Origin of the sequence: Methylophilus sp. TWE2, assembly GCF_001183865.1 — a bacterium.
Lineage (GTDB): Bacteria > Pseudomonadota > Gammaproteobacteria > Burkholderiales > Methylophilaceae > Methylophilus.
The window spans coordinates 968,645-1,198,648 of the sequence record NZ_CP012020.1; the positions used below are offsets into that span (position 1 = coordinate 968,645).

General features: G+C 49.5%; 227 protein-coding genes and 6 tRNA genes (1 of these 233 running past the window's edge). 126 read left to right on the plus strand and 107 right to left on the minus strand.

The features are described from left to right. Positions 1-61 precede the first annotated feature (61 nt). The 7 genes from ACJ67_RS04645 to ACJ67_RS04675 all read right to left on the minus strand — a co-directional run bounded on the left by ACJ67_RS04645 (position 62) and on the right by ACJ67_RS04675 (position 6,548). On the minus strand, positions 62-406 hold the full coding sequence (locus ACJ67_RS04645) for a DMT family protein (protein ID WP_049639772.1): 345 nt from the start codon (positions 404-406) through the stop codon (positions 62-64). 70 nt (positions 407-476) lie between these two features. Further along, the gene (locus ACJ67_RS04650; RefSeq protein WP_049638078.1) at positions 477-815 is read right to left on the minus strand and encodes a P-II family nitrogen regulator; all 339 of its coding nucleotides are present in this window, start codon (positions 813-815) and stop codon (positions 477-479) included. 67 nt (positions 816-882) lie between these two features. Continuing rightward, positions 883-2,484 carry an NAD+ synthase gene (locus ACJ67_RS04655; protein ID WP_049638079.1) on the minus strand — a complete coding sequence of 534 codons (1,602 nt, stop codon included), beginning with the start codon at positions 2,482-2,484 and terminating at the stop codon, positions 883-885. 40 nt (positions 2,485-2,524) lie between these two features. Continuing rightward, complete coding sequence (locus tag ACJ67_RS04660; protein ID WP_156171645.1) at positions 2,525-3,580, minus strand: ankyrin repeat domain-containing protein; 1,056 nt, start codon at positions 3,578-3,580, stop codon at positions 2,525-2,527. Between the two features lie 17 nt (positions 3,581-3,597). Then, positions 3,598-4,479, minus strand: a complete 882-nt coding sequence (gene sucD, locus ACJ67_RS04665; RefSeq protein ID WP_049638080.1) for a succinate--CoA ligase subunit alpha — start codon at positions 4,477-4,479, stop codon at positions 3,598-3,600. A 2-nt stretch (positions 4,480-4,481) separates the two neighbouring features. Further along, the gene (gene sucC / locus ACJ67_RS04670; protein WP_049638081.1) at positions 4,482-5,651 is read right to left on the minus strand and encodes an ADP-forming succinate--CoA ligase subunit beta; all 1,170 of its coding nucleotides are present in this window, start codon (positions 5,649-5,651) and stop codon (positions 4,482-4,484) included. A 126-nt stretch (positions 5,652-5,777) separates the two neighbouring features. Next, positions 5,778-6,548 (minus strand): hypothetical protein, encoded by a 771-nt coding sequence (locus tag ACJ67_RS04675; protein ID WP_049638082.1) that lies wholly within the window; start codon positions 6,546-6,548, stop codon positions 5,778-5,780. Positions 6,549-6,695: 147 nt separating this feature from the next. Here ACJ67_RS04675 and serB point away from each other — a divergent pair, with 147 nt between their 5' ends. From serB to infA (ACJ67_RS04690), 3 genes are all read left to right on the plus strand, one after another. Further along, positions 6,696-7,535, plus strand: a complete 840-nt coding sequence (serB, locus tag ACJ67_RS04680; RefSeq protein WP_049638083.1) for a phosphoserine phosphatase SerB — start codon at positions 6,696-6,698, stop codon at positions 7,533-7,535. 248 nt (positions 7,536-7,783) lie between these two features. Beyond that, complete coding sequence (locus tag ACJ67_RS04685; RefSeq protein ID WP_049638084.1) at positions 7,784-7,990, plus strand: cold-shock protein; 207 nt, start codon at positions 7,784-7,786, stop codon at positions 7,988-7,990. A gap of 72 nt (positions 7,991-8,062) precedes the next feature. Beyond that, complete coding sequence (gene infA / locus ACJ67_RS04690) at positions 8,063-8,299, plus strand: translation initiation factor IF-1 (RefSeq protein WP_018985872.1); 237 nt, start codon at positions 8,063-8,065, stop codon at positions 8,297-8,299. Between the two features lie 109 nt (positions 8,300-8,408). Here infA (ACJ67_RS04690) and groL read toward each other — a convergent pair whose 3' ends face one another. The 3 genes from groL to ACJ67_RS04705 form a co-directional block, all read right to left on the minus strand. Next, complete coding sequence (gene groL, locus ACJ67_RS04695; protein ID WP_049638085.1) at positions 8,409-10,028, minus strand: chaperonin GroEL; 1,620 nt, start codon at positions 10,026-10,028, stop codon at positions 8,409-8,411. A gap of 36 nt (positions 10,029-10,064) precedes the next feature. Beyond that, positions 10,065-10,382 (minus strand): co-chaperone GroES, encoded by a 318-nt coding sequence (locus ACJ67_RS04700; protein ID WP_049638086.1) that lies wholly within the window; start codon positions 10,380-10,382, stop codon positions 10,065-10,067. Between the two features lie 144 nt (positions 10,383-10,526). Beyond that, a complete protein-coding gene (locus tag ACJ67_RS04705; RefSeq protein ID WP_049638087.1) occupies positions 10,527-11,426 on the minus strand; it encodes a LysR family transcriptional regulator in 900 nt (299 codons plus the stop codon). Positions 11,427-11,532: 106 nt separating this feature from the next. Here ACJ67_RS04705 and ACJ67_RS04710 point away from each other — a divergent pair, with 106 nt between their 5' ends. From ACJ67_RS04710 to ACJ67_RS04720, 3 genes are all read left to right on the plus strand, one after another. Next, entirely contained in the window at positions 11,533-11,733 is a 201-nt protein-coding gene (locus ACJ67_RS04710) for a hypothetical protein (protein ID WP_049638088.1), read from the plus strand. A gap of 77 nt (positions 11,734-11,810) precedes the next feature. After that, positions 11,811-13,346, plus strand: coding sequence for an NADH-quinone oxidoreductase subunit L (locus ACJ67_RS04715; protein ID WP_049638089.1), 1,536 nt, complete (start codon positions 11,811-11,813; stop codon positions 13,344-13,346). A 36-nt stretch (positions 13,347-13,382) separates the two neighbouring features. After that, on the plus strand, positions 13,383-15,932 hold the full coding sequence (locus ACJ67_RS04720) for a YbcC family protein (protein WP_053092883.1): 2,550 nt from the start codon (positions 13,383-13,385) through the stop codon (positions 15,930-15,932). Positions 15,933-16,026: 94 nt separating this feature from the next. Here ACJ67_RS04720 and ACJ67_RS04725 read toward each other — a convergent pair whose 3' ends face one another. The 4 genes from ACJ67_RS04725 to ACJ67_RS04740 form a co-directional block, all read right to left on the minus strand. Then, positions 16,027-16,722 (minus strand): EAL domain-containing protein, encoded by a 696-nt coding sequence (locus ACJ67_RS04725; RefSeq protein ID WP_197080665.1) that lies wholly within the window; start codon positions 16,720-16,722, stop codon positions 16,027-16,029. A 237-nt stretch (positions 16,723-16,959) separates the two neighbouring features. Further along, entirely contained in the window at positions 16,960-17,769 is an 810-nt protein-coding gene (locus ACJ67_RS04730) for a ferritin-like domain-containing protein (protein WP_049638091.1), read from the minus strand. Continuing rightward, the gene (locus tag ACJ67_RS04735) at positions 17,720-19,168 is read right to left on the minus strand and encodes a sensor histidine kinase (protein ID WP_197080666.1); all 1,449 of its coding nucleotides are present in this window, start codon (positions 19,166-19,168) and stop codon (positions 17,720-17,722) included. Before ACJ67_RS04735 ends, ACJ67_RS04730 begins: the two co-directional genes overlap by 50 nt. Beyond that, complete coding sequence (locus tag ACJ67_RS04740; RefSeq protein WP_049638092.1) at positions 19,169-19,846, minus strand: response regulator transcription factor; 678 nt, start codon at positions 19,844-19,846, stop codon at positions 19,169-19,171. It lies immediately after the preceding gene. 190 nt (positions 19,847-20,036) lie between these two features. Here ACJ67_RS04740 and ACJ67_RS04745 point away from each other — a divergent pair, with 190 nt between their 5' ends. Further along, the gene (locus tag ACJ67_RS04745) at positions 20,037-20,228 is read left to right on the plus strand and encodes a hypothetical protein (RefSeq protein ID WP_231587255.1); all 192 of its coding nucleotides are present in this window, start codon (positions 20,037-20,039) and stop codon (positions 20,226-20,228) included. Positions 20,229-20,352: 124 nt separating this feature from the next. Here the strand turns inward: ACJ67_RS04745 and ACJ67_RS04750 are convergent, their stop codons facing one another. The 14 genes from ACJ67_RS04750 to ACJ67_RS04815 all read right to left on the minus strand — a co-directional run bounded on the left by ACJ67_RS04750 (position 20,353) and on the right by ACJ67_RS04815 (position 34,308). Then, on the minus strand, positions 20,353-21,237 hold the full coding sequence (locus ACJ67_RS04750; protein ID WP_049638093.1) for an SMP-30/gluconolactonase/LRE family protein: 885 nt from the start codon (positions 21,235-21,237) through the stop codon (positions 20,353-20,355). 8 nt (positions 21,238-21,245) lie between these two features. Next, positions 21,246-21,830 (minus strand): hypothetical protein, encoded by a 585-nt coding sequence (locus ACJ67_RS04755; protein ID WP_049638094.1) that lies wholly within the window; start codon positions 21,828-21,830, stop codon positions 21,246-21,248. A gap of 37 nt (positions 21,831-21,867) precedes the next feature. Continuing rightward, positions 21,868-23,082, minus strand: a complete 1,215-nt coding sequence (locus tag ACJ67_RS04760; protein ID WP_049638095.1) for a sorbosone dehydrogenase family protein — start codon at positions 23,080-23,082, stop codon at positions 21,868-21,870. After that, the gene (locus tag ACJ67_RS04765; RefSeq protein ID WP_156171646.1) at positions 23,079-24,368 is read right to left on the minus strand and encodes an NAD(P)/FAD-dependent oxidoreductase; all 1,290 of its coding nucleotides are present in this window, start codon (positions 24,366-24,368) and stop codon (positions 23,079-23,081) included. The genes ACJ67_RS04760 and ACJ67_RS04765 overlap by 4 nt, the downstream gene beginning before the upstream one ends. Continuing rightward, positions 24,368-24,724: a c-type cytochrome gene (locus ACJ67_RS04770; RefSeq protein ID WP_049638096.1), complete on the minus strand. Its 357-nt coding sequence runs from the start codon at positions 24,722-24,724 to the stop codon at positions 24,368-24,370. Before ACJ67_RS04770 ends, ACJ67_RS04765 begins: the two co-directional genes overlap by 1 nt. A gap of 155 nt (positions 24,725-24,879) precedes the next feature. Beyond that, positions 24,880-25,365, minus strand: coding sequence for an ankyrin repeat domain-containing protein (locus ACJ67_RS04775; RefSeq protein ID WP_049638097.1), 486 nt, complete (start codon positions 25,363-25,365; stop codon positions 24,880-24,882). Positions 25,366-25,445: 80 nt separating this feature from the next. Next, on the minus strand, positions 25,446-29,357 hold the full coding sequence (gene purL, locus ACJ67_RS04780; protein WP_049638098.1) for a phosphoribosylformylglycinamidine synthase: 3,912 nt from the start codon (positions 29,355-29,357) through the stop codon (positions 25,446-25,448). 140 nt (positions 29,358-29,497) lie between these two features. Continuing rightward, positions 29,498-30,007 carry a PepSY domain-containing protein gene (locus tag ACJ67_RS04785; RefSeq protein ID WP_053092884.1) on the minus strand — a complete coding sequence of 170 codons (510 nt, stop codon included), beginning with the start codon at positions 30,005-30,007 and terminating at the stop codon, positions 29,498-29,500. Between the two features lie 81 nt (positions 30,008-30,088). Then, on the minus strand, positions 30,089-31,879 hold the full coding sequence (feoB, locus tag ACJ67_RS04790) for a ferrous iron transport protein B (RefSeq protein ID WP_049638099.1): 1,791 nt from the start codon (positions 31,877-31,879) through the stop codon (positions 30,089-30,091). Further along, positions 31,876-32,127 (minus strand): FeoA family protein, encoded by a 252-nt coding sequence (locus ACJ67_RS04795; RefSeq protein WP_049638100.1) that lies wholly within the window; start codon positions 32,125-32,127, stop codon positions 31,876-31,878. The genes feoB and ACJ67_RS04795 overlap by 4 nt, the downstream gene beginning before the upstream one ends. Before the next feature lie 191 nt (positions 32,128-32,318). Beyond that, complete coding sequence (locus ACJ67_RS04800; RefSeq protein ID WP_049638101.1) at positions 32,319-33,128, minus strand: peptidylprolyl isomerase; 810 nt, start codon at positions 33,126-33,128, stop codon at positions 32,319-32,321. Positions 33,129-33,183: 55 nt separating this feature from the next. Then, positions 33,184-33,447 carry a BolA family transcriptional regulator gene (locus tag ACJ67_RS04805; RefSeq protein ID WP_018985850.1) on the minus strand — a complete coding sequence of 88 codons (264 nt, stop codon included), beginning with the start codon at positions 33,445-33,447 and terminating at the stop codon, positions 33,184-33,186. After that, the gene (locus ACJ67_RS04810) at positions 33,448-33,747 is read right to left on the minus strand and encodes a YciI family protein (protein WP_049638102.1); all 300 of its coding nucleotides are present in this window, start codon (positions 33,745-33,747) and stop codon (positions 33,448-33,450) included. Positions 33,748-33,762: 15 nt separating this feature from the next. Further along, positions 33,763-34,308 carry a septation protein A gene (locus tag ACJ67_RS04815; RefSeq protein ID WP_049638103.1) on the minus strand — a complete coding sequence of 182 codons (546 nt, stop codon included), beginning with the start codon at positions 34,306-34,308 and terminating at the stop codon, positions 33,763-33,765. A 129-nt stretch (positions 34,309-34,437) separates the two neighbouring features. Between ACJ67_RS04815 and ACJ67_RS04820 the strand changes: the two genes are divergently transcribed. Genes ACJ67_RS04820 through ACJ67_RS04830 form a run of 3 tightly spaced genes read left to right on the plus strand, consistent with a single transcriptional unit; the run spans position 34,438 to position 36,566 of the window. Further along, positions 34,438-35,289 (plus strand): 3',5'-nucleoside bisphosphate phosphatase, encoded by an 852-nt coding sequence (locus tag ACJ67_RS04820; RefSeq protein WP_049639778.1) that lies wholly within the window; start codon positions 34,438-34,440, stop codon positions 35,287-35,289. Positions 35,290-35,294: 5 nt separating this feature from the next. Then, entirely contained in the window at positions 35,295-35,906 is a 612-nt protein-coding gene (locus ACJ67_RS04825) for an L-threonylcarbamoyladenylate synthase (RefSeq protein ID WP_049638104.1), read from the plus strand. 18 nt (positions 35,907-35,924) lie between these two features. Then, positions 35,925-36,566, plus strand: coding sequence for a site-2 protease family protein (locus ACJ67_RS04830; RefSeq protein ID WP_049638105.1), 642 nt, complete (start codon positions 35,925-35,927; stop codon positions 36,564-36,566). Between the two features lie 35 nt (positions 36,567-36,601). Here ACJ67_RS04830 and ACJ67_RS04835 read toward each other — a convergent pair whose 3' ends face one another. Further along, the gene (locus tag ACJ67_RS04835; protein WP_049638106.1) at positions 36,602-40,258 is read right to left on the minus strand and encodes a DUF748 domain-containing protein; all 3,657 of its coding nucleotides are present in this window, start codon (positions 40,256-40,258) and stop codon (positions 36,602-36,604) included. Between the two features lie 167 nt (positions 40,259-40,425). Here ACJ67_RS04835 and ACJ67_RS04840 point away from each other — a divergent pair, with 167 nt between their 5' ends. Together ACJ67_RS04840 and ACJ67_RS04845 are read left to right on the plus strand one after the other, a co-directional pair. Next, a complete protein-coding gene (locus ACJ67_RS04840) occupies positions 40,426-41,286 on the plus strand; it encodes an HlyC/CorC family transporter (protein WP_026295296.1) in 861 nt (286 codons plus the stop codon). 58 nt (positions 41,287-41,344) lie between these two features. After that, entirely contained in the window at positions 41,345-41,740 is a 396-nt protein-coding gene (locus ACJ67_RS04845) for a hypothetical protein (RefSeq protein WP_231587256.1), read from the plus strand. Between the two features lie 93 nt (positions 41,741-41,833). On the opposite strand, the gene mscL is transcribed toward ACJ67_RS04845, so the two are convergent. Beyond that, positions 41,834-42,247, minus strand: a complete 414-nt coding sequence (mscL, locus tag ACJ67_RS04850; RefSeq protein WP_049638108.1) for a large conductance mechanosensitive channel protein MscL — start codon at positions 42,245-42,247, stop codon at positions 41,834-41,836. Positions 42,248-42,415: 168 nt separating this feature from the next. Between mscL and panC the strand changes: the two genes are divergently transcribed. From panC to ACJ67_RS04880, 6 genes are all read left to right on the plus strand, one after another. Continuing rightward, positions 42,416-43,270: a pantoate--beta-alanine ligase gene (gene panC, locus ACJ67_RS04855; RefSeq protein WP_049638109.1), complete on the plus strand. Its 855-nt coding sequence runs from the start codon at positions 42,416-42,418 to the stop codon at positions 43,268-43,270. 105 nt (positions 43,271-43,375) lie between these two features. Next, on the plus strand, positions 43,376-43,756 hold the full coding sequence (gene panD, locus ACJ67_RS04860) for an aspartate 1-decarboxylase (protein ID WP_026295295.1): 381 nt from the start codon (positions 43,376-43,378) through the stop codon (positions 43,754-43,756). 14 nt (positions 43,757-43,770) lie between these two features. Beyond that, positions 43,771-44,142 (plus strand): ribosome silencing factor, encoded by a 372-nt coding sequence (rsfS, locus tag ACJ67_RS04865; protein ID WP_049638110.1) that lies wholly within the window; start codon positions 43,771-43,773, stop codon positions 44,140-44,142. A gap of 120 nt (positions 44,143-44,262) precedes the next feature. Continuing rightward, a complete protein-coding gene (gene rlmH, locus ACJ67_RS04870) occupies positions 44,263-44,730 on the plus strand; it encodes a 23S rRNA (pseudouridine(1915)-N(3))-methyltransferase RlmH (protein ID WP_049638111.1) in 468 nt (155 codons plus the stop codon). 2 nt (positions 44,731-44,732) lie between these two features. Beyond that, complete coding sequence (locus tag ACJ67_RS04875) at positions 44,733-46,166, plus strand: deoxyribodipyrimidine photo-lyase (protein WP_049638112.1); 1,434 nt, start codon at positions 44,733-44,735, stop codon at positions 46,164-46,166. A 222-nt stretch (positions 46,167-46,388) separates the two neighbouring features. Next, positions 46,389-47,465: a VacJ family lipoprotein gene (locus ACJ67_RS04880; protein WP_049638113.1), complete on the plus strand. Its 1,077-nt coding sequence runs from the start codon at positions 46,389-46,391 to the stop codon at positions 47,463-47,465. Positions 47,466-47,539: 74 nt separating this feature from the next. Here ACJ67_RS04880 and pmbA read toward each other — a convergent pair whose 3' ends face one another. Beyond that, positions 47,540-48,862, minus strand: a complete 1,323-nt coding sequence (gene pmbA, locus ACJ67_RS04885) for a metalloprotease PmbA (protein WP_049638114.1) — start codon at positions 48,860-48,862, stop codon at positions 47,540-47,542. Between the two features lie 73 nt (positions 48,863-48,935). Here pmbA and yjgA point away from each other — a divergent pair, with 73 nt between their 5' ends. Both yjgA and ACJ67_RS04895 read left to right on the plus strand, forming a co-directional pair. Beyond that, the gene (gene yjgA, locus ACJ67_RS04890; RefSeq protein ID WP_049639779.1) at positions 48,936-49,493 is read left to right on the plus strand and encodes a ribosome biogenesis factor YjgA; all 558 of its coding nucleotides are present in this window, start codon (positions 48,936-48,938) and stop codon (positions 49,491-49,493) included. A gap of 9 nt (positions 49,494-49,502) precedes the next feature. After that, the gene (locus tag ACJ67_RS04895) at positions 49,503-49,745 is read left to right on the plus strand and encodes a sulfurtransferase TusA family protein (protein ID WP_049638115.1); all 243 of its coding nucleotides are present in this window, start codon (positions 49,503-49,505) and stop codon (positions 49,743-49,745) included. Positions 49,746-49,941: 196 nt separating this feature from the next. Here the strand turns inward: ACJ67_RS04895 and ACJ67_RS04900 are convergent, their stop codons facing one another. After that, on the minus strand, positions 49,942-51,915 hold the full coding sequence (locus ACJ67_RS04900) for a site-specific recombinase (protein WP_049638116.1): 1,974 nt from the start codon (positions 51,913-51,915) through the stop codon (positions 49,942-49,944). Positions 51,916-51,968: 53 nt separating this feature from the next. After that, a complete protein-coding gene (locus ACJ67_RS04905; protein WP_197080667.1) occupies positions 51,969-52,787 on the minus strand; it encodes a PDZ domain-containing protein in 819 nt (272 codons plus the stop codon). A 40-nt stretch (positions 52,788-52,827) separates the two neighbouring features. Here ACJ67_RS04905 and mog point away from each other — a divergent pair, with 40 nt between their 5' ends. The 5 genes from mog (at position 52,828) to ACJ67_RS04930 (ending at position 55,785) form a co-directional block, all read left to right on the plus strand. Beyond that, complete coding sequence (mog, locus tag ACJ67_RS04910; RefSeq protein ID WP_197080688.1) at positions 52,828-53,478, plus strand: molybdopterin adenylyltransferase; 651 nt, start codon at positions 52,828-52,830, stop codon at positions 53,476-53,478. A gap of 14 nt (positions 53,479-53,492) precedes the next feature. Next, the gene (locus ACJ67_RS04915; RefSeq protein WP_049638117.1) at positions 53,493-53,849 is read left to right on the plus strand and encodes a VanZ family protein; all 357 of its coding nucleotides are present in this window, start codon (positions 53,493-53,495) and stop codon (positions 53,847-53,849) included. Next, positions 53,842-54,789 (plus strand): thiamine-phosphate kinase, encoded by a 948-nt coding sequence (gene thiL / locus ACJ67_RS04920; RefSeq protein ID WP_049638118.1) that lies wholly within the window; start codon positions 53,842-53,844, stop codon positions 54,787-54,789. Before ACJ67_RS04915 ends, thiL begins: the two co-directional genes overlap by 8 nt. Before the next feature lie 61 nt (positions 54,790-54,850). Next, on the plus strand, positions 54,851-55,279 hold the full coding sequence (locus tag ACJ67_RS04925) for a phosphatidylglycerophosphatase A (RefSeq protein ID WP_369799110.1): 429 nt from the start codon (positions 54,851-54,853) through the stop codon (positions 55,277-55,279). Next, positions 55,279-55,785, plus strand: a complete 507-nt coding sequence (locus ACJ67_RS04930) for a CinA family protein (RefSeq protein ID WP_049638120.1) — start codon at positions 55,279-55,281, stop codon at positions 55,783-55,785. The genes ACJ67_RS04925 and ACJ67_RS04930 overlap by 1 nt, the downstream gene beginning before the upstream one ends. Positions 55,786-55,804: 19 nt before the next feature. Here ACJ67_RS04930 and ACJ67_RS04935 read toward each other — a convergent pair whose 3' ends face one another. Then, entirely contained in the window at positions 55,805-56,149 is a 345-nt protein-coding gene (locus ACJ67_RS04935; RefSeq protein ID WP_049638121.1) for a hypothetical protein, read from the minus strand. A 233-nt stretch (positions 56,150-56,382) separates the two neighbouring features. On the opposite strand from ACJ67_RS04935, the gene recA reads away from it, so the two are divergent. The 7 genes from recA to ACJ67_RS04970 all read left to right on the plus strand — a co-directional run bounded on the left by recA (position 56,383) and on the right by ACJ67_RS04970 (position 63,358). Beyond that, on the plus strand, positions 56,383-57,411 hold the full coding sequence (gene recA, locus ACJ67_RS04940) for a recombinase RecA (protein ID WP_018985823.1): 1,029 nt from the start codon (positions 56,383-56,385) through the stop codon (positions 57,409-57,411). 5 nt (positions 57,412-57,416) lie between these two features. After that, positions 57,417-57,875, plus strand: coding sequence for a recombination regulator RecX (recX, locus tag ACJ67_RS04945; RefSeq protein WP_049638122.1), 459 nt, complete (start codon positions 57,417-57,419; stop codon positions 57,873-57,875). Beyond that, on the plus strand, positions 57,865-60,501 hold the full coding sequence (alaS, locus tag ACJ67_RS04950) for an alanine--tRNA ligase (RefSeq protein ID WP_049638123.1): 2,637 nt from the start codon (positions 57,865-57,867) through the stop codon (positions 60,499-60,501). The genes recX and alaS overlap by 11 nt, the downstream gene beginning before the upstream one ends. A gap of 25 nt (positions 60,502-60,526) precedes the next feature. Further along, the gene (locus tag ACJ67_RS04955; RefSeq protein WP_049638124.1) at positions 60,527-61,756 is read left to right on the plus strand and encodes an aspartate kinase; all 1,230 of its coding nucleotides are present in this window, start codon (positions 60,527-60,529) and stop codon (positions 61,754-61,756) included. Between the two features lie 157 nt (positions 61,757-61,913). After that, positions 61,914-62,007: transfer RNA gene (locus ACJ67_RS04960), tRNA-Ser, on the plus strand. 119 nt (positions 62,008-62,126) lie between these two features. Next, a tRNA-Arg gene (locus ACJ67_RS04965) sits at positions 62,127-62,203 on the plus strand. A 225-nt stretch (positions 62,204-62,428) separates the two neighbouring features. After that, positions 62,429-63,358, plus strand: a complete 930-nt coding sequence (locus tag ACJ67_RS04970; RefSeq protein ID WP_049638125.1) for a polyprenyl synthetase family protein — start codon at positions 62,429-62,431, stop codon at positions 63,356-63,358. Between the two features lie 42 nt (positions 63,359-63,400). Here ACJ67_RS04970 and ACJ67_RS04975 read toward each other — a convergent pair whose 3' ends face one another. Then, complete coding sequence (locus tag ACJ67_RS04975; RefSeq protein WP_049638126.1) at positions 63,401-63,796, minus strand: hypothetical protein; 396 nt, start codon at positions 63,794-63,796, stop codon at positions 63,401-63,403. 198 nt (positions 63,797-63,994) lie between these two features. Here ACJ67_RS04975 and ACJ67_RS04980 point away from each other — a divergent pair, with 198 nt between their 5' ends. From ACJ67_RS04980 to ACJ67_RS04995, 5 genes are all read left to right on the plus strand, one after another. After that, a complete protein-coding gene (locus ACJ67_RS04980; RefSeq protein WP_049639782.1) occupies positions 63,995-64,867 on the plus strand; it encodes an A24 family peptidase in 873 nt (290 codons plus the stop codon). Continuing rightward, complete coding sequence (gene coaE, locus ACJ67_RS04985) at positions 64,864-65,466, plus strand: dephospho-CoA kinase (RefSeq protein WP_049638127.1); 603 nt, start codon at positions 64,864-64,866, stop codon at positions 65,464-65,466. Before ACJ67_RS04980 ends, coaE begins: the two co-directional genes overlap by 4 nt. Positions 65,467-65,535: 69 nt before the next feature. Continuing rightward, a complete protein-coding gene (gene zapD, locus ACJ67_RS04990) occupies positions 65,536-66,309 on the plus strand; it encodes a cell division protein ZapD (protein WP_049638128.1) in 774 nt (257 codons plus the stop codon). Then, the gene (locus ACJ67_RS14600; protein WP_197080668.1) at positions 66,306-66,497 is read left to right on the plus strand and encodes a DNA gyrase inhibitor YacG; all 192 of its coding nucleotides are present in this window, start codon (positions 66,306-66,308) and stop codon (positions 66,495-66,497) included. Before zapD ends, ACJ67_RS14600 begins: the two co-directional genes overlap by 4 nt. 21 nt (positions 66,498-66,518) lie before the next feature. Further along, a complete protein-coding gene (locus ACJ67_RS04995) occupies positions 66,519-66,962 on the plus strand; it encodes a copper chaperone PCu(A)C (RefSeq protein ID WP_049638129.1) in 444 nt (147 codons plus the stop codon). Positions 66,963-67,000: 38 nt separating this feature from the next. On the opposite strand, the gene ACJ67_RS05000 is transcribed toward ACJ67_RS04995, so the two are convergent. Genes ACJ67_RS05000 through ACJ67_RS05010 form a run of 3 tightly spaced genes read right to left on the minus strand, consistent with a single transcriptional unit; the run spans position 67,001 to position 69,070 of the window. Further along, complete coding sequence (locus ACJ67_RS05000; protein ID WP_049638130.1) at positions 67,001-67,228, minus strand: VF530 family DNA-binding protein; 228 nt, start codon at positions 67,226-67,228, stop codon at positions 67,001-67,003. A 25-nt stretch (positions 67,229-67,253) separates the two neighbouring features. After that, positions 67,254-68,207, minus strand: a complete 954-nt coding sequence (locus ACJ67_RS05005; protein ID WP_049638131.1) for a Nudix family hydrolase — start codon at positions 68,205-68,207, stop codon at positions 67,254-67,256. Positions 68,208-68,212: 5 nt separating this feature from the next. Then, entirely contained in the window at positions 68,213-69,070 is an 858-nt protein-coding gene (locus tag ACJ67_RS05010) for an ATP-binding protein (protein ID WP_049638132.1), read from the minus strand. A 158-nt stretch (positions 69,071-69,228) separates the two neighbouring features. On the opposite strand from ACJ67_RS05010, the gene ACJ67_RS05015 reads away from it, so the two are divergent. Both ACJ67_RS05015 and rng read left to right on the plus strand, forming a co-directional pair. Beyond that, positions 69,229-69,801: a nucleoside triphosphate pyrophosphatase gene (locus ACJ67_RS05015; RefSeq protein ID WP_049638133.1), complete on the plus strand. Its 573-nt coding sequence runs from the start codon at positions 69,229-69,231 to the stop codon at positions 69,799-69,801. Positions 69,802-69,842: 41 nt separating this feature from the next. Next, on the plus strand, positions 69,843-71,309 hold the full coding sequence (rng, locus tag ACJ67_RS05020; RefSeq protein ID WP_197080691.1) for a ribonuclease G: 1,467 nt from the start codon (positions 69,843-69,845) through the stop codon (positions 71,307-71,309). 29 nt (positions 71,310-71,338) lie between these two features. Here rng and ACJ67_RS05025 read toward each other — a convergent pair whose 3' ends face one another. From ACJ67_RS05025 to ACJ67_RS05035, 3 genes are read right to left on the minus strand one after another with little or no spacing between them, the layout of a single operon-like run. Beyond that, positions 71,339-71,875, minus strand: a complete 537-nt coding sequence (locus ACJ67_RS05025) for a YggT family protein (protein ID WP_231587258.1) — start codon at positions 71,873-71,875, stop codon at positions 71,339-71,341. An 11-nt stretch (positions 71,876-71,886) separates the two neighbouring features. Continuing rightward, positions 71,887-72,720, minus strand: coding sequence for a pyrroline-5-carboxylate reductase (gene proC / locus ACJ67_RS05030; protein ID WP_049638136.1), 834 nt, complete (start codon positions 72,718-72,720; stop codon positions 71,887-71,889). 4 nt (positions 72,721-72,724) lie between these two features. After that, positions 72,725-73,441 (minus strand): YggS family pyridoxal phosphate-dependent enzyme, encoded by a 717-nt coding sequence (locus ACJ67_RS05035; protein WP_049638137.1) that lies wholly within the window; start codon positions 73,439-73,441, stop codon positions 72,725-72,727. An 88-nt stretch (positions 73,442-73,529) separates the two neighbouring features. On the opposite strand from ACJ67_RS05035, the gene ACJ67_RS05040 reads away from it, so the two are divergent. Both ACJ67_RS05040 and ACJ67_RS05045 read left to right on the plus strand, forming a co-directional pair. Continuing rightward, entirely contained in the window at positions 73,530-74,573 is a 1,044-nt protein-coding gene (locus ACJ67_RS05040) for a type IV pilus twitching motility protein PilT (protein WP_018985802.1), read from the plus strand. 4 nt (positions 74,574-74,577) lie between these two features. After that, the gene (locus ACJ67_RS05045) at positions 74,578-75,738 is read left to right on the plus strand and encodes a PilT/PilU family type 4a pilus ATPase (RefSeq protein WP_049638138.1); all 1,161 of its coding nucleotides are present in this window, start codon (positions 74,578-74,580) and stop codon (positions 75,736-75,738) included. A 66-nt stretch (positions 75,739-75,804) separates the two neighbouring features. Here ACJ67_RS05045 and ACJ67_RS05050 read toward each other — a convergent pair whose 3' ends face one another. From ACJ67_RS05050 to ACJ67_RS05080, 7 genes are read right to left on the minus strand one after another with little or no spacing between them, the layout of a single operon-like run. Then, on the minus strand, positions 75,805-77,097 hold the full coding sequence (locus ACJ67_RS05050) for a dihydroorotase (protein WP_049638139.1): 1,293 nt from the start codon (positions 77,095-77,097) through the stop codon (positions 75,805-75,807). Continuing rightward, entirely contained in the window at positions 77,094-78,050 is a 957-nt protein-coding gene (locus tag ACJ67_RS05055; RefSeq protein ID WP_018985799.1) for an aspartate carbamoyltransferase catalytic subunit, read from the minus strand. The genes ACJ67_RS05050 and ACJ67_RS05055 overlap by 4 nt, the downstream gene beginning before the upstream one ends. Further along, positions 78,043-78,600: a bifunctional pyr operon transcriptional regulator/uracil phosphoribosyltransferase PyrR gene (pyrR, locus tag ACJ67_RS05060; RefSeq protein ID WP_049638140.1), complete on the minus strand. Its 558-nt coding sequence runs from the start codon at positions 78,598-78,600 to the stop codon at positions 78,043-78,045. Before pyrR ends, ACJ67_RS05055 begins: the two co-directional genes overlap by 8 nt. Before the next feature lie 12 nt (positions 78,601-78,612). Further along, on the minus strand, positions 78,613-79,116 hold the full coding sequence (ruvX, locus tag ACJ67_RS05065) for a Holliday junction resolvase RuvX (protein ID WP_049638141.1): 504 nt from the start codon (positions 79,114-79,116) through the stop codon (positions 78,613-78,615). Beyond that, on the minus strand, positions 79,109-79,714 hold the full coding sequence (locus ACJ67_RS05070; RefSeq protein ID WP_049638142.1) for a YqgE/AlgH family protein: 606 nt from the start codon (positions 79,712-79,714) through the stop codon (positions 79,109-79,111). Before ACJ67_RS05070 ends, ruvX begins: the two co-directional genes overlap by 8 nt. Then, positions 79,714-80,820 carry a bifunctional 3,4-dihydroxy-2-butanone-4-phosphate synthase/GTP cyclohydrolase II gene (gene ribBA, locus ACJ67_RS05075; RefSeq protein ID WP_049638143.1) on the minus strand — a complete coding sequence of 369 codons (1,107 nt, stop codon included), beginning with the start codon at positions 80,818-80,820 and terminating at the stop codon, positions 79,714-79,716. The genes ACJ67_RS05070 and ribBA overlap by 1 nt, the downstream gene beginning before the upstream one ends. Continuing rightward, positions 80,820-81,413, minus strand: a complete 594-nt coding sequence (locus ACJ67_RS05080; RefSeq protein ID WP_049638144.1) for a riboflavin synthase — start codon at positions 81,411-81,413, stop codon at positions 80,820-80,822. The genes ribBA and ACJ67_RS05080 overlap by 1 nt, the downstream gene beginning before the upstream one ends. Positions 81,414-81,493: 80 nt before the next feature. Here ACJ67_RS05080 and ACJ67_RS05085 point away from each other — a divergent pair, with 80 nt between their 5' ends. The 4 genes from ACJ67_RS05085 (at position 81,494) to ACJ67_RS05100 (ending at position 85,165) form a co-directional block, all read left to right on the plus strand. Then, on the plus strand, positions 81,494-82,342 hold the full coding sequence (locus ACJ67_RS05085) for a neutral zinc metallopeptidase (protein WP_049638145.1): 849 nt from the start codon (positions 81,494-81,496) through the stop codon (positions 82,340-82,342). Positions 82,343-82,500: 158 nt separating this feature from the next. After that, the gene (locus ACJ67_RS05090; RefSeq protein WP_049638146.1) at positions 82,501-83,100 is read left to right on the plus strand and encodes an NUDIX domain-containing protein; all 600 of its coding nucleotides are present in this window, start codon (positions 82,501-82,503) and stop codon (positions 83,098-83,100) included. A gap of 2 nt (positions 83,101-83,102) precedes the next feature. Further along, positions 83,103-83,933 carry an NAD-dependent epimerase/dehydratase family protein gene (locus ACJ67_RS05095; protein WP_049638147.1) on the plus strand — a complete coding sequence of 277 codons (831 nt, stop codon included), beginning with the start codon at positions 83,103-83,105 and terminating at the stop codon, positions 83,931-83,933. An 11-nt stretch (positions 83,934-83,944) separates the two neighbouring features. Continuing rightward, on the plus strand, positions 83,945-85,165 hold the full coding sequence (locus tag ACJ67_RS05100) for a lytic murein transglycosylase (RefSeq protein WP_231587259.1): 1,221 nt from the start codon (positions 83,945-83,947) through the stop codon (positions 85,163-85,165). Positions 85,166-85,168: 3 nt separating this feature from the next. Here the strand turns inward: ACJ67_RS05100 and ACJ67_RS05105 are convergent, their stop codons facing one another. Beyond that, a complete protein-coding gene (locus tag ACJ67_RS05105) occupies positions 85,169-85,831 on the minus strand; it encodes a 2OG-Fe(II) oxygenase (protein WP_231587260.1) in 663 nt (220 codons plus the stop codon). A gap of 95 nt (positions 85,832-85,926) precedes the next feature. Between ACJ67_RS05105 and ACJ67_RS05110 the strand changes: the two genes are divergently transcribed. The 10 genes from ACJ67_RS05110 (at position 85,927) to ACJ67_RS05155 (ending at position 93,773) form a co-directional block, all read left to right on the plus strand. Then, a tRNA-Val gene (locus ACJ67_RS05110) sits at positions 85,927-86,003 on the plus strand. 89 nt (positions 86,004-86,092) lie between these two features. Then, entirely contained in the window at positions 86,093-88,015 is a 1,923-nt protein-coding gene (gene thrS / locus ACJ67_RS05115) for a threonine--tRNA ligase (RefSeq protein WP_049639784.1), read from the plus strand. Positions 88,016-88,058: 43 nt separating this feature from the next. Beyond that, positions 88,059-88,625 carry a translation initiation factor IF-3 gene (infC, locus tag ACJ67_RS05120; protein ID WP_197080692.1) on the plus strand — a complete coding sequence of 189 codons (567 nt, stop codon included), beginning with the start codon at positions 88,059-88,061 and terminating at the stop codon, positions 88,623-88,625. Positions 88,626-88,710: 85 nt separating this feature from the next. Next, positions 88,711-88,908 (plus strand): 50S ribosomal protein L35, encoded by a 198-nt coding sequence (gene rpmI, locus ACJ67_RS05125; RefSeq protein ID WP_018985786.1) that lies wholly within the window; start codon positions 88,711-88,713, stop codon positions 88,906-88,908. Positions 88,909-88,918: 10 nt separating this feature from the next. Next, a complete protein-coding gene (gene rplT / locus ACJ67_RS05130; RefSeq protein WP_018985785.1) occupies positions 88,919-89,278 on the plus strand; it encodes a 50S ribosomal protein L20 in 360 nt (119 codons plus the stop codon). Positions 89,279-89,352: 74 nt separating this feature from the next. Further along, entirely contained in the window at positions 89,353-90,354 is a 1,002-nt protein-coding gene (gene pheS, locus ACJ67_RS05135; RefSeq protein WP_049638150.1) for a phenylalanine--tRNA ligase subunit alpha, read from the plus strand. Positions 90,355-90,405: 51 nt separating this feature from the next. Next, positions 90,406-92,754, plus strand: a complete 2,349-nt coding sequence (gene pheT, locus ACJ67_RS05140; protein ID WP_049638151.1) for a phenylalanine--tRNA ligase subunit beta — start codon at positions 90,406-90,408, stop codon at positions 92,752-92,754. An 80-nt stretch (positions 92,755-92,834) separates the two neighbouring features. Then, positions 92,835-93,149, plus strand: a complete 315-nt coding sequence (locus ACJ67_RS05145; protein WP_018985782.1) for an integration host factor subunit alpha — start codon at positions 92,835-92,837, stop codon at positions 93,147-93,149. A gap of 14 nt (positions 93,150-93,163) precedes the next feature. After that, complete coding sequence (locus ACJ67_RS05150; RefSeq protein ID WP_049638152.1) at positions 93,164-93,592, plus strand: MerR family transcriptional regulator; 429 nt, start codon at positions 93,164-93,166, stop codon at positions 93,590-93,592. Positions 93,593-93,696: 104 nt separating this feature from the next. After that, positions 93,697-93,773: transfer RNA gene (locus ACJ67_RS05155), tRNA-Pro, on the plus strand. Between the two features lie 277 nt (positions 93,774-94,050). Here the strand turns inward: ACJ67_RS05155 and ACJ67_RS05160 are convergent. The 3 genes from ACJ67_RS05160 to ACJ67_RS05170 form a co-directional block, all read right to left on the minus strand. Then, the gene (locus tag ACJ67_RS05160; RefSeq protein ID WP_049638153.1) at positions 94,051-94,452 is read right to left on the minus strand and encodes a hypothetical protein; all 402 of its coding nucleotides are present in this window, start codon (positions 94,450-94,452) and stop codon (positions 94,051-94,053) included. A 154-nt stretch (positions 94,453-94,606) separates the two neighbouring features. Further along, positions 94,607-94,786 (minus strand): hypothetical protein, encoded by a 180-nt coding sequence (locus ACJ67_RS05165; RefSeq protein ID WP_049638154.1) that lies wholly within the window; start codon positions 94,784-94,786, stop codon positions 94,607-94,609. Positions 94,787-95,166: 380 nt separating this feature from the next. Further along, positions 95,167-97,263 (minus strand): bifunctional diguanylate cyclase/phosphodiesterase, encoded by a 2,097-nt coding sequence (locus ACJ67_RS05170; protein ID WP_049638155.1) that lies wholly within the window; start codon positions 97,261-97,263, stop codon positions 95,167-95,169. Between the two features lie 201 nt (positions 97,264-97,464). Between ACJ67_RS05170 and ACJ67_RS05175 the strand changes: the two genes are divergently transcribed. From ACJ67_RS05175 to rluB, 3 genes are all read left to right on the plus strand, one after another. Then, entirely contained in the window at positions 97,465-98,427 is a 963-nt protein-coding gene (locus ACJ67_RS05175; RefSeq protein ID WP_049638156.1) for a hypothetical protein, read from the plus strand. A gap of 32 nt (positions 98,428-98,459) precedes the next feature. Further along, entirely contained in the window at positions 98,460-100,145 is a 1,686-nt protein-coding gene (gene recJ / locus ACJ67_RS05180) for a single-stranded-DNA-specific exonuclease RecJ (protein WP_049638157.1), read from the plus strand. 104 nt (positions 100,146-100,249) lie between these two features. Beyond that, positions 100,250-101,356, plus strand: a complete 1,107-nt coding sequence (gene rluB, locus ACJ67_RS05185; RefSeq protein WP_049638158.1) for a 23S rRNA pseudouridine(2605) synthase RluB — start codon at positions 100,250-100,252, stop codon at positions 101,354-101,356. Between the two features lie 82 nt (positions 101,357-101,438). Here rluB and prmB read toward each other — a convergent pair whose 3' ends face one another. The 8 genes from prmB to xseA all read right to left on the minus strand — a co-directional run bounded on the left by prmB (position 101,439) and on the right by xseA (position 111,242). Next, positions 101,439-102,341 (minus strand): 50S ribosomal protein L3 N(5)-glutamine methyltransferase, encoded by a 903-nt coding sequence (prmB, locus tag ACJ67_RS05190; protein WP_049638159.1) that lies wholly within the window; start codon positions 102,339-102,341, stop codon positions 101,439-101,441. A gap of 1 nt (position 102,342) precedes the next feature. Next, complete coding sequence (dapE, locus tag ACJ67_RS05195) at positions 102,343-103,485, minus strand: succinyl-diaminopimelate desuccinylase (protein WP_049639785.1); 1,143 nt, start codon at positions 103,483-103,485, stop codon at positions 102,343-102,345. Between the two features lie 4 nt (positions 103,486-103,489). Beyond that, entirely contained in the window at positions 103,490-103,843 is a 354-nt protein-coding gene (locus ACJ67_RS05200) for an ArsC family reductase (RefSeq protein WP_049638160.1), read from the minus strand. A gap of 78 nt (positions 103,844-103,921) precedes the next feature. Next, a complete protein-coding gene (locus tag ACJ67_RS05205; RefSeq protein WP_049639786.1) occupies positions 103,922-105,979 on the minus strand; it encodes a bifunctional diguanylate cyclase/phosphodiesterase in 2,058 nt (685 codons plus the stop codon). A gap of 200 nt (positions 105,980-106,179) precedes the next feature. After that, on the minus strand, positions 106,180-107,007 hold the full coding sequence (gene dapD / locus ACJ67_RS05210; RefSeq protein WP_049638161.1) for a 2,3,4,5-tetrahydropyridine-2,6-dicarboxylate N-succinyltransferase: 828 nt from the start codon (positions 107,005-107,007) through the stop codon (positions 106,180-106,182). 105 nt (positions 107,008-107,112) lie between these two features. Further along, the gene (locus tag ACJ67_RS05215; protein ID WP_049638162.1) at positions 107,113-107,925 is read right to left on the minus strand and encodes a M48 family metallopeptidase; all 813 of its coding nucleotides are present in this window, start codon (positions 107,923-107,925) and stop codon (positions 107,113-107,115) included. 53 nt (positions 107,926-107,978) lie between these two features. Continuing rightward, entirely contained in the window at positions 107,979-109,859 is a 1,881-nt protein-coding gene (locus ACJ67_RS05220) for a potassium transporter Kup (RefSeq protein ID WP_049638163.1), read from the minus strand. A 162-nt stretch (positions 109,860-110,021) separates the two neighbouring features. Then, the gene (gene xseA, locus ACJ67_RS05225; protein WP_049639787.1) at positions 110,022-111,242 is read right to left on the minus strand and encodes an exodeoxyribonuclease VII large subunit; all 1,221 of its coding nucleotides are present in this window, start codon (positions 111,240-111,242) and stop codon (positions 110,022-110,024) included. Between the two features lie 285 nt (positions 111,243-111,527). Between xseA and ACJ67_RS05230 the strand changes: the two genes are divergently transcribed. Both ACJ67_RS05230 and ACJ67_RS05235 read left to right on the plus strand, forming a co-directional pair. After that, complete coding sequence (locus tag ACJ67_RS05230; RefSeq protein ID WP_231587261.1) at positions 111,528-112,454, plus strand: lytic transglycosylase domain-containing protein; 927 nt, start codon at positions 111,528-111,530, stop codon at positions 112,452-112,454. 96 nt (positions 112,455-112,550) lie between these two features. Next, positions 112,551-113,054, plus strand: a complete 504-nt coding sequence (locus tag ACJ67_RS05235) for a disulfide bond formation protein B (protein WP_049638164.1) — start codon at positions 112,551-112,553, stop codon at positions 113,052-113,054. A 28-nt stretch (positions 113,055-113,082) separates the two neighbouring features. Here ACJ67_RS05235 and ACJ67_RS05240 read toward each other — a convergent pair whose 3' ends face one another. After that, positions 113,083-114,069 carry a hypothetical protein gene (locus ACJ67_RS05240; protein WP_197080669.1) on the minus strand — a complete coding sequence of 329 codons (987 nt, stop codon included), beginning with the start codon at positions 114,067-114,069 and terminating at the stop codon, positions 113,083-113,085. A gap of 53 nt (positions 114,070-114,122) precedes the next feature. Beyond that, complete coding sequence (locus ACJ67_RS05245) at positions 114,123-115,286, minus strand: GGDEF domain-containing protein (RefSeq protein ID WP_049638165.1); 1,164 nt, start codon at positions 115,284-115,286, stop codon at positions 114,123-114,125. Between the two features lie 207 nt (positions 115,287-115,493). Here ACJ67_RS05245 and cysM point away from each other — a divergent pair, with 207 nt between their 5' ends. From cysM to ACJ67_RS05270, 5 genes are all read left to right on the plus strand, one after another. Beyond that, complete coding sequence (cysM, locus tag ACJ67_RS05250) at positions 115,494-116,387, plus strand: cysteine synthase CysM (RefSeq protein WP_049638166.1); 894 nt, start codon at positions 115,494-115,496, stop codon at positions 116,385-116,387. Then, a complete protein-coding gene (locus ACJ67_RS05255; protein WP_049638167.1) occupies positions 116,387-118,399 on the plus strand; it encodes a hypothetical protein in 2,013 nt (670 codons plus the stop codon). The genes cysM and ACJ67_RS05255 overlap by 1 nt, the downstream gene beginning before the upstream one ends. Before the next feature lie 338 nt (positions 118,400-118,737). Beyond that, a complete protein-coding gene (locus ACJ67_RS05260; protein WP_049639790.1) occupies positions 118,738-119,004 on the plus strand; it encodes a hypothetical protein in 267 nt (88 codons plus the stop codon). Next, positions 119,001-119,486, plus strand: a complete 486-nt coding sequence (locus ACJ67_RS05265) for a YdbL family protein (protein ID WP_197080670.1) — start codon at positions 119,001-119,003, stop codon at positions 119,484-119,486. The genes ACJ67_RS05260 and ACJ67_RS05265 overlap by 4 nt, the downstream gene beginning before the upstream one ends. A gap of 180 nt (positions 119,487-119,666) precedes the next feature. After that, positions 119,667-120,146: a hypothetical protein gene (locus tag ACJ67_RS05270; protein ID WP_018985758.1), complete on the plus strand. Its 480-nt coding sequence runs from the start codon at positions 119,667-119,669 to the stop codon at positions 120,144-120,146. 62 nt (positions 120,147-120,208) lie between these two features. Here the strand turns inward: ACJ67_RS05270 and ACJ67_RS05275 are convergent, their stop codons facing one another. Then, the gene (locus ACJ67_RS05275; protein WP_049638168.1) at positions 120,209-120,877 is read right to left on the minus strand and encodes a hypothetical protein; all 669 of its coding nucleotides are present in this window, start codon (positions 120,875-120,877) and stop codon (positions 120,209-120,211) included. Positions 120,878-121,179: 302 nt separating this feature from the next. On the opposite strand from ACJ67_RS05275, the gene ACJ67_RS05280 reads away from it, so the two are divergent. Then, positions 121,180-121,950, plus strand: coding sequence for a 3'-5' exonuclease (locus tag ACJ67_RS05280; protein ID WP_049638169.1), 771 nt, complete (start codon positions 121,180-121,182; stop codon positions 121,948-121,950). A gap of 111 nt (positions 121,951-122,061) precedes the next feature. On the opposite strand, the gene ACJ67_RS05285 is transcribed toward ACJ67_RS05280, so the two are convergent. After that, positions 122,062-122,550, minus strand: a complete 489-nt coding sequence (locus ACJ67_RS05285) for a hypothetical protein (RefSeq protein WP_049638170.1) — start codon at positions 122,548-122,550, stop codon at positions 122,062-122,064. A 69-nt stretch (positions 122,551-122,619) separates the two neighbouring features. Here ACJ67_RS05285 and rlmD point away from each other — a divergent pair, with 69 nt between their 5' ends. Further along, entirely contained in the window at positions 122,620-123,993 is a 1,374-nt protein-coding gene (gene rlmD / locus ACJ67_RS05290) for a 23S rRNA (uracil(1939)-C(5))-methyltransferase RlmD (protein ID WP_049638171.1), read from the plus strand. Positions 123,994-124,036: 43 nt separating this feature from the next. Then, the gene (locus tag ACJ67_RS05295; protein ID WP_049639792.1) at positions 124,037-125,449 is read left to right on the plus strand and encodes an ABC transporter substrate-binding protein; all 1,413 of its coding nucleotides are present in this window, start codon (positions 124,037-124,039) and stop codon (positions 125,447-125,449) included. 27 nt (positions 125,450-125,476) lie between these two features. Here the strand turns inward: ACJ67_RS05295 and ACJ67_RS05300 are convergent, their stop codons facing one another. Further along, complete coding sequence (locus tag ACJ67_RS05300) at positions 125,477-126,166, minus strand: VIT family protein (RefSeq protein ID WP_049638172.1); 690 nt, start codon at positions 126,164-126,166, stop codon at positions 125,477-125,479. 118 nt (positions 126,167-126,284) lie between these two features. On the opposite strand from ACJ67_RS05300, the gene ACJ67_RS05305 reads away from it, so the two are divergent. The 13 genes from ACJ67_RS05305 to ACJ67_RS05365 all read left to right on the plus strand — a co-directional run bounded on the left by ACJ67_RS05305 (position 126,285) and on the right by ACJ67_RS05365 (position 138,657). Then, positions 126,285-126,773, plus strand: coding sequence for a L,D-transpeptidase (locus ACJ67_RS05305; RefSeq protein ID WP_049638173.1), 489 nt, complete (start codon positions 126,285-126,287; stop codon positions 126,771-126,773). Further along, positions 126,766-127,674, plus strand: coding sequence for a nickel ABC transporter permease (gene nikB / locus ACJ67_RS05310; RefSeq protein WP_049638174.1), 909 nt, complete (start codon positions 126,766-126,768; stop codon positions 127,672-127,674). Before ACJ67_RS05305 ends, nikB begins: the two co-directional genes overlap by 8 nt. Then, positions 127,674-128,471, plus strand: coding sequence for an ABC transporter permease (locus ACJ67_RS05315; protein WP_049638175.1), 798 nt, complete (start codon positions 127,674-127,676; stop codon positions 128,469-128,471). The genes nikB and ACJ67_RS05315 overlap by 1 nt, the downstream gene beginning before the upstream one ends. Next, positions 128,468-129,160, plus strand: coding sequence for a queuosine precursor transporter (locus ACJ67_RS05320; RefSeq protein WP_049638176.1), 693 nt, complete (start codon positions 128,468-128,470; stop codon positions 129,158-129,160). Before ACJ67_RS05315 ends, ACJ67_RS05320 begins: the two co-directional genes overlap by 4 nt. A gap of 49 nt (positions 129,161-129,209) precedes the next feature. Next, a complete protein-coding gene (locus ACJ67_RS05325; RefSeq protein ID WP_049638177.1) occupies positions 129,210-130,331 on the plus strand; it encodes a class I SAM-dependent methyltransferase in 1,122 nt (373 codons plus the stop codon). 27 nt (positions 130,332-130,358) lie between these two features. Then, positions 130,359-131,405 (plus strand): beta-N-acetylhexosaminidase, encoded by a 1,047-nt coding sequence (gene nagZ / locus ACJ67_RS05330; RefSeq protein WP_049638178.1) that lies wholly within the window; start codon positions 130,359-130,361, stop codon positions 131,403-131,405. A gap of 61 nt (positions 131,406-131,466) precedes the next feature. Beyond that, the gene (locus ACJ67_RS05335; protein ID WP_049638179.1) at positions 131,467-132,366 is read left to right on the plus strand and encodes an aspartyl/asparaginyl beta-hydroxylase domain-containing protein; all 900 of its coding nucleotides are present in this window, start codon (positions 131,467-131,469) and stop codon (positions 132,364-132,366) included. A 112-nt stretch (positions 132,367-132,478) separates the two neighbouring features. Beyond that, positions 132,479-133,165 carry a Bax inhibitor-1 family protein gene (locus tag ACJ67_RS05340; RefSeq protein ID WP_049638180.1) on the plus strand — a complete coding sequence of 229 codons (687 nt, stop codon included), beginning with the start codon at positions 132,479-132,481 and terminating at the stop codon, positions 133,163-133,165. 443 nt (positions 133,166-133,608) lie between these two features. Next, entirely contained in the window at positions 133,609-134,373 is a 765-nt protein-coding gene (locus ACJ67_RS05345) for a hypothetical protein (RefSeq protein WP_049638181.1), read from the plus strand. Positions 134,374-134,390: 17 nt separating this feature from the next. Then, the gene (locus ACJ67_RS05350) at positions 134,391-134,891 is read left to right on the plus strand and encodes a FlgO family outer membrane protein (RefSeq protein ID WP_255350799.1); all 501 of its coding nucleotides are present in this window, start codon (positions 134,391-134,393) and stop codon (positions 134,889-134,891) included. Between the two features lie 433 nt (positions 134,892-135,324). Next, a complete protein-coding gene (locus ACJ67_RS05355) occupies positions 135,325-136,734 on the plus strand; it encodes a hypothetical protein (protein ID WP_156171648.1) in 1,410 nt (469 codons plus the stop codon). Positions 136,735-136,750: 16 nt separating this feature from the next. Further along, positions 136,751-137,503, plus strand: a complete 753-nt coding sequence (locus tag ACJ67_RS05360) for an ATP-binding cassette domain-containing protein (protein WP_049638183.1) — start codon at positions 136,751-136,753, stop codon at positions 137,501-137,503. Beyond that, a complete protein-coding gene (locus ACJ67_RS05365; protein ID WP_049638184.1) occupies positions 137,500-138,657 on the plus strand; it encodes an ABC transporter permease in 1,158 nt (385 codons plus the stop codon). Before ACJ67_RS05360 ends, ACJ67_RS05365 begins: the two co-directional genes overlap by 4 nt. Before the next feature lie 384 nt (positions 138,658-139,041). On the opposite strand, the gene ACJ67_RS05370 is transcribed toward ACJ67_RS05365, so the two are convergent. The 15 genes from ACJ67_RS05370 to ACJ67_RS05440 all read right to left on the minus strand — a co-directional run bounded on the left by ACJ67_RS05370 (position 139,042) and on the right by ACJ67_RS05440 (position 158,315). Next, positions 139,042-140,193, minus strand: coding sequence for an ABC transporter permease (locus ACJ67_RS05370; protein ID WP_049638185.1), 1,152 nt, complete (start codon positions 140,191-140,193; stop codon positions 139,042-139,044). Between the two features lie 126 nt (positions 140,194-140,319). Further along, positions 140,320-141,081 carry an ABC transporter ATP-binding protein gene (locus ACJ67_RS05375; protein WP_049638186.1) on the minus strand — a complete coding sequence of 254 codons (762 nt, stop codon included), beginning with the start codon at positions 141,079-141,081 and terminating at the stop codon, positions 140,320-140,322. Between the two features lie 18 nt (positions 141,082-141,099). Beyond that, entirely contained in the window at positions 141,100-142,200 is a 1,101-nt protein-coding gene (locus ACJ67_RS05380; protein WP_049638187.1) for a DegT/DnrJ/EryC1/StrS aminotransferase family protein, read from the minus strand. Beyond that, the gene (locus ACJ67_RS05385; protein WP_049638188.1) at positions 142,197-144,134 is read right to left on the minus strand and encodes an acyltransferase family protein; all 1,938 of its coding nucleotides are present in this window, start codon (positions 144,132-144,134) and stop codon (positions 142,197-142,199) included. Before ACJ67_RS05385 ends, ACJ67_RS05380 begins: the two co-directional genes overlap by 4 nt. Before the next feature lie 9 nt (positions 144,135-144,143). Next, a complete protein-coding gene (locus tag ACJ67_RS05390; protein WP_049638189.1) occupies positions 144,144-144,554 on the minus strand; it encodes an FdtA/QdtA family cupin domain-containing protein in 411 nt (136 codons plus the stop codon). A gap of 8 nt (positions 144,555-144,562) precedes the next feature. Further along, complete coding sequence (locus ACJ67_RS05395) at positions 144,563-145,177, minus strand: NTP transferase domain-containing protein (RefSeq protein WP_049638190.1); 615 nt, start codon at positions 145,175-145,177, stop codon at positions 144,563-144,565. Between the two features lie 29 nt (positions 145,178-145,206). Further along, on the minus strand, positions 145,207-145,812 hold the full coding sequence (locus ACJ67_RS05400) for an HAD-IB family phosphatase (RefSeq protein ID WP_049638191.1): 606 nt from the start codon (positions 145,810-145,812) through the stop codon (positions 145,207-145,209). A 1-nt stretch (position 145,813) separates the two neighbouring features. Beyond that, positions 145,814-146,560, minus strand: coding sequence for a class I SAM-dependent methyltransferase (locus tag ACJ67_RS05405; protein WP_049638192.1), 747 nt, complete (start codon positions 146,558-146,560; stop codon positions 145,814-145,816). A gap of 16 nt (positions 146,561-146,576) precedes the next feature. Next, positions 146,577-149,615 carry a glycosyltransferase 61 family protein gene (locus ACJ67_RS05410; protein WP_049638193.1) on the minus strand — a complete coding sequence of 1,013 codons (3,039 nt, stop codon included), beginning with the start codon at positions 149,613-149,615 and terminating at the stop codon, positions 146,577-146,579. 11 nt (positions 149,616-149,626) lie between these two features. After that, on the minus strand, positions 149,627-150,079 hold the full coding sequence (locus tag ACJ67_RS15175; protein ID WP_049638194.1) for an acyltransferase: 453 nt from the start codon (positions 150,077-150,079) through the stop codon (positions 149,627-149,629). Positions 150,080-150,083: 4 nt separating this feature from the next. Continuing rightward, on the minus strand, positions 150,084-151,067 hold the full coding sequence (locus ACJ67_RS05420; RefSeq protein WP_049638195.1) for a glycosyltransferase family A protein: 984 nt from the start codon (positions 151,065-151,067) through the stop codon (positions 150,084-150,086). Beyond that, complete coding sequence (locus ACJ67_RS05425) at positions 151,064-156,019, minus strand: tetratricopeptide repeat protein (RefSeq protein WP_049638196.1); 4,956 nt, start codon at positions 156,017-156,019, stop codon at positions 151,064-151,066. The genes ACJ67_RS05420 and ACJ67_RS05425 overlap by 4 nt, the downstream gene beginning before the upstream one ends. Before the next feature lie 22 nt (positions 156,020-156,041). Then, a complete protein-coding gene (locus ACJ67_RS05430; protein WP_049638197.1) occupies positions 156,042-156,623 on the minus strand; it encodes a prepilin peptidase in 582 nt (193 codons plus the stop codon). 78 nt (positions 156,624-156,701) lie between these two features. Continuing rightward, positions 156,702-157,037 (minus strand): Flp family type IVb pilin, encoded by a 336-nt coding sequence (locus ACJ67_RS05435; RefSeq protein WP_049638198.1) that lies wholly within the window; start codon positions 157,035-157,037, stop codon positions 156,702-156,704. Positions 157,038-158,048: 1,011 nt separating this feature from the next. Next, positions 158,049-158,315: a GIY-YIG nuclease family protein gene (locus ACJ67_RS05440; protein ID WP_231587262.1), complete on the minus strand. Its 267-nt coding sequence runs from the start codon at positions 158,313-158,315 to the stop codon at positions 158,049-158,051. Positions 158,316-159,218: 903 nt separating this feature from the next. Here ACJ67_RS05440 and ACJ67_RS05445 point away from each other — a divergent pair. From ACJ67_RS05445 to ACJ67_RS05480, 8 genes are read left to right on the plus strand one after another with little or no spacing between them, the layout of a single operon-like run. Further along, positions 159,219-161,552, plus strand: a complete 2,334-nt coding sequence (locus tag ACJ67_RS05445) for a type II and III secretion system protein family protein (RefSeq protein WP_049638200.1) — start codon at positions 159,219-159,221, stop codon at positions 161,550-161,552. A 31-nt stretch (positions 161,553-161,583) separates the two neighbouring features. Continuing rightward, positions 161,584-162,318, plus strand: a complete 735-nt coding sequence (locus tag ACJ67_RS05450; RefSeq protein WP_049638201.1) for a hypothetical protein — start codon at positions 161,584-161,586, stop codon at positions 162,316-162,318. Between the two features lie 18 nt (positions 162,319-162,336). Beyond that, positions 162,337-162,966, plus strand: coding sequence for a M48 family metallopeptidase (locus tag ACJ67_RS05455; RefSeq protein ID WP_049638202.1), 630 nt, complete (start codon positions 162,337-162,339; stop codon positions 162,964-162,966). Next, entirely contained in the window at positions 162,967-164,166 is a 1,200-nt protein-coding gene (locus ACJ67_RS05460; protein ID WP_082163920.1) for a P-loop NTPase, read from the plus strand. It begins immediately after the preceding gene. Continuing rightward, positions 164,167-165,552 (plus strand): CpaF family protein, encoded by a 1,386-nt coding sequence (locus ACJ67_RS05465; RefSeq protein ID WP_053092886.1) that lies wholly within the window; start codon positions 164,167-164,169, stop codon positions 165,550-165,552. Between the two features lie 41 nt (positions 165,553-165,593). Next, positions 165,594-166,541 carry a type II secretion system F family protein gene (locus tag ACJ67_RS05470; RefSeq protein WP_049638204.1) on the plus strand — a complete coding sequence of 316 codons (948 nt, stop codon included), beginning with the start codon at positions 165,594-165,596 and terminating at the stop codon, positions 166,539-166,541. 4 nt (positions 166,542-166,545) lie between these two features. Further along, the gene (locus ACJ67_RS05475) at positions 166,546-167,406 is read left to right on the plus strand and encodes a type II secretion system F family protein (RefSeq protein WP_049638205.1); all 861 of its coding nucleotides are present in this window, start codon (positions 166,546-166,548) and stop codon (positions 167,404-167,406) included. A gap of 6 nt (positions 167,407-167,412) precedes the next feature. Further along, positions 167,413-167,781, plus strand: coding sequence for a DUF192 domain-containing protein (locus ACJ67_RS05480; RefSeq protein ID WP_053092887.1), 369 nt, complete (start codon positions 167,413-167,415; stop codon positions 167,779-167,781). Here the strand turns inward: ACJ67_RS05480 and ACJ67_RS05485 are convergent, their stop codons facing one another. The 6 genes from ACJ67_RS05485 to ACJ67_RS05510 form a co-directional block, all read right to left on the minus strand. Then, positions 167,782-168,804, minus strand: coding sequence for an SAF domain-containing protein (locus ACJ67_RS05485; protein WP_049638206.1), 1,023 nt, complete (start codon positions 168,802-168,804; stop codon positions 167,782-167,784). 27 nt (positions 168,805-168,831) lie between these two features. Next, positions 168,832-170,376, minus strand: coding sequence for a TadE/TadG family type IV pilus assembly protein (locus tag ACJ67_RS05490; protein WP_156171649.1), 1,545 nt, complete (start codon positions 170,374-170,376; stop codon positions 168,832-168,834). A gap of 81 nt (positions 170,377-170,457) precedes the next feature. Then, entirely contained in the window at positions 170,458-171,153 is a 696-nt protein-coding gene (locus tag ACJ67_RS05495) for a glycosyl transferase (protein WP_049638208.1), read from the minus strand. Positions 171,154-171,586: 433 nt separating this feature from the next. Continuing rightward, positions 171,587-172,039 carry a tRNA adenosine(34) deaminase TadA gene (gene tadA, locus ACJ67_RS05500; protein WP_049638209.1) on the minus strand — a complete coding sequence of 151 codons (453 nt, stop codon included), beginning with the start codon at positions 172,037-172,039 and terminating at the stop codon, positions 171,587-171,589. Between the two features lie 8 nt (positions 172,040-172,047). Continuing rightward, positions 172,048-172,503: a phosphate-starvation-inducible PsiE family protein gene (locus ACJ67_RS05505; RefSeq protein WP_026295276.1), complete on the minus strand. Its 456-nt coding sequence runs from the start codon at positions 172,501-172,503 to the stop codon at positions 172,048-172,050. Positions 172,504-172,538: 35 nt separating this feature from the next. Then, complete coding sequence (locus ACJ67_RS05510) at positions 172,539-173,456, minus strand: LysR family transcriptional regulator (protein ID WP_049638210.1); 918 nt, start codon at positions 173,454-173,456, stop codon at positions 172,539-172,541. Positions 173,457-173,560: 104 nt separating this feature from the next. Here ACJ67_RS05510 and ACJ67_RS05515 point away from each other — a divergent pair, with 104 nt between their 5' ends. From ACJ67_RS05515 to ACJ67_RS05625, 23 genes are all read left to right on the plus strand, one after another. Further along, positions 173,561-174,271 carry a pirin family protein gene (locus ACJ67_RS05515; RefSeq protein ID WP_049638211.1) on the plus strand — a complete coding sequence of 237 codons (711 nt, stop codon included), beginning with the start codon at positions 173,561-173,563 and terminating at the stop codon, positions 174,269-174,271. 31 nt (positions 174,272-174,302) lie between these two features. Beyond that, complete coding sequence (locus tag ACJ67_RS05520; protein WP_018985720.1) at positions 174,303-174,875, plus strand: flavodoxin family protein; 573 nt, start codon at positions 174,303-174,305, stop codon at positions 174,873-174,875. A 29-nt stretch (positions 174,876-174,904) separates the two neighbouring features. After that, positions 174,905-175,477, plus strand: a complete 573-nt coding sequence (locus ACJ67_RS05525) for a YceI family protein (RefSeq protein WP_049638212.1) — start codon at positions 174,905-174,907, stop codon at positions 175,475-175,477. Between the two features lie 120 nt (positions 175,478-175,597). Next, positions 175,598-176,677 carry an alkene reductase gene (locus ACJ67_RS05530; RefSeq protein WP_049638213.1) on the plus strand — a complete coding sequence of 360 codons (1,080 nt, stop codon included), beginning with the start codon at positions 175,598-175,600 and terminating at the stop codon, positions 176,675-176,677. A gap of 129 nt (positions 176,678-176,806) precedes the next feature. Next, complete coding sequence (tpiA, locus tag ACJ67_RS05535; RefSeq protein WP_049638214.1) at positions 176,807-177,601, plus strand: triose-phosphate isomerase; 795 nt, start codon at positions 176,807-176,809, stop codon at positions 177,599-177,601. A 54-nt stretch (positions 177,602-177,655) separates the two neighbouring features. Then, positions 177,656-178,000 carry a preprotein translocase subunit SecG gene (gene secG, locus ACJ67_RS05540; RefSeq protein WP_049638215.1) on the plus strand — a complete coding sequence of 115 codons (345 nt, stop codon included), beginning with the start codon at positions 177,656-177,658 and terminating at the stop codon, positions 177,998-178,000. 6 nt (positions 178,001-178,006) lie between these two features. Next, positions 178,007-178,091, plus strand: a tRNA-Leu gene (locus ACJ67_RS05545). A 140-nt stretch (positions 178,092-178,231) separates the two neighbouring features. Beyond that, the gene (ndhC, locus tag ACJ67_RS05550; RefSeq protein ID WP_036307833.1) at positions 178,232-178,561 is read left to right on the plus strand and encodes an NADH-quinone oxidoreductase subunit A; all 330 of its coding nucleotides are present in this window, start codon (positions 178,232-178,234) and stop codon (positions 178,559-178,561) included. A 6-nt stretch (positions 178,562-178,567) separates the two neighbouring features. Next, a complete protein-coding gene (locus ACJ67_RS05555; protein ID WP_018985714.1) occupies positions 178,568-179,047 on the plus strand; it encodes an NADH-quinone oxidoreductase subunit B family protein in 480 nt (159 codons plus the stop codon). Positions 179,048-179,107: 60 nt separating this feature from the next. Further along, positions 179,108-179,704 carry an NADH-quinone oxidoreductase subunit C gene (locus ACJ67_RS05560; protein ID WP_049638216.1) on the plus strand — a complete coding sequence of 199 codons (597 nt, stop codon included), beginning with the start codon at positions 179,108-179,110 and terminating at the stop codon, positions 179,702-179,704. Next, the gene (locus ACJ67_RS05565) at positions 179,697-180,950 is read left to right on the plus strand and encodes an NADH-quinone oxidoreductase subunit D (protein ID WP_026295273.1); all 1,254 of its coding nucleotides are present in this window, start codon (positions 179,697-179,699) and stop codon (positions 180,948-180,950) included. The genes ACJ67_RS05560 and ACJ67_RS05565 overlap by 8 nt, the downstream gene beginning before the upstream one ends. A gap of 29 nt (positions 180,951-180,979) precedes the next feature. Next, a complete protein-coding gene (gene nuoE / locus ACJ67_RS05570; RefSeq protein ID WP_049638217.1) occupies positions 180,980-181,459 on the plus strand; it encodes an NADH-quinone oxidoreductase subunit NuoE in 480 nt (159 codons plus the stop codon). A gap of 10 nt (positions 181,460-181,469) precedes the next feature. After that, positions 181,470-182,804 (plus strand): NADH-quinone oxidoreductase subunit NuoF, encoded by a 1,335-nt coding sequence (nuoF, locus tag ACJ67_RS05575; protein ID WP_049638218.1) that lies wholly within the window; start codon positions 181,470-181,472, stop codon positions 182,802-182,804. Between the two features lie 26 nt (positions 182,805-182,830). Beyond that, positions 182,831-185,263, plus strand: coding sequence for an NADH-quinone oxidoreductase subunit NuoG (gene nuoG, locus ACJ67_RS05580; protein WP_049638219.1), 2,433 nt, complete (start codon positions 182,831-182,833; stop codon positions 185,261-185,263). Position 185,264: 1 nt separating this feature from the next. Then, the gene (gene nuoH / locus ACJ67_RS05585) at positions 185,265-186,293 is read left to right on the plus strand and encodes an NADH-quinone oxidoreductase subunit NuoH (protein WP_049638220.1); all 1,029 of its coding nucleotides are present in this window, start codon (positions 185,265-185,267) and stop codon (positions 186,291-186,293) included. A 43-nt stretch (positions 186,294-186,336) separates the two neighbouring features. After that, on the plus strand, positions 186,337-186,828 hold the full coding sequence (gene nuoI, locus ACJ67_RS05590) for an NADH-quinone oxidoreductase subunit NuoI (RefSeq protein WP_049638221.1): 492 nt from the start codon (positions 186,337-186,339) through the stop codon (positions 186,826-186,828). Between the two features lie 45 nt (positions 186,829-186,873). Next, positions 186,874-187,497, plus strand: a complete 624-nt coding sequence (locus tag ACJ67_RS05595; protein ID WP_049638222.1) for an NADH-quinone oxidoreductase subunit J — start codon at positions 186,874-186,876, stop codon at positions 187,495-187,497. A gap of 2 nt (positions 187,498-187,499) precedes the next feature. Then, the gene (gene nuoK / locus ACJ67_RS05600; protein ID WP_018985705.1) at positions 187,500-187,805 is read left to right on the plus strand and encodes an NADH-quinone oxidoreductase subunit NuoK; all 306 of its coding nucleotides are present in this window, start codon (positions 187,500-187,502) and stop codon (positions 187,803-187,805) included. A 5-nt stretch (positions 187,806-187,810) separates the two neighbouring features. After that, positions 187,811-189,883 carry an NADH-quinone oxidoreductase subunit L gene (gene nuoL, locus ACJ67_RS05605; protein ID WP_049638223.1) on the plus strand — a complete coding sequence of 691 codons (2,073 nt, stop codon included), beginning with the start codon at positions 187,811-187,813 and terminating at the stop codon, positions 189,881-189,883. Next, entirely contained in the window at positions 189,883-191,391 is a 1,509-nt protein-coding gene (locus ACJ67_RS05610; RefSeq protein WP_049638224.1) for an NADH-quinone oxidoreductase subunit M, read from the plus strand. The genes nuoL and ACJ67_RS05610 overlap by 1 nt, the downstream gene beginning before the upstream one ends. Before the next feature lie 16 nt (positions 191,392-191,407). Next, positions 191,408-192,853, plus strand: coding sequence for an NADH-quinone oxidoreductase subunit NuoN (gene nuoN / locus ACJ67_RS05615; RefSeq protein WP_049638225.1), 1,446 nt, complete (start codon positions 191,408-191,410; stop codon positions 192,851-192,853). 6 nt (positions 192,854-192,859) lie between these two features. Further along, a complete protein-coding gene (locus ACJ67_RS05620; protein WP_049638226.1) occupies positions 192,860-193,141 on the plus strand; it encodes a DUF2818 family protein in 282 nt (93 codons plus the stop codon). Between the two features lie 110 nt (positions 193,142-193,251). Next, positions 193,252-193,785, plus strand: coding sequence for a phosphatase PAP2 family protein (locus tag ACJ67_RS05625; protein WP_049638227.1), 534 nt, complete (start codon positions 193,252-193,254; stop codon positions 193,783-193,785). Between the two features lie 56 nt (positions 193,786-193,841). Here ACJ67_RS05625 and ACJ67_RS05630 read toward each other — a convergent pair whose 3' ends face one another. Next, positions 193,842-194,096, minus strand: coding sequence for a DUF2798 domain-containing protein (locus ACJ67_RS05630; RefSeq protein ID WP_049638228.1), 255 nt, complete (start codon positions 194,094-194,096; stop codon positions 193,842-193,844). 116 nt (positions 194,097-194,212) lie between these two features. On the opposite strand from ACJ67_RS05630, the gene ACJ67_RS05635 reads away from it, so the two are divergent. The 3 genes from ACJ67_RS05635 to infA (ACJ67_RS05645) all read left to right on the plus strand — a co-directional run bounded on the left by ACJ67_RS05635 (position 194,213) and on the right by infA (ACJ67_RS05645) (position 195,891). Beyond that, entirely contained in the window at positions 194,213-195,145 is a 933-nt protein-coding gene (locus tag ACJ67_RS05635) for a LysR family transcriptional regulator (RefSeq protein WP_049638229.1), read from the plus strand. Positions 195,146-195,357: 212 nt separating this feature from the next. Beyond that, positions 195,358-195,564, plus strand: coding sequence for a cold-shock protein (locus ACJ67_RS05640; protein WP_018985697.1), 207 nt, complete (start codon positions 195,358-195,360; stop codon positions 195,562-195,564). A 90-nt stretch (positions 195,565-195,654) separates the two neighbouring features. Continuing rightward, a complete protein-coding gene (infA, locus tag ACJ67_RS05645; RefSeq protein WP_018985695.1) occupies positions 195,655-195,891 on the plus strand; it encodes a translation initiation factor IF-1 in 237 nt (78 codons plus the stop codon). 486 nt (positions 195,892-196,377) lie between these two features. Here infA (ACJ67_RS05645) and ACJ67_RS05650 read toward each other — a convergent pair whose 3' ends face one another. The 4 genes from ACJ67_RS05650 to ACJ67_RS05665 form a co-directional block, all read right to left on the minus strand. After that, positions 196,378-196,626, minus strand: a complete 249-nt coding sequence (locus tag ACJ67_RS05650) for a DUF2798 domain-containing protein (protein WP_049638230.1) — start codon at positions 196,624-196,626, stop codon at positions 196,378-196,380. Further along, entirely contained in the window at positions 196,620-197,363 is a 744-nt protein-coding gene (locus tag ACJ67_RS05655; protein WP_049638231.1) for an SDR family oxidoreductase, read from the minus strand. The genes ACJ67_RS05650 and ACJ67_RS05655 overlap by 7 nt, the downstream gene beginning before the upstream one ends. Positions 197,364-197,860: 497 nt before the next feature. Beyond that, on the minus strand, positions 197,861-198,415 hold the full coding sequence (locus ACJ67_RS05660; protein WP_049638232.1) for a TetR/AcrR family transcriptional regulator: 555 nt from the start codon (positions 198,413-198,415) through the stop codon (positions 197,861-197,863). A 71-nt stretch (positions 198,416-198,486) separates the two neighbouring features. Continuing rightward, positions 198,487-199,248, minus strand: coding sequence for a hypothetical protein (locus ACJ67_RS05665; protein ID WP_197080671.1), 762 nt, complete (start codon positions 199,246-199,248; stop codon positions 198,487-198,489). A 184-nt stretch (positions 199,249-199,432) separates the two neighbouring features. On the opposite strand from ACJ67_RS05665, the gene ACJ67_RS05670 reads away from it, so the two are divergent. The 6 genes from ACJ67_RS05670 to ACJ67_RS05695 are packed head-to-tail and all read left to right on the plus strand — an operon-like array spanning position 199,433 to position 204,731. Next, a complete protein-coding gene (locus ACJ67_RS05670) occupies positions 199,433-200,479 on the plus strand; it encodes a MoxR family ATPase (RefSeq protein WP_049638234.1) in 1,047 nt (348 codons plus the stop codon). Next, positions 200,476-201,336, plus strand: a complete 861-nt coding sequence (locus ACJ67_RS05675) for a DUF58 domain-containing protein (RefSeq protein WP_049638235.1) — start codon at positions 200,476-200,478, stop codon at positions 201,334-201,336. The genes ACJ67_RS05670 and ACJ67_RS05675 overlap by 4 nt, the downstream gene beginning before the upstream one ends. Positions 201,337-201,365: 29 nt before the next feature. Continuing rightward, the gene (locus ACJ67_RS05680; protein ID WP_049638236.1) at positions 201,366-202,274 is read left to right on the plus strand and encodes a hypothetical protein; all 909 of its coding nucleotides are present in this window, start codon (positions 201,366-201,368) and stop codon (positions 202,272-202,274) included. Continuing rightward, positions 202,274-203,239: a VWA domain-containing protein gene (locus ACJ67_RS05685; protein WP_049638237.1), complete on the plus strand. Its 966-nt coding sequence runs from the start codon at positions 202,274-202,276 to the stop codon at positions 203,237-203,239. The genes ACJ67_RS05680 and ACJ67_RS05685 overlap by 1 nt, the downstream gene beginning before the upstream one ends. Beyond that, entirely contained in the window at positions 203,239-203,775 is a 537-nt protein-coding gene (locus ACJ67_RS05690) for a hypothetical protein (RefSeq protein WP_049638238.1), read from the plus strand. The genes ACJ67_RS05685 and ACJ67_RS05690 overlap by 1 nt, the downstream gene beginning before the upstream one ends. Further along, on the plus strand, positions 203,775-204,731 hold the full coding sequence (locus tag ACJ67_RS05695; protein ID WP_049638239.1) for a VWA domain-containing protein: 957 nt from the start codon (positions 203,775-203,777) through the stop codon (positions 204,729-204,731). The genes ACJ67_RS05690 and ACJ67_RS05695 overlap by 1 nt, the downstream gene beginning before the upstream one ends. 33 nt (positions 204,732-204,764) lie before the next feature. Here the strand turns inward: ACJ67_RS05695 and ACJ67_RS05700 are convergent, their stop codons facing one another. Together ACJ67_RS05700 and ACJ67_RS05705 are read right to left on the minus strand one after the other, a co-directional pair. Beyond that, positions 204,765-205,919: a metallophosphoesterase gene (locus ACJ67_RS05700; RefSeq protein ID WP_049638240.1), complete on the minus strand. Its 1,155-nt coding sequence runs from the start codon at positions 205,917-205,919 to the stop codon at positions 204,765-204,767. A 159-nt stretch (positions 205,920-206,078) separates the two neighbouring features. After that, a complete protein-coding gene (locus ACJ67_RS05705) occupies positions 206,079-206,936 on the minus strand; it encodes a zinc dependent phospholipase C family protein (protein ID WP_049638241.1) in 858 nt (285 codons plus the stop codon). 146 nt (positions 206,937-207,082) lie between these two features. Here ACJ67_RS05705 and ACJ67_RS05710 point away from each other — a divergent pair, with 146 nt between their 5' ends. Together ACJ67_RS05710 and ACJ67_RS05715 are read left to right on the plus strand one after the other, a co-directional pair. Beyond that, positions 207,083-208,282 (plus strand): glycosyltransferase, encoded by a 1,200-nt coding sequence (locus ACJ67_RS05710; RefSeq protein ID WP_197080672.1) that lies wholly within the window; start codon positions 207,083-207,085, stop codon positions 208,280-208,282. A 282-nt stretch (positions 208,283-208,564) separates the two neighbouring features. Next, complete coding sequence (locus tag ACJ67_RS05715; protein WP_049638242.1) at positions 208,565-208,888, plus strand: DUF1330 domain-containing protein; 324 nt, start codon at positions 208,565-208,567, stop codon at positions 208,886-208,888. A gap of 201 nt (positions 208,889-209,089) precedes the next feature. On the opposite strand, the gene pstB is transcribed toward ACJ67_RS05715, so the two are convergent. The 6 genes from pstB to ACJ67_RS05745 all read right to left on the minus strand — a co-directional run bounded on the left by pstB (position 209,090) and on the right by ACJ67_RS05745 (position 214,750). After that, the gene (gene pstB, locus ACJ67_RS05720; protein WP_049638243.1) at positions 209,090-209,869 is read right to left on the minus strand and encodes a phosphate ABC transporter ATP-binding protein PstB; all 780 of its coding nucleotides are present in this window, start codon (positions 209,867-209,869) and stop codon (positions 209,090-209,092) included. A gap of 25 nt (positions 209,870-209,894) precedes the next feature. Then, on the minus strand, positions 209,895-210,833 hold the full coding sequence (gene pstA / locus ACJ67_RS05725) for a phosphate ABC transporter permease PstA (RefSeq protein ID WP_049638244.1): 939 nt from the start codon (positions 210,831-210,833) through the stop codon (positions 209,895-209,897). A gap of 93 nt (positions 210,834-210,926) precedes the next feature. Continuing rightward, on the minus strand, positions 210,927-211,853 hold the full coding sequence (gene pstC, locus ACJ67_RS05730) for a phosphate ABC transporter permease subunit PstC (protein WP_049638245.1): 927 nt from the start codon (positions 211,851-211,853) through the stop codon (positions 210,927-210,929). A 109-nt stretch (positions 211,854-211,962) separates the two neighbouring features. After that, positions 211,963-212,958 (minus strand): PstS family phosphate ABC transporter substrate-binding protein, encoded by a 996-nt coding sequence (locus ACJ67_RS05735; protein WP_049638246.1) that lies wholly within the window; start codon positions 212,956-212,958, stop codon positions 211,963-211,965. Between the two features lie 124 nt (positions 212,959-213,082). Then, the gene (locus ACJ67_RS05740) at positions 213,083-214,084 is read right to left on the minus strand and encodes an inorganic phosphate transporter (protein WP_049638247.1); all 1,002 of its coding nucleotides are present in this window, start codon (positions 214,082-214,084) and stop codon (positions 213,083-213,085) included. A gap of 9 nt (positions 214,085-214,093) precedes the next feature. Then, positions 214,094-214,750 carry a DUF47 domain-containing protein gene (locus ACJ67_RS05745; RefSeq protein WP_049638248.1) on the minus strand — a complete coding sequence of 219 codons (657 nt, stop codon included), beginning with the start codon at positions 214,748-214,750 and terminating at the stop codon, positions 214,094-214,096. A 169-nt stretch (positions 214,751-214,919) separates the two neighbouring features. Here ACJ67_RS05745 and prfB point away from each other — a divergent pair. Beyond that, positions 214,920-216,024, plus strand: a protein-coding gene (prfB, locus tag ACJ67_RS05750; protein ID WP_156171650.1) for a peptide chain release factor 2 whose coding sequence is annotated in 2 segments (ribosomal slippage) — positions 214,920-215,000 and positions 215,002-216,024 — 1,104 coding nt in all. Because the reading frame shifts where the segments join, the coding sequence is not laid out codon by codon here. Between the two features lie 441 nt (positions 216,025-216,465). Here prfB and ACJ67_RS05755 read toward each other — a convergent pair. From ACJ67_RS05755 to acs, 4 genes are all read right to left on the minus strand, one after another. Continuing rightward, a complete protein-coding gene (locus tag ACJ67_RS05755; RefSeq protein ID WP_049638250.1) occupies positions 216,466-216,858 on the minus strand; it encodes a YchJ family protein in 393 nt (130 codons plus the stop codon). A 63-nt stretch (positions 216,859-216,921) separates the two neighbouring features. Then, positions 216,922-217,443, minus strand: coding sequence for a hypothetical protein (locus ACJ67_RS05760; protein ID WP_231587263.1), 522 nt, complete (start codon positions 217,441-217,443; stop codon positions 216,922-216,924). Positions 217,444-217,449: 6 nt separating this feature from the next. Further along, on the minus strand, positions 217,450-219,024 hold the full coding sequence (locus tag ACJ67_RS05765) for a peptide chain release factor 3 (protein WP_049638251.1): 1,575 nt from the start codon (positions 219,022-219,024) through the stop codon (positions 217,450-217,452). Positions 219,025-219,159: 135 nt separating this feature from the next. After that, positions 219,160-221,136 carry an acetate--CoA ligase gene (gene acs / locus ACJ67_RS05770; protein WP_049638252.1) on the minus strand — a complete coding sequence of 659 codons (1,977 nt, stop codon included), beginning with the start codon at positions 221,134-221,136 and terminating at the stop codon, positions 219,160-219,162. A 119-nt stretch (positions 221,137-221,255) separates the two neighbouring features. Here acs and glnE point away from each other — a divergent pair, with 119 nt between their 5' ends. Beyond that, on the plus strand, positions 221,256-223,973 hold the full coding sequence (glnE, locus tag ACJ67_RS05775) for a bifunctional [glutamate--ammonia ligase]-adenylyl-L-tyrosine phosphorylase/[glutamate--ammonia-ligase] adenylyltransferase (RefSeq protein ID WP_049638253.1): 2,718 nt from the start codon (positions 221,256-221,258) through the stop codon (positions 223,971-223,973). A gap of 11 nt (positions 223,974-223,984) precedes the next feature. Here the strand turns inward: glnE and ACJ67_RS05780 are convergent, their stop codons facing one another. The 4 genes from ACJ67_RS05780 to ACJ67_RS05795 all read right to left on the minus strand — a co-directional run bounded on the left by ACJ67_RS05780 (position 223,985) and on the right by ACJ67_RS05795 (position 228,112). Then, complete coding sequence (locus tag ACJ67_RS05780) at positions 223,985-225,940, minus strand: GGDEF domain-containing protein (protein ID WP_231587264.1); 1,956 nt, start codon at positions 225,938-225,940, stop codon at positions 223,985-223,987. A gap of 309 nt (positions 225,941-226,249) precedes the next feature. Beyond that, entirely contained in the window at positions 226,250-227,248 is a 999-nt protein-coding gene (gene dhaK, locus ACJ67_RS05785) for a dihydroxyacetone kinase subunit DhaK (RefSeq protein ID WP_049638255.1), read from the minus strand. Between the two features lie 36 nt (positions 227,249-227,284). After that, entirely contained in the window at positions 227,285-227,914 is a 630-nt protein-coding gene (gene dhaL / locus ACJ67_RS05790) for a dihydroxyacetone kinase subunit DhaL (protein ID WP_049638256.1), read from the minus strand. Positions 227,915-228,035: 121 nt separating this feature from the next. Next, a tRNA-Arg gene (locus tag ACJ67_RS05795) sits at positions 228,036-228,112 on the minus strand. Between the two features lie 416 nt (positions 228,113-228,528). Between ACJ67_RS05795 and ACJ67_RS05800 the strand changes: the two genes are divergently transcribed. Continuing rightward, positions 228,529-230,004: the 5' portion of an autotransporter outer membrane beta-barrel domain-containing protein gene (locus ACJ67_RS05800; protein WP_049638257.1), read on the plus strand. It continues 147 nt past the right edge of the window; 1,476 of the gene's 1,623 nt are visible here — the first part of the coding sequence; it begins with the start codon at positions 228,529-228,531; the stop codon falls past the right edge of the window.

Genomic DNA, 230,004 nt, shown 5'->3' on the forward strand with positions numbered 1-230,004 from the left:
GGGCGATTATGACAATCGGGGGGAATCGGGGAAATAGCCCCTTAGGGCCATTAAGGACAGATCAGTTCCTGAAGATAAAATAAACCGCACCCATCATGCACAATCCTGCCCATACATAATCCCATTTCAAGGGTTGGTGCATATACATGACAGCAAAAGGGACAAACATCACCAGAGTAATCACTTCTTGCAGGATTTTAAGTTGGGCCAGGTTGAGCTGCGTAAAGCCAATGCGGTTGGCGGGCACTTGCAGGCAATATTCAATGAGGGCAATACCCCAGCTGGCAATAATGGCAATCCATAATGGTTTGTGATGCAGATCGCGCAGATGGCCATACCAGGCAAACAGCATAAATAGGTTGGCTGCCGCTAATAACAAGACAGTTTTAATCAGTGTAAGGGACATGCTGAGGCCATAAAAAAAGAAAACGGGTGGCGCGTCATCAGCAGCCACCCGGATATATCTATCATTATATTTAAATGGCTGCTTCGCCGGTTTCGCCGGTTCTGATACGAATGACTTGTTCGACAGAGGTCACAAAAATCTTGCCATCACCAATTTTGCCAGTGTGTGCTGCTTTAATAATCGCTTCGATTGCACTATCTACCATGTCAGAAGCCAAAATGACTTCAATTTTGATTTTTGGCAGGAAGTCCACCACATATTCTGCTCCACGATATAGCTCGGTGTGGCCTTTTTGGCGACCAAACCCTTTAACCTCGGTGACAGTCAGTCCATTCACGCCGATGGAGGACAATGCTTCACGCACTTCATCCAGTTTAAAGGGTTTAATGACGGCTTCTACTTTTTTCATATACGCTCCGTGGATAAAACTTTGTCTACATTTTACGCAAGCAAGGCTTTTTATTCAAATGTCGCTTTTAAAATGCCAGGTTGCAGGTAATCGGGTAGCGGCGGTCTTTGCCAAACCCGCGCTCAGTAATGCGCACGCCGACTGCTGCCTGCCTGCGCTTGTATTCGTTGCGGTCTATCAAGCGCGTAACGCGCTGAACGTCAGCACGGGAATAGCCAAGTTGGATAATCGCGTCAATGCTGAGATCTTTTTCAACATACGCTTCCATGATTGCGTCCAGGATTTCATAGGCTGGCAGGCTGTCCTGGTCAGTCTGGTTGGCACGTAATTCGGCGCTGGGCGCGCGGGTGATAATTCTTTCCGGGATCACAGGGCTGATCTGGTTGCGATAGGCAGCCAGGCGGTAAACCAGTGTTTTAGGGACATCTTTAATCAGCGCAAAACCACCGGCCATATCACCATACAGGGTGCTATAGCCGACAGCAGTTTCGGATTTGTTGCCGGTAGTGATCACCAGGCTGCCAAACTTGTTACTGATCGCCATCAACAGCATGCCGCGGATGCGTGCCTGCAAGTTTTCTTCAGTGGTATCAAACGATTTGCCAGCAAACTCGCCAGCCAGCGTGTCACAAAAGCCATCAAATAATGGCTTGATCGGCAGGACGCTGTATTCGACATCGATAACGCGTGCCATTTCCGCTGCATCATCGATACTGATGCCGGCTGTAAATTCCGAAGGCATCATGACGGCCTTGACACGCTCTTTGCCCAATGCATCCACTGCGATTGCCAGTGTCAGTGCTGAATCTATGCCCCCAGAAAGGCCTAACACCACGCCGGGAAACTTGTTCTTGTTGACATAGTCCTGCAAGCCCAGGCACAGGGCTTTGTATACGGCAGCCTCGATGGGTAAAGGCGCCGCAATGTCAGCTGGCAGGGGTTGCGTGCCTGCGATGTCAAAATACCCCAGCTGCTCTTCAAACATCGGCAGTTCGTGCATCAACTCACCCTGGCTATTCATACTGAATGAAGCACCATCAAATACCAGTTCGTCCTGTCCACCCACCATATTGGCATACACTATCGCTAACCCAGTTTCCTTGATGCGATCACGCAGTACCTGGTAACGCGTCTGCTGTTTATGCATATGGTAGGGCGAGGCATTGATGGTCAGCAATACTTGAGCGTTCGCTTGCAGCGCTTGCAAGGCTGGCCCCGGCTCCCAACTATCGGCACAAATCAGTATGCCATAACGCACCCCCTGCCAATCAAACACCACAGGCAGGTCACCAGCCTCAAAATAACGCTCTTCATCAAACACACTGTAGTTAGGCAGGTGATGTTTGTGGTAGGTCGCCTGGATTCTGCCAGAGTGAATCACAGAAGCTGCGTTGTACAGTTTGTTTCCGACTTTGTGTGGGTGACCTATGATCACCGCCATCGCGGGGGGTAAGTATTGCTCCAGCCATTGCAATGCACGCTGGTTCGCGTCATGAAAGTCCTCCCTGAACAACAGATCTTCAGGCGGGTAGCCGCACAAGGAGAGCTCAGGAGTGAGCAGCAACTTTGCACCAGACTGACAGGCTTGATTGGCCAGTGATAGGATACGTTCTGCATTTTTCTGCATGGCACCGACCATGCAGTTCATTTGCGCAATTGCAAGTTTCATGGTGTTCTAATCTGGTGCCCTAATTAAGTGCTGATGAGGCTTAGTATTTGCCGCCAGCGGCCTTGATCAACTCTACCATGGCGGGATTTTGGCCTTTGAGCGCGTAAACATACGCGGTTAAGCCATATTGATCACGGGTTTTGACATTGGCCCCATGTTCCAACAGCAGGCCCGCCATTTCCGGAGCGTTGTTGCTGACAGCCATGTGTAGTAACGGCGTGCCCTCACTGTCTTTATGATTGACATCGGCTTTGTGTTCCAACAGGGCTTTGGCGACTTCGGCCTGGTTTTTCTCAACCGCCCAGGTGAGCGCCGTCCATTCATGTTCGTCTTCTTCATCTACTTTGGCGCCGTGTTCAACCAGGTATATCACCGCAGGTGTATGACCTTCTCTGGCGGCAATCATCAATGCTGTGGTGCCCAGTTTATCTTTCAGGTTGGCGTCTGCACCATGTGTGAGTATCGTGGTGATGGTAGGCACATCCCCACTTTTCGCGGCATACATCAGCACCGTTTTACCATCGGAAGCGCGTATATTGGCATCAAATCCACTTGCAATGACCAAGCCGACCACTTCACTATATCCTGAAGTGGCGGCAAGTCCCAGTGCGCTCCAGCCCGCAGGGTCTCGCACTTTTACGTCTGCGCCTTTTTCGAGCAAGACTTTCACGGCATCAAGATTGTTTTTCTTGGCTGCAAACATCAGTGCAGTCCAGCCGCCCTGATCCCTGGCGTTGATATCAGCTCCGTGTGTCAGTAACTCACGGATGACTTCTGCCTGATTTTTGCGGGCCGCATACATAATCGGGGTGATTTTTTCGGTATCGGTCACGTTAGGGTTGGCGCCACTTTTAAGCAAGGCGCGGACAGTGGCAATGTCGCCTTTGGAAGCGGCAATCAGCAGATAAGAAACGTCGGCACTGGTATCAAGCGGGGGCACCTCCATCGCTGATTTGTCTATGATCGGACTATCAGGCGCTGGTTTGCTTTTGTTTTTGCTGGCAGCATGAGCGCTCAGGCAAAGCCCCAGTAACAGCATGCTACCGCACAGCAGCAGGCTGAGCCGGTATGTCATCGTCTGGGGAATATGCTTCATGCTATCTCCTGTAAAGGTTATTTTCTGGCACGTTGAATCGCTGCCAGGACTGCCTGGCCCAGGCCCGCTGGGGAGTCAGCGACAACACAGCCTGCAGATTCCAAGGCGGCAATTTTGTCTTCCGCTTTCCCTGACCCACCTGAAATAATCGCGCCCGCATGACCCATGCGTTTGCCTTTTGGTGCGGTCAGGCCTGCGATATACGCTGCTACAGGTTTGGTCACATGATGCTTGATAAAGTCTGCTGCGGCCTCTTCATCGCTGCCGCCGATTTCACCCACCATGATAATCGCTTCTGTTTCAGGGTCTTTCTGAAAGAGTTCCAGGCACTCGATAAAGTTCAGGCCTTTGATCGGGTCGCCGCCAATGCCGACACAAGTTGTTTGACCCAAACCTAGCGCAGTGGTTTGATGCACGGCTTCATATGTCAATGTGCCGGAGCGGGACACGACGCCCACCTTGCCACGTTGATGGATAAAGCCAGGCATGATGCCAATCTTGCATTCATCCGGCGTAATCACGCCTGGGCAATTAGGGCCAATGAGTTTGGTGCCATTAGCGCGCAAAGCCGCTTTCACATTCAGCATATCCAGGGCGGGGATACCCTCGGTAATGCACACGATGAGTTCAATGCCTGCGTCAGCAGCTTCCAAAATGGAATCGGCCGCAAACGGTGGTGGTACATAAATTACGCTGGCATTGGCTTGTGTTTCTTTCACCGCTTCACGCATGGTATTAAACACAGGCAGGTTCAAATGTTGCTGACCACCTTTACCCGGTGTCACGCCGCCAACCATTTTAGTGCCGTATGCCAGTGCCTGTTCAGAGTGAAATGTGCCTTGTTTGCCGGTAAAACCCTGGCACAATACTTTGGTATTTTTATCAACTAAAATCGCCATGACTACACACCCTTACTGACTGCTTGAACCGCTTGCTGGGCAGCGTCAGTCAACCCTTCGGCAGAAATAATATTCAAACCGCTGTCGCGCAACATTTGCTTGCCCAGCTCCACGTTAGTGCCTTCAAGGCGGACGACGACAGGAATCGTCATGCCGACTTCTTTCACTGCCGTAATGATGCCGGTAGCAATAATGTCGCAGCGCATGATGCCGCCAAAAATATTGACCAAAATCGCTTTCACATTGTTGTCAGACAAAATAATCTTGAACGCCTTGGTCACGGTCTCGGCCGTGGCACCACCGCCTACATCGAGAAAGTTTGCAGGCATGCCGCCGTGCAGCTTGATCAGATCCATGGTCGCCATCGCCAAACCGGCACCGTTGACCATACAGCCAATGTTGCCGTTTAAGGCAATGTAATTGAGGCCACTATGATGGGCTTCGGCTTCTTTGGCATCGTCCTGTGACCAGTCACGGATTTCAGCAAATGGTTTCTGGCGATACAAGGCGTTATCATCGACGATCATTTTGCAATCCAGCGCCACCAGTTTGCCGTCGGTTGTGACAATCAGCGGATTGATCTCAAGTAAAGATAAGTCGTTGTCTTTAAACAGCTTATAGAGACCCTTGGCCAATTTGGTAAACGCGCCAATCTGGTCGCCACTCAGCCCCAAGCCAAACGCCAGGTTGCGTGCCTGATAATCGACCAAACCATTCAATGGGTCACAGACTTCTTGCAGAATCTTTTCCGGTTGGGTGGCTGCGATCTCTTCAATGTCCATGCCGCCCGCGCTGGAGGCAACCATCACCACGCGTTCCAGCGTGCGGTCTACCAGCATCGAGAGATAGAGTTCACGCGCAATCGGCAGCGTTTGTTCTACCAGCACCTGGTGGACAGGCTGGCCATCAGGCGCATTCTGGTAAGTGACCAAATGCTTGCCTAGTAAACCACCGGCAACGGTTTGCGCTTCGAGGGCAGACTTGGCGACTTTCACGCCGCCTGCCTTGCCACGGCCGCCAGCATGCACTTGCGCCTTCACTACCCAGGCTTCGCCACCCAGCTCTTTGGTGGCGGCAGCTGCAGCTTCTTCAGATTGAACGACCAGACCGGTCGGGGTTGCCAAACCATACTTTTGCAGTAAGTGTTTGGCCTGGTATTCGTGCAGATTCATGAAAGTTTTGTGGTTTTAATAGTTAAGCCTCTATTTTCGCGCAAATACCCTGCCAAGGCTAGACGGCAAACAAAAAAACCGCATGTGGATGCGGTTCTTTAAATCATTTAACGCAAGCCCTGATATTTAAATATCCTGTTCCCAGGCATTACCATATATCTTGCCATTGCGTGACAACACCAGCATCTGGTACATGCTGACCACCCACATGTAGCTGGAGGCCAGACTGTAACCAATACCGCCGATAATGGTGAGCCAGGCAAAATGTGGTGAAAGTTTGGTCAGCCACCATGACATCACATCGACAATCAGGAATGCAAATGGAAACCCAATTGCGATAATTTTTGCGGTTTTGGGCACATTGACCGCAAAGCTGAAAATCAGGCCAATAAAGAAAAAGATAAAACTGATGCCAAACAAGTGGATATGAGAAACACGTGTCAGGCCGCTAATCGTCGCACCCTCATTCACCTCGGCTCGCGCTTTCACTTCATCGTAGTTGTTAAAGTTTGGGATGCCAGGAATATTGCTGTGGCACATCACGCAATGCTGCGCAAATACCTGCTTAAAATGAGATTCCCACTGGTCTTGTGGTGCGCCTAATTGTGCCCATTTGATAATGTCCTGGCGTACTTCCAGTGGTGCTTTGTCGGACATGGAACCATTGAGCTTGCTGGCGAGTTTGGTGCCGCTGCGGTCACCGTAGTAGCTATAAACAATGTCATTCACGGATAAGCCAAACTTACCGTCTGCCATGCCATGCGTGAGCATGATTTGCAAACCCGCCATGCATAGCCCCACACCGATCACCAGCAGGTAACCGATAAATAAGGCTTTGAGCGGTAAGGGCAAATTTGGCAAGTTAAGCCATGGCAGCGTTTGTGAATCTTGTTTCATACATTCCCCGGGGTTTTAAGTTTGCTTTAAGAATAACACTGCTCATGACAATTCAAAAATAGAAAAAATCCCTAAAAACAGCCTGTACTCAGCGTTTGAGTGGGCAGCTGGTATAATCGCACTTTTGTTTGATGAACGATTTTTATCATGCGTTTAGTGGTTCAAGGCCCTGCCATCAGCATGGCGCATTTGTCTCATATCCATGGATTGGTTGGCGGACACACCCAATTCATGCAAGTGGCTCAGCATGCCTACTACCTGCCTGTGGCGGAAGGGGACTACATTGATGTAAAAACCTTTTGTGCCAGCCAGCAGATCGATTGCGCGCTGGTGCAAGATGCCCACCGTTTGCAGAAAATGGGCTTATGCGTGATGGATATGGATTCGACCTTGATTGCCATTGAGTGCATAGACGAAATTGCTGACATGATGGGCCTTAAACCACAGGTGGCTGAAATTACCGAAGCCGCCATGCGTGGCGAGTTGGACTTTGCTGCTAGCTTGCGCAAACGGGTGGCGTTGCTCAAAGGTCTGCCGGAGTCGGCACTGCAACGCGTGATCGAAGAACGCCTGACGTTTAATCCTGGTGCACAGGAATGGATCAATGCCTGCAAGCAGCATGGCATTAAAACCATGTTGGTATCTGGCGGATTTACCTTTTTTGCCGATTATGTCAAAAATACCCTGGGCCTGGATTATGCTGTCTCCAATACACTGGAAATCGTGGATGGCAAACTCACCGGCCAGATAGTGGGTGATATTGTTGATGCCCAGCGTAAAGCTGATGAGCTGATGAAATTGCGCGATCAGTTAGGTCTGGCTGCTGCGCAGACGATTGCGATTGGGGATGGCGCCAATGACCTCAAAATGATGGCGGTGGCTGCGGTAGGGGTAGCTTATCACGCCAAACCGGTGGTGCAGGAGCAGGCGATGTATGCCCTGAATGTGGTGGGTCTGGATGGGGTGGCGAATCTGCTGACAGTGTAAAGAGACGTAATCATTGCCTGTGTAGCGATTGTTAACATCGATGGAGGCATTAATAAATATTTGATTTATTTTGGATTTTTTGAAAATAACATTTGCTATTGTGGTGCATAAGGCGCATAGTGCCCATACGCGACGTTCAAGCATTGTTGTTTTCACTGGTGGTATCTTCTGGGTCTCTCGTTAATCCTGCTTACTTGTACCTCGCCCTTCAAGGGTTTTCCCTTTCATTTTTTACAAAGGAATTAAATATGGCTACAGGTATTGTCAAATGGTTTAACGATGCAAAAGGTTTTGGTTTTATTACTCCGGATCAAGGTGGTGAAGACTTGTTTGCACATTTTTCTGCGATTCAATCAGTCGGGTTTAAAAGCCTGGCAGACAATCAGCGCGTTTCTTATGAAGAAACCACAGGACCTAAAGGCAAGCAAGCTTCTGCGATTCAAGTCATTGCTTAGTCAAGCCTGGGCTTCATGCTCAGCCTATAAAGCCCGATTGCGGGCTTTTTTCATTCATTGATAAGGAATTACATGGCTAAAGAAGAGTTGATTGAAATGCAGGGCGCAGTGACTGAAGTGTTGCCAGATGCACGTTACCGTGTGACGCTGGACAATGGGCATCAGTTGACTGCCTACACTGGTGGCAAAATGCGCAAGCATAAAATACGCATTTTGGCCGGCGATAAAATCACCATTGAGATGTCTCCTTACGACATGGGTAAGGGCCGGATTACGTTCAGGCATCTGCCGCCAAGAAGACCTGCCTGATGATGTAGGTGCTTTTCTTAGGGTCTCAATTACATTATCCCAGATTTTCCAGGTAGAAAAAAAGCCCCTTGCGGGGCTTTAAACGTTCATGGCGTTGAGTAACTAAGTATTAGTACTCCATTTCAGGCATGGCTGGCGCTTTTTTCTCGTCTTTGGGTAGTTCAGCCACGGTGGCGTCAGTGGTTAAAATCAAACCGGCAATCGAGGCTGCATTTTGCAGGGCCGTGCGGGTGACTTTAGTTGGATCTACCACACCGGTTTCCACCATATCCACATATTCACCGGTGGCTGCGTTGTAGCCAGTATTACCTGTTGCATCAAGCACTTTGGCGATGATGACAGAAGGCTCTTCACCCGCATTTTTCACAATCGCGCGTAAGGGCTCTTCTATTGCACGCAACACAATGCGGATACCGGCTTCCTGGTCATCATTATCGCCCTTGAGAGTGCTCATGCGGCTGCGGGCACGAAGCAGAGCCACACCGCCACCTGGCACGATACCTTCTTCCACCGCAGCACGGGTAGCGTGCAGGGCATCATCCACACGGTCTTTTTTCTCTTTCATTTCGACTTCGGTCGCGGCGCCGATTTTAATCACCGCCACGCCACCACCCAGCTTGGCCACGCGCTCCTGCAGTTTTTCCTTGTCATAATCAGAGGTGGCTTCCTCGATTTGAGTCCGGATGGACTGCACGCGGGCTTTGATCTTGGCTGCATCACCTGCACCATCAATGATGATGGTATTCTCTTTTTGCACTTCAACGCGTTTGGCGTGGCCCAGGTGTTCAAGGGTTACTTTTTCCAGTTGCATGCCGGTTTCTTCGGACACCACAGTGGCCCCGGTCAGGACGGCAATATCTTCCAGCATGGCTTTGCGGCGGTCACCAAAACCAGGTGCTTTCACCGCAGCCACCTTGAGGATGCCGCGCATGCTATTGACCACCAGGGTGGCCAGGGCTTCGCCCTCCACGTCTTCGGCAATGATTAGCAAGGGTTTGTTGGCCTTGGCGACGTTTTCCAGAGTTGGCAACAAGTCACGGATATTGCTGATTTTTTTGTCGTAAAGCAGAATCATGGGCTCATCAAGTGCCGCCACCTGCTTGTCAGGATTGTTGATGAAATAGGGGCTGATATAGCCGCGGTCAAACTGCATGCCCTCGACCACTTCGAGTTCATTTTGCAGTGACTTACCTTCTTCCACCGTAATCACGCCTTCTTTACCGACTTTTTCCATGGCATCGGCGATGATCTGGCCAATGGCATGGTCAGAGTTAGCAGAAATCGCACCGACTTGGGCAATTTCTTTATGGGTGGTGATGGCTTTGGACATGGATTTAAGCTCATCCACCAGGGCTGTCACGGCTTTATCAATCCCACGTTTTAGGTCGGTGGGATTCATGCCGGAGGCGACTGACTTCATCCCTTCTTGCACAATGGCCTGGGCCAGCACGGTGGCGGTAGTCGTCCCGTCTCCGGCCACGTCAGCTGTTTTAGAAGCGACTTGCTTCACCATTTGTGCGCCCATATTCTCCAGCTTGTCCTGCAACTCGATTTCTTTGGCGACGGAGACACCATCTTTAGTAATCACCGGGGCGCCAAAGCTGCGCTCCAGCACGACATTACGGCCTTTTGGCCCCAAGGTAACCTTGACCGCATCGGCCAGGATATTCACGCCTTTTACAATTTTAGTGCGGGCATGATCATGGAATTTCACATCTTTTGCTGCCATCGTTCAATTCTCCTTTCTGTATCAGCAGTGAAGTGATTAAGCGACTTTTTTGAGGTCGGCAGGACTGGATTCAATCACGCCGAGAATGTCTTCCTCACGCATGACCAACAGTTCCTCGCCATTAAGTTTGACCGTTTGACCAGCATACTTGCCAAACAGGATATGGTTACCCACCTTGACTTCCAGTGGTCGCAGGCTACCGTCCTGCAGCTGTTTGCCACTGCCCACAGCAATGACCTCTCCTTGTTCGGGCTTTTCTGCTGCAGTGTCAGGGATCACAATGCCGGAAGCGGTCGTCCGTTGTTGCTCGACTCGCTTGACAATGACGCGGTCATACAGGGGACGAATATTCATGTTCAATTCTCCTTAGCGAATAAGTTCAACAAAAAATACCGCTGGAGTAGGTTTGCAGACGCAACTGGCAATCATGCCTCCAGCGGCGAAGTAAGTATCAGCAGAAGTGCTGATATCGCGAAAGTATGGGCTGTAAAAATAATTTCAAGAGGGAGGCGAAATTTTTTTCATCAGGAACTGATTCACTAACTGATTGATTTCAAAGTTGCGGAAATGTTTTTTAACCGTCACCGCATAAAAGTTCTCAAAAATACCCTCCAATTGCGTGAACGATTTGAGTACGCCGTTCTTGAGTTCATCTTTCACCACGACGTCAGGCATCACAGTCAGTGCCATGCTATCTCTGGCTAGCAATCGCAGCATCGCCATGTCGTTCGCCTCAGCGACGATATTCGGCTCTAAATGATGCAGGGCGCACAATCCATCAAACGCGGCGCGGATAGGGCTGTCCTGGTTGGGCAGAATCCAGTGGTAATCCGCGTATTTGGCTGAAAAACCGGATTTAATGTCCAGACTGGAGGGCCCGATGACACTGATCGGTTGGCGATCTAGCAGAATGCATTCCCATAATTGGTCATGGTTGCCTCGCACTTCAATATTGGTGAGGGCCAGATCCAGCTGGTGGTTTGAAAGCGCTTTGAGCAGATTGGTTTGGCCACTGGCGGCAATTTCCAGCTTGATATTGGCATGATTCAACAGTGGCTCGACAAAACTCTCAATAAAGTTCCTCGACATGGTGGAAAGTACGCCAATGCGTAATGTCTGATGCTCAGCGGCGATGCCCTTTCTGAGCAAGTTCTCCAGTTCTATCCCTTTGGTAAAGATAGAGTCAGCATACGAAAACGCTAAATTTCCAAACTCGGTCAATACCAGTTTGCGTCCCTGCCGCAAAAATAGGCTGCACTCAAGACTATCCTCCAACTGGCGGATTTGCGAGGAGAGGGCGGACTGTGAAATGTGCAATTTCTCTGCCGCCTTGGTCAAGCTCCCTACTTTGACGATATGCCAAAAATATTTCAGATGGTGATAATTCAGTCTTTCCATATGTTAAACAGAACGTAAAGTTAATATTTATATATTTTACCTAATTAATTATCTGCGTCAAAATCTGCGCTACCTGACATTTAAAGTCATTATTCAGGAAAAAATCATGATCAAAACCCTTGAAATCGATGGCCGCATGGTGACGGTCTATCCCAAAAAAATTGAAATTAATGGTAATGAGGTGATTGCACCAGGTAAGGTGGTGGTTGAGTTGTTGCCAGCGGCGAACGAAGTGTACATGCCATCTCAGGCATTGACTCGGCAGGCAGCCTCTAACCTGAATGCAGAGACCGAATTCTCAGGGTAACTATCTTCATTATCTATTTAAATTAAAAATATGTTCTATTTTATAAAAGTATTATCTACTGAAGAAAGGCTGATTGCATGAATCTTCAGATAGTCATGGCTCTCACTCCTTGCCTGGTGATGCTGACAACCGCAATCCTCACCTTTGCCAGCCCTTGGCAAGACGCACGCGGCTGGCGCTGTTTTAACCGGGCAGCCATGTTCTCATTGATATTGGTTATATCGGCGATGATCAGTCTGATGACCCAGGCTGGGGATATTTCTGCACGAATTGATACGAACTGGGGGCTGGCGTTAACACCTTTGCAGTCAGTATTGGCCGTCTTGGTACAGTTACTTGGCTGGGTCATTGGTGTATTTTCCGCCAGATACCTTGAAGGCGAAGCTCATCAACGCAGATTTGTCACCGCACTGAGTCTGGTGTTGGTGAGCGTGCATCTGTTATTGATTGCTGATCATTGGTTGCTATTTGCGGCAGCATGGTCTTCCATCGGCTTATGTATGCGGCATTTACTGTGTTTTTATGAGCAAAGACCATTCGCACTGCTGGCCTCGCACAAGAAAACGGTGGCCGATATGCTGGCTGATAGTGCATTACTATTCATTGCTTTATTAGCCTATGTTGAAACTGGCAGCATGCACATCTCGGTGTTCTTGCAGCATGTGTCCAGCCACGGTGCCAGTCAACTTGTTGCCTGGTGCGCGGGCCTGCTGGTACTGGTGGTTGTATTAAAAACCGCGCTGTTGCCAGTGCACGGCTGGCTGATCCAGGTCATGGAGGCGCCGACCCCCGTTTCTGCTTTGCTGCATGCAGGCGTGGTGAACTTGTCAGGATTTGTGCTGATCCGGTTCGCCCCCTTGATGGAGCATTATGCGCCAGCCAGACATTGGCTCATGGGTATTGGGCTGATCACCTGTATGGTGGCCTCTCTGGTCATGTTAACGCGTGTCAGCATCAAAGTCCGCCTTGCCTGGTCAACGGTGGCGCAAATGGGATTCATGGTGGTTGAGTGCGCATTGGGCTTGTACACGTTTGCCGCCCTGCATCTGATCGGGCATTCGATTTATAAAGCTTATGCTTTCCTTTCTGCCGCAGATGTGGTGACCCAAACCCGGCTAAAACATTTGACCGGCAAGCCTAGGTATCACGCCTGGAGTCTCTGGCTGGCACCATGCATCACTCTGGGGATTGTCTTTGCAGCACAGGCCGGGTTGGCACATGCCATGTGGCCTGCCTGGTGGAGCGTGGTATTGGCCTTAGCCTGGGCACCTCTGCTATGGCTACATCAACATTCCGCTTCATCCCGCTGGACGCAGTGGCAGCCCATCGCATTTGGCAGCCTGTTAACCTTGATTTTGACTGTGGTCAGCCTGCTGTTCCATACCTTGCCCATGGGTGTACAAGACCATCCGCATGCAAATTACGCCTCATGGATGATGTTAGGGATGCTTGGTTTATATGTGGCAACAGCCATGATTCTGCTGATGCCCGCCCGGTTGGGACACCTGCACCGCTGGATCTATGCCGGACTTTACCTGGATGAGTTCTATACACGTAACGTGCTGAGATTGTGGCCCATCAGTTGGGGTAAAGAGTCTCATGCTAACCGTTAATCAGGCAGTGCAATTCCCCTCATGATGGAGAAGAAAATGTTTTTTATTGAGGATCAGTTATTCCCACCACGTCGCAAATCGCCTCACCAGCCGTTGTCGGAGGCAGTCATCAGTCGCGCCTGCCAGCAGGCTTGCGATAGCATTGCACCGGCCTGGCCACTGGATCAGTCAATTGCCGTGAACCCGCACTGGCATCGTATACAGATGCCCTTGAGAACAGTGGCTGCCCGTATGGCAGTATTAGGAAAAGTGCAAGTGTTCCCCGAGCGGACTTACTTCTTGCAAGCCTGGCAGGTGGGCAGGGTGACGGCTGCTGACTTGACACAGGCCATGACACAACTTAATCACAACCGATTAACGATTGAAGACTGTGTGGCACATTTGTCTGATCCATTCAATTTACCGGCATTGCCTTTGCTGATTGATGTGCTCGACGATGATGCGCAACGTTTTCAGCGCCTGACCTGGCGTGACGCGATTACGCACCAGGTGAGCCAGGCCTGTGCTGCCTATTTTGACCAGGATCAGTCGGACTGGCAACCGCAACGTGAAGGTGGTTTATATCACTTTTGGCGAGAAATGATTGTGCATGACCATGGCATTGCCGTATTAATGGGCTTGCCCAATATTCATCAGTTTCTGGATTATTTACCGCTAACGCGTCAACAGGCGGAGCGTTGGGTGGTAGAAGCCTTAGGCATTAGCGAGCAGGTGTTGGCAGACTATTTTGAGGCAGTCTTGCTCACAGTGAATGGTTGGGCTTCCTGGTGTGCCTATCTGGCATGGCAAGCCAGGCTGCAAGGAAAGTCAGATGAATCCTTGCGGGATTTGCTGGCGATTCGCCTGGCTTGGGGTGTCATATTGATGCAATGCAAAGGGCTGAATGCGACAAACAGTGCCATCAAGGTCATCCAGCAGAAATGGCAGCATGCCTCCAGTTATATTCAGGAGGCCGAACAATCGCTTGTGATGGATGAAATCTGGCAGCTCGCCCTGGAGCAGGGGTATCAGCGAGTGTTAGCACAACAACTGCAACTGCCTATCCCTGCACCAGAGCCAGTGCCAGCGCCGCAGATTCAGGCGGCATTTTGTATTGATGTGCGCAGTGAACCTTTGCGTCGCGCGATCGAATCGTTCTCACCGCATGTGCAGACTTTGGGCGTGGCTGGTTTCTTTGGCTTGCCTATCGCCTACCAGCCTTTGGGTTCGGAGCAACAGCGGCCACAATTGCCGGGATTATTGGCCCCTCAGCTGCAGGTCGCTGATCAGGTGAAGCCAGCGCCAGCCAAACGACACCGCGCAGTGCAAACACAGGTAGCGCAATCATTACTGGATGCAGAAGTAAAGCGAAAACGGATCAGAAACTTTACTTTTGGCAACCAGCTCGCCCGCTTAAGTCAGTATCCATGCGCTGCGTTTTCGTTAGTGGAGAGTGCAGGCCCGATGTTCCTCAAGCCGCTCTGGTCATTGGTTCGGCCCAAGCGGCTAGCCAGGGTTTCCATGGATCACTATGGCTTGCCGCAAAAATATCGCTCGCTGACGCGGCCATTGCTGCAAGCCGTCAGCGTGGCAGAAAAAGCGGAAATCGCAGCACGCGTTCTGGGGAGTTTGGGCCTGATCAATGGCCTCGCACCCATGGTGTTGCTGGTTGGTCACGCGAGCCAAAGCCAAAATAACGCGCATGCCTCCAGCCTGGATTGCGGTGCCTGTTGCGGACAATCCGGTGAGGTCAACACGCGTGCGCTGGCTGCACTCCTGAATGATAGGGAACTCAGGGCCCAGCTTGCCAGTATCGGTGTCGATATTCCAGAAGAGACAGTGTTTGTGGCTGCCTTACACAATACTACGACACAAGAGGTTCAGGGCTTTGATCTGGAGGAGCTCTCGCCAGCCAAACGTCAGCAATGGCAACTCGCTGCTACGCTATTCGAGGCAGCTGGAGAGCAACTCAGGGCTCAGCCTGCATTGCCCCTCCAGCCGTTAAGCTCAGCAATGGATGCAACGACTTTGTTCAGGGCTTTCCGTCAACGGGCCAATGATGGTGCACAGACACGTCCAGAGTGGGGCTTGACGAATAACGCCGCATTCATCATGGCACCGCGGGCGCGCACCAAACATCTCAATCTCATCGGCCGCGCCTTTTTACATGAATATGACGAGCAGCTAGACCAGGATGGGCAACTACTGGAGCAGCTGATGACGGCACCCATGCTGGTCACACACTGGATCAACTGGCAATACCATGCTTCTACCTGCGAACCGGGTAAGTTTGGAAGTGGCAACAAGCTATTGCATAACGTGGTCGGCGGCAGGATTGGCGTGTTTGAGGGGAATGGGGGGGATCTCAGAATCGGTTTGTCGAAACAATCACTCCACAATGGTGAGCGCTGGATGCATGAGCCGCTAAGGCTCACGGTGTTGATTGTTGCCAGCCGGGCAAAAATAGCGCACATCATTGAAAAGCATGCGGCGGTTAGCCACCTGGTCAAGCATGGCTGGTTACATCTTTGGTGCGAAGAACATGGGCAACGCTGGCGTTATGTGGATGGGCAGTGGCAGACACTGGATCAGACAGTGTCAGTGTAGCCACAAGACTCAATGGTCGCCCAATCAATGGCGGCATGACCGAAGACTCACTCTCTTGTGGCAGTCGTTGGAAGATTGCCACAAGAGAGAGCTTTTAGTTAAGTTGAAAGCAGCTCTCGGGTACTGCAGGTAAGCCTTCAAACAACGGTTTGGCAAAGTAATAGCCCTGAAACAGATTCACACTGAAATCTACCAACACTTCCAGCTCTTGCCGAGTTTCTACCCCTTCTGAAATCACCTGAATTCCAAGTCCCTTGCAGACATCCAGAATACTTTTCACGATCAGTTGCTTGGTTTTGTTCTGGTCTATATCGCGAATCAGGTTCATATCCAGCTTGATAATGTCCGGTTGCCATTCTGCCAACAGGTTTAGGCCTGAGTAGCCTGCACCAAAATCGTCAATTGCTGTCAGGAACTGGTGTTTTTTGTATTCCGTAAAAATATTTTTCAAATGTGCGTGGTCCGTGATTTTTTCGGCTTCTGTCACTTCAAACATAATCCGTTTTTTATCAAATCCCAACGCATCACAAGCTGCCAGGGTAGATTGGATACAGTTTTCAGGGTTATAGACTGCATTTGGCAAAAAGTTGATAGATAAAATTTGTTCAAAATTCAGGCTGTGCGCAAGTTTAATGGCTTTAGACCGGATGATCTGGTCGAAACTGTGGATTTTGGACTCGTCAATTTGATCCAAAATAAAAGAGGCTGGTTCATTATTGAGACCGCGCACCAATGTTTCGTAACCCCAGATTTGTTGCTGTGAGAACGCCACAATTGGTTGAAAAGCCATTGAGAAATCAATACCAAGCTGTTGAGGGTTGCATTTTCCGCAATTCATTTTCTCACCTTTTATCCTGAACCTAAACGTCATGTGCCGCATGCGCGATAAACGCACAAACACATGCCATTTTAGTATAAGAATTTTATTGCGATAAATTGAAGTAGAGCAGACTTCTTGTATCAGTTCATTTCTTAGAGCATCATGACACTCAAGCTAGCGGACATTAGTCACCTTCTTGCCGGGAAATTAGGCTGTTCTGCCATTAAGATATTCAAGTTCAAGATCACTGAACCCCGCTAGTTTACGTGCTGTGATGTTGAATGGTGGTTTTAGTTTGGGCGCGTTAAATTGCAAACAGAGTTGATCAAACGTTTGCATCGGATTTAGGCTGCGTTGGTCACAAAGAAAATTGAACCAGCGGTTGCCTATCGTCACATGGCCGATTTCGTCGTGCAAAATAATATCCAGAATAGCAGCAGCTGCATGGTCGCCAGCCTGCTGCAGCTTCTGCTTCAGGGGCGGGGTGGCATCCAACCCGCGTGCCTCCAGCGTGCGGGGGACAAGCGCCATGCGTGCCAAGACATCAGACTGTGTTTTTTCCACCATCTCCCACAGGCTGTTATGACCATCAAAATCGCCATAATCAAATCCCAGGCTTTGCAGGTGCGTCCTAAGCAATGAAAAGTGGTAAGCCTCTTCTTTGGCGACCTGCAGCCAGTCGCGGTAATAGTCTGCTGGCATGCCTGTAAAGCGCCACACGGCATCCAAAGCGAGATTGATGGCGTTGAACTCGATATGTGCCAGCGCATGTATTAATGCAGCACGCCCTTCTGGCGTGTGCATGGCCCTGCGTTGGACATCTTTTGGCGGTACCAGTTGAGGTTTTGCGGGGCGGCCAGGAATGGCTTCGGTTGGCGCTGCGATAGTGAGTTGCGTATCCAGCAGCAGGGTGCCTGCCAAATCAGCCTCACACAGCGCATGAACCTGGCTACATTTTTGTTGGGGATCACTCAGGATCAGTGCTTTTAGGGCGAGGGTTCTCAGGCAAAGTGTCATCACGCTCGAATTTTACCGTGAATTGGCTGCCAATGTGATATCGAGTTGGATGCTCCAGTCCTGGTGTCACAGTGATGCTGGCATTGTGTTGCTCTGCGATTTCCGCCACTATCGCCAGTCCCAGGCCGCAGCCATTGCCCTGATTCGGGTCCAGGCGATGAAAGCGTTCAAAAATTAATTCTGTTTGGTCGCTGGGAATGCCTACTCCGCTATCAGTGACTTGTAATAGCAGATGTTGTCCCTCCTGCCAGAGGCGGATTTGTAACAGCCCCTGTTCTGGCGTGTACTGGATGGCGTTTTCGAGCAGGTTGTTGAGCATTTCAGACAGCATTAAAGCATCTCCCAGCACTTGATCCTGCTGGGCCTCAATCAGGACTTCCAGCTCCAGCTGTTTGTCCGCAGCCGGACCTACCCAGCGGGCGCATTCATCATATATCAGGCTGGTTAAAGACACAGGCTTGAAAACGTGCTGGCTGCTGGCAGCGTCAGTTCTCGCCAGGCTTAACAGGCGTTGGATCAAATGTGATAACCGCGTGGTGCTGCGCAGGATGTAATTCAAAGGTTCTTTCACCGCTTCGGGCGAAGTGCTTCTCAGCGCGAGTTCGGCTTGGGTTTGCAAGCCAGCGATGGGTGTACGTAACTGGTGAGACGCATCAGCGATAAATTGCTGTTGTTGCTGTATCCCTGCTTTCACCCGTGATAGCAAGGCATTCATGGCATGTAGCAATGGTTGTAACTCCAGGGGCGAGACAGTGGTGTCCAGGGGGCTTAGGTCTCGGTGAGAGCGTTGCAGCAAAGACTCCCGCAGATCTTGCATAGGTTTGAGAGCGAAGTGTATTCCCAATTCAATCACGATGGCCGCCAGGATCATCATCAGTATTTGCGGCAATAGCATTTCTTCTATCATTTCTGCCACCAGGGCATCGCGCTTGCCAGTGGTTTCTGCCATGGTAATCAATATATTCTTTGCATTGATAGCATTGCTTTCAGGTAGACCGAAAGTGACAGCGCGAATGGCCTCGTTTTTGTAGAAGCTATTGTAATAAACCTGCTGGTTACCACCGGGTGGCCTGCTGGGTGGGGGCAAATTGGCTTCACCAAAGACCAGCTTGCCGTCGGGGGCGCTGATACGGATATAAATACGGTCACCCTCGTTATAGCTGAGCAAGTGGCTCGTGACTTCCGGAATCTCGATTTTGACCTCATTGTTGGCATCAATGATGACTTCATCGGCCAGGGCGAGTACGGTGCGTAACAAGGCCTGGTCGTAAGCCTGTGTGGCGTAGAGCAGCGCGCGCGAATAGGACAGGGCAGCAGAGACACCTAGGACCAGCAACATGGTGAGCAACAACCACAGCCTTAGCTGGTTTTTAAGCGAACGGGGTCCGATGTTGATCATTTACACGCCGCTATGTGCTGCTTCCAGCATGTAACCGAGCCCGCGGACGGTACGGATATGCGCGCCACTGGGTTCAATTTTTTTTCGTAAACGGTGTACATATACTTCAATCGCATTGTCGCCCAAGGTTTCATCCCAATTACATAGGGATTCCATGATCTGCTCTTTGGCGATGATTTTTCCCATACGCATCATCAAAGTCTCCAGCAGGTTAATTTCACGTGCCGAGAGAGTGATAGGCTGGTCGTTGATGCTGGCCAGTTTATTGGCCACATCCAGTTTCAGGTTGCCGCATTGCAAGGGAAGATTGTTGCCCAGCTTGCTGCGACGGATCAGTGCACGTACACGTGCTTCAAGCTCCTCAAGGTGAAAGGGCTTGGTCAAAAAATCATCGGCCCCCAGGTCGAGTGCCTGTACACGGGTCGCGACATCTTCGCGCGCCGTTAATATCAAGACGGCAATTGGGTTGGCCTGTTGCCGCAAGTGTGACAACAGTTGCATGCCATCCATGGTCGGTAGCCCCAGATCCAGGATCACCAGGTCATAGACGTCATCCTGGATGGCCCGCAAAGCCTGTTTGCCATCAGTCACATGATCCACTGCATACTGAGACTGCCCTAAAGCCCGGACCAGTCCATTTGCAATGACCAAATCATCTTCCACTATTAATAGGCGCATCGCTGTTACCTGCTCGTTTCAATGCTGCCAGTTTACCTCAATGTCACCCGGTTTTTCGTGTTGTAAGTTTGCTGCAAGAAAGGCGTAAGTTAGCTGTAAGGGTAGGGGTGTATTGTGCAATCGTGGGCAGTGAGCCACTGCCGCATGTCAGATGAGCAACAGAGATTGAATGCGCAATCTTTAAGGAGCGATGATGAACAAACAGATATTGTTATTCATATCGGTATTGATTACTTCAGCCTTGGCAGTTGCAGGGACCAACCCTTCTCCGCACGACCAGTCTGAAATGCAAAAACATATGAAGTTCGCCAGACACGCTGTCGCGCAGCCAGCGGTCAACACCCAAAAGGAGGTTGACAAAAAAACTGCGCAAACCAAGTAACTGTGAAGTTGCCTTAGCACGCTGAATTCCCTGCAGCGTGTTGAGGCAATCAGCAGTTTCGTGTGTATCCTCTCACTTAACCACGCGCAAGCGTGGTTTTTTTTACCTGTCGTTTGGGGTGCAATTAACGCAAGTCGATAATATCGAGCTTGCCCGCTTTCATATCTGGTACCAGCAAATGATGGTCATCTTGCGTCAGGGCAATATCGGCTGCAGATTGATAGCCCTCTTTTATCAACGTGACTTTGTGCTGCGTATCGACACGGAATACTTTGCCATTCTTCCAGTCACTGATATAGATATTGCCATTGGCCTGTTTGACAATGCCGTCTGAGCCACCAAACCCACTCGCTATTTCGTGCAGCTGTTTAGTCAACTGGTTGTAGTTGTAAAGCACGCCCGAGCTGAAGTCGACCAATAACAGCTGTTCACCTTTAGCATCCGCCAGCAGGCCATTGGGGGCCAGGATGCGCGCATCAATATTGCCATCCAGTAACAGGCTTAATGTGCGTTGAGGCGTCACTTTGTAAATCGCACCGCCTTTGCCTGAGCCTAAAATATCGCCACTGTCACTGATATAAAGATTGCCATTGGCATCTGCGCTCAAATCATTTAAAAATTGCGGGACTTTTGGGAAGTCAGTGGCTGCCAGAAACACTTCGGCACTGGCTGCTGGCTGATTCAAGGCCATGCGCAACACGCGTGATTTATCAGCAATATACAAATCGTTGCCGATGATCACTAAACCTTTTGGGTCATCTAGTCCCTTGACCAGCACAGAGATTTTTCCATGATCAATGACGCGAATCTGGCCATCGCCATCCTGGCCAAATCCATTGATTTCTGACACATAAATTTTACCATTTGCCGCTTGTACCACAGATTCCGGTGTCAATAAGCCGCTAAGTGGTTCCGGGCCTTGTGCCTGACTGTGGCCAGCGAACATCATGAACAAAGCCGCTAGTGCGGAAGAAAGCATTGTATGGCGCTGATGAGCGTTAAACAACATAAACACTCCTAGAAAAAGGCTTTCGGTTGAGACAGTGTATTGATACTGTTGCATAAGGCCTGGTAAGTTTGTACAGGTGCTTGTTCGACCGATTGCTGGAAGACCGGGCTTTTTTGCAACTGTTGGATCACCTGGTCAAACGCCTGCTGGTAAGATTGATGGGCCGAATGCTCGACATTGAATGTGAGCCAGCCACGGGATTGGCCTTCACCTTTTACCGTCATCAGTGGTTTGCCCAAGGCACTGTCCGCGCCGGGCGTGTTATATACTTTGGCGGTGATTTCGCTGTAAAAAACGCCTGTTTGCGGATTGTAGAACATGTTGGGTTCAATCACGACCAGCGCCTGACCTTTGGCTTCTGCCTCGCAACTAGAGGTTGCAAAGTTTTGTGCCTGAAAGCTGCTTAGCCCAGTATTTTCTGCTGCTTCAGCACGGTTATGCCAATAGTTGATATAAGGGTGTAGCAGTCGTACTGGATGCTGGTAAAAAGCTTCTGGCACCTGTATCACCAGGGAGGGTTGCGTACCAGCCTGGCTCATACTCATCCAGCCCAGGCAAAGCACGCTGCTGATCGATAATAAAATACGTTTCATTATTTGCTCCTGAAATATCTCATTGCCATCAAGGCTATTATTGGGTACTGCGTATCCGGTAAATCCAGCCTGTCAGATCGTCGGAAACATATAGCCAGCCATCGGCACCGACAATCACGTCTACTGGACGTCCCCAGGCTTGTTTTCCTTCTAGCCAGCCACTCACTAATGGGACGGCTGTAACTGGCTGTTGGTTCCTGAATTGTACACGTAGCAAGGCGTAGCCGCTGGGTTGTTTGCGGTTCCAGGAGCCATGCAGTGCGATGACGGCATCCTGTTGCATGTCTGCTGGCAAGCGGCTTTTAGCCAGAAAGGTGATGCCGATGGGCGTACTATGCGCGGGCAAGGTCAGCGCAGGTGCCTGCGCTTGCTGGCAAATATCCGGTTCTCCGGTAAAGTTGGGGTCCTGGAAGAGTTGTCCGGGCCGGTCTGGGAGCCCCCAGCAATAGGGCCAGCCATAGTGTTTTCCAGCCTCGATTTTATTCAGGTGTTCCGGCGGCAGGTCATCATGAATGCTGCCATTTTTAGCAGCGCTTCGATTATCTGCGCCATTATTGGTGGCGAACATATCGCCTGTGTCGGGATGCCAGATAAAGCCTTGACTGTTACGTAATCCGGTGGCCCAAATAGCGCTCTGTGCGTGGCGGCCAACGGTAAGCAATGCGCCAGCAGGGCGACCGTCTGCACTATAACGCAATAGGGTGCCGCGCACAGGATTATCCTCTACACAGACATTACAGCTAGAGCCAACATTGATGAAAATATAGCCATCCGGCGAGACTTTGACTGTTTTCAGGCTATGCCCACCACTGGGCAGGTTGCGGATAAACGGTTGTGGCGCTGCCCAGCCCTCTCCCTGCCTGGCCAGTTTAACCACACCGGTTTGTTCGGCCACCAGCAGGTCTTCTCCAAGTAATGCCAGTCCGTGGGGCGCGTTCAGGCCTTGTGCAATGATCTCTGCCTTGCCTTCCTCGTCAAGGCGCAAAACGCGGCCGGTATCTGACAGGCTCACGAGTAATCTTCCGTGAGCATCCAGTGCCAGCATGCGAGGAGAGCCCCAGTGGCTGACATCGCTGAAACGTTCAATTCTGAGTCCGGCAGGTACTTCCAGCTTTGCCAGGGCTGTATTGACTTCCTGCGTTTGCGCCATCGCATAATGCAAGCCAATCGCCATACACAAGCCTGCCAGCCCGATGAATAAAAACCGGGAAACTTTGCTGACGGCAGAGATCTGGATGCGCGCCGCGGTCATGTCAGTGTCTCCGCCCAGATATTTTGTGCCCAGGCCTGTGCATATTCACCTTCCTGCAGCGAGGCTTTGGCAGACACACCACCGCCTTCAGCCGAGACCATGAATTTTTTGGCCGGATCGTAGCGGTATACATTGGCCACATGCATGGCTTGTTGGTCATCGACAAAGCTGTAACAAGTATTGGCAAACACGGGCAACAGGTTAGGGCCGTGACCGGATTGGAGATCAATGATGGCTGCTGCGCATACTTTCGCATGCGAGGTTGCCATATGGGCAGACTTCGGTAACCCTGCCGAAATGCTGTCCCCGATAATATGCACATCTGGTTGCAGAGTGGATGCATAGGTCACAAAGTCAACTTCGCACCAGCGGTTATCGACATTATTAAGCCCGGCCACTTGCGCTACTTTGCCCGCCAACTGTGGTGGGATCACATTGAGAACATCGGCCTTGACTGTTTCAAAGTCGGTTTTGATGGTTTTGCTGCTGGTGTCGAGTTGTAAAATCTCGCTGTTGTTATGGTATTCAATCATGCCCTGATAAGCCCCATTAAAACTTTGCAGGAATAGTCCTTTTTTCGAGACAATATCGGCGTTCGCATCCAGGATAATCACTTTGCTGCGCGGTTTGCGTTGCTTGAAGTAATGTGCCACTTGGCAGGCACGTTCATAAGGACCAGGCGGGCAGCGGTAAGCGCCACTGGGGACGGTCATGACAAACACGCCACCATCCGGCATGCTTTCCAGTTGCTGCCGCAATTGCAAGGTTTGCTTCCCTGCTTTCCAGGCATGCGGGATATTCTCTACAGGGGCAGGCATCCCGGGAATCTTGCTGTAGTTGAAATCAACACCGGGCGCCAGTACTAGCCGGTCATAGCTGAGGCTACCCCGCGTGAGTGTGACCTGCTTGTTCGCCATGTCGACGGCCATCACGCTATCCCGTATCCAGTGCAGATCATGCTGCTTGCGCGCGATGTCATAGCTGAAGCTCAGCTGGTCCAAGGTGCGGCTACCACCCAGCACCAGATTGCTTTGCGGGCAGGAGATAAATTGCGGATTGGGTTCAATAAGGGTGACTTTGAGGTTGCCCATACTCCACTCGCGCAGGTATTTGGCTGCGGTCAGACCGGCAAATCCTGCGCCGACCACCACCACGTGGCCCAAAGGCGGTTTGCTGGCACGTGCAAAAGCTGGCAAACCATAAAAAGCGAGTCCGCCATAAATGACTGAACGTACGAATGTCCTGCGAGCAGGAACAGGCTGTCCGGTGATCTTCTGCATCGCCATTATTGTGCTCCCAGAAATGATTGGTGCGGCAAAGGTTGCGGTGTTTGCCTAGGTTGCTGCGCAAAAAAGGCCGCCAGTGCAGTGATTTCCTCTGTGGTCAAACCTTTGGCGTGATGATGCATCACAGTCGCGCTGACAGAGCCATCTTTAAAGCCCTGCATGCGCTGGATAAAATATTGCTGGTTGAGCGCAGCCAGCGTCGGGGTGCCACCCAGGCTATTGCCATTGGGGCCATGGCACGCAGCACAAGAGGCTGCCAGGGTGCGGATGCTGGTCATGGCAAGCTCTTCTGCCTGTGCCGGGAACATGGCCAAGGTAAAACAAACCCATACAAGTGTGACAGTGAAACGTTGCATGCTTCCCCCAGATGATTGTTTGAGATGTCACATTATTCTAAACAGATGGCAGTGGCGTGCGTGACTATGGTTACATTGATCACGGCAAATTAAAAGAAAAACGGCCATGAATCTCATGACCGTTTTGCATTGACATCGCTATTACTCACAAGCGATTAAAAGCATTTTTCTTCCTGGCAACCATCATTCTTGGTACCCAGTTGTGTCAGTAAATCTACCATTTTCTGATTGCCTTCCTCTTTGAAGTAACGCACCAGAGAAACATCGCCTTTAAGTTTGACGTTCACATCGGCGCCTACTGAAGCCAGGTATTTCATGGTTTCGGTGTCGCCGATAAAGGCGGACATGTGGAAAGCGGTATTGTGACTGGCTGGGTGTACGTAGTTCAGGTCAGCACCTTTGGAAACCAGATATTTCACCACGTCAATCTTTCCCTTAGAGGCTGCCATTTGTAGCGGTTCCCAGGCAAAGAATTTTTGTTTGACCAGGCTAGGATCGGCCTCGACAAATTTTTTAACCACTTTCACGTTGCCACCGGTAAGGGCCTCGGTAAACTCCATATATTCCTCATCGGACAATGCAAATGCCTGCAAGGCAAATGACAGTGAGAACAAGGCCACTAAAAACTTAACTGATTTCATAATCTCTCCAAACACCTGATTTCATTTTTAAAAATAACAACTTTGTTTTAATGGCGAAACCATCAAATCTATGGCTCCGCTTAACTCACAAACTTGCGTGCGTTACGGAACATGCGCATCCACGGGCCATCTTCTTGCCACCCGTCAGGATGCCAGGAGTGTTGCACCGTCCTGAATACACGTTCCGGATGCGGCATCATGATGCTGAAACGACCGTCTTGCGTCGTAAAACCAGTCAAGCCTTGAAGTGAGCCATTAGGGTTGAACGGATAAACTTCGGTCGCTTGCGCGGCATGATCCACATAACGCACAGTTGCCAGTTGCTGTTGTAGCACACTTGTGACCATGCTGGCATCAGTAAATTCCGTAAAACCTTCACCATGAGCCACTGCAATCGGCATACGGCTACCGGCCATGCCATCAAAGAAGATGGAAGGTGAAGATAAAATCTCAACCAACGCGACACGCGCTTCAAATTGCTCAGACTTGTTACGCACAAAATGTGGCCAGTGATCGGCACCTGGAATAATGCTGTGCAGGTTGCTCATCATCTGGCAACCGTTACAGACGCCCAGTGCGAATGTATCAGCGCGGTTAAAGAACGCGCTGAATTCATCACGTGCACGGCTGTTGAACAGAATGGACTTGGCCCAGCCTTCGCCAGCGCCAAGAACATCCCCGTAAGAGAACCCACCGCAGGCGACCAGGCCAGCAAAGTCCTTCAGTGACACGCGGCCACTGATCACGTCACTCATATGTACATCTACGCTGTTAAAACCGGCGCGGTCAAAGGCGGCCGCCATTTCGGTCTGGCCATTGACACCTTGCTCACGCAAAATCGCCATATTCGGACGTTTCCCCGTGTTGATATATGGCGCAGCAATATTGTCGTTAAGATCAAATGTTAGGTGGGCATGCAGGCCGGCATCGTTTGCATTGAGGATGCGGTCGTATTCCTGCTGTGCGCAAATCGGGTTGTCGCGCAGGCTTTGCATGCGGTAAGTCGTTTCAGACCACATACGGTGCAAATCAATGCGGGAAGCGTTGTACTGCATATTACCGTGTGTGATGGCAATATCATGGCCGGCATTGACGTGGCCAATGCGATGGACGCAGGCACCGAGCGCCTGTTCCAGTTGAGCGGTCACTGTGCTTGCATCTTCAGCACGTACTTGTATCACTGCACCCAGTTCTTCGTTAAACAGGATGCTAATCGTGTCGCCTTTCAGGCTCGATAAGTCAGCATTGAGGCCACAATGACCGGCAAAAGCCATCTCTGCCAAGGTCACGTAGAGGCCGCCATCAGAGCGATCGTGGTAAGCGAGTAGCTTGCCATCACTGTTAAGTTGCTGGATAGCAGCAAAAAATGCTTTTAGCTGTGCAGGCTGATCAACGTCAGGCACGGCATTGCCGAGTTGTTTGTAGACCTGTGCCAGTGCCGAGCCGCCCATGCGGTTGCGGCCATTACCAAGGTCGATCAGGATGAGCTCGCTGTCGCCCAAATCGGTGCGTAGTTGCGGTGTCAATGTCTTGCGCACATCTGGGGTATTGGCAAACGCGGAAATTACCAGCGAGATAGGCGCAGTGACGGCCTTGTTTTCACCGTTGTCTTGCCACACTGTTTTCATGCTCATGGAGTCTTTGCCGACCGGTATGCTGATCCCAAGTGCTGGACACAACTCCATGCCGACAGTTTTGACGGTGGCGTATAAGGCGGCATCCTCACCAGCATGACCGGCGGGGGCCATCCAGTTGGCAGACAGTTTGAGGTTGCCGATGTCGCTAATAGCTGCAGCGGCAATATTGGTGATGGCTTCACCAATCGCCATGCGGCCGGAAGCCGGTGCATCAATCAGCGCCAGCGGGGCTTTTTCGCCAATGGCAAATGCCTCGCCGATATTGGTTTCAAACCCGGCACAGGTCACGGCCACGTTGCTGACTGGCACTTGCCAGGGGCCGACCATCTGGTCGCGCGCAATCAGGCCTGTTACGCTACGGTCACCAATGGTGATCAGGAAGGTTTTGTCCGCCACGCCAGGCAGGCGCAGGACGCGTGCCACGGCATCGTTCAGGTCGATGTTGCTGGTATCAAAGGCTGGCAATGCTTTTTGTACTGATTTGACATCACGCAGCATTTTTGGCGGTTTGCCCAGCAGTACTGAGAGTTCCATATCCACTGGTTTATTGTCAAAGTGCGTGTCTTCCACAGTTAAATGGCGCTCTTTTGTCGTCACACCAACGACCGCGAACGGGCAGCGTTCCCGCTTACAAATCGCCTCAAACAATGGTAACTGGTCTTGCGTGACGGCAAGCACATAACGCTCCTGGGCTTCGTTACTCCACAACTCGCGCGGGCTCATGCCAGGCTCTTCGTTATGCACATCACGTAACTGGAACACGGCACCGACTTTGGCGTCGTTCACCAGTTCAGGGAAGGCGTTGGAAATACCACCGGCACCGACGTCATGAATGCTCAGGATGGGGTTCTTGTCGCCCATCTGCCAGCAACGGTCTATCACTTCTTGCGCACGGCGTTGCAGTTCAGGGTTGCCGCGTTGTACTGAATCAAAATCCAGGTTTTCGGTATTGGCACCAGTGTCCATACTCGAAGCCGCACCGCCGCCCAGGCCGATCAGCATGGCTGGGCCACCCAGCTGAATCAATGCGGAACCTGGAGGAATACTGTTTTTATGACTATGGCTATCGGAAATATTACCGACACCACCGGCCAGCATGATCGGCTTGTGGTAGCCACGCACTTCTGTTTTACCATCGGCACCGGTGGTTTCCAGTTCAAAGGTGCGGAAATAACCGGCAATATTAGGACGGCCAAATTCATTGTTGTAAGCCGCGCCACCCAGTGGGCCATCTATCATGATTTGCAATGGGCTGGCGATACGGCCAGGCTTGCCGTAATTGGATTCCCATGGTTGTTTGAAATCTGGCAGGTTGAGGTTGGAGACTGAAAAACCGGTTAAACCTGCTTTAGGCTTGGAGCCTATGCCAGTCGCACCTTCATCACGAATCTCGCCACCTGCACCGGTAGCTGCACCGGCAAATGGGGAGATCGCAGTCGGGTGGTTATGCGTTTCTACCTTCATCAGGTAGTGCATATTGTCTTCTACAAACTGGTAACTCTGGTCGGCAGCAGGGTAAAAGCGTTTGGTTTTCTGGCCTTGCACAATCGAAGAGTTATCCGAGTAGGCGACCACGGTGCTACCTGGATTCAGTTTGTGTGTGTTGCGGATCATGTTGAACAGTGAGAGCTCTTGCTGTACGCCATCAATCACCCAGTCGGCATTGAAAATCTTGTGGCGGCAATGCTCGGAGTTAGCCTGGGCAAACATCATGAGTTCCACGTCCGTTGGATTGCGGCCCATCTTGCGGTAGTTTTCCAACAGGTAATCCACTTCGTCTGGAGACAAAGCCAGCCCCATGTCGTTGTTGGCGGCTTCAAGCGCTGCTTTGCCACCAGCGAGAATGTCAATGCTGGAGAGTGGTTTGGGATCGGCGTGATGATACAGTTTTTCGGCATCGGCCAGGCTGTAGACGATGGTCTCTGTCATACGGTCCTGGATGGCCGCACGTAAAGCCTGTTTTTCGCCGTCTGTCAGTGGTGCGCCATTTGTGGTCGTCACGTAGTAAGCAATACCGCGCTCCAAGCGCAGCAAGTTGCCCAATCCACAGTTATGGGCAATATCGGTCGCACGTGAGGCCCAGGGGGAAATGGTGCCTATGCGAGGTATGACCAGCAGCAGTTCACCGCTCGGGGATTCAATGTCCGTTTTCGGGCCGTAAGTCAAGATTTGGCGCAGCGTGTCTTGCTCAGTCGTGCTCAGTGCAGTTTCGCTAAAAGCAAAATGCACAAATTCGGTATAAATATGGGCGATATTCGGTGCGCTGGTGTTGAGGACGCTATACAGTTTATCGAGACGGAATTGCGAGAGGGCGGCGCTGCCGCGCAGGCTTAAAAATTGCGCTTGACTGGACATGAGGCGGTTGGATTTTTCATTGAAAATTCAAACGGCTATTTTAACAGAAAGCGCGTCTGAGATCGAATGCGCTAAAGTGCTCACCCAAATAAAAACAGCAACCCAAAGGTTGCTGTTTTTTTGAGCACCAGATCAAAGAATTAATCTTTTCCGATTTCGTAGACTTCTTCTTCAGTTTCACCGATTTTACCGGTAATGGCGTCTACTTCTACTTCAACCTCTTTGCCATTGGCTTGCTTGATATCAAATTCATAGACCGGGTTTCCATTTTCCAGCTCATATTCAATGCTCTCGACTTCACCTGGGTACTTGTCCAGGGCTGTTTTCTTAGCCTGTTCCATCGTCACTTTGGCTTTGGACTTGAATTCGTCGCTATTGGGATCCACGTCCACTTCTTCTTCAAACACTTTGCCGGTTTTGGCTTCGCACTCGACTTCCCACTCTTTGCCATCAGTACCTACGATATCAAATTCATATATCGCGCCGCGACCTTTTTCGATTTCAGCTTCCAGAGAAATTACTTTGCCGGGGTGTTTGGCAAGAGCCGCTTTCATGCATTTTTCCATCGGACCATTGTGTGCATGATTGTTGGCAAATGCAGGCATACTGAATAGCGTGGCGAGCGTGACAAGCAGTATTTTTTTATTCATGGCAACCATCTCCTTGGGTGAGTAAGGTGAAATTTTCACTTATCAGTATAGTATATTATCACGGAGATGGGTTGATGCAGATCAGTAGCCGAGTGCGCGGGCGCTCTGGTAAAACAGGAAGCTGACGATCCACGCCAGCCCCAGTGACCAGCCAAGTGAGAGCCACATAAATCCACTACTTTTGCTTTCGGATTTAAGTGTGGCAATGGTGGACAGGCAGGGCGTATAAATTAGTGTGAACAGCATAAAGCTCATGCCTTGCACCCAATCAATATTGGCTGCAATCTGATGACTCAGCGCATCTCCCTGCAAGCCGTAAATTACCGCCAGTGAACCGACAACAATCTCTTTGGCCACAAAGCCAAAAATCAGGGCAATGGCCAGCTCGGTATCAATGCCTATCGGGTCCAGGACCGGGGCAAAGAAACGGCCTATGCTACCTGCCCAGGTGTCTGGGCTCGCAGGCACTGCAGTCGTAGGCAAGTGCGTAAGTAGCCAGACCATGATGACGCCAATCACAATAAATTTGGTAGCACGCGCCAGGAAATGTTTGACTTCTTGCCAGCCACGCATCCAGATTTGTTGCGGCGTCGGAAAGCGGTAGGGCGGGAGTTCCAGCACAAACGGTTCGCGGCTGGAAAATTTGTTTTTAAACAGGATAGCTGTGATAAAAATAGTCGCAAAGCTCACCATGTAGAGTGAGAACAGTACCAGGGCGGCTTGTGAGGGTGGGAATAGGATGGCAATGATAAACAGGAACACCTGCAACCTGGCTGAACACAGCGAGAGTGGGATGGTTAGCATGGTCAGTAGCCGCATGGGGCGGCTACGCATGACGCGGGTGCCCATCAGGGCAGGCACGTTGCAGCCGAAGCCCATCAGCATCATGACAAAACCGCGGCCATCCAAGCCCATTTTGGCCATCAGGGTATCCATCAGGAAGGCGGCGCGTGACAAGTAACCACTGTCTTCCACCATGCTCATGACCAGGAAAAACAGCACGATAATCGGTACAAATGCTGCGACCGTACTAAACCCGGTATACAGGCCATCCAGCAGCAGGCCGTTTAACCAGCTGGGCAGGCTAGCCAGCACAGGCTCCAGAAATGTGCTACGCAGGGTATCAAACAGCCAGCCCATGCCTTCTTGTAGCGGCGCGCCAACCGTAAAAATAAACTGGAATAACAGGAATACCGATAACAGGAACAGTGGCAAGCCTAGCCACGGGTGCAACAGTACTTTGTCCAGGCGGTCGGTCAGGCTGTGATTCAATTGCAGCGGGAAATGCACCGTGCGGTCAATAATCTGGTGCATTTCCTGTTCAATGGCATTGTCCATTTCCAGCTTGCTGGCGATGGATTCTGGCGTGACGATGTTGGGTTGTTGCAACATCGTTTGTGCTGCCAGTTGCAACGCTTCCGGGCAGCCCTGGCCATATTTGGCGCTGATGGTGCGCACGGGGAGGCCTAGCTGTTTGCTCATGGCTTCGGCATTGATGGTAATGCCAGCGCGTTTGGCCTCATCTTCCATATTGAGCAGCAACAAGGCAGGTAATCTAAGGGCGCGAATCTGTAAGGCGAGCGATAACTGGCGGTCAATCTGCGCGCTGTTGAGGATAATCAGCACCAGATCGACAGCATGATGGCTCAGGAAATGGCGAACCACGTGCTCGTCATCCGAAAAGCCATGCAGGTCATACAGGCCAGGCAAGTCAACCAGCTCTGCAATATGGCCGCCAAGCAATATTTTTGCACTCATCAAGTCGACGGTGATGCCGGGCCAGTTACCGACTCGCGCAGAAGCGCCACTTAAGCGATTGAACAGGGTGGATTTGCCCGTGTTGGGCATACCTAGCAGGGCAACACGTTTCATACAGTGGTTGATTCTTTTTGATGCGGGAGAGGGTGCAAGTGTATGGCTTTAGCATCTTGCAGACGGATGATCACATCTGTTGAGCCTATGCGCACATGCAGTGGACCATTAAAAGCCGCTTGGCGGATGACTTCCAGTTGCTTGCCGGACCTGAACCCCAGTGCACTCAAGCGTTGTGACAGCGCTTGTTCGGCATGGATGCGATCAATGATGGCCGTCTGGCCAGGTTTGAGTGCGTCTAGATGCATGTGGGCGTTACAAATGAGAATAATTCTTGATTTTATCTTAGATTGCCTGGCAAAGAAATGTTTCCGTACTTGAAATATTTCTGTCAGCGATAGATGTGCTTAAACTCGCTTATTGCTTTGGAAGTCAGTGGGTAGGCAATAAAAAAGCCAGTTGGAACTGGCTTTTTTATTGTGTTTGAGTAGTGCCTGGATTATTTCTTCTCGAGGCCAGAGACATCGATTTTGGCTTTGTCTTTCAGGCTCAACATGTATTTTTCAAGTTTGCGCTGTTGCAATGTCCGCTCAATGCCTTCTTGTACTTTTTCGTAAGGAGGTGCTTGCAGTGCGCGGGTATCAACCAGTTTGATCACGTGCCAGCCGAATTGAGATTGCACAGGTTCAGGCGTTGTTTCGCCTTTTTTCAGGCCTACCAACGCTTCAGCAAATGGTTTGACCATGCCAGCCGGAGAGAACCAGCCCAGATCACCGCCTTTGTCTTTAGAACCTGGGTCCTGAGATTTTTCTTTGGCAATTTTGGCAAAGTCTGTGCCTTTTTTCAGGTCAGCAATAATCGCTTTGGCTTCAGCCTCAGTTTTTACCAGGATGTGACGGGCGTTATACTCTTTGTCGCCCAGTTCTTTTTTATATTGCTCGTAACCTTCTTTTTTCTCAGCATCGGTCACCGGGTTTTTACGGATGAAGTCAGCCAGGAATGCGTTTACCAGCAACTTGCGGCGGGCCAGTTCTTCGCTAGCGATAAAATCTGGTTGTTTGTCGATACCGGCTTTTTGCGCTTCCTGGTAGGCCAGTTCAGAACCCACCAGTTCGTTTACAACGGCCGCTTTCATGCCATCATTGGCTTTCTGGCCTGTACGTGCTTCGGCATCTTTCAAAATGAACTCTACCCAGGATTTCTTGATCGGCTTGCCATTGACTGTGGCAACCGCATCGGCATCGGCCGCGTATACATGTGGCAATGCGCTAAAGCAAGCAATCGCCAACATTACTTTCAAAAATTTCATGCAATATCCTTATATAACGATTTGAATTGGTGCGATATTAAAAAACAGGATTGTTTCAAATAAATGACTCATCAGTCGATAGGGCCTGAATACTGAGCGCGTGTATGCGATGAGGCATTAAATCTTGCAAACATTGATATACCATGCGATGGCGCATTATCTGTGATTTTCCTGAAAATAGCGAGCTTTTTACCTTGATGGTGAAATGCCCGCCGCCTGTGTTTCCTGCGTGTCCGCGATGAAGTTCACTGTCATCCTGAATCTCTAGTTGTTCAGGCGCTAGCGCTTGCAAACGCTGTTCAATTTCGGTGTGAAGCATTTATGGCAAGGTTTTTCTGAACGGTTTGACCAGCACCTGGCCGTATACGCCTGCATGTACAAAAGGATCGTCGTTGACCCAGTCTGTGGCGGCTTGCAATGAATCAAATTCTGCCACAATCAGACTGCCGCTAAAACCGGCTTCGCCGGGATCTACGCTGTCTATCGCTGGCAAAGGACCTGCTAGCACCAAACGGCCTTCGCTTTGCAGTTGTTGCAAGCGCGCCAGGTGTGGTGGACGATGCTCCAAGCGTAATGACAAGCTGTTGGGCGTATCCTGTGCGTAAATCATATAAAGCATAGCGTTTTCTCTTAGTCAGGCAGAAGGGGTGTTTTGTTCAATCCAGTGATCTTTTAACATAAACACCTGCGCAATAATAAATATAAACATGAGGCTGGTGGCGCCAAACAGTTTGAAGTTGACCCAGTTTTCTTCACTGAAGTGGAATGCGACATATAGGTTTAAAATGCCCATGCCTACCAGGAAAGCAATCCAGCACAGGTTTAGTCTGTCCCAGATGGCTGATGGTGGCGCCATCAATTTGCCTAACATGCTTTCAATCAGGTTGCGTTTGAAAATATACCGACTGAATAGTAATGCCAGTGCGCCTATCCAGTAAATAGCGGTGGGTTTCCACATGATGTAGGTTTTGTCATGCAGCAATAGCGTGATGCCGCCTAGTACGGTGATGACTGCACCATTGATCATCAGCATTTTGTCTATTTTGCCGCGTTTGATCCAGAGTATCAGCATGAGCACCAATGTACTGATCATGGCGACGGCGGTAGCTGTAAAAATCCCGGCTTTTTTGTAGGCGATGAAAAAGAGGATGACGGGCAATAAATCGGTAATGACTTGCATGACTGGCTTCAGGCGACTGAATTCCTGCTATCTGTAAGGGCACTATTTTGCTATGATTTCTGTCGAAATGTAAAGGTTGCCTATTTTATGGCACCTACCCTCTAACCGGCGATGTCATCATTATCCATCATGTCAGTCCCCATCGATTTGCATTGTCATTCCACCATGTCGGATGGTTTGCTGAGCCCCGAAGACCTGGTCGCGCATGCCGCCAGCAAAGGCGTGCGTGTGCTAGCGCTGACTGACCATGATGAAGTGAGTGGGCTGGCGAGGGCCCGTGCCGCCGCCGAGCAGCATGGTATTGCTTTGATCAATGGGGTCGAAATTTCGGTGACATGGAAAAAGCGTACATTGCATGTGGTGGGCTTGCGAGTGGATGCGGAAAACTCGGCGTTACTAATGGCTTTTCAACAGGTGAGGGAAGCGCGTGAGGCGCGTGCCCGTGAAATTGCCGATGGATTGGCCAAAGCCGGCATCGCAGGGGCATACGAAGGCGCAAAAGACATTGCAGGTAACAGCGTCATGACGCGCAGTCATTTTGCCCAATTCATGGTGAAACATGGGCATGCCAAAAATATCAAGACCGTGTTCAAGAAATACATGGTGAAAGGCAAGCCTGGCTACGTCAATCACGAGTGGATGAGCCTGGAGCAGGCATTGCAACTGATACGTGACAGTGGCGGGGTGGCCGTGCTGGCCCATCCTGGCAGGTATGACCTGGGTTTTGTGAACATGCATTTGTTATTACATGAATTCAGGAACCTGGGCGGTGCGGCGATTGAAGTGGTGACTGGCAGTCACCAGCCGCCGCAATATGAGCAGTTTGCCAAGCTGGCACATCGGTTTGATTTAAAGGCTTCACAAGGGTCTGATTACCACGGGCCAGGACTATCATTTATGGAGATGGGACGTTTGCCAGCTTTGCCTTCAGGTTGCGTGCCTGTTTGGCAGGATTGGCCAGAAGCCAGTCAGTTACAATAGTCGTTATGGCACAGTACTTTATTATTCATGCGGAGAATCCGCAGTCCAGGCTTATCCAGCAAGCGGTACAATTGTTGAAGGAGGGAGGTGTGCTGGCCTGTCCCACGGATTCCAGCTATGCACTGGTCTGCCTGATGGAGTTCAAGGACGCGCAAACGCGTATCCGCCGCTTACGTGGGGTAGATGACGAACATCCTTTTACGCTGATTTGCCGTGACCTGGCAGAGATTGGCACTTACGCTAAGGTCAATAATAGTCAGTTCCGCCTACTGAAAGCGTTGACGCCCGGCGCTTATACCTTTTTGCTTGAAGCCAGTCGCGAAGTGCCGCGCCGCTTGCAGCATCCCAAACGCAGCACCATTGGCCTGCGTGTGCCCAAGCATATCGTGACGCAAGCTTTGCTGGAGGCGTTAGACTCGCCCATGCTCAGTATGACCTTGCAGTTGCCAGGGGATGAGACACCGATGTCTGTAGGCTGGGAAATTCGCGAAACCCTGGAGCATCAGATTGACGCCGTGATAGACAGTGATATTGTGCATGTCGGGGCGACGACTGTATTGGATTTGACGCAAGACCCTCCTGAGCTTGTGCGTGCAGGTGTCGCACCCTGGCCTTAATGTTTTTTGGAAGTATGCATGGAAGAACTGACTGTTGTACAAAAAATTGCCGCGTATGCCTTGCCTATCCTGTTTGCGATTACAGTGCATGAGGCTGCTCACGGCTATGCTGCCAAATATTTTGGTGACCTGACCGCAGAGCGCATGGGCAGGATTACCCTCAATCCTTTCAAACATATTGATCCGATTGGAACCATTTTGCTCCCCGCATTGAGCATTATGCTCGGGGGTGTTTTGTTTGGCTGGGCCAAGCCCGTGCCGGTCAATTTTGGCCAGTTAAGGCGTCCTAAACAGGATATGTTGTGGGTGGCGCTTGCAGGGCCTGCTTCCAATTTTGTCATGGCCATAGGCTGGGGGTTATTGCTGGCCAGAGTGGAGTTGTTTCCTGAGTCTGCACAAGCGTATCTGTCACAAATGAGCGTGGCTGGTATACAGATTAACCTGGTATTGCTAGTGCTGAATCTGTTTCCATTGCCACCGCTGGATGGTGGCCGGATTGCGGTAAGCTTGCTGCCGATGAAAGCCGCGATCAAATTTGCCCAGATCGAACGCTATGGCATGTTTATCCTGATCGCTTTGTTGTTTACCGGCATTCTTGGTATTTTGCTGTCGCCAGTGTTGCGTTTTTTCCAGCAGTTATTGGCGGTCATCATCATGTAATTAATCACTTGGGCAGCAGGATTGCTGTTCAAGATTTAATGCTTGATGGCATCTAAAGTCAGTTTGGTCGGCACATGGTCTCGATCTGCTTTTACGGTTGCTGGATTCGTGATAGCAACGCGCTCCTGGCTAACGCCTGATTCGATAAGCGCTTTTTGAATCGCTGTTGCACGGTCGTGAGCCAGCGTCTGCAAATCTGCTTCCGATACCTGTATGCTTGTGGTGAGCGTTTCTTGTACTTGCTCATAAAAACCGGCAGGCGTCTTTTCTAATTTCGAAGCCAGACGCTTCAGCAACCCTTTGTTGGTTAAACGGTCATGCAATGTCTTTATCGCAGACTGGACCTTGGAATTGTTGAGGTCAATCGGCCCAGGGGCCTGCCCTGCTTCCAGTTTGACGCCAACTTCTTCTGCCACCTGTTTACGCAAGGTGGTTTCCTGAATGGCGCGGGTATCTGCTGCCACGTCATAGCCGGGAACAATGCCCAGCTTGAGTTGCTGGCGTTTGCCAAGCGCGTTACTCACAGAGTGCAGTTTTTCCAGCTCGGGTGGCGAAACCGTTGAACTGCCAGGGTCAAAGGTAATCGCTTCGAGTTTTTCACCGCCGCCAAAGAGTTTGCCCAGCGCACTAAATGGCGCCGTCACAATTTTGGTCAACACATTGGTAAATGCTTTCCACATGATCCCACCCAGGCTGAACTTAGGATCATCCAGGCTGCCGCTGACGGGTAAATCCAGGTCAATCACACCATCACTGTCTTCGAGGATGGCGATCGCCAAATCGAGAGGCAGGTTGGCGGCATCTTTGCTGTCAACGCGCTCCCCCAAGATTAATTTGTTGATAACAAATTTGTTTTCACCAGCGAGTTTGCGTTGTTTGATTTTGTATTCCAGATCGACCGATAGTTTGCCGGACTCAATCTTGCGCCCGGCAAATTTGCCGGAGTAGGGCGTCAAGCGGTTCATCTCCAGGTTCGTGAATGCCAGCTTGATATCAGTAAATTCGGTGGTCTTGAATGGCTGCAATGAGCCACGGATACGGGCTGCACCGTAGTCATCCACCTTACCATCCATTTCCACCTGGGCGGTCGATGTCGGATTGCTGGAAATGCCGTTGATGACGCCACCCAGACTGTGGATGTTTGTGCCAAATGGTTGCGGTAGTGACAGGTCAGCAAATTCCAGTTCTGCATTGTGAATGCGCACACTATCGATCCCGACAGGGAAACTGCCTTCTTGAGCATCGTTAGCGGTGTTGGCGACCGCCGGATGTTTGCCTGCTGCTGACGGTGTGGCAGTCGTGTTTTTATTTGTAGTCGAGCTGGCGACTGGTGCTGGGCTGCGCATTAGCTTGGTAATATTTAAGCTGCGGTCTGGGTAAATAATAAATTTGGTTTGAGGTTTGCTCAATGACAGTGTGCTAATTTGCAGTTTATTCGGCGCCAACGAAAGCGCTAGCCCGTCGCCCTGCAGTTTCTCCCAGCGTAAGAAGGGTTGCTTGCTGTCTTCTTCAATAATGGATAATTGGTTGATGCTAAAGCCGCCGTCGAATCTGGTGGCACCATTATTGGTTTGCTGTAATTTGCCCTGGACACTGGCGGCGCCGTTTTCAAGCCGTAGCAAAGCGACTTGCTGGAGATAAGGCGCAAACGGTTTCAGTGATAAATCTGTCAGTGAACATTGCATATCGGTTTTAAACGGGGCCGCAGCCAGCTTGCCTTGCAGATTAAATTGACCGCCTTGCTTAAACTTGAAACCGGCCTTGATCGGCTGCCACCGAGTCAGGTTCTGGCTGAGGTCTGAGAGCTCAATCTTGCCATCCACCAGATCGAGTACGACAGGTGTGGGCGTAGACTGATCCTCAATATGCACATCTGCCTGTTGTAAAGCCAACCGTTTCAGAGCAAATCCCCAGGGTTTTGATGCTGGTGCAGTCGTTTGTGATGGCGAAGAGCGTGCCACCGATGTTGTCTCGCCATGGCTTGCATAGGTTAATATGCTTTGCCAGTTTAGTTGCTGGTTTGCTTGCCGGATGACAGCAGTTTTGAGTCCACTGAGCTGAATGCTGCCAACCTCTATTTTTTGCAGGTCCAGAGCAAGCTGTCCATGAACAGCTGTCAGTTTGCCAAGTTGTGCGACAGGCTTTTTGTCTGACTGCAGATTGAATTGTGAGGCATCAAGCTGCATATTTTTCAGTGCCAGCCCTGACTGGTTGTCGATGGCCAGGTTCAGGTTAAGGTCTCCCACGGTCGCCTGCAGGGGGCTGGCGAACTGCTGGTCGGTGTAAGAGAGCTGCCAGTGCGCAAGGCTGATATCGCCAATAGCAAAATGGAAAGGGATATTGTCCTTATCCTCTGCTTTGGCTACAGGGCTTTGGCTATTGGCAGGCGCTTTTGCCGCTGGCTCAGCAAATACCTGCTGCCAGTCCAAAGTCCCCACGGAGTTTTGTGTGGCAGATAACTGTCCATTGTTCAACGCGATATTGGCGATATTGGCCTGGCGTTCCGCCAAGTTGAGGCTGGCATGGCTAATGGCCAGTTCTGGTAACTGGAGCAAGGTTTTCTGCGCATGTTGAATCTGCAGCTGACGAAGATTCAAGTCCAGCTTGTCAAAATTAAGTTGCGTTTCTTTGTCTTGTTTAAAAGCAAGTTTAGGCAACTCAAGGTTGCCGCTAGCCATCGACACATCACCCTGCGGCTTTTGCAGTTTAAACTCATCCAGTTGAATACGGATGTTTTCAGTATCGATGGCTAATTGTTTTTTCTGATTCAAAGCCAGGCGTTTGGCGGTGACTTCCAACTGTTTGAGAGCAAGTTTATCGTCTGGCTTCAATGTCCCTTCCAGCGCTTTTAAATGCAAGCGGATGTCAGCCAGCAATAGTTTGGGTTGCTGGTTAGGCATGGAGAAATCGTAATTGAATTCACTGGAAAACGTCCCTGCCTGTGCCTGAAATGGCAAGGTGCCGGGATTCACCCATTGCATGATTTTGGCAATTTGCAATGCTTCAATCGCTAATGTGCCTTGTGAGGCGAGAGGGTTCACACCAAAGTTACCTTTCCATTTCAAGGTGCCGCCTTGGTAAGGCAGTTTTGCTGCAATCAGGTAATCGCCGCGGTCTTTGGGTAAGGTCGAAAAACCTTCCAGGGTGAAGTCCAGCGGTTTGAGCGAAGCTTGCAATGGCTCGCCATGGTGTGCATCCAGGTATTCAATATCGCCCCGGCTGATGGTGATGTTTTCAATGATGACGCGCGGCAGGTCCTGGTTTGGCGGTGACGGGTCTTCATTGAGTTTTGCGATCAGGTCGGCCCAGTTGAGTTTTCCTTGCTTGGAGATATGCACATTGACGCGCGGTGCTTTCAGCGCAATATGTTTGAGTTTCCAGGCCCAGCTAAACAGCCCGCTGGCTTCCAGGTCAACAACCAGTTTGTCAAACGCGGCTAGCGGGGCACCGTCTTTTTCTGTTAAAGACAGTTTTTCAATGGTTGCTGTCAGGGTAAAAGGATCAAATGTGACCTTTTCCACCCTGGCCTGACTGGCCAGTTGGCTTTCTGCCAACTTAGGCACTAGCCATTTTGCCAATGGGTTGACCGCCAGCCAGGCAAATAAAAAATAAAAGACAATGAGTCCGGCGGTAATCTTGAATGCAACAGATTGGCCTAGGTAAGATAGCGTGGGGCGTAGACGATTCAACATAGGCATTAATTTAGCAGAATTTAAATGCTTATACTGTGATTGGCACAACCGGTAATACAAATCTTGCTACAAATGAGGCATCTACTGGCTTGAAGGTGACATTGCCATCCATTTTCATGTATGCTTAGGTTAACACGTTATACAGGATGCTGGTTTCAGCAGTACATATGGCTTCAGAGCCGGATAAGTTGTCTCATAAACCCTCTCTTTTAGAACGATTAAGCCACTTTCTTCTGCGCGAGCCAGAAGATAGGGAGCAACTGGTTGAGTTGCTGCACGGGGCTTACGAAAATCACCTGATGGACGGCGATTCGCTGGCCATGATTGAAGGTGTCCTGCAGGTCAGTGAAATGCAGGTGCGGGACATCATGATTCCGCGCTCACAAATGGATGTCATTGACATTGCCCAGCCGCCGGAAAGTTTTTTGCCGTTTGTGATTGAAACTGCGCATTCGCGTTTTCCTGTCATTGAAGATAATAAAAACGATGTGATCGGCATCTTGCTGGCCAAGGATTTATTGCGTTATTACGCACATGAAACATTCGAACTGCGTGACATGTTGCGCCCGGCCGTCTTTATTCCCGAGTCCAAACGCCTGAATGTGTTGCTCAAGGAATTCCGCAGTAACCGTAACCATATCGCCATTGTGGTAGATGAATACGGCGGTGTGGCCGGGATGGTCACGATTGAAGATGTGCTTGAGCAAATTGTTGGCGACATCGAAGATGAATACGATGATGACGAAGACGAAAGTAATATTATCCAGCAGGAACCTGGTAAATACCGCGTCAAGGCATTAACCGAGATTCCAGAGTTTAATGAAGCAATCGGTACTGAATTTAGTGATGAAGAGTTTTCTACCGTAGGCGGTCTGGTCGTTAATCATTTCGGCCATTTACCCAAACGCGGTGAGCATATTCGTATTGATAACCTGAGTGTAACAGTCGTGCATGCAGACAGCCGACGCGTACATGTATTGCTGGTCGAACAGTTGCCGGAAGAGGCGTATCCCATCGAGTCTGTCTAGAGATTTCAGGAACCTATCGTCGTTTTAATTGCCACAGTATCAATATAAAAGGAGAGTGATGATGAAAGCACAAACTTGGTTGAACGGGTGGTTGGTAGTTGCGTTATTGTCTGTGAGTGGCTCGGTGTTGGCAGAAGGCAGCGCTGGCAAGTTTCCTGAGGATGAGCAGGGATTTGTTGATGCGGTCGGCAAGCTTAATCGCTCGCAACTGGTCGCTTTGTTAGGTGAGCCGGCACGTGCAGAGGATGTGAAGTTAAAAGACAGTGGACGTGTGGTGGCTTCGATCTGGCATTACCACAATATTAACAAGGACCCGCAGGGCGCTTATTACCAGACAACTGAGCTTGATCTGATTGATGACCAGGTGAGTGTGGTGGTATTCCTGAATAACGATGGGTCTGATAACAGTTCAGGTCAGAGCTATGAGGTGCAACCTAATCCTGCCGACCTTTAATTTCGGTCTAGTGAATTCCGCACTCCTGAATTCTGGACGCATGATATGACAAAGGGCGCAATGGCGCCCTTTATCTTTAGAACTGCTTGAAAATTATTTTTTCAGGCTGTCACGGATTTCACGTAACAACACAATGTCTTCCGGTGTTGCAGCAGGTGGCGGAGGTGGTTCTGCCTGCTTCAGGCTGTTCATGAACTTGACCATCTGGAAGATAATGAATGCCAGGATGACGAAGTTCAGCACGATGGTAATAAAGTTGCCGTAGGCCAGAACTGCGCCCAGTTTCTTGGCTTCAGCCAGGGCCAGGTCAGCCGATTGCCCGTTGAGCGGTACATATAAATTGCTGAAATCAAAGCCACCAAAAATTTTGCCGACTACCGGCATGATAATGTCGTCGACCAACGAGCCCACGATCTTGCCAAAGGCACCGCCGATAATGACACCGACTGCCAGATCCATGACATTGCCTTTTAGCGCAAACTGTTTAAATTCAGACATGACACTCATTACACGTTCCCTCAATTGTTATCGTTAGCAATATTGCAAAAGTGACTATAGGCGTGGATTCACTTGCTTGTCAATTATCGGGTCGACGATATGGCAAGTACCGGCTTAAAAAATGTCTCTGTGATATATTGCTAGCATCATGGTTTTGATGGATCAAACAGTTAATTCATGCAGTTGTTTCATACCTTGCGCGAATTGCGCACCTTCCTCGACAGCCGCGCAGATCAGCGGGTTGGATTTGTCCCTACCATGGGTAATTTGCATGCCGGGCATTGCCAGTTGGTCACGCTGGCCAAAAGTCATGCCGACTTGGTGGTAGTCAGTATTTTTGTGAACCCGCTGCAATTTGGAGCCAATGAGGATTTTGGCAGTTATCCACGTACATTGCAGTCTGATTGTGAAAAGCTGCAGTCCGTAGGCGCAGATGCCGTGTTTGCACCAGCCGTAGAGGAAATGTACCCGGATTTTGATGGCAGGGATTTACATCAGCAAATCGTCATCCAGCCGCCACCCTTGGCGGATGACCTATGCGGTGCTAGCCGCCCCGGGCATTTTGCCGGCGTGGCGACGGTGGTGGCTAAGTTGTTCAATATGGTCAAGCCCCAGGTGGCAGTGTTCGGTAAAAAAGATTACCAGCAACTCATGGTGATCCGAGCTTTGGTGCGCCAGCTCAACTTTGACATTGAAATTATCGCCGGGGAGACTGTGCGTGAGCCTTCCGGGTTGGCCATGAGTTCCAGGAACGGTTATCTGACGGCTGCAGAAAAAAAACAGGCGTCGCAGTTGCAGCAGCAATTGTTGAGTATGAAAAATGCTTTACTCGTCGGGGAGCGTGATTATGCTGAGTTGTGCGAGCAAGCCAGTTTGCAGTTGAAACAGCAGGGCTGGCAGGTGGATTATGTAGAAATTCGGCGTCAACATGCATTGACCCTGCCGGATGCACAGACACGGGACTGGGTCATCCTGGCGGCGGCCAGGCTGGGTAAGACACGCCTGATCGATAATTGTGAAGTCAGTGTGTGATAAAAAGAGTGCGTGTTTTTTATAAATTTATTTTGCGCTAAGCCATTGATAACTTTATAATTACGACCTTTTCCGCGCGAGCGGGGATTCGACTGAAGGGACGCAATGCAAAGAACCATGTTGAAATCAAAGCTGCATCGGGTGCGTGTGACGCATAGCGAGCTGCACTATGAAGGCAGCTGTGCGATTGATGAAGCCTTGCTGGAAGCTGCCAATATTCACGAATATGAGCAAATCCAGATTTACAACATCAACAATGGTGAGCGTTTTACGACTTACGCCATCCGTGCCGAGCGTCATTCTGGTGTGATTTCAGTCAATGGTGCGGCTGCACATAAAGCCGATCCGGATGATTTAATTATTATTGCCAGTTATTCGCAATATACCGAAGCCGAACTGTCCAATTACCATCCGCAACTGGTCTACGTGGATGCGCAAAACCGGATTGTTGAACAGAAAAACCATATTCCCGCGCAAGCCGCCTGATTTTGAGTACGCCTATGCAACCTAACATTGATGTGTTGTCTCTTGAGGACATGAAGCTGGCCGTTGTTGACGCGCTGGAAGATATTAAGGCTTTTGATATTACTGTCATGGATGTGCGTCATATGACGGCAGTGACCAGCTACATGGTTGTCGCTAGCGGTAACTCCACTCGCCAATGCAAGGCGATTGCCGATAACGTGCGCGAAAGGCTCAAGGAAAAAGGCGTAGATACACGCGGTGTCGAGGGCGAGAAAGAAGGGGAGTGGGTGCTGGTGGACTTGGGCGACATCGTCGTTCATGTCATGGTGCCAACAACACGCGCCTACTACAATATCGAACAACTGTGGAGCGAGTCTCAGTCTCGCCGTGCGGCCTCTGCTGCTTAAACGACTTTTATCTTTGAAGGTAGTGTGCGTGCGGAACGTGCGCACACGTCGCGTAGTCGCCAGTTCTACACTTGGCGGTGTCAATGCTTTCCTCCGCTTTTCTCATGCAATCATTACGCCATGAAGCTCAATATTATCTCTGTCGGTCACAAAATGCCCGATTGGGTAGAGTCTGCATGCGCTGAGTATCTCAAGCGCATGCCCCGTGAGCTCGAAACACGTATCATCGAAATTAAACCTGATAAACGTGCCTCCGGCAAAAACAGCGAAGTGGTGCAAGAAGCAGAAGCCAAACGCATCCTGGAAGTGGCCGGTAAAGATTACCTGGTTGCGCTGGACGAACGCGGTCAGGCCGTGACCACCTTGCAATTGGCAGAAAAGCTCAAAAGCTGGCAAGAGATGGGGCGCGACGTATCATTGGTCATAGGCGGGGCGGATGGCTTGCATGCCCAACTCAAAGCTCAGGCGCAATGGCTATTCAGTTTATCTAAATTGACCATGCCGCATGGCATGGTACGTGTCATGCTGGCCGAGCAACTTTACCGCGCGCACACTGTTCTAAGCGGTCATCCTTATCACCGGGAATAAATATGTCCACTGCCTTGGTCTGGTTGCGTCGCGATTTGCGCGATGATGATCATGCGGCGCTTTACCATGCATTGAAGCGCCATACGCAAGTCTATGTCGCTTTCGTGTTTGATACCGATATTCTGGATCATCTCGCAGACAAACAGGACCGCAGGGTAGAGTTTATCTGGGAGAGTGTTCGTGAACTCAAACAGTCCCTGCAAGCGCACGGCGCTGACTTGATTGTGCTGCACGGTCCGGCAAAAGTTGAGATACCGGCGCTGGCGCAAACACTGCAAGTCACCGCAGTGTTTGCCAACAGGGATTACGAGCCAGTCGCTATCGCGCGTGATGAAGAGGTTGCCAATACTTTATTGGCAACAAATCGGACGCTAGACTTGTTTAAAGACCAGGTCTTGTTTGAGCAGGACGAGGTCATGACGCAAGCGGGAAAACCCTATGGTGTATTTACCCCTTATAAAAATGCGCACCTCGCCAAATTAAATGCCTTTTATCTCAAGGCTTATCCAGTTAAAAAATATTGGAGTCATCTTGCGCAGACCAACCCAGAGCCTATGCCGACACTGGAGTCACTAGGTTTTCAGCGCACAAACCTTATAGACTTGCGCTTGCCCACTGGCATGTCTGGCGCACAGCAGTTGTTTAAAGATTTTTTGCATCGTATAGACCAATACCACGATGCGCGTAACTATCCTGCTGTCAAAGGGGTGTCTTATCTCTCAGTGCATTTGCGTTTTGGCACCATTTCCATCCGGCAATTAGGTGCAGCCGCCTGGCAGTTATCTTTGGCAGGTAACGAAGGCGCAGCCACCTGGTTAAGCGAGCTGATCTGGCGAGACTTTTATTTCCAGGTATTGTTTCACCGCCCAGATTTACAGCAAGGTAAATCTTATAAACCTGAATATGAATCGCTGCCTTTCCCTAACGATAAACAGTGGTTTGCAGCATGGTGCGAAGGGCGTACTGGCTTCCCCATTGTGGATGCTGCGATGCGGCAATTGAATCAAACGGGTTACATGCATAATCGCCTGCGTATGGTGGTGGCCAGTTTCCTAGTCAAGGACCTGCTGATTGACTGGCGCTGGGGTGAGCGTTACTTTGCCGAGAAATTGATTGATTTTGACTTTGCAGCCAATAATGGGGGGTGGCAATGGGCAGCCTCTACAGGTTGTGACGCACAACCCTATTTCAGGATATTCAATCCGCAATCGCAATCAGAAAAATTTGATCCGCAAGGTAAATTTATCCGTAAATATTTACCGGAACTTTCAGACCTGGGGGAGCAGCGAATTCATGCGCCATGGGATCCGCGTTTCCATAAAAAAAGCTTGTTCGATAAGTCATCGGCTATGGATTACCCCATGCCTGTGGTAGATCATGCAGTACAGCGCGAGCTGGCTTTGCGCTTATACAAAAATAATGTGAAGCAAAGATGACATTTGATGTAGAATAAAAACGATTTACTTCGTGTTATGGTTAATTTGGGATAAGGCTATGCTGGTATAGTTCACTGACCATTTGACAGAGATTCCTTCATTTTTAGAAGAAATATCCGTTAACAGTGATGGCAGGTCTTAACGAATTACACACTGCAAGCAACAACGTTGGGGATACAAATTTTAAGTACGCTTGAGCAGCTTCTGAATATAATGACTAATATGAAAAAATTAAGAGCGATAGTATTGATTGCAGTCCTGTCTGGTGTCTCTGGTTGTGCAACAACCAATAAAGACCCGTTAGAAGGCATTAACCGGGGAATCTATAAATTTAACGACGTGGCTGACCGCTATGCAATGAAGCCAGTCGCAAAAGCCTATAAGGCTGTCGCGCCTACGCCTGTGCGTACAGGCATCAGCAACTTCTTCAGCAACCTCGGCACATTGACGACCATCGTCAACGACTTGTTGCAGCTGAAGTTTGCCCAGGCTTTTACGGACGCTGGCCGTTTTGTGATCAACTCTACCTTTGGTATCGCTGGATTTATTGATGTTGCCAGTATGGACAATGTCCCCAAGCACCAGGAAGATTTTGGTCAAACGTTGGGTTACTGGGGAGTGGGCTCGGGTGCCTACCTCGTTCTGCCTATCCTCGGGCCAAGCACCGTGCGTGATGCCAGTGGTCTTTTCATCGATACTGTGACGTCAGACCCGATCACTTACCTGCATAATACCGGCCAAATCCGCGCCCACAACCAGGTTCGTGCAGTTCAGTTGCTGGACAGACGTACCCAATTGCTTGATGCGACTGATTTGGTTGATAACGCATCTATCGATCCTTATGCATTTATGCGCGATGCTTATCTGCAGCGTCGTGCAAGCCTGATTCAGGATGGGCTGGTTCCTCAAGAACTGTTGCAAGACGAGTTTGAGCCTGCAGATGAGGATGCGCCAGCTCAATCTGACCTGCAGCCATCTTCAAGCGCTGATGCTGTGTTGCTGCAATCTGCTGCGCCTATCGAAGAGGCGAACGAAACGACAGAAGTAGTAGAGTCAGCAACTGAAACCGAGTCACTAGCAGAGACCACTGATACAACTGTGGCAGTAAAGCCTGCTGCGGAAATCAGTGAGTCAGCCGAAATGACACCTGAAGCTATTGATGAATTGCCGCCATTACTGGAGCAAGCGGATCAGTCAGTTGAGGATGTGCCTGCGCTTGAGTCTGACGCAGCGGCACTGGTTGCTGGCGTGGATGAGACGTTGCTCACGGTTGAAGCCGTGACTCCGGCAGCAAAATAATATTTTTACCATCACTAATAAAAAAGGCTTTGCACTGCAAAGCCTTTTTTATTGTGTCATCCTTTTAAGATTGATTATTCTCCTGAGGCGACGGTCATACGATCCACTAGGATTGAACCAGTTAGCCTGGAACTATGCGGGATATGGTCTGTACCAATCGCAACAATGCCTTTAAGAATCTCTTTCATATTGCTGGCAATGGTAATTTCTTCGACCGGGTGCATGATTTCTCCATTTTCTACCCAATAGCCTGCTGCGCCCCTGGAGTAATCGCCTGTGACCATATTCATGCCATGCCCTAGCAATTCTGTCACCAGTAGACCTGTCCCCATGGTTTGCAACAAGTCCGCCAGGGAGTGGCCTGTAGAGCGAACCAGGATATTATGCGCGCCGCCAGCATTTCCTGTGGATTGCATGCCTAACTTGCGTGCGGAGTAACTGCCGAGTAAATAACCCTGCAATACACCCTTTTCAACCAGCCTACGCGGGCGGCAAGCAACCCCTTCATTGTCAAAAGGACTGCTGGCTGCGCCTTTGAGTAAAAAAGGATCTTCATCAATCTGCAGCAACGGGCTGGCAATTTGCTGCCCCAGACTATCAAGCAGGAATGAGGACTTACGGTACAAGTTGCCTCCCGAAATAGCACTGATCAGCGTGCTGATCAACCCGCTAGCCAGGGGTGCTTCGAATATCACCGGATATTGTCCGGTTTTGATCGGGCGGGCGCCCAGGCGCCTGACTGTGCGGGAGCCTGCGATCTGCCCCACTTGTTCCGGGGTATCCAAGTCTAGCACATCACGCGCGCTGCTATACCAGTAGTCGCGCTGCATCAGCCCATTTGCCTCGGCAATGACCGAGCAGCTAATACTATGGCGTGAGCTGGGGTATCCGCCTATGAACCCATGGCTGTTGGCATAGGCAAATGCACCGCTTTGGCTGTAAATGCTTGCTCCCTCACTATTGCTGATACGTGGGTCGACAGCCAGTGCTGCTGCTTCACAGCGCTTTGCCAGCGCCAGGGCAGCATCCACATCGATATGCCAGGGATGATGCAGGGATAAATCTGGAAACGCTGTTGCCATCAAGTTGGCATCCGCCAGCCCGCAGAAGGGATCTTCCGCCGTGTATTTGGCAATATTGCAAGCAGCTTCAACCGTGTCTTTCAAGGCTTGCGGACTGAGGTCTGAGGTGCTGGCGTAACCTTTTCTTTGACCGAAATACACCGTGACCGAACAGCCTTTGTCGCGATTGTATTCAATATTTTCAGTCTCGCCCTGTCGGACAGAAACATTTTGACCAGTGCCAAAACTGATTTCGGTCTCGGCACTGCTGGCACCGGCTTTACGCGTCAATTGAATGATGTCTTGGGCAATTTGTTGAAGTTGATACTGTTGCATGCTGATGCGCTTGTTTTTTGCTTGGCAGTTAAAGCTGTTATCATACCGTGATTTGGCAGAGATTGCTTTCACCATGACATCTGAAACCTTTGATGATTCCCAACCCAGTAAAACACGCCTTAAGGCGGAGGCAGACGCCGCGCAAGACATTGGCCGTAAACTCGTTGAACTACCAAAGGACAAGTTAAAAAAGTTGCAGCTTGAGGAAAGTCTTATGGATGCGATCACAGAAGCTAAGCGCATTACCTCCAATGGGGCGATTCGTCGTCAAATGCAGTATATTGGGCGACTGATGCGGGAGACTGATTTGGCGCCTATTGTTGAACAGCTGGAAAAGTGGGAAGGCAAGCATCAAGAGGAAAATGCCCGTTTCCATCATATGGAGCGGTGGCGTATCCGGTTATTGGAAGAAGCAAAAGCAATTGAGTTGTTCCTTGCCGAGTTTCCTCAAACCAATGTGCAGCAAATGCGGACCTTAATCCGGAATGCGCAGAAAGAACATGCTGCTGGAAAGCCGCCTAAAAGTAGCCGTGAGCTATTCAAGATGATAAGGGAAATCATGGAAGGTAAGAGCGTCGTCGCAGACGAGGGGTTTGACGATGGTGGATTCGAAGACGGAATGTCTGAGTAAGGAGGAGATATGCACACCAACATTGATATAGAGCTTGATTTAACCGGTTTGGACAGTCCCTTGCCGATGTTAAAAACAAAAGAGTTACTGGATAGCCTGTCATCAGGTCAGGTGGTACTTGTGAAAACGACGGCTGCGGGTAGTGAGCAGAACATTCGTAATTTGATCAATAACCATCCCGTCACCTTATTGTCGCTGCACAAGCAAGATGGCGTATTCAACTTTTTAATTGAAAAAGACGCTGCCCTGTAAACCGGGTAATAGCTATTCTTTGCGATTAGCTATACCGTATGTATAAAGGACACAAGGAATAAGTGGCTGTGCGGGCAAATTGCTGCGTTGCGCGGTACTCGAAACCTCGCTGTACATCGCGTAATATCTTGGTTTCTGCGTTCCGTGCGCCTTGCACTTTATCCCGCTCGCTCACTTATTCCGTGTATCCCTAAACTTAATCAACTGGCTTCTTGGGCGGCAATAAAAATCTGCCTGGGTGGCGATAAAGTGCAGTGAATAATTCCAGCCAAAACGCTTTCCAGTGGCGGTAACGTACTTTTCTTGATTTCATCGCGACATAAATGGCCAGGCCAAAACTGGTGATCAGGTTAAGGGTGCCGACCAAGGCAATGCCGAGAATGGCTGTGCCAACAATATATTCGCTGACCTGGAAGTCTAGCGCAGGGAGAGAATAGCCGGTGAACGCTGCCACAAAAGTCACATGACGGATATCTAGCGGTAATCCCAGCATCACGCCTAAACCTGAGGCAAAGCCCAATAGGCAGCCAAAGTAAAAGTTTCCGGCCAATGCTCCCAGGTTATGGCGGATATAGTCAGTAATGCGCCACAAGCGTTCTTTACCCAATAATTTTTGTAGCCATGTTAAATGGCTTAGCCGCTCGGGGATGCGGTTATACGCTGCCAGGTTGTCGTGATAACCTGCGATCAGGCCAGACAGGAATAAACACACTCCAGCCACCGCAGCGTACCAGGCGGTCAAGCTGATTAACGGATTATTGCTATCCAGTAATGCATGCGCTTTTTCTGTCCCGATAAAGTGATGCCCCGTGGCCTCCATGATCAACCAGTCTATCAGTATTGCTACCGGAATCACCACGACCACATTGCCCAAGATAGCAATGGTTTGGCTACTTGTGGTTTGTGCCACGATATTGACCAGGTTGTGTATGTTTTTGCTGTCGTGACCATGATCATCAATGCTCGCCGCAATGGTCGCCGCGGTCATGGCGGGCTGCTTGGTTGCCACTGTAAAGTGCAGCAGATGAATGATGACAAAGCCCAGGCCATAATTGAGGCTGAATAAAATAGCCTCGGTGAGTGGCGGTAAATGGTAGCTGGCGATGATGATTTTAAACATGGCCATGACCGCGATGATGACACCAGCCCCCATGGCCGACCCCATGAGTTTGTAGTATTCGCTACGATGTTGCGCAATATAATGCTCGCCGGTATGGCTGGCGTTCTCAGTGACGCGTAAAGCCAGCAGTTCGGTATTTTGGCGCCAGTAATCCGACAGGTTGTTTTTCTTGCACTCTGCATTCACTAATTGTTTCAACAGGCGTGTAATCGCCTGGCTGACATCATGCTTGAGGATGAGTCCATGCAGAATATCCACCACCAGTTGCATACGCTGGATTTGCTGCAAAATACGTTGCATCAATGCGGTCAGGGAGATGCTCGTCCCCGTTTTTGCATTAGCCTTACGGATTTCATAGGTCAGTTGTTCGCAGCGCTTAAGCACGCTGTACAGATGCTGCACATCTTCAGCCTGGATACTCGATAAAGCGAGAAACTTCTGGATCTCAATATTTTGGGTAATGAATGGTGAGGAATTCGACTCCAGGTCTTCGTGTTGCAGAATCAACTCTGGATCCAGTCCCGAGGCTGATAGCCGGAAAGACAGCACTTGCAGCGCGTCTTTCAGCTCCTGAATACAGTTTTGCTGCAGTTGCCAGTCGCCACGGCTGATATCCAGCGTCAACATGAAGTCTCGCCAAATCTGGTCTGGCATGCCGGTCACCCAGTCGGCATCGTCATTTTGATGAAAAATCTGGCCGAACACATCCTTCAGATATTTGGGATCAGGCACATCCGGCAGGATTTTATGCGAAAGTCGGCGATAAATTTCAGTAAAAAAGCCCAGGTCTGACTGGATGCCATGATCTGAATAAAGCGAGATCACCGATTTTTCGTTGAGCAGGCGTAACAAACTGTTCCGCAACAGGATGGCAAACTGAGGTTGCTGTTGCAATAAGAAACACAATGCTTGCAGAGCATTGCTGGCGCTTTCAATATCGGTCGATTCTTTAGGCCGAATGTTGTCGAATAAGGCGCGTATAAATTCAATATCATTGATATCGCCAGCCGCTTCTCGGGCAGTCTGGTGATCAAAAATGGGGCGAAACATGTGAAACACTTTCTTTGATACTGGTTAGGGCAAGGATAACATGCGCTGATGTTTTAAAGCTGCGCCTCCAGTTGTACAGGCTCATTTTGTCGTTCCAATTGTAATTGAACCAATTTCCCGCGGTATTTGCGTACCAGGTTAGAGAGTTCGGCGGCATCCTGCACTTTTTCCTGGTTAATGCTTAGTAGCTGGTCACCACGTAGCAGGCCTGCTTTTTCGGCTGCAGAGCCGTGAATGACGGCAATCACTCGTACGCCATCGCTACTTGCGGGGCGTACTTGTTTGTCATTGTTTTCTGTGGTGGTGGAGCGGGGCACCAGTTTGATCACGTGCACACCTAATACAGGCGACGGTAACTTTGCCCAGTAAGTGGCGTAATAGCGATATTTTGTCGGATCGACCGCCATGTCTTTTTCTGTCAGAGCCTTTCCTTTCCTGCTCGCCTCCTTAATCATTTCCATTTTAGAAGCGGGCGTCGTATTCCCGGCTTTTTTGACATAGACAAGGATACTATCGGCCTGGATGGTGCGCCCATGGCTGATTGCTTGCTCGGCCGGGACAACCTCAGCTTCAAAGCTGCTCACTCCCATCAGGTCATAGCCGTTTTCAAGCATGTTGATATTATCCTCGTCTCTACGGGTGCCGCTGAATATTTTAGGTTCTGGATTTGCCTGCATGGAGTGCAAATTGCCCTGGTTCTGTGCCTGGTAATTACTGGCGTAAGGATTGTCTTCTGCGCGTGTTGCACGGCTGGTTAGCAGTGTCGCGGCAATGAGTAAAAGCGTTAGCCATAAAAATGATTTTGCCGGTGGCTGATTTCTCCTCAAGCTTGCTGATCTAGCCAGCTGCTCATGGTTGCACAGTGTATTCATTAGGTTTCTCCATGATCGAATAACAGTTTGTGATGTTATGATGTACCAGTACATTAACACAGACCCCATCTACAAGGTTATGCAAGAAGACATTACGCGTATCGGATTAGTTTCGATCAGCGACCGAGCTTCACAAGGCGTTTATGAGGACAAGGGAATTCCTGCGCTCACATCGTGGTTGGCTCAGGCCTTGGTTTCTCCATATACGTTGTCCTCCCGACTGATTGCAGACGATCAGGACACTATCTCAAATACGCTCAAGCAATTAGTCGACGACGAAGGCTGTCACTTGGTGTTGACCACGGGAGGGACGGGGCCTGCACTCCGCGATGTCACGCCTGAGGCGACATTGGCGGTGGCTGACCGCGAGATGCCAGGTTTTGGTGAACAAATGCGGCAAATCAGTCTGCGGTTTGTGCCTACCGCTATTTTATCGCGCCAGGTGGCCGTCATCCGCAAGCAGTGCCTGATTATCAACTTGCCTGGCCAACCTAAATCTATCCAGGAAACGCTGGAAGGTCTCAAGGATAACCACGGCAATACACTGGTGCCGGGAATCTTTGCAGCAGTACCATATTGCCTGGATCTGCTCGCCACACCCGATTGCGCCATGCCTTATCTGGAAACGAATGAGGCTCTGGTGAAATCATTTCGGCCCAAGTCTGCCATACGTCAGTCAGCTTCCCGTTAACAGAACGGAAATCCATGTTTTACAAAAATACTTATCAGTTTATTTTTATCCTTTGCCTGGTCATATTGACGTATTTGTTGCTGATGGAAATGGCGCCTGCAAAAGAGGTGTCGCTTTATAAAGATAAACTGCAGCATATCGTCGCATTCGGTGGCGTGACTTTCTGGGGGCTGCTAGCATTTCGGCATTACTCTAAAATGATCATGCTGGGTCTGGCGATTTTGGGGGCAGTCATGGAGGTATTACAAGGGGTATTGACGACTACTAGGCAACCAAGTGTTTATGACTGGTTGGCAGACGTCGTCGGCATTTTGTTAGCCTGGGTGATGTTATTGGTTTGGCAGCGCTGGTGGAACAAGCGACGTGGCTGAGTTTGATATTATCGCTAAATACTTTACCCGACCTGCCCAAGCGGATCTCGGCATTGGGGATGATGCCGCGCTGATCCGTGTCCGTGACGGCCACCAACTTGCCGTGTCTGCAGATGTGTCAGTCGCTGGCACGCATTTCTTTGCTGACATAGACGCGTTTGCGATTGGCTGGAAGTCCATGGCCGTCAATGTCAGCGATATGGCAGCCATGGGCGCGGAACCAAAATGGGCGACTTTGTCGATAGCTTTGCCTGAGCTGGATGAATCATGGTTGCAGGACTTTAGCGATGGGCTATTTGCGTGTGCAGAGACATTTGGTGTGTCGCTGATTGGCGGAGATACCACGCGGGGGCCGTTGAATATCGCCATCAATATCATGGGTGAAGTACCATGCGGGCAGGCGCTGCAACGTAGTGGTGCGCAAGTTGGGGATGATATCTGGGTCAGTGGCGAGTTGGGGCGTGCCGCCTTGTGGCTTCAGAATCGCTTGGGCCGGATTGTGCTGCATGGAGAAGACGTTGCCATGCTGGCCACGGCCATGCATCATCCTCAACCGCGTGTCGCCCTGGGGCAGGCATTGCGTGGTATTGCAACAGCAGCACTGGATATTTCGGATGGCTTGCTGGCGGATTTAGGACATATTTTGAAGGCCTCCAAGGTCGGGGCGATGCTGGATTGGCGAGCGATTTCACCGCCTGTCTTGCAGTACTCGCAAGTCAGTGAACGGGTCATGCAGCAGGCTGTATTAACGGGAGGTGATGATTATGAACTGTGTTTTACCGCGCCAGCGACGGAGCGGCAGAGTGTACTCGCCCTCTCGTGGCAGTTGGGTTTGCCCTTGAATCGCATCGGGAAAGTTCAGGCTGAGCCAGGGCTGCAAGTCTTTGATGCGAATAACCCCATCCTGCTGTCGCAGAAAGGATACGACCATTTTGGCTAGTGGAATTCAGCACAAAGTGCAACCCAGTTGGCGGTTATTGTTCGCGCATCCCTTGCATTGCCTGAGTTTTGGTTTCGGCACTGGGTTGTCACCAAAAGCGCCAGGGACAGTCGGCACCCTATTAGGCTTTCCACTTTATTGGTTGTTGATGGACTTGCCGGTGAGTCAACAGTGGCTAGTTCTGGTTGGGTTGTTCTTATTTGGTATTTGGTGTTGCGAGTTTACAGGTCGCGCGCTAGGTGTCAGTGACCACGGTGCTATCGTTTGGGATGAAGTGGTCGCCATGGCCGTCGTATTAATCGCCGTGCCACTGTCTATTGTTTGGGGGTTGGCCGCATTTGCCTGTTTCCGTTTGTTTGATATCTGGAAACCTTTCCCGATTAGCTGGGCTGACCGTCATGTCAAAGGTGGATTGGGTGTGATGTTGGATGATGCACTGGCCGCCGTCATGGCGATACTTGTTTTGCAAGTTGTGCAAAGGATAGTGTGATGCCATCTTTGCTGGAGTTAAGTGCTGATTTGGGACAGGCGTTGCAGGCGCAAGGTTGGCAATTAGCGCTCGCGGAGTCTTGTACGGGAGGCATGATTGCAGAATCAGTGACTGCCATTGCGGGCAGCTCTGCCTGGTTTGATCGCGGCTTTGTGACGTACAGTAATGCCGCAAAAATTGATATGCTGACTGTGCCTGAGAGGCTGATTGCGGAGCATGGAGCTGTGAGTGAACCCGTAGCAAGAGCAATGGCGATGGGCGCCTTGCAACGTAGTCAGGCAAATATCAGTGGTGCCGTTACCGGGATTGCTGGGCCAAGTGGCGGCTCAGCATTAAAACCGGTAGGAACAGTATGCTTTGCCTGGGCGATGCGCGACGGTGAAAATCAGGACAATCAAATTGTGATCGAAACCCGTCATTTCGAAGGCGACCGCACACAGGTACGGCAACAAGCCGCCAGTCATCTTCTGACGGGCTTGCTGCGGCTGATCAATCGCTCAGACTAATAATCTGGCGTTGATCATGCTAGCGGTGGTGATGGTGATGTCCGTGACCACGTCCCCAGTTACCACCGTGAAAGTTTCTTGGGCCATAGTTGTAACCGCCGTAGCCGCCATTTCCGTATGAAAACTGTATAAACCCAGGCGCTGGGGCAGGATAAGCTACTGCAGGCACACCATAAAAGTTACTTTGTGGGTGGCGGTAAACGACGACGGGTGGTGGCGCGTAATAAACGGGTGGTGGTGCATAGTATGCAGGCGGGTAAGGATTACCAACCACCACGCCTACAGACCAGTTATCTCCGGCTTGTGCGTTTAAAGCAGCCAGGCTACCCAATGCCAATCCGGTTAAATATTTTACGATTTTCATAAATTCTCCTCTCACGGAAAACATAATAATGCTCCCAGATTCCCTTAACGTGTCACCCTGATCAAGGTTGACAAGATTCAGGCCGAATTTTTAAGCCGAAATGACTGGCTTGAATTCATGGCTTCGCCATTTCACTGATGATCGATTTATGAAATAATTAGAAGTTATTGTTTGGATTATATAGCGTTTGTATAAACAGCGCATTTTTATCGCTAATAAAGAAGGTAATCAGCATGGATGACAACAAAAGCAAAGCGCTCGCCGCCGCACTTTCCCAAATTGAAAAGCAGTTCGGCAAAGGCTCCATTATGCGCATGGGCGATGCTGATATCGGCGAAGACCTGCAAGTGGTTTCCACCGGCTCACTGGGCCTGGATATCGCACTGGGGGTGGGTGGCTTGCCACGTGGCCGTATTATCGAAATTTATGGCCCTGAATCTTCCGGTAAAACCACATTGACTTTGTCTGCCATTGCCGAAATGCAAAAGCTGGGTGGTGTGGCCGCATTTATCGATGCTGAGCATGCCCTGGATCCACAGTACGCGGCCAAGCTGGGCGTAAATGTGCCTGAATTACTGATTTCACAACCTGACACCGGTGAGCAGGCGCTGGAAATTGCCGATATGCTGGTACGCTCCGGCTCTGTGGATATCGTGGTTGTTGACTCGGTGGCTGCCTTGACCCCACGTGCCGAAATTGAAGGTGAAATGGGTGACAGCCACATGGGCTTGCAGGCACGCCTGATGTCACAGGCATTGCGTAAGCTCACTGGTAACATCAAGCGTACCAATACGCTGGTGATCTTTATTAACCAGATCCGTATGAAGATCGGTGTCATGTTCGGTAATCCTGAAACGACCACCGGGGGTAACGCGCTCAAGTTTTACTCTTCTGTCCGCCTTGATATCCGCCGTACTGGTGCGATTAAAAAAGGCGACGAGGTCATTGGCTCCGAGACCAAGGTGAAGGTGATCAAGAACAAGGTTGCGCCGCCGTTCAAACAGGCTGAATTCGACATCATGTACGGCGAAGGTATTTCCCGTCTGGGCGAAATCATTGAATTGGGTACGAATTTGAAACTGGTTGAGAAATCAGGTGCGTGGTACAGCTACAACGGTGAAAAAATCGGCCAGGGTAAAGAAAACGCTAAAGAGTTCCTGCGCGAAAATCCAGCCATTGCGGCCGAAATTGAAGCCAAGATTCGCGACAACTCCAATGTGCTGGCAGATAGCATGACTGCGGCCAGAAGTGAGGATGATTAAACAGCTTGCGCCAGCCGATTGAAAAGTCTCTGCGCCAGCGAGCGCTGGAATATCTAAGCAAGCGCGAATATTCTGCAGCTGAACTGGCGCAAAAGCTCAAGGGTTATGCGGACGACGCGGATGATATCCCGGCCTTGATTGCTGATTTCAGGGCACGTGGCTGGTTAAGTGATGCGCGGTATGCCGAACAAATGGTACATGCGCGCCAGGCCAAGTTCGGTACGGCGCGGGTGGCGCATGAGTTACGCGAAAAAGGGGTGGACGACACCCTGATCGCCGAAGCAGTTGCTGGTTTGCAGGACAATGAAGTGGAACGCGCCAGCGAAGTCTGGCGCAAAAAGTTTAAAGCAGCCCCGATAACACGCGAGGAATGGGCAAAACAGGCCCGTTTTTTACAGAGTCGGGGTTTTACGTTTGAAATCATTAAACAAATTTTGAATAGACACTCAGAAGATGACAGTTAAGTACGGGCAAAAACCTTCCAGCAAACAAATCCGCCAGGCCTTCCTGGATTTCTTTGCTTCCAAAGGCCACCAGGTGGTGGCCTCCAGTTCGCTGGTGCCGCATGGTGACCCGACCTTGCTGTTTACCAACGCGGGGATGAACCAGTTTAAAGACGTGTTCCTGGGTTTTGACAAACGTGCCTACACGCGTGCAGCCACTGCACAAAAATGCGTACGTGCTGGCGGCAAGCATAACGATCTTGAGAATGTCGGCTACACCGCACGTCACCACACCTTTTTCGAGATGCTGGGTAACTTTAGTTTTGGTGATTATTTCAAGCGTGATGCGATCAAGTATGCCTGGGAGTTGCTGACAGTAGTCTACGCCTTGCCGAAAGAGCGCCTGATGGTGACGGTGTATGCTGAGGACGACGAAGCATACGATATCTGGAACAAAGAAGTCGGCGTGCCAGCAGACAAGATTGTACGGATTGGCGACAACAAAGGTGCGCGTTACGCCTCTGACAACTTTTGGATGATGGGCGATACTGGCCCATGTGGCCCCTGTACCGAGATTTTCTATGACCATGGTGCGCATATTCCAGGTGGCCCTCCAGGTTCCCCAGACGAAGATGGCGACCGCTTTATCGAAATCTGGAATAACGTGTTCATGCAGTTCAACCGCGATGAAGCGGGGGTGATGCATCCTTTGCCTAAGCCATCGGTCGATACCGGCATGGGTTTGGAGCGTATTTCTGCGGTACTGCAAGGCGTGCATGCCAACTACGAAATTGATCTATTCCAGGCGTTGATTAAAGCCGCCGCGCGTGAAACCAATACGGCTGATCTGGAGAGTCCTTCACTCAAAGTGCTGGCCGACCATATCCGCGCCTGTAGCTTCCTGATCGCCGATGGCGTGATTCCCGGCAACGAAGGCCGTGGTTATGTGTTACGACGTATTATCCGCCGCGCCATCCGCCATGGTTACAAACTGGGCTGTCGTGCTGCTTTCTTCCATAAACTGGTGCCAGACCTAGTCGCTGAAATGGGCGAAGCTTATCCTGAGTTGGCCAATAATCAGGCGCGTGTCGCGGACGTGCTCAAGCAGGAAGAAGACCGTTTTTTTGAAACCATCGAAAACGGCATGCAGATTCTGGAAACCGAATTGGCAACCAAGCCAGCGGTGTTTAATGGCGATTTGGCCTTCAAATTACACGATACCTTTGGCTTTCCACTGGACCTGACCGCAGATATTTGCCGTGAACGTGGTGTGACGGTGGATACGGTCGGCTTTGACGCCGCCATGGCGCGCCAGAAAGAGCAGGCGCGTGCTGCAGGTAAATTCAAAATGGCGTTGAATCTCGAGTACGAGGGCGCTGCGACGACCTTCCATGGCTACGATAAGCTGGAAGTCCCAGCCAAAGTGCTTGCCCTGTATAAAGATGGCAGTGCCGTACAAACATTGAATGAAGGTGACCTCGGCGTGGTTGTGCTCGACCATACGCCTTTTTATGCCGAGTCAGGTGGCCAGATTGGCGACAGCGGTGAACTCAAGTCTGCCAACGGTATTTTTGCCGTGGAAGATACGCAAAAAATTCAGGCTGCGGTGTTTGGTCATCATGGTGTACTGAAAACCGGCACCCTGTCAGTGGGTGATGATTTGACAGCCAAAGTCAATCTGCAAGCGCGTGCCAGCACTATGCGTAATCACTCTGCCACGCACCTGATGCACAAAGCCCTGCGCGAAGTGCTGGGTGAACACGTGCAGCAAAAAGGCAGCTTGGTAGATACTGAAAAAACCCGTTTTGACTTTGTGCACAATGCGCCGATGACGGATGCCCAGATTGCCCAGGTAGAGGCATTGGTGAATGCCGAGATTCTTGCCAATGTGGCGACACAGTCTCGGTTGATGGATATTGAGTCTGCACAAAAAACCGGAGCCATGATGCTGTTTGGTGAAAAGTACGGTGACGAAGTGCGCGTGCTTGATATCGGTTCCTCACGCGAGTTGTGTGGAGGTACCCATGTCAGCCGTACCGGCGATATCGGTCTGTTCAAAATCACGTCTGAGAGTGGCGTGGCTGCAGGTGTGCGTCGCGTAGAAGCAACCACAGGCGAGGGTGCCCTCAAGTTGGTACAGGCGCAGCAAACGCTGATTAATCAAGTGGCTGGCGAACTCAAGGCACCCGCACATGAACTGCCTGCCAAAATTGCACAGGTGATGGACAACGTGAAGTCGCTTGAAAAAGAATTGGTACGCCTCAAGTCCAAGCTGGCCTCCTCACAAGGTGATGACCTCGCGACGCAAGCGCAGGATGTCAACGGCACCAAAGTGCTGGCAGTCACCCTCGACGGGGCGGATGCCAATGCTTTGCGCGAAACCATGGATAAACTCAAGGATAAACTCAAGTCTGCCATCATTGTGCTGGCGAGCGTGGCTGACGGTAAAGTCAGCCTGGCGGCAGGCGTCACTACTGACCTGACTGGCAAGGTCAAAGCCGGCGAGTTGGTCAATCATGTGGCTGGTCAGGTCGGCGGCAAAGGTGGTGGCAAGCCTGATATGGCGATGGCAGGCGGTACTGAACCTGCTAATTTGCCGCAGGCGTTGGCAAGTGTGAAGGCTTGGGTAGAAACAAAACTAAATTAATTTAATTGATTAACAGAGCGAAATAATGGCATTAATCGTACAAAAATATGGCGGTACCTCGGTGGCTAATCCCGAGCGTATCCGTAATGTGGCCCGTCGTGTGGCGCGTTACAAGGCAATGGGCCACCAGGTGGTGGTTGTGGTATCCGCAATGTCAGGTGAAACCAACCGGTTGATCTCACTGGCCAAGGAAATCATGCCGGATCCAGACCCACGTGAACTGGATGTGATGGTTTCAACCGGTGAGCAGGTCACCATCGGCATGACAGCCCTGGCACTGATGGAGCTTGGCATTAAGGCAAAAAGCTATACCGGTACCCAGGTCAAGATCCTGACTGACGATGCCTTTACTAAAGCACGTATTCTGGATATCGACGAACATAACCTGAAAAAAGACCTGGATGATGGTTATGTCTGCGTGGTTGCTGGGTTCCAGGGCGTGGATGCCAATGGCAATATCACGACCTTGGGCCGTGGTGGTTCAGATACCACTGGTGTTGCACTGGCTGCGGCGTTAAAGGCGGATGAATGCCAGATTTATACCGATGTGGATGGCGTTTACACCACCGATCCTCGCGTGGTGCCTGAAGCACGCCGCCTGGATAAAATTACCTTTGAAGAAATGCTGGAGCTGGCTTCCCAGGGCTCCAAAGTATTGCAAATTCGCTCGGTTGAGTTTGCCGGTAAATACAAAGTCAAATTACGTGTGCTGTCCAGCTTTGAAGAAGAGGGCGACGGTACACTGATTACATTCGAAGAAAATGAGGAAAACATGGAAGAACCAATTATCTCCGGCATCGCATTTAACCGCGATGAGGCGAAAATTACTGTGACAGGTGTGCCCGACAAACCAGGCATTGCCTATCAGATTTTGGGCCCGGTGGCAGATGCCAATATTGATGTGGATATGATTATCCAGAACGTAGGTGCGGATGGTACGACTGACTTCACCTTTACCGTGCATAAAAATGAGATGAACAAGGCCCTGAGTATTCTTAGAGATAAAGTGCAGGGCCATATCCAGGCACGTGAAATCGGCGGCGACGACAAGATTGCCAAAGTCTCTGTGGTTGGGGTGGGTATGCGCTCACATGTAGGGATCGCCAGCCAGATGTTCCGTACGCTGGCCGAAGAAGGGATCAATATTCAAATGATCTCAACCAGCGAAATTAAAATTGCAGTCGTGATCGAAGAGAAATACATGGAACTGGCTGTACGCGTGTTGCATAAAGCATTCGGCCTCGAAAACGCATAATCGCAAACGGACGAATAAAGAAATAAAACATTCTTCTTTTTTGCGTTGATTTTTGAAGGGTTTTCACGTAGTATGGCGCCCTTCGATGCAGTAGCAATGCTGCAAAGAGAACAGCATGCGCTGTGTTGGTACTATTAGAACTTCATTGTTTTAATAAGGTGAGCTGGCCGAGTGGTCGAAGGCACTTCCCTGCTAAGGAAGCATATGGGCTTAAACCTGTATCGAGGGTTCGAATCCCTCGCTCACCGCCAAAAACCTCGCTTTGCGCGGGTTTTGTTTTTGGTAAACTGGTTGCAGAATATGATTTTGCACCGCCACAAAGCGCAAAATAGTGTATAATGCTGTTTTTGTTGCAAAGCAACAAACCTTGGCGCCCGTAGCTCAGTTGGATAGAGTATTTGGCTACGAACCAAAGGGTCGGGCGTTCGAATCGCTCCGGGCGCGCCAAAAATAAAAGCCTTGTTTCTACCAAGAAACAAGGCTTTTTTCTTTTATATTTCTTTTATAAATGTTGTCGCATATTGAACTGTTTTCTCTGCTGTTGGCGAGTGCTGCACATTCTGATGCGTCGAGCATAGCGAGAGGTATGGCAGGTATGATATGCTTTAACTTTGTTATTTCATTGGTGTTTCAGTGTCTTTAAATGCTTGTTTGGCGCGGATTGCAGGCGATATGCAGCAGGTTGATGCCGTTATTCGCCAGTCTTTGTCATCCCAAGTTCCGCTGATTAATCAAATTTCGGAATACATTATTCATAGTGGTGGCAAACGTTTGCGTCCGGCGCTGGTATTGATGGCAGGAGATCTGGCTGGAGGGGTGACAAACGCGCATCATCAACTAGCAGCGATTGTCGAGTTTATCCATACTGCAACGCTATTGCACGACGACGTTGTAGATGCTTCCGAGTTACGCCGCGGAAAGTCTACGGCAAATCATGTCTATGGCAATCCTGCAAGCGTGTTGGTGGGTGACTTCTTATATTCCCGAGCCTTCCAGATGATGGTCAAACTACAGAAGATGCGTATTATGGACATCCTGGCTGATGCTACCAATGTGATCTCTGAAGGAGAAGTACTGCAACTACTGAATGTGCGCAATATTGGCGTCAGTGAGCAGGATTACCTGCAGGTGATTCACTTTAAAACGGCCAAGTTATTTGAAGCCGCTACCCGCTTGGGCGCTGTTCAATGCCAGTCAAATACCGCGCAGGAGGAAGGCTTGGCCAATTATGGCATGCATTTGGGCACTGCTTTCCAGCTCGTCGATGATGTGCTGGATTTAACAGGTGAGAGTGAAAAAATTGGCAAGACGCTAGGCAACGACCTGGCAGAAGGTAAAGTGACCTTGCCTATGCTTTATGCGATACAGCAGGCACCAACGGCGCAAGCTGATCTGGTGAAACAGGCCTTGTTGGAGGGGCAGGTCGCGCAGTTGGATAAAGTGCTCGAAATCCTGCACGCTGTGAAAGCTTTTGAGTATGTGCGTGGTGTTGCAGAGAAAGAAGCGAGACTGGCCTGTGAGGCTTTGTCATTGTTTCCAGATTCACCTGCAAAACAGGCGATGCTTGATCTTGCTCACTTTTCCGTCAGTCGTCAGCAATAATGTGGCAGCCTGCCATTTGCTGGCAGGCGGTATTGTGTCAGTTTAGTTCAGCGCGATAGGCTCACCGCTAATATGGTAGTAGCTGAGTCGAGCACAATCATTGGTAGCATGCGTTAATGCGCCATCAAACAGGGATTTTCCATCTACATCTACCACCGCGTAGCCATTGTGATAGAGCGTGACTTCAGCTTGCATGCCGCCTTCAACTTTGGTTGCCTTCTGCAGACCACGGGTGTGTGATGAGCGCATGGCAAAGCTGATGCAGTTTTCCTCTTCTTCCTCACTGTAGACTTCCCAGTGCGATTGCCCGGTCAGTTTGGTCAGCCATCCGGGTAAGTCTACCTCTACACGGCAAATCACAGGCTCATCCCAAGCAGGATGCTCAACCTCGTTCAACTCGACTTCAGTCGGTGGCGTAAATTTGATTTGATCAGACATAGGCAACTTCCTTCACTTAAAAATGGATGCGAAGTCACTCGGCTGGAGTGCTATTCCCATCTTACACATAAATGGCGGCATACAAGCGGTTTTCAAGACGGAAAAAGCAGCTTTTAAACAGGTTTTGCCGTTTCTTAGCCTTGCTTACTTGCATTAACGATGAGATCATGCAGCAACCTTAACTTTGTTATCGGTATCATGTCAGAAATCCTTGAGCCTGTTTTAAGCTTATTACGTACCCAGCCGCATTTCTTGCAAGCGGTGTGTTTAGTGCTCGGTTTAGTGGTGGGCAGTTTTCTCAATGTGGTCATACATCGCCTGCCAAAAATGATGGAGCGGGAGTGGCAGGCCAGTTGCCTGGACTTGCAGGGCCAAACCGCGCCTGAGCTCCCGAAATATAACCTCGTTATACCGCGTTCTGCCTGCCCACATTGTGGACACCAGATTACCGCACTAGAAAATATTCCTGTCATCAGTTACCTGTTTTTGCGTGGCCGCTGCAAGGCATGCAAGGCGCCAATTTCTGCCCGTTATCCAATGGTGGAGTTGTTGACGGGTTTGTTATCACTGGCGGTTGGTGTGCAATATGGTTTTAGCATGTTGACCGTATTTGCTTTGGTGTTTGTATTTGCGCTGGTTGCATTGACTTTTATCGATTTTGATACCCAATTATTACCCGATGATATAACGCTACCCTTGTTGTGGCTGGGTCTGTTATTGAATACCAAGTATGGTTTCACAGATTTAACTTCAGCCGTGATTGGTGCCATGGCGGGTTACCTGGTGTTATGGTCTGTCTACTGGTTGTTCAAACTGATCACAGGTAAAGAAGGCATGGGTTATGGCGACTTTAAGCTCCTGGCTGCGATTGGTGCCTGGTTTGGCTGGCAGTTATTACCTGCAGTCATCTTGTTGAGTTCAGTGGTTGGCAGCATGATCGGCATAGGCCTGATTCTGATCAAAGGTAAAACTCGCCAAACGGCTATTCCCTTTGGCCCCTTTCTGGCCTTAGGTGGGATTACTGCCTTATTTTACGGTCAGTCACTGGCTTCTTATTATCTCGTGCCATGAGTAAAGTAGTCGCCGTGACGGGCGGTATAGGCAGCGGTAAAACCGAGGTCTGCAAATATTTTTCAATCCTAGGTGTGCCCGTGGTCGACCTAGACCAGATTGCACATGAAATGAGCGCGCCTGATAGCGCTGCCATGCAGGCGGTGCGTGCGGCTTTTGGTGATGAAATGTTTGAGGCGGATGGTCGCTTGAATCGTGCCAGATTGCGGGAATTGGTATTTTCTGAGCCCGATGCACTGGATCAACTAAACCAGATCATGCACCCCGCAATCCGTGCTGAAGCCATGCACCAGATTGAACAGCATTCTGCGCATCCTTATGTGGTCTTAGCGATCCCATTGCTCGTTGAGAGCCGTGAAGATTGGCAGAGCGTAGACCATGTGCTGGTGATTGATTGTGACGAGCACACGCAGCTCACACGGGTGATACAACGCAGCCAGTTATCTGAAGTGATGGCGCAAGCCATGATTGGGGCACAAAGCAGCCGTGAAGAGCGTTTATCCATTGCCGACTCAGTCATTGTCAATGACCAAACATTGGATCATTTGCAGGAAAAAGTGCTAGAGTTTCATAAAAACTTCTCTAAAACTTGCCAGTGAATGAAAAGGGTTTCATAATCAGGCTTTTATTGCATACTTTTCAAGTATCAGCTGACAGAAAAGGCTGCCGTGTCGAGCTACGAGTTTCCATTTAACGAGCGCATCAGAACTTATCTCCGCCTGGAAGATTTGTTCGTCAAAATGCTGCACCACATTGAGATTGGCCATGAAATCAGTCACCATGTGGCGCTGATTTCCATGTTGCAAATCCTTGACCTGATTGATCGGGGCGATCTAAAAGTTGATCTGTTGCAAGAATTGGAAAGGCACAAGGTGCAACTCTCATTTTTGCAGAATAACCCCAATATTGATCAGCTTGCGTTGGCAACCACCATGTCCAGCCTTGATCGCTGTGCGGTTTCATTACGCTCAGATCATCAAAAACTCGGTCAATCATTACGCGATAACGACTGGCTAATGAGCGTCAAACAACGGACCAGCATTCCCGGTGGTGTATGCGAGTTTGACTTGCCCTCATACCGTCATTGGCTCTACCTTGGTGAAGAGCGCCGCAAGAATGATTTTGACCACTGGCTGGCCAAACTCATGCCCATGTACGAGGCTATCCGCCTGATTCTGCAACTGCTGCGCGGGAGTGGTCAGGTGCTCTCACTGGTTGCCCACAATGGCGCTTACCAACAGCAATTATCCGGTCACAAACCTGCACAATTATTGCGTATTGTGATCGAACACGACGAATGTTTCCCTGAGGTCAGTGCCAACAAATATGCCATCAATATTCGTTTCCAGAAGCTGGATTTCGTACAACGACCCAAGGGGTGCGATCAAGATATCTCCTTTAAGATGATTATCTGTAACTTTACTGGGGCAGCCCACAATTGATACAGCCAGCCGTCAAAGCGCGCAAGGTCGCTTGTCCATCTTGCGGTGAAACCACGGAGTACTCGACTTCGAATCCATACCGGCCCTTTTGCAGTGAGCGCTGCAAATTGGTTGATCTCGGCGATTGGGCCACAGAAAAATTCCGTATCCCGGATAGCACACCGCCAGACTTATACGAGCCAGAATAACTGGCTGACAGGATCATGACCATGCATAAAACAGCTTTTCTTTTCCGTTTCGTGACCAGTATTTGCCTGGCTGGCTGGCTGGGTATCGCCCATGCAGAAGTGAAAATGACCGATGCCTGGGTGCGTGCTTCTAACCCCGGGCAGTCTGTAGGAGCGGCTTATGTGACCTTATCTAGCACGCAGGAAGTCACCTTGGTATACGTCGAAACAGAGCGCGCTGGCAGCGTGGAAATGCATAGCATGACCATGGAAAATGGCATCATGAAAATGCGCAGTATGGAAGAGTTGACTGTGCCTGCGGGCAAACCAGTGAAGTTGGCACCAGGTGGCTTGCATTTAATGTTATTTGAATTGCCAACGCCGTTTAAAACAGGTGAGCAGGTGAAGTTCAGGCTGTGCTTTAAAGACAAACAAGGCAAAATCACAGACCAGTTTGTCACCATGCCGGTAAAAGCCGCCCCCTGACTCAACTCCCTGTAGGCAGATTAAGCGGTCACTCGCTGTCAATCGCGATTTTTAGCAAAAGTCGCCAGATACAAATTTTCAACTTCTGTTCTCGCCCAGGGCGTCCTGCGTAAAAACTTCAAGCTAGACCTCACCGAAGGATCGCTTTTAAAACAATTGATATTCACTTTTTGCGCGAGTTTATCCCAGCCGTAATGGTCGACCAGGGCAACGACAATTTTCTCAAGCGTGATGGCGTGTAATGGGTTGTTTGCTTGAATGTTCATGTGATTGGTCTTTAAGTGGTTTAGGTTAAATCCAGCATGCCCGTTGCATGGCGATACCGCGCGCACCCGTAGCGAGCGCGAGGGATAGATGTTCTGCTTGCATGCCTCCTAAAGCATAGACCGGGATTTCCATTCCACTGAGCGTTTCGCCAAATTTTTCCCATCCCATTCCGCTTGTTTCTAGATGACTTTTTGTCGGTAACACTGGCGAGAGCAGTGCGAAGTCTAGCTTTAGTGATTGTGCTTGCTCCAACTCCGCGCGGTTGTGACAAGAGGCGCCTACCAATAAATGATTTGGTTTTTGCGTGAGTGTCCCCAGGCGCTCGCTGTTAAAATGCACGCCGTGGTAGCCGAGTTGCAATGCTTTCTCGGAGCTGCCATTGAGCAGGCAGCGGCAGTCGTAAGGCGCACATAGCTGTAATACTTCCTCGCTCAATTTGGCGAGTGCTGCGTCATCAAGCTGCGATTCGCGGATTTGCAGCAATTGCAGGCCATGGTCGAGTTGCTTCTTTAACGCTTGCAAGAATGCGTGTTCACCCATTTCTTGCACATTGCTGATGGCGTAAACGGGCGGCAGGCTGAGTGCTTGCATAATGGGGGCATTGGCAGGTAGCACCGGGCTGACGTTGAGTTTGCGTGGATGCTGCCAGGCAAATTGCTGGCCTTCGCGCGCTTGTAATTTGCCTTGCCATGCGTGGACAAAAAAGAAGTGCAGCAGTACGGTTTTGGCCTCGGCATCATGCGTGGCGGGGTAGTCGTAGCGGCGTTTAATCCACGGCTGGATGTGCGTGGGGGTGATGCCGAGCTCTTCTTGTGCTTCGCGGATCAAGGCGTGTTCTGCCGTTTCGCCAGATTCGATCTTGCCACCAGGAAACTCCCACCAGCCAGCCCAGCCTTTGCCATTGGGGCGGCTGGCGAGCAGGTATTCACCATTTGGTTGCATGAGGATGGCAACCGCGACTTGGACGAGTTTGGTCATAAGTATCAAGATTTCAGTTGCAGTTGGCCAGCATAGTCTTTGGCGAACTGGTAAGCGACGCGGCCACTGCGGGCGCCTCGCGTGTGGTAAAACTGCAGGGCGGCATGGCGTGCAGTATCATCCATAGCAATGCCGAAGGTTTGCAGCCAGTGCTCGGCGATGCTGAGGTATTCGTCCTGGTCAAAACTGTAAAACGATAGCCACAGGCCAAAACGTTCGGCCAGTGCAGTCTTTTCGTCTATGGTGTCGTTTTGGCGAATCTCGCCTTTGTCGACAATCGGCTGGTTGTCTGCCATGTATTCCGGCATCAGGTTTTTACGGTTGGAGGTGGCATAGACCAGCACGTTGTCGGAGGCGTGCTCAATTGAGCCATCAAGTATTACCTTAAGCGCCTTGTAGCCCATGTCATTGGCTTCAAACGTGAGGTCATCGCAAAAAATAATAAACTTTTCAGGCCGCTGGCGGATCAGTTGCGTGATTTGCGGCAGGTCGGTTAAATCCTGTTTTTCCACTTCTATCAGACGCAACCCTCCGGCTGCATAGGCATTGAGCACCGCTTTGACCAGTGAGGATTTGCCAGTGCCGCGTGCGCCTGTCAGCAAGACGTGGTTGGCTGGCAGACCCTGTAGAAACTGGCGCGTATTACGCACGACCTCGTTTTTTTGCCTGTCTATAAAGCGGATATCTTCGAGCAATATGTGGTGAGGATGTTCAACCGCCTGTAACTGGCCCTGGTTGCCGTGCTTGACCCAGCGCCAGGCGACAGCTTGCCAATCGGGCTCAGCCGGTGGAGCAGGCAATAAGGTTTCAAGACGCGTGATCAGTTGTTCGGCGCGTTGCAGCAGGTGTTCGATGGCATTCATGCGGAATTGTCAGGTGAGAAAATCAAACGAAAAGGTATTGTACACAATGAGGAAGCGACCGCTAGTATAAGTTGGGACGCAAGTTGGACTGCTATTAACGCAAAACTCCCTGCGTTTGTGTTACCTTGTCGGCCTAGGTTGAAATAGACATCGCGATAATGAATATGCAACAACGAAAAATTATATTGGCTTCACGCAGCCCGCGCCGGGTAGAGCTATTAGCGCAGTTAGGCGTGCAATGTGACATCCTGCCGGCAGATATTGATGAATCCTGTTTACCGGGGGAGGATCCCGCGCTGTATGTACAGCGGCTGGCCACTGCCAAAGCCATGGCGATTGCCGAGGCGCATGCCGCTAAAGGCTTGCCGATTCTTGCTGCAGATACCACAGTGGCCCTGGGGCAAGACATTCTGGGCAAGCCTGCCGATGCCAAAGAGGCGCTAGAGATGCTTTCCCGCTTGAGTGGCAGCGTGCATCTAGTGCATACGGCAGTGGCGGTCTACTATGCGGGCGAAGTGCGTTGCCTACTCAATACGACCGAGGTTGAAATGATGCAGGTGCCGTTGGCTAGTTTGCAAGACTACATTGCCTCGGGCGAACCGATGGATAAAGCAGGTGCCTATGGCATACAGGGGCGCGCTGGCGCCTGGATCGTGCGCATAAAAGGTAGCTACAGTGGCGTGATGGGATTACCGCTGCACGAGACGGCGCAGTTACTGCACGCATGGTAAACTTTGCATAAAAAATGATAGAGATCGGGTAAAGCATGTCATTGGCGCAGGAAGTATTGATTAACGTCACGCCGCAGGAGACGCGCGTGGCGATTCTGGAGCAAGGGATTGTCCAGGAGCTACACATAGAACGGGCCTCATCGCTGGGTATTGTAGGAAATATTTACCGTGGCACCGTTGTTCGCGTGTTACCAGGCATGCAATCAGCGTTTGTCGAAATCGGCTTGCAACGCGCGGCTTTTTTGCATGCGGCAGACATCATGGAATGCCATGCTGAAGAAGGCGATATCAAGAAAGAGCGCCCGATTCAGGAGGTCTTGCATGAAGGCCAGTCCATCATCGTGCAGGTGATTAAAGAGGCCATAGGCACCAAGGGTGCCCGCCTGACCACTGAAATCAGTATTGCAGGACGTTTTTTAGTTTACCTGCCTTACCAGAAACATATTGGCGTTTCGCAACGCATTGATATCGAAGAAGAACGCGAATTCTTGCGTAACCGGTTGCTGGGATTGCTGCCAGAAGAACGCGAGGGCGGCTACATTATCCGTACCATGTCGGAAAATGCGACTGATCAAGAGCTGCTGGCTGATATCGAATATTTGCGCAAAGTGTGGAGCAAGATCCAGGCTGAAAGTAAAAAAGTCGGTGAACGATCACTGATTTTTTATGACCTGAGCCTGCCTCGACGTATTTTGCGCGATGTCGTGTGTACTGAAACCACCAGCATCCGCGTCGATTCGCGCGAGATGTTTGAGCGCCTCAAAGAGTTTGCCGAGCTGTATGTCTCGCATGCGGTGAAGCCGCTGACCCATTACAAGGGCGAGCGGGCGCTGTTTGAGTTTTACGATATTGAAAACGAAATTGAAAAAGCCCTGGCACGTAAAGTCGAGCTGAAATCTGGCGGCTACCTGATTTTTGACCAGACCGAAGCATTGACCACGGTGGACGTGAATACTGGTAGTTTTGTCAGCGGCAAAAACCTGTCTGATACCATTTTCAAAACCAATCTGGAAGCGGCACAGGCGATTGCACGGCAACTGCGCTTGCGTAATCTGGGTGGCATTATCATTATCGATTTTATCGATATGGATGAAGATGCCCAGCGCGAAGCGGTGCTGGAAGAGTTACGCAAGGCAGTGACGCTGGATAGGGCGCGTATTAATGTAAATGGTTTTTCGGCATTGGGCCTGGTGGAGCTGACACGCAAGCGCACCCGTGAGAGTCTGGCACATTTGCTATGTGAGTCTTGTCAGGTATGCCAGGGTCGTGGCGAGCTGAAAACAGCGCAAACCATTTGCTATGAAATCATGCGTGAGTTGTTACGCGAGTCAAAACAGTTTAGAAACGCCAATGAATTCAAGATATTGGCATCCCCTGAAGTGATTAATATGCTGGGCGACGAAGAGTCGCAAAGCCTGGCAAACCTGTCAGACTTTATTAAAAAACCGGTGTCGTTACACCCGGATACCCAGTACGGGCGCGAAGAATTTGATATTGTCTGGATTTAAAACAATAGGGCAATGTTTGCCCTATTGTTTTAAATAATCCCCATTGCCAGGCTGGGCAATACAATACGGCTGATCATCTGCAGTAAAAGCAGCGCCACCAGTGCCGAAAAATCAAAGCCTTGAATCGCGGGTAATACGCGGCGCAACGGATCAAGAATGGGCGAGGATAGCTGGTTCAACACGCCATAAATCGGGCTGTAAGGATTGACCCAGCTTAATATCGCCATCAGCAAGATCGCATAGAAAAATACATCTACCATCTGCCCCAATACCCCAAATACGGCTTGCCATACCCAAAACACAGGCGAAACGGGCGCGCCTGCCAACAATGTTAACAGCGCAAATAAAACAATCTGCATCAGTAATGCCAGCAATAGCGTAGAGAGGTCCCATTGCCTGACCGGCCGGATGATTTTGCGTGCTGGTTTCACCATAAAGTCAGTCAGTGCCATGGTCATCTGCCCTAGCGGATTCTGAAATGAAGTGCGTGTCCACTGCATTAAAAAGCGCAGTACCAGCAGAAAGGTGAGAATGCCAAAGGCGGCATTCAGTAAAAAGGTGGTCATGTTTTGCAGCATTATGCTTGGGCTCCCAGTTGATCGCCGAGTTCTTTGGCGCGACGTGCAGCCTGTTCGGCCGCATGTCGCATCATGCCATGAATATCGTGTTGGCGCATACTGAGCAAGCCTTGCTCGGTAGTGCCGCCCTTGGAGGTCACTTGCTCACGCAAGGTCGCGACGGGGGTTGCACTGCCTGCTGCCAACAGGCTGGTGCCTTTAAAGGTGGCCAGACTGAGTTTGAGTGACTGTGCTTCAGTCAGGCCCAAAGCCACGCCTGCTGCCGTTAGGGCCTCTATCATCAAAAACACATAGGCCGGGCCGCTCCCGGAAATCGCAGTGACCGCGTCCAGTTGCGCTTCATCATCCAGCCAGACCACCTCCCCGGCAGCTTGCAACAGTGAATCTGCCAGTGTGCGTTGTGCCGCAGACACGGCTGCCAGGGCATAAGCCCCGGTGATCCCTGCCTGGATTTGCGCAGGCGTGTTGGGCATGGTGCGGACCATGGTTTGGTAACCGCCCAGCCAGCGGCTCAAGTCGGCGGTACGTATCCCCGCCGCGACCGAAATCAGCAATTGCGATTGTAGAAAAGGCGCCAGCGCTTGCGCCACGCTTTGGAGCTGTTGAGGTTTGACTGCCAAAACAATCACATCGGCAGTCAGCGAATGTGTATCCAGGCTGGCACTGGTGTTGACACCTAGCGTGCCTTGTAAGTGCTCGTGTTTGGCTGTGTCCGGGTCAATGACGGTGATATTCTGCATGGCAAAAGCACGTTGTTGCAGCCCTATCATGAGCGCCTGCGCCATATTGCCGCCGCCAATAAAGGCGATGCGTGTGGCTGAGAGTGATTGCATTTAATTAGTTTCCTTCTGTCGCTGAATCTGGTTGAGGTTTAGGCGGGCGTGCGCCAAAAATAGCCGAGCCAACACGCACCAGCGTGGCGCCTTCGGCAATCGCGGCGGCAAAATCACCGCTCATGCCCATGGATAAAGTATCCAGTTGCAGGCCATGGCTGTTCAATTGATCAAACAGCGCGCGTACCTGCCGAAATTGGTCACGCTGTTGCTCAAAATCACTGCTTGGGGCCGGAATCGCCATCAAGCCGCGCAGTTGCAGGCGCGGCAACTGTTTGATATTTAAGGCGAGTTCCAATACTTCCTGTCCACTGGCACCACTTTTGCTTGCCTCTTCGCTAATGTTCACTTGCAGGCAAATATTCAGCGGTGCCGCTTCTGGAGGCCGAGCATCTGATAGTCGTTGCGCAATTTTAAGGCGGTCTACCGAATGTACCCAGTCGAAATGACGGGCAATTGGCTGTGTTTTATTGCTTTGAATCGGGCCGATAAAGTGCCATGCTATTGCACAGTCTTGTAGTTGCGCCTGCTTTGTGAGGGCTTCTTGCAGATAGTTTTCGCCAAATACGGTTTGACCGGCTTGGTAGGCAGCACGGATCGCCTCAGCAGGTTGCGCTTTGCTTACCGCGCAGAGCGTGACCGTTTGTGTTGCATGAAAACGGTTCTGTGCATCAGCAATTTGCTGGCTGATTAAGGCAATGTTGTCAGAAATAGCGGTCATAGCGACTGTGTGGCAAAAGCAAGTGGATAAATACTCGGAATATAAAAAAACCAAAGCAACATTATATAAATAATCACTGGAGTCGATTGTGGATATTTCAGATTTATTGGCATTTTCAGTTAAAAACAAAGCCTCGGACTTGCATTTGTCCTCCGGTTTGCCGCCGATGATTCGCGTACATGGCGATGTGCGTAAAATCAATTTACCTGCCATGGAGCATGCTGAAGTACACCGCATGCTGTATGACATCATGAACGACAGCCAGCGCAAGGTGTATGAAGAAACACTGGAATGCGACTTTTCGTTTGAAATTCCTGACCTCGCACGCTTCCGGGTTAACGCGTTTAACCAGCAACGCGGTGCCGGTGCGGTATTCCGTACCATTCCAAGCAAAGTGCTAACACTGGATGAGCTAAATGCCCCCAAGGTGTTCAAGGACATTGCGGATACGCCACGCGGGATTGTACTGGTGACCGGTCCGACTGGTTCTGGTAAGTCCACCACATTGGCGGCGATGATTGATTACATCAATGAAACGCAGATGTCGCACGTGCTGACTGTGGAAGACCCGATTGAATTTGTGCATACCTCGAAAAAGTCATTGATTAACCAGCGCGAAGTCGGTCCGCATACGCAATCGTTTGAAAATGCGCTGCGCTCTGCCTTGCGTGAAGACCCGGACGTGATCCTGGTGGGTGAGATGCGTGACCTGGAAACCATCCGCCTGGCACTGACCGCTGCGGAAACCGGCCACCTGGTGTTTGGTACCTTGCATACCAGCTCCGCCGCCAAAACCATAGACCGGGTGGTGGACGTGTTCCCGGCTGCTGAAAAAGAAATGGTACGTTCCATGTTATCTGAGTCTTTGCGCGCCGTTATTTCACAAACCCTGTGTAAAACCAAAGATGAGCAGGGTCGTGTGGCTGCACATGAAATCATGATGGGTACACCCGCCATCCGTAACCTGATTCGTGAAAACAAGATTGCACAGATGTATTCAGCCATCCAGACCGGGCAGAGCATGGGTATGCAAACCCTGGACCAGAACCTGCAAGACCTGGTGAAACGAAATGTGATCAGCGCTGCTGAAGCACGCACCAAGGCCGCCAACCGTGACGCTATCATCGGCTAACAATATGGAGAGCACGCAAACCGTGGGCGATCACGCCCAGACGGAAAAATTCGTCAATGACTTGCTCAAGCTCATGATCACGCGCAAGGCCTCTGACTTGTTCATCACGGCGGGTTTCCCACCAGCCATGAAGATAGACGGCAAGCTGACCCCCGTCTCATCGCAAATGCTCAATACACAGCAAACCGCAGAAATTGCGCGTACTGTCATGAACGACAAGCAGGCGCAGGAGTTCAAGGAGACACTGGAGTGTAACTTTGCCATCAGCATGCCTTCTGTAGGCCGCTTCCGCGTTAATGCTTTTATCCAGCGCAGTGCAGTCGGCCTGGTGTTCCGCGTCATTAATACCAACATCCCCAAATTTGACGACCTCAAGCTGCCGCCCATCCTCAAGGATGTGGTCATGGCCAAGCGTGGCCTGATCATTTTTGTGGGTGGCACCGGCTCCGGTAAGTCGACCTCCATGGCTGCGATGCTAGGTCACCGCAATGAAAGCAGTTACGGCCATATTATTACGATTGAAGACCCGGTCGAATTTATTCATGGCCACAAAAATTGCATTGTGACGCAGCGTGAAGTCGGAGTGGATACCGAGAGCTGGCATGCTGCGCTCAAGAACACTTTGCGTCAGGCGCCGGATGTGATCATGATCGGCGAGATCCGCGACCGTGAAACCATGGATTACGCGATTGCTTTCTCTGAGACTGGGCATTTGTGCCTGGCAACCCTGCATGCCAACAGCACCAACCAGGCACTGGACCGGATTATCAACTTTTTCCCCGAAGAGCGCCGCCAGCAGTTACTCATGGATTTGTCGCTTAACCTGCGTTGTATCGCTTCACAACGCCTTATTCCCAAACTGGATAGCAGTGGCCGTGTGGCGGCAGTAGAAGTGTTACTGCATTCGCCACTGATCTCAGACCTGATTTACAAGGGGGATGTGCATGCCATCAAGGAAATCATGGCCAAATCCCGTGAGCTGGGCATGCAAACCTTTGATCAGGCCTTGTTTGATTTATTTGAGTCTGGCCAGATCAGTTATGACGATGCTTTGCGTAACGCAGACTCGGTCAACGACTTGCGGCTTAAATTCAAGCTGAACAGCAAGCTGATGAACCCTGAAAACCAGGAACGCGGGCAGATTTCTAACCTGGATATCCTGTAAGCAAGGCAGTGGACCATGAAAAACGCCTGCGATGAGATGTCGCAGGCGTTTTGTTTTGGCAACTGATTAACCCAGTAGCAAAGTTTCCTGCTGGAATACCAGATTGCCCTGTGTGAGCGTGGCAGAGACCTTGCCAGTGACCGCATGATTCACAAAAGGCGTATTCTTGCCCTGGCTCATCAATGCGCGGCCATCGACACGCCATTCCATTTCCGGGTCGTAAACAACCACATCGGCAGTCGCCCCAACCTGCAAATTGCCAGCGCCAATGCCAAGAATATCTGCAGGAATCTGAGTGATTTTCGCCAGGGCCTGGCTAGGCGCCAATTTGGCTTGCGCGGCCCATTTCAATGCCAGGGGTAATAGTAATTCAAGCGCAGAGGCACCAGGGTGAGACTCAGCAAAAGGTAGAGCTTTGGCGTCATCATCGACCGGCGTATGGTCAGAGCAAATAGCGTCCAGCGTACCATCCAGCAGGCCTGCACGTAAAGCATCACGGTCACGTTGTGTACGCACCGGCGGTTGCAAATGCACCATGCTGTCAAAGAACCCGATATCCATATCGGTGAGGTGCAAGTGCTGGATGCTGACATCCGCGGTCACCTGCATGCCGGATTGCTTGGCCTGGCGGATCAACTCAACTGCCTCAGCCGTGGAAACACGGGCAATATGCAGTTTGGCGCCGGTGGCCTGGGCAATGCGCAACATGGTTTGCAGAGCGATACTTTCTGCGGCAGAAGGGATCCCTTTTAAACCTAATCTGGAGGCCACTTCACCATCATGTGCCACACCATTCCTCGCCAGGTAAGGATCTTCGGCACGCATAAACAAGGTGTAGCCAAAGGTCGCGGCATATTCAAATGCACGCCACAATACCTGGGTGTCGACAATGGCGGTATCCGCCTGTGAGAAGCCGACGCAGCCAGCAGCCGTCAGGGCATACATTTCCGTGAGCAGCTGGCCTTGCAACTGGCGAGTGACCGCACCCAGCGGATACACATGCGCCAGAGCCTGTGATTTGGCGCGGTGCTTGAGCATTTCAACCAGGCCCGGTTCGTCTAGCACCGGGTCTGTGTCTGGCGGGCAGGCCAGGCTGGTGACGCCGCCAGCCATGGCAGCACGCAGTTCACTCAGCAACGTGGCTTTGTATTCACTGCCAGGTTCACGCAGGCGGGCACATAAATCCACTAGTCCTGGCAATACCCATTTGCCGCTGGCGTCCAGTGTTTGGTCAGCCTTGAATCCTGCGGGCGCATCTCCAATCGCCACAATCTTGCCGCCGCTGATATACAGGTCTTTGACCTGATCCAGCTGCTGGCTGGCATCCATCAGGCGGCCTTGTTTAATCACGATATTCATGCGGCGTTGCCCCCTCCCAAAATTGCCATCACCGCCATGCGGACTGCGATACCATAAGTGACTTGCGGCAGAATGACCGATTGTTTGCCATCTGCCACGGCCGAATCAATTTCCACACCACGATTCATGGGGCCGGGATGCATGACGATTGCATCTGGCCTTGCCAGCGCCAGCCGCTCAGGCGTCAAGCCGAAGGTCTGGAAGAACTCCTGTGAACTCGGTAGCAGGGCGCCAGACATGCGTTCGTTTTGCAGGCGCAGCATCATGACGACATCGACGTCTTTGAGGCCTTGTTCCATATTGTGGAAGACTTGTACGCCGAGCTTTTCCACATCTGAAGGCAGCAGGGTGCGCGGTGCAATCACTCGGATTTCAGGCACACCCAGTGTCGTCAGCGCATGAATTTCACTGCGGGCGACGCGGGAGTGCAGTACATCGCCGACAATGGCCACGCGCAGGTTGTGCATCTCCGGCTTGTATTTGCGGATGGTAAACACATCAAGCAGGCCCTGAGTCGGGTGTGCATGACGGCCATCACCGGCATTGATGACGCTGATGTGAGGTGGCACATGTTGCGCAATAAAATGTGCGGCGCCACTCTGCTGGTGGCGCACCACAAACATATCGGCGTGCATGGCAATCAGGTTGTTCACCGTATCAAGGATGGTTTCGCCCTTGGATTGCGAGGAGGTGCTGACATTCAGGTTAAGCACATCGGCTGACAAGCGTTTGGCCGCAATTTCAAAGGTAGTGCGCGTACGGGTGCTGTTCTCAAAAAAGATATTGCATACGGTTTTGCCGCGCAGCAATGGCACTTTTTTCACTTCACGCTCGGCCACGCCGACAAAATTCTCGGCGGTATCGAGAATGTCAGTCAGGATGCGTTTGGGCAATCCTTCAATACTGAGCAGGTGTTGCAGTTGCCCCTGTGCGTTGAGTTGCGGGTTATACATTGGCGTCAGCTCCACTATTCGAAGACGGGTTGGTTGCAGACGGGTCAGATTCCGAGATGCTCAGGCTCAGGCGTCCCAGTGTATTCATGGACAGTTCAAATGCTTGATGGGCCTGTAATGGCAGCTCTGCACCCACCATGTCAGGCCGGATAGGTAATTCAGCGCCGCCACGGTTGATCAGCGCTGCCAGTTTGACCGAGGCAGGGCGCCCGTAATCAAACAATTCATTCATGACGGCACGTGTCGTACGGCCGGTATAAAAAATGTCATCAATGAGGATGATATGTTTGCCATTGACATCGAACGGGATATGGGCCGGTTGGGCGGCAGTTTTAAGCCCGCGTTTTGCATAGTCATCGCGGTACATGGCCGCGTCCATTTTGCCGTGGTCAATTTCACGTCCCAAATCCTGCTGCAGGCGCTGTAGCAGTTTTTCCATGAGCCAGACACCGCCAGTATATATGCCAACCAGGGCTGTATTGTCCTGTATCTGTGGTTTGAGCTGGTCGTATAAACGATCCATGAGTTGTTCGGGGTCTGGTAATCTCATATGGGTTCTGTGCTATGCACGTCCGTGATAGGCGTCAAAATAAGATTGTAATATAGTTTGTGCGGCAACCTGGTCCAGAAATGTCTTTTGCGCGCGGCCTCTTACCCCTGCCTCGCGTAGCGATTGAGAGGCTTCTGCAGAGGACAGGCGTTCGTCCACCATCATCACCGGCAAGTTAAACCGGCCTTCCAGGCGTTGGGCAAACTTTTGTGCCAGCGCAGTCATAGCATGCGCCTCACCGTCCAGAGACATTGGTAAACCAACAATCAGCAGCGCAGGTTGCCATTCATTGAGTAGTGCTTCGATTTGCGCAAATTTTGCAGCATTTTCCTCTGTATCTATGGTGAGTAGTGGGTGCGCCAGTTTGAGCAGCGTGTCGCCGACAGCCACACCTATCCGTTTTTCACCAAAATCAAAACCAAGCACTGTGCCAGTGATATCAGGATAACGGCGCTGGGTAATCGGTAAATGGCTTTGGTTGAGGGGCTGTTTGCCGGGCTTGGCCGCATCAGGCATGACCAGCCACCTCAGACAGGGTAGCGAAGTCCACGCCCAGTTGTTGCATGGCCCAGGTGAGCTTGTCGTCATTGGGCAGCCTGAAAATCAGTTTGTGCAATTGCTGGTCATCCGCCAGTGGCAAGGTCAGCCAGGTATTGGCCTGAATTTCTTCTTCCAGTTGGCCCGCTGACCAACCCGTATAGCCAAGTGCGATAAACATGTCCTGTGGTGCTTCGTCACGTGCGGCGGCTTCCAGAATATCTTTGGAAGAAGTCATGGCAAGCCCCTCAGACAGGTCCAGTGTGGTATTGAATTCGGTCGCCGGGGTATGTAATACAAAACCGCGCTCAACCTGGACGGGACCGCCAAAATGGACCTGGCGCTCCTGTTGCTGCGGCACATGACATTCCATATCCAATTGTTCAAACAGGTCGCCGACATTGAGTTGCAAAGGGTGGTTAAGGATCATGCCCATGGCACCATCCTGGTCATGATTGCAAATCAGGATCACGCTTTTGCTGAAATAAGGGTCTTCCAAGGCTGGCATGGCAATGAGAATCTGGCCGGTCAGGTTTAGGCGTGTCTCTTCGGTATTCAAGCTTAACTTTTCAGTCATCACGCGCTGGCTTCTTCTGCACTCAAATACCCGGTAATTTCCAGACCAAACCCATCCATGCTAGGCATTTTGCGCGGAGCGGCCATCAGACGCATCTTTTTCACGCCCAGGTCGAGCAGGATCTGCGAACCGATACCATAGTTACGCAGTTCCTGGTTTAGCACCATCTTCTGGTCTGCACGCAGGATGCGGTCAGTCAGCGCCAGGCCATCTTCGTCATGGTTGATCAGCACCATCACACCGCAGGGTGCAGAGTTGATCACGCGCATGGCATGCAACAGGTTCCAGCTGTGTGCCTGATGGCTTTTATCGAGCAGGTCTATCATGGAAAGTGGCTCGTGGACACGCACCAGTACTTCATCATTGGCTTGCAGGTCGCCTTTGACCAATACCAGGTGGGTTTCCTGTGCGATATTGTCACGGTAGGCGATTAGGCGCATTGGGCCATACACAGTTTCAATATTGCGTTCGGCGCTGCGTTCAATGAGGGTTTCATGCGCAGCACGGTAATGGATCAGGTCAGCAATAGTGCCGATTTTGATATCGTGTTCAGCGGCCACCTGCATCAGGTCAGGCAGGCGCGCCATTTCGCCATCATCCTTAAGTATCTCGCATATCACGCTGGCTGGCTCACAACCAGCGAGCTGTGCCAGGTCGCAACCGGCTTCGGTATGCCCGGCGCGTACCAGGACGCCACCATTCATGGCGGATAGCGGAAAAATATGGCCGGGACTAACGATGCTGTTGGCATTAGCCTGTTTGGCAATCGCAGCGCGTATGGTGGTGGCACGGTCAGCAGCAGAAATGCCGGTCGTCACGCCCTCGGCGGCTTCAATGGAAACGGTGAAATTGGTCCCAAGACGGGTGCCATTTTTTTGTACCATGGGAGGTAAGTTCAATTGTCGGCAGCGTTGTTCGGTCAGGGTCAGGCAGATCAGGCCACGGCCATATTTGGCCATGAAATTGATATGTTCTGCGGTGACGAACTCTGCGGCAATCACAAAATCACCTTCATTTTCCCGGTGCTCGTCATCGACCAGAATCACCATTTTACCGGCACGAATATCGGCGACAATCGCTTCGATAGGGCTAATTTGCGCCGACATTACTCTTGCTCCCAAGCTTGCATGCGCTCGACATAACGCGCAATCAGGTCTATTTCGAGGTTGACGGGGTCGCCGGTTTTGGCGAACTGCATCATGGTGTGTTGCATGGTGTGAGGGATCAGGTTAATGCTGACTTCGTCCTGTACAATTTCGTTTACGGTCAGGCTAATGCCATTGACGCACAGAGAGCCTTTTTTCGCAACATACCTGCTAATGGCGTGCGGCAGCTGAACCTTCAATAACCAGCATTCACTCTCTTCTTGTAGGGTAGTGATGGTGCCAATCCCATCGACATGCCCAGTCACTAGGTGACCACCCAGCCTGTCAGAAAGGCGCAAGGCTTTTTCGAGGTTAACAGGGCCAGGTTGGTGCAAACCAGTCGTCACGTCCAGCGTGGCTTTGGATACCATGACCTGAAAGCTTTGTGAGTTAAAATCAGTGACCGTGAGGCAAACCCCATTCACGGCAATGCTGTCACCCAATTGAACATCTTCCATTCCCAATTCGGTTGCTTCAATGCGTAATGCGCAATCTTCACCATGAGGAACGACTTCGGCAATCCTGCCGACGGTTTGAATAATCCCAGTAAACATGGTGTGATTTTATCAGTGCTGCATGCTAAAGTAATCACATTCCCTCAACATTTTTCATTCGTACTGATCCGGAGATAATTGTGCGCCTGGATGACTTGGAAGAAAGCGGGCATGTCGAAGACAGTCGCGGCAGCGGTTTGATCGGTGGCCGCAGTATTGGTATTGGTACCATTGCGATTGCGCTGGTCGCCATGTATTTTGGCGTGGACCCTAATTTGGTGCTCAATATTGCTCAACAGGCCCAGCCTCCCGAACGTTCCCAGACGGCACCAGCAGATAATAATGATCCCAACGTAAAATTTGTCTCGCGTGTGTTGTGGAGTACCGAGCAAGTGTGGCAAGGCCTGTTTTCAGCTGCAGGGCGGCAGTACGCGCCACCCAACCTGGAGATTTTTGGAGGCGCTACCCAAACAGCGTGTGGGCAAGGCCAGGCAGCCATGGGCCCGTTTTATTGTCCGGCCGACCAAAAGGTCTATATCGATTTGAGTTTTTACCAGGAGTTGCAAGAGCGATTTAAAGCTCCGGGGGATTTCGCCCAGGCGTATGTGATTGCACACGAAGTCGGGCATCATGTACAAAACCTGCTGGGCACGTCCGAGAAAGTACAGCAGGCCAGGCAGCAGGCACCTTCTGAGGCGGCCGCTAATGCCTATTCAGTGCGTCTGGAGTTGCAAGCCGATTGTTACGCTGGTGTGTGGGCGCATCATGCGGACCAGCAGTTTCGCATTTTGGAAGCGGGCGATATTGAAGAGGCCTTGCGTGCGGCAACGGCAATCGGTGATGATGCCTTGCAAAAGCAGGCGCAAGGCTATGTGGTCCCAGATAGTTTTACGCATGGCAGTTCAGAGCAGCGCGTGCACTGGTTCAAGCAAGGGTTGCAGTCAGGCCAAGTGAATGAGTGCAATACATTTAAAGGATTTGTGTCATAAGTGGCTACGCGGGAAAATTGCAGCGTTGCGCGATACTCATCACCTTGCCATTCTTCGTGTACTGTCTCGGTGATTGCGTTCCGTGCGCCTTGCACTTTATCCCGCTCGCTCACTTATTCGGTGATTTTTAAAATCAGTTTAGGCAATAGATTTAAGGCATGACAGAAGAAAAAGCAATATCACACTCAAATGATGACCAGCATCTGGTTGAAACAACCGTCTCCAGTGAAATCATGGCGCAGGGCAAAATGCTTACAGTGCGTTACGATGAAGCCCGCTTGCCCAATGGCGTGATCAGTGGGCGCGAATATGTGACGCATCCGGGAGCCGTGGTCGTGATTGCGCTCACGCAAACCGGTGGCGTAGTGCTCGAGCGGCAGTTTCGCTATCCTCTCAAGCAGGTATTTATTGAATTGCCCGCAGGCAAGATAGACGCTGGTGAGCCCGTATTGACGACAGGCCAGCGTGAGTTGCTCGAAGAGACCGGTTATACAGCGCAAGATTGGGTCAAATTAGGCATACAACATCCCTGTATTGGCTATTCTAACGAAGTCATTCATATTTACCTGGCTACTGGTCTGTCACAAGGCGAGCATGCCAGGGATAATGATGAAGCGATGGATGTCTTTACCTGGCCGTTCGAGCGCGTCATGCAGGCCATAGAAGCTGGAGAGATTACCGATAGCAAAACCATGTCTGCCATGTTGCTTGCCGAGCGCCATCTGCGTAAGCATCCGTTGCCAGGTGTGCAGGTTTAAATATGCGGATATTGCAAGTGGGGTGTGGTGGTTTAGGGGCCTTGATTGCAGAGGCGACGCTCGCACAAGGCCATGAATTAACGATTGTAAGGCGTTCGCATAAAGCGGTGCCACCAGGGGCGCAGGCGCTTTATCTGGATGTCGTTGCCGGAGAATGTCTGTCTACCTTGCATACGATAAAAGCCGATATTCTGCTCTATTGTCTGGCACCGGTAGATGGACAAAGTTACCAGCAAACGTATGTGGAAGGCCTGCGCCATGTGTTGGCGCATGTTTCACTGAGTCAACTAAAGCACGTATTTTTTATTTCCAGTACAGGGGTTTATGGCGAGCAACAGGGGGAATGGATAGATGACGCCACGCCAGCTATCCCTGTAGACGCTGAGGGGCAAGTCATACTAGAGGCGGAGCGTTTGCTGGATGAGCTGGATTGCGGCCATAGTGCACTGCGGGTGTCCGGCATTTACGGGCCCAAGCGATTATATCTGTTGCGACTTTTGCAGAATCCGGCACGTTGGCCAACAAAAACGCACTGGACCAACCGTATCCATGAGTTGGATGTTGCGGCCGCAGTCGTGCATTTATATCAACATTTGGCGGATGGTAAGTCATTGCCGGGCCATTGCATACTGACCGATGGAGTGCCCACGGCGCAACACGAAGTATTACAATGGTTAGCAGCCCAACAGAATTTGCCAGCACCGGAAACGCCGCCATTACAGCCACAATCCGGTAAACGTATCCGTAATGGATTTTTACAGCAAACCGGATTCAAATTGCAGTTTGCAGATTATCGGGCAGGCTATGCCTCGATTTTATCCAGTCTAAAGTAGTGGATCACAGTATGAAAAAAAACGGTAAGTGGCAGGCAGCGGTAAGTACCTTAATGATGACTGGCTTGATGATTGTTGGCATGATGAGCCATGCCGATGAGGTGGAGGGTTTTCAGTCGTGGCTGGGGATTGTGCGTCAGGAAGCCATTGATCTGCAGATTGCGCCAGAAGCCGTCGATGTGACCTTGAGACAAGCTATTTATCTGCCGCGCGTGATCGAGCTGGATCGCAAACAACCCGAATTTGTTACCAGCTTTTCTGCTTACGTCAATCGCCGCATTAATCCGCGCGTGGTTGGCAAAGGCAAGCAGATGATGCAGGATTACCAGGGCGTGCTCTATGTGGTCGAAGAGTTATATCAGGTACCCAGAGAAGTGCTCGTTGCCTTTTGGGGGCTAGAAACCAATTTTGGCGGCTTTATGGGCGATATCCCGCTGGCCTCTGCACTGGCAACGCTGTCATATGAAGGGCGGCGTGCAGAATTTTTCAAGCGTGAACTATTCAACTTGATGCGTGTGGTCGAGCGCGATCAGCGCTATGACAGCCCGGTGGTGGGTTCGTGGGCGGGGGCGACTGGACATATGCAGTTTATGCCGACGACCTTGCTTAAATATGGTGTAGATGCGGATGCAGATGGCAAAATTGATATCTGGAGTTCTTATCCTGACATCTTTAGTTCGGCCGCCAATTATCTGGCACAAGCTGGATGGCAACCCGGCAAACCAGTGAGTTTTCAAGTGTCTTTGCCAGCTGGTTTTGATTACAGCCAGGCACAGTGGCAGCATAACAAGCCAGTGAGCGAGTGGGTGAAAGCAGGGGTGGCTGGCGTGCCTGATAGTGCCTTGAATTTACCACAGGCAGCCATATTGTTGCCTCAGGGTTATGATGGTCCGGCTTATATGGTATTCCCCAATTTTGATGTGATTATGCAGTGGAACCGCTCAGTCAATTATGCATTGGCGGTGGGTTTGCTGAGCCAGCAATTACGCCAGGATACCTATACCTTGCAGATGCCGCCCGAACCGCCCGCACTCAGTTATCAGCAAATGTGGAGCTTGCAGGAAGCACTCAATGCCAGGGGGTTTGATTGCGGTACCCCGGACGGATTTCCTGGCGCCAAGACGCAGGCTGCTATCCGGCGCTATCAGGCCAGCAAAGGATTGCCGCAAGACGGCTATGCTGGCGCAGACATCTATAGCCGCCTGACTGCTCAGATTCAGTCTGCGCAGTAATCGCTAGCGGGTTTTAAACCAGCCTGTGACGCTGATGCGTGGCAGGTTCGCTGGCCGTACCTCATGCCAGAACCTGGCCGCTAAAAACAATACCAGCCTGCCGCCTAGCGGCGCAATGTCCAGGTGGCTCTCGGTCGAGGCTGGTTTTTCGTAATGCTCATCCAGGTATAAACGCAGTTCGCCGCCGGCATCTTCTGGCCATTGATCGTTCAAGTAAATAATTGAGGTCAGTGTCCGTGCGCCAGGCACGGGCTGTTGCCTATGCTGGCGAAACTGGTCAATATGGGTAGCGTAGCCGACAGAGCCAGCCGGATAAATGGCAAAATGGGTTTCAAATTCATCAAGTCCCATCATCAAATGCCTGTTTGCGGCTTGTTGCACCTCTTGTAATAACCCTAGGTATTGCTGAATGGCGGGATGTGGGTCATCCTTTTTCAGCCAGGCGATCTGGTCGCCGCGTAAATTGGGGTTGGTAATGGCTGATCGGCTGGTGCCTGCCTGGTGCATCTGGCCTTGTTGTTGTCGTTCCAGGGCAATGGTGCGCAAAGCAAGCGTTAATTCAGCAGGTAAAAAGTCATCTATGACGCAATATGCTTGCGTTGCCAGGGTGTCTATCATGGCATCAAGCATGCCGTCTGGGAGTAAAATGGCGCGGAGGCTGGTCATTCGCATATTATAAGCGGGATACCATTGCTTAACAGAAGGCTTTCGGATAGAATGCGCAACCTTATTGATGTGCAGCAATAAGCAACCAATACTTTAGTCGCGTAGCTCAGCTGGTTAGAGCACCACCTTGACATGGTGGGGGTCGATGGTTCGAGTCCATTCGCGACTACCAATTAAATTTAAAAAAGCCGTTATAATTAACGGCTTTTATTATTTGTGCCGTTTGCAAGGCACGTGATTGATCATTTTGACGGATTAGGCATGCCAAATATTCGATTACCCGATGGGTCTGTAAGACAGTTTGAACAAGCCGTGACAGTGGCAGATGTCGCCGCCAATATTGGTACGGGATTGGCAAAAGCTGCCTTGGCTGGCAAGGTCACGCACCCCGGGCAAGAGGCTAAACTGGTCGACACTAGCTATTTGATTGAGCAGGATGTCGACCTCGCCATCATTACCGATAAAAACGATGAAGGCCTGGAGGTGATCCGTCACTCCACGGCGCACTTGCTGGCCTATGCCGTAAAAGAATTGTTCCCCGATGCGCAAGTGACGATTGGCCCGGTCATTGAAAACGGTTTTTACTATGACTTCAGCTACAAGCGCCCGTTTACGCCGGATGACCTGCTAGCCATTGAAAAGAAAATGGCAGAACTGGCGAAAAAAGACGAAAAAGTCGAACGCAAAGTCCTGCCGCGTGATGAAGCCGTGGCTTACTTCAAAAGCATCAACGAGCATTACAAAGCCGAGATTATTGCCAGTATTCCTAGTAATGAAGATGTGTCTTTGTATTCTGAAGGAAACTTCACCGATTTGTGTCGTGGTCCGCACGTGCCGAATACCGGCAAGCTGAAGGCATTTAAGTTGATGAAATTGGCTGGTGCTTACTGGCGTGGCGACAGTAATAATGAAATGCTGCAACGTGTGTACGGCACTGCCTGGCGTAACAAGGATGAGCTGGAAGCTTATTTGCACATGCTGGAAGAAGCGGAAAAGCGCGACCACCGTAAACTGGGTAAGCAACTCGATTTCTTCCATATGCAAGACGATGCGCCTGGTATGGTGTTCTGGCACCCTAAAGGCTGGAGCATCTGGCAAGAGGTTGAGCAGTATATGCGCAACAAGTTTAAAGAATACGGTTACGACGAAGTACGCACGCCAACGGTGATGGACAAGACACTGTGGGAGAAGTCAGGTCACTGGCAGAACTACCATGACAATATGTTCACTACTAAATCGGAAAACCGCGATTACGCCGTCAAGCCGATGAACTGTCCTGGCCATATCCAGATTTTTAACAGCACATTGCATAGTTATCGCGATTTGCCGTTGCGACTGGCTGAATTTGGTTCCTGTCACCGTAATGAGCCTTCTGGTTCCCTGCATGGCCTTATGCGCGTGCGTGGTTTTACGCAGGATGATGCGCATATTTTCTGTACCGAAAACCAGGTCGAAGCCGAAGTGGCGGATTTCATCAAGATGCTGTATTCGGTCTACCAGGATTTTGGTTTTAACGATGTACTGGTGAAATTGTCTACCCGCCCGGAAAAGCGCGTCGGTAGCGATGACGTATGGGATAAAGCCGAAGCAGCACTGGCAGCGGCGCTGGACCAGAATGGCCTGAAGTATGACTTGCAGCCAGGTGAGGGCGCATTTTATGGCCCGAAAATTGAATTCACGCTCAAAGATTCGCTCGGCCGTTTGTGGCAATGCGGCACCATTCAACTCGATTTCAATCTGCCGGTACGCCTGGGGGCAGAATATGTGGATGAAGACAATACCCGCAAACATCCGGTCATGCTGCATCGAGCGATTGTTGGCTCCATGGAGCGTTTCCTGGGGATTCTGATTGAAAACTTTGCTGGCGCGATGCCAACCTGGCTGGCGCCGGTACAGGTCATGGTGCTCAATATTTCTGATAATCAAGCCGATTACGTACGCCAAGTAGTTGAAAGATTGAAGAAAAATGGCATTCGATGTGATTTTGACTTGAGAAATGAGAAGATTACCTATAAAATACGCGAACATAGTTTGCACAAGTTGCCTTATTTGATTGTTGTAGGCGATAAGGAAATGCAAAATGGTCAAGTGGCCGTACGTACCAGAAAAGGCGAAGATCTGGGTGTGATGTCAGTAGATGCGTTTGTTGCGCAGATACAGCAAGATATCCAAAACCGGGTCTAATTTCTGGTATTCGTGCGGCTTTGTTTATTGTTAGGGGATTGTTATAGCTCAGGATAAAGATACACGCATCAATGGCGATATTACAGCGCCGCAAGTGCGTTTGATTGGTGTAGATGGCGAACCGTTAGGCGTGATGAGCCTCAAAGAGGCCTTTGCCAAAGCGGAAGAAGCTGATATTGATATTGTTGAAATTGCGCCAAATGCTGCACCACCTGTGTGCCGTTTGATGGATTATGGCAAATTCAAATACGCCGAGAGCAAGCGTCTGCACGAGCAAAAACTGAAACAAAAACAGGTGCAAATTAAAGAGGTCAAATTCAGACCCGGCACCGATGACGGCGATTACAATATTAAATTACGCAACATCATCCGTTTTTTGGGTGATGGCGATAAAGCAAAAATTACTTTGCGTTTCCGTGGTCGCGAAATTACGCATCAGGAATTTGGTTTGGCTTTGTTAAAACGCCTGGAGGCAGATTTAACAGAGCATGCATTGGTGGAGCAATATCCAAAAATGGAAGGCCGCCAAATGGTGATGGTGTTGGCGCCAGCGAAGAAAGTGGTGCCTGTTGCCAAAAAAGCTGAAAAAGCCGCACCAAGCGAAGAATAAAGTTTTAGTAATAAAAAGTTTTTTGGAGTAATACGGCTAAATTGGCTGCCTAGTTACTCTCTATTTAACCTCTAAGGAGAAAAAAATGCCAAAGATGAAGACAAAGAGCAGCGCAAAAAAGCGCTTTAAGTTCTTGGGTAACGGTAAAGTGAAGCGTACACACTCTCACTTGCGCCACATCCTCACCAAGAAAACTACCAAGCAAAAACGTAAACTGCGCGGTACTGCAATTATTTCTGCGACCGACGTGAAACGCGTTCGCGCAATGATGCCAACACAATAAGGAGACCGACATGCCTAGAGTAAAACGTGGTGTCATCGCACGCGCAAAACACAAAAAAGTTTTAAATGCTGCTAAAGGTTATCGTGGTCGTCGTAAGAACGTTTACCGCGTTGCCAAACAGGCGGTGATGAAAGCCGGTCAATACGCATACCGTGACCGTCGTCAGAAAAAACGTCAATTCCGCGCATTGTGGATTGCTCGTATTAACGCGGCAGCCCGTGAAGCTGGTTTGACATACAGCCGTTTCATGAACGGTCTGAAAAAATCTGCGGTTGAAGTTGACCGTAAAGTATTGGCTGATCTGGCCGTGTTTGACAAAGCTGCTTTTGCCAAATTTGTAGAATTGGCTAAAACAGGTTTAAGCGCCTAATCAGACCTACCAAAAAAAGAGGCTGCGGCCTCTTTTTTTATTTTAATGTGACTTAAAACATAAAGAATTTCAAGATGGCTGACCTCAATCACCTAATTGCAGAAGCAGAACTAGACTTTGCTGCTTGCCATGACATCCCGGCACTAGAAAACGCCAAGGCCAAATACCTAGGGAAATCTGGCGCACTCACCGACGCCTTGAAAGGGCTTGGTAAACTGACTGCCGAGGAACGTCCAGCCGCAGGTGCAGCCATTAATGTAGTTAAGCAAGCCGTAGAGAGTGCCTTAAATGGCCGCCGTGACAGCATCCTGGCAGCTGCTCAGGCGAAGCAACTAGCCAGTGAAACCATCGATGTGACTTTACCAGCGCGTGCGCAATCCGCTGGTGGCTTACATCCGGTGACGTTGACACTGCGCCGGGTTGAAGAGTTATTCCACTCGATTGGTTTCAGTGTGGCCGATGGCCCTGAAATCGAAACCGATTTTTATAATTTTACTGCGTTGAATATTCCGGATAATCATCCGGCGCGTGCCATGCACGATACCTTTTATGTCGATACCGGTAGTTACAGCATGGAGCACGTATTGCGTACGCATACCTCTCCGGTGCAAGTGCATTACATGGAGAACAATACGCCGCCGTTGAAGATTATTGCGCCAGGCCGCGTTTATCGCGTCGACTCTGATGCCACGCACTCCCCAATGTTCCACCAGGTAGAGGGGCTTTGGGTCGATGAGCAGATCAGTTTTGCCAACTTGAAAGGCGTGGTACAAGATTTCCTGCAAAAATTCTTTGAACGCGACGATCTGACCGTGCGTTTCCGTCCTTCTTTTTTCCCCTTTACTGAGCCCTCTGCGGAAATGGATATGAGTTGGAACGGTGGCTGGCTGGAGATTGGTGGCTGTGGCATGGTGCATCCTGAGGTGCTCAAGCACGTCAATATCGATAGCACTCAATACCGTGGTTTTGCTTTTGGTCTGGGCGTAGAGCGTTTAGCCATGTTGCGCTACGGCGTCAATGATTTGCGTCATTTCTTTAATAATGATCTGCGCTTTTTGCAGCAGTTCATCAAATAATTCAAGCGCCAGCACACTTTAAATACCGAATTTATACAGGGTTAGATACATATGCAGTTCTCTGAACAATGGTTACGTTCCATGGTGAATCCGTCACTGGATACCGAGCAACTTGGTCACGCATTGACCATGGCCGGCCTAGAGGTGGAAGAGTTGACCCCGGTAGCTCCTGCGTTTAGCCGTGTCGTTGTGGCAGAAATCCTGGAAGCGGCCAAACATCCGGATGCGGACCGTTTGCAGGTATGCAAGGTGAAAGTAGGCGAAGAGGTATTGCAGATTGTATGTGGTGCGCCAAACGCGAGAGCAGGGCTGAAAGCACCGTGTGCGCTGGTGGGCGCTGAGCTGCCAGGCATCCAGATCAAACAGGCCAAGGTACGTGGCGTAGAGTCTTTTGGCATGATGTGCTCAGCCAAAGAGCTGGGGATTGCCACTGAAGCGAACGGCATTCTGGAGCTACCGGCAGACGCGCCAGTGGGCCAGGATATCCGTGAGTATCTGGATTTGAATGACAGTACTTATACTTTGAAGCTCACCCCTAACCGTGCGGATTGCCTGAGCATTGTCGGCATTGCGCGAGATGTGGTGGCGATGACGGGTGCGCCCATGACGGCCCCAGACATCAAATCCGCCGCAGTCACAAGCCATTTGAGTAAAGCAGTCACGCTGCAAGCCAAAGATGCTTGTCCAGCCTATTATGGTCGCGTGATTGAGGGTGTAAATGCGCAAGCTTTAACCCCTGACTGGATGATTCGTCGCTTGGAGCGTAGCGGCATTCGCAGTATCAGCGCATTGGTGGATATCACCAATTATGTATTGCTCGAGCTGGGCCAGCCTATGCATGCCTTTGATTTAAACCTGCTGCAAGGCGATATCCAAGTGCGTTTTGCCCAAGCCGGTGAAAAGCTGGCTTTATTGAATGATTCAGAAATCACGCTCAAAACCGATGACCTGGTGATCGCAGACAGCCAGGGTCCAGTTGCCTTGGCGGGCATCATGGGCGGCAAGCCGACTTCTGTCACGGACGCGACACAAGCCATTTTCCTTGAAAGTGCGTTCTTCACGCCGGATGTGATGGCTGGCAAAGCACGCCGCTTGGGTTTGAGCACCGATTCCTCATACCGTTTTGAGCGGGGCGTCGATTTTGGCAACACCTTGAATGCACTTGAGCGCGCGACAGCGCTGGTATTAGATATTTGTGGCGGCCAGGCAGGTGCTGTTACCGCTGTAACGGCGCAATTACCGGTACGCAAACAAGTTACTCTACGCCATGCTTATCTGGTCTCTATTCTGGGGATTGAGGTCAGCCTGACACAGGTTGGACAGTTGCTGACTCAGTTGGGCTTTGCCTACACCGAAACCAACGGCGTATTTGAGGTGAGCGCTCCCAGCTTCCGTTTTGATATTGCCCGTGAAGAGGACCTCATTGAAGAGGTCGCCCGCCTGCACGGTTATGAACATATTCCCGCACTGACACCCGTCGCGCCGCAAGCCATGCTGGTTGCGCCAGAGGCTGCACGTAGCAAGCACTGGTTGCGCGATCTCATGGCCAATCAAGGCTACCAAGAAGTGGTGACGTACAGCTTTGTCGATGCGAGCTGGGAACGTGATTTGTATGGCAACAGCCAGCCAATTACGCTCAAGAATCCGATCGCCAGCAACCTGAGTGTCATGCGCTCTGGCTTGTGGGGCGGCTTGCTTGATGCGCTTGATTACAACCTCAAACGCCAGCAAACCCGTGCCATGTTGTTTGAGCTCGGGGCGAGATATGAAAAAGGGGCGCAAGGCTTTGTTGAAACCTTGACCTTATCTGGCCTCGTCTATGGCAGTGTGCAGCCTGAGCAGTGGGCCGCAGAAGCCCGTGCCTTTGATTTTTATGATGCCAAAGCCCATGTCGAAGCATTGTTTGCGCAGCCTGTGCGCTTTGTGGTCGAGCAGCATCCTGCCTTACACCCAGGCCAGACGGCCCGTATTTACCTGGGTGACAAAGCAGTAGGCTGGTTAGGTAAATTGCACCCGCAATGGCAGCAGCAGTATGGCCTGACCAGTGCCTGTTATCTGTTTGAAGTAGACGCGGATGCCGCGTTGGCAACACAAGTGCCAGTCTATTCAGAGGTCAGCAAATTCTTGCCGGTGCGTCGCGATCTGGCCGTCATCGTTGATCAAAATACCTCGGCACAAACCATGATTGATGCCATTATTTCTGAGCAAATTCCACAACTGCAAACAGTGAAATTGTTCGATGTTTATCATGGTAAAGGTGTGCCCGAAAACAAAAAAAGCCTTGCATTTCTTGTACTTATGCAAGATACTTGCAAGACCATGGTCGATGAGGAAGTCGATACCATCGTGGCACGAATCCTCAACAACTGGTCATCCAATTTTGCTGCATCACTCAGGTAATCGTTTGGGTAAAACCAAGGATAACAGTTGATACAACACAAGCGTCATCTCGCATAATAAGAAGGTTCAGGGGATCGTTAATGACACTCACAAAAGCTGACTTGGCCGATTTGTTGTTTGAACAAGTCGGGCTGAACAAGCGTGAAGCCAAGGACATGGTAGAAGCGTTTTTCGAAGAAGTCCGTAATGCACTGGAACAAGGTGACAGCGTCAAGCTGTCTGGTTTTGGTAACTTTGAATTGCGTACTAAATCCGAGCGTCCTGGCCGCAACCCAAAAACTGGCGAAGAAATTCCAATTTCTGCACGTCGTGTAGTGACTTTCCACGCCAGCCAAAAATTAAAATTGCGCGTAGAAGAACACTACGCCGAACAACCTTTGCAAGCACAAGCCTGATCTGATTCGACGACATGCTAGACACGCAAAAAGTCACCTTGCCGCCTATCCCTGCCAAACGCTATTTCACGATTGGTGAAGTCAGCGAGTTGTGTGGGGTCAAGCCGCACGTATTGCGTTATTGGGAGCAGGAGTTTACGCAACTCAAACCCGTCAAGCGTCGTGGCAATCGCCGCTACTACCAGCATCATGAGGTTTTACTGATTCGCAAGATCCGTGAATTGCTGTACGAGCAAGGCTTTACTATCAGTGGCGCCCGTAACCGCCTGGATGGTGTGGATGAAAAGGCAGAAAAACCACGTACTACCCAAGAAGTTGCTTCAACACCTCGTGCAAATGCGCCATCTCTCATGTCTGAAGAGATCCAATTCCCGGCCGTGGATGTGGTAGCCCTCAGAGAACAAATTCAACAGATCCTGCAACTCCTCAAAGTACCCACCTAAGTAGATTGCAAGCCATTAAAACCGCATATTCTGCTTAGCGAATATGCGGTTTTGCTTTATAATGCAGCCTTCTTTTCGAGTGGGTTTCTGCTCGAGTCAAACGTCGGGGCGTAGCGCAGCCTGGTAGCGCACTTGCATGGGGTGCAAGGGGTCGTGTGTTCGAATCACACCGTCCCGACCAATTTCTTTTCAAAGCCATCCAATAGAATTCGTAGACAGCCTTTAAACAAGTTTATAAAGCCATTTGTGTATCAATGCTATCCAATACAGTCCATTGATATCCATGGTTAAGTTGGGGTAACTTAGGGGGTAAAACAGCTTGCGCAGTGGAAGTTATTCCTAAATAGCACTGACGGATACAACTTGCAGCAATTCACAACTAACTGCTAGACATAGAAGCTTTATGATGAAAAGGCTTGTTTAAATTTATTCTGCCAAACTAGGGTAAGCGGACGCGATTATTTACGTTTTAGCTGCTCTAAGAATTTATCACCGGCTGTATGATTTTCCTCATACATTCTATCCAGCCTTTTATTCAAAGCATCACACTTGTCTTTTAATTTCTCGGCTTCCTCTAAACCATCATTTAAATGCGCTATTAAGTAATCATGTTTTTCAGATTTCTGATGTGGCGTTAATCGCTTATCCTTTGAAGCGGCATCCATTTCCGCTATTCGGTTTAATCTTGCATTTGATTTCGCTGAATATTCAGCACAGATAATTTCTTGCTCAGCTTCTGTTTTTTTTATTTCTGCTTTAGAAAACGGCAGTGCTTTTTCATAAGTATTCGTTGTGGTGATTGATTGCTTGGCACATGATACTGTTAATAAAGCAGCCAGAAAAATGATTACTCTTATCAAAATGTACCTCAGCGTCTACTCGCTTATTTGCAATATGGATTGTGGAGTAATTGGCTTAAAAATCAAAGCGGTGTTTAGGTGACGTATTGCGTGAGTCTAAGGTGCGTGACACATGACCTTGTAATGATAGTACGTGATGTATTCAAAAAACCAGTTAATCATTTTCCGGTTTGTAGGTGCGTTTATCTTTTTGCGCCCGCTCGTTAACACGTATTGCTAACAGGCATCCGGCTGCGATGACCACTGCTGTGATAGGCTTATAACCAGGATCGGTCAATGTCCAGATAAGGGAACCTAAGAGTGCTGTCGCCAACAATAATTTGAGAGCTACCATTGTGTCTCCTTAACTGATGAGGTTGGAGTTAAAAACGCTATATTTGTATATCGATCCGTAAAATACATCAAAGTTTCTAGTTATTTTTTTCGGCTATTCATTCGAGCGGGTAAAAGTATCTTGTGGACTGCTTGCTTTATATAATGAAGACTTTAATGTTTAATCTATAGCGAATCATATGAAGACAATAATCGTGGCAATTACTGTACTTGGTCTTTTGTTACCTGGATGTGTCGTTGTGCGCGACCATTGCCCGCCTGGACAGGCTAAGAAAGGCAATTGCTGATTTTCCCAACGAGAATCTGCTGTTTGTGAGGGGTGGATGCCTCAATAGGGAGGCAGCTTGGGCTTATACTCCCGTCGCCTAAGTGTAACGGCTGTTAAACGCTGGCGTCAGGAACGATGCTGGCAGCTTGTTGTTGTGGTACGGCGGTGGTATGTCTAGCCAGCGCATCGCTGAGCGGCAGGGGCCTATTCAGATAGAATCCTTGAGCATACGCCACCCCCATTTCCTTAAGGCAGTCCAGGGTGGCTTCATCTTCCACGTATTCGGCGATGGTCTGGATTCCCATCGACTGGGCGACGCTCTGTATGGCTTTTGCCATCGCCAGGTCAACCTTGCTGCTGGTGATATCTTTCACGTAAGCCCCATCCATTTTCAGGAAATTGACGGGCAGGTGTTTCAAATAGCTGAATGAAGACATGCCACTGCCAAAGTCATCCAGCATGAATCGCGTGCCCAATTTCTGTAACTCAAGAATGAGTTTGATGGTGTTGTCAATATTAATGATGGCGGATGTTTCGGTGACCTCAAAGCATACGTGTGTTGGCGGAATATCGTAGGTTTCAAAACAATTCTGAATATAGGGCAGCAACTGTGCATCGCCGAGTGACATGCCGGAGAGGTTGATGCTAACAATAAATGGCTTGAGGCCGGATTGTGTTTTAAACAAGGGTTGCAATGCCATAAATGCATGCTGGATCACCCAGCGGTCAATCTTGGTCATCAGATGATAGCGCTCCGCCGAGGGGAGGAATTCGGCAGGAGGGATGATGCCGCCATGTTCATCTCGTTTGCGGATCAGGATTTCATAGAAAGGTGGTAGCTCTTTGTTCTGTAGTGGAAAGATACCCTGGCAGTACAGCACGAAGTCGTTGTGTTCTATGGCCTCGTTGATGCGCACTACCCATTCCATTTCCACATGGCGCTTGAGCAGCACATCATCTTCGGGGTGAAACAGGTGAATCTGGTTACGGCCATTATCTTTTGCCACATAACAAGCGGCATCGGCATGGCGTGTAATCTGGCCGACATCTTTCAAATCAGCGGTAATCTCGACAATCCCTATGCTGATGCCAGTCTGGAACAGACGGCCCTCGTGCATAAAGCGGAAGGTTTCGACCATTTGCCGTAACTGTGCCGCTATTTCAATGGCTTTTTCAACCTGGCAGTAGCTCAGTAACAGGCCAAATTCATCGCCGCCCAGTCGTGCGAAAGTATCTTCGGCACGGATGCGTTGGCTCAGGATCATACTGATCTGGCGCAACATTTCATCGCCAGCCAGATGGCCGCAGGTATCATTAATGACACGGAACTGGTCGAGATCCATGTAACAGAACACATGGTTGGCCCTATGCAGTTTCACATCTTGCAAGGCTTGCTGCAGACGTCGTTCGAGCTCCTGGCGGTTAACCAGGCCGGTGAGAGCGTCATGGCGGGCCTGATAGCGTAGTTGCGCTTGCGCATCCTGAATACGGTGTCGCATATCGGCTTCCACATGCTGCATTTCCTTCGAAATTTGGTTAATGGTGCTTTGCAGGGATTTGATTTCCGGTAATGTATTTTTTCCGTGGCTGACTTGCTGGCTGCCAATCATAAAGCGCTTCAGGGCAGTGGTCATGTCACGGATAGGTTGACTGATTGATCGGCTCACCCAGCTGACAAGAATAGAGCACAGCATCAACGCCAGGGTGATGTAGCCGACATTTTTAATGAAGGCGTCGCGATGATCTTCGATCAGGGCAGCTTTATCGATAGCAACAAAGACATAACCCAGCAAATTGTGGGCAGGCTCGGTAGAAAAGACTTTCACCATGGTGATGTCATGCGTGTTTTGCTGCATGACGACAGTATCCTGTTGCGGCAGGGCTTCCTGCATACTGAATGAAGTGCCCAGGTGGGCAATCGGCCGATTATTGGCATCGGCAATCATCAGGGATAAATACGGTTCACGACTGAGCTGGCTGGCTTTGAGCAGGCGCTCTATATATTTCGGGCCTTGTAACTCGGTCTGGTTATGGATGACCGCAGAAAGGAATTTTGCGGTGGTTAGGGCATGCTGGCTCAGCTTGTCTTCTTCGCGTTGCAGCTGTTCTTTAAAATCAAACAGCAGCAAAATACAGGATAACGCAAACACGGGTCCGATCACTAACAGCAGTAATCTGGACTGGATACTTAAATTTTGGAAAAAAGGCATGGATTCCAAGTAATCTAATCAAATTGAATCAGCAGGCGCGTATACGGCCAGGCAGAATGGCCATTGAATCAGATTCATGACATCCCCCCTAATTTCGTGTATAAGAACCATTGATTATAACCATCACAACCTGGCTAGCCCGTTACTTTTTAAGCGGCCAGATGCTCAGTTTTTTCGTGAACCTAGTGTATTTGTTTTCGCATGATACAGCAAATTTATATCACAGATTATCTGTCGGATGCCGCCGCGCAGCCCACTGACATGATTCAGTCTCTCGTAGAACAGTGTCCCATTTTTTTTGGGGCGCAGTGGCAAGTTAACTCCTTGTCTCCGCTGAAGTCATTGTGGCAGCGTCTGGGTGCCAGCGGGGATGCGACATCGGCGGTATTGTGTGCCAGGATGCCATTGCCAGTTGCGCCGCCGGCATTTTGCCTGTTACCTGTGCATCTGGGCTTACGCCGTGATACCTTCAGCCTGCAATCGATTGTTCCGCTTGCTGCGGATGTGTATGCCGTGTTGAGTGAACGGTTGAAAAATCACTTCTTGCAGGAGTTTACTATTCACGAGGATCCGAGCCAGCGCTATTGGTGGGTGGTGCCCGTGCGTGAAATAAATGCGCAGACGCAATGGCCGCAGTATTGCCTTTACCAGCAGGCCATGCATTGGCAACCGCAAGGGCCAGATGCTTCTGTGATAAGGCAATGGACCAATGAAATACAAATGCTGTTGCATGAGGCCGCGTATTCCCCGGCTGTGACCAATTGGCCGGAGACATTAAATAGCTTATGGTTTGCCAGTGTGGGCCACATTCCAGCCTGGCCAGCCATGCCACTGACTGTGAGTGGGCAAGGGGATATCTTTTCAGGATTGCAAGCGAGTCGACTGACTGCGGCACAATCCATCCCAATGTCAACCATGTTTGCTGATCAAAAAATGACTGACGGAGTCTGGGTGGCTGACCAATGGCAAGCGGTCAACTGGGCAGAGGTGTCTCGTGCTTTGCAAACAGGGCGGATATCAGCGTTGCGTGTGGTGATCCCATTTGCGGAGCGCAGCATCGAAATAGGTTATAAAAAACAATTTCGCTGGCAGTTCTGGCGAAAGCCCTACACGTTGCAAACATTATTACAGCAACTCGAAACAACATTGGCTGCGGCCAGGTAAGTGTGTTTGGAGAGGTCTAACTAGAGCATCAGATGAGAGTCCAACAGAGAGTATATTCAAACAGTTGTGTTGAAGCGTTGCAGGCACAGGGATTACCCAATTTGCTGGCAAGGTTACTGGCGGCCAGGTCTGTAACCGCCGAGGACTGGTCATTGCAGGAGATGCCGCACTTGCTGAAGCCAGACGCGCTCACCGGCGCCACCCGCATGGCGCAATTGCTTGCAGACGCAATTGCACAGCAAAAACGCATTCTCATTATTGGCGATTATGATGCCGATGGCGCAACAGCAACCAGCGTTGCCATGCGTGGTTTAGGCATGATGGGCGCACGGGTCGATTTTCTGGTCCCCAACCGCTTTGAAGATGGTTACGGCCTCACACCGGAAATTGTGGCGCTCGCGGCGACACAACAGCCAGAGGTGATTTTGACTGTAGATAACGGGATTGCCAGTATTGATGGTGTGGCAGCAGCAAAAGCACTAGGCATGCAGGTATTGATTACCGATCACCATTTGCCGGGTGAGCAAGCACCCGCCGCAGACTGCATCGTCAATCCTAACCAGCGTGGCTGTGATTTTCCGAGCAAGCACCTGGCCGGAGTGGGGGTCATGTTTTATGTGCTGATCGCTCTGCGCGCAGAGCTCAAGCAACGCGGTATGTTGGCAGAAGATGAGGTGCATTTGGGCAGTTTGCTTGATCTGGTGGCTTTGGGGACGGTGGCTGACCTGGTCAGGCTGGATACCAATAACCGTATTCTGGTCAGGCAGGGACTCAAACGCATCAGGCAAGGTCTGGCTTGTCCTGGTATTCTGGCCATTCTTAAACTCGCAGGGCGTGACCCGGCACAGGTCAATGCACAGGATTTGGGGTTTTATGTGGGGCCACGCCTCAATGCGGCTGGTCGACTGGATGATATGACCATAGGTATACGCTGCCTGCTCGCAGACACACCACAAGAAGCTCTGCAGTATGCCCAGCAATTGCACGTATTGAATGCCGAACGCAAGCAGATTGAAGCAGAAATGCAGTGGGACGCCATGGCTGACCTGACACAGGATTTTAAAGACACGCAATACACGATTAGCGTTTTCCAGCCAGACTGGCACCAGGGCGTGATCGGTATCCTGGCCTCGCGCATCAAGGAGCGTTTTCATCGGCCAGTGATTGCCTTCGCCGATGCAGGGGATGGGCTCATCAAAGGGTCCGGTCGCTCCATTGCCGGTTTACATTTGCGTGATGCACTTGACCTCGTCACCAAGCAGCAGCCTGATCTGATTGTTAAATTTGGGGGCCATGCCATGGCTGCGGGACTCAGTATTCGCGCTGTGGATTTTGCCCGTTTCCAGCACACTTTTGAGCAAGTTGTACAAGGCCTGATAGATGCCGAGACTTTGCAGGAAGTTCTTGAGACCGATGGTGGCCTGGAGGTGCATGAAATGACCATGCAGACAGCGGAGTTGCTGACACAGCAGGTATGGGGCCAAGGTTTTCCACAGCCAGTATTTTATGACCGCTTTCAGGTGTTGCAGCAACGCATACTGGGTGAAAAGCATTTGAAGCTACGCCTGCAAAAACATAACCAGCAGTTTGATGCCATTTATTTTCAGCATGCCGTGTTGCTGCCAGAACAAATAGAAATTGCGTATGCCTTACAAGTCAATGAGTTTAATGGCAACCGCAATTTGCAATTGCAAGTGATGCATGCAGTGACGGCCTGACAACCTTGCCCCTCATCTGCTCGCTAAATCAACCGCAATGTATTTAGCTTTAGAGAGTCTGCTGTAAATACGGTAAAATACAGCCTTCATTCAAGAGGTTAAGCATGGCTCGTCCATTTAAATCCCCCAAAACTGTTTCCGGGACACGTCCCCCCAAAGAGCAAACACCGGTAGCAGAGACTGCTGAAGGTGTGGATGCGCCTTCAGCGCCCCGCTCGGGACAACGCTTGCATAAACTGCTGGCGATGGCTGGCTTTGGCTCACGTCGCGAGATGGAAACATTGATTGAAACGGGTCGTATCACCATTAATGGCCAGGTAGCACAAGTAGGTGCGGTGGTCGATGAGCACGACATCGTACGCCTGGATAGCCGTATTCTGCATTTGCCGTTTGAGGCTGAACTGCCGCAGGTGCTGTTGTACCACAAACCTGAGGGCGAGATGGTGACGCAGGATGATCCTGAAGGGCGCGCGACGGTGTTCGATAAATTGCCAAGGATCAAGCAGGGGAAATGGATTGCCATCGGCCGTCTGGATATGAATACCAGTGGTTTGCTGATTTTCACCAACTCAGGCGAATTGGCTAACCGGTTCATGCATCCGCGTTATGAAGTTGAGCGCGAATATGCGGTACGTATTTTGGGTGAGCTCACTCAAGAGCAAATGGCGCAATTAACCAATGGTATCGAGCTTGAAGATGGCCCGGCTAATTTTGAGAGCATTTATACCAATGGGGGCGAGGGCGCTAATAAGTGGTATCAGGTGGTGATTAAAGAAGGCCGTAACCGCGAAGTACGCCGTCTGTTCGAAGCCTTTCATATGCCGGTGAGCCGTTTGATGCGCGTGCGTTTTGGCCCGGTTGCGCTGCCACCACGCCTCAAGCGCGGCACCATGCTTAAACTTGAGCAGAAGCAAGTAGTTGCTTTGCTGGAATGGGCAGGCTTGCCTGTGCCACGCAAACCGCTCAAACAAATGAGTCCGCATGACCGTGACCGTGCAACCCGCGTGTTTACGCCGAAAGTACGCAAACAGCGGCGCAGCTTGTTAGAGGTGGCCAATGCCCCAGCCAACAATAGCGAGCGTCCGGCACGTGCACCCACTGGTAATCGCCGTATTCGCCAGGATTCTGATCTAAAACAGGCATCGCTGCAGAATGCACGTATCAATAGCGGCGCCAAAAAACGCAGTGACCGTCATCGTGGCCGCGGTTAAGCTGCTGGTGAAAATAAAAAAGCACTTCTGATTGAAGTGCTTTTTTTATGGCTGGGGTTGCCGTGTTTTTCAGCTTGCTGCGTTATTCAGCCTGTAAACCGGCCTCTATTAAATCTTCTTTTGTCAGCATAAACACAAACTGGTCGCCGGCACTGGTGTCCAGCCAGGTGAATGGCAAGTCAGGATACGCGTCATGCAACGCATCCCGATTATGGCCAATTTCTACGACCAGTATGCCACCATCATTTAAATATTCAGCCGCCTGCGTCAGTAAAGTATGTGTGTGGTCCAGTCCGGCAGCGCCACTGCCTAATGCCAATTGGGGTTCTTTGCGGTATTCTTCTGGCAGCTCAGCCATGCTGGGCGCATCCACATAAGGCGGATTGCTGATAATCACATCATATTTACGGCCCTTGAGTGCGGTAAACATGTCGGATTGTACGGCTTGCACCTGATGTTCCAAGCCGTAGCGACCAATGTTGATATTGCATACTTCAATCGCATCGGGAGAAATATCGACAACGTCAATATGTGCATTGGGGAATGCCTCTGCCAGTAAAACACCCAGGCAGCCAGAACCGGTACAAATATCGGCTGCCGATTCGACCATTTCCGGGAACTCCACCCATGGCTGTAAACCGTCTTCCAGCAATTCTGCAATAAAAGAGCGCGGCACGATGACGCGTTCATCCACGTAAAACTTGAATCCGCGCAGCCAGGCTTCATTCACAAGGTAAGCCGTGGGCGTATGCTCGGTGACGCGCTTTTCAATCAGCGTTCCCAGATGCTGACATTCTTCTGAGGTTAAACGCGCATCAAGGAAGTTATTGAGTGTGTCATGCGGCAAATGCAGCGCGCTCATAATCAGCCACACAGCTTCGTCGTAGCTGTTATCGGTGCCATGACCATAAAAAATATCAGAATTTTCAAAACGGCTCACGGCATAGCGCAGCCAGTCACGGATAGTATATAAGTTGGTCGTCATATTATTTCAGCAACAATAATTCCATGGTGCGTTTGTAAGTTTCCTTGAGCGGCTCAATGTCGGCTACGGCGACGCATTCATTCAGTTTGTGTATCGTTGCATTCAGTGGCCCGAATTCAATCACTTCCTTGCAAATGTCGGCAATAAAGCGGCCATCTGAGGTGCCACCGGTCGTGGAGAGTTCTGGACTGACACCGTAGCTTTGCTGAATGGCCTGGCTGATTGCCTCGACCAGCTGGCCGCGCGGGGTGATATAAGACTGGTTGTGCTCCCATTCGAGGGTATAGTCAAAGCCATGGCTATCCAGGATGGCATGGACGCGAGAACGCAGGCTTTGCTCAGAGCTGCCTTGACCCTCCACCTCCGGGCAATAACGGAAGTTGAACAGGATTTCTACTTCACCGGGGACGACATTGGTTGCACCAGTGCCGCCATTCATGTTGGAAATTTGCCATGAGGTGGGGGGGAAATACTCGTTACCGTTGTCCCACACAGTTTCCACCATGTCCTTAATGGCAGGTGCGGCCAGGTGAATTGGGTTTTTGACCAAGTGCGGGTACGCAATGTGGCCCTGGATGCCTTTGACCGTGAGCTTGCCAGACAATGAACCACGCCGGCCATTTTTGATCATATCGCCAACGACTTTATTGCTCGTGGGCTCACCGACGATGCAGTAATCAAAAGTCTCGCCGCGAGCCTGCAGGGCTTCCACCACTTTGACAGTCCCTTCAATGGCAATGCCTTCTTCGTCAGAGGTGATCAGCAAGCCTATGGAACCTGGGTGGTTTGGATTTTCGGCAATAAATTCTTCGATGCTGGTAATAAAGGCAGCCAATGACGTTTTCATGTCGGCTGCACCGCGTGCGTACAGCATGCCATCCTTAATCGTTGGCTCAAATGGCGGTGTGTGCCATTGGTCGAGCGGACCAGTGGGCACCACGTCAGTGTGCCCGGCAAATACAATCAATGGACCTGTGGTACCCCGACGGGCGTAAAAATTGTCCACCTGGCCAAAACGCATACGTTCAATCTTGAAACCCAGGGGTTCAAGACGTGCAATCATGGCTTCCTGGCAGCCAGCATCTTCTGGGGTCAGTGAGCGGCGTTTGAGCAGGTCAATGGCAAGGTCCAGTGTTTTTGACATAGGCTTATTCTCTGGCAAACAGTTGGGCATACTCGGTTTCATTAAAACCGAGGGCAATGATTTTATCGTTTTTGACCACGACAGGCCGCTTGATGACAGAGGTTTTTTCTTGCATCAGGACTTGGGCTGACTTGGCATCCACGACGGTGTTTTTCTCGCTATCACTCAGGTTGCGCCAGGTCATGCCACTGCGGTTGACCAGCTTTTCCCAGGGATACTGCTGCAACCACGATTGTGCGGTAGCCGTGTCCAGCCCTAGTTTCTTAAAGTCATGGAATTCATAGGCAATCGCGTGCTCTTCCAGCCAGTCACGGGCCTTTTTGACAGTGTTGCAATTGGGGATGCCGTACAGTTTCATGGTGCGCTATCGGGTAAAAAGTTTATTTTACCAGCCGATGCGCAGGGTGTTGCAACTTAATTGATGTGCTTGCCGAGTTTAGAACAGGCTTTGCGTGGTGGATTTGAGTTGAAGTTCGCTGAATACATCAAACAGGAATTTCTGTTCTACCGGTTTGGAAAAGAGGAAGCCCTGCATCTGGTCGCAACCAATGCTGACCAGGGCAAGGCGCTGGTCTTCATCTTCCACGCCTTCAGCGACCACATTCAAATCCAGCGCATGTGCCAGTTTAACAATGGCTTCTACAATTGAAAGCGCAGTGCGGGAAGAAGCCACTCCTTTAGTAAGGGTGCGGTCCAATTTGACTTCACTAATTTCCAGGTCCTGCAAATGCGTCAGGCTGAATGGATGTAGCCCAAAGTCATCCAGGGAGATTTTAAGCCCTTGTTTTTTGAAATGGCGCAGGGTTTCTTTAAATTGCGCCTGATGATGGATCGCATTGGTTTCCGATACTTCCAGAATCAGGTTGCGCGCTTCCACTTCATGGGATTCCAGAATCGACTGTATCAGTGAACCGAGCTGCTTGTTCCGGAATTGCTGGTTGGACATATTGACTGAAATGCTCAGGTCAATGCCGCGGTCACGCGCCAGCCGGATAGTACTGCATGCCTGCGAAAGGACCCATGCGTTGATTTCTTCAATCATGCCAAAGCGTTCTGCGGCTTCAATAAAACTATTGGGCGAAAGCAGGCCACGTGTAGGATGCTGCCAGCGCAATAACGCCTCAGCGCCATGTACCAAACGGGTTAATGAGTCGACTTTGGGCTGGAACAGCAACCTGAATTCCTGGTCGGTAATCGCTTTTTTGAGCTCCACCCGCGTTTGTTGCATGACATCTGACGCCTGCTCAATTTCGGCATCAAAGAAGCGGTACTGGTTTTTGCCATTTTCCTTGGCCTTATACATGGCGGCATCTGCATTCAATTTGAGTTTTTGCAGGTTGCCGTCTTGAGGATACATGGAAACGCCAATAGAGCAGGAAATTTCAATGACATGATCTTCTATGATGAAAACCTCACGCAAAGCATCGATAATGCGCTGAATCACCGTCACGACACTTTGGTGGTTTTCGATTTCGCTGAGGACAGCAATAAACTCATCGCCGCCCGCCCGTGCCACATAATCACAATTACGGATGGCATTGCTGATACGCTTGGAGACTTCAATCAATAACAGGTCACCAATGTGATGACCAAACTGGTCGTTGACGGGTTTGAAATGATCCAGATCAATATATGCAAGCGCCAGTGACTCGCCATTCCGGTCACAACGCTTGGCACTGATGATCAGGTGCTGGTTTAAAGCGTCGCGGTTAGGCAGATGTGTCAGTGGGTCGTAAGCCAGGAACCGCTTGTTAACCGTCTGCGTGTTGCGAAAGGTAAGCTTGCTTTGCGTGAGGTCGACATTGCGCTCATAAAAGATGACCAGGATGAATGAGGTGATAAACAGCAATACAGGGACTAATACCAGCAGGAGTATCAGATAGTTTTGCGTTTGGTCGCTGGGTTGGCCGATCAGCATGTTGTTATGCACAATGCTGAGGTTGATTGCGGTGTGGGATGCCAGGAAGCCCAGCGCGATCTCCACTGAAAACACCCATTTCAAGCGTTGTAATGCTTTTCCTTCATAGCTTTTCAGCCAGAGGGTGGTGACGATAGCCAGTGCCGATGTCAGGCAGGCCAGGAAAAGCGCGAATAATGCTGTCCAGGTGTCGATACGGATATTGATCGCCCCGGCGCTCAGCTGGAAAAAATAGGAAAGCAGATAACCGCTCACGCCCGCTGCCAATGAGGCATAGAGCAGGTCTCGCAAGGGCAGTTTTTTCTGGTTGACTGTTTTGAGTAGTGATAGGGAAAGCAGGTAGGCGCACAACAGGCTGCCTATCAAATCCACCGGATGCTGTGTGATTTTTGGAATATTGTCAGAAGCGAACTGGTAGCCAGCATGCAGCAGGAAAATACCAGCGGCAGTCATTGCGGAATATTTTTTTAACAGCGCATCATGGTCCTTGATTGCAGCGATACGCAGCTGATCAACAAGCTTAAATGCAAAAAAACATCCGATGACACTGGATGTGAATAGCAGCAGAATAAGCATGTTTGTTGGGATCATAGTTGCACGGTCATTGTGATTATTAGTGGTGTGACTCTACTGCGTTTTGTTTCTTGCCTGCTATTTCTCCATACTTGATACGATTACCACAAAAGCGGATGATGAGAATCACTCTTATATCGACCCGATATGCCCATAACTTGAGCGGTGATACGAGAGCGATTCCCAGTACGAGTATTTAAACCTTACACACCACGCAATAATTCGTTGATACCGACTTTGCCCAGTGTTTTAGCGTCGACTTTTTTCACGATCACAGCGCAGTACAGGCTGTATTTGCCATCGCTGGAAGGCAGGTTGCCTGATACTACGACTGAGCCTGCAGGCACGCGACCAAAGTGTACTTCACCGGTTTCACGGTCATAAATCTTGGTCGACTGGCCAATATAGACACCCATAGAAATCACGCAGTTATCTTCTACCACTACACCTTCAACCACTTCGGAACGTGCGCCGATAAAGCAGTTGTCACCAATAATCGTGGGGCCAGCCTGTACTGGCTCCAGTACGCCACCAATGCCTACGCCACCTGATAAGTGCACGTTTTTACCAATCTGTGCACAGGAACCCACGGTCGCCCAGGTGTCCACCATGGTGCCTTCACCTACATAAGCACCGATGTTGACATATGAAGGCATCAACACTGCGTTTTTGGCAATGAAAGAGCCTTTGCGCACAATGGCGTTAGGCACGACGCGGAAACCACCCGCTTTGAAGTCTTCTTCAGTGTAGTTGGCAAATTTTGGATCGACTTTGTCAAAGTAGCGGGTCACGCCGTCATCCATCAAGTAGTTGTCTTTGAGACGGAAAGACAGCAACACGGCTTTCTTGATCCACTGATGGGTTTCCCATTGCTGGGTATCGCCGATACGTGTAGCGACACGCAGTTTGCCTGCATCCAAATCGTCCAGCACTGAAGCCACGGTGGCTTTAATATCTGCTGGTGCATTGGCCGGGTTGATGTTGGCGCGGTCTTCAAAAGCCGCTTCAATAATGCTTTGACGTGGATCCATGATGTTCTCTAATTGATTCAGTTAAATAACAGTGAAACCCGAAATTTTAACCTAATTTCGATGGATCAGGGGCCGCAGATATCTATGACCCCTGCAAGTAGAGGTTTATTTGTTTTTTGCAGCTAAGTAAAGCGGCATGACTTTGGGTGTCAGTGCTTGCAGATCCTTGATGCGGTTCTCGCTGGAGGGGTGGGTGCTTAAGAACTCGGGCGGTGCATCCTTGCTGGCTGCCATCATTTTTTTCCAGAGGCTGACAGCGGCCTCGGGGTTGTAGCCTGCTCGTGCGGCCAGTTCCAGACCCATGCGATCCGCTTCGCGTTCCTGTTCCCTGCCATTTGGTAAAGCAAACAGTAGCTGACTACCCATGTTTGCACCTTGTGCCGCCATATTGCCTGCGGTACCACCAACAAACGCTGCGAGTGCTTGCAAACCAAACTGCTGTACATAGGCTTGTGACATGCGTTCGCGGCCATGTTCGCGCAGCGCGTGGGAAATTTCGTGGCCAATCACTGCAGCCAGTTCGTCGTCTGTCGCGTGGAGTTTATCCGCCAGGCCAGAAAACACCATGATTTTGCCACCTGGCATGCAATAGGCATTCAATTGGTCATTTTTTTCTACATTGACTTCCCACTTCCATTTGGTCGCATCTGGGCGGAATACGCCAACTTGCGCAATCAGCCGGTTCGAAATGGTGGTGACGCGATTCAAAAGCGCTTTATCTGCGTTTAGCGTGCTTTTCTTTTGGGCGTCCTGGAGTGTTTGTGTATACGATTGCGCCGACATCTTGTCTACCGTGGCCGATGGCAGTAGCAAGAGCTGGCTACGTTGCACACCTGAAACGCTATTGTTGGTTGTGGTGGCACAGGCAGTGAGTAACGCGCATGCGGCAGCCACAGAGACGAGTTTGATATTGAACATACGGTTTCCTTTCTGCTAACAGGCTCTAGCTAAGTCGCACCAATATTTTTGCATTAGATTTTGACCTGTGAACCCAGTTCCACCACCCGGTTGGGCGGGAGATTGAACTGGTTGGTAATGGTTTCCGCTGTGCGGAACAGGCCAATAAAAATCTTCTTGCGCCAGAAGGCCATGCCTGGTTTATCTGAGGCAATCAGGATTTCCTTGCCGATAAAGAAGGACGTATCCATGGTATCCAGGCTGAGGCCAAAAGATTCTGTGAGCGCCAGATCTCTCGGCAGGTCAGGCTCATCCATATAGCCATAACGCAGGGTGAGGCGATAAAAGCCATATGGCAACACTTCCACTGATACACGCTCCTCCCGGCTGGTGTAGGGGTAGTCCTCAAAACGCACCGTCAGGATGATCATTTTTTCATGCAGCACTTTGTTATGCTTTAGATTGTGCAGCAAGGCATGCGGGACGCCATCCGGGTTTGGGGTCATGAAAACGCCGACACCATTGACGCGGGCAGGGGGATGCGCGCCTATCGCCTGAATAAAAGGGATGAGCTCCATGGATTCTGACTTGAGGGTGCCATACAGCAACCTGCGGCCCGTTTTCCAGGTGCGCATCAGCGTAAAAATAATTAGACCTATGAGTAAAGGCACCCAGCCACCGTCCGGAATCTTGAGGATGTTGGCAGAGAAGAAAGACAGGTCGATCACCAGGAAGATGCTAATCAGGCTGGCGGTTTTAAGTTTGCTCCAGCCCCACAAATGATGGAAAACGACGGCAGCGAGCAAGGTGGTAATCACCATATCGCCAGTCACGGCGATACCGTAAGCGGCCGCCAGATCGCCAGAGCTGCCAAAAATCAGGACCAGGCCCATGACAGCAACCATCAGGCCCCAATTCACTCGGGGCATGTATACCTGCCCTTCGGTTTTTTCTGAGGTATGTGCCACGTGCATACGGGGAATAAAGCCCAGTTGCAAAGCCTGACGTGACACAGAAAATGCGCCCGTAATCACCGCTTGCGAGGCAATCACGGTCGCCAGCGTGGCCAGGATAATGAGGGGGAACAAAGCCCAGTCGGGTGCCAAATGGTAAAACGGGTTTTGAATCGCTTCAGGTTCGGCCAGAATCAATGCGCCCTGACCAAAGTAATTGCAAATCAAGGCAGGGAGTACAAACAGGAACCAGGCCAGGCGGATCGGTTTTCGACCAAAATGGCCCATGTCGGCATAGAGTGCCTCAGCCCCTGTGACCGCTAAAACAACTGCGCCCAGGGCAATAAAGGCAATTTTTGGTTGGGTATAAAAAAACAGAAAGGCATAGGCGGGACTTAAGGCTTTGAGAATTTCCGGGTGGTGGCTGATATTGATGGCACCCAAAATGCCCAGTACGGCAAACCAGGTCAACATAATCGGGCCAAAGAATGCACCAACCACGGCGGTCCCTTTGCTTTGCGCCCAAAATAAGACGAACAGCACGCACAGTGTGATGGGGACGATCCAGCTATCCAGTTGTGGTGCGGCTACTTCCAGCCCTTCCACCGCGGATAAAACAGAAATGGCCGGGGTAATCATGCCGTCTGCGTAAAACATACAAGCACCGATAATGCCGAGCATCATGATGCGCTTGCGCTGGTCAGGGTCACCGCCCGCATAACGGCTGGCCAGTGATAGCAAAGCCATGATGCCGCCTTCGCCACGGTTGTCTGCGCGCATGATAAATGCCACATATTTGAAGGAGACGATCAGTAGCAAAGCCCAGGTGATCAGGGACAAAATGCCATAGACATTGTCTTGTGTCAGCAACAGTGGGTGATGGCCCACAGCAAACACTTCCTTCATCGTATACAGGGGGCTGGTGCCAATATCCCCGAAAACAACACCAAGTGCGGCGAGGGCCATGGTATGGAGCGCCGCTTGATTCTTTGTATGGTCCATTGTGTGAACAGCTGAAGACAAACAATTATTATCGGTCAATTTTAAAGCTTCACCAAAAACTTTGACAGAAATAACAGGTTTTGACAGAAATATTCGACTTCATTACGCATTTTTTGGAGATTAAGCGACAAGCTTGGGCTTCACAAAACTATTTGCAGAAGATTATTTCTTGTTGACTTGGGTTTGCGTGACCACCACCTGCGCCTGGCCTTTATGCAATGTTAACTGTAAGTTTTCGCCAGCCACCAATTGATTGGCATCAGTCACGGCATGGCCGTTTAGTTGTTGTACGATGGCGTAACCGCGTGCCAGCACCTGGTGAGGATTCAGTTGTTGCAGGCTGGTGGCGCAGTGCTCTAGTTTGCGGCGATGCGTTTGCAGAGATTGTTGCATAGACAATTGCAGGCGATGCTGCCATTGACGTAACGCCTGTTTTTGCTGTTGCAACTGCTGCACAGGCGACAGTAGGCGGCGCGACAGGTAATCCAGTGTTTGCGCTTGCTGTCGTAACAGCGATTGCATGGCGCGCATCAGGCGTAACCGTGATTGTTCCACTTGCTGGCGCAATTGTGATTGGTCAGGGCAAGCCAGTTCAGCCGCCGCCGTTGGCGTTGCTGCACGCAGGTCTGCCACAAAGTCGGCAATGGTGAAGTCGGTTTCATGACCCACGCCGCTAATGGTGGGCAGGCGGCAGGCGGCGATTGCACGTGCAACCACTTCTTCATTGAATGACCATAAATCCTCAATGCTGCCGCCACCGCGGCAAATCAGCAGCGTATCGACTTCCTGACGCTGGTCGGCCAATTGTATCGCCTGTGCAATCTGTTCGGCCGATCCTTTGCCTTGGACTGGCGTAGGGTAAATGATGACTTTCATGCTGGGGTAGCGGCGGCGGATGGCCGTCAATACATCGCGTAACGCTGCCGCATCGGGTGAAGTCAAGACGCCTATGCATTGTGGATTGGCTGGGATGGTTTTTTTTCGCGATACATCAAACAGGCCTTGCGCTTGCAGGCGTTGTTTCAGTTGCTCAAACGCTTCGTATAAGCTGCCCAGGCCTGCTGGTTGCAAAAACTCTATGGTCAGTTGAAAGTCGCCACGTGCTTCATACAGCGTCACCGTTGCCCGCGCTTCAATCCGGTCACCTTCCCGAGGAGTCGCGCCTACCAGGCTGTTACGGCCCTTAAACATCACACAGCGAACCTGTGCCCGCTCGTCCTTGAGGGAAAAATACCAGTGGCCACTGGCTGCACGCGTGAAATTGGAGATTTCACCACTGATCCAGAACAGAGGTAAGCTGGTTTCCAGCAGCTCTTTCGTCAGTCGCGTCAGGTCGCTGACACTCAAGATTTGTTTTGGGGACGTCGATAACAAGCTAGTCATAGCCATGCATTATCCAACAGCGTAAGACTGTTTGGCTATGTTTTTGAGGGATATGACAGGCAGCTGTCTTTTAAAACAATGAGATATGCTGGATTTTTACGTTTCTGAACATTTTTACTTATTAACAATGGCACTTTAGCGGTGCCTGTGAGTCCTTCAATAAAGTAGGAGATAAAGATATCTATTATCATGCCTAATAGGCGCAATGCTTTTATGGTGACATTCATGCCATTACAAAAACATCTGTCTGCTATGCCCGGCGCTTTCTTGTGCTTGGGGTACATCGTGCTCGCATCAAATTTGGCACATGCTGAAGACGAGGTCGCCGAGCCACCCCTGGCGGAGGTTGAAGTCCAGAGTGCGCCTGTTCCTCAGACCACAGAACCGGTTGTACATTACAGTCGTGAGCAATCAGTAGTTCACAATGATGCCTATAAACAGTTCATCAAACTGCAGGTCAGTCTGGCAACTGGTACCAAAAATGCGCTTGGGCTCAATAGCTATGAGCAAGCGCATGCCCATTATTGTGCGCTTGCAGGCGAGTCTCATGATCCTGACGCCCAATTTGCCATGGGCTGGTTCTACAGCATGGGCAAAGGTGTAGAGGTCAATCATGATATTGCGGCTCGTTTTTTCAGACTGGCTGCGATACAAGGGCACCGAGATGCCATGGAATGGCTGGATAAGGAACCTGGTAACCCCGAGTTAGCAAAGCTGCCTGCCTGTATGCAAAAACAGGAACAATCTGTTGCCCAGATACTGTTCCGCAAGCGTGGTCCGGTGTACCAACTCGTGAAGAAACATGCGCCAGTGTATGGAGTGGACGTTGATTTTGCCATGGCGGTGATTGCGGTGGAGTCAGGCTTTAATGTTAAAGCCACCTCTCGCAAGAAGGCACAGGGATTGATGCAGTTAATGCCTGAGACGCAAGCCCGGTTCCATGTCAAAGATGCTTATGATCCCGAGCAAAACATCAAAGGTGGGTTGTCATACCTGCGCTGGCTGATTGCGTATTTCAAAGGCGATGTCGAGCTGGTAGCCGCCGCCTATAACGCGGGGGAAAATGCGGTCCTCAAGTATCGCGGTATCCCCCCTTACCCGGAAACCCGTGATTATGTGAAACGGATCGCCCGGTATTACAAGAAAAAACATCATGAAGTGAAACAAAAGTCTGCCATGCAGCAGGCAGATATCATACCCACTTCTTCATAAGCGTGATTGAAATCAAGGAACGTTATTCCATCTAGCAGCATCATATGCGCGTTATCTATTACAATCTGGGCTTCATTAAACGTGCAGGAGGGTGCAATGTGTCAGTGGTTTAAAGGTCGTGGTGGCTATGTGCTTGGATTTCTGGCTGGTTTCGGTATTGTCGCACTGGCTCTATTCATACAGGTACAAAACCAGCTGGAACCTTGTCCTCTATGTATCTCGCAGCGTATTATTTTCATGAGCCTGGGTGTGGTGTTCTTGCTGCACGCGTTTGTTTCTCCTAAGTCATGGCTGCATGCCGGGTTGGCGCTGGTAGAAGTATTCACGGCGTTGGGTGGTGTTGGCGTGGCCATTCGCCATTGGTGGCTACAGGCGCATAAAGAAGACATCATTGCCGATTGTGGCGTCGGCTTTGACTATATGTTTGAAAACTTCCCGCTTAAAAAAGCACTGACACTGGTGTTTCGCGGCACAGGTGACTGCGCTGCCATTGACTGGACTTTCCTCGGACTGACCTTGCCGCAACTCGGTTTGATCAGTTTTACGCTGTTTGGCTTGTACGCTATCTTCCTTTTCCGCGCGCGACGTTGCAGTCACTAACACATGAGCCAGCCGCGGCTGGTTTCAGTTAGTCGAGCATGGCAGATTGTTTTGTAATGGCATCATGCCACTCTTGAAATTGCGTTTCGCATAGTTGTTCTGCCTGTTGCGACAGTGTTTCTTTGGGCGTATGAGCTGCGCGCAATTTCGCTGTCTCACGTTTCAGGCAGCCCATGTACTTGGCCTTGGCATAAATCTCTTCAGTTTGCATACTGGCGATGGCCTGGTCGGCCTGGTTGAGAGATTCGCATAACGGGGCGGATTGCGTGGGTGCACTCCAGGCAATATTGGAGTTTTTTTGCATGTGAATGACCTTGGCAATATCTTGCCCTCGCTTGTGAATCCAATTTTCCAGAATCTCGTTACCGCAGGTTTCACTTTGGCAACGCATGACACTTTTGAGTAGCCAGGCGGCCTGCTTGGTCATGCGGTCTTCTGAAATACCACAGTTATGAATCACATCATGTGAACGCGAAAAATACAGTTTGTAATTGGCGCGCCAGCTAGGGTGGCTGGCGCAAGCGACCTTGCGTAAAGGGTTTGTCGGTGCACAGTTGTCTGGTTGTAATATTTGCAGGCGCTCAGGGGCGTGATTGCCTGCACGGCGGCAAGCGAGGGAAATGGCTTGTCCATACGCCTGAGTCACCCCCCAGAAAGAAAGCCGTGACTGTGCAAACTCAGGATGATGAACCAGTGACTGGTCGTTCTTCCAATCCAAGAGTTCAACTGTCTGGATAGACTTATGGAACACGGATTCACGTTCGACTTCCATTGAGAACTCGCTGCAGGAGGCTTGTACAAAACGCGTGGTTACAGTGTCGTCATGATCGTCGGCGCGTAATTTGAAGAAAATCATGTCGTCGAGTTGACCTATTTGCAAGGAGTCTAGGTCGACAGAGATCGTCAGAAATTTTTCGCGACCTAGTACGGTTTGCCACTGTTCGGCATGCAGTGTAGGGCCAAAAATGCATGGCAGGCAGGTGAAAACAAAGACAATAACAGCACTTCTAAACATTATTACTACAACAAAAATAAAAAAGTCACAGCAAGGTACAGAATTGTAGGCGTTTAGTCCAGAGTTCCAGCGTACACATTGTTACGCCCAGCCTGTTTGGCTTGATACAAGGCCTGGTCTGCGCGTTGCAGAAGTTGCGAGAGGGTGTCACCTGCATGCAACACGGCAACGCCAGCACTGATGCTAATGCTACCCACGCTTGGAATATGCATGGCGTTGATCTGATGCCGCACCTTTTCTGCCAGTTGTGTCGCCTGTTTGAGGGTGGTGCGGGGAGCATAAATGATCAGCTCATCGCCGCCCCAACGGACGGTAATATCTGAAATTCGGCTATTTTTCTTGATGCAGGTCGCCACGGATTGGATCACGACATCACCCAATACATGGCCATGCGTGTCATTGATCTTTTTAAAGTGGTCGATGTCTATCAAAATAAGTGCGTCAGTAATTTTTCTGCGGTTAGTAACAGGCGTATGTTCGGCAAAGACGGTTTCAAAGTGGTGGCGATTACTGAGGCCAGTCAAGTGGTCGGTGCTGGAGAGTTTTTTCAGATTCTCTTTTTCAAACTCCAGTGCTGTATTGGCCACGGCCAGTTGGTCGGTCCGCTGTTTTACCAACGCTTCTAGATCAACATTAAGCGCTTTTAAATGGTTGGTTTGCGATTCACGCAAGCATTCATAATTGCGGATAATGAAAAACTGTGCCAGCAGGTAAAAACCCAGGCTCAGGATATCCAGGTTGTTATACTCGGAAGGGAATATTTGAATCAGGTGGTTTCCGGCGACCAATGCCAGCAGGATAGCTAACATGTAATAACCAGTCACGCGGCCTTTGAGGTAAAAAGCAGCCGCTAAAATCAACAGTAACAAAGCGCTACGTGATTGACTGTCCGTTGCGAGGAAAAACACCGTCAAGAATTGGACAAAGCATAACCACAAGGCAATGCTGGAAATGAGTTCTATGTTCTTTTTATAGCGATGCAGTATCCACAGCAATGCAAAAGCGATACCACCAAACACGAGGTCTATGGCGCCGAGGAACGGTTGCTGGTTCCATCGGAAGAAACCCATGGTGATCGAGACGATGCCGGCAAAGGTGAATACATTGTTGAGGAAAATGACTTTATAACGGACATTGTCGGCCTCTGCGAGCGCTGGAAAGAGTCTGAGCGGACGCACCATGACGACAAGTAGTTTGCCAATCCATTTTTTCAACATCCGGTTTCCTCGGCAATTATTATTTTTGTGATGGGGGTAGTTTATGTAAAATTGGTACTTCACCAGCTAACTCACGAACAACACTGGAATTTTACATATATTAAGCGGCTGCGTGTATGACTTTTAATCAATTCATTCGGTGTATCCTCATAATATTTGGGTACAAGAGCCTAGCTCTGTGCGAAAACAAGAAACATCAAAACTGTTATGAAACCATTTAAAACTTTGGATGACTTTGTCGGCAATACGCCCCTGGTCGCTGTGCAACGCCTGAATCCTAATCCCAGCAATACCATATTGCTCAAGCTGGAAGGTAACAATCCGGCGGGATCGGTCAAGGATAGGCCAGCCTACAGCATGATCCTGCGCGCCGAAGAGCGGGGACAGATCAAGCCTGGTGACACCCTGATTGAGGCAACCAGTGGTAATACCGGCATTGCCCTGGCCATGGTGGCGGCCATGCGTGGCTATAAAATGGTACTGGTCATGCCGGAAAACCAGTCCGTTGAGCGCAGGCAAAGTATGAAAGCTTATGGCGCAGAACTGGTGCTCACACCTAAAGACGGTAGCATGGAGCTGGCGCGTGATGTAGCACTCAAGTTGCAGGCTGAGGGCGAAGGCATTGTGCTGGACCAGTTTGGTAATTCGGACAATCCGCTGGCTCACTATGAAGGGACCGGACCTGAAATCTGGCGTGATACTGAAGGCAGGGTGACGCATTTTGTTTCCAGTATGGGGACAACGGGTACGATTATGGGGACCTCACGTTTTCTCAAGGAACAAAACTCGCAAATCCAGATTATTGGCGTACAGCCTGAAGAGGGCGCGCAGATTCCTGGTATCCGTAAATGGCCAGAGGAGTATCTGCCAACCATCTATGATCTCCAGCGTGTAGACGAATTGCGTTATGTCAGTCAGAAGCATGCCGAGGACACCACGCGCAAGCTGGCAGCCAAAGAAGGTATTTTTGCCGGCATCTCTAGTGGTGGCGCCTTATACACGGCACTGCAACTGTCCAAAGAAGTGAATAATGCCGTGATTGTGAGCATCGTTTGCGACCGTGGTGATCGTTACTTGTCTACCGGAGTGTTTCCAGGCTGATGCGTATTTGGACGCTGATGTTGCTCGCCTGGTCATTGCCAGTCTGTGCGATGACCGAGATCAGCCTCAGTGCAGACAGTATTTCCAGTGACCTCTTTCAGCTTGATAAGCCACATGCTGTCGTCAATTTGAATGTGAAGCATGTACAGGTGCATGCAGACCGTTTGCAGTTCAGAGAGGCCAGCAGCTCTGTCAGTGAACATCCCCCCAGTATAGACAAACCCAATATCCGGCTTGATCTAGGCGCGCGACCAACCCTGCTGGTGACCTCTGACCGGTTGCAAATGCAACCTTACCAAGTGCGCCAACCCAGGGTGCTCCTTGACCTACGGCCACAAACCGGCCAGCCGGTGTTGGCTTTTTATGCTGAGGTAAAAACGCTACAGGATGAGGTGTGGGGAACCTTTCACCTCAACTGCCAGATCCCTGGGCAGCCAACTGTCCAAACCTGGCGATGCGAAGATGGTCTTTATCAGGATGCGCGTTCACACGTGCCTTTTGATGTACTGGTCACGCCCACCTGGAAGGATCAGGATAAGCAAGGCCTTGCAACCAGGGGTGTTGATCTTGAGCTGTCAGTTCAGGAGGCAAAGTTTAGTGATGCAGCCGGCTTGCATGCTGGGGAAAAGTTGACAGGCAAGGTCAATATTTCTGCACATGAGCAGGCAGGTGGCTGGCGCTGGCAAGGGGTGTTCCAGTGGCAACAGGGCGAGTTGTTCTGGCAACCGTTTTATTTTGCCGACGGCAACAAACGGTTTGAAATCCGCGGTTTCTACCGCCAGCCTTATATTGATATCGAACAATCTACGCTCGAGCTGCAAGGCGTCGGTACCTTGCAGAGCCAGAGCCGCTTCAACCTCGTCAGCAAAGAATTTGAGTTTTTAAAAGTGGTTGCACATGAGGTGGATTTCAACGGCGTGTATCAGGCGTTTATCCAGCCCTTGATTCCCAACTCGGCCTTTGGGCATTTAAAAGTGTCTGGCAAAGCAGACTGGTTGTTTGAAGCCAGAGGTTTGCAGCCGCTTAAATTTCATCTCAGTATTACTGATGCCAGCGTAGAAGAGCAGGCCGGCAAGTTTGGTTTTGCGCATTTTAATGCGGATATTCCCTGGGATTATGATCATCCCCGGCAAATTACCGTGGGTTACCGTTCCGGGCATGTTCTGAAAGTCCCTCTTGGTGAAACCCGCTGGCAAGCCGAAGTGAACCGTTATTCGATCACTTCCCCCAGTATGCGGCTACCGATTTTGGATGGTGCGTTGGATTTTCAGGATATTTCAGCCGCTTGGATCAATCAAAGCATGGTCTGGCACGTAAAAATGGCGATGCAGCCTATCAGCATGTCCAGCTTTAGCCAGGCGTTGGATTGGCCGGTGATGCGCGGCCAGATGTCGGGCTCTGTTCCGTTGGTCACTTATGCCAATCATGAATTACGTATGGCAGGCGACATGCAGTTTCAATTATTTAATGGCATGATCGGCATGTCCGACCTGGATATTGATGATCCTTTAGGCGCAGTGCCTAAGTTACATGCCAATTTCACTATGCGCGATATCGACTTAGGTGAAATTACGCGCACCTTTAACTTTGGCTCTATCAGCGGCAAACTTGAGGGTGATATCAAGGACTTACGCCTGCAGAGCTGGAAACCCGTCTACATGGATGCTTTTGTACGCACTGCGGATGGCCCCTTTGAGAAAAAAATCTCGCAACGAGCGGTCGAAAACATTACGGCTCTTGGCGGTGAAGGGACGGCAGCAGCTTTGCAGCGTACCTTTTTGAGATTTTTTAAAGAGTTCGGTTATGAAAAAATAGGCTTAAGTTGCCAGTTGCGCGGGGATATTTGCAAAATGGGGGGGGTGGACCAGATTCCTGGCGGATTCGTGATTGTGAAAGGTAAAGGTGCACCATCAGTCAACGTGAATGGTTATACGCAATACGTTAGCTGGAAAGATGTATTGGCACGCATGCAACGCGTGACAGATAGCAATAGTAAAGTCATTATTGACTAGGGCCTGCTAATGCTATTTCAATTGTCGATGTTGCCTCTGTCATCATTGCATCAAGGCGTGAAAAGCGCAGTTTGGTATTCCCAACAAGCGCCGAACAACGCGGAGAGCGCTGATGACAGAGGCAACCCTGCGGGCTGGAGTCATTGATTCGCTTCGCTACGTTGTCAATCGCTTATGTAGCCAGCTACGCCAAATCTATTCCTGGACTCTTTCCGCCTTGCGGAACGAATAAATGCTCTACAGCAGCGGCAACTGAAATAGCGTTAACAGGCCCTAGGCTTTGGTTTAGAGAGTGAAAATTGTTTGCCGGAAAGGAATCAGAATTGAATCTGGCCGTGATGAAAAAATACATATATCCGCGCTGTCTACGTATAGCCAGCTTACTGTTGGCAATCTCGGGCCTGAACGCATGTGTCACCATTAATATTTATTTCCCGGCTGCCGCCGCAGAAAAAGCGGCAGACAAAGTGATTGACGAAATCTGGCAGGCACCTGCGACCTCTACAGCGCCTGTCCCAACTCAGCCTTCAGTCCCGGCGGCTTCCCCTGTGATGCCTTCAGCCACCCCTGTCACGCCCACTGTGGGTCAGGAGCCAACGCCATGAATATATTGATGCAATCAATCCAGGCCAGGTCACGTGTATTGCAACTATTTTTGCATCATGGCTATCACATCTTAAAACAAGGGGTGTTAGGTCTTCTTTTGTGGGGGGTGATGATACTCCCTGCACACGCTGCCGCCGACTTGGATGTCAATACAGCCGCGGTAGCTGCGGTAAAAGCCACTATGCAAAACCGGCATAGCCAATTGTTACAGTATTATCAATCAGGTGCAGTTGGGTTGACCGCTGAGGGTTTTGTTGCGGTCAAAGACGCTGCTTTGGTGCCATTGTCCCAACGCAGTGCGCTGGCAGCGCTGGTCAAAGACGAAAATATGGACCGTGTCCAGCTCTATCACGGGATTGCTGTCGCAAATGGTCACCCTGAATGGGAAGGGGAAATACAACGTACCTTTGCCCTGCGTTGGATTGATAAAGCGCAACCGGGCTGGTTTGTGCAGCGCGATGGAGGGTGGGTACGTAAATAAGCAGGTAAAACAACAGCTTGGCGATTTCAGACTAAGATAACTGTTGACTATCCTGAGTGAATGTCGAGGTTGAAGAGGTTTTTTAATTCGTTAAACAACGTAGCAAACACCTTCGATTTCAGTTTCAGGCATGTTCATTGCATACGGTTTAAGTGCGTGTCCCAATGAAAGGAGTCCGTTGTGCCAACTAATCTTTTCGTTCTACCCCGACTGGGTGAAAGCATTCATCAGCAAGACCTGGGGATTTATTACATCCTGAATCATCATACGGGTCGGGTACGATCATTGATCCAACTCGTGCGTGAAAACGTGCATTGGTATCTGATGCAATTGCAGCCAATTGCGGATGGTCTGGATTACCGCTGGTCGGTACTGTCGCGTGAAGAGGACTGCGCGCTCAAATCAGCCACTGACAAACAAATCGCTCATTATTTTTCAAAGCCGGAATATGCTGAACCGTACGGTGCCTGGCAAGTGATGCGGAATGCCAATTTCGGCTTTGCCAAGTTCACACCCATGGAATCCCCGAATGAGGTCAGTTATGCGATTCTGACCTTTGATGGGGAAGAAATGCAGACACCAATCCGGTTGCATAAAGCACCTGCAGAATGGCTGGATGAAGACTCTGAAACAGATATTTTGCAATTGGAATTTGCTTAATATTGAGGTCAAGGAGCAACTACCACCTAATGTGATAGTTGCTTTTGAGATGCATCCGCTCGTTAAGCAGTAGTGCTCACCACATTGCCTACTGGCCCGTGATGTTGCATGCTGGAAGACAATGCTTGCAGAAAGCCACTCAGGCTAGTGTTCTCACTGTTCCCTCCCAGTGTACTGACAAGTGACTGGAAGCTGTTTTCCAGGTCACTGCTGCTATCAGATGATGTGTCAGAAGTACTCTCGCTGCTGCTATGCGTTAAGGATGAAATTAGGCTTTGCAATTTGCCTTCCATCCCATGTCCGCCATAAGGAGGTGGTGGGGGCATGCCTTGAGTAGCGCTGGCTTCGACCGTACTCGATGCCTCAGTGCTGTTCTCACTGCTGGTGTCAGTCCCTTGCGATTGCAACGCACTCATCAGGTTTTGTAAAAAGCTGTTTAAAGCACTGGCGGCATCTCTGCTGCTGTCGCTGCTCTCTATTGTTTCAGTTCCGTCAGCGCTCGTGGTACTGCTGGTGCTGCTCGTGCCAGATTTTCCGAAAATGGATTCCAAACCGCCTTCAATGCCAGCGCTTTTAAGTGCTGAGTCAATGGCTCCTAATAAACCTCCGCCATCCTTACCATGACCTTCGCCGTCAGGCGGTGGCGGAGGAGGTTGCATGCCATTGCGCTGGCCTACCTGTGACAATGATTGAATATTGTTATTACTACTGATTGAACTGATTGATGTCATGATGAGTGCTCCGTAAAGTTTTTAAATGTTCAGGGCTGCTGCGATTGCTCCCTGGCAATGCAACGTGTTGACTGAACATCCTTAGCTTAAGACGTGATGACCTGTTTTTAAGGCATGAAAAAACACAAAAAACCATTATAAATCAGTAGTTTAAATGTATATGTTGATACAAATGGCTTTGGATTGTATCCGTTGATACAAAGCACGTTCTTTTTATACAAAATCATCACACAATCTACGTGTCTGGTATAAGTTGTGGGGCTGTGTTATTTTAAAACCCCATTTTTTATACAGGTTTGGTCATGCTGAGTTTGGTGTTTGATATTGAAACGATTCCGGATGTGGACGGCATTCGCCAGTTGCATGATCTTCCTGCCAGCCTAAGCGATACGGATGTCGCGAATATCGCTTTTCACCAGCGCCGTCAGCACAATGGCACTGATTTCCTGCCTCATCATTTGCAACGGATATGCGCGATTTCTTGCGCCTTGCGCGAGGGTAACCAGTTCCGCGTGTGGACGCTCGGCGATGAACATTCGAGTGAGGCCGAGATTATCCAGCGCTTTTTTGATGGCATTGAAAAATATACGCCTAACCTGGTGAGCTGGAATGGCGGGGGCTTTGATTTGCCTGTGTTGCATTACCGGGCCATGGTGCACGGCATTGCCGCCCCCCGTTATTGGGACTTGGGCGAAGATGACAAAGACTTCAAATGGAACAACTATATTAGCCGCTACCATATGCGTCATCTGGATTTGATGGATGTCCTGGCCATGTACAGTGGCCGTGCCAATGCGCCGCTTGATGAAATAGCCCAGCTATGCGGCTTCCCGGGCAAGCTTGGCATGGATGGCAGCAAGGTGTGGCAGGCTTTTGTTAAGGGAGAAATAAAAGCCATTCGTGATTATTGTGAAACCGATGTCGCCAACACGCATCTGGTGTATCTACGTTTTTTGAAAATGCGAGGTCACTTGAATGAAGCCAGTTATGCAGCTGAAATCGCGTTGGTGCGAGAGACTTTGGCGGGCTACAGTGGTGAGCACTGGCAACAATTTATGGCGGCCTGGGCTTGAAAAAACTAACTTCTATTTACACCGCCTATAAACGCAGACATAAGCCAATGTCATTAGCGTATTTTTGTATTGACTTGCGTCAGTCTGCGATTGTCGGCGGCTAAAAGTCGCTTAAGGCGTTTCCTTAGCAGGAGAGCCTGCGTCAGTAGCTTCTTCAGTCGTAGTTTCTAGCGTATCCTCATCAATTTTGTTCTTCCAGTTAAGGATTATGCGCTGGTGTTTTTTTGCATCGTGTGTAAAGCGATAACGCTGCTCACTGCCTAGGTAGCTGGCTGTCACCTGATATTTGCCACTGGGTAAATTCAATAAGAGTCTTGGTGCGGCATGTTCTAGCGCAAATACTGGTTGGTTTTTGCTGTCACTGATGCTGATATTAATGTCATCAATGACACGGCCGACTTTACCTTCCGAAAACAAAAAGTAAAGGTTAAATTGTTTTTTAAACGACTCCATGGCTTCAACTTCTTCCGAGCCTATGCCTCCCGTCACATAGTCCACCCCATGATTGTCTTGCTGGATGGTGATTTCGTCGGCAAAGCTGGCGGCGGATGAGAAAAATGACAACACCAGAGTGGTAGTCAATATCCATTGTTTAAGCATCACATTCTCCTTATTTTCGATGAGGGTTCTTGAGGGATTGTATGCCCAATTCAGGTAAAATAACAGTTTATGAGAAACAACCGTCAAAGATCCTCCAACCTGTCGCCAGCCGCCAAGGCAGCGCAGATTCCCAGAACCGCCAATATTGAATCCCTGGACCAGGAAGGCCGTGGAGTCGCCCATGTCGATGGTAAAGTGATTTTTATCGAAGGGGCATTGCCTTTTGAAGAGGTCAGATTTGTCTCGCATCATGTCAAGTCGACCTACGAGCTGGCAACAACAGTAGAAGTGATTAAAGCCTCAAGTCAGCGCGTGACACCAGGCTGTGCTTATTTTGGTACCTGTGGTGGCTGTGCCATGCAGCATCTGGAGTTTTCCGCGCAAGTGGCTGCTAAACAACGCATGCTTGAAGATGACTTATGGCATATCGGACGCGTCCGTGCGGAAAAAATCCTGCCGCCCATCCAGGGTACACCCTGGCATTACCGCCACAAAGCTCGTTTGCGCGTGCGCTATGTGGAGAAAAAGGGCGGGGTACTGGTTGGCTTTAATGAAAAAGGCAGCAGTTTTGTGACCTTTATGGATAGCTGCGAAGTGTTGACGCAGCCCGTCTCTGACCTCATCGTGCCATTGAAGCAACTCATCGGGCAATTATCCATCAAGCAGTCTTTGCCACAGATCGAGCTGGCGGTGGGTGAAGATGCCACGGTGCTGGTCTTCCGGATTCTGGAAGCGCTCACTGAGGCGGATATTGCCTTGATGAAAACCTTTGAAGACACCTATGGTGCACAGGTGTGGACGCAAACCAAAGGGCCAGACACGGTTAAACCGTTGTTCGAGCATGGCGACAAGTTACATTACAGCCTGCCGGAATACAATCTTGAATATCCGTTCAGTCCGACTGAGTTTACCCAGGTGAACCCGGCTATTAACCGGGTCATGATACGCCGCGCCATGCAGTTGTTGCAGCCGCAAGCAGGGGAGCGCATCGCCGATTTTTTCTGTGGCCTGGGCAACTTTACGCTGCCGATTGCGCGCAGTGGTGCCAGCGTCTACGGGGTTGAAGGGTCGCAGGCACTGGTGAAACGCGCGATAGAGAATGCCGATTTAAATGGCGTGAGTAATGTGGAATTTGCCGAATCTGACCTGTTTGACATGACAGCTGAGTCATTGCAGTCATTGGGTGCTTTTGACAAATGGCTAGTGGACCCACCCCGCGATGGCGCCATTGAACTGATCAAGGCCTTGCCAGATGCAGGCGATAGTGCTTCAAGCCATGCCCCCTGGCGGATTGTGTATGTCTCATGTAACCCGTCTACGCTGTCACGCGATGCGGCTATCCTGACGCAAGTGAAAGGGTATCGCCTGCTAGCGGCCGGTGTCATGAATATGTTCCCGCACACGGCCCATGTAGAATCGATTGCGATTTTCGAGAAGGCGTAACGTGGTAACCAATGTATTGCGCCGCTGGTTGCCGGGGCTGGCGATGATATGCGCACTGGCGGGATGCCAGCCAGACGGGTCGCCACGTTCGCTGATCTTTGCTGTTGCGCAAGCCCCGGTGAATCTGGATCCGCGCTTTGCCACCGATGCGGCTTCAGAGCGGATAAACCGGCTCATTTACCAGCGGTTGGTGGAATTCGACGCGAGTTCGCATGAGGTGCCAGGATTGGCGACATGGCAAATGCTGGATGCCCGGCATTACCGTTTTCAGCTTAGCCGGTCAGCCGTGTTTCATGACGGCAAACCCCTGACCGCGTCCGATGTAAAGGCGACCTATGAGAGCTTGTTGCAATTAAAAAATTCTCCGCATACCGCTGAATTCAGGCATATCGAACATATCTCCACCCCTGATGCACAAACCATAGACTTTGCCCTCAGCCATCCTGACCCGCATTTTGCCGCCCGCCTGATGGTCGGTATCTTGCCTGCCCATTTAATTGCGAACGGACATGACTTTGGGCATCAGCCTGTTGGCAGTGGTCCGTTCAAGCTCGATCATTGGCAGACTGAGTTACAGCTCAAACGCCTCAGTGATGGGCTCACAGTCCGTTTTGAAGAGGTCAAAGACCCTAACGTGCGCGTACTCAAGCTAAAACGTGGGGAGGCCGATTTAATTCAGGGTGACTTGCCACCCGAGCTGGTGAAGTATTTGCAAAAACAGTCCAATGTAACTGTCAAAACCGGGATAGGTGCAAACTATTCCTATTTGGGCCTGAATGTGCAAGCAGACTTTTTACGCGATGTCCGTGTCAGGCGTGCCATTGCACACGCCATTGATACGCGGGCGGTTATCGACAAGGTCATGGTCAGCCATAGCCGCCAGGCGAATGCCATTTTGCCGCCTGAGCATTATGCCGGCAATGCGGCGTTGCAGCCTTATGCATACCAGCCAGCACTGGCCAGGCAGTTGTTGCAGTCAGCAGGGGTCAAGCTGCCTCTGACGCTGATTTATAAAACCAGTACCGATCCGCAGCGTGTGCGCCTGGCGACTATTTTGCAGGCGCAAATGCAAGAGGCGGGCATAGACCTGCAAATCAAAAGCCTGGATTGGGGGACGTTTTTTGCGGATGTGCAAAAAGGAAACTTCCAGATATATGGTCTGACCTGGGTAGGGATTAAAACGCCAGAGATTTACAGCAAGGTCTTTGCTTCCAACAGCTTGCCGCCACAGGGATTCAACCGTGGCCGCTACCAGGATCCAGTGCTGGACCAATTGCTGAGAAAAGAAGACTGGCCAGCTGTGACCAGCCGACTGCACAGTGAATTGCCGGTGATTCCGTTATGGTATGAAGGCCAGTTTGCGGCTTACCGCAATACGATTGCCAGTTACCGGCCCATGCCGGATGGTAATTGGGATGGGCTGACGAAGGTAGCATTTACCCCGGCTGCGAATTAATGCCTGCTAACGGGTGATAACCAAGCGTTAAGGATTGACGCCAAACCAGCGGCCGATCAGTGCTGTGGCTGCCAAGGCAAGGGCGCCCCAGAACACCACGCGGCTGACACTTTTCCATACCTTGGCGCCGCCGATGCGGGCAGATACCATGCCGAGCAAGGCCAAAAAAGGCAAGGTGCTCACGGTAAGCCAGGTTTGTGCCTGGCTAAGCGGTGCCAGCCAGGCGGTGATGAGCGGTAACATCGCACCACTGCTAAAAGCGAGTGCAGAGGTCAGCGCTGCCTGTAATGGCTGGGCTTGATTGTTATCATGCAAACCTAGTTCGTCGCGCGCATGTGCCGCCAGTGAATCATGTTTTGACAATGCCTGCGCCACTTGCCTGGCCAGTTCGGGCGACAGGCCGCGCTGGATATAAATGCCCGTCAGCTCACGCAATTCACTTTCGGGGTTGTCTTTCAATTCCGCGGCTTCCCGTGCGAGGTCAGCTTGTTCTATATCTGTTTGTGAACTGACCGAGACATACTCACCTGCCGCCATCGAGAGCGCACCTGCCACCAACCCTGCGATGCCAGTCATCAATATGGTTTCATGATTTGTACCTGCGGCAGCCACACCCATCAGCAGGCTGGCAGTAGAAATAATGCCATCGTTGGCGCCTAACACGGCGGCACGCAACCAGCCGCTGCGTTGTAAAAAGTGTAATTCGTGATGTGCCATGTTACGCCCTGATTCAAGTGATGAGAGTCGGTGATGATTTTAATGGAATTTATGCGCGACGCGCTTGGGTTGCATCAAATCGCATGCGACAAGGTGCAAATCGCTTAGAATAATGCCTATGCATATTGAAATTTCTATCCCCCAACAAACCCTGACCCTGTTTGACGACAATGATGGACAAGTGGCGCGCTATGCCGTATCGACGGCTGCGAATGGGGTGGGCTGTGTCAAAAACAGTGGCTGCACGCCGCTGGGTGCGCATATCATCCGTGCCAAAATCGGCGATGGCGCCGCTGAGAACACGGTCTTTGTCGGCAGGCGGCCAACAGGGGAAATTTTCACACCAGCGTTAAAGTTGGAATTTCCCGAGCGCGACTGGATTTTAACCCGTATTCTGTGGCTGAGTGGCACCGAGCCAGGCAAAAACCGCCTGGGGAATGTGGATACCATGCAGCGGTATATTTATATTCATGGCACGCCGGATGAAACCGAACTGGGTGTCCCCGGCTCGCATGGCTGCGTGCGCATGCGTAACGCTGACCTGGTTGAGTTATTTGACCGCGTCCCCGTGGGGACCACCGTCAATATCAGCGAGACGGATGATTAAACGCTTTGCAACATTGTTGCCCGTAGTCTTTGGGGTGCTTTGCCTGACCTTTGCCTTGCTGCATCTGGTGCCGGGCGATCCGGTCGATGTCATGCTCGGCGAATCTGCCAGTGCCGCTGACCGCACCGCCCTCAAGGCGCAACTTGGCCTCGATCAACCTTTGCTGGTGCAGTTCGGCCAATATGTCATGCATTTGCTGCAAGGGGATTTTGGTGCCTCCATTCACACACAAACTCCTATCTCGCAATTATTGTGGCAAGCCTATCCGGCGACCCTGTTACTGGCCATCGTGGCATTGGCAATCGGCCTGGCGATAGGCGTGCCGTTGGGTATCTGGTCTGCACTCAAGGCCGGGCACTGGCAGGATGTGTTGATTACCATGTTGAGTATCCGCCTCGCCGCCATGCCTGCGTTCTGGCTGGGGCCGGTACTGATGCTGGTGTTCGCGGTGTGGTTGGGCTGGTTGCCCGTGAGTGGCATGAGCAGCCAGGCCGCGATTGTTTTGCCAGCCTTAACCCTGGGCTTGGGCTTAAGCGCTATTTTGACGCGTATGACACGCACCAGCTTGCTTGAGGTGCTGAATGAAGATTACATCCGTACTGCACGGGCCAAAGGTTTGAGTGAGCGTCAAGTCTTGCTTAAGCACGCCTTACGGGCCGCTTTGTTGCCTTTAGTGACCATCGTTGGTTTGCAGATGGGCAGCTTGCTGGCAGGCGCCGTGATTACCGAAACCATTTTCAGCTGGAACGGCATCGGCCGCCTGCTGGTAGATAGCATAGAAAAACGTGATTACCCGGTGACGCAAGCCTGCGTGCTGGTGGTGGCGTTCAGTTATGTATTGATTAATCAGGCGACAGACATGGTTTATCGCTGGTTGGACCCACGCACGAGGGCTGCGTAATGAAAACGTTTTCATTGCTCACCCTGGGATTCTGGCTGCTGGTCGTGATCATGGGCCATGCAGTGGGTTTGAATCCCAACCAGATTGACCTCAATGCCATTTTGCAATGGCCCAGTTCGCAACACTGGTTGGGCACCGATGATTTGGGGCGTGACATATTGGCACGTGTGATTCGTGGGGTAGAGGTGTCTTTCCTCGTCACCGTGGTGGTCACTGCCGTGACCATGAGCATAGGTTTAAGTATTGGCCTTGTCGCGGGCTATAAAGGCGGCAAACTGGATGCTGCCCTGATGCAGCTGACCAATATTTTCCTAGCCTTTCCTGGGATGTTGCTGGCAATTGCATTTGCAGCTGTGCTGGGGGCTGGGATCAACAACCTGATTCTGGCGCTGTGCCTGACCGGTTGGGTCACTTACGCCAGGTTGACACGCGGGCAATCATTGGCCTTGCGCCAGCGTCTGCATGTCCTGGCGGCAGAATCCCTGGGCGCCAGCAGCTTGCGGGTCATGCGGCTGCATATACTGCCATTGCTGGTTTCGATTTTGCTGGTGGAGGCGGCTTACAGCATGGCCAGCGTCATGATTGCCGAGGCCTCGCTGTCGTTTCTTGGCCTGGGCATCCAGGCCCCAAATGCATCTTGGGGCGCCATGTTGCGGGATGCCGTACGTTTTATGCTGGTGGCGCCTCATTATGTACTCACTGTGGGCGTATGCATGATGAGTTTGATCCTGGCCATCAACCTGGGTGGCGATGTATTACGTGACAAACTGGATGTGCGTAGCGAAAGGCAGGCATGAGAAAACAGTATCGCTACTATGATCTGATTATGGCGGCATTTGCCGTGGTACTGGTCTGCTCCAACCTGATTGGCCCGGGCAAAATTACCGAAGTCCATGCGCCGTTGCTGGGGGCGCTCACCTTTGGCGCAGGCATCATGTTTTTCCCCATCAGTTTTATTTTTGGCGACATCCTGACCGAAGTTTATGGTTATGCCGCCTCACGCCGTGTGATCTGGGTAGGTTTTATCTGCCTGGCGTTTGCTAGCCTGATGGCCTGGGTCATCGTCGCCTTGCCTCCTGCGCCAGACTGGCATGACCAAGCAGCTTACCAATCCGTATTTGGATCTACCGCGCGTATCGCAATCGCCTCGCTGATCTCGTTTGCAGCCGGGGAATTTGTTAATTCGTTCGTGCTTGCCAAAATGAAGATACTAACGCAAGGCCGCTGGTTATGGAGCCGCACCATAGGCTCCACCATTTTTGGTGAGGCGGTGGATACTATTTTATTTTTTCCGCTGGCGTTTTACGGTTCAGGCGAGTTCCCCGATGCCATGATGCCGCAGATCGTGCTGGCACAATTCACGGCCAAGGTATTGGTAGAGGTGGCATTCACGCCCGTCACCTATAAAATTGTCGCGTTTCTCAAGCGAGCAGAGCATGAGGATTACTATGATAGCCACACGGACTTCAACCCTTTTAAACTCTAAGTGAAGCATCCATATTTTACCAACGCATTTTTTAGCTATCGGAACCCCATTGAACCATATTAACTGGTACGAAAAGAAACAAACCCAAACTGCTGACTGGCAATCCGAGGCAGGCAATCCGCCGCCCAAAGCCGTGGTCATTGCAGATGACACCACCAAGGCAGATGAAGCCTATCGTCTGGCCTGTGAAGGCACTGCCTTGCTCTACCGCGGTGATTTTCAAAATGCCAAACAGCTGTTGCAAGCCATCACCCGTCGTGTAGACCGCAAACCTGCCAAACCTGCTGCCACCATGCTGGAAGCCTTTCACCAGCACCGCGCCCGCCAGATTGGCCGTGCCAATATCACTAACAAAGTGCTGATAGAACTCAAATACGGTGTGTGTGATTTGCCGCGCGCGCCAGAGGTAAAAGCAGCAGTGCAGGGAGCGCTCATCGTCGATGAAAAAACAGACAAACTCCCTGCCAGACTGGTGTTGTCTTTGCGTGAGTTACTGGGTATGGTCGGTGCCCACGAATGGCGTAAAAAGGGTGTACCGATTGCCGCCCTCAATGCCCATATCCACGCCCATTATGGCGTCTATTCGCCGGTACGTGGTGAATATCTGGATTTGATAGATCAGGCACAGCTTAATAACCCGCAAGTGGCCTGGGATATAGGCACGGGGACGGGTGTGATTGCCGCCATTTTGGTCACACGTGGTGTAAAAAATGTCGTCGCGACGGACACCAATCCACGCGCATTGGCCTGTGCCATCGAAAACGTGCAGCGGTTAAACATGCAGGCGAATATTCAAGTGACCCAAGTCGACCTGTTTCCGGAGGGCAGTGCAGACCTGATTGTGTGCAATCCGCCCTGGCTGCCCGCCAAAGCCAATGCACCCATAGAGCACGCCGTTTATGACCCTGATAGTCAAATGCTCAAAGGCTTTTTAAACGGAGTGAAAGCGCATTTAAATCCGGAGGGTGAAGCTTGGCTGGTGATGTCCAATTTGGCAGAGTTGATTGGCTTGCGTGCACAAGGCGCGTTAGACATCTGGATAGCTGATGCAGGTTTAAAAGTGGTAGAAAAAATGGATATTACACCCAAGCATGCCAAGGCCAGTGATCAGTCAGATCCGCTGTATGCAGCGCGATCCAGAGAAACGACCAGTCTTTATCGTTTAAAATAGACACTATTTTCCTTCAAGGATGACAGAATGAGTTTAGGTCCCGTCATGCTGGATGTGGTTGGCAAAGAATTAACAGCCGACGATATCCGCCGTTTGCAACATCCGCTGGTGGGTGGGGTGATTCTATTTGCGCGTAACTTTGAGAGTTGTGAGCAACTAAAGGCACTCACCGCCAGTATCCATGCAGTGCGTCAGCCGCCGTTGCTCATTGCGGTAGATCACGAAGGTGGGCGCGTGCAGCGCTTTCGTGAAGGCTTTACCAAAATCCCGTCCATGCGCGAGTTTGGGCATCTTTGGGACAAGAACCCGCGCAAGGCAAAAGAGCTGGCGGTAGAAGCGGGGTATGTGCTGGCCGCCGAGTTGCGTGCGCATGGCGTGGATTTTAGTTTTACGCCAGTGCTGGACATGGATTATGGCGATAGCCTGGTCATTGGTGACCGCGCCTTTCACCGCGATCCGCAGGCCATTAACGAGCTGGCCTTTAGCCTGATGCAAGGCTTGAAAAAAGCAGGTATGGCGGCTGTGGGTAAGCATTTCCCTGGGCATGGCTTTGTGGTGGCCGATTCGCATGTCAGTATCCCGGTCGATGAGCGTGAGTTTGACCAGATTGCACAAAACGATATGCAGCCGTTTGTGCGCATGATAGACGAAGGCTTGCATGCCGTGATGCCTGCGCATGTCATCTATCCCAAGGTGGATGAAAAACCAGCTGGCTTCTCGCCGCGCTGGCTGCAAAAAGTGCTGCGCGAGCGCCTGGGCTTCAATGGCGTGATTTTCAGTGATGACTTGAGTATGGAGGGCGCCACTGTAGCAGGGGATGTCACGGCGCGTACGCTGGCTGCACTCAATGCAGGCTGTGACATGGTGCTGCTGTGCAACCGCCCTGACTTGGCTGACGAGTTGTTAGCCAACCTGGAGTGGAAAATATCAGCTCAAAGTATCGCGCGCCTGGCGCGCATGCATGGCGGGCACCATCCGCAAGACATGGTTGCTTTGCGCGAATCAGCCTATTATGTCGATGCGGTGAAGCGCGTCGCGATGGTCGGGCAAAAAGAGTCTGATTTGTTTGCCTGAGCATGTGACAATACAGTAAGCTTCGCTATCAAACGTTAGTGCGTATTTATTGGTATTGACTATGAAATGGATTATTTTAGGACTGTTCTTGTCGTCCGTGAGCTACGTGCATTTCCGCGGCAAGGTACGGCATCGCTTTTACCGCCAGGTATTCGACCATTCCGGCATTGTGTCGCCGTTTAATGTGTTTTTATATTTGTTCTCCAAAGCGCCCACCACCCCCTATTTGCCGGTGAATGATTTTCCTGAACTCAAGTTGATCACAGACCGCTGGCAAGAGATTCGTGAAGAAGCTATATACGTACGCGAACAGGAGCGTATCGCCGCTGCGCAAACTAATAACGATGCCGGTTTTAACTCTTTTTTTAAAACCGGATGGAAGCGTTTTTACCTCAAATGGTATGACGCGCATCATCCTTCTGCCACTATTTATTGCCCGAAAACAGTCGCGTTGCTGCAAAGTATCCCTAGTGTCAAAGCGGCCATGTTCGCTGAACTGCCGCCCGGTGCGCACCTGCGTCCACACCGTGATCCTTATGCAGGTTCCTTGCGTTTTCACCTGGGGCTGGCGACGCCCAATAATGACCAGTGTTTTATCCGTGTGGATGGCGAAGACTATAGCTGGCGCGACGGGCAGGCAGTGATGTTTGACGAAACCTATATTCATGAGGCTTACAACAAGACTAATGAAACCCGTGTTATCCTGTTCTGTGATATCGAACGCCCCATGCGCTATGGCTGGGCGCAGGCGGTTAACCGCTTTTTGGCAAACACCATCGTCACGGCGGCCAGTTCACCGAATGAAGCAGGTGACCAAACCGGGTTGATTAATCGCTTGTTTCATTATGCCTGGGTGGTGGGGCAGTACCGCCGCCGTTTTAAAAAATGGAATAAAACCGTCTACCAAATCACACGTATCATCTTGATTGCATTGGCATGTTATGCCATCTGGAAGCTGTAGCCGCCGGTAATATTCATACAAATGTCATGTTAAAAGCTTGAAACTTTGTGCATTTGCCATTATCTTAAGCCTAAGAGGTTATAAAGTTTTATCGTAGAGAGGAAGAAACACTATGTCAGATATGCAAGTTTTAGGTCGTGAGGGTAACGTTTCCGCGGCACAAAATCGCGTGCTGCGTAATACATATGCATTGCTCGGCTTGAGCATGGTTCCCACCGTAATTGGTGCCTATGTTGGCATGCAAATGAATTTTGGCTGGATGGCCGCGCACCCATTCATGTTTTTTATCGGCTTCATGGCCGTGATGTTTGGTATGTTCAAGTTGATTTCCATTAACCAGAACAGTGGTGTAGGTGTATGGTTGTTGTTAGCCATGACCTTTGTTTTTGGTGTCATGTTAGGCCCGATTCTGCAATTCGCGCTGCATCTGCGTAATGGCGCAGAGATTGTAGGCCTGGCCGCTGCTGGTACAGGGATTACCTTCCTGAGTTTGGCTGCGATTGGTTCTTCACCGGCACGTGATTTCAGCGGTATTGGCAAGTTCTTGATGATCGGTTTGATCTTGGCAATCGTAGCTGGTTTGGCTAATATGTTCTTCCAAATCCCGGCTTTGTCACTCGCTATTTCCGGTGTGTCTGTGCTGATTTTCTCGGGTTATATCTTGTACGATGTCAACCAGATTGTCCGTGGTGGTCAAACCAACTATGTCATGGCAACCCTCAGCCTGTATCTGGATATTTACAACCTGTTCGTAAATCTGTTGAATATCCTGCTTGCATTACTGGGCAATCGCGACTAATTTCTTGGTTGCCAGCACTGCAAAACCCGCCAGCTACATGGCGGGTTTTTTGTTATCGGTACTCTCATTATTCAACCTATGTTGCCAGCTGGTGTGACTCTTATCGAGGGCAATTAACAGGTCATTCAATACTTTTAAAATCGCGTCTTACTGTGTCATACCAACGACAGCTGGTATCCAGGGTCTTTGAAACAGTAAAGGGACATCTCGGAAGGTATTAAAGTCGCTGGATACCGGCGTTCGCCGGTATGACAGGGCGGGAAAATGTTTAAGGTTGAAGGTGGGGTGACAGAGTTCCTTGTCATAATAGACGAGTGCCCTGTAGGCATCGACGACGGCCTGATGTCGCATGTGAACAGCCAAGCAAGGTATGGTTTTTGCATTATTCAAATCTGAAATAAAAAATATCATTATTTGCATCTAATCAACCAAAAAACCTTTCTATGGTGGTTGTATTAAACCAATTTACAAAGGGTGGCGTAGTGAAAACAAATACAATTTTTCTCATCGGCATGGCTTTGATAGTGAGCGCGTGTACACCAAAGTACTCTGAAGTGCCAACAGCTAAGAATTTTGAAAATACAGAACAACATGTATTGCAAGCCGCAAAGCACTGGGACTTGATTAACAATGAAGTAAGCAAACAATTGGTGGAGCGGCTGGCGGGTAAAGTTGGCAAGGATGAGGTTATTTTTATCAGCGATCCTCATTCCATTTACTCAAAGAATCTTTACCAAGATGTGGTGAGTAGTTTGGTCGTAGCTGGATATACCGTTTTAAAACCTGAGCCAGACAAGAGTAAATCAAAAAGTCTGCGAGTGCCTCCCGCACATCAAGTATTGATAGAGTTAAATCCAACTATTATTAAATTTTCTCATGGTAGAAAACAACCGCATGATGTAGGTTACCCATCAGCGATTGCAACGGGCTTATGGACATTAAAGGGATTGGGGGCCACTGCTTATGGCGGAGCTACAGCCGGTATTTATGCTTATGATGTTTACGATTGGTTCTCAAGCCATCAATTTTCAGGAGGTACCCCGCAAACAGAGGTTGTGATTGATGTCACGGTTTCAAGGCAGAATCGCTATGTCGCGATTATTAAAGACATTTATTACATTGTTGATAGCGATACAAGCCTTTATCAAGCTCTAGAAAATGAAGAGCCGCTGATTCATCAGTACCAAGTTGTAGGAGCCGGTAAATGAGATATGCTTTGGTTTTAATGTTGTTCTTGAGCAGTTGTGCTACGCACAAGGATTATTCCAAAAGTTATCTTGGCAGCACGGAATTCATCAAGAAAAATCAAGCTGCCGTTGATCAAATGGCAAGTCAACTTGCGCAGGCTAAAGTACAAAAAGATTATCCTGTGTTGGTAGCAAGTGTAGTCAGCATCAACCAGTTAAACCGTACTTCCACTTTTGGCAGGTTGTTATCAGAGCAGGTTTCGGCCAGATTCTCGCAACTGCAGTATCAGGTAGTTGAACCCAAACTCAGGGGTGACCTGATGATACGTGAAGATGGCGAGTTTTTAATGACGCGTGAGCTCAAGGAAATTGCCAAGTCAGTCAGTGCGCAGGCAGTGGTGGTTGGTACCTATGTGGAAACATCGCAGGATATTTTCGTCAATTTGAAGGTGGTGCAGCCCGAGACTAATCATGTATTGGCGGCAACCAGTTACGCCATTCCGCTGGCTAAAGATGTTGCGGTGATGCTGAAGAATTAATCTAAGAGCGTCAAAACCTGATCCTGTGTTTGACGCTTGTGTTGGTTCGAATTCACGGAAGCTTTTTGCGATCAATCTGGGACCAATAGTTGATACTTATTTGATTAATTACCCAAGTCATTGGTGCTTATGATGATAACGAAGGCTAGAGGTTGCTCGCCAAACGCCCTTGTTATGTGGTTGTGAGCGTTATGTCAAAAAACAGCCAACATAAAACAGTCTAAAGACACTGGTCCTGAGTCACCCTAGAATGCATTCGAGAATAATTCATTTTGAACAGTAGCGTTTTAAACCGGATTTTCATCGAGCGCTTTACAAGGCAACTCCTTATAAAACGATCTGCCACCAGATTGCAAATCGTCTGGTGGAATTTGTTGGTTCAAAGCGTTTGCTGCTTAAACCGAATTTAGACAACTTATCCGGTATTGTATTGATGCGTCTACAATTGTGGCTGTTTCTGGTGTTCTTTTCACTACAGGCGTCAGCATTCACGCCATGTCGGATTCCCGGCTACCCTTACGCGATTGAATGCCTGTCGCTTAAACTTGACAGCCCTGTCTCGAAAAAGCAGCTTCTGGAAGTCACCGTTTTCAAGGTGGCTTCCAGGGTAAGATACCCAAAACCTTCCCCTGTAATCTGGATTCCTGATGGGATCAGCCAGCCCTCCAGCGAGCGGGCTGCTTTCATTATTAACAGTCTGTCGAAACTGCGTAACCGGCGAGATATCCTTTGGCTGGAATTTTCGCCAGCGCAGGAGAGTCTTGATCCACAATGTGGCAAAAAAGGCGCGCGTGAATCTTCGGTCATGATGCGTTTGAACCGGTTTGACAATGATGATTACCTGCATCAATGTCGTGCGCAACTTGGCAAACTGGGGAGTCTTGATGAGGTCAGTGAACAGGCATTAGCCAAGTATTACGATGCAGTTGCCAACGCTCTTAAATTAGAACAGGTCACTATTTTTGCTGAGCGTTCCGGGGCCGCGGTTGCCAGTGCCTGGCAGGCGCATTCTCCCGGTAGAATATTATTTCAGGTATGGGATAACCCTGATATGTCTCCTGGCTTGAAAACACAAATTCAGTCTGCCAGTCAGATTCTGCATAATGTGCATATACAGTGCGTGCTTAGTAAACAATGTGCTGTTGACGCGGCTGACACAGAAACTGATCTAAACCGCCTGTTTGCACGCTTACCGGTAAATGTTGCGGTTCGCAATCCACGGAATTATCAAGAGGAAAATATCATCCTGACAGCGCCTTTCCTGTCTGTTGCAATCATGCAAATGTTGAATTCCCCAGTACACGCCCAACAATTGCCCAACCTCATTCATCAAGCACTGAAAGGAGATTTCAATCCGCTCTATCAGTCTTTTGCCACGCAGTGGACACGTCGCCAGCCCACCTTAAGTGATCCAATCTATCTTGCAGAGCAATGTATCCCCTGGATGAGGTCCTGGCATTCAGAGCGAACATGGCAGAATAGCACGCCTCTTGAAGCGACGATGTTCGAAAATATCAAAAAACGCTATCAAACATTGTGCGCTGGCGTTGGCAACAACGTAAGGCAAACGCTCGTTGCACTGCCGGCAACTCAAACGCTGGTACTTTCAGGTCAATCCGTACACGCTGTTAATTATGCAGGGATGGGGCCGGAAATAGTACAGCTAGCTTTGCCAGGGTTGGGGAGCAGTGCATTACCATTCGGATGCACGAAAGATGTCATAGCACGCTATTTTCAATTACAGGACAAAATGCCAAAGTCAACTGGCATGACCACAGAAGGGTTGGAGGTGGATTGCCTGACCCACATCCCACTGCCAGTGATGCCAGGCGTTGCACCATGATCAAGCCGAGGAGTCTATGATTCAAACGCTTTATTTGACCAAAAGCTATCCAGTTAAAGAAGGTAGCAGCTACAGAAGTCCGGTTAAGGTGCTGGATAATTTGTTCATCAAGATCAACAGTGGCAGGGTAACTGCACTGCTTGGCCCCAATGGCGCAGGCAAAACCACATTGCTGCGTATTCTTGCTGGTATTGAGGCAGTCGACAGTGGCGCAATATACCTGAATGATCATCATGCCGAAGACTCTCATGCGTCAATCGCCTATCTTAGTGAAGGCTCCATGCTTTATCCGCGACTGACAGGCTATGAAAATATCCGTTATTTTGGCGAGCTTCATGGGCTAAGCGTGCAGGCAATTGGGCAAAGAATCAGCGTGCTTGATCAACATCTGGAATTACAACCGTTGCTTGTAAAGCGGGCTGGTACTTGCAGTCTGGGTGAGCGCATGCGCCTGTTAATTGCCAGGGCATTGATACATGATCCCGATATTGTCATGCTTGATGAACCAACGAACGGACTAGACCTCGCTTCGGTCAGGAAATTACGAGAGTATCTGGCTTATCTGGTGAGCGAGGCCGGAGGACGCAAATGTGTCCTTTTTTCAACCCATCATATGCATGAAGTTGAAAAAATCGCCAGTGATGTGATTGTGTTGGTAAAGGGACAAATCAAGGCCGCCGGTACGGTAGATCAAATTGTGAATGTCATGGACGTTCAAGACTTTGAAGAGGCCTTTTTCCGCCTGGCATTTCAGGAGAGTCCGCAGTGAAACAGGTTCTGGTCATTTTTAAAAAAGAACTCAAAGATATCCTGCGTGACAAGCAAAGTCTACTATTGATCGCTCTGGTGACTGTACTCACAGGACCATTGATGCTGCTGATGCTTGCCAATATGGTGTCTGAGTTTGAAATCAAGGCAGAGCGTCGCATCGTCATGGTCAGTGGTCTTAGTCATAGTCCCTCATTGATCAACTATCTCAAGCGTGAGAGTGCACAAATCATCCAGGCGCCTGCTGATTATGAACAGGCGATCAAGCTGGGCCGCATGACCGATCCGGTGCTGGTCATTCCCCCCGACTTTGACAAGCAATGGCAAGCGGGCGAAGCCGTGACAGTACAACTTATTTCTAACAGTGCCAATGGCCGAACACAAGCAAGTCTGCAAAGACTAAAAAGATGGTTGGGTGGTTACGCTGAAACCATGGGCGCATGGTACCGCTTGCAACAAACCTTGCCGCCGCGCATGCAGGACTTTCTAATCATAGATGAACTGGATCAATCCGCCGACAAGGCACAAAGCGCAAAATTATTTGGCATGTTGCCGTACCTCATGGTCTTTGCTGCGCTTTATGGTATCTGGGGTTCCGCCATTGAAACAACGGTCGGCGAGCGTGAAAAGCACACCATGGAATCCCTGTTGCTCACCGTCAAGCATGGATGGAATCTCACGCTGGGTAAATGGCTCGCTGTTTACATGACAGGTGCGATGCTAGTCATACTCTCGGTTGCCAGCTTTTTGCAAGCCCAGCAGTTATTTTCCAGTGAAAATCTGCAAGCCATGTTTAACTTTACGGCGCATGAGGCCATGGTTTGTCTCAGCTTATTTATTCCCTTGTCTGGCTTATTTGCGGCAATCTTGATGTGTCTGGGCACCGTGGCAAAAAACACGCGTCAGGCACAAACCTATGCCACAGTCGTCATGCTTGTTACGGCATTATTGCCAGTCGTCATCTCACTCAATGACAGTTCTCGCGGAGTATTCGCCAGGCTTTGCCCGATACTGGCACAGCACCATTTCGTCTTGGCACTCCTCAATGGCGAATCATTGTCATGGTCTTCTCTACTTAATCTGGCCTTTTTTACCACCAGTCTTTCGCTGCTACTTGTTGCACTTAGCTCCAGATTACTTGGTAGAGTGAGATAAATAGCCATCTTCAGATTGCTTCAATGAATGCAGCCTCTCTGACATCAACGCCACTGGATACCAGCCTACGCTGGTATGACATTCTCTATCGTTATTCCATACTTGATGTGGAATCCAGCGTCTTTGCATCTTGCTATTCCGCACGCGACATGAGCCTAACTCTTACTACGATAGGGGTAGGCTAGGTCTTTTCTTTAGACGCCACTAGATACCAGCCTACGCTGCTATGACAACCACCGTCATTCCTTGTTACGAATTAAGCCTGCCCCGTACTCCGATACGGGGGAATCCAGTGTCTTAATTGTTGGAGTTAACGTCGCTGGATTCCGTTTTAAAACGGAATGAAAAATCAGGCTTTGGAGGGAGGTGAGTTAATAATTGGGGCTAGCTGATCCGCCACCCTTTTCGTTTGAAAAGCCAATATGCCAAACACCACAATAACAATGAAAGCAAAAACAGGTCTATCATATGCGCGAGCACTAAGGCGCCTGGCATGTGTTTTCCACCAAGCCAGTGTTGATACAACTCAATGGCATGCGATTCAAACATCCAGTTTTTGACGATAGCAAAGGCTTTAAACTTGCTGGCCAATGAAAACACCACACCCATCACCATCAAGTAACTAAAACCGACCAAACTTGCGGTGGTTTGATTTTTATTCACGCTGACAATGATTGCCGCTACTGCCATAAATCCTATGCTTGAAAATAACATCACAGGTATCACGGCGACAAACAATGGAAGAATAAACGACCACGATGCGCCTAAAATGACTTTATAAATCAACACGCTCACCAGGATCGAAACTGAACTATGAAATAACAGCTTGGCAAACAGCATCTGCCCGGGGCTGGTGGTCGTCAAGGCCATGGCCTGCAAAATGCCTCGCTCGCGTTCATGGCCGGTAAAACTGATAAACAAAGCCATACACAAAAAATACTGTGCCGAGAAAATCATCATCGCGCCTATCATGCCTTTGGCCTCCTGGCTGCCCAGATCTATTTTTCCGAGCGTTTTTGGGGTAGCTGATTGTTCTTTGATGGGCAGCAATTTTTGTGATAACGCAATGTGGGGATTCAGGCGGGCGACTTCGGTTAACACCCAACGATTAAACTGCGCCATCTGTGTATTGTTTGCATCCACCGCTTTATAGGTGATCGCAATCTGGTTTCTGTCGCCGCCTGGGGCAGTCTGCTCAATAATCTCTGCCAGACAGCGCAGTTTGGCAGGGTAGTGGATGCCTTGGGCTAGTTGCTCCTGGCTCACTTTTATAAAGCGAACTTTTTTTGCATGTTTACTGGATTTCAGTGCTTGAATCAGCTCAGTGTCTAGCGTGTAAACGACTCCGCAAGGTAACTGCTCCTGTCGCTTGGCTATCTGGTTCGCCCGGTTCTCAATACTCACCAGAAAAGCCATCAATACAATCAAGCCGGCTGCCATTAAGGCTGCCGGGTTGCGTTTGATACGAAACCATTCTTTGCAATACAGTATCCATAAACGCTTCCAGTAGCCGGGTGTGTTGAGAGAGGCATTCATTGATACGCTTCCCCGGTCAATTTTTTAAACACATCCTCAAACCTGAACTCACGTGAGTGGACGCGAACACAATGTTCTGTTTCTATAATCCGTGCCAGTGATTGTCTGTGCTCAGGGCTATCCAGGTCATAGCTCTCGCGTCGCATTTGCCCCCCCACGGTCAAACTGTACGTCACAGAACCTTTCTGCATGACGCGTGATAAATGCGGTTGGTGTATCACAGTCAAGCAGCTTGCCTTTTGCGATAATTGCCACCCGGTCACAAATCTGCTCGACCTCTTCCATATCATGTGTGGTTAAAAAGACAGTCGTGCCATTTGCAGCCAGATCCTGCATCAACCTGCGAACCAGCTGAATGGAATGCGCGTCCAGGTTGGCAGTTGGCTCATCAAAAAAAACCAGTTTTGGACGGTGCAGCAATTCGCGCGCAATCAATAGCTTCTTTTTCATGCCCTTCGAATAGCTACGCACTTTTACATGTGCTGCTTCAGTCAGCTGTAGCACAGCCAACCAGTGGTCAATTTCGTGAGTTCCCACACCGTACAAGCGGGCATACAGGGCCAGGTTTTCATAACCTGTCATATCCTCATAATGGTTCTCGGTATCGGGTACATAACCTATCATATCCTCATAATGGTTCTCGGTATCGGGTACATAACCTATCAAGGGTTTAACCTGCTCAAGCCCTTTAGGCATGGCATAACCTAACACTTCAATGCTGCCTGAAGTCGGCTTCAAGGCGCCGTTGAGGGCGCGGATAGTGGTTGTTTTCCCTGCGCCGTTCGGGCCTAAGAAACCAAAGAGTTCCCCCTGTTTTATTTCCAGTGAAAGGTTACCCACAGCAACAAAGTTACCAAATTCAATCTTTAGATGATGAATGCTTATCACTGCAATACCTCAAGGCAATCAGCCAAGATTAAATCGGTTTAAAATCTCTAATACAGGCTGCAAAAGGTTCGCATCTAATTGAGGCCCCATCGGCAAACTTAACACCTCATTCGCGTATTGTTCAGCGACAGGCAAACTGCCTTGTTTTAAACCCAATTTTTGATAAGCCTTTTGCAAGTGAGGTGGAATAGGGTAGTGAATTAAATGTCCAATGCCACTCGCTGTGAGTGTTTTTTGTAGAGTCTCACGTTGCCTAGATCTCACTACATATAAATGCCACACCGGCTCGGCCCACTCTGGCACTCGGGGTAGCGTTAAGTTGCTATTATTGAGTTGATCATTGTAGGTGTCGGCAATCACTCTTCTTCGTTCATTCCACGCATCTAAATATTTGAGCTTTACAGCCAACACGGCGGCTTGTATGGGGTCTAATCGGCTATTCACGCCTTGCTCAAGGTTGTGATACTTTACCTCGGAGCCATAGTTCCCCAGCATGCGCACACGCTTTGCAATCGCTTCATCATTAGTCGTAATCGCACCACCATCGCCCAAAGCACCAAGGTTTTTTCCAGGGTAAAAACTCCAAGCGACAACGTCACCATGGCTGCCAATCGGCTTGCCACGCACTTTAGAACCATGTGCCTGCGCAGCGTCTTCTACTACGTAGAGTTTGTGTTGTTTAGCCAAAGCACAAATCGCATCCATATCCGCAGGGATGCCATACAAATGTACAGGCATGATCACTTTCGTTTTTCCTGTAATGGCTTTTTTAATGCCTTCCACGTCTATGTTATAACTGCCACTAGGCGGCTCGACGGGGACAGGGATTGCACCCACGGCACTCACCGCCAGCCAGGTGGCAATAAAGGTATGCGAAGGCACAATCACTTCATCTCCAGCGCCCACGTCTAAAGCACGTAAGGCTAAAGTCAACGCATCCAAGCCATTGCCCACGCCCACACAGTATTTTGAGTCAGTGTATTCAGCATAATCATTTTCAAATGCTTCAACCTCTGGCCCGCCAATATACCAGCCAGAGCGGCTGGCACGTAATACCGCATGGTCTAGTTCATCAGCTAGTTCGTCATAAGCGGCTTTTAAATCTAAAAAGGGAATCATAGTTTCAAATGTTCATTGATGATGTCATTGGCTATTTGTAGGGATTTCTTGTGTGTAAAGTGGTTTGTATCAACATACAAAAGTTCGTCTTTGAGGTTCCTTGCGTAGCAATAGCGCGCATCGCAAAAGTATTTTTCCGTATCCACTACTGAAACGTTGGCTGGCACTGCGTCCACTACAGGAGTCATAGGGGCAATAAACCGTCTATAGTGATCAACTGAAATGGCCAACTCACCCTTTGAGTCATTAATTTTTTTGCGCATGTAAAACTCCGGCACACTGCGAAACATTTTGGGTGGCGTTTTAATCAGCACCACTTGCTTACCGTGTTCTGAAAGTCTTTTCAAAGTAGCAATCATGCTTTTTTGCACAAGGGCAGGTGAGGTGAGGTGATCACCAATTTTAATGGGGGTGCCAATATGGTTCATGCCACCAATAAAATTTCCTATCCACACAACATATTGCAAATTCGAATCTCTCATTATCTGCTCAACAGTTTGAGAGTGTCGTGTAGGATTGCAAGCGTATTGGGGATGATGCAATCCCTCAACAGGTGGACACGCATTGCTAATCACAGCAACAAATGCAACTTTCTTTTTCTTTAATACTTCGTTAAGGCCATACACCATGGAGCCTGCCAAGCTATCACCCCATAACACGCCAATCGGTGCTTGCTCTGCATCGCCTATGACGCAAACATTTTCCCCTAAGCGAGACTTCAGCGCATGTGTATTGCAAAATTGTTCACCCCAGCCACGCTGTGCGCGAATGGCGCTGTAATGCTTAATCCCCTGCATCCCCGCGCGCTGTTGTTGCCCGGCATCCGCTTGCAAAAACATGCCCGCGCCCGCCAATGCTCCAATCGAGAGCACTGAAATAGCAAACAGCTGTGCACGTGACAAAAACACTTTGTTTCTAAACGGTTGCTCTACCCATTTCCAGCTTAGCCAGGCTAGCAATAAACAAAGCGCAATCAGGCCATAGCCCCAATCGGTGCCGTTATGGTAACTAAACTGCAAACGGGCAAACGCCAACACCGGAAAATGCCATAAATACGCGCTGTATGAAATTAAGCCTATCCACACCAATACACGATTTGATAACAACACATTAAATAAGCCTTTAGCCTGGCCATGCTTGATCACCAAAAATGTACCAAGGCAGGCTAGCAAGGTCACCCAACTTACTGGCAAATTAAGGCTAAAAGCTAAGGCAATTAATGCTAAACCTAGCATAGGCCACATATCTTGCTTAGGCGATGCAGCAGGAATAGGTTGGTTTTGCAAGGTCAGTGCCGCCATCACGCCAAGCAACAACTCCCATGCGCGTAAGTGTGGCATATAGTAGTTGGCGCTATCGGTGGGTAACTTAACAACAAAATAACCGTAAGAAATTAGCGTCAATGTAAAAAAAATAGGTAGTGCAAAGCGGCGAAAATAGCGCCAAACCAAGTAAAGCACCACAGGAAAAATAAAGTAAAACTGCTCTTCAACAGCTAGGCTCCAGGTGTGCAGCAATGGCAGTTGCTCGGCAGCTGCTGCAAAATAGCCGCTTGTACCGGCAAAATGAACATTGGCATGAAACAGACTGGCACTAAACAAGCTTTTGCCAAAGTCGATTAGCTCGTGTGGCAAAAGCCAAAACCACGCGACAATTGAAGTAATTACCAATACTATGGTAAGGGCAGGCAGAATGCGCCGAGCACGACGCTCGTAAAAATGTAACAGTGAAAATTGTTTATTGCTTAAGTCGTTAAGCAAAATGCCTGTGATCAAATAGCCCGAAATGACAAAAAAGATATCTACACCCAAATAACCATTGCGCAGGAAACTAAAGCCGGCATGAAATAGCATCACCGAGAGCACAGCAATGGCGCGCAGGCCATCAATTTCTGGGCGATAATTAAAACTGTGGGGTTTAATTAAGACTGTCATTACAATGAGTTATTTAGCCCAGCGTGCCCGCATAAAATCATCATAGTCGCGGTAGTAGTCTTCTTCATAATATTTGTTTGAAGCCAATACCATCAACACCGAGTTGGATGAAAAATTATCTATCTCACGCCAAATCATGGGGCAGACATAGAGTCCGTAATATGAGCGGGCGAGGTGAAATTTTTTCTTGTTTTTGCCATCGTCCAGCGTGATATCAAAACTGCCGGACATCGCAATAATCAATTGATGCAGCTCTTTATGTGCATGCCCGCCACGCTCAGCACCGCCGGGTACGTCATACACATAGTAAACACGGTTAATATCAAAAGGGATGTGGTTGTTGCTCTCTACAAATGTTAAATTGCCTTGTGGATTACTAATTTTAGGCAGTTCGATAATACGGCAGTCTTCTAAGGCCATGATTTTTCCTACACTGAAAATGCTTTATCTCTTAAGTTGAACTGATTTAAATTACTAAGTGCTTCTTGCATATCCTCTTTAGTGTCAATTTCGTTGCTGATAATGACCTTTGCACTTAAAGGCAAATAATCTTTTAACCTTTCAAATACAGCACCTCCAGGTTGTTGAAAGTGCCTTGGGCTTATCCAAACGATATTGGCCCATTCGTAGGGTGAAGATTGCTCTCTAGAAAAAGCTGTGATTTGCTCTTGAGCGTTTAAATGAACAAATACAGCATCTTTTGTTTTTGCAGGTGTGATACCAACAAGCGTCTGATTAGGTTGGCATGCATTTAAAAATGCTTCCAGACTAGATTGCTGGAATAAAATATCGCCATCCAAGAACAAACAATCCTCAGTGACGTAAGACGCGCCCATGGCATAACTATGAAGTGTTGTCGTTGAGCGATAGCCTGGGTTTCTGACAATGATTGTTTCTGGGCGTAATTGTCTGACCAAGTCAATGACAAATTCTTCTTCAAAACCAACGACTACCCGCACATCTTCAATATGATCAAGTAATTTTAATTGGTGCTCTAAAATCGTCATGCCGCCAATCTCAATCAGGCATTTTGGTTTACCCATCCCTAATCTTGACCCCAACCCTGCTGCCGCTATAACAGCGTGTTTAACATGCGACACAATGCACTCCCCGAAAATGTAACAAAATCAGCCATTTGTACTAATTGTTTAGCAGGTGGGTGAACGCCACCATAAGCAATACGGATATCTGCTGCGTCAAACATCGGCATATCATTCACACCGTCACCAACTGCTACCACGCGTTTAAACTGCTTTTTTAACTCTAGCACCGGATGGTTCTTGCGTAATACAGATCCCACTTCTGCTAATTGACCATCTTTTACAATGGCTGTAGAAGAAAAACACATGCAGCCTAGCTTTTCTGCCAAAGGTGCAATCCATACATCCAAATTACCTGTCACGATGGCACATTGATGAGGGTTTTTCTTGATAAAACTCACCAAATTTTCGTCAAGTTCTACGTCATCTACAATGCTTTTCACCTCACTGATTGGCGCTGACTTTAAACATGCGCAGCGCAATCTAAAAGAGTCTTCAAATGGGATTGCGCCATTGATGGTGAGAGAAGTGAGCAAACGCATTTCCTTCTCGAGGTTTAACGAGCCAGCAATCAATGGCAATAGTTCTTGTTTAGTGACAGTGCCATCCAAATCAAATGCAAAACAGGTGTCACGCATATCAGCTAGCCTTTTGAATATGAATCATGCTGTAAAACTGTTTAGTTTCAGCGCGATTGTTTAACTTATTGTCTGAGTACAAAGGTAAAAATGCGTAGCTTGCGACATGTTTGGATAGAACGCTATCAATGAGCGCTTTGAGCTCTGCTTCCGTTCTATAAATAGCGCTGTAGCTTGAGGAAAGCTCATCTGACCAAAAATCATCCAGTGTTAAGCGCTTTTCTAACGCCAGAGGCTCTCTGAGGTAAATTAAACAGTCTTTATCTGCTACCGCTAAAACGCCTTCTAATAACTTAATAATCTGATCATCATTCAGATAAATCATTAGGCCAGCAATCAGCATGCGGTTATAGGGTGCAAACTGAGTGACCGACTCAAAATGTAAGTCTTCAGCCCCTGCAACATGAAAATGCACGTTAGGTATTTGTAATTGTTGTTTGGCGATTTCAATCAAACCTGCACTAAAATCAATGCCGTTATAGCATTTAACATGGGGATGTATCAATGACGCCCAACGCCCAATTCCACAACCGATGTCCAGTAAGGTTTCCCTGCCTGTTAGATTAAGCAAAGGCAAAGCAAAGCTTTTCTCATAGGCGTCACGTTCTTCTGCCAATGCCGGGTTTTTATCTTGATAGAGCACAGCAGTTAATGGATGCTCAGGATTAAATCGCTTCGCCCTGTCAGAAAAAAACGCCTCAACTGATTGGGTATTAAGGGATTGTTTTTTACCTTTTATTCTCGCCATTTACCAGCTCGTTTTCTCATTTACTAAATCTAAACAAATACAATCTAGCCGTCATCCCATGCGCCACACTCTCACTGATTGTCGCTTCAGAAACAATACTCAACCCCAAGCTTGCCATAAAATTTTTAAACAATTCCAAACTTCGAATTTTGGTGACTAACCCGCTTGGTGCTTGAATAGTGTGGTCTTCTTGGGTGAGTGAAAATTGGTCAGATAATAATAAAAAGCCCTGCTCGGTTAAGTTTGTTTTGATTGCATGCATTAGTTTTGCAAAGTCAAGGTTATCAATAATGCTAGAGGTTAAATCGCTGCAACTAAACAAGTCGGGCTGTTTTTTTAACTGCATTTCTTGGTAGCTGGTATTCACAAAAGAAACGTTGAGGATATTAAATTTTTGTTTACGTTTATTGGCTACATGAATCAGTTTGGGTGAAATATCTAATGCGTCTAGCTGTTTGCATTTTTTGCTTAATGGCAAGGTATATCTGCCTTCGCCACAGCCTAAATCAATGGCGTAATCTAGCGTAGGTAACAATGACAAGGCTTCCTTAAAGGCTTTGTCTTTTAGCTCATAAAATACTGGCGGTGCATTAAGCGTGCTTGGCGCATTTTTCCAATAGTGATTGGTTTTGTTTTGCAACGCTTCTTCACTGAGTGGGTTAGGGTGCCATTCTGTTTCGCTGAGTTCTTTGCTTAATTCTTCCACAATGTAATCCGCAATCCGTTGCCCGGCTTTGCCATCCAAGCCAAATAAATATTCATCGGTCACGCCTATACGCTCTTCACGCATGGGGTCTTGCCCTTTAGAAACCATGTCAATAAACGGTGGAATATCTTCGGGTAAATTAGCGCGATAATAGTGGTCTACCAAATCACCATCATCATTTAAGCCAAAACCTTCTGGGTGGTGTAAGTACATGATTGGATTTTTTGTAGGTAAATATTCCAACAAGAATGATCCTACATCTGTCATGATGGCGTTTGAAGCTGCGAAAGACTCCATACAGTCAGCATTTTCATCTAGCCAAAGATTATCTTTTTCAGCACACAGTTTTCTAAATTCAACCTCACCTGACTCGTTCCAAACTTGTTGGCGCAACATTTCTTTAAAAAACAAAGGGTGTGGGCGAATAATGAAAAACACATCAGGTCTCGCTTCAACCTGTTGCATAATCATTTGGTTATAAATGCGATACGTTGACCAACTGGCAGGCAACCCAACAGAAAAATGTGGTGACCATAAAACGACTTTTCGCCCTGCAATTTTTGTTTTTAGTTGTGCTGAAATAGGATAACTGACGAAGTCTTGTTGGCTATCAAACTTAGGATGGCCTGTAACTACTGTGTGAGCATCCCCTATTGCACAGTGTCTGGCGTACATGGCTTTGTTTCTATTAGAGCGAAGGAACACTCGCCATGCTTGTTTTTGTACGTCTGTGCTAAATTGATTTTGAATGTTTTCAGCCCCCCCTCCCATTTCAATACCATATGGAACATAGGCTGTTCTGATACCTAAACTATGTAGATTGTGACTGTGCAAAAGTTTTACACGGGTTGAGTCATAGGGATTTTGTAAAAATATCAAATGCGGCTTAAAAGAGTAAACAAGATTTTCAGCTAAGGTTTCCAGGGTTATATTTTCTTTCTTAAACAATTCATCCAATTCATTTAGTTGTTTGAATTGATCTTCAGCTACATGAATAAATGGCGACTTTATAACTTTGACTTCAATCCCTGGGCTTTTTTTGAGCGCAATATAAACACTTTTCAGAGATGGCCAAACTGAGGCATGTTGAATGGTGAGTAATACTCTTATTTTTTTAACATTTATAGTGTTTGCGTTATCGTTTTGCTTTGCTTTGCCGAAAGTATTGATTACCTTTATTAATTCATTCTGATCGATTTCAAAATCAGCGTGGTTGATATCTATCCAGTTACCTGTTTGCACCGTTTTACCAAGCACATAACAAAGCTGATGTCCTAAAATTTTGGCGATGTTACTAAAATACCAATAGTTAACTACTTGGGAGTTGTTCATTAAAACAACCAATTCAGCACCTTCGGGGGCCCAAAGCATGTTAACTAATGCCGCCCCAGAGGGCGAAACAATAATTTTGGCATTACTAAAAACACTTATTTGCGATTCAAAATCCAATAAACTTGGATCAATCGTTACAAAGCCGTTGTTTTCTAATAGCTGCTGAATCTCTAACTCATTAACCACGAGCCGGGTACTTTTTTTACCGCCGGGCGTACGTTTAATAAATATTTTTTCTGGTTGGTTTTCTTTGTTTTTGACATTGGCCAGATTTAAAAACGTATTCCGGGTTTTCTTTATGACCTCAGGATGAAAAAGTGCTTGGGATGGGCTGGCAAGTTCTTCTTCGTTTTTGCCCACTGAATTGGCATTTGGTCTTTGGAATACGACGTTAGAGACGGGGCTGACCCATTGAGCTTGGGTAAATTCATAAAAGCATAAATTTTTTATAGGGATTAATTGAGATTGACTAAAGCCCAACATATATAGCGCTTCGAGCATACTTGAAAATGACTTCTCGAAAACCAGTACTTTATATTCAGCTAAATCTAATCCTGACTGTTTAAGTAAAACTAGCTGAGGTAAAAACTCTGTCATCCAATGCGCATAGTTGAATGAGCCGTTGCCGCACAGGTTAATAACTTTTTCATCTATTTTGATATGACCAATCAAACCTCTGTAAGCGATTAAATTATCTTTAATTAAAGCATTACCTTTTGCCTGCTCCCAAGTCTCCCATGTGCTTGCAGCAAACATCTGCGGTTTCACGCACTTATCGTCAATGATTGGAAACGCACATCCGCCAATTATTTTGTAATTATTCACTTCAGCCATATAAACAGGCGGATGAGTCAGAGTATGACTTCGTTGCACCAAGGGGTTGGCACACGGCTCACCGTACATTGGAATCGCGGGGGTTGTGTAGGTTGAGGCGGGCAAAATCTCTATTGCATGGTGCTTGGCCACCGTTTCACCAACGGTGTTTAACTCAAACATTGCGGCTTTGATTTCTTGCATGATGGTTATCGCTAAATTGATTTTGCAGGGTTACCAATCACTGTTATGCCATCTGGCACATCTTTGGTCACGACTGATCCTGCGCCAACTACTGCGCCAGCACCAATCGTGATGCCTGGCAATATCACAGCACCGCCGCCTATACTGGCCCCTTTTTTAACGGTGGTTTTGAGTAGTGCAAAGTTTTTATTTTTAGACTTTGGATACTTGTCGTTAGTAAAAGTAACATTCGGGCCAACAAACACATCATCTTCCAACGTAATGCCGTTCCAAATGTAGTTTCCGCTTTTAATGGTGACTCTATCGCCTATGACTGCGCCGCCTTCAATCAAGCAATGTGCATTGATGTTGCAATCTTTGCCTATGACAGCATTTGCTAAAATCACGCAAAATTGCCAAATGGTGGTGCCTTCTCCAATGAGTTGGCTTTGGCAATCAGTCGTTGGGTGGATTGTTGCGTTCATAGTCTTATAAAAGTTTTATGGTTAAGTCACCGTCGATAATTTCTTGTACTTTAATTTCTTTCAAATACGCGTTCCAAAGTGCTAAAAAGGCATCTTTAAAGTTTGAACTATAGTGAGTATGACTGTTGAAAAGGTTGAGCATGGTGATACCCAACCTGTCCTGGCTAAAGCGCATTTGTACTTTAGACTTGATTTTAGTAATCAACCCCCAAAGCTGTGTTTCTGAAATCCAGGCTTGCTCATAAGAGGCTATGCCTAGCGCGATCCAGGCGTAATGAGAGCATTTAATAGAGTCGTTTTGGGTGTTTTGGGTATTTTGCTCACCATGAACTCTAAAAAAACCCAGCGGAGCAGGTATCCAAATGCCAGCTTGTTTTATACAGGCATGAATAAAGCTACCCATATCGTCGATACCAAAGTAGCTGATACCATGAATGCTTGGGTCAAGAATAAGTTTTGCCGCCTCACTTCTATAAACTGCATGGCTATATTCACCCAGCTTATTTGTTCCCTTTGAAACCAGGTGGTGGGCGATGTTTGCTGCACTAAAGTCCTGCTCAAAGGCTTTGCTTGTTGCGTAATCCATGGTTAGCGCAAAGGGCTGCCCTTGCTTGTTGGCGTTCCAGCGGGCGCTGACAGAAACAAGTGCATTCGATTTTTGATGTTCGCGGATGTGTGTTTCATAAAAGGTAGGATAAATCACATCATCATCCAGCAGGATGTGAAAATAGTCACTGCTGTTGGCATAGTTTCTAACGAGGTTGAATATATTGCTGTATCCGCCCTGCTGGGGGCCTCTTATCACCGTCACATTGAGTTGCTGAGTCAGCTGACTAAGCTGTTTGCTTTGTATAACCTGAGTCACAATGCCATCTGGGCTGTCATCCGACACGATGACTTTAAATTGCTTATAGGTTTGAGTAGCTAACGAATGAAGCAACTCATCGATAAATGTGGGTTTATAAGCAGGAATTAAGGTTGTGATCATGCCAGTTTTTCCAACAGTGCTTGCCAGCCGTTGTTCTGGCTGGTGAGCATCCAGTTTGTTTGTACTTCTTTTTGTGCGTTAGCACCTATTTGTTCACGTAGCGTTGGGTTGTCGATCAGCGTTTGAATTGCTTTTACCCAGCTGTCTGTGCTGTTGTTGACCAGTAGCCCTGTTTCACCATCCACCACGCTTGTATTGTAGCTCTCAACATTTGAGAACACGGCAGGCACGCCTAAAAAGCCAAACTCTAAAAACTTGAGGTTACTGATACAACGGTTAAATGGGTTGCCTTCCAAGGGTACCAATGCGATGTCCAACGCTAATTGTGCCAGTCTCTTGGCGTGCGTGGGATAGTGGTAATTGGTGCTATAGCTTTCAAAGCAAGCACATGCTGGAATAGCACTCATCAGATTCACAGCGGATTCGCCATAAGCGACCCAAGTTACGCCGGGATAGATTGCCGCAATGGTTGCGATAGCTGAGTTAATCAACGCAAAATCATCGCGGTGATTTGCTCCCCCCACCAAACCAATACGCAAACTTGTTGGTGTTTGCTGTGACCTGGTTTTCGGTTCAGCTTGCCATAGTTTGGGGCTTAGCATGTTAGGGATAATTTCAACATGGCCATAGGCAGCAAATTCGTTAGCCAAGGCCTGAGTCGAAACAGTAATCACATCGGCCATTTGCGCGCACTCCATCATAGCTGGCGCTTTTGCGCGGTGAAATGCCTTGGGATGGTTTTCTGGCAATAAATGAAATGCGTCATCTGTTTCGTAGATGATGGTTTTGCCCAGCTGCTTCAGCTTGCGGATAAGCGGCAGCGTTTCTGCGGTGGCGGCGTCACGCTGCACAATAATGATCTTACGCATCTGCAAAGTTTCAAAATCTATTTGCAGCTTGTTCTGTGCATTGAGTCCACTGGCAATACGCGCACTGTAATGTTCCAGCATCCCCAATGGCTCAATCAGTCGTATTGCAATGGAGGGTAGGGCTGGTGATTGCGTCGTCAGGATGGCTACTTCTTTTACAGGAGTCGCGTGGTCGGCGCTATTACTCATTGGTTTATCGCCAGGGGGCGGGTTGCTGATGCAGTCTTGCCATTGTCCGCTAATCACATCAGGGCTGAAGCGTGATTGAATGGCTTGTTGTCCAAGTGCAATCCGCTCAATGACAGCTTGTGGGTGCTCAAGGCACCATGTAATCCCTTGAATGATGTCTTCGCCTACCCATGCGCTATCGGCAAAGGCTTCGTACGCGGGAAGGCGCCCGGCCACCACCATACGCCCTGCCCATAGCGGTTCCAGTAAGCGATTAGGGCTTTTGGCATTTTTTAACTCAGTACTCAGCGTAGGAATAATGACTAAATCACATTCTTGTATGGCTTGCTTTGTTGCCTCAGCCGACCACGCCACGTATGTCACTTGCAAGCCTGTTGGGACAATGGTGGCTAAATCTGCCGCGCCATTGGGTAACTGGGTGACGACGGTGAGCGTTAAGGGCTGTTGTTTGGCGTATTGGGCAAGGCCAGGTAAACATGCGCGCAAAGTGTCTATATTCACCGCATGCCCAAACCACAGCAGTTTTAGTGGGTGGCTCGGTGCAAAACAAGGCTTTGCTTGCGTCAATTCTACCGGATCGGAAATGACATAATCGGCGGGGCGTCCACGCGCACCTAACGCTTCATTTAATTGCGCGGTAGATGCCACCACGACATCTGCCAGCTGCAGCAGGGCGAGTTGAACAGGGCCACGTTGTGGATGATCCAGATGGTTATCGCAATAATCGACAATCAGTTTTGCGCCACGCGCTTTAGTATCTTCCGCCAGCTTGATGGCAAAAGGCGTAAAGACCTTGGAAATCACTACCGTATCGCCTGCAGCAGGGGGCTGACCTTGCCAGCCGCCCATCAATTGGGCTTCGTTTTCATACACATACGAAGATTGCCAGCCACGTTGCAAGAGTCCCAAAGAGGGTTGAATGACTCGATAGCGTGTGCTGGCCAGGACAGAACTTGGTTGACCTGCGCTGGTATCCACTTTGCCAGCACTGACCCAGATAATCCGCTTTGTAGGTGAGCCGGTTGGTGTTGGCTGAGTCTTCACGACGGTAGCGGCTAATTTTCTGCCATATTTCTGTATTAAGTCTTGCTCTAGTTTTTGTAAACTGGGGTCCCAGCCTGCAAGGCTGTCCTGACGATACACTTTGCTGCCTTCAAACCAAAGTGAACCGGCGCCTTCATAACCCCAGCGCCAGTCGCCGCCTGGGTTTTGTACCAGCACGCGTGAGCCCAAGCCCAACCCTGCGCGCAAATGCATATTGGTATTGGATACGCCGATGTTTTCATCCAGCAACGAGAGTAACGCAATCAGATCTTCCAGATCGTCGGTGAGTCCCGCGGCATCATGCACAGGTGCCTGCAACAGCTGCTCAAATCCACGCAAATCGCTCAGCATCACATTACGTTGCAGAGAGATAAACGTGCCTTGCACGCAGGATAACGCCTTGGCAAACGGCGCCGGGTCTATTTCTTTGGATAATTTGCCAAAGGTAAGAGCAGTTTTATCGGCAATGGCACCCGCGCGCCAATTAAAGCCAATGTAGGGGCCAGGGCCAAGTGAGGCCAGCCAGGCTGACCATTTTTGAATCAGATCTTCGCGCGCATTTAACACTAACGGCGGCGCAATATCGGGGGCACCGAGATGTTGCACTGCAATTGGCAACTCATTGACCCAAAAGCTTATGTCAAATGCATCACTATTCGGTGCAGGTTGATCATCCGCCAAAATGCAATGTGCGAGGTCAAGACGTTTCAGCACAGGGGCCAGTTTTTTGCCAGCCCAGTAAGTGACCTCTCCACCAGCTTCTGTCAGCCATGGCAGATAGCGTAAAAAGGTGAGCTCATCTCCCAAGCCCATGTCTCGTTTAATCAATACCTTGGCGTTCTGGTACTCTGCATAGGGCGAAGGGCAAACATAATCAGTGATGCGGCCTTCAAGCCGTGCCTCTCTTCGCGCCGTGCTGAACTTGAAACCACTGTTGGCATGGCCAACTTTTAATTTTGCACTGCCCAGATAACTACTTACCTCAAGATGATTGGGATCGTATTTTAAATAGGCTTCGTAATCAGCAATGGCTTCGTGAAATCTGTTTTGCTGGAGATATAAATAAGCGCGTGATGGCAAAAGCGCAAATTGTTGCGATATATTTGGCGACGCGAGATAAGGAGCTAGCAGTCTTTCTGCCTCATCATAATGTCTGCCATGCGTCAACACCCTTGCCAAATTGGCAAGAATTGTCTTGTCCTCAGGTGCGGCGGCGTGTGCTTGTTTGAGCAGTTGTATCGCCATCTCCGTTTTTAAATCGAGGTGCGCAGCCCATCCCAGCAAGTGTAACAAGTCAGGATGGTTGGCATGCTCTGCCATTTGGGCTTGTGCAATCTTGATGGCTTCTGGCAATTGACGTTTTCTTAAGTGCTCCCAGGCAGGCATTAAGGCTTGTTTCAAGCGTTTGCTAGCGCGTTCGCTTTGTTGCGCCTGTTTGGCAGGTGAGAGAGGTGGTTCAGCGGTGATTTCTACAGGCTCTTGCTTGGATGTGCACTCCCCAAATAACGATTCCGTGACGGCTTGCAATGCCTGGTGCCAATCACCGTTATCAGACTGACGGTACACTTCGGCGTTTGGGTACCATGGACTATTGCCATGGGGCAACCAGCGCCAGTCCTGCCAGGGTTGATTGACCAGCACCCGCATAGGTTTGCGTAGTGATTGACGAATATGCACATTAGTATTCGGTACCGTTACATAATCATCCACCAGACTCATCAGCGCCAGCATATCTTGTAGCTGATCATTGCAGGTTGAAAAATCAGCAAATTCACGCCCCAACCCTTTTCTGAATGCAGCCTTTTCATCTGGTTCGGGGACGCGTTGCACCGAGATAATTGTGCATGCTTTGTCTGCAAATAGAGCGCCCATTGCTTCAGGGTCGATATGTTTATGGTAGCGCCGAATCCCTTTATCCAGTCGGCGCCCTCGCGCGCCTGCACGCCAGGTGACAGCCACATAAGGTGCAGGGCCAATGGCCGAGAGTTTCTTCTGCATTTTTGCTACTCTGGCCGGGTCTGGTGTCAGTGGCAAAGCTTCTGCAATCGGCTCACAACCGCGTTGTATCGCTGCCAGGGGTAAGTCCCCCATATTGAGCCAGAATGCACCGTGCGGAATGCTCAGGTCTTCTTTGACTGAGGCAAACAGACCAGTTGCATTCAATAAAGCTTTGGTTTTTTTATCGGTTTTAAGGTGCAGGCGGAAGCCTTGTTGCACTAAATGCGCTGCAAACCGCAAGTAAAAGAGCGTGTCTCCAGGACCTTCTTCGTTTTTGAGATAAATCTCGCAGGGTTGCGCAAACTGCAAAGCCGGACATCGGCTGTTTGCAGTGAGATTTTCTGCGCGACCGGTAAACCATGCAAATCCAGAGGCAATCTGCAATTGCATGAGCTGGCAAAAAGCTACTGTTGAATCCCAGGCCATTAAATGTGGTTTCAAAGCAACGGCTTTTCGGGCATTGTTTTCGGCGGCATCAAATTGATTGAGCGCTGTTTGAATTGCTGCCAGTAACCCATGTGCTTCCGGAGAGGAACCAAATCTTTTAATGCAATCCGTGACAGGGGCGAGAGCGGCTTGAGCATGACCTGAGAGCAAAAGAGCTTCAGCCATATCTCTCAATCTACGCTCTGTGACCTCTGCATCCAGGGCTTTTTGCAGTAATGGCAAGGCAATGTCATGGCGATAATCCCGGCTGGCAATCACCCCAAGCACATGCGCCACCTCAGGCGAATCTGGTGCTATTTGAGAAGCTTGTTTTGCCAGCTCAATGGCATGGCTGGATTCTGATTTGAAAATTCGTTGCCAAGCCTCTTCCAGCAAAGTGTTGAGAAGTTTCCCGGTTGTACTCATGCTGCACTTTCTGTTTTAACGGTTAGGCACCCAGATAACGATGCAAGTGCAGATGCAACTGCTCTAAACAGACCAGAATCGTGCCTGCTGCCAGGGCTATGCCGTATGGCATTGCTACCGCGCCTTCAGAACGCAGATCCCAGCCAAACTCTCTAAAACCAGTTAAATAGGCTGAGCGTGCCATAAATTTGATGTTGTACCACATATGTCCTAGCCCGCCGATGCGCCATGCCAATGCCAGTGCCCAAACGCCGCCGGCCATGGCACCAATCAGTAAAGAAAGAATCGCGCCTTTGGGGCCAAGCAACAAACCAATCACCGCCATAAACTTGACGTCACCCGCGCCCACCTGTTTATGTTTGTAAGGGAAATAAAGTGATAATCCGCCAATCAGCATACCGATGACAGAAACCATCAGTCCTTTGATGACGAATTTGAACGGGAACAGAACAAACATGGCGATAAAGACAATCGCCTCCAGGCTGATGGCCGCCAGCAAATAGTTATTAGGAATTTTGCGATAGCGATAATCGCTCCAGGCCACTGCCAGAGATAAAACAATGGTGATGATGAGCAGCGTAATCAGAAACAATTCAGATGACATAACGATCCAGTGTATTTGGTCCAGAAGCAGTAACGCCGCCTTGCGGCGGCGTTAAGTTCACGATAACACGTAAAACAATTAGTCGTCCAGACCCAGAACAGCGTCGGAACCCAATGTGTTTTGCATGTTTTCACTCAGCAAACCAGCTTCGTCGAAACCTGCACCTGAGTCAGCGTTAGTTGACAAGCTTACCAGGCCGTCTGCTTCCAGACGAACGATGTTACCAGTACCGATTTCAGTGAATTCACCGCCTGGCAAGTGGTTAGCCATCCATGCATACAGGTCAGCTGTTTTGTCACCCAACTGAACAACTGCGATGTAAGACACGGCTGCAACAGCACCCAATGTTACACCGTATTCAACCATAGATTGGCCTTCTTCGTCTTGCAGGAAGCTTTTTACGTTTTCGATCATTTTATTCTCCAAAAAGATAACCACCCAATAAAAATTAAAGTCTCATAAACTATGTGCGGGTGTTGCCACATAACTCATGTTTTATCGTTATTGGGGAGGATGGCAACATCCCGACACACGGTTATCTTTTTGGAATAACACTCACCCCGGCGTGTGTACTGCCATTAATGCAAAGGGTGTGCCAACTTTTGTTTTTGAGGTTTATTTCTGATTATAATTAAATAAAAACAATGACTTATTTTGTAATGGCTAGTTTTTTTGCGTCAAACCTCCTTCAAGGTGGATGATATGAAAGGTGGTTTATTCTAGCCAAAATGGTGGTTGTGGTTGTGGTTGTTGATGCGTTTTCATCCATTTGACCAGGGTCTTTCTTGATCTTCGTTCCGTGCATGAGCGTGCCCCGTACCACGATATGTGGAAATTCTGTGCCTTGCAGGCCCGTCATTCCACACTTGATGTGGAGTCCAGTGTCTTTGGTATGTCATGGAGGTAACGACGCTGGATTCCGTTTTACAACGGAATGACGGCTAGGGTGCTGGATACCAGCGTTCGCTGGTATGACGAGAAGCTGCCATTCAGCACTTGACTTGAGTCTGCCCCGTACTTCGATACGGGGGAATCCAGTGTCTTTGTAATGTCATGGGGCTAACGCCGCTAGATTGCGTTTTGAAAATGAATGACGGCTGGTGAGCTTGACACCTGTGTTTGCTGGAATGACGACACTCATCATTCATTCTGTACTTGATAAAGAATCAAGTTTCTTTTGTGTTGGAGTTAACGCCTCTGGATTCTGTTTTGCAACGGAATGACAGTTTCGCCAGTCGATAGTGGCCTTCGCCGGTATATCATGCTATGACGTCATTCCGAACTGAGATTCGGAATCTAGAGTCTTTTTCCTCGTCATTCCTTGCCTGGACAAGGAATCCAGTGTCTTTCGTATTTTCGGTAACATCGCTGGATTCCGTTTCACAACGGAATGACAGCTGGGCAGTTGGATGGGCTAACACTAATTTATAAAAGTCCCTCATACAAATCATTCCAATATGGATTGGTCGTTTCAATGAGTTCGACTTTCCACTGTCTTTTCCACGCTTTGAGTTGTTTTTCACGTGCAATGGCAGCCTGCATGGTGGTTGCCTGCTCATACCAAACTAAATGATGTACATGATATTTTTTAGTGAAGCCATCAATTAAATTCGATTTATGGTCCCATACACGTTTTACCAGGTTTGAGGTTACGCCAACATACAGTGTGCCGTTTCTTTGGCTGGCTAGCATGTAGACACAAGGTTGCATGGGCGTTCGAAAGCTTTTTGAGAGTGCATAATATTAACTTTTTATTGGTTCATAGTATATGAGATGCTTCGCACGCAAATCTTCTACCGCTTTTGAGGTACTTTTGAACGATGCTGGATACCAGCTTCCGCTGGTATGACGAGAACCTGTCATTCCACACTTGACTTGAACCTGCTCCGTACCACGATAAGAGGGAATCAAGTGTTTTTTTCCTTCGTCATTCCTTGCGCCGACAAGGAATCCAGTGACTTTGGTGTGAGGGTTTAGCGCCGCTGGATACCAGCTTTTGCTGGTATGACAACCTCCTCCCTCGAGCTGTACTAGACGTGAGCCTGCCCCTTGCTTCGACAAGGTAGAAATCGAGCATTTTCTTGAATTTGAGATCAAACCTTCAGCTATCTAACGGGTAGATATCTGGCAGTTGAAATATTGCAATTTTGACCTGCCTTTTAACTAAAGTTTTGCCGCTGACTGCCGAAATTATTGTTAAGCGCTTTGCTTAATCGATAATAAAGAAAGGTAAGCCATGGCAGTCATAGAGCAAGCAATTTTGAGTTCAGGTATTATCGCTACTGCGATTTGGTTAGGTGGAAGTATGGCGGATTTATTTGCTAACATTTTCGAATTGCCATTTTTCAAATAATTTCAAAAATGGTTTATTTCAGCCACACATGGTGGTTGAAATAAACCTTTCCTAATCATTTGACCATGAATAATTAGCATGGTCATGCGCATCATTCCTTAGAGTTAGCCAATTATGCTATCTTTCAGCCTGCAAAAATTCACCATCCGCCGTGTTTGATTAAAAAAACGTTTATTACTGTTGTTTGGTATGAAAATTGCATACTCAACACGAATTTTATCTAAAAGAAATATAAAGCAATAATGTATCCTAGACTGGCTTGTTTTGTTTTTTTGATGTTCGCACTGTTGGGTGTAGTGCATGCTAAAAATGTTTCGACGATTTATGTTGAGGCAGGCTTTTCTGTTCCAGTTCAGTTGCCCGAACCGGCAACTACCATTGCCATAGGCAATCAAGAGATCATTTCAACCAGTACGCTTAAGCCAGATTTGATCATTGTTAATGGTCAGACTGCGGGCGCAACCTCAATCACGGTGTTTGGCCGCAGCGGCAAGCTCTATGAGTATAGGGTACAGGTAGGTAACGATATTACCCAGTTGCGGTCAATGATTCGCTCACTTGAAAAAAATGTAACCGTGGAAGATTTAAACGGGACTATTGTGCTCAAAGGCACAGTTTCTAATCCTACCGCACTTATCAGAGTGCTTACCTTGGCAGATCGTTTTGTGACCGGCAACAATTCATTGCCCGATTTTTCTGTGATCAGTGATCGTGGTGGTGTTTTGTCAGGGAACCTGCAAGAGTATGAAACCGGAGTGAATGAGGAGATTAGCGGAGTTTCTCCTGACCCAAGGTTATCAATTCCAACAATACCGCTAGCGGGTGGGGCTGGCGCAGGTGGCGCAGGCGGCGGGGGAGCAGGTGCAGGCGGTGGTGGCGCAGGCGGCGGTGGTTTGCGCGGTGGTGGCGTAGCCGGGGCTTTGCGCCAGCCACTGATGCCGATTAAAGGGAATTTGGCGCAAAATATATCTCGAGGCGAAATCGTGGTTGTTGGTAATGGACGCGTGATGAGCCTGATCAAAGTCGCCAAACAACCTAAAGTTGAAATTCAGATGCAAATTATCGGGATTGATCGTAATAAAACCGATTCATATGGGCTGGATTGGCGCTTGGATACCCAGTCAAATGGGCGTGTTGTTACGGTTGGGAGTGTAATGGGCGATGTCTCGCCATCTGGAGGCAATAGTCCGGATCAACTCGCAAATAACGGTTTCGATCCTGGAAATTCTTCAATATTTGCTTTCGTAAATAATCCTGGCAAGTATGCTCTGTCAGCATTTATGCGCTTTTTGCAGCAAAAAGGGGCAGCAAAAACACTTTCCAACCCTTTGGTAACAGCTGTTAGTGGCGAGTCGGCAAGCTTTCTTGTTGGTGGGAATATTCCAATTCCCGTGCAAACTCAGACTGTGAACCAAGTCACTGCTACAACAGCTACGAATGTGCGCTTTATTCAGTTTGGCCTTAAATTGATTGTGAGACCGACTGTACTAGAGAACGGCAAAATTTCAATTGTTTTGGATCAATCTATTTCTGAACCTGATTATTCTCAGTCAATTACACTGCTTGGTGCCAGAATTCCTGGCTTCAATCAGAGAAGTGTAAGCACGCTGACCGAATCTGCAAGTGGGGAAACGTGGGCGGTCGCTGGCTTACTTTCAGAGGAGAATACGCGAAACCTCTCCCAAATTCCATGGTTATCTAAAGTGCCAGTGCTTGGATGGTTGTTTAAAAACAGCAGTGACGCCAAAACCAGAAATGAATTAATGATTCTTGTGAATGCAAGAGTTATTGAGGGTGACAACAACACCAAGACCAGTTTTGAGGGTGAAGGTGATTTGGCCCCTTCAGATAATGGCGGAAGTGCTGAACAGGATAACATTCCACTACCCGAGGAGGGTGGGCAGCTTAACAAGTCTGTCAATGTTAACGAAGAGCCAAGAAAATCTAGATTAAACACTGGCAATACTAATGATCAGGTTCGTTCTTTGGACTTACCTGAAGTCATCGCACCTCCCGTTAATAGGGGCCCCAAAAAACCTAAATACAAAGAGCAGCCTCCAGCTGAGACTGGTGAGTCATATATAAATCAGGATTCGTTGGCCATTTACTCACCGGTTATCAAGGATTTACTGTCAAGACCTTTGCCTCGTGCGGGTCAAGAGCATCAGGTCGTTGCAACAAGCGCCAAGCTGATTGGTATTGAGGGAAAACTCATTTCTTATGAGGAGTTTCCTAATCCTGTCTTTGCCAACAATGAGCAAATCCAGAGTCCTGCTGAAAACAAGCCCGGTGTAGATGGCACTGTGACTGATATCAACCAATATAGCTTGACGTCAGTAAATCAGTTTTCTGACAGTCATTTTAAAAATGACCAGCTTCATGTTGAAATGGCTAACGGCTCTGCGTGTTCTGGCTTTTCTACCAACCATTTAGGCTCGGGTAGCACATTGGCTGGTCACTGGATGGCAGGTTTGATATTTACTCCGATTCACGCAAAAATCATGAACGATTCGGACGGCACGTACACTGCTCCAATTTTTGCACAGGGCTTTGAAGCATTGAGTGCAAAAAAATGACCGATATGCATTATTAATTATGTGAGCCCATATGACTGCTTTAGGTAAATATTTAAATCAACTCTCTTTAACCAGAATTTTGCTTTCGTTATTTCTGTTGTTTCTTGTGGCAGCCTGTACGCAGCAACCTGTCCTTCCAAGTAACCCTGCTGCACCCATGCCTGAGAACGTCTCTTTTGAAGATCAAACACAGAAGCAAATACAATCATCAAGGCAGTGGCAAATCGTGGCTGAAGATATGGCCGAGCAGCTTGCACAGACTATTCAGCATAATAACTGGACCAAAAGTACATTCCATGTATTTCCACAGTCAAAGCCAACGACGTTTACCCGGGCATTTAATGATTTTTTGATTACCTCTTTAGTGAATAAAGGGGTGAAAGTCACTACTGTCAAAACAGCCAGTCGCGTTTTTAATTATAAAATTCAGCTGGTTGAGTATAATTCGCTCAGGAGTACGATGCTGAGTGAAAACTATAAATTCAGTAGTCTGGCTGCAGGGGTTGTGGTCGCGCGAAATATAGGTGAAGTATTGGGAGTGGACGGAACACTGTTGGCAGGTGGTGTTGCACTTGACGCTGCAGATTTGAATTTTGCGCCAAATCTTGAGGTTATCATTACTTCCTCAATTGTAGAAAACAATGTTTTTGTCCTGCGGACAACAGATATTTATTATGCAAATCGCGCGGACAAGCATTTATACATTCCAGCAAATTCACAGCGTAATACTGACGTGTTCAGTGAGCCTTTCTATCAACTGAAATAATATTGAATCAATGTGATAATGAATAAAAAGAAATGGTTAATTGCAGGGGTGCTAGTATTTATTGTCTTCTTTAGCATCACGTTTATAAAAAACTGGAGTGTTGCTGTATCTGGTAACCTCGTTGAAAAGTATGCTCCTGTGATCAAGCGATTAAAAAATGATCCCAAATCAGCGCGTATTCAATGCCCAGAAATGATTACGAAGTTAGAAAAAAGTTTGCCAGAACTGGCGCTAAGTAAAGACAAACTTCAAAAACCGCGCGCGCAAAAGTTGATTGCCGATTGTGCCTTTGCAATCGGTGATTATGAAAAGGCGATTGTGTATTTAAAAGCTTTGTACACGCTCGATCCAAATAATGCACAGTGGTATTGGAAGATTGCGGATGCTTACACGCGAGCTGGAAAGTTTGGCGATTCTTTAAATTATGCCCGTCTTTCGACGCAACTTGACCCGCAGAATTTCAAATATAACCTGTTACATGCCAGGATACTTGCAAAGCTTGGGCTAAAAAACAGGGCTGTCACAGCATATGCACAGACAATAAAGGTTGCTCCTTTTGACAAGATTGAGCCAACCAAAAAGGAGTTGGCTCGGTTTCTTGACAGAATCGAAGCTAAAAACGATGAAGATCAAAAGCAGGATGAGTAAATGCGCATTTTGATTATTAGTGCTCATCCAACCTTCCGACAGCAAGTACAGGCTGCATGTCTTAGGTTTGAAAATACTGCAGTCAGTCTCCGAACCGCGGAGTCTATGGGGCAAGGGATAGAGTTGGCGCTCCAGTTTGAGGCTCAGCTTGTTTTTCTTGATTTGACACGAAATCACGAAGCGGGGATGCTCACACTTGAACAGCTATCTCAGGTGAAAAATCGTCTGGTGGCAGTGAGTGCGGATAAGATGGGAACAGATCTTATGGCGCGTGCGATTCGAACAGGCGCTGGTGAGCTGCTTGCACAACCTGTTTCAGATGATGATGTATTTGCGATTATTGAAAAGGCAATGCACCTGCAAAGTGACAATGTTGTGTTGCAGCCGCTACGGTCAGGTAAATCTATCATGTGTTTTTCCAGTAAAGGGGGCGTTGGGAAAACCTCCATGTCCTGTAATCTTGCTGTTATCTTGAGTGAGATTTATGGCGCAGGAAAAATCGCGTTGATTGATGCCAACATTCAAGCGCCTAACGTTGCACCCATGCTCGATTTGCGCCCTGTAAGCTGGCTCAAGGATGCTGTTGCAGAATATAAACGTCTTGATAGCCAGTTGCTTGGTGATTTTATGACTACACATGAGCCGAGTGGTGTACATGTGCTGGCACACAATACTAATGATCCGCTTGGCGTTGACTACACAGAAGATCAACTGACAAAAATTCTATTGGTCGCAAAAGGAACTTATGAGTGGACTGTGGTTGACACATTTCCTCTGCTTTCAAGTTTAAATTTGTCACTCATGGATTTGTGTGACGAAATAATATTGGTGACTGAGGCTGTTGTTCCTTCTTTACGTAGTGCAAAACATAATCTGGAAATTCTTCAGCAGGCTGGCTATGGCGAAAATCGAATTCGTGTTGTTCTGAATAGATTCACTAATTTCGAAGGCAATATTTCACCTGAGTTGTGTGCCGAAGCTTTGGCATGGCCCATCGAGCAGATTATTCCATATGATGTTCACGCAACGATTGCAACAAATGCAGGTAAGCCATACACCCAAATGTATCCTGACAGGCGCATTAGCTCTGCTGTACGAAATTTGGCTGCAAAGATTGCGCAAACAGAGGTCATGGCAGAAACTGTCGAGACATCAATAGAGAAATATTGGCGGCAGTTCAAAAACTGGATGGACATTTAAATGGCAGAAGAACGGCTTGATAGCTTAAGATCAGAGCTCAGAAAGCACGAGACCAATCAATTTAGTTTGCTCTCTGAACGCTTGGTTGCACTCGGTCAAACTACTCTTGAATCCAATCTGCTGGCCGGTAAATCAGTACAGACCACTTCTGCATCCTCTTACTCTGAAGTTCGTCATCGGCTTCACAAGGGGCTCATTGAACTACTCAACCCGCAGGCCGTCAGTGTTGCATCATTAGACCAGATTGAGCTCGCGGTAAAAGAGTATGTTAATAATGCGCTTGATCAGGAAACTGTGCCTCTCAGTAGAATTGAAAGGGGGCGCTTGGTTGAGGACCTTATCTATGAGGTCATGGGGTTGGGTCCTCTTTCACCTTTAATGACTGACCGTACCATCTCGGATATTCTGGTGAATGGGGCCCACAATATTTATGTCGAAAAACATGGGTTGCTGGAGCTAACAGATGTGCATTTTCACGACGATGAGCATTTGATGCTGACCATAGAGCGCATTTTGTCTCGCGTGGGGCGTCGTGTCGATGAGTCCTCTCCGATGGCTGATGCGCGGCTCGCCGATGGTAGCCGTGTCAACGTGATTATTCCACCTCTGGCCCTCAAGGGGCCTACTATGTCCATACGCCGGTTCATGCGTAATATTTTGGATGTGAATGAGTTGGTGGCAGGTGGCTCGATGACCTTTGAGGCTGCGGAGTTTCTCAAGTTGGCAGTGAGAGCTCAGCTGAATATTGTGGTTTCAGGCGGCACTGGGTCAGGTAAAACCACCATGCTGAATTGCTTGTCGCAATACATCGGCGAAGGCGAACGCATTGTCACGATTGAAGACACGGCAGAATTGCAGTTGAATCAACGTCATGTCGTGCAATTAGAGGCAAGACCAGCCAACACGGAGGGGATGGGTTCAGTCACCATACGTGATCTTGTCAAGAACTCTTTGAGGATGCGCCCTGACCGCATTATCGTTGGCGAGGTGCGTGGTGCAGAAGCGCTGGATATGTTACAGGCCATGAATACTGGTCATGATGGCTCCCTGGCAACCCTACACTCAAACAGCCCCAGAGATACGCTTGCCCGTCTTGAAACCATGATGCTGATGGCTGAGCTGGATTTGCCACAACGAGTATTGCGTGAACAGATTGCATCCGCAGTACATCTGATTGTTCATGTGAACCGTTATGCCGATGGTGGTCGCAGGGTTTCAAATATCTCTGAGATTACCGGCCTGGAGGAGGGAACAGTCCTGATGCAGGATATATTTATCACCAAGCGTGAAGGAGATGAAATGGTCATGCGCTCATCCGGCATTATTCCAAATATCCTCAAATTGATGCATGAGCGGGGAGTCGATGTGAGTCATGACTTGTTCTAGACGGATCAATTTTTTTAAAAGCAAAATAGATACATGACACCATGTTAATTTGGGCAATCTTAGTCGGTACATTGCTTGCTTATTTAATTTTTGATTATTTCAAAAGTTACAGGCGTGACAAGGTCATGGAGCGTCTTGATTTTGGTTTCACTTATGAAGAGGATGAATTACCTTCTTTGTGGGATGGCGCAAAGAATTTTCTGCAATTGGGCACTGTGCGACAGCTCTTATTGCAAAGTGCAATTATTCGCGCACTGGATGTGCATCTAAGAAGATCGCAACTTTCAATCAGTCTGCTCCAGGCAATTTTCGTCATCATAGGGCTGACACTGATTTCTTCAGTGTTATGTTACTTTTTATTTAAAAATGCAACGCCAGCAGTGGTTAGCTTGTTAGTCACTCCCATTTTGCTCTGGTGGCTACTGAGTTTTCTGTCTGAAAAGCAACAGAAAAAAATGGACTTGCTTTTACCATCTCTCATCAACAGCATGCTTACTACCATGCGTGCCGGCGGGACGCCTGTCCAGGCACTCCATGCGACATCTAGAAATGCCGCTGAGCCAATGAAAAGTTCAATCACCCACGTACTCAATCAGTTACAACTCGGTCAATCCCCGATTACGGTGTGGAAAGAATGGTCTGATTTCTGGGATACTAAAAGTGCCAGGCTTCTATCAACTGGTATCCGTGTAAAATGGGAGGCTGGAGGGCAGATGTCCTCAGTACTAGAACACATTCTTGAAACGATAGAGTTTAGAAAGAAAATTGAAGTACGCATTAGCACGCTGACTACTCAGGCAAAAATCGGGTCTATTCTTCTCACGGTAATTCCTCCGTTCCTGGTCTATATTCAATACTTACGGACACCTGAGCTCGTGACAGAAATGTTTGAAGATGATGTTGGCCAAAAAATGTATATTTTTGCGGCGACACTCACTATCGTGGGTTTTATTTGGCTACGAAAGTTAGCTAAAGTCAAACTGGAATAAATAGATGGATAATTTCTGGCTTTATTTGCTTTTATTGATTCCGGGAGTATTAGTTGTCTGGTTTATCAGGGCCAGGATGATTAAAAGAAACTTTCGTGAGCGCTTGTTTTTTGGCATACAACCGCTTGAGGAGGACGAACCCCCTGAGATCAGCCTGTCTTCAGGAGATTATGGCCTGGAAGGGGTAGATAGAGCTATCTTTTTCCTAAGTAAGTTTCTTTCAACACCCATCGGATATATCGTTTTATTCGCGCTTGGCGCTTTTATAGGCTTTTTACTCAAGCTGATATTCGGCTTCGAGAAATTTAATACACTCTTGCTAGCGGCACTCATTGGTGTCCTGCTGTTCTCGATGGTTAATATTTTTATTAACCGTAGCAAGCGTAAAAGAAGCCAGCGGATCAGGTATGAACTACCAAACGCATTGCAAAGTATTGTTGCTGTGATGGAGAGCGGTTTGGCCTTTGAATCTGCCTTGCAGCATGTGGTGAGGGAGTCTGGCGTGAGCCATCCACTCTATTTTGATTTGCAAGTAATGATGGATGCCATGCAGCAGGGTAGAAGGCGAAATGATGCCCTTAAGCTTTGGGCAACACGGGCAAATGAAAGGACAGTGACGGATGTTGTCGCTGCCATGATTCAGGCAGACCAGACAGGCGCCGCATTAGGCAGTGTTTTGCGCCATCATGCGACCTCTCAACTGAAGGAAATTGAGGCCGAGCTTCTCAAAAAAGCTGAGCGTATACCCATTTACATGATTTTTCCGATGATGTTTTGCATACTTCCACCCATCATGATTGTGGCAGTAGGGCCAAGCGCAATTCGTATCGTAAGAATGTTTCAGGCGATTATGTCCAAGGCTTAAGGCAATATGAATCACAACCAAAAATCTAGCACGCAGTCTCTTTACAATATCGACGCCGATCAATTAATTGTCAGCCATGTGATAATGGCTAATAATTTTTTTACCAGGCTAAAGGGGCTGATGTTTTGCAAATATCTAGCCCAGGATAGTGCATTACTGATTAAGCCATGCCAGCAGATACACACGCATTTTATGCACTTTCCAATTGATGTATTGTTTTTGAATAATCAATTGGAAGTAGTTCACGTGATTCGGGGAATGAAACCCTGGCGCTTCTCAAAATATATCAAGCAGGCATCATTTGTGATTGAAACCAACGCCGGTGTATCACATTCGGTAGAGGTTGGTCACCGCTTAAAACTAGCTACTGCATAATCATTCATATACCTGGGTTGGATAGTAATCTCTGGAAATGATTTGAACCGGAGCTTGAGCCGTGTCTGAATAGTTCTGGCTCCTGATTGTTCTGTTATCCGGGTTGTAGTTTGGGTTTTTCTCAGCCTGGCTAAACTGTGAGGACCCTGGAACAGTGTTGGTTCTCTTGGTGCCCATAATAATGGCAACCTTGTCAGGGTCTGGCTCCAGCTTCGGAATCCGTGTCGTAATTGATAAGTCCTTTTCAGTCGTTATTTTTTCATCATCAGTAGAGGGTCTGAACACAACACGCATGGTCGCGCCTGCGGCAATCATGAGCGTTGTAACGTGAGCATTCTGCGGCGACATCTGTAGCACTACAAACTCTCTATCCTTCCCTCTCGCAGGCGTTCTCAGCACCTCAGCATCCTCCGCAACAAGAGAGGCTGTCACACCATTATCAATTTTGGCGATACCAGCGGGTTGTCCTCTACGTGGAGGTCTGGCTCCAGGTTGACTGCCCCCAAGATTGGGTGCGCTTGGCGCTGCATCTGTCGCATCTGGGTTAGCACTGATTGCCAGCAGGTCTATATGATCACCCACCTTAAGTGTTCCTATCGCACCGGGGATGGTCATGGCATTGACAATTACAATCCGCTTACCAGGGCTTGCCAGTGCAGAGTACCCGCCTTCAACATTACTCTCAGAGACGTTTTCCTCCTTAAAGTGTGTTGCTGCAAGTATCGGTTTAGTTGCATAGTGCCCAAGAAATTGATCTGGTTTAAGCAAAGCATCTTCAGGCACCTTTTCCGCAGCCTTATAGGCCATGCGTATCATGGAGACATTAATTCTCTCGCCTATATTGATGTTTCTATTGGCGACAGGAACACCGATGCTGCCAGCTGGTGGCGGGTTATTCGCACGGCCTTTATTTGTGTTACCACCTAAAAGCACATATAGCCCCCCCCCGATCAGTAACATAATAATCACTAATATCACTATCATCTGGCGCTGTTGTCTGGCGCGATTATTTTGCTGTGCCATGAATACTCTCTACTTTAATTCCGGTTATTAATTACAAGCACTAATCTGGTTGGTTTCCACATCAACCTCGTAACAACCTCTGAAATCCTTGAATTGTTTGACAGATAACCTGCCATTATTACCCAGCGGCCCAATCTCAGAGTCAATCACGCCGTTTACTTGGCCGTTTAAACTGCCGTTGTTAGGATTGTAAAACAAACTTACAGCGGCTTCGTAATCATCGTCATTCACGTCTATTGCCCTGACACCAAATCCAAGGAAGCCTTCAAAAATCTTACGGTAACGCGTATGAAGTCTAACCTTACTAAACGAGGTGTCACAACTGGAGATGCTTGATAAATCTGGTGTGGGTGAGGTGTTACATTCAATTTGCATTGATGGCCTGAAGTTTTGTAAATCAGCATCCACATTGTTGATGGTGTATTTAAACACCTCACTGGAATCGCTGCCTTTGTTCCAGCGGAAATATCCAGTTGGGCCAATTTCATCAGAGATTAAATCTTGATCTGGACAAATGTTCGTATCATCGCTCATACACATTTTGCCAGGTGGTATTAAGTTGCCATTTAAATCATTTTTGTACATGCCGTACATGGCTTGATTGAGTTTGGGGAGGCCTGCGACAAAATTGTTTTCAAAATCCTCTACTGAGTTTATGGAGGATTGGGGTGGAGTATATCCAGCAACTAGGGTTGATAGACCTGCTGTGATAGTTTGGCAGCTCGCAGTATTAATCGGCAAAGGATTAAAAAGATAAACAACGGATCCAGTTTGAAAGATATGTCTGTTGCCTGTGTTGTCATAGTATTCACGATAGATATATCGATCATTTGGTAACCCGTCATCGTAAATGCCAGCATTGCAGTTTGGCTGTTGAATCAGATTGGAGGCATGATCGCCAATGGCAATTGGTGCTTCTCTTAAAGAGTAATCAAAATAATTTAGCGGTAACTTAGCTAATTTTAAATGCTGCAATAAAATCAACTTATAATATTTTACTGAAGAACTTGCTTCTTCTTTAATGATTGCCTCTGCCTCAGTCAATTCATCATTAGTTAAGCTGTCGTCACCATCAGAATCATATGCATCTAAAACAACATATTCATCATCAGTGTCTGCCTCACTTGTTCTAAATGCATAGGCTTCAAGCACATCGGCTGGTGTGAGTGTAGTGTCAGTCTGAATTGCTGCGATTATTTTTGCATCTAAATATTCGATATAGCTGGCAAATTGTATTGTATACGGTGCAATGTTATCGCATTTAAATCCAGCGGATGGGGTTGAATCAAGAGTGCCCTCATCATTTGCTTTACCATAAAGAGTGTTACAAGTTGTGGATTCAGCGTTTAATGAAGCTGTTAAATTTAAAGAGTACTGCCTTTCAGCATTCAATATATTCAACCTCCGCTGATTCACCTCTGCATATTCATTAATCCCCGTTTTCGCAGCATCGGTATTTTTATAACTGGCCAGGGCGGCCATACCGAGCTCAGCGCCACCAATAAACAATATCGAGAGCACAATAAACAAAATGGCATATTCCACCATGGCTTGGCCACGCTGGAATTGCATTTGGTTGCTGAAAAAGGGATGATTCAAGGCATTCACAGAGTTAATCGACGGGCAGGTGTCTTATATGCAAACAGCTTGATTTCAGGCAGCGTTGTTGATTTCTTCGCGTTGAGAGACATGTAATGCGCGTTGTTTTGCCTGAAACCAGGCTTGCGCGTGCTCGCAGTCTTTATATTCATTAAAGTATGGACCGCCAAGGGTGAAGTGGACCAGAGCGGCACTAGGGTTTGGTTCATTATAGCCCACCAGGTGGTTCCAGCGTGCTGGAATCTCGCCGATCAGGTCGTCGTTTGCCAGCCATTTGAACTGATGTAGTTCCAGGCCGGTGGCGGTATTGACGTAGTCAGGAGACAGGGCTTTACACCTTTTGTTGTTAAACATCATCACGCTTGACCAGTTTTTTTTCTGGTATTTGGTTTGAACGGCATTTAAAAACTTGATATCTTCTTTGGGTTGATGATCATGCTTGACGCACATGACAGCGTAGCGGTCATCACGCATGTTCCACAGGTTGACGATATCTTCAGTCATCAACATGTCGCAATCCATGAAAATACTCCAGCCATCATAAGCTGAAAGATAAGGTGTTAAAAATCTAGAAAAAGAAAATTCGGTGGATTGCAATGGATTACGCTCGCGCTTATAAATAGATTTAAGCTGGGAGAGCATGATTGGAGTGATGCTGACAGGTTGGGAGGCATGCTCGTGAATACTGTGTGATAACACGCTGAATGCACCGACTTCTTTGGGGTCGTAACCTATAAATACATTAATCATTGCTCACTCCAAAACCATTATTTATTTTAGTGAGTAACTAATGCAAAAATTGTGCCCATGCCTGCATGGCTGTTGAGTCCGCGTATTCTGGGATTTGAACGTCTTTTGAGTATATTTTAAGTGGTTTATTTGAGCCTATTGGTTGTATACAGCCAGTTTTATTTTGTGTATGGTTAATGCTTATTCATTCCGTGGCAGGAGTTTGAGTCTGCCCGTAGTGCGATAGGAAGAATGCTATTGTCTTTAAATCTTGCGAAAAGAAACGCCGCTGGATACCGGCTTGCCGGTATGACATCCTCCTCTTCCGTTATTCCGCACTTGATGCGGAATCCAGTGCCTCTAAACGGCTTATGATAAAACCCCTGGCGCCACTGTATATCTGCTTTCGCAGCGATGACGATTTGAAAATTCTGCGTCCACCCCGTTGAACTGTTTATTTCGCTCTTCTAAGCTTGAAAAACGCACTTAATAATGCACCGCATTCAGTGGCTAATAATCCATTGCTAACTTCACAATGATGATTCAGTTTTGGTTCTTCCATCAAATTTACTACGCTACCGCAACAGCCAGTTTTGGGGTCACTGGCACCGTAGACCAGTCGAGAGATTCGGGCATGTTGTATAGCGCCGCTACACATGGCGCAAGGCTCTAGCGTTACGTATAGCGTGCAATCAACCAAGCGATAATTACCTACGTAACGCGCGGCTTCCCGCATGGCTTGAATTTCAGCATGCGCAGTTGGGTCATTGAGACTGATGGGGGCATTTCTACCACGGCCAATCACTTTACCATCTTTCACAACGACTGCGCCTACGGGAACTTCGCCTTGGCTGGCGGCTTCCGCTGCCAGCGCCATTGCTATACGCATAAAATCTTCGTCTTGCATGTTTTGGCTTATCTGCTGCTGTTTTTATCTGCAAGGCGAATCAGGATATAGACTAGCCCCATGATAAAAGCACCTGCCAGCCAGATGCCGATTTCTTCATAGGTGGGCGTGGCATCCTGCACGGGCAGTACGATAAGTTTGCGCAAGAACATCACCAGCACAACCTCGACAAAGGTTTCTACTAGTAGCTTGTGGCCGCGCAGATAGCGGATTTCGGCAGAAATGAGGGCCGAAATGGACCATAGCAACATGAGTGTGCCCAAGGCGCGCAAAAAGCCGTGTACAAGGTTGTGCGCATAAGCAGCTTCCTTGACGTCGAGAAAGAATAGCCAGGTAAACATTAGCACGGATGTGGCGAGGGCGAGGCCGATAATAATGTGAGCGAAGCCGTTGAGCCAGAGCATGGCCTTGATGGCAATGCGGTTGAGGGGTTCGAATTCTTCGGGCAGTTGTTCTTGTGACATGATCAATCCATTTCTAATGCATGGTGGATGATAAATCATTTGCTCAGCAATTGCTCCAGTGTCAGCCCAGAGAGTTGCTTCAATAGCCATTGCATGGCTTTGCCCATTTCAGCGGGGCGTTGTTGCCGCCATGCTATAAAGGTAGGGGCCACAGGTTTGGGCTCGGACACTTGTTTCACTAACAATTGCCCGCGCGTGGCGGCACTCTGGGCGAGAAATTTTGGCAGGTAACCAATTGCCACGCCCGAAATCTGTGCCTGTAACTTGGTTTGCATGTCAGGCACGGTGAGAATATCTTGGCCAGACAGAATACCGGATGTGCGCGGTGGCAAGTTGCGGGAGCTATCAGCTGCTGCCACGACACGGTGCTGCACAATATCACTGGCGCTTAACGGTTCTGCTAATGCTGCCAACGGGTGATGGGGCGCAACGGCAAACACGAATTCCAGCTGCCCCAGCAAGTGAGTTGCAAAGCCGCTGCCCGGCGGCGCATCGCCAGGTGCGCCTATGGAAATTTCTGCCCGGCCAGATTGCAGGGCATCCCAGCTACCGCCATACACTTCACGCAATAATTTCACCCGGGTACCAAAGCCTTGCTGGTAAAAGTCTTGCAAAATTTGCAACACTGGCTGGAAATCAAACAGGTCGCTGACAGCAATCGCGATATCGGTTTCAACCCCGGTCGCAATGCGCTGTACACGTTTCTCAAGCGTATGCGCGGCATCCAGCAGATAGCGTCCTTCTTTGAGCAATTCTGCCCCGGCTTCGGTTAACGTGGCGCGATGCCCGCTGCGGTCAAACAGTTCCAGTCCCAAATCTTCTTCTAATCGGCGTATGGTGTAGGTGAGTGCAGAAGGGACCCGGTAAAGTGATTCTGCAGCAGCGGCAAAGCTGCCTTTTCGGTCAATGGCGTCAATCACTTCTAGGGCTTCGAGGCTGAGTTTAATGGGCATGAGGCTTTAATCAAAAAAACTGAACAAGAGATGCAAAATGTTTTGCTATCAAAAGATTAAGTGTTTTTTTATCATACATTTAAACTTTCAAATGGAGTGAATAAATGTTGAATATTCGCCATTCAAATACACGCGGTTACGCCAATCATGGCTGGCTGGAGAGCTTTCATAGCTTTTCATTTGCCAGCTACTACGATCCTGAAAATATGGGGTATTCGGTGTTGCGCGTCATCAACGACGACAAGGTTGCGCCTGCCACTGGCTTTGGCATGCATGGCCACCAGGATATGGAAATTATTACCTATATGCTGGACGGTGAGCTGCGCCATACTGACAGCATGGGGCACAGTGAGGTGATTCGTGCCGGTGATGTGCAACGCATGACGGCGGGTACTGGTGTGCGCCATAGTGAAATGAATGCCTCTGATGAAACGACGGCACATTTGCTGCAAATCTGGATAGAGCCTGACCGTTTGGGTTTGCCCCCTGGCTATGAGGATAAAACCATCCCTTTGGCAGACAAGCATAATCGCTGGGCGCTGATTGCTTCACCAGATGCGCGCTTGGGATCATTAAAAGTACATCAGGATGTATTGCTGTATGCGACAGTGCTGGATGCAGATGTCTCTTTGCCTGTTGGCGTAGAGGAGGGGCGTTGTGCGTATGTGCATATTGCCCGTGGGACACTTGAGATTAACAACCAGCAATTGCAGGCAGGGGATGCATTTAAGCTGGACAACACAGATCAGTTAGACATGCTGGCTTTGGGTGATAGTGAAGTGTTGTGGTTTGATTTGCCCCAGGACAACGAATGATCTTTGAAATGATTAATAAGGAGCTAAAAAAATGACTCAGGTTTCAATTGTTTACCATAGTGGCTACGGACACACCGCCGAGCAGGCCAAGGCGGTCGCACGTGGTGCGCAGAAAGTGGCAGGCGTCACGGTGAATCTGCTGACGGTTGATGAAGCACAGCAACAATGGGATTTACTGAAGGCCAGTGATGCCATTGTGTTTGGCAGCCCAACCTATATGGGCTCAGCGTCTGCACAATTTAAAGCCTTTATGGACGCCAGTTCCAAGGCCTGGTACACGCGTGACTGGCAAAACAAGATTGCTGCAGGGTTTACAACTTCTGCCAGCCAGAGTGGTGATAAGTTAAACACCCTTATCCAGTTAACCGTGTTTGCGGCACAGCATGGCATGATTTGGGTAGGCCAGGATTTATTGCCGGGGAACAATCATAGCAAAGGCTCAGTCAACGACTTAAACCGTCTGGGTGGTTTTTTAGGTGCCATGGCACAGGCCAACTCGGATCAAGGTCCTGATGTCGCCCCACTTCAGAGTGACTTGCTGACCGCGGAACATTTAGGCGAGCGCGTAGCCACCATCACACAACGGTTTTCTAAATCCGCATAATTAACGAATAACAATCGAAGGAGTTTGACTTGAAAAAAATCATTTTAGCGCTTGGTTTGCTGGCTGCAACACAGGCCTGGGCAGCGACTGATACCTACAACATTGATGCGACACACAGTTTTGCCAATTTCAGTATCCGCCATGTGGTCTCCAAAACTTCCGGTACTTTTAATGATGTGACGGGTGTGATTACGCTCGATCCTGCCAACCTCAATACGGCCACGGTACGTGCTGCCATTAACGTCAGCAGCGTGAATACCGGTTTTGGCAAGCGTGATGAGCACATTAAGGCGGATAAGTACCTGGACGTGGGCAAATACACGCAGATTCTGTTTGAAAGCACTAAGATTACTGCCAGCAGTCAGACCCAGGCTGTGATGCAAGGCAAGCTGACCATGCATGGTGTGACCAAGCTGGTCGATATCCCTGTGAAAGTGCTGGGGTACGGTGCAGACCCTTGGGGTGGCCAGCGCGCAGGTTTTGAAGGTCATTTAACCTTGAAAGCTTCAGATTATGGCTTTGGCTGGGCCACTGGTGCGGGTGCGCCTGTGGGTGACGACATCGAAATCACCTTGCTGATTGAAGGCGTCAAAGCCAAATAACTTTGAGTCTGTTCAAAATAGTTTTTCGATTCTAAATAAGTGCGTCAGAAACGGGATGAGCATTTGAATGCTCCATTCCGCTTCTTCTTTACGTGCTTAATCAAATAAATGGAGATGAATATGGCATTGGATTTGTTTTCCCCAGTGAATCTGGGAAGCCTTGCATTGCAAAATCGTGTGGTGATGGCGCCTTTGACGCGTAACCGAGCAGGTGAGGGCGGTGTGCCGCAGGCAATGAATGTGACCTACTACGAGCAGCGCGCAACAGCCGGGTTGATTATTACCGAAGCAACGCCGATTTCACCCATGGCGCACGGTTATCCGGCGTTGCCAGGCATTTATACCGATGCGCAAGTCGCTGGCTGGAAGAAGGTCACCGATGCTGTGCATGCCAAGGGCGGCAAGATTGTGATCCAGTTATGGCATGTGGGTCGTATCTCGCATCCTAGCTTGTTACCTAACCAAGCCACTCCGGTGGCGCCGTCTGCCATTAAACCCGCAGGCCAGGCATTTACTTACCAGGGGCTGCAGGATTACGTCACCCCACGTGCGCTGGATGCTTCCGAGCTGCCAGGCATAGTGCAAGACTATGTGCATGCCACCCGCTGCGCCATCGCCGCCGGATTTGACGGTGTGGAAGTGCATGCAGCCAATGGTTACTTGCTGGATCAGTTTTTGCGCGATGGCACCAACCAGCGCCAGGACCAGTATGGTGGCTCGGTAGAAAATCGCAGCCGTTTATTGCATGAAGTAGTCAAGGCAGTGGGGGATACCATAGGGGCGGATAAGGTGGGCGTGCGTTTATCGCCCGTGAATCCATTCAACGACATGCGTGACAGCCAGGCACAGCAGACATTTAATTTCGTTGCGCAGTCACTCAACGCATTTAACCTGGCTTATCTGCATGTGGTTGAAGGGGGTATCCATGGTGGTGGTGAGTCCGAGCCTTTTGATTTTGGGGCTTTACGCAAGCTGTTTAACCATGGCTACATTGCCAATCTGAGTTACGACAAGGATCGCGGTAATGCAGCCATCGCCAGTGGCCATGCCGATGCGATTGCTTATGGCGTCCCGTTTATTGCTAATCCTGACCTGGTGGCACGCTTTGCCAAAAATGCGCCACTCAATGCAGCGGACTCTTCCACATTTTATGGCGGTACCGAGCATGGTTATACGGATTACCCATTCCTCATGGCTTAACTAAACGGCCGAAGGGTTGTTCAACGATATTCCTCTGTTGCACTTGCCGCTCACAGTATGCGGGCGTAAAATTCGCGCAACGCGAATTTAAGCGAGCCTAAGCGCCGCACACTGTGAGTTAATTTCTGCATGTCCCGTTCTGATACAACCCTTTCTTCCCCACACAAAATTGTGGTTGCCAACTGGAAAATGCATGGCAATCTGGTACGTAACCAAGCGCTTGTTGATGGTTATCTGCAAGGCTTGAAATCCTTGCCTCAAACCGATGTTGTCGTATGTGTGCCTTATCCTTACCTGGCGCAAATTCAATCTTTGTTATCGGGGACGCATGTCGCCTGGGGTGCGCAGAACCTTGCCAAGTACGAGGAAGGTGCTTATACCGGTGAGGTGAGCGCGGAGATGTTGCGCGATTTTGGCGCGCAATATGTGATTATCGGCCACTCTGAGCGCAGTACTGCTTATTGTGAGTCGGATGAAAATATTGCCGAAAAATTCATGATGGCCAAGCGGCATGGGTTAACGCCTATTCTGTGTGTTGGAGAAACCTTGCTTGAACGTGAGGCTGGTGTCATGGAGCGTGTCGTCGGTAAACAACTGGAAACCATTATTCGTTTGTTTGGTGGAGAGGCCTTTGCAAATAGCATCGTTTCATATGAGCCGATTTGGGCAATTGGAACCGGCCTCGCAGCCTCAGCAGATCAGGCGGTGGCTATGCACCAGTTTATCCGGGACACCGTATTCGTCGCAGATAAGAGCGCGGCGGACACGCTAAAAATCCTCTACGGGGGCAGCGTAAACCCACAAAATGCGGTACAATTATTAAATAAGCAGGAAATTGATGGCGCGCTGGTCGGCCGTTGCTCGCTAAATGCAGAGCAATTTATAAAAATCTGTCAGGCCGTTCCTGAAAATAGCGTCGTCTAGATAGCGAAAGAGCCAAAAGCCAGATCGTTATTTATTTATTGGATTAAAGGAAATATGGAAAACGTCATTCTCGTCATTCATGTGTTGGCAGCCGCTGCCGTGATTGGCTTGGTCTTATTGCAGCATGGTAAAGGCGCCGACATGGGCGCGGCCTTTGGTAGTGGTGCCTCCGGCAGTTTGTTTGGGGTGTCAGGGTCTTCTAACCTGCTCAGCAAGCTGACATCGATTTTTATTACAGTGTTTTTTGCAACCAGCTTAACGTTGGCTTTTATGTCCAGCCATAAAGCGGGTTCTGGCAGCGTGGTTAAATCCGCGGTGACACAACAGGCTCCGGCCAAAGGTGAGGCGGCAGAAGCTGCCAAGCCGGTTGAAAATACACCCAAAGATATTCCCAATTAAGTACTAGCCGTCGTGGTGGAATTGGTAGACACGCTATCTTGAGGGGGTAGTGACGAAAGTCGTGCGAGTTCGAGTCTCGCCGACGGCACCAGTTCATGTTGTATTGGCATGGCTGGCAGGGAATTGATAGTTGGGGAATTTTCAAGGTGTTTGTTGAGTCAGTGCATTGAACATTTTGTTAACATGATCGATTAAGGCAAATCAGTGTTAGAAAACTATTTCCCGATTCTGATGTTTATCCTGGTGGGCCTGGGCGTAGGTTTGGGACCGCTACTTGCTGGTAAAATTCTTTCTCCGCACAAACCTGATGCGGAAAAAAACTCCCCCTATGAGTGCGGCTTTGAGGCCTTTGAAGATGCGCGTATGAAGTTTGACGTACGCTATTACCTCGTCGCTATTCTATTTATCCTGTTTGATCTCGAAATTGCATTTCTTTTCCCATGGGCCGTAGTGATCCAGGAAATTGGGTCTGCCGGTTTTTGGGCAATGATGGTCTTTTTGTTTGTATTGGTGGTCGGCTTCATCTTTGAATGGATGAAGGGCGCCCTTGAATGGGATTAATGCAAAATGAGCATTGAAGGCGTATTAGAAAAAGGCTTTGTTACCACCACGCTGGATACGGTGATTAACTACACACGTACTGGCTCGTTGTGGCCGATGACGTTTGGTCTGGCATGTTGTGCGGTTGAAATGATGCATGCTGGTGCTTCGCGTTATGATTTGGACCGCTTCGGGATTGTGTTCCGTCCGAGTCCACGTCAGTCCGACGTGATGATTGTCGCAGGCACACTTGTGAATAAAATGGCCCCCGCGCTGCGCAAGGTTTATGACCAAATGGCAGAGCCGCGCTGGGTGATTTCCATGGGTAGCTGTGCCAATGGCGGTGGTTACTACCATTATTCATATGCGGTAGTGCGTGGTTGTGACCGTATTGTACCGGTTGATGTCTATGTGCCTGGTTGTCCGCCAACTGCAGAAGCCTTGTTGTACGGCATCATCCAGTTGCAAAAGAAAATCAAGCGTACTAATACGATCGCCCGAACCTGAGGCGGATGAGAAGCTAGACTCCCCGGATCACAGAATATACTAAGCCCAAGAAATTAAACTATGTCCGCAAAACTCGAACATCTGTCCGCACAGCTCAAGTTGGCCTTGGGTGATGGTGTGGTCAAGCTGGAGCAAAAGCTGGGTGAGATCACAGTAGAAGTGCATGTGAAACACCTGCTGGCTGTGGCTGAAAAACTGAAAACACATGCTGAGCTCAAGTTTGAGCAGCTGATTGATTTGTGCGGGGTAGATTACTCCGATTACGCCGACGGCCGCTGGGAAGGGCAACGCTTTGCAGTGGTGCTACATCTGTTGTCTGTGAGCCTGAACCAGCGCGTTAGAATCCGTGCGTTTGCGGCGGATGATGGTTTTCCTGTATTCCCGACCCTTGTGGATATCTGGCCTGTCGCCAACTGGTTTGAACGTGAAGCCTTTGACCTGTACGGTATCATGTTTGAAAACCATCCGGACTTACGCCGTCTGCTGACAGATTATGGTTTTGTCGGCCATCCTTTCCGTAAAGACTTCCCCATGATCGGTAACGTAGAAATGCGCTATGACCCGGTGCAACAACGCGTGATTTACCAGCCGGTCTCGGTGGATTTCAGAAATAATGTGCCGAGGGTTATTCGCGATGAGGGTGCCCATCATGGCTGAGATTAAGAACTACACAATGAACTTTGGCCCGCAGCACCCTGCGGCGCACGGGGTGTTACGCCTGGTGCTGGAACTGGATGGTGAAGTGATCCAGCGCGCTGACCCGCATATTGGTTTGCTGCATCGAGCCACTGAAAAACTGGCTGAAAATCGCACTTATCTGCAAAGCGTGCCGTATATGGACCGCCTGGACTATGTGTCCATGATGGCCAATGAACATGCTTATGTGATGGCGATTGAGAAAATGCTGGGCATAGACGTGCCGGTGCGTGCGCAATATATCCGTGTCATGTTCGACGAAATCACCCGTATCCTCAACCATTTGCTGTGGCTGGGTGCGCATGCGCTGGATGTGGGCGCAATGACCGTGTTCCTGTATGCGTTCCGCGAGCGTGAAGACCTGTTTGATGTGTATGAAGCCGTTTCTGGCGCACGTATGCATGCGGCTTACTACCGTCCAGGCGGTGTTTACCGTGACCTGCCAGAAAAAATGCCGCAGCACGAAACCACCAAATTCCGTAGTGCCGACGAGATCAAAAAACTCAATGAAAACCGCCAGGGTTCCATGCTGGATTTCATTGAAGATTTCACCAACCGTTTCCCGACTTATGTCGACGAATATGAAACCCTGCTGACAGATAACCGTATCTGGAAACAGCGTACTGTCGGGATTGGTGTGGTGACTCCAGAGCGTGCCCTGGCTTTGGGCATGACAGGTGCCATGTTGCGCGGCTCCGGTATTGCCTGGGATTTACGCAAGAAGCAGCCATATGAAGTCTACGACAAGATGGACTTTGATATCCCGATTGGCGTGAATGGTGACTGTTATGACCGGTATCTGGTGCGCGTCGAAGAAATGCGCCAGTCCAACCGTATTATCAAGCAATGTATTGACTGGTTACGCAAGAATCCAGGCCCCGTCATCACTGATGATAACAAGATTGCGCCGCCTAACCGCGAAGGCATGAAAACCAATATGGAAGACTTGATTCACCACTTCAAGCTGTTTACCGAAGGCTTTCATGTGCCTGCAGGGGAAGCCTACGCTGCAGTAGAACATCCCAAAGGTGAGTTTGGTATTTACATGGTGTCAGATGGTGCCAATAAACCATACCGTCTGAAAATCCGTGCGCCGGGCTTTGCTCATTTGGCCGCATTGGATGAAATGACCAGAGGCCACATGATTGCTGACTTGGTTGCGATTATTGGTACACAGGATATTGTGTTCGGCGAAATTGACAGATAACCGGATCGAACAGGAATTAAGGTACAAGCATGCTCAGTGCAGAATCCATTGAAAAGATTGAATACGAACTGTCCAAATACCCTAAAGACAGACGTCAGGCGGCAGTGATGTCCGCGTTACGTATCGTACAGATGGAGCGCGGCTGGTTATCCAAGGAAAGCATTTCCGAAGTCGCCAAGTATTTACGCATCCCCGAAATTGCGGCGCTTGAAGTGGCCACGTTTTATAACATGTACGACCTGGAGCCGGTAGGTGAGTACAAGATTACGATCTGTACCAACATTTCATGCATGTTGCGTGGTTCTGACGAAATTGTTGAACATCTGCAACACAAGTTGGGTGTCGGTTTTAACGAAGTGACGCCAGATGGCAAATTCTGCCTCAAAGAAGGTGAATGCATGGGCTGCTGTGGCGGGGCGCCTTTGTTGCATGTGAATAATAGTGAAATGCATGAATTTCTAACCACTGAAAAAGTGGATGCCCTCATTAACGAGTTGAACAAGGGCTAAGGAACTGGACATGGCAAAGACTTCAAACACGACTGTTAACAGCAAACCGGTGATTAAAACTGACTTAGCCGGTCAAACGCTGGTGACCCTGCGGACGTTGACGGAAGAAAATCCTGCTTCGCTGGCGACCTACGAAAAACTAGGTGGTTATGCCCAGCTTAAGCGCCTGGTGACTGAAAAAGTAAAAGCACCTGACATCATCAGTCAGGTCAAGGTATCCAACCTGCGTGGCCGTGGTGGCGCAGGCTTCCCGACCGGCCTCAAGTGGAGCTTTATGCCGCGTTATTACGATGGCACAAAATATCTGGTTTGCAACACCGATGAAGGCGAGCCAGGCACATTTAAAGACCGAGACATTATCCGTTACAACCCGCACCAGTTAATCGAAGGCATGGCGATTGCTGCCTACACGCTGGGTGCACGCGTGGGTTATAACTATATCCACGGTGAAATCTGGCAGGATTACGAAATTTTTGAGGCTGCACTGGCTGAAGCACGTGAAGCCGGGTACCTCGGTGAAAATCTGTTTGGCACCGAATTCAGCTTTGACCTCTATGCGGTGCATGGCTATGGCGCCTATATCTGCGGTGAAGAAACAGCACTGATTGAGTCCATTGAAGGCAAAAAAGGCCAGCCACGTTTTAAACCACCGTTCCCGGCCAGTTACGGCGTATTTGGCAAGCCAACCAATGTCAACAATACTGAAAGCTATGCCTCTATCCCCTGGATCATGCAGCATGGCGGGCAGGCGTTTGCTGACCTTGGGGTGACTAACTCCGGTGGCAGCAAATTATTCTCGGTCTCAGGCCACGTAGAAAAACCTGGCAACTATGAGATCAAAATGGGGACGCCATTTAAGGACTTACTGGAGATGGCCGGTGGTGTCTGGAAAGGGCGTAAGCTCAAGGCTGTGATTCCAGGTGGTCCGTCAACCGCGGTCATGCCTGCCAGTGCGATTGAAAATGCCACCATGGACTACGATGGCCTGAGCAAGGCGGGTTCAAGCCTGGGTGCGGGCTCCATGATTGTGATGGATGAAACGACCTGTATGGTAAAGGCGCTCAAGCGGCTGAGCTATTTCTTTTATGAGGAAAGCTGTGGGCAATGTACGCCTTGCCGTGAAGGCACAGGCTGGGTGTATCGCATTATTGAACGTATTGTTGACGGCAAAGGCAAAATGGAAGATCTGGATCTGCTGACCGATTTAAGTAACAACATTTCCGGCCGCACGATTTGTGCGCTTGGTGATGCTGCAGCCACGCCGGTCTTGAGTTTCATTAAGCATTTCCGCCCAGAATTTGAGTATTACATCCAGCATGGCAAGTCCATGGTAGACGGTAAATAAACGGTTTTAAGCTTAACGGTAATCACATGCTAAACATCGAAATTGACGGCAAACCACTAGAAGTCGAACATGGCAGCACCATCATTGATGCTGCCGATGCGGCAGGGATCGCCATCCCGCGTTTTTGCTACCACAAAAAACTGTCGGTGGCCGCCAACTGTCGTATGTGTCTGGTACAGGTAGAAAAATTCAATAAACCGCTGCCTGCATGTGCTACGCCAGTGGCAGATGGCATGAAGATTTACACACGGAGTAAATCTGCTGTCGAAGCCCAGCAAAGTGTGATGGAGTTTCTGCTGATTAACCACCCGCTGGATTGCCCCATTTGCGACCAGGGTGGGGAATGTGATTTGCAGGATATTGCCGTGGCCTATGGTGCCTCTGGCTCACGCTATACTGAAGAAAAACGCGTGGTATTCAACAAAAATATCGGTCCGTTGGTGAGCACCGATATGACACGTTGCATCCAGTGTACGCGTTGTGTGCGCTTCCTCAAAGAAGTGGGCGGCATGCAGGAACTGGGTCTGGTGAACCGTGGCGAGCATGCAGAGATTACCGCATACGTTGATCAATCTGTAAACTCCGAACTCAGCGGCAACATTATTGATTTGTGCCCGGTAGGCGCATTGACCAGCAAACCGTTCCGTTATTCAGCCCGTAGCTGGGAACTGGTACGTCGTCCTTCCATAGCGCCGCACGATGGTCTGGGATCGCACATTGAAGTACACGTGAAAGACAATAAAGTCATGCGCGTGCTGCCGCGTGAAAAAGAGTCAATTAACGAGTGCTGGTTGTCTGACCGTGACCGTTTCTCCTATGAAGGTCTCAATAGTCCTGATCGGCTTAAAGTGCCAATGATCAAGCACAACGGCCAATGGCAGGAGACCGACTGGAAAACGGCACTTGAGTTTGCGGCAGGCCAATTAAAAGATATCACCAAAGAACACGGCGGCGACGCCCTTGGCGTGCTGGTTTCACCAGGCAGCACCATGGAAGAAGGCTACCTGATCAAGCAACTGGCGGAAGGCTTGGGTTGCGGTAATGTGGATTACCGCTTGCGTCAGACCGATTTCCGCCTGGATGGAAAACGTACAGGCACCCCATGGATGGGTTGCAATATCCAGGAAATTGAAGAGCTGGACCGTATCCTGCTGATTGGTTCCAATATCCGCAATGAGCATCCCTTGCTGGCGCAACGCATCCGCAAGGCCGTATCCAATGGTGCCGAATTGTGTATCGTCAGCCCGTTGGATAACGATCCATTGATGGATATTGCGCACAAAGTGATTGTGCGTCCTAATGATATGGTCAATGTGTTGGGCCAGATTCTCAAAGCCATGTCCGGCTTGCAAAAGCTGTCGTTATGCTTGCCGCCGACATTGAACAAATTGCTAGAAGAAATCCAAGTCCGCCCAAACACACAGAAAATTGCCGAGTGCCTGGCTGGTATCAGTGAAGAGTTGATCCTGATCGCGCCCAAGGTAGGTATTTTCCTCGGCAATATGGCCTTGAGTGATCCACGTTTTACTGAAATGTATAGTATGGCAGAGGCGATTGGCGGCATTACTGGCGCCAAAGGCGGGATTTTACCGCCAGCCGCAAACAGTACCGGTATGCACCTGATGGGCGTGATGCCTTCTGCGACTGGCATGCACGCGCGAGCCATGCTGGAAGTGCCACGCAAGGCTTATTTGTTACTGAATATTGAACCGGAGCTGGATTGCCAGCACGCAGCTTTGGCCAGTGCAGCTATGGCGAAAGCCGAGTGTGTGATTGCGCTCACCGCATACAAGTCTTCTGCGCTTGAGAACGCAGATATCCTGCTGCCGATCACGCCGTTCACTGAAACCTCAGGCACATTCATGAGTATGGAAGGCCGTGTACAAAGCTTCCAGGCGGTAACACGCCCACTAGGCGAAGCGCGCCCTGGCTGGAAAGTATTGCGTGTACTTGCGAATACCTTGGGCTTGTCCGGTTTTGACTACAACAGCTCAGAAGAAGTGAAGAGTGCTATTTTCAACGGCGAGAAACCTTCTGCGGTGGTCTGGCGTAGCTTGAACAATAACTTGAAAGAACTGGTGGAAATCCAGGTCAATATCAAAAAGGAGGGCTTGCAGCGCATTGGCGAAGTACCTCAGTATGAGTCTGATCCGATTGTGCGCCGTTCTGCACCTCTGCAAAAAACCAAATACAACATCCGTCCAATGGCGCGTATGCGCGCCGAGCAACTGGCTGAGTTGGGCTTGCAGGATGGCGATATCGTGGTGGCCCGCCAGGACAAGGGCAGTGCAGTATTGAAAGTTCGATTAGATAACCACGTTGCCAAAGGTTGCGTGCGCGTCGCAGCAGCACATCCGCTGACGGCAGGTCTGGGCGATTTGATGGGAGATATCACTATTGAAAAAGCCTCTACCGAGCAAGTGGCAATTTACGAAAAACAACTGACCGAGATGGCATAACATGCAATTCTTTGCTGAATTATTTGGTTCCTACTGGACAGACGTGCAGTTGGTAGCGTGGACACTGATCAAGATTGTGGCCATTGTTTTGCCGTTGATGATTGGTGTCGCTTACCTGACATTGGCTGAACGTAAAGTCATCGGTTACATGCAGGTGCGTATTGGCCCTAACCGAGTTGGTTATTTTGGCCTATTACAGCCTTTGGCCGATGGTTTAAAGCTGCTGTTTAAAGAAATCATTCTGCCGACAGCTTCCAACAAGGCGCTTTTCTTTATTGGTCCGGTGCTGGCAATTGCACCCGCCTTTGCAGCCTGGGCGGTCATCCCCTTTGATGCGACGCTGGTTTTAGCCAACATTGATGCGGGTTTGCTTTATATCCTGGCGATGACTTCTGTGGCCGTGTATGGCGTGATTATTGCCGGTTGGGCCTCTAATTCCAAATACGCTTTCCTTGGTTCGTTGCGCTCTGCCGCACAGATTGTGTCTTATGAAATTGCCATGGGTTTCACGCTGGTTGGGGTGCTCATGTGTGCCAACTCCCTCAACTTGGGCAAGATTGTCATGGGACAGGAAGGCGGCTTTTGGCACTGGTACTTCCTGCCATTGTTTCCGCTGTTTGTGGTGTATTTCATCAGTGCCGTGGCTGAAACCAACCGCGCTCCGTTTGACGTGGCCGAGGGTGAGTCCGAGATTGTGGCGGGTTTCCATGTGGAATATTCCGGCATGGCTTTTGCCGTCTTTTTCCTGGCTGAGTACGCCAACATGATGCTGGTCTCCATGTTGGCTGCATTGATGTTCCTGGGTGGCTGGTTATCACCTGTACCTCTCCTGCCGGACAGCATCTTGTGGCTGCTGGCAAAAGTCGCATTCCTGCTGTTCCTGTTCTTATGGTTCCGCGCGACCTTTCCGCGTTACCGTTATGACCAGATCATGCGTCTGGGCTGGAAAGTATTTATTCCAATCACACTGGTGTGGATTATCGTGGTTGGTGGAATGATGCAAACCCAGTGGGCCTATTTGTTCCATTAATGTCACCTGGAAATGCACAGACAAGGATTTTGGAAACCTTACCATGTTGAATTCGATTAAAAATACATTGGGCAGTTTGATGTTATGGGAAATGCTGAAAGGCATGGCCCTAACCGGACGCTATTTCTTTGCCAAAAAAATCACCATTCAGTACCCGGAAGAGCGTACGCCACAATCCAACCGTTTCCGTGGGTTGCATGCACTGCGTCGCTACCCTAACGGCGAAGAGCGTTGTATTGCCTGCAAACTGTGCGAAGCGGTATGCCCGGCGCTGGCGATTACCATTGAATCCGAGCAACGTGACGATGGTACGCGCCGTACCACGCGTTATGATATTGACCTGACCAAGTGTATTTTCTGTGGCTTCTGTGAAGAGTCCTGCCCGGTAGACAGCATTGTAGAAACCCGTATTTTTGACTATCACGGTGAACAGCGTGGCGACCTGGTTTATACCAAGCAAATGTTGCTGGAAATTGGTGACAAGTACGAGGCGCAAATTGCAGCAGACCGCGCCCAAGACAAAGTGTACAGATAACACCCATAGATAAAAGTATATCGATAAGGGCAAACAGGAAGAATCATGGTATTTACCGATATTGTTTTTTATGTGCTGGCTACAATATTGCTGTTCTCCGGCATCCGCGTGATTACAACACGCAATCCGGTGCATGCGGCATTGTTCCTGGTACTGGCATTTTTTACTGCCGCAGGTATCTGGCTGTTGCTTGAAGCCGAGTTCCTGGCGATTGCACTGATCTTGGTCTATGTGGGCGCAGTCATGGTGCTGTTCCTCTTTGTGGTCATGATGCTGGATATCAACCTGGACAAGTTGCGCGAAGGCTTTTGGGAGTACCTACCCATGGCTGGCCTGATCGGCCTGTTGATGGTGGTTGAAATGACCATGGTGCTTGCCGAGAAAAACCTGCATCCAACCCAGGCTGTTGAACTGCCTGCCAATTACAGTAATACCGCCGCCCTGGGTAAGGTGTTATATACCGACTACCTGTTGCCATTTGAACTGGCGGCGGTGGTATTGCTGGTGGCCATGATTGCTGCGATTGTGCTGACCCTGCGCGAGCGTAAGGATAACAAATCCATGAACCCGGCCGAGCAGGTGAAAGTCAAGCGTAACGACCGTCTGCGCATCGTGTCCATGCCTGCCGAAGTAGAAGACCCGGCACCGACTGCAGAGGAGAAAAAGTAATCATGGTTGGTTTGTCTCACTACCTGATACTGGGCGCACTGATGTTTGCCATCAGCGTGATCGGTATCTTCCTCAACCGTAAAAACGTGATCATTCTGCTGATGGCCATTGAACTGATGTTATTAGCGGTGAACCTCAATTTTGTGGCTTTTTCGCATTACCTGAATGATATTGGCGGCCAGGTTTTTGTGTTTTTTATCCTGACTGTAGCAGCAGCAGAGTCTGCGATTGGCCTGGCGATTCTTGTGGTGCTGTTCCGTAACCTGCATACCATCAACGTCGACGATCTGGATCAGTTAAAAGGTTAAGCGTGATGACAATAAAACAAATCCTGATATTGATTCCATTGCTGCCATTAATCGCAGCTGCCATCGTGGGTATATTCCGTAATTATTTGCCGCGCTGGGCTGGCCATGTGGTCACGATTGCTGGTGTAGGTGCTGCTTTTGCCTTGTCCGCATACATTTTCAACCAGACGCTGAGCGGCTTTACGCTCAATGAAGCTGTCTATACCTGGCTGAATTCCGGTGACGTGCATTTTGAGGTGGGTTTCCTCATCGACAACCTCAGTGCCATGATGATGGTGGTGGTGACTTTTGTGTCACTCATGGTGCATATCTACACCATAGGCTATATGGCAGAAGACCCCGGTTACAGCCGTTTCTTCAGTTATATTTCACTGTTCACGTTCTCCATGCTGATGCTGGTCATGAGTAACAACTTCATGCAGCTGTTCTTTGGCTGGGAGGCTGTGGGCTTGGTGTCTTACTTGTTGATTGGTTTCTGGTTCACGCGCCCAACGGCGATTTATGCCAACCTCAAGGCATTCCTGGTGAACCGGGTAGGGGATTTTGGTTTCCTGTTGGGCATTGGCATGGTGCTGTATTACTTTGGTAGCCTGGATTACGCCACGGTGTTCCAGCGCGCCCCCGAATTTGCCAATACCGAAGTCAATCTACTCGGTGCCTGCAACTGGTCGCTGATGACCGTGACCTGCCTGCTGCTGTTTGTTGGTGCCATGGGTAAATCCGCACAAGTGCCGCTGCACGTCTGGCTGCCAGACTCAATGGAAGGCCCTACACCGATTTCTGCGCTGATTCACGCGGCAACCATGGTGACCGCCGGTATCTTTATGGTGGCACGCATGTCACCTTTATATGAATTGTCTACCACGGCCTTGTCGACGGTCATGGTGATTGGCGCAATCACTGCGCTGTTTATGGGTTTTCTGGGCATTATCCAGAACGATATTAAACGTGTGGTGGCTTATTCCACCTTGTCGCAACTGGGTTATATGACTGTGGCGCTGGGTGCTTCTGCCTATTCTGTGGCCATTTTCCACCTGATGACACATGCGTTCTTTAAAGCGCTGTTATTTCTCGGGGCGGGTTCAGTGATTATGGGCATGCACCACGATCAGGATATCCGCAACATGGGTAACCTCAAGAAATACCTGCCGGTCACCTGGATCACTTCTTTGATAGGTTCCTTGGCCTTGATTGGCACGCCGTTCTTTGCCGGGTTTTATTCCAAAGACAGCATCATCGAAGCGGTTGAGATGTCGCATATCCCCGGTAGTGGTTTTGCCTATTTTGCCGTGATCGTTGGTGTGTTTGTGACGGCTTTCTATTCATTCCGTTTGTACTTCCTGGTGTTCCACGGTGAGGAAAAGTGGCGCCATGCCAAACACGATGACCATGCACATGTCGCACATGCAGACGCACAACATGACGACGCGCATCATGATGATCATGCACACGACGAAGAGCATCATCATGGCCTGGGGCCAAATGACAATCCGCATGAGCCAGGCTGGGTCGTTACCCTGCCATTGGTGTTGCTGGCGATCCCCTCACTGGTGATTGGTTACATCGCGCTGGAGCCCATGCTGTACGGCGATTTCTTCAAGAATGTGATTTTTGTGAATCCTGAAGCACATCCTGCCATGGCGCACCTCGCTCATCACTACCACGAGTTTATGCACAGCCCGGCAGGCATGGCGATTCACGGCTTCACCAGCCTGCCATTTTTCCTGGCGGCTTCAGGTGTCTTGCTGTCATGGTTCTTCTATATGAAGCGTCCAGATATTCCTGCTGCGATCAAGAGCCGCTGTATCGTGATCTACAATATCCTGGAAAACAAATACGGCTTTGACAGCTTTAACGAGAAGTTTTTTGCTGGTGGATCACGTTGCCTGGGTAGCCTGTTATGGAAGTTTGGCGATATCACGCTGATTGATGGCGCCATGGTGAATGGCACCGCCAATACCATGGGCAAAATTGCGGCCAAAATACGCAACCTGCAATCCGGTTTAATTTATCACTACGCCTTTGCCATGATTATTGGCGTATTCCTACTCATGACTTTCTTTATCAAAATTAACTAATGATGCAAGCCGACCTCACAAGTATTTCCTGGTTAAGTCTGGCCGTCTGGCTACCGGTGCTTTCCGGCGTGCTGGTATTGTTGCTGGGGGGTGACCACAAGGCCACATTGACACGCTGGCTAGCATTGGCAGGCAGCCTGGTCAGTTTTTTGGTGACCGTGCCGCTGTACACCTTGTTTGATGTGCAGGACGGATTCTTCCAGTTTGAAGAACTATTACCTTGGGTGCCCGCATTTAATATGCATTACCACCTGGGCATTGATGGATTTTCCATGCCGTTGGTGTTGCTGACCAGTTTTACAACTGTGATTGTCGTGTTGGCTGGCTGGGAAGTGATTACCAAACACATTGCACAATATATGGCTGCCTTCCTGATCATGAGCGGCATCATGATAGGCGTATTTACAGCACTGGATGCGATTCTTTACTACGTATTCTGGGAAGCCATGCTGATCCCGATGTTCCTGGTGATTGGTATCTGGGGTGGACCAAATCGAGTTTACGCTACGATCAAGTTTTTCTTGTATACCTTGCTCGGTTCCTTGTTAATGCTGGTGGCATTCATTTATCTATATCACCAGACCGGCAGTTTTGAGCTGGCTGACTACTACTTGTTACCATTGAGTCTGCAAGCACAGATTTATATTTTTATTGCCTTCTTTATGGCGTTTGCGGTGAAGATCCCGATGTGGCCGGTACATACCTGGTTGCCAGACGCTCACGTGGAAGCGCCAACTGGTGGCTCAGTCGTGCTGGCGGCCATTGCCCTGAAACTGGGCGGTTACAGCTTCCTGCGTTTCGCCATGCCAATCGCACCCGATGCTGCGCATTACTTTAGTACCGCCATGATTGTGTTGTCATTGATCGCGGTGGTGTATATTGCGCTGGTTGCCTTGGTGCAAAAAGACATGAAAAAGCTGATTGCTTACTCCTCGATTTCGCACATGGGCTTTGTCACGCTTGGTTTCTTCATGTTTGGTCAGCTGGCATTGGAAGGCGCTATGGTGCAGATGATTTCGCACGGCTTTATTTCTTCTGCCATGTTCTTGAGCGTAGGTGTGCTCTATGACCGCGTGCATAGCCGTGAAATCTCGGCCTATGGCGGGGTGGTTAACAAAATGCCAGTTTTCGCGGCATTTGCCGTGTTGTTTGCCATGGCCAACAGTGGCTTGCCAGGGACCTCAGGCTTTGTCGGTGAGTTTATGGTGATCCTGGCTGCAGTCAAATTCAACTTCTGGGTAGCGTTCTTCGCGGCGACAACCCTGATTTTTGGGGCGGCATATACTTTATGGATGACCAAGCGTGTGTTTTTTGGCAATGTGACCAATCATCATGTGGCAGAACTCAGTGACCTCAATAAACGTGAATTCCTCATCCTGAGCATTCTGGCGCTGCTGGTCATTGGTTTTGGCGTTTACCCGCAAGCATTGACTGAGGTCATGCAGGCCACCAGTGCAGAATTCCTGAAACATATGGCGATTTCCAAATTGCCCGTCACAGGCTATTAAGGCAGGATTTTAAAAAATGGATAATATGCAATTCGATTTGCTCGCCCTGTTGCCGGAACTGGTTGTCCTCGGGATGGCTATGTTTATTTTGTTGCTGGATTTGTTTATCCTGCCTCAGAACCGTTCCATGATTTATGGCCTGAGCCAGTTCACGCTATTTGCTGCAGCCTTCTTTACCTTTAAAACCCATACTCCTGCGGTGGGCTTTGCCTTCTCGCACATGTTTATCGACGACACCTTGTCAGATGTCATCAAGCTGATGATGTATCTGAGTACATCGCTGATTCTGGTGTATACGCGTAAATACCTGCAAGACCGCAACCTCTACCGTGGCGAGTTCTATGCCATGGTGTTGTTTGGTTTGCTCGGGATGATGATTATGGTGTCAGGTCACAATCTGCTGACCATTTACATCGGCCTTGAATTATTGTCGCTTTGTTTGTATTCCCTGGTGGCATTTGATCGCGATAATCCAAAGGCGTCGGAATCTGCCATGAAATACTTTGTGTTAGGCGCACTGGCTTCCGGCATGCTGCTATATGGCATGAGTATGCTGTATGGCATGACGGGCAGCCTGGATGTGACTGATATTGCCAACAGGATTCTTCAGCAAAGCAAGAGTCCGGTGCTGATCATGGGCCTGGTATTTGTCGTGGCCGGTATCGCCTTCAAGTTTGGTGCAGTGCCTTTCCAGATGTGGGTGCCTGATGTCTACCAGGGCTCACCCACACCGATGACCTTGCTGATTGGTTCTGTGCCCAAACTGGCTGCTTATGCCATGACGGTACGCTTGCTTGTGCAAGGCTTGCATCCACTGGCGCTGGATTGGCAAGACATGCTGGTGCTGATGGCCGTGCTGTCGATTATTATCGGTAACTTTAGTGCCATTGTACAAACCAACCTCAAGCGCATGCTGGCTTATTCAACCATCTCGAATGTGGGCTTCATCATGTTTGGCATGATGAGTGCGAATGCGAATGGCTTTGCTTCCAGTTTCTTCTATATTGCCGCCTATGTACTGATGTCTATTTCAGGTTTTGGCATTATTCTGCTGTTAAGCCGCAAGGGATTTGAGGCGGATGAAATCAATGACCTGAAAGGCTTGAACCAGCGCCATCCATGGTATGCGTTCCTGATGCTGATTGTGATGTTCAGCATGGCTGGGATCCCGCCAACCGTGGGCTTTTATGCCAAGTTTACCGTGCTACAAGCGGCCTGGCAGGCAGGCTTTACCTGGCAAGTGGTATTGGCAGTTTTGATGGCGACCATAGGTGCTTTTTACTACCTCAATATTGTGCGCAAAATGTATTTTGATGAGGCTGTGGATCATGCGCCACTGACAGCGCCGCTTGATATGCGTTTTGTGCTCAGTGTGCAGACACTGGCCTTGTTGGGTCTTGGCTTGTTTCCGGAAATCCTGCTCAGTGTCTGTGGCCACAGTTTGCTGATCAGCCTGCAGTAATTCATCATGGCGACAAAATTACTGTTTTTGTTGATCATGCTGTTTATGGCAAATCTTGGCTGGGTCTCGGATAAGTGGCTGGGCCTGGTTGGCTCAGTCAGCCAGTTATGGCAGCGCTTTGTGGCATTGTTGCCGGCGTATTTTATTACGCTTGGCATCGCCTACCTGGTTGAACGCTTTGTGATGGGCCAGGTGTGGCCACAAGGATGGGAGTACTACAGCATCACATTGTGTATCTTCCTCGTGCTCTCGTTTCCGGGCTTTGTCTACCGTGTGCTATGGAAGTAAGCACACGTCATATTAACTTCATCAATCCTTCACGATAGTTTCAAGCATCATCGTCACACTATGCTTACCCAAAAAGCATAAGTCGGGGTCATCCCCGGAAAGGACGTGCGATGCTGAAACTACAACAAACACTGGGATGGGTGCAGTCGGTTGACAGCCGGCTGTGTGTCAAAGTCAGTCATACCGGGCAATATCGCCTGATTCGCCATTTTTTCCGCGCCATTTCACGTATGGGTGATGGCATGTTCTGGTACTTGCTGATGCTGGTGATTGCAGTGACGCAAGGCCAGCACGGCCTCTATGTCTGTTTGCATATGCTCACGGCAGGCCTCACGGGTACCTTGGTCTACAAATGGCTTAAACATCGTACCAGCCGTCCGCGACCATTCCAGGTTCGGCAGGACGTACTGTTAAGCGGGACGCCTCTGGATTATTTCAGCTTTCCCTCAGGGCACACCCTGCATGCCGTAGCATTTGGTATGGTAGCCTTACATTACTACCCGCAATTATTTCCTATCGTGTATCCCTTTGTGGTGTTGGTAGGTGTCTCGCGTGTGGTGTTGGGGTTGCATTATCCCAGTGATGTGCTCGCCGGTGCAGCGGTTGGTTATTTAATCGTCATGCTTTACACGCCGCTGTTTTAGGAGGACACTGAAATAACGGATGCCTAGGCATCCGTTTCTTATTTCTGAAGTGTCACTTAATGTCCGTCAACCAATCGCGTGACTAGATGCATTACGATAGGCCTGACGATCAATACGCAACAAAATGCGACGGGCATCGCCAGTGAATATGCGTGCAAGACACGTAATACGTAACCCGAATGTAAACCACTATTGGCGGCAACAATTACCATAGACATTAAAAATGCCATGATGCCCGCCATGAAGAAAGCAAATACATAAGCCGTATATTTTTTCGGGATCTTGCGGAAACTACTTTTTGTTTGATTCATCATGCTCTCCAGTCAATGCATGCACTATAAAACGATTCAAAAGCTTGGAGTAGTCTCTTGAATATTGAATCACTTTATAGATAAACTATCGAATAGTTGGTTATGATCGATAGTTAATGGATACTCTGAGAAGCATAGAAAGTTTTGTCAAAGCCGTCCAGGCAGGCAGTATTGCAGCCGGCGCAAGGCTGCAAGGGATTACTGCTGCTGCAGCCAGCCAGAACATCCAGCGACTGGAAAGATCGCTAGGCACGCGTTTGTTGATGCGAACAACCCGTAAACTGGCCATGACTGAAAGTGGTGAGCTTTATTATGCGGAAGTACAACCTATCATAGAGGCACTGGCCAAGGCACAATCTGTGATTACCGAGTTTCAAGGCCAGCCGCAGGGCCGCTTGCGGATAGGGTCATCGGTGGCCTTTGGCCGCCATGTACTTATGCCACTAATTCCTGCATTTACACGCACTTACCCAAAAGTTTCCATTGAGTTGGTGTTGTCTGATCATAGCTTGGATCATGTGACGGAAGATATCGATATCAGCATTCGTTTTAAGCAACAACTGGAACCAGGCCTGGTAGCCAGAAAAATTGCGACCGTCCCCGTATTGTTTTGCGCGGCGCCTGCCTATCTTCAACGAAAAGGTATTCCTCAGACACCAGAAGCCTTGTCAGGGCATGACTGCCTGCTGTTCCGCATCCCGGTGAATGGCCGTTTGCTCAGCTGGACATTTAACCGTAATGGCATGCTGTATGAGCCTGAAATCAAGCCTAGTATTATCTGTAATGATATTGATTCTTTACACCGGCTGGCCCTTGAAGGGGCGGGGATTGCGCGATTGGCTGCCTTTGTTGCCAATGGAGATATCGTAAAAGGATCGCTGGTCCCGCTGTTCCAGCCTTCTGCAGCATATCCCGATATGATGACCGCCGAGAGTTTGCCACTGGAGTTTTATGCATGCTTTCGCGACAAGCATGCAATCACCAATAAGGTCAGGGTATTTATGGATTATCTTGTGCGCGAGATACCTGCCTCATGGTCATCATTATGATGACTCCCGGCCTGTGATTGTTTGATTTTCGCCGGATGATTAAATAGTTGTTGCCAATATTCAATATTACGTGCATAGTACAACCTCACGACGTTCAAGTAGTGTTGTTGTTCTCCGGTTCTATCTTTTGGTTCTATCGTTACTTCTCGCCATCTTGATCCTCGTTTTTATGGGTTTTTGCCCGATTTTTTATTTTTATTCAAGGATTTATTATGGTGACAGGTTCTGTTAAATGGTTTAACGATTCTAAAGGTTTTGGTTTTATTACTCCGGATAACGGCGGCGAAGATTTGTTCGCACATTTTTCTGCAATTCAATCTGCAGGCTTCAAAACATTGAAAGAAAATCAGCGCGTAAGCTTTGAAGTAGCTACTGGTCCTAAAGGCAAGCAAGCTGCAAACATTCAAATTATTGAATAATTCAATGATTGTCCGCCGGGTTGCTTTTGAGCAACCTAACGGAAAAAGCCCGGCCAATCCGGGCTTTTTTATTGTTAAAAAGGATGCTGAATGGCAAAAGAAGAGTTAATTGAAATGCAAGGTGCAGTGACTGAGATTCTGCCAGATGCGCGTTATCGCGTGAAACTGGATAATGGTCATGAATTGATTGCTTATACCGGCGGCAAGATGCGTAAACACAAAATCCGTATCCTGGCTGGGGACAAAATCACCATTGAAATGTCGCCTTATGATATGGATAAAGGCCGCATTATTTTCCGTCACCTGGAGCCACGCAAGCCGTTCTGATGGCGCAGCGATGATTCGCTGACACTTAGCCAATCTTGCCGATGGTTTGTCACTGCGCTTGCAAGGCTCAGGGTTATTCAACCCTGATTCATCCAGTATTGAGAAAGCTTGAATACGCGCCCCTGAGCAGACGCGATAGACTGGCTTATATTTCCTCCTCTCCGCTTCAGTTCCAGTGTGGCTTTGGCACACCCTGTGCGCAGGCATCACTTTCTCTCAATAAGTAGGACACGTTTCTCAGCAGCATTGCCACATAAGGTAATCACGCTGTCCGGTGTTAACGGTAATTCATTCTACGACTTGCTGTAATAATCTTCGAAAGCAATGTGTTTTGATTTTCACAGAGTAATTGAGCGAGGAAATTAAAGTGACTGCTTGTGTGGGTGTCAAATAACTATATCTTCATGAATATAGTAAGCGCCACTGAACCCTCTATGACGAAACAACATTTTGAAATGCACCGCCGTGGTTCGGCAGGGCGGTGCTTTAGGCATTTTCTTTGATCAGCCACTCCGTCAAGCGCAGTAAAGCAGGCGCTAAAAGCAGAATGCTAATGAGGACGATAGGCCAGGCGATGCTGATACTAGTCAACCATTTCTCTAAAAAGTGAGCTGCTGGCACATGATTCAGAAGCAAAATAGATAAGGTGACAATGTTGACGGTCACCAGCGACATCAGCAGGGCGAACACTAGCTTACGTTTAAGTGCCACCCGTTTGTTTGCGCTGTTTACCATGGCAAGATTTGGTCTTCGTGGAAATAACCGCCTGTAGGGCCTTGTTCATCCAACGTGGCTAGTCTGATTGAAGTTTTCCAGCTATCGCTGATTTCCATTGGTGCATGCGGCCCACCCAGTTCGGTTTTTACCCAGCCAGGGTGTGCTGAATTGACTTTAATATTGCTGTCCTTCAAGGCATGCGCCAAATGGATGGTGAACATATTCAAAGCACTTTTTGATGCATTGTAGGCAAGGCCTTTGGCGACTTCGATCGGCGAGTTAGGTGTGCTATGCAGGGTTTGTGACCCCAGGATGCTGGACAGGTTGACGATACGGCCTGCGGGGGAACGTTGTAGTAATGGCAGTAATGCCTGAGTCAGGGCAATGACGGCAAAGAAGTTGGCCTCAAAGGTGGTTTTGAGTGTTTCTTGATCTACCGTCAAGCTGTTATTTTGCCCGATGAGTTCTTCTTTCAGGATGCCTGCGTTATTGACCAGGATATCCAGCTTGCCGTACCGGGATTCCAGCGTCTGGGCGACTTTTTGTGCGGCGTCAGCTAAGCTTGCATCGTACAGTACATAATCTGCATCGGCCCCCAGCGCCTTTAATTCTGCCACTGCCTGTTCACCTTTGAGCTGGTCACGCACACCAATCACCACCTTTATTCCCTGTTCTGCCAGTTTTTTGGCAGTTTCGAAACCAATCCCGCGGTTACCGCCTGTGATCAATGCAATGCGTTGTTGTAGGGCACTCATATATAACTCCTTTAATGATTAATTAAATACCATTTGGTAAATAAATAATAAAACAGCATTAGTGCGCTTGTCAATATATTTTTACCAAATGGTATTTAAATTAAAGTGACCGGAAAGAGTGATGATGACAACTGGTCATCTTTGTAAAAAAACGTGGGCGGTTAATAGCCTTTTCTCATGAAGCTACCAGAACAGGACATCTTGAGACAGGCTGCTCTTACGCTACTTGACTGCTTGCAGTTGCTGGTAACATGGAGACACGAGCGCAGTCAAACGAGCGATCATTAAAAGGATTCGTTGCCAACCAGGGTCATGATGATGGCAACGCTTCAGGCGTACTTGTGCAGGCAGTCACAAAGTCAAAAGTGTGATGTGCAAACGTGGCTAATCATTTCATTGCGCAGGCTTACACTCCTGGCAAATTCTGATAATTAAAGCACCATAGAATAAATAGTAAAGAAGGCACTGCCACCCCTTGGTGGGTGGCAGTGGTTGTATTAGAGGGCGTTATGCACCAGTGTCACGGCTGCGAGTTTTGCACGTGCGGCGGCACCAGTGTTGGGGGTGAGCCGCTCAACCAAAGCGGCACCTTCAAACAGGATGGTCAGTTGCTGGCCTAATGCTTCAGGATCTTTGGCACCGGCATGGCGGGCAATGCCACATAAATAGCGTTGTAATTCAGCAGAGAGTACCGCTGAGTATTGATTGATAGGATGTTCAGCCTCCGGAAACTCGACGGCTGCGATATGAAACGGCAGGCCACGAAATTCCGGCTGGCTGATCCATTGTTCCATCAATTCGCAAAGCAGCAGCAATAATTCTTGTGACTCGGCCTTTTTGGAGGCTAACTGGGCATTTAACCAGGCATAAAATTTGTCAGACTTGTCACGCAGGTAAGCTGTGATGAGCTGATTCTTGCTTGGGAAATGCTTGTACAGCGTTGCTTTCGCCACGCCAGCTTCCAGAATGATTGTATCTACGCCCGAGGCCTGTATCCCTCTGCTGTCAAACAGGCTACTCGCTATATTCAGTATTTTGTCTCGCATGTTCATTGCTTATCCTTTTATCCCGACTTTCAGTGATCCCGATTTCAGGGTTCCCGATCTTTTAGTATGTACTTTGCTTATTCACTAGAGATACGATCCCGCCCTTGTGGCCGCATCAGTTCTTGCGGGTAAAGGCAGCTAACATAGCCTAGCGCTTGCCGTAACGGTTCCACCTGGTCTGTATCGACCTTGCCTTCTGTCACAAACAGGATGAAGGCGCGACGCTGTACTTCAGGCAGCATGGCTGCCTGCGGCAGTTGGCAGCTGCCATTTTGCATTTTCTGGTAGGCTAGGTTGAGCAGGCTCAGCGTGACAGGATCAGCGGTACCCACATTCTGGCTGAGCGGGCTCTCCAAAGGCTCAGCTTCCAACGGTTTTTGCTTCATTGGGGCAAAAGTCATCCACATCACACACAAACTCACTAGCAGGCCAAATGACAGCGAGCGGTAAAAAACAGGCGGCGCCAGCTGGCTATGCACGGACTGGTCAAACAGTTGCCAGGCCTTACTGCTGCCTGTTTGCGACTGTACCTGTATGGCACCTACCGCCAGGAAAAACCATTGATCCAGCAGGGCAGGGGGCAACTTGGCCATGGACCGTTGTTGCGCAGTTTCCAGCATCTGGCGGATAGTGGAAATATCCTGCACATTGAGAGCACTCGCGCCCGTTTGTTGAATCCGCTGCATATTCCAGCCGAGAAATTCATCACGCAGCCTGTAAAAAGGCGCATGCTTACCCCATTGTTTAAACCCCAGCTTCCATAAGCCGTGCGTGGCATAAGCCTTGCACATGCGGCCGTATCGCTGTCTGGTCTGATTCACGATCGTTAATAGATTCACGCCGATAACCCCTAAAATCCTCTTGCTTTTTTTTCAATGGCTGCAGTAGACTAGAAAGAAGTGAACAGACCTGTCTGCATATTAGCGTGGCTTCACGCAAATTGCAACCAGTGGATGTCACACTGTTTTCCAAAAGCTACTCTGGCATCATAGCTCCGGCTGAATTTGTTAACAAGGGATTACCATGACATCTGTCTCCATTGCAACACAACTGGCGGACTGGCGCGCTCATGCGCTCACGCTTGAAAATGAAGTGAAAAAGGTCGTTGTTGGCCAGGACAAGGCCATCCGCGCCATTAATATTGCTATTTTCGCCCGCGGTCATGTGCTGCTTGAAGGTGGCGTGGGCGTGGGTAAAACAACCTTGTTGCAATCCATCGCCCGGGGCCTGGGTGGCGCGTATGAGCGTATCGAAGGCACGGTGGATTTAATGCCAAATGACTTGATTTATCATACTTTCCTCGGTGAAGATGGTCGTCCGAAAGTGGATGAGGGGCCTTTGCTCAGGGCGGGTGAACAGCTCTCGGTCTTTTTCTTTAACGAGATCAACCGTGCACGCCCGCAAGTACATGCCTTGATGTTGCGCGTGATGGCAGAACGTCATGTGCATGCCTTCAAAAAAGAATACCGTTTGCCACATATGCTGGTATTTGCTGACCGTAACCAGGTCGAGAAAAATGAAACTTTTGAAATCCCATCGGCTGCCCGTGACCGCTTTATGATGGAAATCCCGATTGAGATTCCTGACGACAGGAATCTGCGCAAGGCGCTGATGTTTGATGTGAAGTTCCAGCATGCTGAACGCCTGACGCAGCAGGTCCAGAGTGGCGTACTGGCTTACGACCAGCTCAATGCGTTCTCCGATGTGTTGCAAAACCACATCAGTGCGAGTGATGTCCTGGAAGATTACGCGCTGGATTTATGGCAGGCCACGCAATCCCCGGCGGCGTTTGGCATCCAGCTCGACAGCGTGGATGTCAACCGCCTGATTCATACCGGTGCCAGCCCGCGCGGCATGGGCATGTTGCTTAAAGCGGCGCGTGTACACGCCTGGCTGATGGAGCGAGACAGCCTGTACCCTGAAGATATTCATGCGGTATTTCATGAGATCATCGCGCACCGCCTGGTGTTGAATCCCATGTTTGAGAGCCGCCGTACCGAGTTGTCACGTGAACTGACCAATCAGATCCTGGCGACAGTCAGTGTGCCGCCTAAGGCGAAAGCAGCATGATTCCGGCTAACGCGCAGCCGTTTTTTTACCAGGTACCCTGGCGATCCGGTAGTGTGCATTCCGGGGAGCACTTGGGTATACAGCGTGGCCCTGGCGATGAATTCAGCAAGCATGTGTCGCTGGTGGATTACCCGGATGCCAGGCGCCTGGATTTGCGTCAGACTTTGCGTGACCCTTATGAACAGGTACAAGTGCGCGTGTTCAAGCAAGAAGCCTCGACGCCGCTGTATGCCGTATGTGATTTATCCAGCTCGATGCAGTTTCAGGGACAGGCCAGCAAGCTCGAGACCGTGCAGGCCGTGGCAGCTTCGATTGCCTGCTCTGCGCATGAAAACAGCGACCTCTTTGGCATGGTGAGTTATGACCATGCCGTGATTCCCCACCTGAGCCAGGCACCTGGTCATCATGCGCATCAGTCTTTTGACACCATTGCCCAGCTGGCCGGATTTCGTAACACGCACAAGGATAGTCAGGGCATAGTAGAAGCCACCGGATGGTTGGGGCAGCAAAAAGGCCTGGTGTTCTGGATATCGGATTTTCATTTTTCACTGAGTTTAATCGAGCGCGGACTCAACGGCATGTCGAATCACCAGGTGATCCCGGTGGTGTTATGGGATCCGCAGGAGTACCAGCGCTTGCCACGCTTTGGGTTTGGCAATTTGCAGGATCCGGAAACAGGCCTGCAAAGAACCATCTTTTTCCGCCAGGCGATCCGTAACCAGTTTGCCGAACAGTTTGAACAACGCAAACAGGCACTCGATCAATTGTTTGCACGCTTTGATATCCGGCCTTTGTATGTTGCTGGCCATTTTGAGGCTGGCTTGCTGTCGGATTATTTTGAACAACTTATTCACTAGAGTCCCATAGTGAAACCGAAAGTATCGTGATGAAACAGATTTTTTTAGGGTGGTTGGCCGTGTGCCTGATTGCAATGCCAGCATTCGCCGAGACGCAGGTGACAAAAACGCAGCCCGTAGGGGTCAAGGTATTGAGTGTGCAGAACCCTGCTACTTATGCGGGTATACAACTGGGTGATGTATTGCAGCGCACAGTCAGGCTCTCGGTCTCTGGGCAGGACCAGCTCAACGAAAATGATCTGCCTTTGAAGGGGTTGCAACGGCACGGCGTAGAGCTCAGGCAGGTTCAGGTCAGCAACGAGTCACAGGCGGGTGAAAAGAGGTATACATTGGTATTTGAATACCAGGTGTTTGCCAGCAGCGGCAAACCGGTGCAGTTGCAATTGCCTGCCGAGCGTATTGTATTTAATAGTGGGGCCTTCGCCGAAATACCCGCGTGGCGTTTCTGGCTGATGTCGCAATTGCCGGATCGTTTGCAGCCAGCTCAACCTACCGTGATTGCGCAATACCATCCGCTGTTGAAGAAAACAGACATGATACAGCGCTGGCTGGCAGTGAGCCTGTTGCTGGCAGTGGTGGGTAGCCTTGTCCTGCTTTACCGGAATGCCGATTGGCGCTGGTTGCCGATAATGAATGGCGATTTTGCACGCGCTTATCGCCAACTCAAGCGTTTGCCAGCCACCTCAGATGGCCAGAAACAGGCAGCGCTGGTCATGCAGCAGGCGTTTAACGATCGCTTTGGACAACAAATGCTGGCCAGCCACGTGCCAGCGTTTGTAGCAGAACAGCCGGTGTTTCAGCCGCTGGAATCGCAAATAAAAACCTTTTTTGTGCAGTCAAATGCAGTGTTGTATGGCGGCCAGTTACCGACTGCTGAGTATTTGCAGCAATGCAAGACACTCGCACGCCAGTTACGTTACTGTGAACGGAGGGTGTGATGCATTGGTTACACCCTTGGTTTTTGCTGTTACTCCCTGTGGCAGCCGTTCCTTTCCTGCTGAAAAGCCGGCATGCGCAAGCCTATTCTTGGCTGGAGATGGTGCCTGACGATCCATTTTCTGAGCGTATCCATTTAATGGTAAAAGCCGCGACGGCCTTATTGCTATTGTGCCTGGTGCTGGCGCTGGCGAGCCCGCAAGGCGATAGCCATGAGGAACAGAAAGTTGGTAAGGGTGCACAAAGCGTGTTTGTGATTGATCGTAGTGTCAGTATGGATCACCCGTTTGCCGGGCAAGCAACAGGCGGCCATGCAGCAGAAATCAAGTCAGCTGCGGCCAGGCGCCTGATTACCGCATTTATCGATTCGCGGCCAGATGACATGATGGGCGTGGTTGGTTTCACCAACTCAGCTTTATATGGCATGAAAATCACGACCAACCGTGATGGTATTCATGCGGCTATTCAGGCCGCGACCGGACCGGCACTCAACCAGACCAATATTGGCGCGGGCATTACCAACGCTGTCACCTTGTTTGAAAACATTCCAAGTACCGGATCGCGGGCGATTGTATTGTTGTCGGACGGCGCCGGTAAATTAAGCCCACGCGTCAAATACCAGATCCGTAAACAGCTGGTGGGTAAGAAACTGAATTTGTATTGGATTGTGCTGCGTGAGCCGGATGACATCAGTATTTTTAATGGCAATCAATATGACGATGACCACTTGCCTGAAGCGATTGCGCTGGATCGATTTTTTCAATCTCTCAATATCAAGTACAAGGCATTTGAGGCGGATAACGCAACCGCGCTGGAATCTGCTTTGCGCGAAATTGATGCCAAGGAAAAGAATGTGATCCAGTATGGGGTCATCATTCCTGGCCATGACTACGCCAAAGACCTGATCGTCGTCGCTTTGTTGCTAGGGTTGGGTCTGATATTTATTAAACAGATAAAGGTGTACTAATGACAGTTTATCAAAAACATGCCAATTGGTTTTGGGGCAGTATGACATTCATCGGGATTGTCGGAACGCTCTATTCTGGTTGGCAGCTGCATATGCTGCGTGACTTAAATCACCAGATTCGCACCGGTCAAGTCATCAAGGAGGGCGCGGAACCCTACTTGCAGAAGTTTACGGCCGCTTATGATCAGGGCCAGCATGGCGATTACAAGCATGCGGTGCAAACTTATGGTCAGGCGCTGGAGTTGGCCCCGCCCGCTGCAGAGTTGCCGCATATCCATTTCAATATTGGCAATAACCTGTTTTTGTCTGGCCTGGTGCGTACGATTAATGAAGATGGCACCTTCCAGGATGAAGCAAGGTATGCCTTTACCCAGGCCAAAATTTCCTACGAGCAAGCGTTGCGTTTGCAGCCTGATGACAAGGCCGCTAAATTCAACCTGGCCTTGCTGCATTCGGTGATGGCACGCGGTATGCAGGCCGCCAGCAAAGATCAGTCGCATATGGAACTCAGTAACTTGCCGATAGGATTGCCATAATGAAGTGGATGACATGGTTAAAGCAACGCTACGAACCGGTATGCTATGGGCTTGCCTTGGTGTTGTTGCTTCTTGCCTTGGTGAAACCGGAGATCCAGCTCAGACAACAGGTGCAGCATTATTTGCTGATTGCCGATATTTCACAAAGCATGAACGCTGAAGATGAAAGCCTGAACCAGAAGGCGGTCAGCCGTTTGGCCTATAGCCAGTATTTGATGAAACAGCTGGTGCACAAATCACCCTGCGGGACGTATTTCAGCCTGGGGATTTTTGCCTCGGATAATATCGCCATGCTGCAAACGCCGCTGGAAGTCTGCAAAAACCTGGACGTGATCAGTGATGGCATCGATCACCTGGAATGGCGCATGGCATGGAAAGGTAACAGCCGCCTGAGTTTTGCCGTGCATGCAGCCACGCATGTATACGACGCGCTTAACCAGCCAGCACAGATGCTGTTTTTTACCGATGGTGACGAAGCGCCTCGCGTGAATGTCACCATCAAACAGGACCTGAGTGGTGTGCAGATTGGTGAGTTTTTCACCTTTATTGGCGTTGGCGGCCCACAAAAAATAGCAATTCCACGCTATAACTCAGCGAATAAACCGGTGGGGTATTGGCCGGTCAGCGACAATAACAATGCAGGTGCGGTTGGCGTGACTTATGCCGATCCTAGCCAGGACGAACCTGACCCACCTGTCGCCTACGCCGAGTATGACCGCATGCTATCGCAACTGGAAGAGGACTACCTGAAATCGCTGGCTGGTGAGTTTAAGGGTAGCTACCTCAAAGGGGCAGACACTGAAGCGTTTTACCGCACGCTGTCAGACAAACCACGCACAGCCAGTTTTGTCACGGATTATCCGTTGCGCGCCATTTATCTGGTGGCGGCCTTGTTGTTGATCCTGGCGACTTATGTGCCGGATATCCGTTTCCGTCGGCTGGCTGAAGAAGCTTAAATGCCTAGTTTCTGGCAGAGTCGCAACGCTAGATTAATCGAGTGGGACCAGGGTTAAACACGTAATCTCTGAGGGGGCGCCGAAGCGGATAGGTGGCCCCCAGTAACCTGTGCCGCGGCTGACATACACCCATAGGTCTTGCAGTTTATGCAGGCCAGCCACATAAGGTTGCTGCAGCGGCACAAAGTATTTCCACGGCCAGAACTGGCCGCCGTGGGTATGGCCTGAGAGTTGCAGGTCGAATCCGGCAGATTCAGCCGCCTCTGCGCTGCGGGGTTGATGCGCCAGCAGGATTTTGGGCGCATCATTGGGTGCGCCAGCAATGGCTGCGCGCGGATCACTCTGGTGATCATCGTAAAAACTGCCTGCGCTATAGTCCGTCACCCCGGCTACCACTAAAGTGGCGCCATCATGGGCAAGTTGTACATGCTCATTCAGCAGCACACGCACACCCAGTCGGTCCAGTTCGCGTATCCAGTCGAGCGCTCCCGAGTAGTATTCATGATTGCCGGTGACAAAAAAACTACCGTGACGCGCGGTCAGTTCGGCCAGTGGTTTGGTGTGTGACGACAATTCGTGTACACGGCCATCGACCAGGTCTCCGGTAATGGCGACCAGATCGGCTTCCAGCGAATTGACCTCTTGCACAATGCGCGATAAATAACCTTGCTTGATGGTAGGCCCAACGTGAATATCGCTGATTTGCACAATACGGAAGCCATGCAGGCTTTGCGGCAGGTTGCGCAGTGGTACGGTCACATTCACTACCTTCGCCAGTTTGCGTGCCTGAATAAATCCAGCCACGGTGATCATCAACGTTGCGCCAAGCACCATCAGAGCAGTATTTTTTTCAAGTACGGCGAAATCAATAGTCATGAACTGCATGGCATGCAGGCCCGCCACCAGCAGTAACAATACATCACGTAAAACAGTGAATACCAGCAGCGATGAAAACAGGCCCATGACGGTCATCGCTACCCAGCTGACCGTATCCCTTAACCATGCGTTGCGGAAGCCTCGTGCCAGCAAGGCGACGGGCTGTAAAAGCGCCGATAAGGCCAGTAATGCCCACCCTGACCAATAGATGGCTGGTGGCCATGGCATCTGGTTAAGCAAGCGGGCGCCGATGTAATAATGCAAAAGACCTACCAGCGAGGTGCTGATGATTAAAAAGCGAAGAGGGCGCATATTCTTTTTATCCAGGGGGCGGGCTATCGCCCGGTGATGTCTGTTAGATGGAGACAATGCCCGAAGATTCAAGTTTGCTTGAGAGAACGATGAGGTTGCGCAAGATTGGATAGCTCATGGGTGTCGCGCCCGGCAAGCAAGTTTTACGCGGCACAAAGACTAGCAGTCTGGCTGGTTAAACCATTGGTGCTGATACTGTTCAAAAGCACTGATGGCGCGCGTCGGCCGCAGACGCGCATCTTGCAGGCATTTCCGGCGCCAGTCGTCCAGTTGCTCCATGCCCAGGTTGATATGTTCGGCATGCAAGGATGGAAAGTTGCCATTGATCAGCTGAGGCAAGTCATGCAGCGCCAAGGTGACCTGGTCACGGTAATAAGCCAGTTTGTGTTCAAACTCGTTATCCAGCCTGCGGTAACGGTGCAGCAGGTATTGCGGAATGCGCGACAGGCGCAGGGCCTGATCGGCCCCGGCCAGCCTTGAAACCGCTTTGTGCACAATATTGGCCTCGCATTGCCAGGCGGGCGACAGCGTCTCGACAATCGTTTTACGGTGTATGCGCAACAGTTTGCCTGGTGCAAGCATGTCAGGCTGATGCAAATAGGCATCCATGGCCCATTCGGCAGCGGCGTGTGTGAGTACGCTGTGATGCCGCCATTTGGCTTCAAAGGTTGGGACAAAATGCTGGTGGGCAACCACGTCGGTGAGCAGGTGGATGTTATAACCGATGCCCAGCGCCAATTGGCGTTCATTTTTGGTCTGCAACAACTGCTGGCCCATGCCCCAGCCGTGGCTATGGCTAAATGTCCGCGACACCACTGCCAGGTCTGGCAGGCAAGCCCCCGCCATGACCAAGGTCGGATATCGCCGCATCACCCCCAGCCAGGGCAAAGGCAATAGCGGCAGTGCTTGTAGCCACTGGTGGGTATAAGCGACATGTGAATACAATCCCCAGGCATGTGCCTCACTGGGCAATGCCAGGACCAATAACAGTATGATCATCATTGTGCGAAGTGACATGTACGCACTTTGCAGGTGTTAAATGACAGTCAGATGAAGTCTGTATGACGTTGATGTGAAAGCCTTTTTCGTCACAAAAGCATCACGGAAGCTTGTTAAGCTATGTCAGTATTGTTAACACGGAACCCGGCATTACGGAACATGGCATGAAAATTTTGATGATTTCAGATGTGTACTTCCCCCGCGTCAATGGTGTTTCCACTAGCATCCGCACCTTTGCAGAAAGCTTGCGTGAACAGGGACATGTCGTACACCTGATCGCCCCTTTATATCCTGCGCAAGAAGGCCAGCCACTGACTGCTGATGAAAGCTGGATCACGCGCATAGATGCACGCAAGATAGTGTTCGATCCCGAAGACTATTTGATGAAATGGTCTGCCTTGATGGCCTATGTGGATAGCCTGCACCCTGGCGATTATGACCTGGTACATATCCACACCCCTTTTATTGCCCATTATGCCGGACTCAAAATTGCCAAACGGTTGCAGGTGCCTGCCATGGAAACCTACCACACGTTTTTTGAAGATTACATGCATCATTATTTGCCCTGGGTGCCACGCAAATGGGCGGTGCGTATTGCACAAACCGTTTCCCGCAAGCAATGCCAGCAGGTAGATACCGTGGTATCGCCCTCGGCCCAAATGAAAGATGTCTTACAACAGTATGGCGTGACAACACCCATCACGGTGATTCCTACAGGGCTTGATGCTTCACGCTTTGTGACAGGCGATGGCGCGGCTTTTCGTGAGAAATATGGTATTCCGCCACAGCGTCCTTTGTTGTTGTTTGTGGGGCGCGTGGCGCATGAAAAAAATATCCAGTTCCTGCTCGAAATGTTATCACTGGTGATTCAGGATCATCCTGAAGTACTGCTGGTGATTACGGGAGAAGGCCCGGCCGAAGGCATGCTCAAGAAAATGGCGCGCGATAACGGTTTGCAATCGCATGTCATCTTCCTCGGTTATCTGGATCGTGCCGTGGGCCTCAATGCGGCTTATCAGGCCGCTGATATTTTTGTGTTTGCTTCCAAAAGCGAAACCCAAGGCCTGGTCTTGCTCGAAGCCATGGCGCAAGCCACGCCCGTGGTGGCAATTGCCGAGCTTGGCACGGCGTCGATTTTGCGCCAGGGCCAGGGGGCGCTCATCGCACAAGATGATGAGGTACATTTTGCCGAGCAGGTACAAACCCTGCTGATAGACCATCAACTGCGTGATCGCGTCGGCAAACAAGGCAGGCGCTATGTCGAACAGGTCTGGTCCAGTGATGCCCAAGCAAACAAGCTCCAGGCTTGTTATGAGCGGTTAATGTTGACCCATATGCCAATGGCCGCATCAGCAGTTGCCTGATTTCCCTTGATTCCTCAGTAAAATCTTGAATTTTTACCGGGAGGCTTGACGCCTCCGGGCTTGCCCGCCAAGATAAGGCAAGACTTGCGCTCATGCAGGTTGCCGTGAAGGCTATACATCAGCCACAGGTAAAGCGCTCAAGTGGGCCAAATTGATGCGCTTGAAGTCTATGCAGCAGCCTGGAAGCAGAGAATTGTCCAGCCGCTTCCAATAAATACTGGTCAAAAATCTACTAATATAGAGATCTAATAAAATTAAAAGTTTACCGATGAAGGAGTGAAAATGGCAGCGTTTCTAATTGCAGATGTTCTAGTTAAAAATGATGAATGGGTGCCTGAATATGCAAAGCATGTTCACCTGATTGCTGAAAAACATGGTGGGAAGTATTTAAGTCGCAGTGCCAATATTGATGTGCTTGAGGGTAAGCCATTGGAAAACACATTGATTGCGTTGATCCAGTTTCCGAACAAAGAAGCAGCAGTCGCGTTTGCGAATGATCCAGAATACGCCCCTTACTCCAAAGCTAGACAAGAGGGTACAGAAAGCCGTTTTCAGCTGATAGATGACACAGATGTTGCAGGTAGCATCCCTTATCTTCCTAAATAAAGCCGGTTAAAAACGAGTAACCGGACCAGTTGGTATTTAGATTGGTAGTTGCACACTGGTTGAAATCGCAATATCAATTTTAGCTGAGATTATCCAGACAAGAACATCGCAAAGGCTAAAGATAAAAGGTCAAAGATAATAAGTGATATGCATATAAAAAAACGCCACATAATTCGTGGCGTTTTTTTTAAGACAATTAGATTAACCAAACTTGCCGGTAATGTAATCTTCGGTTTCTTTACGGCCCGGATTGGTAAAAATTTTGTCGGTGTCATCGTACTCAATTAATTCACCCAAGTACATATAAGCAGTGTAATCAGACACACGCGCGGCTTGCTGCATGTTGTGGGTGACGACGAGGATGGTCAGTTTGCTGCGCAGTTCTACCATTAACTCTTCGATATTGGCCGTGGCAATCGGGTCCAACGCAGAGGTTGGCTCGTCAAACAGCATAATTTCTGGGTCGGTTGCCAGTGCGCGGGCAATACACAACCGTTGTTGCTGGCCGCCAGAGAGGTTAAATGCCAGGTCGTGCAGACGATCTTTGACTTCGTTCCATAAAGCCGCGCCTTTCAGCGCTTCTTCAACCTTGTCATCCATGATGCGTTTGTTGTTTTCACCACGTACGCGTAAACCGTAAGCCACGTTTTCATAGATGGACTTTGGAAACGGGTTAGGTTTCTGGAACACCATGCTGATGCGCATACGTACTTCAATCGGGTCTACGCCAGTATCCAGCACATTGGTGTTGTCAGGATGCATCACAATTTGGCCCTGATATTTGTTGCCTGGGTACAGGTCATGCATACGGTTAAAGCAGCGCAGGAAAGTAGATTTTCCGCAGCCAGAAGGGCCGATCAGTGCCGTGATCTTGTTTTCATACAAGGGCATGGAAATGCCTTTGAGGGCACGGGCGCCGTTGCTGTAGAAGAAGTTTAAATCGCGAGCTTCGGCTTTTATTGCAGTTGTGACAGTGGCCATGGAGTTTCCTAAATCTTGTGTGGCATTACCATTTAATATTTTTACGAATTTTGTAGCGTAACCAGATCGCTGTGCCGTTCATTAACAGCGTAACGATGATAATGAGGGCGCCGGTGGCCGCCGCATTGACATGAAAGGCATGGTCAGGGCGGGACAACCAGTTAAACATCTGGATTGGCATCACGGTAAACCCGGATGACAACCATTCAAAGTTGAGGAAGGGTGGCTCAGTTGTAATCGGGCTGGGTGGCAAAAAGGCGATAAACGTCAATGCGCCAATAGTGATGATAGGTGCGGTTTCACCCAGGGCACGTGCCATACCGATAATAATACCTGTCAGTATGCCGCCGTAAGAGTATTTGAACACGTGGTCATACACCACTTGCCATTTGGTTGCGCCGACGCCATAAGCCGCTTCGCGAATAGAGACCGGAATGGCGCGGATGGCTTCACGGGTCGATACAATCACAATCGGCAAAATGAGCAGACCTAAGGTTAAACCTGCAGTCAGTATGCTCTGGCCGAAATCCAGCATATACACGAACAAGCCTAACGCCAGCAAACCGTAAATGATGGAAGGTACGCCAGCCAAGTTGGAGACGTTGATTTCAATCAGGTCAGTAAACCAGTTTTTTGGGGCATATTCTTCAAGGTACAACCCTGCGGCAACGCCAACAGGCACCGCAGTCAGGAAGGTCACCGCCATCACGAGCAAAGAGCCTACCCAGGCTGACAGCAAACCAGCACGACCTGCGCGGCGCGAAGGGAATTCAGTCAGAAAATCGATATTGAATTTTGGGTAACCATCAGCAATCAGTTGCCAAAACAGCAACATCAGCGTGACAAGTCCAAACATCAGGCACAGCAGACCAATTGCCGCAAACAGTGTGTCATTGCGCTTGTGGCGTTTGATCATGGCACGTACGTCGGCCAGGTTTTCGAGGACAGAAGCTTTATGTTCCATGTGTGTTGTTTCCAATGACCGGCAGTCAAGCTACCAGCAGTCTAGGGTGGTTATATGTCAGTATTGAGACAAATCGACAACTTTGATCAGTCTTTAGTAGCTTTCACGGTATTTTTTACGGACCCAGTGGCCAACAATATTGAATGACAAGGTCATCGCCATTAATACCAGGCCTGCGGCAAAAATACTTTGGTAACCGATGCTACCGTGCGGCAAGTCACCCATCGCCACTTGTACGATATATGCGGTGATGGTGGCTGCGCTTTCCAACGGATTAAAGGTCAGGTTGGGTTGCTGACCAGCAGCAATCGCGACCACCATGGTTTCACCTACGGCACGTGAAATCGCCAGGATATACGCCGCGACAATCCCTGAAACAGCGGCCGGGGTCACCACTTTAATCGCCGTCTGAAAGCGGGTAGCGCCCATGGCGTAAGAACCTTCGCGCATACTCATTGGCACAGCACGCATGGCATCCTCAGACATGGAGGCGATGTATGGAATAATCATGATGCCCATCACAATGCCCGCACTAAGCATATTGAAACTAGGCAGCTCTGGGTAAAGGGTTTGCAGCAATGGAGTGACAAAAAACAATGCAAAGTAACCAAAGACCACTGTTGGTACGCCAACGAGTAATTCCAGAATAGGTTTGACTGTTTCTCGGGTTTTGTGTGAAGCGAATTCCGACAGGAAAATCGCTGCAATGGTGCCAATCGGCACAGCGACTGCCAGTGCAATCGCAGAGGTTGTCAACGTCCCTGAAACCAACGGCATGATGCCGTAATGTGCATCTTCAAATAGTGGTGTCCATTGAGTATCTGTGAAAAAGTCTACGACGGAAACCGTTTTGAAAAAGCTCAGCGATTCATACAACAATACCCCGACAATGGCAAAAGTGGTTGCCACGGCCACCAAGGCTGCCAACATCAGTATCAGTTCAATCATCCGTTCTTTCACATTCCGGCGAATATTTTTCGCCAGTCTGGGGCTGATGGTCAGTTGCGCAGGTGCTTGCATTGCTTGGGTCGCCATAGTGTTTATTTGTCAGGGAGGAATTTTAGCGGATTATCCGCAGTTCAGGCCGAATCACCACTAAAAAAGGGGCATCGCTGCCCCTTTTTCATGATTACTTGATTCGGGACAACAAGTCGGTGATCTTGATGCCGACTTCTGAGGTACCGTTGAAGCCCGTGCCCGGTTTCATGGCTTTGAAGTGCTCTTTTACTGCAGTGTAATCTGCTTTTGGCAGTGGCACGTATTTCACTTCCTTAACCAGTTCTGGCGCGTTTTCCAGGTAGTAATTCACAAACGCTTTCACTTCTGGCTTGAAAGCAGCCGCGGTAGCGTTGACGTAAATGAACAGAGGGCGGGAGAGCGGTTGATAGGTACCATCCATCACCGTCGCTTCGGATGGCAACACTGGTTTTGCACCTTCTTTAGCAACGATAGGGACCGCTTTCAGCTTGTCAGTATTTTCCAGGTAGTATGCCAGGCCGAAGTAAGCCAAGCCACCTGCGTTGCCTGATACACCTTGTACCAGTACGTTATCATCTTCAGAAGGAGTGTAGTCTGTACGGCTGGACTTGGCTTTGCCGTTCACCGCTTCGGTAAAGTAGTCAAAGGTACCAGAGGCAGTCCCTGGACCATACAGGTTTAATGGTTTATCTGGATAAGTGGCATTCACTTCTTTCCAGTTTTTAACTTTTGAGCCTGGCTCCCAGATTTTTTTCAATTCGGCGACGGTAATCTGTTTTACCCAGTCATTTTTACCGTTCACGACAACGGTCAAGGCATCGTAAGCGATAGGCAGTTCAATGAACTGTACGCCGCCTTCTTTACATGCATCCATTTCTTTCTGAGAGATAGGGCGGGAAGCATCAGAAATATCCGTCTCGCCACGGCAGAATTTCTTAAAGCCGCCGCCAGTCCCGGATTCACCAACAGTCACTTTCACGCCTTTGGCACGTTGAAACTCTTCTGCCACAGCTTCGGTAATAGGGTAAACCGTACTGGAGCCATCGATCTTGATGATTTTGTCCGCAGCCGCTGCGGTATGCGCAAAGGTGAATGCCTGAGCGATCAGGGCGGCCATCAAAGTGTTGCGGAACAAACTGGTTTTCATCTATACACTCCTGTGTTTGGTGTTGACTGTTGTGATGCACGAAATCATAAAAACTTAATGTGACAGAAATGTGACAAAAAAGAAAAAAGGCGCATGCTGCGCCTCTTTTAACCTTACTTCTGCCTTACAAAACACTTTCACCAATATGGTAGGCAATCGCCGCCATGATCGCGGCACAGGGAATGGTCAATACCCAGGCCCAGACAATACGTGAGGCCAGGCCCCAGCGCACAGCGGTCATGCGGCGTGACAAGCCCACCCCGACAATGGCGCCTGTAATGGTATGTGTGGTCGAGACCGGAATACCCAGGCTGGTGGCGAGGAACAAGGCAATGGAACCTGAAGTCTGAGCCGCAAAACCACCTGTCGGGCGAATTTTGGTTATACCCATACCCATGGTGCGCACAATGCGCCAGCCACCAAACAGGGTGCCAAGGCCCATGGCCAACTGGCAGGAGATGACCACCCAGAATGGGACATGGAAATCGCCTTGCAGGTAACCATTGGCAAATAATAATACAGTGATGATCCCCATGGTTTTTTGCGCATCGTTGGCGCCATGGCCCAGGCTGAACAATGAAGAGGAAATAAACTGCAGTTTGTTAAAGCGGCTCTCAATTTTATAAGGTGAGGATTTCTGGAAAGCCCACATAATGCCGATGGATAATAGCAGTGCCAGCATCATGCCAAATAAAGGTGAGAGGATAATCGCGATGCCGGTACTGATGAGTTTGCCGCCTAAAATCACCCCCTTGGTGCCTGAGTGTGCCATGCCAGCACCAATCAGGCCGCCGATCAAGGCATGAGAAGACGAGGAGGGGATGCCGAACCACCAGGTGATGACGTTCCAGGCAATCGCGCCAAAAAGAGCACCAAACACAACTGTGTTGTTGACGATATTAGGATCAATAATGCCTTTACCTACGGTGTCGGCCACATGCAGGCCAAAAAACAGGAAAGCGACAAAGTTAAAAAAGGCGGCCCAGATCACAGCGGCCTGCGGGGTTAATAGACGGGTAGAAACCATGAGCGCAATCGAGTTAGCGGCATCGTGGAACCCGTTCATAAAGTCGAAAATCAGGGCGACGAAAACAAGCACCGCCATGACGATTATCACATGATCCATGACGAGTCCTTAGATGCGTTCCAATACCACGCCGTGAATCACGTCGGCCACGTCTTCACAGCTATCAACGGCCTCCTCAAACAGGTCATACAATTGTTTGGAGCGAATCAATGTGCGCGCATCATGGTCTTCTTCAAACAGTCTGTGCATGCCAGAACGCATGATATGGTCGGCTTCCCCTTCAATCGTGCTGATTTCTTCACAGGTACGCAAAATACGCTCTGCATTTTTCATGTCAGACAGCATGTGTACTGCGTCTTTTACTTTTTCGGCAGCACGTAACAGGATTTGGGCCAGTGCGACCATTTCAGGAGTGAATTTTGAGTGACCATAAATCTCGGCGCTTTGTGGAATCGCTTCCATGTAGTCGATGATGTCGTCGAGTGCCATGGCCAGTTCACGGATCTCGCGGCGGTCAAATGGGGTAATAAAGGTTTTGTGCAGGGAGAGCAGGATTTCCTTGGTGTACTCGTCTGCTTCAGATTCAATTTTGCGGATTTCTGCAAAATGCTTCTGAAAATCAGCCTGGTCTACAACGGCTGCCATTAGGGCCAGCACTTTGGAACCACGTACAGCACAATCTGCCAAACGGTTAAACAGCACAAAATAGTTGTCGTTTCTGGGGCTGATTGCAGCCATGATGCGGCCAAAAGTGGCATTCGCCATTGAGAACTCCCTAATCGCTTCAAAGTTTTGTGACGGCAATTTTACTATTTTGTGACATGTTTTGTGACAAAAATATGAATTCTTTACTTGGACTGCCCTCGAACGTGGTTCTAAATCCCTTCTCCAGCTGCGGTATAATGCTGGCTTTTACATATTTACATTCACTAAGATGGAAGCCGAACACCTCAATAGTATTGCCAATGCATTAAGCGACCTGACCCAACGCCACCAAGCGCTTCGGGGGTATCTTTGACTACGAGAACAAACAACAACGCCTAGCCGAAGTCAACGGCCTGCTGGAGGATCCCAAGGTCTGGGACAACGCAGAAAAAGCACAAAATCTGGGCAAAGAAAAACGCATGCTCGAAAGCGTCGTCATGACGCTGGATGATGTGTACCAGTCATTGTCAGATAGCCGTGAATTGTTTGAGATGGCGCGTGAAGAGAATGATGACGACACCTTGTTAAGTGTCGAGGCCGACGCGCAAAAAATAGAAAAAATCGTCGCCGAGATGGAATTCAAGCGCATGTTCTCGCAGCCTATGGATGCCAACAATTGCTTTATTGAATTCCAGTCCGGCAGTGGTGGTACTGAAGCACAGGACTGGGCTGGCATGTTGCTGCGGATGTATTTGCGTTACGTCGAGCGTAAAGGCTTCAAGGTCGAGGTGCTTGAGGAGTCTGAAGGCGATATTGCCGGGATTAAAGGCGCATCGATTAAAGTGACTGGTGATTATGCCTTCGGCACCTTGCGTACCGAAAGCGGCGTGCATCGACTGGTACGCAAGTCACCGTTTGACGCCAACTCCAAGCGTCATACCAGTTTTGCCAGTGTGCAGATATTCCCTGAAGTGGATGATTCGATTGAAATTGAAATCAATCCGGCAGATTTGCGCATTGATACCTACCGCGCCAGTGGTGCGGGTGGCCAGCACATTAACAAAACCGATTCTGCGGTGCGTATTACCCACTTGCCGACGGGGGTGGTCGTACAATGTCAGAATGACCGCTCACAGCATAGAAACAAAGAAGAAGCAATGAATATGCTGAAAGGGGCCTTGTATAACCTAGAACTCAGTAAACGCAATGAAGAAAAACAGGCACTCGAAGATGCCAAAACCGATATCGGTTGGGGGCACCAGATTCGCAGCTATGTGCTTGACCAGGGTCGTATCAAAGACTTGCGTACCAATGTCGAAATCGGCAATACCCAGGGTGTGCTCGATGGCGATTTGGATCCCTTTATTATGGAAAGCCTGAAACAGGGGTTGTAATACCTTGTTGAACGTATTGAACCCGCTTTGTTGGCGGGTTTTTTATTGTGTTCGCGGGATACAAAGCGTTACAGAGCGATACACCGTTTGCCTATTGAGGCGCCTAGAATCACCTGACATCACACGGTGAAGGCAAGGCGGAATAAATGGCGAGTATTATTTGCAGAGTGAGCGCGCAGTTTACTCAGAATGTTTTTTTACGGCTGGACGAGCGTCAGTGCGGCTATCTGGATCAGCCCATACTGGAGCGAGCCCTGGTGGGGTTGGGGCAGCAAGAGGTCAGTCAGCTTTTGTGTATTCTGGATCAGGATCGAGATGGGCGTATCTCTCCCTATGAACTCAATCTTGCCATTCTGGATTGGCTCAGTGAAGCGAACACGGTGCCCATGCCTACCGCATTTACCAGCCTGTTAGTGCTCTATGGGATGGAGAATGATGAACCTACTTTGAGGAAGACTGCGGATGCTCGCCGATATACAGCCAACGATCATGTATACGCACAAATTGGCTATGCTCGCTGAGCTGTGATTTTTTCTGCTTGCCGCTTTGGTAGGTGGCTGTAAACACCACTTCCGCATGGGTATCATCCACACGGTGATGCGAAACTACTTCCAATTTAAGCCATTTAATGCCGTTCAGGTCGTCAGTACTCAAGCTGGCAGGGCGCGTATCGGGATGCCAGGTTTGCAGGAGATAGTCTGCCAGTTTCAATGCATAGGCACTGTATCGTGAACGCATGAGGCGCTCTGCATCGGGCGCAGCCTGACCCGCATGTAAGGGCTGGCAACACTCGGTATACGGTTTGCCGCTATGGCATGGGCACGGGTTTTTCACGCTGAATCCTTTAAAAATGCTTTAAATAAACTGCATCTGATGGTTCGCAAAGGCTGCCGCACTTCAAAATAATTCGGATTGTGCGGCCGGTGGCGCAGCTAGCAACTTGTCGACATCAATCTCAAAAATCCCTAACTTTCCGGGGCAAGACATCAGCGGCAAAGGCGTGGCATCGGCAAATAAAAAGCCATAATGCCCCGCAGGTACATTGCTGAAGTGTGCTCGGTATGCTCTGTTCATGGCGGCCGGGAGTTCATTCGGCTTGCCACAAAAGACCAGTTTGGCCATGCCTACGACACCGCCATACTCTAATTGATGTTTGTCCGGGATTGGAACGTCAGTGTGGTTTTTTATATAGTGGTAATACTCTTCATACAAGCCTTTACTGGCATGAATCAGGATGCTGCCGCGATACGATGTACCCCAGCTACGGTCGTCTACCAATAAATAACCGTTTGCAATCAGCCAGGCAAAAGGTTGTTTGAGTGAGAGGGCTTTTAAAACCCCGGATGGCATGGAGGGAGACATGGGCGAGAGTGAATACAGCCTGGAGATGGATGCTGGAAAATCACGCCCAGCATCCATGATGAGTTAGGCGATTTCGCGTGTTTCCATAAACTGGATATCCGGGTAACGCTCTTGCGCCATCTGCAAATTCACACGGTTGGGCGCCAGGTAGACGTAATCATCTGCGCTATCGAGGCCGACGTTAAAACCGTATTTATCGGCAATGGCTTTCAAGTCAGCATCTGAGCCTTTGAGCCAGCGTGCGGTGTAGCAATCATAGGGTTCAAACACCATATCGACGCCATACTCGTGTTCCAGCCGGTGCGCTACCACATCAAACTGCAACATGCCGACGGCACCCAGGATCAGGTCATTAGACAGCAACGGGCGGAACAACTGTGCTGCGCCTTCTTCAGACAGTTGCTTGAGGCCAATCTGCAATTGCTTCATTTTCATTGGGTTTTTAATGCGTGCACGCCGGAAAAATTCTGGCGCAAACGACGGGATGCCGATAAATTTAAGTGCTTCGTTTTCGGTAAAGGTATCGCCCAGTTTAATGGTCCCGTGGTTGGGGATGCCGATAATGTCGCCAGAGTAGGCTTCATCCATGATGGTGCGGTCTTGTGCCATAAAAGTGATGGCGTTGTTGACGTTTAGCATCTTGCCTGAAGCGACCTGCTTGATTTTCATGCCACGCTCAAAACGGCCTGAGCAGACACGCAAAAAGGCAATGCGGTCACGGTGTTTGGGATCCATATTGGCTTGGATCTTAAATACAAAGCCAGCAAACTTTTCTTCGTTGGCAGCGACTACGCGCGTCGCCGTATTGCGGGATTGCGGTGGCGGCGATAAATCAACCACCGCATCCAGCAACGATTGCACACCGAAGTTATTCACGGCAGAACCAAAGAACACCGGGGTTTGCTTGCCGCTCAAATAACGTTCTTTGTTAAATTCATTGGAGGCACCACGCACCAGCTCGATATCCACCCGTAACTCTTCAGCCTGGTAGCCTATCAGTTCGTCCAGGCGCGGGTTGTTTATGCCCTGGATGGTTTCAGAAGTGCCTTTTTCGGCGCGCGGGTCAAAGAACAAAATACTATCTGTCACCAGGTTATAGACACCGCGAAAGGTCTTACCCATCCCAATCGGCCAGGTCATGGGCGCGCATTCCATGCCCAGGGTGGTTTCAATTTCGTCCAGTAACTCAATCGGCGCCCGGCTTTCACGGTCCAACTTGTTAATAAACGTGATAATCGGCGTGTCACGCATGCGGCAGACATTCAGCAGCTTGATGGTTTGCGCTTCCACGCCGTTGACCGAGTCAATCACCATCACAGCGGAGTCAACCGCAGTCAGTGTGCGGTAGGTGTCTTCGGAGAAGTCATCGTGACCGGGGGTGTCCAGCAAGTTCACCATGTGTTCACGGTAAGGAAACTGCATAACCGAAGAAGTCACCGAAATACCGCGTTGCTTTTCCAGCTCCATCCAGTCTGAGGTCGCATGACGCGCTGCTTTACGGCCACGCACTTCACCCGCCACCTGGATCGCGCCACCAAACCATAACAACTTTTCGGTCAGCGTGGTTTTACCCGCATCCGGGTGCGAAATAATGGCAAAGGTACGGCGGCGTTCGACTTCTTGCTGCAAACTGGACATGAAAAAATAGCGCTTTGGAAAAAAAGCGCTATTTTAACCTAATCAAGCACTTGGCCGGATTATTTTCGCATCAGGAAAATAGCGACCGCTGCGAAAATAATCAGGATGATTAAACCTTCCATGGTTGGTAGAGGGTTAATTGACGGCTTGTTTCAATTGGTCAAGAATGGCTGGATTATCCAGGGTGGAAATATCAGATGTGATTTCTTCACCCTTTGCCAGGCTGCGCAACAAACGGCGCATGATCTTACCTGAACGGGTTTTTGGCAGGTTGTCCCCAAAGCGGATTTCGTCCGGTTTTGCAATCGGGCCGATCTCCTTTCCTACCCATTCGCGTAGTTCAGCCACAATCTTTTTGGCTTCATCACCCTCAGGCCGTTTGCCTTTGAGTACTACATAAGCCACCACCGATTCCCCTTTGATCGGATGCGGTTTGCCGACCACAGCAGACTCTGCCACCAAGTGATTCGCCACCAGCGCCGACTCGATTTCCATGGTGCCCAGACGGTGACCAGAGACATTCAGTACATCGTCGATACGCCCCATGATGGTGAAGTTGCCAGTATCGGCATCACGCACGGCGCCATCGCCCGCCAGATATAGGTTGCCGCCTAACTCCGCAGGGAAATAGCTGGCTTTGTAACGCTCAGGATCGTTGTAAATAGTACGAATCATGGATGGCCATGGCTTTTTAATGACCAGCAGGCCTCCACTGCCCCATGGAATGTCTTTACCGGTTTCATCGACGACATCAATGTCTATGCCTGGGAACGGTAGGGTGCAAGAGCCTGGTACCAGTGGCGTCGCGCCAGGTAGGGGCGTAATCACGTGGCCACCGGTTTCAGTCTGCCAGAAAGTGTCTACTATCGGGCAGCGGTTACCGCCAACCTGTTCGTAGTACCACATCCATGCTTCCGGGTTAATGGGTTCGCCTACGGTGCCCAGTAGGCGCAAGCTGGACAAATCGAAGTGGTTAGGATGCGTGGTGAAATCGGTCTCGCCAGCTTTGATCAGGGAGCGAATCGCCGTTGGCGCGGTATAGAACACGCTAACCTTATGGCGCTGTATCATCTCCCAGAAACGGCCAGCGTTAGGGAAGGTTGGGATGCCTTCAAACACGATTTGTGTCGCTCCCATGGCCAAGGGGCCGTAGGTGACATAGCTATGGCCAGTGATCCAGCCCACATCAGCCGTGCACCAGTAAATGTCTTCCGGCTTGATGTCGAAGGTCCAGCGCATGGTGTTCATCGCATGCAGCAGGTAACCTGCCGAGCTGTGCTGTACACCTTTGGGTTTACCAGTGGAGCCAGAAGTGTAGAGCAGGAATAATGGATGCTCGGCATCGACCATGACTGGTTCGCAGTTGTCTGGTTTACCGGCAATCAGGTCATCCCACCAGATACATTTGTTGTCCCAGCTGACATCCTGTCCCGTTTTTTTGAACACCACAATATTGCGGATGCTGTCACAGCCACCCATGGCAATGCCTTCATCTACCGCTTGTTTCAGTGGCAAGGTTTTGCCGCCACGGTATTGGCCATCAGAAGTGATGACAGCGACCGCTCCGGCATCAATAATGCGCTCATTCAAGCTTTTTGCCGAAAAGCCACCAAACACCACGGAGTGGATAATGCCCAGGCGCGCGCAGGCTTGCATGGCGACAATCGCCTCAATGCCCATGGGTAAGTAAATAATAACGCGGTCACCTTTAATCAGGTTGAGTGATTTCAAACCATTGGCGAACTGGCAAACCTGATGGTATAGCTCTTGATAGGTGACATTTTTAACCTCGCCATTATCTGCTTCAAAAATAATGGCGGTTTTATTGGGGATTGTTTGCAGGTGTTTGTCCAGGCAGTTGGCGGAAACGTTGAGTTCGCCATCTTCAAACCATTTGTAGAACGGTGCGTTGTCCTGGTTGAGCGTTTTAGTGAATGGCTTGTGCCAAATCAATAGTTCACGCGCCAGTTTGGCCCAAAATCCTTCGTAATCCTGCAAAGCTTCTGTATGCAGGCGCTGATATTCCTCCATGCTGCCGACCGCTGCCTGGCTTGAGAAAGCTTTGCCTGGTGCAAATACGCGGTGTTCATGAAGTACAGATTCGATAGACATAGCGTCCCCCAAAAATCAGTGTCAAAAAATGAAAGTGTGGTTGAACCTCAGGTATTATTATTCTGGTTCTGATTAACGAACTCTCCGAGCACACATTCCATTACAAGAGCAGAAATCTCATGCAACAGCTTGCCCAAATTCTAACAGAAAAGCAGGTCGCGTCTACAGAAGCGGCTTATTTACTGCATGCGGCAGCCTGCAGCCCTTTTTTTGCCAGATTCGTTACGAAACATACAGATTTTATAACTGATTTGTTAGATAACTTATATAAGACATATAAGACTCAGGATGTTAATACTCTGTTTGTATTTGAAAAAAATATTGAAGAAACTGTTTTTTTACAACATCTCAGGCTGTTAAGGCAGCGTTTGATGGCGCATATGATCTTGCGCGATCTCAATGGGCTGGCTGATTTTGCCGAAGTGGCGGAAATCACCAGTGCCCTCGCAGAATCGGCGATTACCGCTGCGGCCGATTATTATCATGACCGCCTGGTGGCTACCTATGGTGTTCCGCGCGATGCCAGCGGCCACCCACAACAACTTATTGTGGTGGGCATGGGCAAGCTGGGCGGGCGTGAGCTCAACGTGTCGTCAGATATTGACCTGATTTTTGCTTACGAAAATGAAGGTGTCACTGATGGCGAGAAGTCTATCAGTAACCAGGATTTTTTTACGCGCCTGGGTAAAAAACTCATTGCTGCACTTGATGAGGCGACAGCGGATGGTTTTGTATTCAGGGTGGATATGCGCCTGCGGCCCTTTGGCTCGGAAGGGGCGCTGGTCTGCAACCTAGATGCACTGGAAGACTATTACCAGAATTATGGCCGCGAGTGGGAACGTTACGCCTGGATCAAGGGGCGTGTGGTGTATGGGCCTGAGGCCGCCTTAAGCAAGGTGATGAGGCCATTTGTATTCCGCAAGTATCTTGATTTTAATGCTTATGCTTCCATGCGTGACCTCAAGGTGCAGATCCAGCGCGATGTGGTCCAGCGCCGTTTATCCAACAACATCAAACTGGGCCGTGGCGGCATCCGTGAAGTGGAGTTCATCGCGCAGGTATTTCAGTTGATCCGCGGTGGCCAGGTGCCGGATTTGCAGATCAAACCGACCCTGGCTGTGTTGGATTGCCTGGCAGCCCGCGGCATGTTGCCAGCGCCGGATGTGGCAGCGCTGAAGGAGAGTTATATTTACCTGCGTAACCTCGAACATCGCTTGATGTATATTGATGACCAGCAGACTCAGGACTTGCCAGATTCAGAGACCTATCGCGGTTATCTGTTGCAAATGGTCCACCATACTGACTGGGCGAGTTTTATGACGGAGCTTAACCTCCATCGCGACCGCGTACAGCGTTTCTTTGATGATACGTTTAAAGATGCGAAAAACGAGGATTTGCACCAGGAAAAGGCGTTATGGCAGGGGACGCTTTTTGCCGCAGAAGCCGAACAATGGCTTGTGCAGCACGGTTACACGCGCGCCAATGATATTGTGCATTTATTACAGCAGACCCGGCAAAGCCAGCGTATCCAGCAGCTGCCGGAACAAAGCCGGCGGCGCCTGGATCAACTGATGCCTTTGCTGTTGCGCGAGGCCAGCCAGCAGCAAAGCACTACGCCTGATACTGCATTAATCCGCACACTGGATTTACTCGAAAGTATTTGCCGCCGCGCCAGCTACCTGGCGTTGCTGGCCGAGTTTCCCGATGCATTGGCCTTGATTGTGAAACTGTGTGCCGCCAGCCCCTGGATTGCCCAATATGTGTCTGCACACCCGATTTTGCTCGATGAGCTGCTCAATAAACAAACCTTGTTCAAGCGGCTGGATGCGACGCAGTTAAAAGCTGAGTTGACGCGCCACATGCAACAACTGGCGGGCGATGTGGAAGCGCAGATGGATGCCATGCGGCATTTCAAGCATGCCAATGTACTCAAGATTGCAGCGCAGGATTTAATGACGGCTTTGCCACTGGAAGCCATTTCAGACGATTTAAGTGCGCTGGCGGATGTGATTCTGCAAGTCAGCGTGCAGACGGTTTGGCAGAACCTGTCATTCAAACATCTGGATACGCCAAAATTCGCCGTGATAGGGTATGGCAAGCTGGGCGGTAAGGAATTGGGTTACGTGTCAGACCTGGATATTATCTTCCTGTATGACGATGATGCAGATAAAGTTCAGGAAATTTACGCCCGCTTTGCCCAGCGACTAAACACCTGGTTTAACACTCTCACCAATGCTGGGCTGTTATATGAAACCGATTTGCAGTTGCGCCCGGATGGTAACAGTGGCCTGCTTGTGAGTACGGTGCAGGCATTCTCAGAGTACCAGCAACACAAAGCCTGGGTATGGGAGCACCAGGCCATTACCCGTGCACGTTTCGTGGCTGGTGATGATGCAATTGGTACGGCTTTTGAGCGCATCCGTCATGACATTATTTGCCAATCGCGTGATATGAATGGACTAAAGCAGGAGATTGTCCAAATGCGCGAAAAAATGCGTGAGGCGCATAAACCCAAGCCGGGCTTTTTTGATGTCAAACAGGGTGCGGGCGGCATTATTGATGTTGAATTTATTGTGCAATATCTGGTACTCGCGCATGCTGCCAGTTATCCAGAGCTCACAGACAATATCGGCAATATCGGCCTGTTGCGACGTTGCGCGCAATTAGGGTTGATCACCTCGCTTGCGCTGGCCGAACAAGTCGCAGATGCCTATCGGGAGTATCGCACCTTGATTCATCATGTGAAGTTACAGGGCTCGGAGGCGGTTGTGCCAACGGAAGAATTGCAAGCTGAGCGCGAAGCCGTCAGCCAGTTATGGCAGATGTTGCTTTCTTGAATGACGCTTGATCAGGGTTCGGAGATGTCTTCCTGTGCAGCCGTCCAGTTGCCAGAATAACTCACCACGCGGTTGCGTCCAGTTTGCTTGGCTTCGTACAGGGCTAGGTCGGCGTGTTTGTAGAGTAGCTCATAAGCGTAAATAGTCTCCGATGAACTGGAAATGCCTATGCTGATCGTGGTATGGAAACGTTGCGTATGTAGCGACGTGTGGAATGACAGCTCGGCAATCCTTGCACGGATACGTTCGGCGATGACCTGTGCTTCCTCCAGGCTGGTCCCCGGCAATATCACTGCGAATTCTTCACCGCCTAGTCTGCCAAGCAGGTCTTTGTCACGGATAGTTTTTTCTATGGTACGGGCGCAGGCAACCAATACCTGGTCACCTTGCGGGTGGCCATAAGAGTCATTGATGATCTTAAAGAAATCGATATCCAGCATCAGGAAACAGACCGTAGACCCAGCGTGATCCGCCTGTTGCAGCAAGGCTTTGGCCCGGTTATAAAAAGAATGCCGGTTAGGAATCTGTGTCAGGCTGTCTATGGTCGCCTCTTTTTCTGCTTTGTCTTTTGCCTTTTGCAATTCGCGTGTCCTGATCTTGACCTGGTCTTCAAGCGTATGCGTGAGGTGTTGCATATCGCCTCGGAATTGCTGCAGGCTGCTGGACATGCTTTTGAATAACTTGGCCAGTTTGCCGATTTCATTATCCAGCTGGTCGGGAAGGGGCAGTACATTACCGGTAATTTTGTCGTAACGTTGGGCCTCAATTGCACTAGACGCATCTATAAAGGTTTCCAGGGGCTCAATGACTTTTTTCTTCATCACCAGATACAGCATGATCAGCTCGATAATCAAGGCTAATAGGCTGATGATCAGGATAAATTTGGCAGCTTTCAGTGAAGGAGAGGAGAGCAGGGACTTGGGGTAGACGGTGACGAACCACCAGCCTGGGCCTTCAATCTTGGTGGTTGCCAGGAACTCGTCCTCTGCTTCGACAATAAAATAATCCGCCTGTTTTTTCTGAATCGTCGCCCGCAAAGTCTGGAAATAATGGCTGAGTTGAGCATCTTTCAGTTGTGAAATCATCAACATACCGTGCGTGCGGTTCATCTCTTTTATTTTTGCCGGATGCGCAATCAGGCGGCCATCTTCTCGGAAAATGAAGTTATAGGTGCCAGACAAGTGATCATTAAAAACGCGGTTAAACAAGGCGTTAAGTAAAATATCGTGGCCGATATTCAAGGTGTTGGTGGGCGTAATGTCGACGGGTGTTTCCAATGACACCATCCATTCGAGTGCAGTCGGGTCATAATAAAGGCCAGTCCAGACGCTTTTTCGCTCAGGATTATTTTTAGGGGTGGTGATATAGACCCATTCTTCTGACACCACATTCAGTTTGCTGCTTGCGTTATCGGCCCACCTGACCCCGGGCCAATAGACGATGTTGACGTTCTCCGGCATGGAGACATAGAGGTTGGCGAATTGCTGCGTCCAGGCAATCCCGAAGTGATCCACAAGCGTGTAGGCCAGCAGGAGTTTTTTTCTGAAATCATGATCATCTGCCGGTGCATTCGCCCCTACATAGGCAGTAATGTCTTTGCTGATCAGGCCAGACGGGTTAAAAAAGCCATCGTAGGCTTTTTTTTGTAAATGAATGGTGTGGTCAGGTCTTTTTTCAAAGACCTGCCAGAAAAAGCGGTCATTATAAAAAAATTCCTGTTGCCAGTGGGCCAGGAAGCTCGCCCTGAAAATCTGGTGGTTTGATTCAGCCAGCCTGAAAATGACGCTTTCTCGCTGGCCGCGCTCATGTATGTAATGTTTCAGGCCATCGATGGTTGAATTGACCAGGGTTTTGTAGATATGCCAATACGTCAGCGCACTCACGACAATAATCACGATGCTGACCCTTAAGGCCATTTGCAGCATGACTTCCATGGTGAGGGATTGTTTGTAATTCAGGAAACGCATGACCATTAAAGCAAGCTAAAGCTGCGACAAGCAGACCCCGTGGGCTGGGTAGGGCTTAAGGAATGATCAGTGATGGTATTGCGGCAGTGCACGCGACAAGTTCTTATTGTGATGTTGTATTAATCTACATCAACTGCATAGTCTGAGTTGAGGTATCCCCAATTGCTAACATACTACTGCTCAGGCGAGGATGCAATGGCAAAATGCGGCAAACAAAATGCTATATCTCCATTTGGCAGTGAGCAAACAGGCAGCATACCTAACGTAAGCTGCCCGCGTGGCAGGTCGGAGAAATGCTGGCCACTGGACTTAGCAGCCCCAACGCAACCCGGCAGTATGCACGGGACTATCCCAGTGCTGGGTAATTTCATTGTCCAGCAAGCAAACGGTGAGCGAAGCACCGGCCATATCAATCGCGGTTGTGTAGTTGCCCACCAGGCTGCGGGTGATATGAAAGCCTTTTTCAGTTAGCAACTTGGCGGCCGTATTGTAGATTAAATACAACTCCATCAGCGGTGTTGCGCCAAGGCCGTTGACCAGCATCAAAATATCCCCATGGGTGGGTAATTGTTTGGCTTCAATATCCTGCACGATGGCTGCGACCATATCAGCCACAATCGCATCAGCCTCTCGCATAGCCTCTCGACGGCGGCCTGGCTCACCGTGTATGCCGACGCCCATCTCTATCTCGTCCTCACTGATATCAAATGTGGGGCGACCAGCCGCTGGGACTGTACAGCTGGTCAGTGCGGCGCCAATGCTGGAAGTGCGCACATTAATTTTGTCGCCCAAGGCTTTGCAACTTGCCAGATCAGCACCTGTTTCTGCCAGGCTGCCTACACATTTTTCGACAATCACAGTCCCTGCCACGCCGCGTCTGCCAGTGGTGTAAGTGCTATTAACGACCGCACAGTCATCAGAAGTCAGCACGGTAGCATGCTCAAACGGCAGCATCTCAGTGGCCATTTCAAAATTCATGACATCGCCCGCATAATTCTTGACGATAAACAGCACGCCTTTGCCGGCATGCACGGCTTCAGCCGCAGCCAGCATCTGGTCTGGTGTGGGGGAGGTGAATACCTGGCCGGGGCAGGCTGCATCCAGCATGCCTTTGCCTACATAGCCAGCATGCAATGGCTCGTGTCCTGAGCCACCCCCTGAAATTAAAACAACCTTGTTGTTTGATTTTTGCTTGCGGGCAACAAAGGTCGGGTCAAATTGTACTTCCACCAGCTCTGAATGCGCAGCAGCAAATCCACTCAGACTTTCAACAAGCATCTGGTCTACGTTGTTCAAGAATTTTTTCATGTTTACTCCGGAGTGATAAATGCGTTTGAGGGTTGTCTAGCTGATTAATACAGCGTCACAGACTGCATGTATCATTACCTCACAGCTTTTTGCCCCTGCATCCAGATGACCAATCGCACGTTCCCCTAGCCCCGATGCGCGGCCTTTGGTGGCCAGCATATTGCGGGTAGATTCTAAGCCTGTGCTTGCCACTTGTTTGAGGGCAATGGCAATTTCATGGCTGGATTTGGCTTGTTCCGCCATTTGCTTAAATGTATTTGCAACCGGGATCAGGACATCCAGCATGGTTTTTTCTCCGGCTTGGGCCTTGCCACGCTGCATGATGGCTTGCACACCGGCTTCAAAAGCAAGGGCTATCTGAAGTGTGTTCAATGTTTCGCTGGCCTTGAGCGTTTTACTCATACTCATGAAAAAACTGGCAAACAATGGCCCCGAAGCACCGCCAATCGTACTCAACAACTTCATGCCAATTTTATTGAGGGCATCTGCTGCGGACAAAGCTGAGAGTTCATCTGTCATGCCAGCAATCACCTCGCAACCACGCTTCATGTTGATGTAGTGGTCACCGTCACCAATTTCGCGGTCCAGGCATTCTATATCTGCTTCATGGTCAAGAATGGCGTGGTAAATACTGTTTATTGATTGAATGATAAAAGCTGTTTGCATATCACAAGTGTTTCGTTGACAAACAATCATCTTACTAAGGATTTTTTGTCCTATGCAAGGGGTTTACGTTGCACAGTTTGGCTACAGCGAATCTTCAGTACTACTAAGCCTTTGATTGAAGTGGCGTCCCTGACACGAATCGAACGTGCGACCCCATTCTTAGGAGGAATGTGCTCTATCCTACTGAGCTACAGGGACGTTAAACGATGAGCGCACATCATACCATCAAGATGAATATTTGGATGGTGCTTGAGTGAGAGTACTCTGATTTTAGGAGGATCAACATTTGAACTAAAACAAATAGTTTTTGGAGGATTCATTGATTGCAAAATAAAGATGGTAAAACTGATTTTATCCTGTTGATGGAGTACATCCTCACTAAGTTATATTGGATATAGGTATAGCAACTTTTTACATGTAGGCAGGTTTAGTTTTGCCTGAAAAAGTCGATATCTGTTTCAAATGCCAACAGTCGCGATGCATTTTGACCGGTTTTGTCGTTTGAGCTATCGGTAAGCAGTTTTGAATAACTTAGGTGGGTTCATATGAGTTTCTCTAATACTAAGGCTTTTATACTAAGCCTTTTTCTTCTGTGCGGATTACTGTTTGGATCATTGGCACATGCAGGGCATTTATTTACCCAGGCTTCTAATAACACACCCATTAGTTTGAATGCTGGGCAAGGCCTTAACGTCACTCAGCTTACTTATGAAGGGGGTGGGGGAAATAATGGACGTGTCACCGTGGATTTTGGTGGTGATTGGTCTGCTGGTGATGCCATTAAAATCACAATAGGTAGTTGGAACGAGACCTTTGCTTACGATACCGTTGTTGCTAACGGTGGGACACAAAATGCATCAGCATTAAGTATACAGTCCAGTGCTTTAGTTGCCGCAGGATTAAACCCATCAGGACAGATTGCCTGGACAGTGATCGCAACTAGCGGTCAATTCACATGGACAGGTTATCGTATCTACACGACAAGTGGAACATTTAATGGCACCGGGGCTGCGCCGATTAACCAGTCTCAGGTAGTGGATGCCTCGCAGCTCGGAGGAGGGGGTAATTACTCTAGTGTGGCGGCGACCAACCAGACGGGTGTCGCTGCTACACTTGATGGGCTCTCGGGTGCCACAGGGCAAATGGGTGGGGTGCTAGCCGTATTGGATGCAATGACCGATCAGAGTAAACGAGATGCGATGCGCTTGATTTCCCCTGATCGAAGCCAAGTTGTGGGGCAGTCCGCTATTAATACCACCACCGCAGCGCTGGATACTGTGCAGGTCAGATTGGATAACCTGCGTGTCGGGATGTCGGGCCAAAATGACATGGCGATGATAGATCATCGCGTTAAGACTGCCGGACACGGTACCGCTCAAGGCATGTCATCAGGGGATGCAGCGCTGGATAAAACAGTTTGGATAAAAGCCTTTGGCGGCAAGGCTGATCAGGCTGGTAGGGATGGCTTTGCCGGTTCTGACAGCAAAATCCTCGGTATGATGGCAGGGGCAGACCGCATGCTTGAGAATGGCCTAGTATTAGGGGCAGCAGTCGCCTATGCCAATACCAATGTTGATATGAATGATTTCCGAAACGGCGACTCTGCGAATATCAAAACCTACCAGCTCACGGGCTATTTTGCCAAGAATTTCGAGCGTTGGTTTTTGCAGGGTATGCTGAGTTATGCTTACCAAGATTACGATACCAAGCGAAATACCCATTTGACCGGGTTGGCCAGGGGGAATTTTAACGGCAACATGGTCGGTACGCGCGTGGTCGCCGGGATCCCGTTCCAGATTACCGAGGTATACACGTTGACACCTTCGATGGGGATTGAGGCTTATCGCATCAACCAGGATGGATTCAGGGAAAAAGGTGCGGGAGTACTTTCACTGAATGTCGGCAGTAGTGATGCTGATCGTGTCCGCTCCCTGATGGGGCTTGAATTAGGGATGCTCAAGGTGTTACAGGATGGTAGTCGCATCCATCCTTCGCTCAAAGCTATCTGGCGACATGATTTTATCCGGGATGGCATGGCGACGACTTCCTCATTTTTGGGTGGTGGCGCCCAATTTGAGAGTGTAGGGCAA

Bases quoted from the DNA above. Each gene is read 5' to 3' on its own strand.
- ACJ67_RS04645 (WP_049639772.1), bottom strand. From the start codon at position 406: ATGTCCCTTACACTGATTAAAACTGTCTTGTTATTAGCGGCAGCCAAC.
- ACJ67_RS04650 (WP_049638078.1), bottom strand. From the start codon at position 815: ATGAAAAAAGTAGAAGCCGTCATTAAACCCTTTAAACTGGATGAAGTG.
- ACJ67_RS04655 (WP_049638079.1), bottom strand. From the start codon at position 2,484: ATGAAACTTGCAATTGCGCAAATGAACTGCATGGTCGGTGCCATGCAG.
- ACJ67_RS04660 (WP_156171645.1), bottom strand. From the start codon at position 3,580: ATGAAGCATATTCCCCAGACGATGACATACCGGCTCAGCCTGCTGCTG.
- sucD (WP_049638080.1), bottom strand. From the start codon at position 4,479: ATGGCGATTTTAGTTGATAAAAATACCAAAGTATTGTGCCAGGGTTTT.
- sucC (WP_049638081.1), bottom strand. From the start codon at position 5,651: ATGAATCTGCACGAATACCAGGCCAAACACTTACTGCAAAAGTATGGT.
- ACJ67_RS04675 (WP_049638082.1), bottom strand. From the start codon at position 6,548: ATGAAACAAGATTCACAAACGCTGCCATGGCTTAACTTGCCAAATTTG.
- serB (WP_049638083.1), top strand. From the start codon at position 6,696: ATGCGTTTAGTGGTTCAAGGCCCTGCCATCAGCATGGCGCATTTGTCT.
- ACJ67_RS04685 (WP_049638084.1), top strand. From the start codon at position 7,784: ATGGCTACAGGTATTGTCAAATGGTTTAACGATGCAAAAGGTTTTGGT.
- infA (WP_018985872.1), top strand. From the start codon at position 8,063: ATGGCTAAAGAAGAGTTGATTGAAATGCAGGGCGCAGTGACTGAAGTG.
- groL (WP_049638085.1), bottom strand. From the start codon at position 10,028: ATGGCAGCAAAAGATGTGAAATTCCATGATCATGCCCGCACTAAAATT.
- ACJ67_RS04700 (WP_049638086.1), bottom strand. From the start codon at position 10,382: ATGAATATTCGTCCCCTGTATGACCGCGTCATTGTCAAGCGAGTCGAG.
- ACJ67_RS04705 (WP_049638087.1), bottom strand. From the start codon at position 11,426: ATGGAAAGACTGAATTATCACCATCTGAAATATTTTTGGCATATCGTC.
- ACJ67_RS04710 (WP_049638088.1), top strand. From the start codon at position 11,533: ATGATCAAAACCCTTGAAATCGATGGCCGCATGGTGACGGTCTATCCC.
- ACJ67_RS04715 (WP_049638089.1), top strand. From the start codon at position 11,811: ATGAATCTTCAGATAGTCATGGCTCTCACTCCTTGCCTGGTGATGCTG.
- ACJ67_RS04720 (WP_053092883.1), top strand. From the start codon at position 13,383: ATGTTTTTTATTGAGGATCAGTTATTCCCACCACGTCGCAAATCGCCT.
- ACJ67_RS04725 (WP_197080665.1), bottom strand. From the start codon at position 16,722: ATGGCTTTTCAACCAATTGTGGCGTTCTCACAGCAACAAATCTGGGGT.
- ACJ67_RS04730 (WP_049638091.1), bottom strand. From the start codon at position 17,769: ATGACACTTTGCCTGAGAACCCTCGCCCTAAAAGCACTGATCCTGAGT.
- ACJ67_RS04735 (WP_197080666.1), bottom strand. From the start codon at position 19,168: ATGATCAACATCGGACCCCGTTCGCTTAAAAACCAGCTAAGGCTGTGG.
- ACJ67_RS04740 (WP_049638092.1), bottom strand. From the start codon at position 19,846: ATGCGCCTATTAATAGTGGAAGATGATTTGGTCATTGCAAATGGACTG.
- ACJ67_RS04745 (WP_231587255.1), top strand. From the start codon at position 20,037: ATGATGAACAAACAGATATTGTTATTCATATCGGTATTGATTACTTCA.
- ACJ67_RS04750 (WP_049638093.1), bottom strand. From the start codon at position 21,237: ATGTTGTTTAACGCTCATCAGCGCCATACAATGCTTTCTTCCGCACTA.
- ACJ67_RS04755 (WP_049638094.1), bottom strand. From the start codon at position 21,830: ATGAAACGTATTTTATTATCGATCAGCAGCGTGCTTTGCCTGGGCTGG.
- ACJ67_RS04760 (WP_049638095.1), bottom strand. From the start codon at position 23,082: ATGACCGCGGCGCGCATCCAGATCTCTGCCGTCAGCAAAGTTTCCCGG.
- ACJ67_RS04765 (WP_156171646.1), bottom strand. From the start codon at position 24,368: ATGGCGATGCAGAAGATCACCGGACAGCCTGTTCCTGCTCGCAGGACA.
- ACJ67_RS04770 (WP_049638096.1), bottom strand. From the start codon at position 24,724: ATGCAACGTTTCACTGTCACACTTGTATGGGTTTGTTTTACCTTGGCC.
- ACJ67_RS04775 (WP_049638097.1), bottom strand. From the start codon at position 25,365: ATGAAATCAGTTAAGTTTTTAGTGGCCTTGTTCTCACTGTCATTTGCC.
- purL (WP_049638098.1), bottom strand. From the start codon at position 29,357: ATGTCCAGTCAAGCGCAATTTTTAAGCCTGCGCGGCAGCGCCGCCCTC.
- ACJ67_RS04785 (WP_053092884.1), bottom strand. From the start codon at position 30,007: ATGAATAAAAAAATACTGCTTGTCACGCTCGCCACGCTATTCAGTATG.
- feoB (WP_049638099.1), bottom strand. From the start codon at position 31,879: ATGAAACGTGTTGCCCTGCTAGGTATGCCCAACACGGGCAAATCCACC.
- ACJ67_RS04795 (WP_049638100.1), bottom strand. From the start codon at position 32,127: ATGCATCTAGACGCACTCAAACCTGGCCAGACGGCCATCATTGATCGC.
- ACJ67_RS04800 (WP_049638101.1), bottom strand. From the start codon at position 33,128: ATGAAATTTTTGAAAGTAATGTTGGCGATTGCTTGCTTTAGCGCATTG.
- ACJ67_RS04805 (WP_018985850.1), bottom strand. From the start codon at position 33,447: ATGCTTCACACCGAAATTGAACAGCGTTTGCAAGCGCTAGCGCCTGAA.
- ACJ67_RS04810 (WP_049638102.1), bottom strand. From the start codon at position 33,747: ATGCTTTATATGATTTACGCACAGGATACGCCCAACAGCTTGTCATTA.
- ACJ67_RS04815 (WP_049638103.1), bottom strand. From the start codon at position 34,308: ATGCAAGTCATTACCGATTTATTGCCCGTCATCCTCTTTTTCATCGCC.
- ACJ67_RS04820 (WP_049639778.1), top strand. From the start codon at position 34,438: ATGTCAGTCCCCATCGATTTGCATTGTCATTCCACCATGTCGGATGGT.
- ACJ67_RS04825 (WP_049638104.1), top strand. From the start codon at position 35,295: ATGGCACAGTACTTTATTATTCATGCGGAGAATCCGCAGTCCAGGCTT.
- ACJ67_RS04830 (WP_049638105.1), top strand. From the start codon at position 35,925: ATGGAAGAACTGACTGTTGTACAAAAAATTGCCGCGTATGCCTTGCCT.
- ACJ67_RS04835 (WP_049638106.1), bottom strand. From the start codon at position 40,258: ATGTTGAATCGTCTACGCCCCACGCTATCTTACCTAGGCCAATCTGTT.
- ACJ67_RS04840 (WP_026295296.1), top strand. From the start codon at position 40,426: ATGGCTTCAGAGCCGGATAAGTTGTCTCATAAACCCTCTCTTTTAGAA.
- ACJ67_RS04845 (WP_231587256.1), top strand. From the start codon at position 41,345: ATGATGAAAGCACAAACTTGGTTGAACGGGTGGTTGGTAGTTGCGTTA.
- mscL (WP_049638108.1), bottom strand. From the start codon at position 42,247: ATGAGTGTCATGTCTGAATTTAAACAGTTTGCGCTAAAAGGCAATGTC.
- panC (WP_049638109.1), top strand. From the start codon at position 42,416: ATGCAGTTGTTTCATACCTTGCGCGAATTGCGCACCTTCCTCGACAGC.
- panD (WP_026295295.1), top strand. From the start codon at position 43,376: ATGCAAAGAACCATGTTGAAATCAAAGCTGCATCGGGTGCGTGTGACG.
- rsfS (WP_049638110.1), top strand. From the start codon at position 43,771: ATGCAACCTAACATTGATGTGTTGTCTCTTGAGGACATGAAGCTGGCC.
- rlmH (WP_049638111.1), top strand. From the start codon at position 44,263: ATGAAGCTCAATATTATCTCTGTCGGTCACAAAATGCCCGATTGGGTA.
- ACJ67_RS04875 (WP_049638112.1), top strand. From the start codon at position 44,733: ATGTCCACTGCCTTGGTCTGGTTGCGTCGCGATTTGCGCGATGATGAT.
- ACJ67_RS04880 (WP_049638113.1), top strand. From the start codon at position 46,389: ATGAAAAAATTAAGAGCGATAGTATTGATTGCAGTCCTGTCTGGTGTC.
- pmbA (WP_049638114.1), bottom strand. From the start codon at position 48,862: ATGCAACAGTATCAACTTCAACAAATTGCCCAAGACATCATTCAATTG.
- yjgA (WP_049639779.1), top strand. From the start codon at position 48,936: ATGACATCTGAAACCTTTGATGATTCCCAACCCAGTAAAACACGCCTT.
- ACJ67_RS04895 (WP_049638115.1), top strand. From the start codon at position 49,503: ATGCACACCAACATTGATATAGAGCTTGATTTAACCGGTTTGGACAGT.
- ACJ67_RS04900 (WP_049638116.1), bottom strand. From the start codon at position 51,915: ATGTTTCGCCCCATTTTTGATCACCAGACTGCCCGAGAAGCGGCTGGC.
- ACJ67_RS04905 (WP_197080667.1), bottom strand. From the start codon at position 52,787: ATGAATACACTGTGCAACCATGAGCAGCTGGCTAGATCAGCAAGCTTG.
- mog (WP_197080688.1), top strand. From the start codon at position 52,828: ATGTACCAGTACATTAACACAGACCCCATCTACAAGGTTATGCAAGAA.
- ACJ67_RS04915 (WP_049638117.1), top strand. From the start codon at position 53,493: ATGTTTTACAAAAATACTTATCAGTTTATTTTTATCCTTTGCCTGGTC.
- ACJ67_RS04930 (WP_049638120.1), top strand. From the start codon at position 55,279: ATGCCATCTTTGCTGGAGTTAAGTGCTGATTTGGGACAGGCGTTGCAG.
- ACJ67_RS04935 (WP_049638121.1), bottom strand. From the start codon at position 56,149: ATGAAAATCGTAAAATATTTAACCGGATTGGCATTGGGTAGCCTGGCT.
- recA (WP_018985823.1), top strand. From the start codon at position 56,383: ATGGATGACAACAAAAGCAAAGCGCTCGCCGCCGCACTTTCCCAAATT.
- alaS (WP_049638123.1), top strand. From the start codon at position 57,865: ATGACAGTTAAGTACGGGCAAAAACCTTCCAGCAAACAAATCCGCCAG.
- ACJ67_RS04955 (WP_049638124.1), top strand. From the start codon at position 60,527: ATGGCATTAATCGTACAAAAATATGGCGGTACCTCGGTGGCTAATCCC.
- ACJ67_RS04970 (WP_049638125.1), top strand. From the start codon at position 62,429: ATGCAGCAGGTTGATGCCGTTATTCGCCAGTCTTTGTCATCCCAAGTT.
- ACJ67_RS04975 (WP_049638126.1), bottom strand. From the start codon at position 63,796: ATGTCTGATCAAATCAAATTTACGCCACCGACTGAAGTCGAGTTGAAC.
- ACJ67_RS04980 (WP_049639782.1), top strand. From the start codon at position 63,995: ATGTCAGAAATCCTTGAGCCTGTTTTAAGCTTATTACGTACCCAGCCG.
- coaE (WP_049638127.1), top strand. From the start codon at position 64,864: ATGAGTAAAGTAGTCGCCGTGACGGGCGGTATAGGCAGCGGTAAAACC.
- ACJ67_RS04995 (WP_049638129.1), top strand. From the start codon at position 66,519: ATGCATAAAACAGCTTTTCTTTTCCGTTTCGTGACCAGTATTTGCCTG.
- ACJ67_RS05000 (WP_049638130.1), bottom strand. From the start codon at position 67,228: ATGAACATTCAAGCAAACAACCCATTACACGCCATCACGCTTGAGAAA.
- ACJ67_RS05005 (WP_049638131.1), bottom strand. From the start codon at position 68,207: ATGACCAAACTCGTCCAAGTCGCGGTTGCCATCCTCATGCAACCAAAT.
- ACJ67_RS05010 (WP_049638132.1), bottom strand. From the start codon at position 69,070: ATGAATGCCATCGAACACCTGCTGCAACGCGCCGAACAACTGATCACG.
- ACJ67_RS05015 (WP_049638133.1), top strand. From the start codon at position 69,229: ATGAATATGCAACAACGAAAAATTATATTGGCTTCACGCAGCCCGCGC.
- ACJ67_RS05025 (WP_231587258.1), bottom strand. From the start codon at position 71,875: ATGACCACCTTTTTACTGAATGCCGCCTTTGGCATTCTCACCTTTCTG.
- proC (WP_049638136.1), bottom strand. From the start codon at position 72,720: ATGCAATCACTCTCAGCCACACGCATCGCCTTTATTGGCGGCGGCAAT.
- ACJ67_RS05035 (WP_049638137.1), bottom strand. From the start codon at position 73,441: ATGACCGCTATTTCTGACAACATTGCCTTAATCAGCCAGCAAATTGCT.
- ACJ67_RS05045 (WP_049638138.1), top strand. From the start codon at position 74,578: ATGGAGAGCACGCAAACCGTGGGCGATCACGCCCAGACGGAAAAATTC.
- ACJ67_RS05050 (WP_049638139.1), bottom strand. From the start codon at position 77,097: ATGAATATCGTGATTAAACAAGGCCGCCTGATGGATGCCAGCCAGCAG.
- ACJ67_RS05055 (WP_018985799.1), bottom strand. From the start codon at position 78,050: ATGTATAACCCGCAACTCAACGCACAGGGGCAACTGCAACACCTGCTC.
- pyrR (WP_049638140.1), bottom strand. From the start codon at position 78,600: ATGAGATTACCAGACCCCGAACAACTCATGGATCGTTTATACGACCAG.
- ruvX (WP_049638141.1), bottom strand. From the start codon at position 79,116: ATGCCTGATGCGGCCAAGCCCGGCAAACAGCCCCTCAACCAAAGCCAT.
- ACJ67_RS05070 (WP_049638142.1), bottom strand. From the start codon at position 79,714: ATGACTGAAAAGTTAAGCTTGAATACCGAAGAGACACGCCTAAACCTG.
- ribBA (WP_049638143.1), bottom strand. From the start codon at position 80,820: ATGTCGGCGCAAATTAGCCCTATCGAAGCGATTGTCGCCGATATTCGT.
- ACJ67_RS05080 (WP_049638144.1), bottom strand. From the start codon at position 81,413: ATGTTTACTGGGATTATTCAAACCGTCGGCAGGATTGCCGAAGTCGTT.
- ACJ67_RS05090 (WP_049638146.1), top strand. From the start codon at position 82,501: ATGACAGAAGAAAAAGCAATATCACACTCAAATGATGACCAGCATCTG.
- ACJ67_RS05095 (WP_049638147.1), top strand. From the start codon at position 83,103: ATGCGGATATTGCAAGTGGGGTGTGGTGGTTTAGGGGCCTTGATTGCA.
- ACJ67_RS05100 (WP_231587259.1), top strand. From the start codon at position 83,945: ATGAAAAAAAACGGTAAGTGGCAGGCAGCGGTAAGTACCTTAATGATG.
- ACJ67_RS05105 (WP_231587260.1), bottom strand. From the start codon at position 85,831: ATGACCAGCCTCCGCGCCATTTTACTCCCAGACGGCATGCTTGATGCC.
- thrS (WP_049639784.1), top strand. From the start codon at position 86,093: ATGCCAAATATTCGATTACCCGATGGGTCTGTAAGACAGTTTGAACAA.
- rpmI (WP_018985786.1), top strand. From the start codon at position 88,711: ATGCCAAAGATGAAGACAAAGAGCAGCGCAAAAAAGCGCTTTAAGTTC.
- rplT (WP_018985785.1), top strand. From the start codon at position 88,919: ATGCCTAGAGTAAAACGTGGTGTCATCGCACGCGCAAAACACAAAAAA.
- pheS (WP_049638150.1), top strand. From the start codon at position 89,353: ATGGCTGACCTCAATCACCTAATTGCAGAAGCAGAACTAGACTTTGCT.
- pheT (WP_049638151.1), top strand. From the start codon at position 90,406: ATGCAGTTCTCTGAACAATGGTTACGTTCCATGGTGAATCCGTCACTG.
- ACJ67_RS05145 (WP_018985782.1), top strand. From the start codon at position 92,835: ATGACACTCACAAAAGCTGACTTGGCCGATTTGTTGTTTGAACAAGTC.
- ACJ67_RS05150 (WP_049638152.1), top strand. From the start codon at position 93,164: ATGCTAGACACGCAAAAAGTCACCTTGCCGCCTATCCCTGCCAAACGC.
- ACJ67_RS05165 (WP_049638154.1), bottom strand. From the start codon at position 94,786: ATGGTAGCTCTCAAATTATTGTTGGCGACAGCACTCTTAGGTTCCCTT.
- ACJ67_RS05170 (WP_049638155.1), bottom strand. From the start codon at position 97,263: ATGCCTTTTTTCCAAAATTTAAGTATCCAGTCCAGATTACTGCTGTTA.
- ACJ67_RS05175 (WP_049638156.1), top strand. From the start codon at position 97,465: ATGATACAGCAAATTTATATCACAGATTATCTGTCGGATGCCGCCGCG.
- recJ (WP_049638157.1), top strand. From the start codon at position 98,460: ATGAGAGTCCAACAGAGAGTATATTCAAACAGTTGTGTTGAAGCGTTG.
- rluB (WP_049638158.1), top strand. From the start codon at position 100,250: ATGGCTCGTCCATTTAAATCCCCCAAAACTGTTTCCGGGACACGTCCC.
- prmB (WP_049638159.1), bottom strand. From the start codon at position 102,341: ATGACGACCAACTTATATACTATCCGTGACTGGCTGCGCTATGCCGTG.
- dapE (WP_049639785.1), bottom strand. From the start codon at position 103,485: ATGTCAAAAACACTGGACCTTGCCATTGACCTGCTCAAACGCCGCTCA.
- ACJ67_RS05200 (WP_049638160.1), bottom strand. From the start codon at position 103,843: ATGAAACTGTACGGCATCCCCAATTGCAACACTGTCAAAAAGGCCCGT.
- ACJ67_RS05205 (WP_049639786.1), bottom strand. From the start codon at position 105,979: ATGCTTATTCTGCTGCTATTCACATCCAGTGTCATCGGATGTTTTTTT.
- dapD (WP_049638161.1), bottom strand. From the start codon at position 107,007: ATGGATCCACGTCAAAGCATTATTGAAGCGGCTTTTGAAGACCGCGCC.
- ACJ67_RS05215 (WP_049638162.1), bottom strand. From the start codon at position 107,925: ATGTTCAATATCAAACTCGTCTCTGTGGCTGCCGCATGCGCGTTACTC.
- ACJ67_RS05220 (WP_049638163.1), bottom strand. From the start codon at position 109,859: ATGGACCATACAAAGAATCAAGCGGCGCTCCATACCATGGCCCTCGCC.
- xseA (WP_049639787.1), bottom strand. From the start codon at position 111,242: ATGACTAGCTTGTTATCGACGTCCCCAAAACAAATCTTGAGTGTCAGC.
- ACJ67_RS05235 (WP_049638164.1), top strand. From the start codon at position 112,551: ATGTGTCAGTGGTTTAAAGGTCGTGGTGGCTATGTGCTTGGATTTCTG.
- ACJ67_RS05240 (WP_197080669.1), bottom strand. From the start codon at position 114,069: ATGTTTAGAAGTGCTGTTATTGTCTTTGTTTTCACCTGCCTGCCATGC.
- ACJ67_RS05245 (WP_049638165.1), bottom strand. From the start codon at position 115,286: ATGTTGAAAAAATGGATTGGCAAACTACTTGTCGTCATGGTGCGTCCG.
- cysM (WP_049638166.1), top strand. From the start codon at position 115,494: ATGAAACCATTTAAAACTTTGGATGACTTTGTCGGCAATACGCCCCTG.
- ACJ67_RS05255 (WP_049638167.1), top strand. From the start codon at position 116,387: ATGCGTATTTGGACGCTGATGTTGCTCGCCTGGTCATTGCCAGTCTGT.
- ACJ67_RS05260 (WP_049639790.1), top strand. From the start codon at position 118,738: ATGAAAAAATACATATATCCGCGCTGTCTACGTATAGCCAGCTTACTG.
- ACJ67_RS05265 (WP_197080670.1), top strand. From the start codon at position 119,001: ATGAATATATTGATGCAATCAATCCAGGCCAGGTCACGTGTATTGCAA.
- ACJ67_RS05275 (WP_049638168.1), bottom strand. From the start codon at position 120,877: ATGACATCAATCAGTTCAATCAGTAGTAATAACAATATTCAATCATTG.
- ACJ67_RS05280 (WP_049638169.1), top strand. From the start codon at position 121,180: ATGCTGAGTTTGGTGTTTGATATTGAAACGATTCCGGATGTGGACGGC.
- ACJ67_RS05285 (WP_049638170.1), bottom strand. From the start codon at position 122,550: ATGCTTAAACAATGGATATTGACTACCACTCTGGTGTTGTCATTTTTC.
- rlmD (WP_049638171.1), top strand. From the start codon at position 122,620: ATGAGAAACAACCGTCAAAGATCCTCCAACCTGTCGCCAGCCGCCAAG.
- ACJ67_RS05295 (WP_049639792.1), top strand. From the start codon at position 124,037: ATGATATGCGCACTGGCGGGATGCCAGCCAGACGGGTCGCCACGTTCG.
- ACJ67_RS05300 (WP_049638172.1), bottom strand. From the start codon at position 126,166: ATGGCACATCACGAATTACACTTTTTACAACGCAGCGGCTGGTTGCGT.
- ACJ67_RS05305 (WP_049638173.1), top strand. From the start codon at position 126,285: ATGCATATTGAAATTTCTATCCCCCAACAAACCCTGACCCTGTTTGAC.
- nikB (WP_049638174.1), top strand. From the start codon at position 126,766: ATGATTAAACGCTTTGCAACATTGTTGCCCGTAGTCTTTGGGGTGCTT.
- ACJ67_RS05315 (WP_049638175.1), top strand. From the start codon at position 127,674: ATGAAAACGTTTTCATTGCTCACCCTGGGATTCTGGCTGCTGGTCGTG.
- ACJ67_RS05320 (WP_049638176.1), top strand. From the start codon at position 128,468: ATGAGAAAACAGTATCGCTACTATGATCTGATTATGGCGGCATTTGCC.
- nagZ (WP_049638178.1), top strand. From the start codon at position 130,359: ATGAGTTTAGGTCCCGTCATGCTGGATGTGGTTGGCAAAGAATTAACA.
- ACJ67_RS05335 (WP_049638179.1), top strand. From the start codon at position 131,467: ATGAAATGGATTATTTTAGGACTGTTCTTGTCGTCCGTGAGCTACGTG.
- ACJ67_RS05340 (WP_049638180.1), top strand. From the start codon at position 132,479: ATGTCAGATATGCAAGTTTTAGGTCGTGAGGGTAACGTTTCCGCGGCA.
- ACJ67_RS05345 (WP_049638181.1), top strand. From the start codon at position 133,609: ATGGTGGTTGTATTAAACCAATTTACAAAGGGTGGCGTAGTGAAAACA.
- ACJ67_RS05350 (WP_255350799.1), top strand. From the start codon at position 134,391: ATGTTGTTCTTGAGCAGTTGTGCTACGCACAAGGATTATTCCAAAAGT.
- ACJ67_RS05355 (WP_156171648.1), top strand. From the start codon at position 135,325: ATGCGTCTACAATTGTGGCTGTTTCTGGTGTTCTTTTCACTACAGGCG.
- ACJ67_RS05360 (WP_049638183.1), top strand. From the start codon at position 136,751: ATGATTCAAACGCTTTATTTGACCAAAAGCTATCCAGTTAAAGAAGGT.
- ACJ67_RS05370 (WP_049638185.1), bottom strand. From the start codon at position 140,193: ATGAATGCCTCTCTCAACACACCCGGCTACTGGAAGCGTTTATGGATA.
- ACJ67_RS05380 (WP_049638187.1), bottom strand. From the start codon at position 142,200: ATGATTCCCTTTTTAGATTTAAAAGCCGCTTATGACGAACTAGCTGAT.
- ACJ67_RS05385 (WP_049638188.1), bottom strand. From the start codon at position 144,134: ATGACAGTCTTAATTAAACCCCACAGTTTTAATTATCGCCCAGAAATT.
- ACJ67_RS05390 (WP_049638189.1), bottom strand. From the start codon at position 144,554: ATGGCCTTAGAAGACTGCCGTATTATCGAACTGCCTAAAATTAGTAAT.
- ACJ67_RS05395 (WP_049638190.1), bottom strand. From the start codon at position 145,177: ATGGGTAAACCAAAATGCCTGATTGAGATTGGCGGCATGACGATTTTA.
- ACJ67_RS05400 (WP_049638191.1), bottom strand. From the start codon at position 145,812: ATGCGTGACACCTGTTTTGCATTTGATTTGGATGGCACTGTCACTAAA.
- ACJ67_RS05405 (WP_049638192.1), bottom strand. From the start codon at position 146,560: ATGGCGAGAATAAAAGGTAAAAAACAATCCCTTAATACCCAATCAGTT.
- ACJ67_RS05410 (WP_049638193.1), bottom strand. From the start codon at position 149,615: ATGCAAGAAATCAAAGCCGCAATGTTTGAGTTAAACACCGTTGGTGAA.
- ACJ67_RS15175 (WP_049638194.1), bottom strand. From the start codon at position 150,079: ATGAACGCAACAATCCACCCAACGACTGATTGCCAAAGCCAACTCATT.
- ACJ67_RS05420 (WP_049638195.1), bottom strand. From the start codon at position 151,067: ATGATCACAACCTTAATTCCTGCTTATAAACCCACATTTATCGATGAG.
- ACJ67_RS05425 (WP_049638196.1), bottom strand. From the start codon at position 156,019: ATGAGTACAACCGGGAAACTTCTCAACACTTTGCTGGAAGAGGCTTGG.
- ACJ67_RS05430 (WP_049638197.1), bottom strand. From the start codon at position 156,623: ATGTCATCTGAATTGTTTCTGATTACGCTGCTCATCATCACCATTGTT.
- ACJ67_RS05435 (WP_049638198.1), bottom strand. From the start codon at position 157,037: ATGATCGAAAACGTAAAAAGCTTCCTGCAAGACGAAGAAGGCCAATCT.
- ACJ67_RS05440 (WP_231587262.1), bottom strand. From the start codon at position 158,315: ATGCTAGCCAGCCAAAGAAACGGCACACTGTATGTTGGCGTAACCTCA.
- ACJ67_RS05445 (WP_049638200.1), top strand. From the start codon at position 159,219: ATGTATCCTAGACTGGCTTGTTTTGTTTTTTTGATGTTCGCACTGTTG.
- ACJ67_RS05450 (WP_049638201.1), top strand. From the start codon at position 161,584: ATGACTGCTTTAGGTAAATATTTAAATCAACTCTCTTTAACCAGAATT.
- ACJ67_RS05455 (WP_049638202.1), top strand. From the start codon at position 162,337: ATGAATAAAAAGAAATGGTTAATTGCAGGGGTGCTAGTATTTATTGTC.
- ACJ67_RS05460 (WP_082163920.1), top strand. From the start codon at position 162,967: ATGCGCATTTTGATTATTAGTGCTCATCCAACCTTCCGACAGCAAGTA.
- ACJ67_RS05465 (WP_053092886.1), top strand. From the start codon at position 164,167: ATGGCAGAAGAACGGCTTGATAGCTTAAGATCAGAGCTCAGAAAGCAC.
- ACJ67_RS05470 (WP_049638204.1), top strand. From the start codon at position 165,594: ATGTTAATTTGGGCAATCTTAGTCGGTACATTGCTTGCTTATTTAATT.
- ACJ67_RS05475 (WP_049638205.1), top strand. From the start codon at position 166,546: ATGGATAATTTCTGGCTTTATTTGCTTTTATTGATTCCGGGAGTATTA.
- ACJ67_RS05480 (WP_053092887.1), top strand. From the start codon at position 167,413: ATGAATCACAACCAAAAATCTAGCACGCAGTCTCTTTACAATATCGAC.
- ACJ67_RS05485 (WP_049638206.1), bottom strand. From the start codon at position 168,804: ATGGCACAGCAAAATAATCGCGCCAGACAACAGCGCCAGATGATAGTG.
- ACJ67_RS05490 (WP_156171649.1), bottom strand. From the start codon at position 170,376: ATGCAATTCCAGCGTGGCCAAGCCATGGTGGAATATGCCATTTTGTTT.
- ACJ67_RS05495 (WP_049638208.1), bottom strand. From the start codon at position 171,153: ATGATTAATGTATTTATAGGTTACGACCCCAAAGAAGTCGGTGCATTC.
- tadA (WP_049638209.1), bottom strand. From the start codon at position 172,039: ATGCAAGACGAAGATTTTATGCGTATAGCAATGGCGCTGGCAGCGGAA.
- ACJ67_RS05505 (WP_026295276.1), bottom strand. From the start codon at position 172,503: ATGTCACAAGAACAACTGCCCGAAGAATTCGAACCCCTCAACCGCATT.
- ACJ67_RS05510 (WP_049638210.1), bottom strand. From the start codon at position 173,456: ATGCCCATTAAACTCAGCCTCGAAGCCCTAGAAGTGATTGACGCCATT.
- ACJ67_RS05515 (WP_049638211.1), top strand. From the start codon at position 173,561: ATGTTGAATATTCGCCATTCAAATACACGCGGTTACGCCAATCATGGC.
- ACJ67_RS05520 (WP_018985720.1), top strand. From the start codon at position 174,303: ATGACTCAGGTTTCAATTGTTTACCATAGTGGCTACGGACACACCGCC.
- ACJ67_RS05530 (WP_049638213.1), top strand. From the start codon at position 175,598: ATGGCATTGGATTTGTTTTCCCCAGTGAATCTGGGAAGCCTTGCATTG.
- tpiA (WP_049638214.1), top strand. From the start codon at position 176,807: ATGTCCCGTTCTGATACAACCCTTTCTTCCCCACACAAAATTGTGGTT.
- secG (WP_049638215.1), top strand. From the start codon at position 177,656: ATGGAAAACGTCATTCTCGTCATTCATGTGTTGGCAGCCGCTGCCGTG.
- ndhC (WP_036307833.1), top strand. From the start codon at position 178,232: ATGTTTATCCTGGTGGGCCTGGGCGTAGGTTTGGGACCGCTACTTGCT.
- ACJ67_RS05555 (WP_018985714.1), top strand. From the start codon at position 178,568: ATGAGCATTGAAGGCGTATTAGAAAAAGGCTTTGTTACCACCACGCTG.
- ACJ67_RS05560 (WP_049638216.1), top strand. From the start codon at position 179,108: ATGTCCGCAAAACTCGAACATCTGTCCGCACAGCTCAAGTTGGCCTTG.
- ACJ67_RS05565 (WP_026295273.1), top strand. From the start codon at position 179,697: ATGGCTGAGATTAAGAACTACACAATGAACTTTGGCCCGCAGCACCCT.
- nuoE (WP_049638217.1), top strand. From the start codon at position 180,980: ATGCTCAGTGCAGAATCCATTGAAAAGATTGAATACGAACTGTCCAAA.
- nuoF (WP_049638218.1), top strand. From the start codon at position 181,470: ATGGCAAAGACTTCAAACACGACTGTTAACAGCAAACCGGTGATTAAA.
- nuoG (WP_049638219.1), top strand. From the start codon at position 182,831: ATGCTAAACATCGAAATTGACGGCAAACCACTAGAAGTCGAACATGGC.
- nuoH (WP_049638220.1), top strand. From the start codon at position 185,265: ATGCAATTCTTTGCTGAATTATTTGGTTCCTACTGGACAGACGTGCAG.
- nuoI (WP_049638221.1), top strand. From the start codon at position 186,337: ATGTTGAATTCGATTAAAAATACATTGGGCAGTTTGATGTTATGGGAA.
- ACJ67_RS05595 (WP_049638222.1), top strand. From the start codon at position 186,874: ATGGTATTTACCGATATTGTTTTTTATGTGCTGGCTACAATATTGCTG.
- nuoK (WP_018985705.1), top strand. From the start codon at position 187,500: ATGGTTGGTTTGTCTCACTACCTGATACTGGGCGCACTGATGTTTGCC.
- nuoL (WP_049638223.1), top strand. From the start codon at position 187,811: ATGACAATAAAACAAATCCTGATATTGATTCCATTGCTGCCATTAATC.
- ACJ67_RS05610 (WP_049638224.1), top strand. From the start codon at position 189,883: ATGATGCAAGCCGACCTCACAAGTATTTCCTGGTTAAGTCTGGCCGTC.
- nuoN (WP_049638225.1), top strand. From the start codon at position 191,408: ATGGATAATATGCAATTCGATTTGCTCGCCCTGTTGCCGGAACTGGTT.
- ACJ67_RS05620 (WP_049638226.1), top strand. From the start codon at position 192,860: ATGGCGACAAAATTACTGTTTTTGTTGATCATGCTGTTTATGGCAAAT.
- ACJ67_RS05625 (WP_049638227.1), top strand. From the start codon at position 193,252: ATGCTGAAACTACAACAAACACTGGGATGGGTGCAGTCGGTTGACAGC.
- ACJ67_RS05630 (WP_049638228.1), bottom strand. From the start codon at position 194,096: ATGAATCAAACAAAAAGTAGTTTCCGCAAGATCCCGAAAAAATATACG.
- ACJ67_RS05635 (WP_049638229.1), top strand. From the start codon at position 194,213: ATGGATACTCTGAGAAGCATAGAAAGTTTTGTCAAAGCCGTCCAGGCA.
- ACJ67_RS05640 (WP_018985697.1), top strand. From the start codon at position 195,358: ATGGTGACAGGTTCTGTTAAATGGTTTAACGATTCTAAAGGTTTTGGT.
- infA (WP_018985695.1), top strand. From the start codon at position 195,655: ATGGCAAAAGAAGAGTTAATTGAAATGCAAGGTGCAGTGACTGAGATT.
- ACJ67_RS05650 (WP_049638230.1), bottom strand. From the start codon at position 196,626: ATGGTAAACAGCGCAAACAAACGGGTGGCACTTAAACGTAAGCTAGTG.
- ACJ67_RS05655 (WP_049638231.1), bottom strand. From the start codon at position 197,363: ATGAGTGCCCTACAACAACGCATTGCATTGATCACAGGCGGTAACCGC.
- ACJ67_RS05660 (WP_049638232.1), bottom strand. From the start codon at position 198,415: ATGAACATGCGAGACAAAATACTGAATATAGCGAGTAGCCTGTTTGAC.
- ACJ67_RS05670 (WP_049638234.1), top strand. From the start codon at position 199,433: ATGACATCTGTCTCCATTGCAACACAACTGGCGGACTGGCGCGCTCAT.
- ACJ67_RS05675 (WP_049638235.1), top strand. From the start codon at position 200,476: ATGATTCCGGCTAACGCGCAGCCGTTTTTTTACCAGGTACCCTGGCGA.
- ACJ67_RS05680 (WP_049638236.1), top strand. From the start codon at position 201,366: ATGAAACAGATTTTTTTAGGGTGGTTGGCCGTGTGCCTGATTGCAATG.
- ACJ67_RS05685 (WP_049638237.1), top strand. From the start codon at position 202,274: ATGCATTGGTTACACCCTTGGTTTTTGCTGTTACTCCCTGTGGCAGCC.
- ACJ67_RS05690 (WP_049638238.1), top strand. From the start codon at position 203,239: ATGACAGTTTATCAAAAACATGCCAATTGGTTTTGGGGCAGTATGACA.
- ACJ67_RS05695 (WP_049638239.1), top strand. From the start codon at position 203,775: ATGAAGTGGATGACATGGTTAAAGCAACGCTACGAACCGGTATGCTAT.
- ACJ67_RS05700 (WP_049638240.1), bottom strand. From the start codon at position 205,919: ATGCGCCCTCTTCGCTTTTTAATCATCAGCACCTCGCTGGTAGGTCTT.
- ACJ67_RS05705 (WP_049638241.1), bottom strand. From the start codon at position 206,936: ATGTCACTTCGCACAATGATGATCATACTGTTATTGGTCCTGGCATTG.
- ACJ67_RS05710 (WP_197080672.1), top strand. From the start codon at position 207,083: ATGAAAATTTTGATGATTTCAGATGTGTACTTCCCCCGCGTCAATGGT.
- ACJ67_RS05715 (WP_049638242.1), top strand. From the start codon at position 208,565: ATGGCAGCGTTTCTAATTGCAGATGTTCTAGTTAAAAATGATGAATGG.
- pstB (WP_049638243.1), bottom strand. From the start codon at position 209,869: ATGGCCACTGTCACAACTGCAATAAAAGCCGAAGCTCGCGATTTAAAC.
- pstA (WP_049638244.1), bottom strand. From the start codon at position 210,833: ATGGAACATAAAGCTTCTGTCCTCGAAAACCTGGCCGACGTACGTGCC.
- pstC (WP_049638245.1), bottom strand. From the start codon at position 211,853: ATGCAAGCACCTGCGCAACTGACCATCAGCCCCAGACTGGCGAAAAAT.
- ACJ67_RS05735 (WP_049638246.1), bottom strand. From the start codon at position 212,958: ATGAAAACCAGTTTGTTCCGCAACACTTTGATGGCCGCCCTGATCGCT.
- ACJ67_RS05740 (WP_049638247.1), bottom strand. From the start codon at position 214,084: ATGGATCATGTGATAATCGTCATGGCGGTGCTTGTTTTCGTCGCCCTG.
- ACJ67_RS05745 (WP_049638248.1), bottom strand. From the start codon at position 214,750: ATGGCGAATGCCACTTTTGGCCGCATCATGGCTGCAATCAGCCCCAGA.
- ACJ67_RS05760 (WP_231587263.1), bottom strand. From the start codon at position 217,443: ATGGATGCTGGGCGTGATTTTCCAGCATCCATCTCCAGGCTGTATTCA.
- ACJ67_RS05765 (WP_049638251.1), bottom strand. From the start codon at position 219,024: ATGTCCAGTTTGCAGCAAGAAGTCGAACGCCGCCGTACCTTTGCCATT.
- acs (WP_049638252.1), bottom strand. From the start codon at position 221,136: ATGTCTATCGAATCTGTACTTCATGAACACCGCGTATTTGCACCAGGC.
- glnE (WP_049638253.1), top strand. From the start codon at position 221,256: ATGCAACAGCTTGCCCAAATTCTAACAGAAAAGCAGGTCGCGTCTACA.
- ACJ67_RS05780 (WP_231587264.1), bottom strand. From the start codon at position 225,940: ATGCGTTTCCTGAATTACAAACAATCCCTCACCATGGAAGTCATGCTG.
- dhaK (WP_049638255.1), bottom strand. From the start codon at position 227,248: ATGAAAAAATTCTTGAACAACGTAGACCAGATGCTTGTTGAAAGTCTG.
- dhaL (WP_049638256.1), bottom strand. From the start codon at position 227,914: ATGCAAACAGCTTTTATCATTCAATCAATAAACAGTATTTACCACGCC.